At 64.1% G+C, this 222238-nt stretch carries 204 protein-coding genes, 2 tRNA genes and 3 pseudogenes (1 of these 209 cut by a window edge); 98 read left to right on the top strand and 111 right to left on the bottom strand.

Annotated elements, in window-relative coordinates; translation table 11 throughout:
- From AC07R1_RS07275 to AC07R1_RS07265, 3 genes are all read right to left on the bottom strand, one after another.
- Nucleotides 1-281, bottom strand: partial view of a PepSY-associated TM helix domain-containing protein gene (locus AC07R1_RS07275; RefSeq protein WP_231114246.1) — the 5' end (the start) only. 592 nt of this gene lie to the left of the window's left edge; the window shows 281 of its 873 coding nt (coding positions 1-281); its start codon is at nucleotides 279-281; its stop codon lies beyond the left edge, outside the window.
- A 16-nt stretch (nucleotides 282-297) separates the two neighbouring features.
- Nucleotides 298-2529, bottom strand: a complete 2232-nt coding sequence (locus AC07R1_RS07270) for a TonB-dependent siderophore receptor (RefSeq protein ID WP_495110345.1) — start codon at nucleotides 2527-2529, stop codon at nucleotides 298-300.
- Between the two features lie 177 nt (nucleotides 2530-2706).
- The gene (locus AC07R1_RS07265) at nucleotides 2707-3609 is read right to left on the bottom strand and encodes an AraC family transcriptional regulator (RefSeq protein ID WP_011061777.1); all 903 of its coding nucleotides are present in this window, start codon (nucleotides 3607-3609) and stop codon (nucleotides 2707-2709) included.
- Between the two features lie 375 nt (nucleotides 3610-3984).
- On the opposite strand from AC07R1_RS07265, the gene AC07R1_RS07260 reads away from it, so the two are divergent.
- From AC07R1_RS07260 to AC07R1_RS07220, 9 genes are read left to right on the top strand one after another with little or no spacing between them, the layout of a single operon-like run.
- A complete protein-coding gene (locus AC07R1_RS07260; protein ID WP_125063025.1) occupies nucleotides 3985-5652 on the top strand; it encodes an AMP-binding protein in 1668 nt (555 codons plus the stop codon).
- Nucleotides 5645-7390 carry an ABC transporter ATP-binding protein gene (locus tag AC07R1_RS07255; RefSeq protein ID WP_495110344.1) on the top strand — a complete coding sequence of 582 codons (1746 nt, stop codon included), beginning with the start codon at nucleotides 5645-5647 and terminating at the stop codon, nucleotides 7388-7390. The genes AC07R1_RS07260 and AC07R1_RS07255 overlap by 8 nt, the downstream gene beginning before the upstream one ends.
- Nucleotides 7387-9153 carry an ABC transporter ATP-binding protein gene (locus tag AC07R1_RS07250; RefSeq protein WP_401400428.1) on the top strand — a complete coding sequence of 589 codons (1767 nt, stop codon included), beginning with the start codon at nucleotides 7387-7389 and terminating at the stop codon, nucleotides 9151-9153. The genes AC07R1_RS07255 and AC07R1_RS07250 overlap by 4 nt, the downstream gene beginning before the upstream one ends.
- Nucleotides 9143-12613 (top strand): non-ribosomal peptide synthetase, encoded by a 3471-nt coding sequence (locus tag AC07R1_RS07245; protein WP_495110343.1) that lies wholly within the window; start codon nucleotides 9143-9145, stop codon nucleotides 12611-12613. Before AC07R1_RS07250 ends, AC07R1_RS07245 begins: the two co-directional genes overlap by 11 nt.
- A complete protein-coding gene (locus tag AC07R1_RS07240) occupies nucleotides 12610-18033 on the top strand; it encodes a non-ribosomal peptide synthetase (protein ID WP_495110342.1) in 5424 nt (1807 codons plus the stop codon). Before AC07R1_RS07245 ends, AC07R1_RS07240 begins: the two co-directional genes overlap by 4 nt.
- The gene (locus AC07R1_RS07235; RefSeq protein WP_495110341.1) at nucleotides 18030-19145 is read left to right on the top strand and encodes a saccharopine dehydrogenase NADP-binding domain-containing protein; all 1116 of its coding nucleotides are present in this window, start codon (nucleotides 18030-18032) and stop codon (nucleotides 19143-19145) included. The genes AC07R1_RS07240 and AC07R1_RS07235 overlap by 4 nt, the downstream gene beginning before the upstream one ends.
- Nucleotides 19142-19921 (top strand): thioesterase II family protein, encoded by a 780-nt coding sequence (locus AC07R1_RS07230; protein WP_065364252.1) that lies wholly within the window; start codon nucleotides 19142-19144, stop codon nucleotides 19919-19921. Before AC07R1_RS07235 ends, AC07R1_RS07230 begins: the two co-directional genes overlap by 4 nt.
- 23 nt (nucleotides 19922-19944) lie before the next feature.
- Nucleotides 19945-20268: an isochorismate lyase gene (locus tag AC07R1_RS07225; RefSeq protein WP_026020138.1), complete on the top strand. Its 324-nt coding sequence runs from the start codon at nucleotides 19945-19947 to the stop codon at nucleotides 20266-20268.
- The gene (locus tag AC07R1_RS07220) at nucleotides 20261-21694 is read left to right on the top strand and encodes an isochorismate synthase (RefSeq protein ID WP_495110340.1); all 1434 of its coding nucleotides are present in this window, start codon (nucleotides 20261-20263) and stop codon (nucleotides 21692-21694) included. Before AC07R1_RS07225 ends, AC07R1_RS07220 begins: the two co-directional genes overlap by 8 nt.
- Nucleotides 21695-21869: 175 nt before the next feature.
- On the opposite strand, the gene AC07R1_RS07215 is transcribed toward AC07R1_RS07220, so the two are convergent.
- Nucleotides 21870-22811, bottom strand: coding sequence for an alpha/beta hydrolase (locus AC07R1_RS07215; RefSeq protein WP_495110339.1), 942 nt, complete (start codon nucleotides 22809-22811; stop codon nucleotides 21870-21872).
- 200 nt (nucleotides 22812-23011) lie between these two features.
- Between AC07R1_RS07215 and AC07R1_RS07210 the strand changes: the two genes are divergently transcribed.
- From AC07R1_RS07210 to AC07R1_RS07200, 3 genes are all read left to right on the top strand, one after another.
- Entirely contained in the window at nucleotides 23012-23983 is a 972-nt protein-coding gene (locus tag AC07R1_RS07210; protein ID WP_495110338.1) for a bifunctional helix-turn-helix transcriptional regulator/GNAT family N-acetyltransferase, read from the top strand.
- Between the two features lie 216 nt (nucleotides 23984-24199).
- A complete protein-coding gene (locus AC07R1_RS07205) occupies nucleotides 24200-25207 on the top strand; it encodes a zinc-dependent alcohol dehydrogenase family protein (RefSeq protein ID WP_065364247.1) in 1008 nt (335 codons plus the stop codon).
- Between the two features lie 456 nt (nucleotides 25208-25663).
- Nucleotides 25664-26989, top strand: coding sequence for an MFS transporter (locus tag AC07R1_RS07200; protein WP_401018092.1), 1326 nt, complete (start codon nucleotides 25664-25666; stop codon nucleotides 26987-26989).
- Between the two features lie 17 nt (nucleotides 26990-27006).
- Here AC07R1_RS07200 and AC07R1_RS07195 read toward each other — a convergent pair whose 3' ends face one another.
- A complete protein-coding gene (locus tag AC07R1_RS07195; protein WP_495110337.1) occupies nucleotides 27007-27588 on the bottom strand; it encodes a hypothetical protein in 582 nt (193 codons plus the stop codon).
- Nucleotides 27589-27697: 109 nt separating this feature from the next.
- Nucleotides 27698-28594: a LysR family transcriptional regulator gene (locus AC07R1_RS07190; RefSeq protein ID WP_011061759.1), complete on the bottom strand. Its 897-nt coding sequence runs from the start codon at nucleotides 28592-28594 to the stop codon at nucleotides 27698-27700.
- Nucleotides 28595-28709: 115 nt separating this feature from the next.
- Here AC07R1_RS07190 and mdlC point away from each other — a divergent pair, with 115 nt between their 5' ends.
- The 6 genes from mdlC to AC07R1_RS07160 all read left to right on the top strand — a co-directional run bounded on the left by mdlC (nucleotide 28710) and on the right by AC07R1_RS07160 (nucleotide 36708).
- Nucleotides 28710-30296 carry a benzoylformate decarboxylase gene (gene mdlC / locus AC07R1_RS07185; protein WP_492583815.1) on the top strand — a complete coding sequence of 529 codons (1587 nt, stop codon included), beginning with the start codon at nucleotides 28710-28712 and terminating at the stop codon, nucleotides 30294-30296.
- A gap of 81 nt (nucleotides 30297-30377) precedes the next feature.
- Entirely contained in the window at nucleotides 30378-31769 is a 1392-nt protein-coding gene (locus AC07R1_RS07180; RefSeq protein WP_015635941.1) for an MFS transporter, read from the top strand.
- Between the two features lie 43 nt (nucleotides 31770-31812).
- Nucleotides 31813-32736: a ketopantoate reductase family protein gene (locus tag AC07R1_RS07175; protein ID WP_495110336.1), complete on the top strand. Its 924-nt coding sequence runs from the start codon at nucleotides 31813-31815 to the stop codon at nucleotides 32734-32736.
- A 138-nt stretch (nucleotides 32737-32874) separates the two neighbouring features.
- Nucleotides 32875-34350 (top strand): aldehyde dehydrogenase family protein, encoded by a 1476-nt coding sequence (locus AC07R1_RS07170; RefSeq protein WP_011061755.1) that lies wholly within the window; start codon nucleotides 32875-32877, stop codon nucleotides 34348-34350.
- A 138-nt stretch (nucleotides 34351-34488) separates the two neighbouring features.
- Nucleotides 34489-35727: an OprD family porin gene (locus tag AC07R1_RS07165; protein ID WP_373365326.1), complete on the top strand. Its 1239-nt coding sequence runs from the start codon at nucleotides 34489-34491 to the stop codon at nucleotides 35725-35727.
- Nucleotides 35728-35994: 267 nt separating this feature from the next.
- Nucleotides 35995-36708, top strand: coding sequence for a GntR family transcriptional regulator (locus AC07R1_RS07160; RefSeq protein WP_011061753.1), 714 nt, complete (start codon nucleotides 35995-35997; stop codon nucleotides 36706-36708).
- Nucleotides 36709-36712: 4 nt separating this feature from the next.
- On the opposite strand, the gene AC07R1_RS07155 is transcribed toward AC07R1_RS07160, so the two are convergent.
- From AC07R1_RS07155 to AC07R1_RS07145, 3 genes are all read right to left on the bottom strand, one after another.
- Nucleotides 36713-37663: a PDR/VanB family oxidoreductase gene (locus AC07R1_RS07155; RefSeq protein ID WP_495110335.1), complete on the bottom strand. Its 951-nt coding sequence runs from the start codon at nucleotides 37661-37663 to the stop codon at nucleotides 36713-36715.
- 55 nt (nucleotides 37664-37718) lie between these two features.
- Nucleotides 37719-38777: a Rieske 2Fe-2S domain-containing protein gene (locus tag AC07R1_RS07150; RefSeq protein ID WP_495110334.1), complete on the bottom strand. Its 1059-nt coding sequence runs from the start codon at nucleotides 38775-38777 to the stop codon at nucleotides 37719-37721.
- A gap of 280 nt (nucleotides 38778-39057) precedes the next feature.
- The gene (locus AC07R1_RS07145; protein WP_011061750.1) at nucleotides 39058-40206 is read right to left on the bottom strand and encodes a MalY/PatB family protein; all 1149 of its coding nucleotides are present in this window, start codon (nucleotides 40204-40206) and stop codon (nucleotides 39058-39060) included.
- 514 nt (nucleotides 40207-40720) lie between these two features.
- Between AC07R1_RS07145 and AC07R1_RS07140 the strand changes: the two genes are divergently transcribed.
- Nucleotides 40721-41761, top strand: coding sequence for an ABC transporter substrate-binding protein (locus tag AC07R1_RS07140; RefSeq protein WP_011061749.1), 1041 nt, complete (start codon nucleotides 40721-40723; stop codon nucleotides 41759-41761).
- Between the two features lie 105 nt (nucleotides 41762-41866).
- Here AC07R1_RS07140 and AC07R1_RS07135 read toward each other — a convergent pair whose 3' ends face one another.
- The 3 genes from AC07R1_RS07135 to AC07R1_RS07125 all read right to left on the bottom strand — a co-directional run bounded on the left by AC07R1_RS07135 (nucleotide 41867) and on the right by AC07R1_RS07125 (nucleotide 45395).
- Nucleotides 41867-42748, bottom strand: a complete 882-nt coding sequence (locus tag AC07R1_RS07135; protein WP_019094480.1) for a helix-turn-helix transcriptional regulator — start codon at nucleotides 42746-42748, stop codon at nucleotides 41867-41869.
- A 74-nt stretch (nucleotides 42749-42822) separates the two neighbouring features.
- Complete coding sequence (locus AC07R1_RS07130) at nucleotides 42823-44241, bottom strand: aminotransferase (protein WP_011061747.1); 1419 nt, start codon at nucleotides 44239-44241, stop codon at nucleotides 42823-42825.
- Nucleotides 44242-44294: 53 nt separating this feature from the next.
- Entirely contained in the window at nucleotides 44295-45395 is a 1101-nt protein-coding gene (locus AC07R1_RS07125; protein WP_495110333.1) for a polyamine ABC transporter substrate-binding protein, read from the bottom strand.
- A 405-nt stretch (nucleotides 45396-45800) separates the two neighbouring features.
- Between AC07R1_RS07125 and AC07R1_RS07120 the strand changes: the two genes are divergently transcribed.
- Nucleotides 45801-45874 (top strand) — tRNA-Cys (locus AC07R1_RS07120).
- Between the two features lie 99 nt (nucleotides 45875-45973).
- Here the strand turns inward: AC07R1_RS07120 and AC07R1_RS07115 are convergent.
- The 3 genes from AC07R1_RS07115 to AC07R1_RS07105 all read right to left on the bottom strand — a co-directional run bounded on the left by AC07R1_RS07115 (nucleotide 45974) and on the right by AC07R1_RS07105 (nucleotide 48254).
- On the bottom strand, nucleotides 45974-47038 hold the full coding sequence (locus AC07R1_RS07115; RefSeq protein ID WP_495110332.1) for a tyrosine-type recombinase/integrase: 1065 nt from the start codon (nucleotides 47036-47038) through the stop codon (nucleotides 45974-45976).
- 3 nt (nucleotides 47039-47041) lie between these two features.
- Nucleotides 47042-47266, bottom strand: coding sequence for a DUF4224 domain-containing protein (locus tag AC07R1_RS07110; protein ID WP_495110510.1), 225 nt, complete (start codon nucleotides 47264-47266; stop codon nucleotides 47042-47044).
- Between the two features lie 715 nt (nucleotides 47267-47981).
- Nucleotides 47982-48254: an SOS response-associated peptidase family protein gene (locus AC07R1_RS07105; protein ID WP_495110331.1), complete on the bottom strand. Its 273-nt coding sequence runs from the start codon at nucleotides 48252-48254 to the stop codon at nucleotides 47982-47984.
- 82 nt (nucleotides 48255-48336) lie between these two features.
- Here AC07R1_RS07105 and AC07R1_RS07100 point away from each other — a divergent pair, with 82 nt between their 5' ends.
- From AC07R1_RS07100 to AC07R1_RS07090, 3 genes and pseudogenes are all read left to right on the top strand, one after another.
- The gene (locus tag AC07R1_RS07100; protein ID WP_495110330.1) at nucleotides 48337-48546 is read left to right on the top strand and encodes a hypothetical protein; all 210 of its coding nucleotides are present in this window, start codon (nucleotides 48337-48339) and stop codon (nucleotides 48544-48546) included.
- 96 nt (nucleotides 48547-48642) lie between these two features.
- Nucleotides 48643-49068, top strand: a complete 426-nt coding sequence (locus tag AC07R1_RS07095) for a LexA family protein (RefSeq protein WP_495110329.1) — start codon at nucleotides 48643-48645, stop codon at nucleotides 49066-49068.
- Nucleotides 49061-49354 (top strand): annotated as a pseudogene (locus AC07R1_RS07090) (Y-family DNA polymerase); the annotation flags it as partial. The gene AC07R1_RS07095 and the pseudogene AC07R1_RS07090, both read left to right, overlap by 8 nt.
- A gap of 226 nt (nucleotides 49355-49580) precedes the next feature.
- Here AC07R1_RS07090 and AC07R1_RS07085 read toward each other — a convergent pair.
- Both AC07R1_RS07085 and AC07R1_RS07080 read right to left on the bottom strand, forming a co-directional pair.
- Entirely contained in the window at nucleotides 49581-50645 is a 1065-nt protein-coding gene (locus tag AC07R1_RS07085) for an acyltransferase family protein (RefSeq protein ID WP_495110328.1), read from the bottom strand.
- A gap of 1047 nt (nucleotides 50646-51692) precedes the next feature.
- Nucleotides 51693-52622 (bottom strand): LysR family transcriptional regulator, encoded by a 930-nt coding sequence (locus AC07R1_RS07080; RefSeq protein WP_072441518.1) that lies wholly within the window; start codon nucleotides 52620-52622, stop codon nucleotides 51693-51695.
- Nucleotides 52623-52900: 278 nt separating this feature from the next.
- Between AC07R1_RS07080 and AC07R1_RS07075 the strand changes: the two genes are divergently transcribed.
- The 3 genes from AC07R1_RS07075 to AC07R1_RS07065 all read left to right on the top strand — a co-directional run bounded on the left by AC07R1_RS07075 (nucleotide 52901) and on the right by AC07R1_RS07065 (nucleotide 55805).
- Nucleotides 52901-54337 carry a purine-cytosine permease family protein gene (locus AC07R1_RS07075; RefSeq protein WP_072441521.1) on the top strand — a complete coding sequence of 479 codons (1437 nt, stop codon included), beginning with the start codon at nucleotides 52901-52903 and terminating at the stop codon, nucleotides 54335-54337.
- Nucleotides 54338-54376: 39 nt separating this feature from the next.
- On the top strand, nucleotides 54377-55354 hold the full coding sequence (locus tag AC07R1_RS07070) for a carbon-nitrogen hydrolase family protein (RefSeq protein WP_053152175.1): 978 nt from the start codon (nucleotides 54377-54379) through the stop codon (nucleotides 55352-55354).
- A 67-nt stretch (nucleotides 55355-55421) separates the two neighbouring features.
- Complete coding sequence (locus tag AC07R1_RS07065; protein ID WP_011061741.1) at nucleotides 55422-55805, top strand: hypothetical protein; 384 nt, start codon at nucleotides 55422-55424, stop codon at nucleotides 55803-55805.
- Nucleotides 55806-55950: 145 nt separating this feature from the next.
- Here the strand turns inward: AC07R1_RS07065 and AC07R1_RS07060 are convergent, their stop codons facing one another.
- Both AC07R1_RS07060 and AC07R1_RS07055 read right to left on the bottom strand, forming a co-directional pair.
- Entirely contained in the window at nucleotides 55951-56913 is a 963-nt protein-coding gene (locus AC07R1_RS07060; protein ID WP_077934284.1) for a bifunctional GNAT family N-acetyltransferase/nucleoside diphosphate kinase regulator, read from the bottom strand.
- A 289-nt stretch (nucleotides 56914-57202) separates the two neighbouring features.
- The gene (locus AC07R1_RS07055; protein ID WP_342403142.1) at nucleotides 57203-57685 is read right to left on the bottom strand and encodes a hypothetical protein; all 483 of its coding nucleotides are present in this window, start codon (nucleotides 57683-57685) and stop codon (nucleotides 57203-57205) included.
- 289 nt (nucleotides 57686-57974) lie between these two features.
- Here AC07R1_RS07055 and AC07R1_RS07050 point away from each other — a divergent pair, with 289 nt between their 5' ends.
- Nucleotides 57975-58334, top strand: a complete 360-nt coding sequence (locus AC07R1_RS07050) for a hypothetical protein (RefSeq protein ID WP_401400391.1) — start codon at nucleotides 57975-57977, stop codon at nucleotides 58332-58334.
- 235 nt (nucleotides 58335-58569) lie between these two features.
- Here AC07R1_RS07050 and AC07R1_RS07045 read toward each other — a convergent pair whose 3' ends face one another.
- Nucleotides 58570-59400 carry an alpha/beta fold hydrolase gene (locus AC07R1_RS07045; protein ID WP_404672574.1) on the bottom strand — a complete coding sequence of 277 codons (831 nt, stop codon included), beginning with the start codon at nucleotides 59398-59400 and terminating at the stop codon, nucleotides 58570-58572.
- 235 nt (nucleotides 59401-59635) lie between these two features.
- On the opposite strand from AC07R1_RS07045, the gene AC07R1_RS07040 reads away from it, so the two are divergent.
- Nucleotides 59636-60115 (top strand): MerR family transcriptional regulator, encoded by a 480-nt coding sequence (locus AC07R1_RS07040; RefSeq protein ID WP_495110327.1) that lies wholly within the window; start codon nucleotides 59636-59638, stop codon nucleotides 60113-60115.
- Nucleotides 60116-60130: 15 nt separating this feature from the next.
- Here AC07R1_RS07040 and AC07R1_RS07035 read toward each other — a convergent pair whose 3' ends face one another.
- Nucleotides 60131-61057 (bottom strand): acetoacetate decarboxylase (ADC), encoded by a 927-nt coding sequence (locus AC07R1_RS07035; RefSeq protein WP_495110326.1) that lies wholly within the window; start codon nucleotides 61055-61057, stop codon nucleotides 60131-60133.
- A 74-nt stretch (nucleotides 61058-61131) separates the two neighbouring features.
- On the bottom strand, nucleotides 61132-61977 hold the full coding sequence (locus AC07R1_RS07030; protein WP_495110325.1) for a type 1 glutamine amidotransferase domain-containing protein: 846 nt from the start codon (nucleotides 61975-61977) through the stop codon (nucleotides 61132-61134).
- A gap of 194 nt (nucleotides 61978-62171) precedes the next feature.
- On the opposite strand from AC07R1_RS07030, the gene AC07R1_RS07025 reads away from it, so the two are divergent.
- Together AC07R1_RS07025 and AC07R1_RS07020 are read left to right on the top strand one after the other, a co-directional pair.
- The gene (locus AC07R1_RS07025) at nucleotides 62172-63251 is read left to right on the top strand and encodes a saccharopine dehydrogenase family protein (protein ID WP_495110324.1); all 1080 of its coding nucleotides are present in this window, start codon (nucleotides 62172-62174) and stop codon (nucleotides 63249-63251) included.
- 89 nt (nucleotides 63252-63340) lie between these two features.
- Complete coding sequence (locus AC07R1_RS07020) at nucleotides 63341-64573, top strand: NADH:flavin oxidoreductase/NADH oxidase family protein (protein WP_011061734.1); 1233 nt, start codon at nucleotides 63341-63343, stop codon at nucleotides 64571-64573.
- 27 nt (nucleotides 64574-64600) lie between these two features.
- Here AC07R1_RS07020 and AC07R1_RS07015 read toward each other — a convergent pair whose 3' ends face one another.
- Nucleotides 64601-64981: a hypothetical protein gene (locus AC07R1_RS07015; protein WP_011061733.1), complete on the bottom strand. Its 381-nt coding sequence runs from the start codon at nucleotides 64979-64981 to the stop codon at nucleotides 64601-64603.
- Between the two features lie 139 nt (nucleotides 64982-65120).
- On the bottom strand, nucleotides 65121-66164 hold the full coding sequence (locus tag AC07R1_RS07010) for a hypothetical protein (RefSeq protein WP_011061732.1): 1044 nt from the start codon (nucleotides 66162-66164) through the stop codon (nucleotides 65121-65123).
- Nucleotides 66165-66491: 327 nt separating this feature from the next.
- Between AC07R1_RS07010 and AC07R1_RS07005 the strand changes: the two genes are divergently transcribed.
- Nucleotides 66492-67946 (top strand): DUF1254 domain-containing protein, encoded by a 1455-nt coding sequence (locus AC07R1_RS07005; protein WP_492617394.1) that lies wholly within the window; start codon nucleotides 66492-66494, stop codon nucleotides 67944-67946.
- Nucleotides 67947-67981: 35 nt separating this feature from the next.
- Nucleotides 67982-69475 carry a DUF1254 domain-containing protein gene (locus tag AC07R1_RS07000; protein ID WP_019093066.1) on the top strand — a complete coding sequence of 498 codons (1494 nt, stop codon included), beginning with the start codon at nucleotides 67982-67984 and terminating at the stop codon, nucleotides 69473-69475.
- 201 nt (nucleotides 69476-69676) lie between these two features.
- On the opposite strand, the gene AC07R1_RS06995 is transcribed toward AC07R1_RS07000, so the two are convergent.
- The 4 genes from AC07R1_RS06995 to AC07R1_RS06980 form a co-directional block, all read right to left on the bottom strand.
- Nucleotides 69677-70072 carry a hypothetical protein gene (locus AC07R1_RS06995; protein ID WP_011061727.1) on the bottom strand — a complete coding sequence of 132 codons (396 nt, stop codon included), beginning with the start codon at nucleotides 70070-70072 and terminating at the stop codon, nucleotides 69677-69679.
- 25 nt (nucleotides 70073-70097) lie between these two features.
- Nucleotides 70098-70661, bottom strand: a complete 564-nt coding sequence (locus AC07R1_RS06990; RefSeq protein ID WP_011061726.1) for a hypothetical protein — start codon at nucleotides 70659-70661, stop codon at nucleotides 70098-70100.
- Nucleotides 70662-71104: 443 nt separating this feature from the next.
- The gene (locus AC07R1_RS06985; protein WP_019093064.1) at nucleotides 71105-71266 is read right to left on the bottom strand and encodes a DUF2986 domain-containing protein; all 162 of its coding nucleotides are present in this window, start codon (nucleotides 71264-71266) and stop codon (nucleotides 71105-71107) included.
- A gap of 120 nt (nucleotides 71267-71386) precedes the next feature.
- Complete coding sequence (locus AC07R1_RS06980; RefSeq protein ID WP_015635918.1) at nucleotides 71387-71860, bottom strand: hypothetical protein; 474 nt, start codon at nucleotides 71858-71860, stop codon at nucleotides 71387-71389.
- Between the two features lie 291 nt (nucleotides 71861-72151).
- Between AC07R1_RS06980 and AC07R1_RS06975 the strand changes: the two genes are divergently transcribed.
- Nucleotides 72152-72292, top strand: a complete 141-nt coding sequence (locus AC07R1_RS06975) for a PA0050 family protein (protein WP_003083582.1) — start codon at nucleotides 72152-72154, stop codon at nucleotides 72290-72292.
- 61 nt (nucleotides 72293-72353) lie between these two features.
- Nucleotides 72354-72491 (top strand): PA0050 family protein, encoded by a 138-nt coding sequence (locus AC07R1_RS06970; RefSeq protein WP_011061723.1) that lies wholly within the window; start codon nucleotides 72354-72356, stop codon nucleotides 72489-72491.
- A 90-nt stretch (nucleotides 72492-72581) separates the two neighbouring features.
- On the opposite strand, the gene AC07R1_RS06965 is transcribed toward AC07R1_RS06970, so the two are convergent.
- Complete coding sequence (locus tag AC07R1_RS06965; protein WP_015635917.1) at nucleotides 72582-73055, bottom strand: hypothetical protein; 474 nt, start codon at nucleotides 73053-73055, stop codon at nucleotides 72582-72584.
- A 226-nt stretch (nucleotides 73056-73281) separates the two neighbouring features.
- Here AC07R1_RS06965 and AC07R1_RS06960 point away from each other — a divergent pair, with 226 nt between their 5' ends.
- A complete protein-coding gene (locus AC07R1_RS06960; RefSeq protein ID WP_495110323.1) occupies nucleotides 73282-74250 on the top strand; it encodes a threonine ammonia-lyase in 969 nt (322 codons plus the stop codon).
- A 134-nt stretch (nucleotides 74251-74384) separates the two neighbouring features.
- On the opposite strand, the gene AC07R1_RS06955 is transcribed toward AC07R1_RS06960, so the two are convergent.
- Both AC07R1_RS06955 and AC07R1_RS06950 read right to left on the bottom strand, forming a co-directional pair.
- Complete coding sequence (locus AC07R1_RS06955; RefSeq protein WP_495110322.1) at nucleotides 74385-75026, bottom strand: hypothetical protein; 642 nt, start codon at nucleotides 75024-75026, stop codon at nucleotides 74385-74387.
- A 102-nt stretch (nucleotides 75027-75128) separates the two neighbouring features.
- Nucleotides 75129-75374 (bottom strand): hypothetical protein, encoded by a 246-nt coding sequence (locus tag AC07R1_RS06950; protein ID WP_011061719.1) that lies wholly within the window; start codon nucleotides 75372-75374, stop codon nucleotides 75129-75131.
- A 196-nt stretch (nucleotides 75375-75570) separates the two neighbouring features.
- Here AC07R1_RS06950 and AC07R1_RS06945 point away from each other — a divergent pair, with 196 nt between their 5' ends.
- The 3 genes from AC07R1_RS06945 to AC07R1_RS06935 all read left to right on the top strand — a co-directional run bounded on the left by AC07R1_RS06945 (nucleotide 75571) and on the right by AC07R1_RS06935 (nucleotide 76977).
- The gene (locus AC07R1_RS06945; RefSeq protein ID WP_123397430.1) at nucleotides 75571-76074 is read left to right on the top strand and encodes a hypothetical protein; all 504 of its coding nucleotides are present in this window, start codon (nucleotides 75571-75573) and stop codon (nucleotides 76072-76074) included.
- A 69-nt stretch (nucleotides 76075-76143) separates the two neighbouring features.
- Nucleotides 76144-76377, top strand: coding sequence for a YceK/YidQ family lipoprotein (locus tag AC07R1_RS06940; protein ID WP_011061717.1), 234 nt, complete (start codon nucleotides 76144-76146; stop codon nucleotides 76375-76377).
- A 132-nt stretch (nucleotides 76378-76509) separates the two neighbouring features.
- Nucleotides 76510-76977, top strand: a complete 468-nt coding sequence (locus AC07R1_RS06935) for an anti-virulence regulator CigR family protein (RefSeq protein ID WP_093403564.1) — start codon at nucleotides 76510-76512, stop codon at nucleotides 76975-76977.
- 64 nt (nucleotides 76978-77041) lie between these two features.
- Here AC07R1_RS06935 and fabF read toward each other — a convergent pair whose 3' ends face one another.
- Nucleotides 77042-78310 carry a beta-ketoacyl-ACP synthase II gene (gene fabF, locus AC07R1_RS06930; protein WP_401400363.1) on the bottom strand — a complete coding sequence of 423 codons (1269 nt, stop codon included), beginning with the start codon at nucleotides 78308-78310 and terminating at the stop codon, nucleotides 77042-77044.
- 116 nt (nucleotides 78311-78426) lie between these two features.
- Here fabF and AC07R1_RS06925 point away from each other — a divergent pair, with 116 nt between their 5' ends.
- The gene (locus tag AC07R1_RS06925; RefSeq protein WP_011061714.1) at nucleotides 78427-78912 is read left to right on the top strand and encodes a winged helix-turn-helix transcriptional regulator; all 486 of its coding nucleotides are present in this window, start codon (nucleotides 78427-78429) and stop codon (nucleotides 78910-78912) included.
- Nucleotides 78913-79037: 125 nt separating this feature from the next.
- Here AC07R1_RS06925 and AC07R1_RS06920 read toward each other — a convergent pair whose 3' ends face one another.
- The 3 genes from AC07R1_RS06920 to AC07R1_RS06910 all read right to left on the bottom strand — a co-directional run bounded on the left by AC07R1_RS06920 (nucleotide 79038) and on the right by AC07R1_RS06910 (nucleotide 81100).
- Entirely contained in the window at nucleotides 79038-79772 is a 735-nt protein-coding gene (locus tag AC07R1_RS06920; RefSeq protein ID WP_262212037.1) for an HAD family hydrolase, read from the bottom strand.
- Between the two features lie 95 nt (nucleotides 79773-79867).
- The gene (locus AC07R1_RS06915; protein WP_342403649.1) at nucleotides 79868-80404 is read right to left on the bottom strand and encodes an HD domain-containing protein; all 537 of its coding nucleotides are present in this window, start codon (nucleotides 80402-80404) and stop codon (nucleotides 79868-79870) included.
- A 54-nt stretch (nucleotides 80405-80458) separates the two neighbouring features.
- Nucleotides 80459-81100 carry a TetR/AcrR family transcriptional regulator gene (locus AC07R1_RS06910; RefSeq protein ID WP_053152151.1) on the bottom strand — a complete coding sequence of 214 codons (642 nt, stop codon included), beginning with the start codon at nucleotides 81098-81100 and terminating at the stop codon, nucleotides 80459-80461.
- Nucleotides 81101-81193: 93 nt separating this feature from the next.
- Between AC07R1_RS06910 and AC07R1_RS06905 the strand changes: the two genes are divergently transcribed.
- Nucleotides 81194-81802 (top strand): NAD(P)H-dependent oxidoreductase, encoded by a 609-nt coding sequence (locus AC07R1_RS06905; RefSeq protein ID WP_065364224.1) that lies wholly within the window; start codon nucleotides 81194-81196, stop codon nucleotides 81800-81802.
- A gap of 607 nt (nucleotides 81803-82409) precedes the next feature.
- Here the strand turns inward: AC07R1_RS06905 and AC07R1_RS06900 are convergent.
- Nucleotides 82410-82898, bottom strand: coding sequence for a P-loop nucleotide/nucleoside kinase family protein (locus AC07R1_RS06900; RefSeq protein WP_015635908.1), 489 nt, complete (start codon nucleotides 82896-82898; stop codon nucleotides 82410-82412).
- 351 nt (nucleotides 82899-83249) lie between these two features.
- Here AC07R1_RS06900 and AC07R1_RS06895 point away from each other — a divergent pair, with 351 nt between their 5' ends.
- The 8 genes from AC07R1_RS06895 (at nucleotide 83250) to AC07R1_RS06860 (ending at nucleotide 88749) form a co-directional block, all read left to right on the top strand.
- Complete coding sequence (locus AC07R1_RS06895; protein WP_015635907.1) at nucleotides 83250-83513, top strand: DUF1652 domain-containing protein; 264 nt, start codon at nucleotides 83250-83252, stop codon at nucleotides 83511-83513.
- Between the two features lie 269 nt (nucleotides 83514-83782).
- Nucleotides 83783-83983, top strand: coding sequence for a hypothetical protein (locus AC07R1_RS06890; protein ID WP_015635906.1), 201 nt, complete (start codon nucleotides 83783-83785; stop codon nucleotides 83981-83983).
- 356 nt (nucleotides 83984-84339) lie between these two features.
- Nucleotides 84340-84426: transfer RNA gene (locus AC07R1_RS06885), tRNA-Leu, on the top strand.
- Nucleotides 84427-85060: 634 nt separating this feature from the next.
- Nucleotides 85061-85693 carry a hypothetical protein gene (locus AC07R1_RS06880; protein ID WP_072441552.1) on the top strand — a complete coding sequence of 211 codons (633 nt, stop codon included), beginning with the start codon at nucleotides 85061-85063 and terminating at the stop codon, nucleotides 85691-85693.
- 265 nt (nucleotides 85694-85958) lie between these two features.
- On the top strand, nucleotides 85959-86279 hold the full coding sequence (locus AC07R1_RS06875) for a hypothetical protein (protein ID WP_072441556.1): 321 nt from the start codon (nucleotides 85959-85961) through the stop codon (nucleotides 86277-86279).
- A 488-nt stretch (nucleotides 86280-86767) separates the two neighbouring features.
- Nucleotides 86768-87409: a hypothetical protein gene (locus AC07R1_RS06870; RefSeq protein ID WP_041752304.1), complete on the top strand. Its 642-nt coding sequence runs from the start codon at nucleotides 86768-86770 to the stop codon at nucleotides 87407-87409.
- Nucleotides 87410-87538: 129 nt separating this feature from the next.
- Nucleotides 87539-87886, top strand: a complete 348-nt coding sequence (locus AC07R1_RS06865; RefSeq protein ID WP_125063870.1) for a hypothetical protein — start codon at nucleotides 87539-87541, stop codon at nucleotides 87884-87886.
- A 479-nt stretch (nucleotides 87887-88365) separates the two neighbouring features.
- Entirely contained in the window at nucleotides 88366-88749 is a 384-nt protein-coding gene (locus AC07R1_RS06860) for a c-type cytochrome (RefSeq protein ID WP_015635903.1), read from the top strand.
- 71 nt (nucleotides 88750-88820) lie between these two features.
- Here AC07R1_RS06860 and AC07R1_RS06855 read toward each other — a convergent pair whose 3' ends face one another.
- Nucleotides 88821-89768 (bottom strand): hypothetical protein, encoded by a 948-nt coding sequence (locus tag AC07R1_RS06855; protein ID WP_041752303.1) that lies wholly within the window; start codon nucleotides 89766-89768, stop codon nucleotides 88821-88823.
- A gap of 217 nt (nucleotides 89769-89985) precedes the next feature.
- Between AC07R1_RS06855 and AC07R1_RS06850 the strand changes: the two genes are divergently transcribed.
- A complete protein-coding gene (locus tag AC07R1_RS06850; RefSeq protein ID WP_495110321.1) occupies nucleotides 89986-90585 on the top strand; it encodes a GNAT family N-acetyltransferase in 600 nt (199 codons plus the stop codon).
- 60 nt (nucleotides 90586-90645) lie between these two features.
- On the opposite strand, the pseudogene AC07R1_RS06845 reads toward AC07R1_RS06850, so the two are convergent.
- Nucleotides 90646-91319: pseudogene (locus tag AC07R1_RS06845) on the bottom strand (polysaccharide lyase family 7 protein).
- 269 nt (nucleotides 91320-91588) lie between these two features.
- On the opposite strand from AC07R1_RS06845, the gene AC07R1_RS06840 reads away from it, so the two are divergent.
- Nucleotides 91589-91975: an MliC family protein gene (locus AC07R1_RS06840; RefSeq protein ID WP_019094152.1), complete on the top strand. Its 387-nt coding sequence runs from the start codon at nucleotides 91589-91591 to the stop codon at nucleotides 91973-91975.
- A gap of 193 nt (nucleotides 91976-92168) precedes the next feature.
- On the opposite strand, the gene AC07R1_RS06835 is transcribed toward AC07R1_RS06840, so the two are convergent.
- On the bottom strand, nucleotides 92169-92453 hold the full coding sequence (locus tag AC07R1_RS06835; protein ID WP_015635899.1) for a hypothetical protein: 285 nt from the start codon (nucleotides 92451-92453) through the stop codon (nucleotides 92169-92171).
- Nucleotides 92454-92632: 179 nt separating this feature from the next.
- Here AC07R1_RS06835 and AC07R1_RS06830 point away from each other — a divergent pair, with 179 nt between their 5' ends.
- Both AC07R1_RS06830 and AC07R1_RS06825 read left to right on the top strand, forming a co-directional pair.
- Nucleotides 92633-92791 carry a hypothetical protein gene (locus AC07R1_RS06830; protein WP_011061701.1) on the top strand — a complete coding sequence of 53 codons (159 nt, stop codon included), beginning with the start codon at nucleotides 92633-92635 and terminating at the stop codon, nucleotides 92789-92791.
- A 123-nt stretch (nucleotides 92792-92914) separates the two neighbouring features.
- The gene (locus AC07R1_RS06825; RefSeq protein WP_011061700.1) at nucleotides 92915-93235 is read left to right on the top strand and encodes a YbjQ family protein; all 321 of its coding nucleotides are present in this window, start codon (nucleotides 92915-92917) and stop codon (nucleotides 93233-93235) included.
- Between the two features lie 20 nt (nucleotides 93236-93255).
- Here AC07R1_RS06825 and AC07R1_RS06820 read toward each other — a convergent pair whose 3' ends face one another.
- The 7 genes from AC07R1_RS06820 to AC07R1_RS06790 form a co-directional block, all read right to left on the bottom strand.
- Entirely contained in the window at nucleotides 93256-93648 is a 393-nt protein-coding gene (locus AC07R1_RS06820; RefSeq protein ID WP_019094154.1) for a VOC family protein, read from the bottom strand.
- Nucleotides 93649-93736: 88 nt separating this feature from the next.
- A complete protein-coding gene (locus tag AC07R1_RS06815) occupies nucleotides 93737-95377 on the bottom strand; it encodes an ABC-F family ATP-binding cassette domain-containing protein (protein ID WP_495110320.1) in 1641 nt (546 codons plus the stop codon).
- A gap of 178 nt (nucleotides 95378-95555) precedes the next feature.
- Nucleotides 95556-96593 carry a DNA topoisomerase IB gene (locus AC07R1_RS06810; RefSeq protein ID WP_495110319.1) on the bottom strand — a complete coding sequence of 346 codons (1038 nt, stop codon included), beginning with the start codon at nucleotides 96591-96593 and terminating at the stop codon, nucleotides 95556-95558.
- An 80-nt stretch (nucleotides 96594-96673) separates the two neighbouring features.
- Nucleotides 96674-97756 carry a molybdenum ABC transporter ATP-binding protein gene (gene modC, locus AC07R1_RS06805; protein WP_011061696.1) on the bottom strand — a complete coding sequence of 361 codons (1083 nt, stop codon included), beginning with the start codon at nucleotides 97754-97756 and terminating at the stop codon, nucleotides 96674-96676.
- A 4-nt stretch (nucleotides 97757-97760) separates the two neighbouring features.
- The gene (gene modB / locus AC07R1_RS06800; RefSeq protein ID WP_015635894.1) at nucleotides 97761-98441 is read right to left on the bottom strand and encodes a molybdate ABC transporter permease subunit; all 681 of its coding nucleotides are present in this window, start codon (nucleotides 98439-98441) and stop codon (nucleotides 97761-97763) included.
- A complete protein-coding gene (modA, locus tag AC07R1_RS06795; protein WP_011061694.1) occupies nucleotides 98442-99209 on the bottom strand; it encodes a molybdate ABC transporter substrate-binding protein in 768 nt (255 codons plus the stop codon). It abuts the gene before it with no gap.
- 158 nt (nucleotides 99210-99367) lie between these two features.
- Nucleotides 99368-100432, bottom strand: coding sequence for an NAD(P)H-dependent flavin oxidoreductase (locus AC07R1_RS06790; protein WP_495110318.1), 1065 nt, complete (start codon nucleotides 100430-100432; stop codon nucleotides 99368-99370).
- Nucleotides 100433-100646: 214 nt separating this feature from the next.
- Here AC07R1_RS06790 and AC07R1_RS06785 point away from each other — a divergent pair, with 214 nt between their 5' ends.
- On the top strand, nucleotides 100647-101135 hold the full coding sequence (locus AC07R1_RS06785; protein ID WP_011061692.1) for a GyrI-like domain-containing protein: 489 nt from the start codon (nucleotides 100647-100649) through the stop codon (nucleotides 101133-101135).
- Here AC07R1_RS06785 and ada read toward each other — a convergent pair.
- From ada to AC07R1_RS06760, 5 genes are all read right to left on the bottom strand, one after another.
- The gene (ada, locus tag AC07R1_RS06780; RefSeq protein ID WP_210670978.1) at nucleotides 101087-102172 is read right to left on the bottom strand and encodes a bifunctional DNA-binding transcriptional regulator/O6-methylguanine-DNA methyltransferase Ada; all 1086 of its coding nucleotides are present in this window, start codon (nucleotides 102170-102172) and stop codon (nucleotides 101087-101089) included. The two genes, AC07R1_RS06785 and ada, sit on opposite strands and share 49 nt — an antisense overlap.
- Before the next feature lie 85 nt (nucleotides 102173-102257).
- Nucleotides 102258-102938 (bottom strand): DNA oxidative demethylase AlkB, encoded by a 681-nt coding sequence (alkB, locus tag AC07R1_RS06775; RefSeq protein ID WP_495110317.1) that lies wholly within the window; start codon nucleotides 102936-102938, stop codon nucleotides 102258-102260.
- Nucleotides 102928-103644, bottom strand: a complete 717-nt coding sequence (locus tag AC07R1_RS06770; protein WP_495110316.1) for a 2OG-Fe(II) oxygenase — start codon at nucleotides 103642-103644, stop codon at nucleotides 102928-102930. Before AC07R1_RS06770 ends, alkB begins: the two co-directional genes overlap by 11 nt.
- A 103-nt stretch (nucleotides 103645-103747) precedes the next feature.
- On the bottom strand, nucleotides 103748-103918 hold the full coding sequence (locus AC07R1_RS06765) for a hypothetical protein (RefSeq protein WP_015635890.1): 171 nt from the start codon (nucleotides 103916-103918) through the stop codon (nucleotides 103748-103750).
- Nucleotides 103919-103947: 29 nt separating this feature from the next.
- Nucleotides 103948-104250, bottom strand: coding sequence for a DUF1883 domain-containing protein (locus tag AC07R1_RS06760; RefSeq protein ID WP_011061687.1), 303 nt, complete (start codon nucleotides 104248-104250; stop codon nucleotides 103948-103950).
- A 211-nt stretch (nucleotides 104251-104461) separates the two neighbouring features.
- On the opposite strand from AC07R1_RS06760, the gene AC07R1_RS06755 reads away from it, so the two are divergent.
- From AC07R1_RS06755 to AC07R1_RS06740, 4 genes are all read left to right on the top strand, one after another.
- On the top strand, nucleotides 104462-104812 hold the full coding sequence (locus tag AC07R1_RS06755) for a hypothetical protein (protein WP_011061686.1): 351 nt from the start codon (nucleotides 104462-104464) through the stop codon (nucleotides 104810-104812).
- Between the two features lie 297 nt (nucleotides 104813-105109).
- Nucleotides 105110-105760 carry a c-type cytochrome gene (locus AC07R1_RS06750; RefSeq protein WP_011061685.1) on the top strand — a complete coding sequence of 217 codons (651 nt, stop codon included), beginning with the start codon at nucleotides 105110-105112 and terminating at the stop codon, nucleotides 105758-105760.
- Nucleotides 105761-105825: 65 nt separating this feature from the next.
- Nucleotides 105826-106677, top strand: coding sequence for a c-type cytochrome (locus AC07R1_RS06745; protein WP_495110509.1), 852 nt, complete (start codon nucleotides 105826-105828; stop codon nucleotides 106675-106677).
- Between the two features lie 69 nt (nucleotides 106678-106746).
- Complete coding sequence (locus AC07R1_RS06740; protein WP_011061683.1) at nucleotides 106747-106977, top strand: hypothetical protein; 231 nt, start codon at nucleotides 106747-106749, stop codon at nucleotides 106975-106977.
- A 14-nt stretch (nucleotides 106978-106991) separates the two neighbouring features.
- Here the strand turns inward: AC07R1_RS06740 and AC07R1_RS06735 are convergent, their stop codons facing one another.
- Nucleotides 106992-107273 (bottom strand): hypothetical protein, encoded by a 282-nt coding sequence (locus AC07R1_RS06735; RefSeq protein ID WP_011061682.1) that lies wholly within the window; start codon nucleotides 107271-107273, stop codon nucleotides 106992-106994.
- A 465-nt stretch (nucleotides 107274-107738) separates the two neighbouring features.
- On the opposite strand from AC07R1_RS06735, the gene galU reads away from it, so the two are divergent.
- Nucleotides 107739-108578 carry a UTP--glucose-1-phosphate uridylyltransferase GalU gene (gene galU / locus AC07R1_RS06730; RefSeq protein WP_011061681.1) on the top strand — a complete coding sequence of 280 codons (840 nt, stop codon included), beginning with the start codon at nucleotides 107739-107741 and terminating at the stop codon, nucleotides 108576-108578.
- 130 nt (nucleotides 108579-108708) lie between these two features.
- Nucleotides 108709-110067 carry a glutathione-disulfide reductase gene (gene gorA, locus AC07R1_RS06725; RefSeq protein ID WP_041118540.1) on the top strand — a complete coding sequence of 453 codons (1359 nt, stop codon included), beginning with the start codon at nucleotides 108709-108711 and terminating at the stop codon, nucleotides 110065-110067.
- Here gorA and AC07R1_RS06720 read toward each other — a convergent pair whose 3' ends face one another.
- The gene (locus tag AC07R1_RS06720) at nucleotides 110068-111075 is read right to left on the bottom strand and encodes a DNA-binding protein (protein WP_495110315.1); all 1008 of its coding nucleotides are present in this window, start codon (nucleotides 111073-111075) and stop codon (nucleotides 110068-110070) included.
- A 180-nt stretch (nucleotides 111076-111255) separates the two neighbouring features.
- On the opposite strand from AC07R1_RS06720, the gene AC07R1_RS06715 reads away from it, so the two are divergent.
- From AC07R1_RS06715 to ahpF, 3 genes are all read left to right on the top strand, one after another.
- Entirely contained in the window at nucleotides 111256-112194 is a 939-nt protein-coding gene (locus AC07R1_RS06715; protein WP_011061678.1) for a site-specific integrase, read from the top strand.
- 151 nt (nucleotides 112195-112345) lie between these two features.
- Nucleotides 112346-112909, top strand: a complete 564-nt coding sequence (ahpC, locus tag AC07R1_RS06710; RefSeq protein WP_011061677.1) for an alkyl hydroperoxide reductase subunit C — start codon at nucleotides 112346-112348, stop codon at nucleotides 112907-112909.
- Between the two features lie 124 nt (nucleotides 112910-113033).
- Nucleotides 113034-114599, top strand: a complete 1566-nt coding sequence (gene ahpF, locus AC07R1_RS06705) for an alkyl hydroperoxide reductase subunit F (RefSeq protein WP_495110314.1) — start codon at nucleotides 113034-113036, stop codon at nucleotides 114597-114599.
- A gap of 172 nt (nucleotides 114600-114771) precedes the next feature.
- On the opposite strand, the gene gloA is transcribed toward ahpF, so the two are convergent.
- Entirely contained in the window at nucleotides 114772-115293 is a 522-nt protein-coding gene (gene gloA, locus AC07R1_RS06700; RefSeq protein WP_011061675.1) for a lactoylglutathione lyase, read from the bottom strand.
- A gap of 198 nt (nucleotides 115294-115491) precedes the next feature.
- On the opposite strand from gloA, the gene AC07R1_RS06695 reads away from it, so the two are divergent.
- A complete protein-coding gene (locus tag AC07R1_RS06695) occupies nucleotides 115492-116019 on the top strand; it encodes a DUF4946 domain-containing protein (protein WP_015635885.1) in 528 nt (175 codons plus the stop codon).
- A gap of 230 nt (nucleotides 116020-116249) precedes the next feature.
- On the opposite strand, the gene AC07R1_RS06690 is transcribed toward AC07R1_RS06695, so the two are convergent.
- The 3 genes from AC07R1_RS06690 to AC07R1_RS06680 form a co-directional block, all read right to left on the bottom strand.
- Entirely contained in the window at nucleotides 116250-116615 is a 366-nt protein-coding gene (locus AC07R1_RS06690) for a histone-like nucleoid-structuring protein, MvaT/MvaU family (RefSeq protein ID WP_015635884.1), read from the bottom strand.
- Between the two features lie 243 nt (nucleotides 116616-116858).
- Nucleotides 116859-118397, bottom strand: coding sequence for an EAL domain-containing protein (locus AC07R1_RS06685; protein ID WP_495110313.1), 1539 nt, complete (start codon nucleotides 118395-118397; stop codon nucleotides 116859-116861).
- Between the two features lie 89 nt (nucleotides 118398-118486).
- Complete coding sequence (locus AC07R1_RS06680) at nucleotides 118487-119359, bottom strand: LysR family transcriptional regulator (RefSeq protein ID WP_041118536.1); 873 nt, start codon at nucleotides 119357-119359, stop codon at nucleotides 118487-118489.
- An 85-nt stretch (nucleotides 119360-119444) separates the two neighbouring features.
- Here AC07R1_RS06680 and AC07R1_RS06675 point away from each other — a divergent pair, with 85 nt between their 5' ends.
- The 3 genes from AC07R1_RS06675 to hpaR all read left to right on the top strand — a co-directional run bounded on the left by AC07R1_RS06675 (nucleotide 119445) and on the right by hpaR (nucleotide 122280).
- Nucleotides 119445-120401, top strand: a complete 957-nt coding sequence (locus tag AC07R1_RS06675) for a DMT family transporter (protein WP_495110312.1) — start codon at nucleotides 119445-119447, stop codon at nucleotides 120399-120401.
- Between the two features lie 251 nt (nucleotides 120402-120652).
- On the top strand, nucleotides 120653-121729 hold the full coding sequence (hppD, locus tag AC07R1_RS06670) for a 4-hydroxyphenylpyruvate dioxygenase (protein ID WP_011061669.1): 1077 nt from the start codon (nucleotides 120653-120655) through the stop codon (nucleotides 121727-121729).
- Nucleotides 121730-121857: 128 nt separating this feature from the next.
- The gene (hpaR, locus tag AC07R1_RS06665; RefSeq protein WP_011061668.1) at nucleotides 121858-122280 is read left to right on the top strand and encodes a homoprotocatechuate degradation operon regulator HpaR; all 423 of its coding nucleotides are present in this window, start codon (nucleotides 121858-121860) and stop codon (nucleotides 122278-122280) included.
- Nucleotides 122281-122328: 48 nt separating this feature from the next.
- On the opposite strand, the gene rarD is transcribed toward hpaR, so the two are convergent.
- From rarD to AC07R1_RS06650, 3 genes are all read right to left on the bottom strand, one after another.
- On the bottom strand, nucleotides 122329-123210 hold the full coding sequence (gene rarD / locus AC07R1_RS06660; RefSeq protein WP_015635880.1) for an EamA family transporter RarD: 882 nt from the start codon (nucleotides 123208-123210) through the stop codon (nucleotides 122329-122331).
- A 204-nt stretch (nucleotides 123211-123414) separates the two neighbouring features.
- Nucleotides 123415-124428: an aldo/keto reductase gene (locus AC07R1_RS06655; protein ID WP_495110311.1), complete on the bottom strand. Its 1014-nt coding sequence runs from the start codon at nucleotides 124426-124428 to the stop codon at nucleotides 123415-123417.
- Between the two features lie 227 nt (nucleotides 124429-124655).
- Nucleotides 124656-125555 carry a LysR family transcriptional regulator gene (locus AC07R1_RS06650; RefSeq protein WP_194237727.1) on the bottom strand — a complete coding sequence of 300 codons (900 nt, stop codon included), beginning with the start codon at nucleotides 125553-125555 and terminating at the stop codon, nucleotides 124656-124658.
- 100 nt (nucleotides 125556-125655) lie between these two features.
- On the opposite strand from AC07R1_RS06650, the gene AC07R1_RS06645 reads away from it, so the two are divergent.
- The gene (locus tag AC07R1_RS06645) at nucleotides 125656-126387 is read left to right on the top strand and encodes an SDR family oxidoreductase (RefSeq protein WP_011061664.1); all 732 of its coding nucleotides are present in this window, start codon (nucleotides 125656-125658) and stop codon (nucleotides 126385-126387) included.
- Nucleotides 126384-126794, top strand: coding sequence for a VOC family protein (locus AC07R1_RS06640; protein WP_495110310.1), 411 nt, complete (start codon nucleotides 126384-126386; stop codon nucleotides 126792-126794). The genes AC07R1_RS06645 and AC07R1_RS06640 overlap by 4 nt, the downstream gene beginning before the upstream one ends.
- 78 nt (nucleotides 126795-126872) lie before the next feature.
- Here the strand turns inward: AC07R1_RS06640 and AC07R1_RS06635 are convergent, their stop codons facing one another.
- On the bottom strand, nucleotides 126873-128183 hold the full coding sequence (locus AC07R1_RS06635; RefSeq protein WP_011061662.1) for an MFS transporter: 1311 nt from the start codon (nucleotides 128181-128183) through the stop codon (nucleotides 126873-126875).
- Nucleotides 128184-128374: 191 nt separating this feature from the next.
- Between AC07R1_RS06635 and AC07R1_RS06630 the strand changes: the two genes are divergently transcribed.
- Nucleotides 128375-129496 (top strand): sugar diacid recognition domain-containing protein, encoded by a 1122-nt coding sequence (locus tag AC07R1_RS06630; RefSeq protein WP_495110309.1) that lies wholly within the window; start codon nucleotides 128375-128377, stop codon nucleotides 129494-129496.
- A gap of 308 nt (nucleotides 129497-129804) precedes the next feature.
- Complete coding sequence (locus AC07R1_RS06625; protein ID WP_495110308.1) at nucleotides 129805-130947, top strand: glycerate kinase; 1143 nt, start codon at nucleotides 129805-129807, stop codon at nucleotides 130945-130947.
- 88 nt (nucleotides 130948-131035) lie between these two features.
- Here AC07R1_RS06625 and hpaI read toward each other — a convergent pair whose 3' ends face one another.
- From hpaI to AC07R1_RS06585, 8 genes are all read right to left on the bottom strand, one after another.
- Nucleotides 131036-131836: a 4-hydroxy-2-oxoheptanedioate aldolase gene (hpaI, locus tag AC07R1_RS06620; RefSeq protein ID WP_011061659.1), complete on the bottom strand. Its 801-nt coding sequence runs from the start codon at nucleotides 131834-131836 to the stop codon at nucleotides 131036-131038.
- A gap of 10 nt (nucleotides 131837-131846) precedes the next feature.
- Nucleotides 131847-132650, bottom strand: coding sequence for a 2-oxo-hept-4-ene-1,7-dioate hydratase (hpaH, locus tag AC07R1_RS06615; protein WP_015635875.1), 804 nt, complete (start codon nucleotides 132648-132650; stop codon nucleotides 131847-131849).
- Nucleotides 132651-132652: 2 nt separating this feature from the next.
- Nucleotides 132653-133960 carry an MFS transporter gene (locus AC07R1_RS06610; RefSeq protein ID WP_011061657.1) on the bottom strand — a complete coding sequence of 436 codons (1308 nt, stop codon included), beginning with the start codon at nucleotides 133958-133960 and terminating at the stop codon, nucleotides 132653-132655.
- A 135-nt stretch (nucleotides 133961-134095) separates the two neighbouring features.
- A complete protein-coding gene (locus tag AC07R1_RS06605; protein WP_011061656.1) occupies nucleotides 134096-134485 on the bottom strand; it encodes a 5-carboxymethyl-2-hydroxymuconate Delta-isomerase in 390 nt (129 codons plus the stop codon).
- Between the two features lie 65 nt (nucleotides 134486-134550).
- Nucleotides 134551-135408: a 3,4-dihydroxyphenylacetate 2,3-dioxygenase gene (hpaD, locus tag AC07R1_RS06600; RefSeq protein ID WP_041118526.1), complete on the bottom strand. Its 858-nt coding sequence runs from the start codon at nucleotides 135406-135408 to the stop codon at nucleotides 134551-134553.
- Between the two features lie 54 nt (nucleotides 135409-135462).
- A complete protein-coding gene (gene hpaE, locus AC07R1_RS06595) occupies nucleotides 135463-136923 on the bottom strand; it encodes a 5-carboxymethyl-2-hydroxymuconate semialdehyde dehydrogenase (RefSeq protein WP_103407725.1) in 1461 nt (486 codons plus the stop codon).
- A complete protein-coding gene (locus tag AC07R1_RS06590; protein WP_019095470.1) occupies nucleotides 136924-137724 on the bottom strand; it encodes a fumarylacetoacetate hydrolase family protein in 801 nt (266 codons plus the stop codon). It lies immediately after the preceding gene.
- Nucleotides 137725-137733: 9 nt separating this feature from the next.
- Complete coding sequence (locus tag AC07R1_RS06585) at nucleotides 137734-138393, bottom strand: fumarylacetoacetate hydrolase family protein (protein ID WP_053158921.1); 660 nt, start codon at nucleotides 138391-138393, stop codon at nucleotides 137734-137736.
- A 198-nt stretch (nucleotides 138394-138591) separates the two neighbouring features.
- Here AC07R1_RS06585 and hpaA point away from each other — a divergent pair, with 198 nt between their 5' ends.
- Complete coding sequence (gene hpaA, locus AC07R1_RS06580; protein WP_011061651.1) at nucleotides 138592-139521, top strand: 4-hydroxyphenylacetate catabolism regulatory protein HpaA; 930 nt, start codon at nucleotides 138592-138594, stop codon at nucleotides 139519-139521.
- Between the two features lie 114 nt (nucleotides 139522-139635).
- Entirely contained in the window at nucleotides 139636-140727 is a 1092-nt protein-coding gene (locus AC07R1_RS06575) for a DUF1176 domain-containing protein (protein WP_495110307.1), read from the top strand.
- A gap of 9 nt (nucleotides 140728-140736) precedes the next feature.
- Here AC07R1_RS06575 and AC07R1_RS06570 read toward each other — a convergent pair whose 3' ends face one another.
- Genes AC07R1_RS06570 through AC07R1_RS06550 form a run of 5 tightly spaced genes read right to left on the bottom strand, consistent with a single transcriptional unit; the run spans nucleotide 140737 to nucleotide 146704 of the window.
- Nucleotides 140737-142398, bottom strand: a complete 1662-nt coding sequence (locus AC07R1_RS06570; protein WP_342403727.1) for a GMC family oxidoreductase — start codon at nucleotides 142396-142398, stop codon at nucleotides 140737-140739.
- Between the two features lie 35 nt (nucleotides 142399-142433).
- The gene (locus AC07R1_RS06565) at nucleotides 142434-143735 is read right to left on the bottom strand and encodes a carbohydrate porin (protein ID WP_495110306.1); all 1302 of its coding nucleotides are present in this window, start codon (nucleotides 143733-143735) and stop codon (nucleotides 142434-142436) included.
- Between the two features lie 56 nt (nucleotides 143736-143791).
- Nucleotides 143792-144856, bottom strand: a complete 1065-nt coding sequence (locus tag AC07R1_RS06560; protein ID WP_495110508.1) for a 2,3-butanediol dehydrogenase — start codon at nucleotides 144854-144856, stop codon at nucleotides 143792-143794.
- Nucleotides 144856-146136, bottom strand: a complete 1281-nt coding sequence (locus AC07R1_RS06555) for an MFS transporter (RefSeq protein WP_495110305.1) — start codon at nucleotides 146134-146136, stop codon at nucleotides 144856-144858. The genes AC07R1_RS06560 and AC07R1_RS06555 overlap by 1 nt, the downstream gene beginning before the upstream one ends.
- A 34-nt stretch (nucleotides 146137-146170) precedes the next feature.
- On the bottom strand, nucleotides 146171-146704 hold the full coding sequence (locus AC07R1_RS06550; RefSeq protein WP_495110304.1) for a 2,4'-dihydroxyacetophenone dioxygenase family protein: 534 nt from the start codon (nucleotides 146702-146704) through the stop codon (nucleotides 146171-146173).
- Between the two features lie 326 nt (nucleotides 146705-147030).
- Here AC07R1_RS06550 and AC07R1_RS06545 point away from each other — a divergent pair, with 326 nt between their 5' ends.
- Entirely contained in the window at nucleotides 147031-148077 is a 1047-nt protein-coding gene (locus AC07R1_RS06545) for a helix-turn-helix domain-containing protein (protein ID WP_495110303.1), read from the top strand.
- A 168-nt stretch (nucleotides 148078-148245) separates the two neighbouring features.
- Here the strand turns inward: AC07R1_RS06545 and AC07R1_RS06540 are convergent, their stop codons facing one another.
- From AC07R1_RS06540 to hpaB, 6 genes are all read right to left on the bottom strand, one after another.
- On the bottom strand, nucleotides 148246-149367 hold the full coding sequence (locus tag AC07R1_RS06540) for a class II histone deacetylase (protein ID WP_495110302.1): 1122 nt from the start codon (nucleotides 149365-149367) through the stop codon (nucleotides 148246-148248).
- Nucleotides 149368-149456: 89 nt separating this feature from the next.
- Nucleotides 149457-150620: an MFS transporter gene (locus tag AC07R1_RS06535; protein WP_072450166.1), complete on the bottom strand. Its 1164-nt coding sequence runs from the start codon at nucleotides 150618-150620 to the stop codon at nucleotides 149457-149459.
- A 24-nt stretch (nucleotides 150621-150644) separates the two neighbouring features.
- Nucleotides 150645-151517 carry a transporter gene (locus AC07R1_RS06530; RefSeq protein WP_015635863.1) on the bottom strand — a complete coding sequence of 291 codons (873 nt, stop codon included), beginning with the start codon at nucleotides 151515-151517 and terminating at the stop codon, nucleotides 150645-150647.
- A 135-nt stretch (nucleotides 151518-151652) separates the two neighbouring features.
- On the bottom strand, nucleotides 151653-152630 hold the full coding sequence (locus AC07R1_RS06525; RefSeq protein ID WP_011061640.1) for a helix-turn-helix transcriptional regulator: 978 nt from the start codon (nucleotides 152628-152630) through the stop codon (nucleotides 151653-151655).
- A 203-nt stretch (nucleotides 152631-152833) separates the two neighbouring features.
- Nucleotides 152834-153346 carry a 4-hydroxyphenylacetate 3-monooxygenase, reductase component gene (gene hpaC, locus AC07R1_RS06520; RefSeq protein WP_011061639.1) on the bottom strand — a complete coding sequence of 171 codons (513 nt, stop codon included), beginning with the start codon at nucleotides 153344-153346 and terminating at the stop codon, nucleotides 152834-152836.
- Nucleotides 153347-153533: 187 nt separating this feature from the next.
- Nucleotides 153534-155096: a 4-hydroxyphenylacetate 3-monooxygenase, oxygenase component gene (gene hpaB / locus AC07R1_RS06515; protein ID WP_015635861.1), complete on the bottom strand. Its 1563-nt coding sequence runs from the start codon at nucleotides 155094-155096 to the stop codon at nucleotides 153534-153536.
- A gap of 380 nt (nucleotides 155097-155476) precedes the next feature.
- Here hpaB and AC07R1_RS06510 point away from each other — a divergent pair, with 380 nt between their 5' ends.
- Together AC07R1_RS06510 and AC07R1_RS06505 are read left to right on the top strand one after the other, a co-directional pair.
- Complete coding sequence (locus tag AC07R1_RS06510; protein ID WP_495110301.1) at nucleotides 155477-157102, top strand: methyl-accepting chemotaxis protein; 1626 nt, start codon at nucleotides 155477-155479, stop codon at nucleotides 157100-157102.
- Nucleotides 157103-157186: 84 nt separating this feature from the next.
- Nucleotides 157187-158365, top strand: coding sequence for a pyridoxal phosphate-dependent aminotransferase (locus tag AC07R1_RS06505; protein ID WP_053158905.1), 1179 nt, complete (start codon nucleotides 157187-157189; stop codon nucleotides 158363-158365).
- Between the two features lie 211 nt (nucleotides 158366-158576).
- Here AC07R1_RS06505 and AC07R1_RS06500 read toward each other — a convergent pair whose 3' ends face one another.
- The 7 genes from AC07R1_RS06500 to AC07R1_RS06470 form a co-directional block, all read right to left on the bottom strand.
- Entirely contained in the window at nucleotides 158577-159362 is a 786-nt protein-coding gene (locus AC07R1_RS06500; RefSeq protein ID WP_495110300.1) for a PA4824 family protein, read from the bottom strand.
- A 76-nt stretch (nucleotides 159363-159438) separates the two neighbouring features.
- Nucleotides 159439-159789: a DUF2493 domain-containing protein gene (locus AC07R1_RS06495; protein ID WP_041752297.1), complete on the bottom strand. Its 351-nt coding sequence runs from the start codon at nucleotides 159787-159789 to the stop codon at nucleotides 159439-159441.
- A complete protein-coding gene (locus AC07R1_RS06490) occupies nucleotides 159777-161480 on the bottom strand; it encodes a Na/Pi cotransporter family protein (protein ID WP_495110299.1) in 1704 nt (567 codons plus the stop codon). The genes AC07R1_RS06495 and AC07R1_RS06490 overlap by 13 nt, the downstream gene beginning before the upstream one ends.
- A gap of 28 nt (nucleotides 161481-161508) precedes the next feature.
- On the bottom strand, nucleotides 161509-161709 hold the full coding sequence (locus AC07R1_RS06485; RefSeq protein ID WP_019095481.1) for a hypothetical protein: 201 nt from the start codon (nucleotides 161707-161709) through the stop codon (nucleotides 161509-161511).
- A gap of 126 nt (nucleotides 161710-161835) precedes the next feature.
- Nucleotides 161836-164547 (bottom strand): magnesium-translocating P-type ATPase, encoded by a 2712-nt coding sequence (gene mgtA / locus AC07R1_RS06480; RefSeq protein WP_047287087.1) that lies wholly within the window; start codon nucleotides 164545-164547, stop codon nucleotides 161836-161838.
- Between the two features lie 283 nt (nucleotides 164548-164830).
- A complete protein-coding gene (locus AC07R1_RS06475) occupies nucleotides 164831-165121 on the bottom strand; it encodes a hypothetical protein (RefSeq protein WP_011061630.1) in 291 nt (96 codons plus the stop codon).
- Nucleotides 165122-165531: 410 nt separating this feature from the next.
- Nucleotides 165532-165882, bottom strand: coding sequence for a hypothetical protein (locus tag AC07R1_RS06470; protein WP_011061629.1), 351 nt, complete (start codon nucleotides 165880-165882; stop codon nucleotides 165532-165534).
- 546 nt (nucleotides 165883-166428) lie between these two features.
- Between AC07R1_RS06470 and ltnD the strand changes: the two genes are divergently transcribed.
- The 6 genes from ltnD (at nucleotide 166429) to AC07R1_RS06440 (ending at nucleotide 173051) form a co-directional block, all read left to right on the top strand.
- Nucleotides 166429-167334, top strand: a complete 906-nt coding sequence (gene ltnD / locus AC07R1_RS06465; RefSeq protein ID WP_011061628.1) for an L-threonate dehydrogenase — start codon at nucleotides 166429-166431, stop codon at nucleotides 167332-167334.
- A 10-nt stretch (nucleotides 167335-167344) separates the two neighbouring features.
- Nucleotides 167345-168637, top strand: a complete 1293-nt coding sequence (otnK, locus tag AC07R1_RS06460) for a 3-oxo-tetronate kinase (RefSeq protein ID WP_011061627.1) — start codon at nucleotides 167345-167347, stop codon at nucleotides 168635-168637.
- Complete coding sequence (gene otnC, locus AC07R1_RS06455; protein ID WP_011061626.1) at nucleotides 168634-169272, top strand: 3-oxo-tetronate 4-phosphate decarboxylase; 639 nt, start codon at nucleotides 168634-168636, stop codon at nucleotides 169270-169272. The genes otnK and otnC overlap by 4 nt, the downstream gene beginning before the upstream one ends.
- A 186-nt stretch (nucleotides 169273-169458) precedes the next feature.
- A complete protein-coding gene (locus tag AC07R1_RS06450) occupies nucleotides 169459-170922 on the top strand; it encodes a GntP family transporter (RefSeq protein WP_011061625.1) in 1464 nt (487 codons plus the stop codon).
- 21 nt (nucleotides 170923-170943) lie between these two features.
- On the top strand, nucleotides 170944-171726 hold the full coding sequence (gene otnI, locus AC07R1_RS06445) for a 2-oxo-tetronate isomerase (RefSeq protein WP_011061624.1): 783 nt from the start codon (nucleotides 170944-170946) through the stop codon (nucleotides 171724-171726).
- Between the two features lie 257 nt (nucleotides 171727-171983).
- Nucleotides 171984-173051 carry an alpha/beta fold hydrolase gene (locus AC07R1_RS06440; RefSeq protein ID WP_015635854.1) on the top strand — a complete coding sequence of 356 codons (1068 nt, stop codon included), beginning with the start codon at nucleotides 171984-171986 and terminating at the stop codon, nucleotides 173049-173051.
- 76 nt (nucleotides 173052-173127) lie between these two features.
- On the opposite strand, the gene AC07R1_RS06435 is transcribed toward AC07R1_RS06440, so the two are convergent.
- From AC07R1_RS06435 to AC07R1_RS06420, 4 genes are all read right to left on the bottom strand, one after another.
- A complete protein-coding gene (locus AC07R1_RS06435; RefSeq protein WP_065364194.1) occupies nucleotides 173128-173940 on the bottom strand; it encodes a DeoR/GlpR family DNA-binding transcription regulator in 813 nt (270 codons plus the stop codon).
- 116 nt (nucleotides 173941-174056) lie between these two features.
- The gene (locus AC07R1_RS06430) at nucleotides 174057-174326 is read right to left on the bottom strand and encodes a hypothetical protein (RefSeq protein WP_011061621.1); all 270 of its coding nucleotides are present in this window, start codon (nucleotides 174324-174326) and stop codon (nucleotides 174057-174059) included.
- Between the two features lie 23 nt (nucleotides 174327-174349).
- Nucleotides 174350-174943 (bottom strand): hypothetical protein, encoded by a 594-nt coding sequence (locus tag AC07R1_RS06425; protein ID WP_019095487.1) that lies wholly within the window; start codon nucleotides 174941-174943, stop codon nucleotides 174350-174352.
- A 7-nt stretch (nucleotides 174944-174950) separates the two neighbouring features.
- Complete coding sequence (locus tag AC07R1_RS06420; RefSeq protein WP_495110298.1) at nucleotides 174951-175688, bottom strand: substrate-binding periplasmic protein; 738 nt, start codon at nucleotides 175686-175688, stop codon at nucleotides 174951-174953.
- A 185-nt stretch (nucleotides 175689-175873) separates the two neighbouring features.
- Here AC07R1_RS06420 and AC07R1_RS06415 point away from each other — a divergent pair, with 185 nt between their 5' ends.
- From AC07R1_RS06415 to AC07R1_RS06385, 7 genes are all read left to right on the top strand, one after another.
- On the top strand, nucleotides 175874-176905 hold the full coding sequence (locus AC07R1_RS06415; protein WP_495110297.1) for a lysozyme inhibitor LprI family protein: 1032 nt from the start codon (nucleotides 175874-175876) through the stop codon (nucleotides 176903-176905).
- A gap of 276 nt (nucleotides 176906-177181) precedes the next feature.
- On the top strand, nucleotides 177182-178378 hold the full coding sequence (gene fabV, locus AC07R1_RS06410; protein ID WP_041118506.1) for an enoyl-ACP reductase FabV: 1197 nt from the start codon (nucleotides 177182-177184) through the stop codon (nucleotides 178376-178378).
- A gap of 243 nt (nucleotides 178379-178621) precedes the next feature.
- A complete protein-coding gene (locus AC07R1_RS06405; protein WP_011061616.1) occupies nucleotides 178622-179320 on the top strand; it encodes an AzlC family ABC transporter permease in 699 nt (232 codons plus the stop codon).
- The gene (locus tag AC07R1_RS06400; protein WP_495110296.1) at nucleotides 179317-179631 is read left to right on the top strand and encodes an AzlD domain-containing protein; all 315 of its coding nucleotides are present in this window, start codon (nucleotides 179317-179319) and stop codon (nucleotides 179629-179631) included. Before AC07R1_RS06405 ends, AC07R1_RS06400 begins: the two co-directional genes overlap by 4 nt.
- 67 nt (nucleotides 179632-179698) lie before the next feature.
- On the top strand, nucleotides 179699-180688 hold the full coding sequence (locus AC07R1_RS06395; RefSeq protein WP_342403737.1) for an SMI1/KNR4 family protein: 990 nt from the start codon (nucleotides 179699-179701) through the stop codon (nucleotides 180686-180688).
- Nucleotides 180685-181638 (top strand): GDP-mannose pyrophosphatase NudK, encoded by a 954-nt coding sequence (gene nudK, locus AC07R1_RS06390; RefSeq protein WP_011061613.1) that lies wholly within the window; start codon nucleotides 180685-180687, stop codon nucleotides 181636-181638. The genes AC07R1_RS06395 and nudK overlap by 4 nt, the downstream gene beginning before the upstream one ends.
- A gap of 192 nt (nucleotides 181639-181830) precedes the next feature.
- Complete coding sequence (locus AC07R1_RS06385) at nucleotides 181831-184398, top strand: bifunctional diguanylate cyclase/phosphodiesterase (protein ID WP_495110295.1); 2568 nt, start codon at nucleotides 181831-181833, stop codon at nucleotides 184396-184398.
- 9 nt (nucleotides 184399-184407) lie between these two features.
- On the opposite strand, the gene AC07R1_RS06380 is transcribed toward AC07R1_RS06385, so the two are convergent.
- From AC07R1_RS06380 to AC07R1_RS06360, 5 genes are read right to left on the bottom strand one after another with little or no spacing between them, the layout of a single operon-like run.
- Nucleotides 184408-185820 (bottom strand): DUF2252 domain-containing protein, encoded by a 1413-nt coding sequence (locus AC07R1_RS06380; protein ID WP_072450182.1) that lies wholly within the window; start codon nucleotides 185818-185820, stop codon nucleotides 184408-184410.
- Between the two features lie 44 nt (nucleotides 185821-185864).
- On the bottom strand, nucleotides 185865-187283 hold the full coding sequence (locus tag AC07R1_RS06375; RefSeq protein WP_011061610.1) for an ATP-binding protein: 1419 nt from the start codon (nucleotides 187281-187283) through the stop codon (nucleotides 185865-185867).
- Nucleotides 187283-189088 (bottom strand): DAHL domain-containing sensor histidine kinase, encoded by a 1806-nt coding sequence (locus AC07R1_RS06370; RefSeq protein ID WP_495110294.1) that lies wholly within the window; start codon nucleotides 189086-189088, stop codon nucleotides 187283-187285. The genes AC07R1_RS06375 and AC07R1_RS06370 overlap by 1 nt, the downstream gene beginning before the upstream one ends.
- Nucleotides 189085-190080, bottom strand: coding sequence for a cytochrome-c peroxidase (locus AC07R1_RS06365; protein ID WP_495110293.1), 996 nt, complete (start codon nucleotides 190078-190080; stop codon nucleotides 189085-189087). The genes AC07R1_RS06370 and AC07R1_RS06365 overlap by 4 nt, the downstream gene beginning before the upstream one ends.
- Nucleotides 190070-191995 (bottom strand): GGDEF/EAL domain-containing response regulator, encoded by a 1926-nt coding sequence (locus AC07R1_RS06360; protein WP_495110292.1) that lies wholly within the window; start codon nucleotides 191993-191995, stop codon nucleotides 190070-190072. The genes AC07R1_RS06365 and AC07R1_RS06360 overlap by 11 nt, the downstream gene beginning before the upstream one ends.
- Before the next feature lie 201 nt (nucleotides 191996-192196).
- On the opposite strand from AC07R1_RS06360, the gene nosR reads away from it, so the two are divergent.
- From nosR to AC07R1_RS06345, 3 genes are all read left to right on the top strand, one after another.
- Complete coding sequence (nosR, locus tag AC07R1_RS06355; protein WP_495110291.1) at nucleotides 192197-193528, top strand: response regulator c-di-GMP phosphodiesterase, NosR family; 1332 nt, start codon at nucleotides 192197-192199, stop codon at nucleotides 193526-193528.
- 129 nt (nucleotides 193529-193657) lie between these two features.
- Nucleotides 193658-194293, top strand: coding sequence for a LysE family translocator (locus AC07R1_RS06350; protein ID WP_011061605.1), 636 nt, complete (start codon nucleotides 193658-193660; stop codon nucleotides 194291-194293).
- A gap of 171 nt (nucleotides 194294-194464) precedes the next feature.
- Nucleotides 194465-195121, top strand: a complete 657-nt coding sequence (locus tag AC07R1_RS06345; protein ID WP_011061604.1) for a ribonuclease T2 family protein — start codon at nucleotides 194465-194467, stop codon at nucleotides 195119-195121.
- Nucleotides 195122-195235: 114 nt separating this feature from the next.
- On the opposite strand, the gene dapA is transcribed toward AC07R1_RS06345, so the two are convergent.
- Together dapA and AC07R1_RS06335 are read right to left on the bottom strand one after the other, a co-directional pair.
- Nucleotides 195236-196084: a 4-hydroxy-tetrahydrodipicolinate synthase gene (dapA, locus tag AC07R1_RS06340; RefSeq protein ID WP_011061603.1), complete on the bottom strand. Its 849-nt coding sequence runs from the start codon at nucleotides 196082-196084 to the stop codon at nucleotides 195236-195238.
- A gap of 343 nt (nucleotides 196085-196427) precedes the next feature.
- On the bottom strand, nucleotides 196428-196967 hold the full coding sequence (locus AC07R1_RS06335; protein WP_220222744.1) for a GNAT family N-acetyltransferase: 540 nt from the start codon (nucleotides 196965-196967) through the stop codon (nucleotides 196428-196430).
- Between the two features lie 309 nt (nucleotides 196968-197276).
- Here AC07R1_RS06335 and AC07R1_RS06330 point away from each other — a divergent pair.
- The 3 genes and pseudogenes from AC07R1_RS06330 to AC07R1_RS06320 all read left to right on the top strand — a co-directional run.
- A pseudogene (locus AC07R1_RS06330) lies at nucleotides 197277-197639 on the top strand (PAS domain-containing protein); the annotation flags it as partial.
- A gap of 168 nt (nucleotides 197640-197807) precedes the next feature.
- A complete protein-coding gene (locus tag AC07R1_RS06325) occupies nucleotides 197808-198881 on the top strand; it encodes a methyl-accepting chemotaxis protein (protein WP_428480450.1) in 1074 nt (357 codons plus the stop codon).
- Nucleotides 198882-199024: 143 nt separating this feature from the next.
- The gene (locus AC07R1_RS06320) at nucleotides 199025-199609 is read left to right on the top strand and encodes a LysE family translocator (RefSeq protein ID WP_015635834.1); all 585 of its coding nucleotides are present in this window, start codon (nucleotides 199025-199027) and stop codon (nucleotides 199607-199609) included.
- A gap of 13 nt (nucleotides 199610-199622) precedes the next feature.
- On the opposite strand, the gene AC07R1_RS06315 is transcribed toward AC07R1_RS06320, so the two are convergent.
- The 5 genes from AC07R1_RS06315 to AC07R1_RS06295 all read right to left on the bottom strand — a co-directional run bounded on the left by AC07R1_RS06315 (nucleotide 199623) and on the right by AC07R1_RS06295 (nucleotide 205197).
- Nucleotides 199623-200501, bottom strand: a complete 879-nt coding sequence (locus tag AC07R1_RS06315) for an AraC family transcriptional regulator (protein WP_495110290.1) — start codon at nucleotides 200499-200501, stop codon at nucleotides 199623-199625.
- 25 nt (nucleotides 200502-200526) lie between these two features.
- The gene (locus tag AC07R1_RS06310) at nucleotides 200527-201030 is read right to left on the bottom strand and encodes a VOC family protein (protein WP_011061598.1); all 504 of its coding nucleotides are present in this window, start codon (nucleotides 201028-201030) and stop codon (nucleotides 200527-200529) included.
- A gap of 84 nt (nucleotides 201031-201114) precedes the next feature.
- A complete protein-coding gene (locus AC07R1_RS06305; protein ID WP_495110289.1) occupies nucleotides 201115-203589 on the bottom strand; it encodes a TonB-dependent siderophore receptor in 2475 nt (824 codons plus the stop codon).
- 99 nt (nucleotides 203590-203688) lie between these two features.
- Nucleotides 203689-204660 (bottom strand): FecR domain-containing protein, encoded by a 972-nt coding sequence (locus tag AC07R1_RS06300; protein ID WP_495110288.1) that lies wholly within the window; start codon nucleotides 204658-204660, stop codon nucleotides 203689-203691.
- Between the two features lie 3 nt (nucleotides 204661-204663).
- Nucleotides 204664-205197 (bottom strand): sigma-70 family RNA polymerase sigma factor, encoded by a 534-nt coding sequence (locus tag AC07R1_RS06295; RefSeq protein WP_065364181.1) that lies wholly within the window; start codon nucleotides 205195-205197, stop codon nucleotides 204664-204666.
- 324 nt (nucleotides 205198-205521) lie between these two features.
- Here AC07R1_RS06295 and AC07R1_RS06290 point away from each other — a divergent pair, with 324 nt between their 5' ends.
- Nucleotides 205522-207609 (top strand): EAL domain-containing protein, encoded by a 2088-nt coding sequence (locus AC07R1_RS06290; protein ID WP_011061594.1) that lies wholly within the window; start codon nucleotides 205522-205524, stop codon nucleotides 207607-207609.
- 9 nt (nucleotides 207610-207618) lie between these two features.
- Here the strand turns inward: AC07R1_RS06290 and AC07R1_RS06285 are convergent, their stop codons facing one another.
- Nucleotides 207619-210063: a hypothetical protein gene (locus AC07R1_RS06285; RefSeq protein WP_495110287.1), complete on the bottom strand. Its 2445-nt coding sequence runs from the start codon at nucleotides 210061-210063 to the stop codon at nucleotides 207619-207621.
- Between the two features lie 335 nt (nucleotides 210064-210398).
- Between AC07R1_RS06285 and AC07R1_RS06280 the strand changes: the two genes are divergently transcribed.
- From AC07R1_RS06280 to AC07R1_RS06270, 3 genes are all read left to right on the top strand, one after another.
- Nucleotides 210399-210656, top strand: a complete 258-nt coding sequence (locus tag AC07R1_RS06280) for a hypothetical protein (protein WP_041118491.1) — start codon at nucleotides 210399-210401, stop codon at nucleotides 210654-210656.
- A complete protein-coding gene (locus tag AC07R1_RS06275) occupies nucleotides 210643-211815 on the top strand; it encodes an NnrS family protein (RefSeq protein WP_011061591.1) in 1173 nt (390 codons plus the stop codon). The genes AC07R1_RS06280 and AC07R1_RS06275 overlap by 14 nt, the downstream gene beginning before the upstream one ends.
- 98 nt (nucleotides 211816-211913) lie before the next feature.
- The gene (locus AC07R1_RS06270) at nucleotides 211914-212882 is read left to right on the top strand and encodes a sensor domain-containing diguanylate cyclase (protein ID WP_011061590.1); all 969 of its coding nucleotides are present in this window, start codon (nucleotides 211914-211916) and stop codon (nucleotides 212880-212882) included.
- Nucleotides 212883-212945: 63 nt separating this feature from the next.
- Here the strand turns inward: AC07R1_RS06270 and AC07R1_RS06265 are convergent, their stop codons facing one another.
- The 7 genes from AC07R1_RS06265 to AC07R1_RS06235 all read right to left on the bottom strand — a co-directional run bounded on the left by AC07R1_RS06265 (nucleotide 212946) and on the right by AC07R1_RS06235 (nucleotide 222097).
- Complete coding sequence (locus AC07R1_RS06265; protein WP_495110286.1) at nucleotides 212946-213821, bottom strand: hypothetical protein; 876 nt, start codon at nucleotides 213819-213821, stop codon at nucleotides 212946-212948.
- Nucleotides 213822-213891: 70 nt separating this feature from the next.
- Nucleotides 213892-214686: an enoyl-ACP reductase FabI gene (gene fabI / locus AC07R1_RS06260; RefSeq protein WP_011061588.1), complete on the bottom strand. Its 795-nt coding sequence runs from the start codon at nucleotides 214684-214686 to the stop codon at nucleotides 213892-213894.
- A gap of 22 nt (nucleotides 214687-214708) precedes the next feature.
- A complete protein-coding gene (locus AC07R1_RS06255) occupies nucleotides 214709-216319 on the bottom strand; it encodes an ABC transporter ATP-binding protein (RefSeq protein WP_072441657.1) in 1611 nt (536 codons plus the stop codon).
- Between the two features lies 1 nt (nucleotide 216320).
- Complete coding sequence (locus AC07R1_RS06250; protein WP_011061586.1) at nucleotides 216321-217340, bottom strand: ABC transporter permease; 1020 nt, start codon at nucleotides 217338-217340, stop codon at nucleotides 216321-216323.
- Nucleotide 217341: 1 nt separating this feature from the next.
- Nucleotides 217342-218415: a microcin C ABC transporter permease YejB gene (locus AC07R1_RS06245; protein ID WP_011061585.1), complete on the bottom strand. Its 1074-nt coding sequence runs from the start codon at nucleotides 218413-218415 to the stop codon at nucleotides 217342-217344.
- Between the two features lie 2 nt (nucleotides 218416-218417).
- Entirely contained in the window at nucleotides 218418-220271 is a 1854-nt protein-coding gene (locus AC07R1_RS06240) for an extracellular solute-binding protein (RefSeq protein ID WP_077934212.1), read from the bottom strand.
- Nucleotides 220268-222097, bottom strand: coding sequence for an extracellular solute-binding protein (locus AC07R1_RS06235; RefSeq protein ID WP_011061583.1), 1830 nt, complete (start codon nucleotides 222095-222097; stop codon nucleotides 220268-220270). The genes AC07R1_RS06240 and AC07R1_RS06235 overlap by 4 nt, the downstream gene beginning before the upstream one ends.
- Nucleotides 222098-222238: the final 141 nt, after the last annotated feature.

Genomic DNA, 222238 nt, shown 5'->3' with positions numbered 1-222238 from the left:
ACGATCACATTGTCCGATTCGAGAAAGCCCTGGCGCGGTGGGGCTGCGCCGAAGACCTTGTGCAATTGCGGGTAGGCGTCGGAGGCGGCCCTGATCCAGGCGTCCTGTTGCAGCAGCGTGCCATGCTCGCCAGGGGCCAGTTGCAGCATCTGCGCACCGACCTCCCAGCGCAGGATCGGCCCCTTGAGCTCCAGCAGCGAACCACTGAGGCCCAGCAGCGCGAGGAACAGCCCCAGGCACAGGGCCAGCCAGCGGTGCAGCCTGAGCCAGATATCACGCATGGACAGCATCGGCGGCTTACCAGCGATAGCGCAGGCTGGCGATGACACTGCGGTCATAACCGGCGCTGCAATTGGTCAGTGAGCAGCCTTCGTAATAGTGCTTGTCGGTGAGGTTGGTGGCATTCACCGCCAGGCGCAGGCCCTTGGCCGCCGGGATCAGCTTGTCGAAGTCGTAGTGCACCGCCGCGTCCAGCAAGGTGTAGGAGGGCACGCGCTGGGTGTTGGCGGCATCGGCCTCGGTGGAGCCGATGTAACGCACCCCGGCGCCAAAGCCCAGGCCGCTCAGGGGGCCTTCGGGCAAGGTGTAGTCGGCCCACAGCGAGGCCATTTTTTCCGGGGTGTCGGTGGGGCGTTTGCCCTTCTCCAGCGGGTTGTTGCTCTTGCTCACCTCGGCGTCGTTGTAGGTCAGCGCCGCCAGCAGGTCCAGGCCCCGGGCCAGGCTGGCCTTGCCTTCGAGCTCGATGCCGCGCACGTTCACTTCGCCGGTCTGCAGGGTATTCAACGGGTTGGCGGGATCGGCGGTCTTGACGTTTTCCTGGGTCAGGTCGAACAGCGACAGGGTGATGTAGCTGTCGATGCCCGGCGGCTGGTACTTGACCCCCACTTCCGATTGCTTGGCGCTGGTGGGCTTGTACGGCGTGCCGTAGAAGTTGGTGCCCAGCACCGGGTCGAAGGACGTGGAATAGCTGATGTAGGGTGCCAGGCCGTTGTCCGCCAGGTACACCAGCCCGGTGCGGTAGGTGAACTTTTCGTCGTCCTGCTTGCTGCCGCTGTCGTTCATGCGGTTATCGGTACGGGCGCTGGAGCGGTCCTGGCGTCCGCCGACGGTGAGCACCCAATGCTCATCGAAGGTGAACTGCTGCTGGGCGTAGACCCCGACCTGATCGGCGCGCTGCACGGTGTTGGTGAAGGGGGTGCTGGGGTCGAACACGCCGCCGTGCACCGGGTTATAGATGTCGATGGGCGAAGCCGCGCCGCCGCGCAGGTAGTAGTCCTCGCGGGTGCGCCGGTAGTCGATCCCCAAAAGCGACACCATTTGCGTGCTGCCCAGGTTCCAACGGGCCTGGGCATTGTTGTCCAGGGAGTAGGTGTCGCCGACGATGCGAAAGCGATAGGCAGCGCGGTTCAGGGTGCGCAGGTCCGGGGCCAGGGACATGCCGCTGGCGGTGTTGGTCAGCAGGTTGACGTGGCCGTAGCGGGCGCTGGAATTGAGGCTCCAGACGTCATTCAGGCGGTGCTCCAGCAGGTAGCCCAGGGAGTACTGGGTGCGGTCGTTGTCCAGCCCCGGTTCATCGAGGAAGACGTTGTGCCTGACCTTGCCATTGGGGTTGCCAAGCAGGGTGCCCTGGGCCGGCAGGAACACCCGCGGCGCGCCGAACGTGTCCTGGGTGTAGTCGGCCAGGAGGGTCAGGCTGGTGTCGTCGTTGGGCTTCCAGGTGAAGGAGGGCGCGAAGTACTGTTTGTCGTCCTTGATGTGATCGAACTGGGTGCCGCTGTCGCGCTCCAGGCCCACCAGGCGATAGAGGAATTGCCCTTCATCATCCAGCGGCCCGCTGAAGTCGAACTGGCCCTGGGCTCGGTCGAAGCTGCCCCCCTGGATCTGCACTTCATGGAAGGGCTTGTCCAGCGGGCGCTTGCTGATCTGGTTGACCACGCCCCCCGGCGAGTTCTGCCCGAACAGCACCGAGGCCGGGCCCTTGAGCACATCGATGCGCTCCAGGCCATAGGCTTCGACCTTGGGCCAGGCCTGGGCGGTATTGCCCTTGAGGCCATCGCGGAGCATGCCGGTGGTGACGTCGAAACCGCGGATCGAGAGGGTGTCGAAGCGCTGGCTGGCGGCGGTGGTATTGGCCTGGACCCCGGCGGTGTAGCGCAGCGCCTCGTTCACCGATTGCACCTGCTGGGCATCCATCTGGTCGCGGGTGATCACGGAAATCGACTGGGGAATTTCGCTCAGGCTGGCATCGGTCTTGGTTCCGCTGAGGCTGCGCTTGGCCACGTAACCGGCCTGCGGCCCGGTGGCGGAGTCGGGCTGGGTGGCGCTGATCACGCTGGTGTCCAGGGTCAGGGCGTGATCCTGGTCGGTATCGCCATCGGCGGCCAGCGCGGCGCCGGCCTGGGTCAGCGAGAGGCCCAGGGCCAGGCCGTGGATCAGGCACGCCAGCGGGTTGCGGCCCAGAGCTGGACGCGAGACCACACAATTGACGGGACAACCTGAGGTGTTTCGGTGCGCAACGCGGCTACCCATGCTTCACTCCGTGATGGGGATTAAATGAGAATGCAAACGTATCTCATTTGTGAGCTTGGGTTGCGGGCTAAAACTTTGGCTTGAGCGACCATTTCTTTCGTTTGCGGTACGGCGCGGGGAGGGCGCCCGGATCACCAGGCGCAGCTTTGGATGGAGCAGGCTCGAGCAGGAGCGGGCTCAACGCAAGGACTTGGGCGACACCCCGAAGCGCTTGCGAAAGGCCGTGGAGAAATGCGCCGGGCTGTAGCCGACCCGATAAGCCGCGCTGGAGACATTGGTCTCGCCACTGGCCAGCAAGCGATAGGCTTCGCCCAGGCGCTGCTCCTGCAGGTAGGCATAGACGCTGGTGCCAAACACCTGACGGAAACCGGCGGTGAGCTTGCGCGGGTTCAGGCCCACCTGGCGCGACAGCTCCGACAGCGAAGGCGAATCCTGCAATGAGTTGAGCAGCAGGTCACGGGCGGCATGGATGCGCTCGATGTCCGCCGAGCTGCACGGGCTGTCCTGCAGTGGCCTGGATTCGGCCTGGGCGAGAATCCCCTCGACCCCCAGGGCGGTGAGTTCCAGGGCCTTGCCACCCAGGTAGAAGGAGCGGGTCGGGCCCTGCAGCGGGCAGGTGAAGATCTGTTGCGCCAGGGCCAGCAGCGGTTTGCTCGCCGGCTGGCAGAACAGCATCGGGCCGCCGCCGCGCTGATCGAGCAGGCGCTCGGGTTCCAGGCCGACATTGCGGATCGAGGGGAAGTCCAGCTGCACTGTGGTGTAGCGCACCGGCACGCCGCTGGCGAACAGGTGGTCGCCGCAGTGCTCGCCCTGGTTTGCCACGGCGCACAGGGTCGGCCCGCGGATCTCCACTTCGGGCTGGCCTTCGACCCGGCAATTGAGCTGGCCGCTGAGCACCAGGATGATTTTCAGGCCTTCCCAGAGCGGCTCCTGCATCCACATCTGGCTGTCCATCAGCACGGTCCCGGTGGAGAGGGTGACCTCCGGGACTACAGCGGCCGACCCGGTGTGCTGCGGGTTGGGAAAGTGCAGGGTGGAATCCCTTTTGACAGGCTGCGGCGCAGCGTTGGGGCTGAGCATGGCGAACTCCCTGTGGACCTGAAAAGAGGCCATACGCTAGCAGGAAATTGCCTTTCTGTAATTAAGAATGATTATCCTTTAGCCTTCGAGCACCGTCCTGCCGGGCTCTTTCCGGGGCGCGCCGCGCAATCAAAAGAAAAAGCCGCGCAAACGAATGTCCTGCCGATTGCCGGGTCCGGCAAATTGCCTATTAATAATCACTCTCATTTCCAGGCACGGCAGCCTCCCATGGACGACCCCTTGCTCGACAGCGCCGCAGGACCGCCGGCGACTCTTCATTCCCGCCAACCCTGACGGCGGATTCCCAGCTCATTCCAGGGGCCTGATCTCTCAGGTCCAGGGCCGCTTTTTGCGTAAAAAACAGCAGGAGACAGCATGTCCACTTTCGATGACCTCAAGGATTGCCCCTCTTGGCCCGAAGACTTCGCCCAGCGCTACCGCCAGGCCGGCTACTGGCGCGACGAAACCTTTGGCGACCTGCTGCGCAGCGCCGCCCAGGCCTTTGCCGAGCGTGAAGCACTGACCGAGGGCGAGCAGCACCTGAGCTACCGGCAACTGGACCTGCGGGTCGACCAACTGGCCGCCGGCCTGTACCGGCTGGGGCTGCGGGCCGGCGACAACGTGGTGCTGCAACTGCCCAACAGTGCGGCCTTCGTCGAAGTCTGCTTTGCCCTATACCGCCTCGGGGTGCGGCCGATCTTCGCGCTGCCGGCCCACCGGCACCTGGAAATCGGCCGCTTCTGCGAGTTCGCCCAGGCCCGGGCCTACTTCTGCGCCGACCGGGACGCCAGCTTCGACTATCGGGCCATGGCCCGCGACCTCAAGGACCGCAACCCGCAGCTGGAGTGGGTGGTGGTCGCCGGCGAAGCCGAGGAATTCACTGCCTTGCACAGCCTGTATGAGCCGGCGCCTGCGCGTACCTTCCAGTCCCCCAGCGCCGACGCGGTGGCCTGTTTCCAGCTCTCCGGCGGCTCCACCGGGGTGCCCAAGCTGATCCCGCGCCGGCACCACGAATACCTCTACAACCTGCGGGCCAGCGCCGAGCGCTGCGGCCTGTCCGAGGCCAGCGTGTACCTGGTGGCGCTGCCCATGGCGCACAACTTTCCCATGTGCTGCCCAGGGTTCATCGGCACCTTTTCGGTGGGCGGGCGGGTGGTGCTGAGCCCCTCGCCGAGCCCGGAAGTCTGCTTCGAACTGATCGAGCGCCAGGGGGTGACCCACACCGCGCTGGTGCCGCCCCTGGCCCTGGTCTGGCTGGAAGCGGCCCAGGCCCGCGGGCGTGGCCTGGCGCCGTTGCAACTGCTGCAAGTGGGCGGCGCCAAACTCAGCTACGAGGCCGCAAGGCGCATCGAACCGGTGCTCGGCTGCCGCCTGCAGCAGGTGTTCGGCATGGCCGAGGGGCTGATCTGCTACACCGACCCCGAGGACCCGCCACAGCGGGTGCTGCACACCCAGGGCCGGCCGCTGTCGCCGGCGGACGAAATTCGTGTGGTGGACGAGCATGAGCAACCGGTGCCGGTGGGGCAGGTGGGGCAGTTGCTGACCCGCGGCCCCTACACCATCCGCGGTTACTACCGTTACCCCGAGCACAACGCCCAGGCCTTCACGGCCGATGGTTTCTACCGCACCGGCGACCGGGTCATGCTCACCGCCGACGGCTACCTGATGGTGGAAGGGCGCGACAAGGACCTGATCAACCGCGGGGGCGAAAAGATCGCTGCCGAAGAAGTGGAAAACCTGCTGCTCAGCCACCCGGCGGTGGCCGACATCGCCCTGGTGGCGATGCCTGATGCCTTCCTGGGCGAACGCACCTGCGCCTTCGTCATCCCCCGCGGCACCGCGCCCCGGGCCCCGGAACTGCTGCGTCACCTAAGGGCCCAGGGCCTGGCGGCGTTCAAGCTGCCGGACCGCTTCGAGTTCATCCCGGCCTTCCCCCAGACCGGGGTCGGCAAGGTCAGCCGCAAGCACCTGCGCGAGGCGATCCAGGCCCTGTACTTCGGCGCCCAGGCCGAACCCCTGGAGGGAAGTGGCGCCCGTGGCTGAACGACAAGGACTTTGCGACCTGTTGCACCCGGTGCGCGGGCGCCTGCTGGCGGCCATGCTGCTGCAGGCCCTGGCGGCGCTGGTGGGGCTGTTGCCGTTCATTGCCGTGGCCGAACTGGCGCCGCTGCTGCTGGCCGGCGAGCTGGATGCGCAGCGTGCGCAGTTCTGGCTGCTGGCCGGCGCCGCCGCCTTGCTCCTGCGCCTGCTGGGGCTGGCGGCGGCATTGCAGATCACCCACCTGGCCGACAGCGACCTGCAACGCCAACTGCGCCAGCGCATCGCCGCGCACCTGGCACGGGTGCCCCTGGCCTGGTTCGGCCAGCAGCGGGAGACCGCCGAACGGGCCTTGCTGGATGATGTCGGCGCCCTGCACCAGTTGGTGGCGCACCTGCCCAACAACCTGGTGGCGGCGCTGGTGGTGCCCCTGGCCAGCCTGGTCTACCTGCTCACGGTGAGCCTGCCCATGACCCTGGTGGTGCTGCTGCCGCCATTGCTGGCGCTGTGGCGCTTGCGGGTCATGCGCACCCCGGCCTATCAGGCCGAGCGCCAGCGCCTGGGGGCGGCCCTGGGCGACCTGTCCACCGCGACCCTGAACTTTGTGCAGAGCATCGCCATGGTCAAGTCCTTCGGCCGTGCCGAGCGGGTGCAGGCGGATTTCGTCAACGCGGTGCAGGGTTTCGGGCGTTTTTTCTCCCAGTGGGTGGAGCGCTGGGCGGGCCTGGGAGCGAGTGTCGAGGTGCTGCTGTCGCCCTTGCTGGTGCTGGCCCTGGTGCTGGTGGCCGGGGTGGCGCTGACGGCGGCCGGCTGGCTGCACCCGGTGCAACTGTTGCCGTTCGCCCTGCTTGGCCCGGCCCTGGCGGCGCCGGTGGCGGCATTGGGGCATGGCGCCGACTCCCTGGTCCAGGGCCGGGCGGCGGCGCAGCGCATCAGCACCGTGCTGAGTACCCCGGTGCAGGCGCAGCCGGCGTTCTCCCGGGAGCCCGAGGGGCATCAGGTGATCTTTGATGAAGTGGCTTTCAGCTACCCCGACGGCACCCAGGTGCTGCACGGCATCGACCTGTGCCTGCAACCGGGCACCCTGACCGCCCTGGTGGGGGATTCGGGCGCTGGCAAGTCGACCCTGGCCACCTTGCTGGCGCGCTTTGCCGGCGTCAGCGCCGGGGCCATCCGCATCGGCGGCGTCGACCTGCGGGACATGGACAGCGCGACCCTCTATCGCCAGGTGGCCTTTGTCTTCCAGGACGTGCGCCTGCTGCGCAGCAGCGTTCTGGACAACCTGCGCCTGGGGCGTCCCGAGGCCACGCTGGCCGAGGTCGAGGAGGCGGCCCGGGCGGCGCAGATCCACAGTCGTATCACCGCCTTGCCCCAGGGTTATCACACCCAGCTGGGCAGTGGCGTGCAGCTCTCCGGTGGTGAAGTGCAGCGCCTGGGCATTGCCCGGGCGATGCTCAGCCAGGCACCGATCCTGGTGCTGGACGAAGCCACCGCCGCCAGCGACCCGGAGTCCGAAGCGGCGATCCAGCAGGCGTTGTCGCGGCTGGCGGCGGGGCGCACGGTGCTGGTGATCGCCCATCGCCTGAGCAGTATCCAGGATGCCGACCAGATTGCCGTGCTGCAGGCCGGGCGACTGGTGGAATGCGGCCGGCACCAGGCCCTGCTGGAGCAGCAGGGGGTGTATGCCGGGCTGTGGGCGGCGCAGCAGTTCTGCGCCGTGGAAACGGCGGGGGAGCAGGCATGATTGGCGCACTGTTACGCAGTTTGCAGCCGGCCGAAGCCAGCCTGCTGCGCCGGGCCTTGCTGGCCATGGCCGCCAGTGCCCTGGCCCAGGGCGCGGCGCTGGCCCTGTTGCCCATGGCCTTTGCCAGCCTGTTCGATGCCGCTGCCGGGCAGGCGCCGTGGCGATGGGCCGGGGCCTTTGCCGGTTTCGCGCTGCTGTGCCTGGGGTTGCGCCGGCATGCGCAACTGGCGGGCTACCGCGCGGGCGCCGCGGCGGCCCAGTCGTTGAACCTGCGCATCGGCGAACAACTGGTGCGCCTGCCCCTGGAGTGGTTCGTCGAGCGCCGCAGCGCCGAGCTCAATCGGCTGGTGACCCACACCGTACTGCAGATCATGAGCACCCCGGCGCACCTGTTGCAGCCCATGGCCAACGCCTTGCTGACGCCCCTGGCGCTGCTTGTGGCGCTGTTCTTCTATGACCGCACCATGGCCCTGGCGGCCCTGGCCAGCGTGCCCCTGCTGCTGGTGTTCTACCACTGGGGCGTGCGCTGGGGCGGCCAGGCCGAAAGCCGCAGTGAGGCGGCGGCCAACGAGGCGGCAGCGCGGGTCCTGGAGTTCCTGCGCCAGCAGCCGCTGCTGCGTGCCAGTGGCCGCACCGGCGAAGGCTTCAGCCTGCTCACCGAGGCCTTGCAGCAACAGCGCAGGACCCAGCGTCGGGCCCACTGGCGGACCTTTCCGGCGGCCCTGGGGCTGGCGGTGGTGCTCCAGGCCGGCTACACCGCGATGCTGCTGTGCGGCCTGTATGCAGTGCTCGGTGGCAGCCTGGGAGTGGCCCAGTACCTGGCGCTGGCGGTGCTCGCCACCTGCCTGGTGGAGCCCATGGGCACCCTGGTCAACCTCGGCACGACCTTGCGCCAGACCCGCCATGGCCTGAACCGTTTGCGCCACTTGTTGCGCCTGCCGGCGCTGCCGGAGCCGAGCCAGCCCGAGGAACCCCGGGGGCATCAGGTGCAGGTGCGCGACCTGGGGCTGGTGCGCCAGGAGCAGGTGATCCTGCAGGGCATCAGCTTCGAGCTGGCGCCGGCCTCGCTGAACCTGCTGGTGGGCGCCTCCGGCTCCGGCAAGTCGAGCCTGCTGCGCCTGCTGGCGCGGTTCAGCGATGTCGATAGCGGCGCCATTTTGTTGGGTGGTGTCGACCTGCGCCAACTGTCCGCCGCGCAGCGCGATCGTTCCATCGCGCTGATGTTCCAGGACTGTCCGCCGCTGGCTGCGAGCCTGCTGGACAACCTGCGCCTGGGCGGCCCCGAGGCCAGCGACAGCCAACTGATGGACGCCGCCCAAGCCACCGGCCTGGACCTTGTGGCCCAGCGCCTGCCCCAGGGCTGGCAGACCCGGGTCGGCGAGGGCGGCGTCAGCCTCTCCGGGGGCGAGCGCCAGTGCCTGGCCCTGGCCCGGGTGCTGCTCAAGGACGCCAGCCTGATCCTGCTGGACGAACCCACCGCGGCCCTCGATGCCATCAGCGAGGCCCGGGTCAACCGTTGCCTGCTGCAACTGGCGCGCAAGCACACGGTGCTGCTGGTGACTCACAAACCGACCCTGGCCCCCAGCGCCGGACAGATTCTCCTGCTGGAGCAGGGCCACCTGGCCCAGCGCGGTACCCACGCCCAACTGATGGCGGCCCCGGGCCGTTATCGCGAGCTGTTCCACGAGCGCGAGGCGATCAACCGCTGGCGCCTGCGCCAACCCCCTTCCGTACCCCAAAGGAACGTCCACCATGACCGATAACCCAGCACTGGCACGCGCTCATCCAGCGGACGCCGGCCTGAGTCATTCACCCCAAGGACTCTGCGAAGGCATTGCCCGGCTGCTCGGCTACAGCGCCGAGGATCTTGAACCCCAGGCCTCCCTGATCGAGCAGGGGCTCGACTCGGTGAGCATCATGCGCCTGCCGGCGCTGCTGGCCGCCGAAGGCGTGGCCCTGAGCTTCGCCGAACTGATCCAGCAACCGACCCTGGACGCCTGGTGGGCGCTGATCGAGGCTCGCCGTGGCCTCGCGGCGCCGCGCCTGCAGGCTGTGGCCAGCGCTCCTGCCAACAGCGATTTTGCCCTGACCCCACTGCAACAGGCCTACTGGTTCGGCCGCGATCCGGGCATGCCCCTGGGCGGCGTCGGCTGCCACCTGTACCAGGAACTGGACGGCCAGGGCCTGGAGCCCCAGCGTCTGGAGCAGGCCCTGCGCCGCCTGTGCCAGCGCCATCCGATGCTGCGGGCGTGCTTTATCAGCGACACCTGCCAGCGCATCCTGCCCCAGAGCCCCTGGCCCGGGCTGACCGTCCACGACCTGCGCCAGGCTTCCTGCGTCGGGGCTGCCGAGGCCCTGGAACAGATCCGCGAAAACCTCTCGCACCGGTGCCTGGAGGTCAGCCGCGGGCAGGTGTTCGATGTGCAGTTGAGCCTGCTGCCCGAAGGTCGCAGCCGCCTGCACCTGAACATCGACCTGCTGGTGGCTGACGTGCTCAGCATTGGCATCCTGCTGCGCGACCTGGCGCTGATCCATGCCGGCCAGGAGCACAGCCTGCCGGCCCTGGACTGGAACTTCGCCGACTACCTGCGGGCCGAACAGGCGGCGCGCGCGCCACTGCTGGCGGCGGCCCGGGACTATTGGCTGGAGCGCCTGGAAGAGCTGCCGGACGGCCCGCAACTGCCCTTGGCCCAGGAACCGCAGAACGCCGGCACTGCGCGTTTTCGCCGCCTGGCCATGCGTCTGGACCAGGGCCAGTTGCAGGCCCTGGAGCAGCGCGCCCGGCAGCACGGGCTGACCCTGGCCAGCGTGCTGGCCTGCGCCTATGCCCAGGTGCTGGGGCGCTGGAGCGCCAGCCAGCATTTCCTGCTCAACGTGCCGCTGTTCAATCGCCAGGAACTGCACCCCTGCGTGCCTCATCTGCTGGCGGACTTTTCCAACCTGGTGCTGCTGGAGGTCGACCAGCGCCAGCCCGCGCCCTTCAGCCAGCAGGCCCTGGCGTTGCAGGCTCAATTGCACCGTGACATTGCCCACAGCGCCTGGCCCGGGGTCGAGGTGCTGCGCGAGCGGGCGCGGCTGCGCCAGGGCGGTGGCCAGGGCGCGCCGGTGGTGTTCGCCTGCAACCTGGGCCCGGCCTTTGTCGACGCCACCTGCCGCGAGCAACTGGGCGAACCGGGCTGGGCGCTGTCGCAGACGCCCCAGGTCTGGCTCGACCACCAGAGCTACCCGCTGGCCGACGGCCTGCTGCTGAACTGGGACGCGGTGGACGCGCTGTTCCCCGAAGGCCTGCTGGACGAGATGTTCGACGCCTACCGCGCCTTGCTGTTGTGGCTGTGCGCCAACGACTGGCAGCAGGTGGCGCCCTTGCCGCTGCCGGCGGCGCAACAGCAGCGCCGCCAGCAGGTCAATGCCACCGCACACGCGACCCCGGCGCAGCTGTTGCACCAGGGCTTTTTCCAGCAGGCGCGCCTGAACCCCGAGGCCGTGGCGCTGATCTGCGAGCAGGGCAGCCTGAGCTACGCCGAGCTCGCCCGGCAGGCCCTGCAAATGGCCGGGGCCTTGGGCGAGTGGGGCGTGCAGCCGGGTGACGCGGTGGCGATCACCTTGCCCAAGGGCCGCGACCAGGTGGTCGCGGTGCTGGGGACCCTTGCCGCAGGGGCGGTCTATGTGCCGGTGGGCATCGAGCAGCCGCCGGCGCGCCGCGACATGATCTACCAGCGCGCCGGGGCGCGGGTGGTGATCACCGATCAGGCCCACCGCGAGGGCGGTATCTGGCTCGCCGAACTGCGGGTGGTGACCCTGGCCCAGGCGCTGGTCGCACCGGCGCTGGGGCAACCCCTGGAGATGGCGGCGGATGCCCTGGCCTACGTGATCTTCACCTCGGGCACCACCGGCGAACCCAAGGGCGTGGAACTGTCCCACCAGGCGGCGATGAACACCATCAGCGCCATCAACCGGCGCTACCAGGTGAGCGCCGAGGATCGGGTGCTGGGGGTCTCGGCCCTGGATTTCGACCTGTCGGTGTACGACCTGTTCGGCCTGCTGAGTGTCGGCGGCGCCCTGGTGCTGCCGGCGGACGGGCTGCGCAAGGAGCCCCGGGAATGGCTGCGGCTGATCCGCGAGCAGCGGGTGAGTGTGTGGAACTCGGTGCCGGCGCTGCTGGACATGCTGACCCTGCAAGTGCGCGACGACGGCGGCCTGGGAGCCTTGCGCCTGGCCATGGTCTCCGGTGACTGGGTCGGCCTCGACCTGCCACGGCGCCTGGAGCGGGCGGCGGGCCACCGCGTGCCGTTCGTGGCCCTGGGCGGCGCCACCGAGGCGGCGATCTGGTCCAACTACCAGGACGTGGCGCAGGTGCCCGGGCACTGGCGCTCGATCCCCTACGGGCGGCCCCTGGACAACCAGTGCTTCCGGGTGGTGGACAGCCAGGGCCGTGACTGCCCGGACTGGGTGCCCGGCGAGCTGTGGATCGGCGGTGCCGGGGTGGCCGCCGGCTATCGCGGCCTGCCGACCCTCAGCGCCCAGCGCTTTGTCGAGCACGAGGGCCGGCGCTGGTATCGCACCGGCGACCAGGGCCGCTACTGGGCCGACGCCAGCCTGGAGTTTCTCGGGCGCCTGGACCATCAGGTCAAGGTCCGCGGCTTTCGCATCGAGCTGGCAGAAATCGACGTGGCCCTGGAGCGCCACCCGGCCATCGACCGCGCGCTGAGCCTGGTGCTGCCCGGCAGCGAAGCCCAGCTGGCGGCGGTGCTGCTGGCCCGGGAGCCGCTGCCCGAGCCCCAGGCCCTGCGCCAGTGGCTGGGGCAATGGCTGCCCGAACACATGCTTCCGGACCTCTGGCTGAGCCTGCCGGAACTGCCCCTGAGCACTAACGGCAAGGTCGATCGCGCGGCTTTGCTGTGGCTGCTGCAGGAGCAGCGCCGGGGCATCCAGCCGCAGAGTGCCGAGCCGCCGCAAGGGGAATGGGAAGAGGCCGTGGCCGCGCTCTGGCAGGAGCTGCTGGAGGTGCCGCAGGTGGGCCGGCACCAGGGCTTTTTTGCCCTGGGCGGCAACAGCCTGCTGGCGGCCCGGTTGATCGAACGCATCGCCCGGCAGTTCCAGCTGGAACTGTCGCTCAAGGATTTTTTCAACGCGGCCACCGTGGCCCTGCAGGGGCAGTTGCTTGCCTCGCGCCGGGAACAGCGGCCCGTCAATCAGAACGCAATGGTGGAGGGCGTGTTATGACGCTGCAGCAACTGCAACAGGATCTGCAACAACTGGGTGTGGAACTCTGGGAAGAACAGGGTCGCTTGCGCTATCGGGCCCCGGCCGGGGTCATGGACGAGGCGCGCCTGCAACAGCTGCGCGAACACAAGGAGGCGCTGCTGCAACAGCTGCAAGCGGCGCAGATGCCGACCCTGGAGGCCGACCATTCGGCCCGGGAAGAACCCTTCCCGCTGACCGACGTGCAGGCCGCCTACCTGCTGGGCCGCACCACGGCTTTCAGCTACGGCGGCGTGGCCTGCCACGGCTACCTGGAGTTCGCCCAGAAGGACCTGGACCCGGTGCGCCTGGAGCAGGCCTGGAACCAGTTGATCGCGCGTCACGAGATGCTGCGGGCCGTGGTCCTGGAGGAGGGCTACCAGCGCATCCTGCCCCAGGTGCCGCATTACTCCATCGCCCGCCACGACCTGAGCCGGGACGACGGCAGCGCCTTGCAGGCCTTGCGCGAGCGCATGGAACTGCGCCGTGCACCGCCCCAGCAATGGCCGCTGATCGAGCTGTGCGTGAGCCAGGGCCGCGACACCTCGCGCTTGCACCTGTCAGTGGACCTCTTGGTGTGCGACTACCAGAGCGTGCGCATGCTGCTGGCCGAACTGCAGCAGCTGTACCGCGGCGAGAGCCTGCCGGCGCCGGCGCAGATCAGCTTTCGCGACTATGTGCTGGGTGAGCGCCGCCTGCGCGAGCAGCCGCGCTACCAGCGTGATCGCGACTACTGGTGGGCGCGGGTCGACAGCCTGCCGGGTGCGCCGGAACTGCCATTGCTGGGGCCGCCCAGCGGGCCGCGCTTCCAGCGCCGGGCCATGGGCCTGGAGGCCCGGGACTGCAATGCCTTGCGCCTGAACGCGGCGGCGGCCGGGGTCGGTGTGTCGGCGGCAATCCTCTCGGCCTATGCCGAAACCCTGGGCCGCTGGAGCCGGCGCGGGCACTTCTGCCTGAGCCTGACCCTGCTCAATCGCCTGTCCCTGCACCCCCAGGTGGATCGCCTGGTGGGGGACTTCAGCTCGGTGGAACTGCTGGAAGTGCAGACCCTGCAAGGCGGCAGCTTCGGCCAGCGCAGCCAGCAGCTGCAGGAGCGCCTGTGGCAGGACATGGACCATCGCCTGTGTTCGGGCATCGAAGTGCTGCGCGAGCTGGCGCGGCGCAAGGGCCAGGACGCGGCGCTGATGCCCTACGCCTTCACCAGCACCCTGGGGGCCGGCGGCGAGAGCGGCGGCGGGGCCTTCATGCCCGGTGCCGAGCTGGTGTTCGGCATCAGCCAGACGCCCCAGGTGCTGATCGACTGCCAGGTCAGCGAGCGTGACGACGGCTTGGCGATCAACTGGGACATCCGCGAAGGGGTGTTCAGCGAGACCCTGCTGGATGCGCTGTTCGACACCTTCGAACGCCTGCTCAAGCGCCTGGCCCGGGAGCCCTCGGCCTGGACCCTGGATGACTGCCTGGAGTTGCCGGCGGCCCAGCGTCTGCAGCGCGAGCTGGTGAACCAGACTGCCGCGCCTTTGCCCTCCGGCCTGCTGCATGAGCCGTTCTGGCGCCAGGCCGCGGCTGCTCCCGAGCGTGTGGCGCTGATCCAGGGCGCCGCGCAACTGAGCTACGGCGAACTGGCCGGGCGCGCCGAAGCCGTGGCCGAAGCCTTGCTCGACGCCGGCTGCCAGCCTGGAGAGCGGGTCGCGGTGTGCATGGACAAGGGCCTGGAACAGGTGATCGCGGTGCTCGGCATCCTGCGGGCCGGGGCCGCCTACCTGCCCCTGGACACCAACCAGCCCGAGGCCCGGCGCCAGTTGATCCTGGACAACGCCGAGGTCGCCCGGGTGCTCAGCCAGTCCTGGCTGAGCGACAGCCTGTGCTGGCCGGCGCGGGTGACCCAGGTGATCGCGGTGGACCAGGGCCCGCGGGCGGCACAACGGGCGTTGCCGAGCCTGGACATCGACCCGCAGCAACTGGCCTACGTGATTTACACCTCGGGCTCCACCGGGGTGCCCAAGGGCGTGATGATCAACCATCAGGCGGCCCTAAATACCATCGTCGACATCAACCAGCGCTTTGCCATCGAGGCCCAAGACCGGGTACTGGCCCTGGCCAGCCTGGGCTTCGATCTGTCGGTGTACGACATCTTCGGCCTGCTGGCCGTGGGCGGCGCCCTGGTGCTGCCGGACCCGCAACGCCGCGCCGACCCTTCGCATTGGGCCGAGTGCGTCCGGGAACACGGGGTGACCCTGTGGAACTCGGTACCGGCGCAATTGCATATGCTCACCCACTACCTGCAGGCCGTGCCATCCATGGCCCCCGGTTCCCTGCGCCTGGCGCTGCTGTCTGGAGACTGGATCCCCCTGAACCTGCCGGCGGAGGCCGCCCAGCTACTGCCCGGGCTGCGGCTGATCAGCCTCGGCGGCGCCACCGAAGCGGCGATCTGGTCGATCTACTATCCGATTACCCAGGTCAACCCCCAGTGGCGCAGCATTCCCTACGGCATGCCCCTGGCCAATCAGCGCTTCATGGTGCTCGACGAGCAGGGCCGGGATCGCCCGCAAGGGGTGGCCGGCGAGCTGTACATCGCCGGTAGCGGTCTGGCCCTGGGTTACCTGGGGGATGCCGAGAAAACCGCCGAGCGCTTTGTCGACCATCCGCGCAGCGGCGAGCGCCTGTACCGCACCGGCGACCTGGGGCGCTACCTGGACGACGGCCTGATCGAGTTCCTCGGCCGCGAAGATTTCCAGGTCAAGGTCCGTGGCCACCGCATTGAACTGGCGGAGGTGGAAAGCGCGCTGCTCAGCCATCCCCATGTGGAGTCCGCGGTGGTGGTGGCAGCGGGCGAGGGTGCCTTCGAGCGGCACTTGCAAGCCTGCCTGCGGGCCAGCCTGCGGGACACGCCGATCGCCTGGCCGGCGCAGTTGCAGGCGCGCACCCAGGCGGCGGCCGAAGCCGTGCGCGGCGGCTTGAGCGATGCCCTGGTGAGCGAGATGTCGGCCTGTGTCGAGCGCGCCGCACTGCTGTCCATGGGCCTGGCCCTGCAACGCCCCGGCTTGTTCGAGAGCGCCGGGCAGAGCCATGCCCTGGACGAGATTGTCGCGGCTTGTGAGGTGGCGCCGCGCAACCAGCGCTTGATCCGCCGTTGGCTGCAAGCCCTGGCCCGGGAAGGCCTGGTGCACCGGGACCTGCACACCGGGCGTTATTCGGGCCTGCAGGTATCGGCCGAGGAATACCGCCAGCAATGGCAGCGCATCGATGCCCTGGAACCGTCCGTGGGCTGGGGCGGCGAAGTGCTGCGCTACCTGCGCGAAAGCCAGGAGCAACTGCCGGCGCTGATGAGCGACCAACTGGACCCGCTGCACCTGCTGTTTCCCCAGGGCCGCACCGACACCGCCGAAGGCGCCTACCGCAAGAACCTGATCAGCCAGTACCTGAACCAGGCGGTGTGCGCCGCGGTGCAGGAGATCATCCGCCAGCGTCCGGCCGGCCAGCGCCTGCGCCTGCTGGAAATCGGCGCCGGGGTCGGCGGTACCAGCGCCGACCTGATCCCGGCCCTGGACGGGCTGGCGGTGGACTACCAGTTCACCGACCTGTCGCAGTTCTTCCTCAACGAGGCCCGGGAACATTTCGCCGCTTACCCCTGGGTCAGCTACGGGCTGTTCGACCTCAACCAGGACCATTGGGCCCAGGGCGTGGCCGCCAACTCCCTGGACGTGATCCTCTGCGCCAACGTGCTGCACAACTCGCGGCACGCCAGCCGGGTGCTGGCGCGGCTGCGGGAGATGCTGGCCCCGGGCGGCTGGCTGATCTTCATCGAGGCCACTCGCGACACCTACCAGATCATGGCGTCCATGGAGTTCAAGGAGGGCCTCACCGCCTTCGAGGATTTCCGGGCCGAACTGGATACCACCTTCATCCGCCGCGAGCAGTGGCAGCAGTTGCTGCTGGAGGCCGGAGGCGAGACCCCGCTGTGCCTGCCCGGGGCCGATGACGCCATGTCGCAGATCGGCCAGCACCTGTTCATCACCCGCTTCAAGAGCGAGCGCCAGGCCCTGGAGCCCGAGCAGATGCGGGCCCATCTGGCCCGGCACCTGCCGGAGTACATGATCCCGAGCCACTGGCAGATCCTCGATGAAATGCCCCTGACCGCCAACGGCAAGGTCGACCGCCAGGCACTGGCGCGGATCGGCGTGGCCGGCCCCGAGCAGCAGGCCAGCAGCGGCGCGGCGCCCGTGGATGAGCTGGAACGCAGCATTGCCGAGGTCTGGCAGACCCTGTTGCGGGTGCCGGCGGTGGGCCGTGACCAGGGCTTCTTCGAGCTTGGCGGCGACTCGCTGCTGGTGGCCCAGGTGGTGGGCCGCCTGCGTGAAGCCTTGCCCCAGGCCCGGCAGTTGCCCTGGAGTGACCTGCTGCGCCAGTTGATCAACCAGCCCACGGTGGCGGCCCTGGCCGATTACCTGCGAGGCCAGGGCGTGGAGGGCGATTCGCCGCTGGTGCGCATCAGCGACAAGGCCCAGGGCCCGACGCGGATCTTCGTCCACGACGGCAGCGGCACCCTGGCGCCGTACCGCGCCCTGTTTGCCGCCCTGGGGGAAGAAGCGCCCCTGGAAGGGCTGGTGCTCAACGATGTGCCGGCCTACCTGGCCCTGGAGCCGGCCACGGCGATCCGCCAGTTGGCCGAGCGTTATGCCGACACTCTGCAGGCCGAAGGCCGGCGCCAGGTGAGCATCGTCGGCTACTGCCTGGGCGGGCTGCTGGCCACCGAGCTGGCGGCGTGCCTGGCGGCGCGCTCCATCGAGGTGCTGCAACTGAGCGTGATCAGCAGCTACCGGGTGCCGTTCATGATCGAGGACGACCTCTTGGCCGAGTACGTGTTCGCCCGGGTGATGCAGGCCGATCCGCTGGCCCTGGGTTACCCCGAGGATGAACAGGCCATGGAACGCACCATCGCCCGGGTGCTGGCGCAGACTCCGGGGCGCGTGCCCCAGGGTTCGCTGCTGGCCTTGAGCGAGGATGCCCAGTGCGCCCCGGCCCTGGCCTGCCTGCGGCGTCTGGCACACAAGACCCCGGAGCAGCGCCTGCAGGCCATTGCCGAGGCCATGCGCCACGCCGGTTCGCAACTGAGCGACCTGCACTGGCTGCGCGAGCAGTTGCAGGTATTGCGCCACAGCCTGGCCGCGGTAGCCCTGCACGAGGCCACGCCGTACCAGGGCGACATGCTGTTCATTCGCCAGAGCGGCGAGGTGCAGGTGCTGCCCGGCATGCACCGCGACATGAGCGCCTACTGGCAGGCCCTGTGCCTGGGTGAGCTGCGGGTAGTGGATGTGCCCGGGGATCATTTCAGTTGCATGCAGCAGCCCCAGGTGCAAGCCGTGGCCCAGGCCTTCGATGCACCCACCGAGGTGGCGGCATGAGGGCAGGGGTGATGGGGCTGGTCGGCGCTTACGGCAGCGTCGGCCGTCAGGTCGCGCAGTTGCTGGCCGGTAAGGTGGCACTGCGCCTGGGTGGGCGTGATCCGCGGCAGGCCGAGCAACTGAACCAGCAGTTGGGGGCGCGCGCCGAGGTGCGCGCCCTGGACCTGTGGGAGCCACAGAGCCTGGCGGACTTCTGCGCTGGTTGTTCGCTGGTGATCAACTGCGCCGGGCCCAGCTACCGGATTCTCGATCGGGTGGCCCGGGCCGCCCTGACCGCAGGCGCCGACTACCTGGATGTGGGGGGCGACGATCCACTCCATGAGCGGCTGGTGGGACAGCTGCCGGCGGGGCACCGGGTGCTGTTGTCGGCGGGCATGCTGCCGGGGCTCTCGGGGCTGTTTCCGCAACTGCTGGCGCAGTCCTTCCAGCGGGTCGATGCCTTGCGCTGCTATGCCGGTGGGCTGGGGCGCTTGTCCGCCACGGCTGCCGAGGATTTCCTGCTGAGCCTGGGCAACGGCTTCGGCCAGGCCCAGCGCGGCTGGTGCGAAGGGCAGGTGGTGCGCAGCACGGCAAGTGCCGAACAGGCATTGCAACGCGACTGGCTGCCACCGGCCGGGGTGCAGGCCTATCCGTACCTGAGCACCGAGCAGCAGCGCCTGTTCGGTGATGTGCCGGTGCGCCACGGTCAGGGTTTCAACCTGTTCGAGGGCGGCCAACTGGCGGCGGCCCTGCAACGTATCCAGGGCTCGGCGCCAGAGGCGCGGAGCAGCGCGCAGAACATCGCTGCGCTGGTGCAGGCCAGCGCCCTGGATGTGGCCGGGCGCCGGCCCTATCAACTGCTGGCGGTGGAAATCGACGGCCTGCGCGAGGGCCGCCAGCAGCAGGCCAGCGCCTGGCTGCGGGCCAGCGACGGCTCGCGCCTGACCGGCAGCGTCGCAGCCTTCTGTGCATTGCAGTGGGCGCATCTGCCTGAGGGGCTGCACTACGCCGCCCAGGTGCTGGACGCGACGGCCTGCCTGGAACAACTGCTGCGCTGGCTGCCGGATACCCGGGTGCGCCTGCCCGACTTCGCCGCTGTGGCGCTGGCCGAGCCAGAGGAGGGCGTGCTGTGAGAAAGGTTCCCAGTGCCTGGCTGCGTCGTTATCCGCAGCCGCAACCGCCGCGCTGCCGCCTGGTGTGCCTGCCCCATGCCGGTGGCAGCGCGAGCTTTTTCAACGACTGGCGTGGCCAGTTGCCGGCGGATGTCGAGCTGGTCAGCGTGCAGTACCCGGGGCGCGAAGAGCGCCTGAGCGAAAGCTGGCCCGGCAGCCTGGAGTGGATGGCGGGCACTATTACCCGGGCCCTGTCGGACCTGGTGGACCGGCCCCTGGTGCTGTTCGGCCACAGCATGGGCGCGGCCCTGGCCTATGAGGTGGCGGCGCGCATGCAGCAGCAGGGCTCGGCGCCACAACGGTTGATCGTGTCCGCGCACCCCGCGCCCCATCGCCAGCGCAGCGGCGAACTGCACCTGGGCCCGGACGAGGACCTGCTGGCGGATGTGCGACGCCTGTCGGACGGTGCGTCGTCGCCCCTGGATGACCCGGCGCTGCGCGACCTGTACCTGCCGGCGTTGCGCAACGACTACCGGCTGATCGAGTGCTACCGCGGTGCGCCCGGCCGCGCCCTGGACCTGCCCCTGAGCGTGTGCCTGGGGGCCCGGGACACCGAGGTGGACCAGGACGAAGCCTATGCCTGGGCCGAGGTCAGCGCCCAGGTCACCGACTTCCAGGCCTTCCCCGGCGGGCACTTCTACCTGCGCGAGCAACAGGCCGAACTGCTGCGCCACCTGACCCGGCTGCTGGCCGGCCATGGCGAGCAGCCGTGGCAGTGCTGGCCTTCGACCCCATGAATTTTCCCTTGGTAGACCCCGACATGAAGACACCCGAGCAGTGCAGCGGCCTGGACGACGTCCGCTGCGGTATCGACGCCATGGACCAGCAGATCATCCAGGCCCTGGGCCGGCGCCTGGCCTACGTCAAGGCGGCGGCGCAGTTCAAGCCGACCGAGGACAGCATTGCCGCCCCGGAGCGGGTTGCGGCGATGCTCCCGCAACGTCGGCAATGGGCCGAGCAGGCGAGCCTGGACCCGATGTTCGTGGTGCCGCTGTTCGCCCAGATCATCCACTGGAACATTGCCCAGCAAGTGCGCCACTGGCGCCGTCAGCACGGGCTGGATCAAGGAGCCCAAGATGAGTGAATCCTGCCTGTCCGGCTTGACCCGGGCCCTGCGCAAGGGCGAATCCCTGGCCCGACGCAGGGGGCGGGCGGTGCTGGTGGTGTACAGCCTGGCCGCCGAGCGCCTGGAGCCGCTGCGGCTGTTTGCCGCCAACCGCCAGGTGTTCGGCCAGAGCCTGTTCTGGTCCAGCGACCAGGGCGCCCTGGCCCTGGCCGGGTTCGGCTGCACCGAAGAAATCAGCCCGCCGGCCGCCGAGCGTTTTGCCGCCAGTACCCAGGCCTGGCGCCAGTTGTTACTGCAGGCCCATCAGGTCGGGCCCAAGCGGGCCTACCTGTGCGGCGGCTTTGCCTTCGACCCCCAGGGCCCGCGCAGTGCCCAGTGGCAGTCGTTCGCCGCCACGTCCCTGGTGCTGCCGCGGATCCTGCTGCTGCGCGAAGGCGAGCAGCAGCACTGGCTGTTCAGCCTGTGGATCGAGCCCGGCGCCGACGTGGCCCAGTGCGCCGGTGCCCTGGAGGCGGAGTGGGCCCTGTTGCAGGCGCGCTATACCCACGCCCCCTTGGCACAGATGCCCGTTGGCACCCAGGCCGAGGACGACACCCAGGCAGCCGACCGCTGGCAGGACTGCGTGGCCCGAGCCATCGCGCGGATCCAGGGCGGCGAGCTGAGCAAGGTAGTACTGGCCCGGGAAGTCTGCCTGCGGGCGAGCCGCAGCATTCCTTGCGGGCCGCTGCTGGAAAACCTCAGGGCGGCCTATCCCCAGGCCTTCCTGTTCGCCTTCAGCCGTGGCGACAGCTGCTTTCTCGGCGCCACGCCGGAACGCCTGGTGCGCCTGGCCCGCGGCACCCTCAACACCGTGGCCCTGGCCGGCACCTGCGCGCGCGGCCAGCATGAGCAGCAGGACGCGGAACTGGGCCAGGCCCTGATGGACAGCGCCAAGGACCGCCATGAACACGCCCTGGTGGTGCAGACCCTGCGCGAAGCCCTGCAGCCCTACTGCGCTATGCTGGAGATTCCCCCGCAGCCGCAACTGCACCGCCTGGCCCACGTCCAGCACCTGCTGACCCCGGTGCTGGGGCGGTTGCGGCCCCAGGTCGATCTGCTGCAAGTGGTGGATGCCCTGCACCCGACCCCGGCGGTGGGCGGCCTGCCTCGGGGCAAGGCCCTGGGCTATATCCGCGAGCATGAGCAACTGGACCGCGGCTGGTACGCCGCCCCGGTGGGCTGGCTGAACGCCGAGGGCGATGGCGAGTTTGCCGTGGCCTTGCGTTCCGCCCTGATCCGCGGCAACCAGGCGCACCTGTTTGCCGGTTGCGGCATCGTCGGCGAGTCGGACCCGGCGAGCGAATACCAGGAAACCTGCCTGAAGTTGCGCACCATCGGCGAAGCCCTGCGCCCGCCACCGGCCGCGCCGAGCGTGGCAGCGAGCGGCGGCCAGAGCGCCTCGTAGCCCTCGTGCGGACCTCTTCGCAGGCAAGCCAGCTCCTACGGATGAACGGTGTGCACCTGTAGGAGCCGGCTTGCCGGCGAACCGCGCAGCGGCCAGCGGGCGTGGCTCATGGCGAAGCAATGGGGCGCTCATACAGGCCCCTTCGCTGGCAAGCCAGCTCCTACGCAAGCTCGCGTCAGCTGGTGGGGATGGCGTTGGCTGTCGGGCCGGCGAGGTTGTGGCCGGGCTTGGCCCGCAGCAGGGCGTTGATGGCCTGGCCGTAGCCCTTGCCCGCCAGGCTCATGCTGTTGTTGTGGGTGCCGCCGGGCACCAGCAGCAGTTTCTTCGGCTCCAGGGCGGCCTGGAACAATTCCTTGCTCAGGCGCGGCGGCACGTAGTTGTCCTTCAGACCGTGCACCACCAGCAGCGGCATGCCGATCTCGCGGATCTTGTCGATGGAGTCGAACTTCTGCGACATCACCCAGCGCACCGGCAGGGAGGTCTTGGTCACCGCCGCGGCAGCGTCGGCCAGGGTAGTGAAGGTGGATTCGACGATCAGCCCGCGAGCGGCGGTCGGCGCCTTGGCGCTGGCGGCCTGGCGTCCCAGCTCGGCGGCCAGGTCGATGGCCACCGCGCCGCCCAGGGAATGGCCGTAGATCAGGCGCTTGCTGGCGTCGGGCTGCAAGACCTTGAGCCGCTCCCAGGCGATGCGCGCGTCTTCATACACGCTGCTTTCCGAGGGCAGGTCGCCGTGGCTCTGGCCAAAGCCGCGGTAGTCGATGGCCAGCACCGAGTAACCCAGGGCATGCAACTGCTCGATGCGAAACAGCTGGCCAGTGAGGTTCCAGCGGACCCCGTGCAGGTAGAGGATCGCCGGGGCATCGGCGCGTTGCGCCGGCCACCACCAGGCGTGGATGTTCTGCCCGGCCTTGAAGCTTTTCGGCTTGAGTTCGAATTCCTGCACCGTGCTCGGCAGGCCGCGATACCAGCCGGCGGTGCCGGGCTCGATGCGAAACACCAGTTGGCGTTCCTTGTGTTCGAGCACCGCGCAGCTCACCGGCAGGCCGACCACCAGCGCGGCCATGCACAGCAGGGAAAACCAGCGACGGCGCAGGCGCTGGGGCAGGGTTGGGGACATGGAAGGCTTCACCGCAGGACAGTCGAAAGCGCGTTTTAACAGATGTGCCGGCACGGCTGTAGACATTTCGGCGCAACGGCAGCAGGGATGGGTTAGCCAATGTTTCACAGGCGTGGCGCAAGTAGTGATTGAAACAGGCGATGGGTAGGCCATATGGTTGCATGGTACAACTAAATCAGTCCCTATCGAGGTGCTGCGCCATGCCCGTCCAATCCTTCGAACTCATCCCGCAACTGCGCCAGGCCTCCCGGCAGATGGTCCGCGAGCTGGGCTTCATGCAGGCCACCCTGGCCGCCACCGACTACCCGCCCTCGGCGGTGCACGCACTGCTGGAGATCGGCCAGGGCAATGCCCTGACCGCCGGTGACCTGGTGACCCTGCTGGGCCTGGAGAAATCCAGCGTCAGCCGCCTGGTGCGCAAGCTGGTGGACGCCGGCGAGATCAGCGAGCAGGCCCATGACCAGGACGCCCGCTCCAAGAAGCTGCAGCTCAGCGCCCGGGGGCGCCAGACCCTGGCCGGCATCGACCGTTTCGCCCAGGCCCAGGTGGCCGCGGCCCTGGCACACCTGAGCCCGGCCCAGCAGCGCAGCGCCTGTGCGGGCATCGCCGACTACGCCCGGGCATTGCGTGCGGTGCGGCTGGGAGACGTGCCCGAGCCGCCCGAGCGCTGCTCCATCGCCCGTGGCTACCGGCCCGGAGTGATTGGCCGCATCGCCGAAATGCACGCCCGTTACTACGCGGATCTGGCGGGTTTCGGCCAGCCCTTCGAAAGCCTGGTGGCGCGGGACATGGCCGAATTGATGGGGCGTTTGCACAACCCGCGCAATGAAGTCTGGGTGGCGCTGCAGGGGGAACGGATTGTCGGTTCCATCGCCATTGATGGGGAGGGCGAGGGCGGCGAGGCGCTCCTGCGTTGCTTCATTCTCGATGAGGCCGCCCGCGGCCAGGGGCTGGGCCGGCGGTTGCTGGTCGAGGCCCTGGGCTTTTGTGACCAGTGGGGTTTTGCCGCCACCCGGCTGTGGACCTTCAAGGGCCTGGATGCGGCGCGCGCGTTGTATGAGGAACAGGGCTTTGTGCTGGTGCAGGAGCAAGAGGGCGAGCAATGGGGCGCGCCAGTGACCGAGCAGTGTTTTGTGCGAGCAAGGGTGGCGCAGCGCGACACAATCCGCTGAGCGCTGTAGCCGCTGCTGAGCCTGCGAAGCTGCGCAAAGGCCCGCAGGGCCTTGCTTGGCGGTCCCGAGCCGAGCCTGTGGCGGCCCTGAAAACCTGCGTCTGCTGCGTCGGAATGCCGCCCAAGCCGTTCGCAGCCTGGTGCAGCGGCTACAGATAGCCGGTACTGGTGGTAGGGTTAGCCCCCTGATGATTATCGATCTGTGGAGAAGCATCCCATGCAAGCCATCAAGCTCAGCCTGCCGGCATCCCTGGACAACCTGAAGCGCGTGGAGCTGGCAGACCCCGGCCAGCCCGGCGCCGGGCAGATCCGCGTGCGTATCCATGCCTGTTCCTTGAACTTCCACGATTACGCCGTGGTGACCGGCGCGCTGCCCACCGCCGACGGGCGGATTCCCATGGCCGATGGCGCCGGGGTCGTGGAAGCGGTGGGCGAGGGCGTCAGCGAGTTCAAGGTGGGCGATGCGGTGGTGTCCTGCTTCTTTCCCCATTGGCACGATGGCGGTCCGGCGATCGCCGATTTCAGCACCACCCCGGGCGATGGTGTCGACGGTTACGCCCGTGAAGTGGTGATCCAGCCCAGCCACTGGTTCACCCATGCGCCCAAGGGCTACAGCCATGCCGAGGCGGCGACCCTGACCACCGCCGGCCTGACTGCCTGGCGCGCACTGGTGGTGGACGGCGCGCTCAAGGCCGGGGAAACCGTGCTGGTGCTGGGCACCGGCGGGGTGTCGATCTTTGCCCTGCAACTGGCCAAGGCCATGGGTGCCACGGTGATCGCCACCTCCTCCTCGGACGCCAAGCTGGCCAAGGTGCGCGAGCTGGGGGCCGACCATACCCTCAACTATCGCACCCACCCCGAGTGGGGTGCTGAAGTGCTCAAGCTCACCGGCGGCCGCGGCGTCGATCACGTGGTGGAAGTCGGTGGCCCGGGCACCTTGCCGCAGTCGATCAACGCGTGCCGCATTGGCGGGCACATCGCCCTGATCGGCGTGCTCACCGGCTGGGCCGGACCGGTGCCGACCGCGGCACTGATGGCCAGGCAACAGCGCCTGCAGGGGCTGATCGTCGGCAGCCGCCAGCAGCAGATCGAAATGGTCCGGGGCCTGGAAGCCACCGGCATCAAACCGATCATCGACAGCACCTTCCCCCTGGCGGATATCGCCAAGGCCTTCGCCCATGAAGCCTCGGGCGCGCACCTGGGGAAAATCTGCCTGAGCCTCTGAAGCGATGCCGCAACCCGGGCCCAGCCTACTGATCGGATCCCCTGGGGATCCGATCTCTGTGGCCGCTGCTGCAGGTGGCGACAAAAGGCGCAGCGCCTGCCTGCCCCAGCCAGCCACTCACAAACAGTTGATCCATGCTAATGGATCCAAAAATAAAGCCATTATCTAAAGGCTTCATCGTTTACAGCGTAAAAAGTCGATAGTGCGCGATAATCGCCCATAAAAAGCACTATTCGCGTGTCTCTCTATTGTTTGTGGATCCATTAATTGATTGATTAGGCCCCTGGCGATGGCAGGAACCTTCCTGGCCGTCCCCGCATAACAATTACAAGAAAAGGGTTTCGTCATGCGCGTTCTCCCAAGGGCACGGGCCGTTCTCGGTCCTGCGTGCCACCTGCCTGTGTGCCTGTCCGTCCCCGCGCTTTGCGCGTCCAGCCCGAGCATGGGAGGACGGCCATGAACCACGATCTCAAGCAACGGGTCGACCAGGGCCCGATGGGCTCCTTCCAGTGCCTGGCGATCGGTATCTGCATCGTCCTCAACATGATCGACGGCTTCGATGTGCTGGTGATGGCCTTCACCGCCGCTTCGGTGTCCGCCGAGTGGCAACTCAACGGAGCGCAGATCGGTTTGCTGCTCAGTGCCGGTCTGTTCGGCATGGCCGCCGGTTCGCTGTTTATCGCGCCCTGGGCCGACCGCTTCGGGCGCCGGCCGCTGATCCTGTTCTGCCTGCTGCTGTCGGGTGTCGGCATGCTGCTGTCGGCCGGCAGCCAGAGCCCTTTGCAACTGGCGCTGTTGCGCGGCCTGACCGGCCTGGGCATCGGCGGCATCCTGGCCAGCAGCAACGTGATCGCCGCCGAGTATTCCAGCCGCCGCTGGCGCGGCCTGGCGGTCAGCCTGCAATCCACCGGCTATGCCCTGGGCGCGACCCTGGGCGGGCTGCTGGCGGTGTGGCTATTGACTCATTGGGGCTGGCGCTCGGTGTTCCTGTTCGGCGGTATCGTCACCTTGCTGGTGATCCCCCTGGTGCTGCTCTGGCTCCCCGAATCCCTGGACTTTCTCCTGGCCCGGCGGCCGGCCGATGCCCTGGCGCGAATCAATCGCCTGGCCGGGCGCCTGGGCCATCCGCAACTGCTGCAGATGCCCGCGGCAGCGGTACGCGAGCAGGGCGCCGGCAGCGGTTTTGGCCAATTGTTCGCCGGGCCGATGCGGCGCACCACGCTGCTGATCTGGCTGCTGTTTTTCCTGGTGATGTTCGGTTTCTACTTCGTCATGAGCTGGACCCCGAAACTGCTGGTGGCCGCCGGGCTCTCGGCGCAGCAGGGGATCACCGGCGGGGTGCTGCTGAGTGTCGGCGGGATCTTCGGCGCGGCGCTGATCGGCGGCTTGTCCTCGCGCTGGCCGCTGACCCGGGTGCTGTCGCTGTTCATGCTGGTGACCGCCGGGCTGCTGGTGCTGTTCGTCGGCTCGGCCTCCTCGATTGCCGCGGCCCTGGGCCTGGGGCTGCTGATCGGGCTGTTCGCCAACGGCTGCGTGGCCGGGCTCTACGCCCTGTCACCGGTGGTCTACGACGCTTCGGTACGGGCCACCGGGGTCGGTTGGGGGATCGGCATCGGGCGCATTGGCGCGATTGTCTCGCCCACGGTGGCCGGGGTGTTGCTGGATGCCGGCTGGCAGCCGCTGCACCTGTACGCAGTGTTTGCCGTGGTCTTCGTGCTGGCGGCCGCTTGCCTGTTGCTGCTGCGGCCGGTATCGGCGCAACCGCAGCCGGCCCTGGCCTAGTGTGGCCAGGGTGGGGGTTAAAAGATCGAGTCCCTGTCCTTGCGGGTAAAGGCACTGATCCGGGTGTAGCGCCCGTTGACCGATTCGACGTTCAGGTTGCCATTGAAGTCGGGATAGCTCACGCGCCCGCTGGACAGCGGCAGCAGCGCCACGTTGAGTTTTTCCACGGGGATCGAGGTGAACTTCAGGTCGGCGATGTTCGGCGCCATGTGGGGCAGGGCATAGCGGGCGCTTTTCAGCTCGCCGACGTAGCTGAAGATCATCGGCGTGGTGTAGTCCTGGGTGCGCGGGCGATAGGTGGAGGAGTAACCGACGATGCTCAGGGTGCGGCCCTTGATCTCGACGAACATGAAGGTCGGCGTGCGCTCGGTGATCCGGGTGCTGTCTTCCAGCAGCGCCCTGGCTTCGGCGGCGCTGATCAGGCTGTTGTCTTCACCGCTGAAGTCGTAGGCATGAAAACCGTTGAGCTCGGTCATGGCGCGCAGCAGCAGTTCCTTCGACGGGTCCGGGTGCATCCAGCGCACGTTGGGGCCACAGGCGCTCAGCAGCAAGCTGATGCAAATGGTCAGGAAAACTAAAGGCAGGGAGCGGGTGCTCATGGTGGTCAGAGTCCTTTCAAGAGAGGTGCCTGGTTGTGGCCCAGGCCGGCCATGGTCGCCCAAGGGATGGGCGGTTGTCAGCACGGCCCGGCAAAGTGCGGGCGCTGTTTCAAGACTGGCCGTCGATGATCGCCGCGGCCACGGCCTGGCGGAACCAGCTCAGGGCGGCGGAGCTGTCGCTGTTGGGGTGCCAGTGCAGCGAGACTTCGAACTCCCCCACGGAAAACGGCAGTTCCAGTTGCCGCAGGCCGCCTTCGAGGGTGAACAGGCGGGCGATCTGCGCTGGTAGCACGGTCAGCAGGTCGGTGCCGGGCAGCACTTTGGGCAGCACCGAGAAGTGCGGCACGTGCAGGCTGATGCGGCGCCGGGCGCCCATCTGCTTGAGCACGTCCTCGACGCTGCCGTGGCCGGTGGTGCGGGTCACGGCGATGTGCCGCTCGGCGAGGAACTGCTCCAGGCTCAGCTGGGTGCCGATGCGCGGATGACGGTCGCTGAGCAGGCACACGTAGCGCTCGCGGATCAGCACCTGGCTGCGGGTGCCGGTCAAGGGTTTGCGGCAGATCAGCGCGTCGACCTTGGCGCTGCTGAGCCACTCGCCGGCCTGGTCCACCTGCAGCGGCAGGACTTCGACTTCGGCCTCGGGGGCCTGCTGGTTCAGGCGCGCCAGGATCAGCGGCAGGAAGCCCATTTCGCCAAGGTCGGAGAGGGCGATGCGAAAGCGCCGTTCGGTGGTCGCCGGGTCGAAGCGCCGGGTGCTGTGCACGGTGTTCTCGATCCGCGTCAGGGATTCGCGAAAGGCCGGGTACAGCTCATCGGCCAACTGGCTGGGCTGGATGCCGTCCCGGGTGCGGCTGAACAGGCCGTCGTCGAACAGCTCGCGCAGCCGCGCCAGGCCATAGCTGACCGAGGGCTGGGTGACGAACAGGCGCTCGGCTGCCAGGGTCACGCTGCGGGCTTCGTAGAGGGTGACGAAGGTGCGGATCAGGTTCAGATCGATGTGGCTCATGCTGCCTCATGGATATAGACGGGTCTTATTTTTAATAGAGATAGTATCGATTTGATCAATTTCGTGGCGGCTGCAAGAGTAACTCAAATTCTAAAAAACAGCGGCAAAGGTCCATATGAAAACCGTCCATAGCGCCTCCTACGACATCCTGCGGCAACAAGGCCTGACCACCGTGTTCGGCAACCCGGGTTCCAACGAGCTGCCCTTTCTCAAGGGCTTCCCCGAAGACTTCCGCTACATCCTCGGCCTGCATGAAGGCGCGGTGGTGGGCATGGCCGACGGCTTCGCCCTGGCCAGCGGCCAGCCGGCCTTCGTCAACCTGCACGCCGCGGCCGGCACCGGCAATGGCATGGGCGCCCTGACCAATGCCTGGTACTCCCACAGCCCGCTGGTGATCACCGCCGGCCAGCAGGTGCGCTCGATGATCGGCGTCGAGGCGATGCTGGCCAACGTCGATGCACCGCAGCTGCCCAAGCCCCTGGTCAAGTGGAGCGCCGAGCCGGCCTGCGCCGAGGACGTGCCGCGGGCCCTGAGCCAGGCGATCCACATGGCCAACCAGGCGCCCAAGGGCCCGGTGTACCTGTCCATTCCCTACGACGACTGGGCCCGCCCGGCGCCGGCCGGGGTCGAGCATCTGGCCCGGCGCCAGGTGGCCACTGCCGGGCTGCCCTCGGCGGCGCAATTGCGTTCGCTGGTGCAGCGCCTGGCGGCAGCGCGCAACCCGGTGCTGGTGCTGGGGCCGGATGTGGATGGCAGCCAGAGCAACCACCTGGCCGTGCAACTGGCGGAGAAACTGCGTATGCCGGCCTGGGTCGCGCCGTCCGCTTCGCGCTGCCCGTTTCCCACCCGTCACCCGAGCTTTCGCGGGGTGCTGCCGGCAGCCATTGCCGGCATCAGCCGCTGCCTGGCGGACCATGACCTGATCCTGGTGGTGGGGGCCCCGGTATTCCGCTATCACCAGTTCGCCCCGGGGGACTACCTGCCCGCGGGCACCGAGCTGCTGCACATCACCTGCGACCCCAGCGAAGCGGCGCGTGCGCCCATGGGCGATGCGCTGGTGGGGGACATCGCCGAGACCCTGCAGGCCCTGGTCTGGGCGCTGCCGGATTGCGACCGGCCGCAGCCCCGGGCCTTGCCGCCGGCTGCTCCGGTCGAGGAGCTGGGCGGCCTGCTGCGCCCGGAAACCGTGTTCGACGTGATCGATGAGCTGGCGCCCAAGGATGCGATCTACGTCAAGGAGTCCACCTCCACCGTAGGCGCCTTCTGGCAGCGGGTGGAAATGCGCGAACCCGGCAGCTACTACTTCCCGGCCGCCGGTGGCCTGGGCTTCGGCCTGCCAGCGGCGGTGGGGGTGCAACTGGCCCGGCCGGAGCGGCGGGTGATCGGGGTCATTGGCGACGGCTCGGCCAACTACGGTATCACCGCGCTGTGGACGGCCGCCCAGTACCAGATCCCGGTGGTGTTCATCATTCTCAAGAACGGCACCTATGGCGCCCTGCGCTGGTTCGCCGGTGTGCTGCAGGTCAGCGACGCCCCGGGCCTGGACGTGCCCGGCCTGGACTTCTGCGCCATCGGCCGCGGCTATGGCGTGCACTCGGTGCAGGCCAACACCCGCGAGGCGTTCGCCCAGGCCCTGAGTGAGGCCCTGGCGGGCGACCGCCCGGTACTGATCGAGGTGCCGACCCTGACCATCGAACCCTGAGGGCTGCCTTGTCGCCGGGCGCGAGCCCGGCCTTGCCAACCGCAACCTGCGGACTCACCAGAAGAATAAAAAGAGGTGGTTATGAACACGACTTCGGTCACTGCTGTGATAGATGACGCGCCCCAGCCGGCGCGTTCCGGTTCCACCCACGCCGACATCGGCACCTTGCTCGACCATGGCCCCTTCACCGGCATGCAGAAGCTGGTGGTGTTGCTGGCGGCGCTGTCCATCGTCATGGACGGCTTCGACGGCCAACTGATCGGCTTTGCCATTCCGCTGATGATCAAGGAGTGGGGCATCACCCGCGAGGCGTTCGCTCCGGCGGTGGCGGCCGGGCTGATAGGCATGGGCATCGGCAGTGCCTGCGCCGGTCTGTTTGCCGACCGGTTCGGCCGGCGCATGGCGATCATTGCCAGTGTCTTCGTGTTCGGTGCGGCCACTTGCGCCATTGGCCTGGCGCCCAATGCACTAGCGGTGGCGGCCCTGCGTTTTATCGCCGGGCTGGGCATCGGTGGCGCGCTGCCCAGCGCTACCACGGTGACGGCCGAGTTCACCCCGGCGCGGCGGCGTACCCTGGCGGTGACGGCCACCATTGTCTGCGTGCCCCTGGGCGGGATGCTGGCGGGGTTGTTCGCCTCCCATGTGTTGCCGCTGTACGGCTGGCGCACCCTGTTTTTCATCGGCGGCAGCCTGCCCATCGTCCTGGGCTTTGCCTTGCTGGCGACGCTGCCGGAGTCGCCGCGCTTTCTGGCGCGCCGGCCCCAGCGCTGGAACGAGCTGGGCACCTTGCTCGGGCGCATGGGCCGGCCGATGGCGGCGGGGGTGGTCTACACCGATGCCCTGGAGCAGAAGAGCGAGAAGCAGGGTGGTTTCCGCGCCTTGTTCGCCCTGGGCTACGGGCGTGACACCCTGGCCCTCTGGGTGGCGTTCTTCATGTGCCTGACCGCGGTCTACAGCGCTTTCAGCTGGCTGCCCACCATGCTGCTGTCCGAAGGCCTGGAGCTGTCGGTGGCCGGTTCCGGGCTGACCGCCTACAACCTGGGCGGGGTGATCGGGGCGCTGGTGTGCGCGGTGGCCATCACTCGCTGGGGTTCGTTCTGGCCGCTGCTGATCTGCTGCGCCGGCGGCGCGGCCAGCGCCTTCCTGTTGCAGGTGGTGGACATCCACCAGGACACCGGGCTGCTGATCTTCGGCTTCGGCGTGCACGGCCTGTTCGTCAACGCCGTGCAGTCCACCATGTTTGCCCTGTGCGCCTTTATCTACCCCACCAGTGTGCGCGCCACCGGCACCGCATCGGCCCTGGCCTTCGGGCGCCTGGGGGCGATCCTCAGTGCCTTCGCCGGAGCCCTGGTGATTACCCAGGGCGGCGCCAACGGCTACCTCACGCTGCTGGGGTCGGTGATGGTCATGGCGCTGCTGGCGCTGCTGATCGTGGGCCGGCACATTCCCCGGCGCCTGCCGGGCCAGTCATGAACGCGGCCCGGTGCGTGAACCGGCCACTCAAACAGGAGGTTCGATGAACATCACCATTCTTGGCGCGGGCGCCATGGGTTCGCTGTTTGGCGGCCTGCTGGCGCAAAGCGGCCAGCGGGTAACCCTGCTGGACATCAACGACGAACACCTTGCGGCGATCCGCAGCGACGGCCTGCTGCTGGCCACCGACAGCGGCGAGCGGCGCATTACCGGCCTGCACGCCTGCCGTCCGGAGCAGGCCACGGGGCACCCCGACCTATTGCTGGTCTTCACCAAGACCCTGCACACCGACAGTGCCTTGCGCAGTGTCGCCGGGCATATCGCCGGCCACACCCTCGTACTGACCCTGCAGAACGGCCTGGGCAATGCCGAGGCGCTGTCCCGGCATGTGGCCCCGCAGCAGGTGCTGATCGGCATGACCAACTGGCCCGCCGACATGGTCGGGCCGGGGCAGGTGCATTCCCACGGCCAGGGCATGGTGCGGGTGCTGGCCCCAGGCAGCCGCGAGCGCAACGCCAGCCAGGAGGTGGCGGCGGTGCTGGACGCTGCCGGGTTGAACTGTGCGGTGGACCCGCAGGTCTGGACCTCTATCTGGGAGAAGGTGGCCTTCAACGCCGCCTTGAACAGCCTGTGCGCCGCCATCGGCTGCACCGTGGGCCAGCTGGACGCAGCGCCGGAAGGCGTGGCCCTGGCCCGGTCCATTGTGCTGGAGGTGGTGGCGGTGGCCAGGTCCCAGGGAATAGAGCTGGATGCCCAGGGCTGCCTGGACAGTGTGGCGTTCGCCATTGCCCATCACCGCACCCACAAGCCTTCGATGTTGCAGGACGTGCTGGCAGGGCGGCCCACGGAGATCGGCTCCATCAATGGCCAGGTGCTGGAACGGGCGCGGCAGGCGGGGGTGCCTGTGCCCCACACCGAAACCCTGCTGGGCCTGCTGCGCCTGATCGAAAAACGCGCCGCCTCGTAGGAGCCGGCTTGCCGGCGAAGAGGGCCTTGGGGCTTGTGTGGCGCTGGCGGGCGCCTTCGCTGGCAAGCCAGCTCCTGCATACGCCGGCTTTTGTGTGACACATCGGTTTATGAATGCTGTTCCATGAGGAGATTTTCCATGAGTGATTCCAACGCGGTCTATCGCGATCTGCACCTGCAACCCATCGCCGGACAGTGGCGCGCCGGCGCCTCCGGCAAGACCCTGGTGGTGAGCAATCCATTCGACGGTGCACAGCTGCTGGAACTGGCCCAGGCCAACCGCAGCGACCTGGACGCGGCCTACGCCAAGGCCGCCCAGGTGCAGCCGCAATGGGCGGCCCTGGGCCCGTCCCAGCGTGCGGCGGTGCTGCACCAGGCGGTGGCGATCTTCGACCGGCGCCAGGAGGAAATTGTCGACTGGATCATTCGCGAATCCGGCAGCACGCGGATCAAGGCCCTGGCCGAGTGGGGCGCGGCGCGGGCCATCACCCTGGAGGCGGCGTCCTTCCCGGCGCGGGTCCACGGGCGGATTGTCGAATCCGATGTGCCGGGCAAGGAAAGCCGGGTGTACCGCAGCGCCCTGGGGGTGGTCGGAGTGATCAGCCCGTGGAACTTCCCGCTGCACCTGACCCAGCGCTCCATCGCCCCGGCCCTGGCCCTGGGCAACGCGGTGGTGGTCAAGCCGGCCAGCGATACGCCGGTGTGCGGCGGCCTGCTGCTGGCCAGGATCTTCGAGGAAGCGGGCCTGCCCGCCGGGGTGTTCAGCGTGGTGGTGGGGGCCGGTAGCGAGATCGGCGATGCCTTTGTCGAGCATCCGGTGCCGGCGCTGATCACCTTCACCGGCTCGACCCCGGTGGGGCGCGGCATTGGCCGCATCGCCAGTGGCGGCGAGCACCTCAAGCACGTGGCGCTTGAATTGGGGGGCAACAGCCCGTTCGTGGTACTGGACGATGCCGACCTGGAACAGGCGGTGAACGCCGCGGTGTTCGGCAAGTTCCTGCACCAGGGGCAGATCTGCATGGCGATCAACCGCATCATCGTCGACGAGCGCCTCTATGACGCCTTCGCCCAGCGCTTCGTGGCCCGGGTCAAGCAGCTCAAGGTGGGTGATCCGCAATCGCTGGACACAGTGATCGGCCCGGTGATCAACGCCCGCCAGTTGCAGGGCCTGCAGGACAAGATCGCCCTGGCCCGCGAGCAGGGCGCCGAGCCACTGTACGAGGGCGGGCAGAACGGCAACCTGCTGGCGCCCCATGTGTACGGCGAAGTGCGTGCCGACATGGACCTGGCGCGCAATGAAATCTTCGGCCCGCTGGTGGGGCTGCTGCGCGCCCGGGACGAAGCCCATGCCCTGGAGCTGGCCAACGACAGCGAATTCGGCCTGGCCAGTGCGGTGTTCACCGGCAACCTGGAGCGCGGGGTGAACTTCGCCCGGCAGGTGCGCGCCGGCATGACCCACATCAACGATGTGCCGGTGAACGACGAGGCCAACGCGCCCTTCGGTGGCGAGAAGAACTCCGGCCTTGGGCGCTTCAACGGTGACTGGGCGATCGATGAATTCACCCGGGACCACTGGATCAGCCTGCAGCACCGGCCGCGTCAGTATCCCTTCTGACCCGACACCTTTGAATAACGCCCGGCCGCCCTGGCCGGGCTTTTGAGCATCCGTGAGCGCGCGGGCCCTTGTCGGCCTGTCGGGCACGGCTGCGCCTATGAAAAGCGGAGAACAATAATAATGAACACCCGTCATCCGATGCAGTGCCGTTCCCTGGTGGGGGCTTGCTTGTCCGTGGGCCTGTGCGTGCCCGCCTGGGCCGCCGACGACAGCGGTTTTTTCGAGGGGAGCAAGACCGACCTGCTGCTGCGCAACTACTACTTCAACCGGGATTTTCGTGACCATGACGCGCCCAAGGGCCAGGTCGAGGAGTGGGCCCAGGGCTTTATCCTCAAGTTCAGCTCCGGCTACACCCCGGGCACCGTGGGCTTTGGCCTGGACGCCATCGGCCTGTTCGGCCTCAAGCTCGACAGCAGTCGCCAGGCCAGCGGTTCGGAGTTGCTGCCGGTGCACGACGACGGGCGCGCCGCGGACAATTTCGGTCGCGCCGGAGCGGCCCTCAAGGCGCGGATTTCCGCCACCGAGTTCAAGGTCGGCGAGCTGCTGCCGGACATTCCACTGCTGCGTTATGACGACGGCCGCCTGCTGCCGCAAACCTTCCGCGGGGCCATGCTGGTCTCCCGAGAGATCAGCGGCCTGGGGCTGCAGGCCGGGCAGTACCGTGCCGTCAGCCTGCGCAACTCCTCGGACATGCAGGACCTTTCGGCCTGGGCCGCGCCCGGGGTCAAGTCCGACGGCTTCAACTACGCCGGTGCCGAATACCGCTTCAACCAGCAGCGCACCTTGCTCGGGGTCTGGCATTCGCAGCTGGAAGACATCTACCGCCAGAGCTACTTCAACCTGCTGCACAAGCAACCGCTGGGGGACTGGACCCTGGGGGCGAACCTGGGCTACTTCATCGACCGCGACGATGGCAGCGCGCGTATCGGCCGGGTCGACAGCCACACCGCCTATGGCCTGTTCTCCGCCTCCCGGGCCGGGCACACGCTGTACCTGGGGTTGCAGAAAGTCAGCGGCGACAGCCCCTGGATGTCGGTCTACGGCAGCAGCGGCCGGACCCTGGGCAACGACATGTTCAACGGCAACTTCAGCAACGCCGGCGAGCGTTCGTGGCAGGTGCGTTATGACTATGACTTCGCCGCCTCGGGGATTCCCGGGCTGCTGGCCATGGTGCGCTACGGTCGTGGCGACAGCGCCACCACCAAGGTTGGCAATGACGGCCATGAGTGGGAGCGCGATACCGAGATCGGCTACACCCTGCAGAGCGGCACCTTGAAGAACCTCAGCCTGCGGCTGAACAACGCCACCAACCGACGCAGCTTCAACAGCGACTTCGACCAGACCCGGCTGATTGTCAGCTACCCGCTGTCGCTCTGAAAACCCTGTAGCCGCTGCCGCAGGCTGCGAACGGCTTGGGCGGCATTCCGACGCAGCAGACGCAGCGACTCCACGGGCGCTGGAGGTCCGGCGGCAGATCGCCAGGCAAGGTTCTGCGGACCTTTGCGCAGCCTCGCCGAGGCTCGGCAGCGGCTACAAGGTAGCCGCTGTTTCGTGCTGCTTCGTATGGCTACGGCAATCTCGGGGTGCGTGTTGCGGGGGGGCTTGCGTTACTATGGCCGCCCACGTTTTCAGGAAGCTGCCCGGATGAGCAAACCCGGTCAAACGGTGCTGGTCGCGCTGCGCAAGATGATCGCCTCGGGCGAGTTGGCGGCAGGCGAGCGCTTGATGGAAGTGCCCACCGCCGAGCTGTTCGGGGTGTCACGCATGCCGGTGCGCATGGCCTTTCGCACCCTGGAGCAGGAAGGCCTGCTGGTGCGGTTCGGCGGTCGCGGGTTTCAGGTGCGTTCGGTGAGCGCCGAAGACATCGCCGGGGCGGTGGAGGTGCGGGGGGTGCTGGAAGGCCTGGCGGCGCGCCAGACCGCCGAGCGCGGGCTGTCGGCCGAGGGCCGGGCGATTCTCGAACGCTGCCTGGTCGAGGGCGATGCGCTGTTCGACAAGGGCTATGTCAACGAAGAGGACCTGGAGCTCTATCACGACCTCAACATGCGTTTTCACCAGGTGATCGTGGCGGGCAGCGGCAACCCGGCGATCGCCGATGCCCTGGCGCGCAACGACCACCTGCCGTTCGCCTCGGTCACCGCCCTGGCAGTAGACCGCCAGGACATGGCCCGGGAATACCGGCGCTTCAACTATGCCCACATGCAGCATCACTCGATATTCGATGCCCTGGTCAATGGCCAGGGTGCGCGGGCCGAGGCCCTGATGCGCGAGCATGCCAACGCCACCTTGCGCTATGCCGAGATCTTCGGCTCGGCCGTGGCCGACGAGCGCATGAGGCTGATCCTGCGCCCGCAGTGAGGCTCTACAGATCCAGCACCAGCAGCGGGCTCCTGGCCCGGGAACAGCAGGGCGTGAACTGATCGTTGCGCGCCTGCTCGTCCTCGGTGAGGAACAGGTCGCGGTGCTCCGGTACCCCTTCCAGCACCCGGGTCAGGCAGGTGCCGCAGATCCCTTGCTCGCAGGAAATCGGCACTTCGATGCCCTGGTCCTGCAGCACCTGGACCACGCTGCGATCGGCCGGTACCTGGAACACCTGGCCGCTGCTGGCCAGCTTCACCGCAAAGCTGGCGTCGGCGCTGTGGTCGATGGGCGCAGCGCTGAAATATTCGCGGTGCAGGCATTGCTCCTTCCAGCCCTGGGCCCGGGCGTTGTCCAGCACGTGTTGCATGAAACCGCCGGGGCCGCAGACATACAGGTGCACGTCGTCCCGGGGCCCGGCCAGGGCCTGGGCGATATCCAGGGCGGTGTCCGGTTGTTCGTCGAAATGCAGGCTCACCCGCTCGGCAAAGGGCGAGGCCTGCAAGCGCTGGACGAAGGCCGCGCGCTGGGCCGAACGAGCGCAGTAGTGCAGCTTGAAATCCGCGCCGCAGTGGGCCAGCTGTTCGGCCATGCTGAGGAGCGGGGTAATGCCGATGCCGCCGGCGAACAGCAGGCTGCGCCGTGCTGCGTGCTCCAGGGCAAAGAGATTGCGTGGCTCGCTGATGCGCAGGCGCGTGCCCACCTCCAGTTGTTGGTGCAGGCTGCTGGAGCCGCCGCGAGAGGCAGGGTCCTTGAGCACGCCGATCAGGTAGCGGTGGCGCTCTTCAGGGTGGTTGCACAGGGAGTATTGGCGCACCAGGCCGTTGGCCAGATGCACGTCGATATGGGCGCCGGCGCTGAAGGCGGGCAGGGGGCTTGCGTCGGCCGCGGCCAGTTCGAAGCTGCAGATGTCCAGGGCTTCGTCGTGGCGCGCGGCCACCAGTACGTCGATCATCATCGGTCCTCGCCGGTGGCCGCATCCGGGCCGCCAGCCTGTCGGGTTCGGGGGGTTAACGGCTTGTGGCGATCAAGGGTTCCCGGGGCTCGCGCTCCCGGGCGATCAGCCGCTCCAGGACCCGGCGCGACTGCACGCCGCCGGCGTCGATATTGAGCTTGAGCAGGTTGCGCTGGGGCTGGGCGAGAAGGTTCTGCTGCTGGCGCTCAAGCATCTGCAGGTCCTCGCTGAAGATCTTGCCCTGGCCTTCGCGGATGCTCTCGGTGAGCGCCTGGTCCTGGGGCTTGAAGTTGCGCGCCATGCCCCAGAAGTACCAGATCGAGGTGTCGCTTTCGGGGGTGATGAAATCCACCACGATGCTCGACGCCTTGTACTGCGCAGGGGCGTGGTAGCCACCGTGGCCGGCATGGGCCACGCCGACTTCGATCAGCACATGGCTGGGCGGGCTGAAGCGGCAGATCTGCCAGCGGTCCACCGGCACGTCGTCGGTCAGCTGGTTGCCGCGCAGGGCCATGCGCCAGAAGGGCGGCGGCATGACGTTGTGCATGTGCCGGGCGGTGACCACCTGATCGCCGTCTACCGTGGTCTGCGGTGGCGCCTCGTCGATTTCCTTCTGGCCGATGCTGGAGGCATGCACGTAGGTTTCGTGGGTCAGGTCCATCAGGTTGTCGATCATCAGCCGGTAGTCGCATTGGATGTGGAACAACCCGCCGCCATAGGCCCATTGATCGTTGTCGGCCCATTCCAGGTGATGGATCAGCGCCGGGTCGGCCAGGGCCTGGTCGCCGGGCCAGACCCAGATGAAACCGTAGCGCTCCACCGCGGCGAAGGTCTTGTTGCAGGGGAAGCCGCGCACCCGCTGGCCGGGCATTTCCACGGTCTTGCCGTCGCAGCCCATCACCAGGCCGTGATAACCGCATACCAGGTTGCCGTTCTCGACATAGCCCAGGGACAGCGGCGCGCCGCGATGGGGGCAGAAATCCTCGACGGCGGCTACCCGACCTTCATGGGCGCGGTAGAACACCATGTGTTCGCCGCAGATCTGCCGGCCCAGGGGCTTGCCCTGCAATTCATCGGGGGTGCAGGCAACGTACCAGGCATTCTTGGGGTACATGACGTCTCTCCAGGCGTTTGTTGTTTTTATTTAATGGATCCATTAAATGGTTGGCGCTCTGGGGGTGTCAAACAAATATGCTGATTTAGTGTTCGATAATCGGTTGTCATAGGGGGTTTGGATCCAGTGAAGGGGGGGGTTATGGATCCATTGTTCGCGCGTCAAGGCGCGGCGCGCCGAAGGGCCGGTGGGCAGTTGCGGGGCGAGGCTGGGGGGCGGGCCGCAGCGCCAGGGGGGATCTGGCGGCTGCGGTGTCGGGGACGAAGTGGGGGTTGCAGAGTCAGCGCCGTTGCAGGCTGTCCTGCAGGCGCTGGATGCCGTCTTCCAGCAAGGCCCGCGGGCAGCCGAAATTCAGGCGCACGAACTGCCCGCAGTCGTCTCCGAATTCCAGGCCGGCGCTGAGGCCGACCTTGGCTTGCTCGAGGAAGAAGGCGTGGGGGTCGTCGAGGCCCAGGGCGCTGCAGTCGAGCCAGGCCAGGTAGGTGCCCTGGGGCGCGTGCATGCGGATGCCGGGCAGGCGGGTCTGCACCGCGTGCAGCAGGTAGTCGCGGTTGGCCTGCAGGTAGCCCAGCAGGGCCTGGAGCCAGGGGCCGCCGTGGGTCAGGGCGGCCAGGGTGGCTTCCAGGCCCAGGGGGCTGACGCTGTCTACCATGCCGGCGCGGGCATTGTTGAAGGCCAGGCGGGTGGCAGGGTCCTGGATGATGGCGAAGCAGGTCTTCATCCCGGCGATGTTGTAGGCCTTGCTGGCCGACATCAGGGTGATGGTACGCCGGGCGATTTCCGGGCTCAGGGAGGCGGTGGGGATGTGCCGGCGGCCGTCGAAGCACAACTCGGCATGGATCTCGTCGGAAATGATCAACGCGCCCTGGTCCAGGCAGGCAGTGGCCACCGCCAGCAGTTCGTCCCGGGGGAAGACCTTGCCCAGGGGGTTGTGCGGGTTGCTCAGGAGCATCGCGCCGGCGCCTTGCAAGGCCTGGCGCAGGGCGTCCATGGGGGTGTCGTAGGTGCCGTCGACGGTGAGCTGGAACGGCACTTCGACCTTGTCCAGGCCCCAGTTGCCAGGGGCCAGGCGCAGGGGGCGATAGTTGGGGGTTTGCAGCACCACCTTCTGCTGCGGCTGGACGAAGGCGTGCAGGGCCATGTTGAACCCGGGCTCGACCCCGGGGAGGAAAATCAGCTCGTCGGGCCTGACGCGCCAGGCGTATTTGTCCCACAGGTCGGCGACCACCGCCTCGCGCAATTCGTCCCGGGCCACGCTATAGCCCAGCAGCGGGTGCTCCAGACGCTGGCGCAGGGCCTGAAGGATGCCATCGGCCACGGCGAAATCCATGTCCGCCACCCACATCGGCAGGACATCCTCGGGGTAGCGGCTCCATTTGGTGCTGCCGGTGCCATGACGGGGGTGCAGGGTATCGAAATCGAAGCTCATGAACGGATCTCGTCGGGTCGCGGGGGAGAAAGGAACTGATTCTAGCCTCACCTGGCGCTGAACCGGCCGGCCCAGTTGCGGCTTTTTTACCCCGGCTGTCCTCTAGGCAGCTTTTCCCTTGCCTGTGCCTCACAAAAACCTCGTTTCGCAACGCCCCGGGTTATGGAAACAATGAACCCCTGCATCCGCCTGCCCGACTGCCACGGGCGCTCCTGCGATGCACTGCCGATCGATTTGTTCTTCCTACAAAAACAACAGGGAGCAAGCGATGAACTGCCATTCGCGCATGACCACGGCCGGTTGCTCCGGACGGGTCGCCACTACACCAAACGATCAGGGCCGCAGAGCCCGCAACGGTGATGATCCGGCTACGCGGCCTGCGCCGCGCGAGCCCTTGCGCCGCTGACCAAGACTCGTAGTGCCTGGTGCTGTACCGCCCGTTGCATACGGTCGCTTCCAGGCTCTTGTTGTGCGGGTTCGTGCGGGCGAGCCGGCTTTCTTGAGGATGGGTTTCATGTCCAACACCTTGCGTTGCGGCGTTGCGTTGTCGTGGGTCTTGCTGTGCACCGGGGCTTACGCCCAGCCGCAGAACCTCACGGTCATTTCCTTTGGCGGAGCCACTAAACAGGCTCAGGAGCAGGCCTACTTCCAGCCATTCAACCAGAGCGGGGCGGCCCGGGTAGTGGCCGGCGAATACAATGGCGAGCTGTCGAAGATCAAGGCCATGGTCGATGTCGGCAAGACCAGCTGGGATGTGGTCGAAGTGGAGAGCCCGGAGCTGCTGCGTGGCTGTGACGAGGGCCTGTTCGAACCCCTGGACCTGGCCCGTTTCGGGGACCCGGCGCAGTACGTGCCCGGCACGTTGACCGAATGCGGGGTCGCCACTTATGTGTGGTCGATGGTCATGGCCTTTGCCCCGCAGAAGCTGGCGAAGGCGCCGCAGTCCTGGGCGGATTTCTGGAACCTCAAGGACTTCCCCGGCAAGCGCGGCTTGCGCAAGAGCGCCAAGTACACCCTGGAAATTGCCTTGCTGGCCGACGGTGTGGCGCCTGCCCAGTTGTATCAGGTGCTCAACACCCCCGAGGGCGTGACGCGGGCCTTTGCCAAGCTCGACCAGATCAAGCCCTACATCCAGTGGTGGGAAGCCGGGGCTCAGCCGCCGCAGTGGCTGGTGGCCGGTGACGTGGTGATGAGCGCAGCCTACAACGGGCGCATTGCCATGGCCCAGAAGGAGGGCATGCAGCTGAGTATCCTCTGGCCCCAGAGCCTGTACGACCCGGAGTACTGGGCGGTGGTCAAGGGCTCGCCGAACAAGGCCCTGGCCGAAGCCTTCATTCTGTTCGCCAGCCAGCCCCAGGCGCAGAAAGTGTTCTCTGAAAACATCCCCTACGGGCCGGTGCATCGTCAGGCGCTGCCGTTGCTGCCTGAGGCGGTGCAGCGGCAACTGCCGACCTTCGAAGCCAATTTGAAGGGCGCCAGGGCAGTGGATGCGGGGTTCTGGGTCGATCATGGCGAGGAGCTGGAGCAGCGTTTCAACGCCTGGGCCGCTCGCTGATGGAAAGGCCATAGGAGCGAGCTTGCTCGCGAAGATCGTCAACAAAAACGCCGCGTTCACTCAGTGACCGCGGCGTTTTTGAGTGCATCGCGAGCACGCTCGCTCCTACAGGGGGCTTTGGCTGGTGGGTGGGGGCTGGGTCAGCCAGTCGATGAATAGCGCGAACAGCTCGGCCTGGGAGTTGATGGTCAGCTTGGTGTAGAGGTTCTTGCGGTGCATGCGCACGGTTTCCGGGGAAATCTCCAGCACCTTGGCCGTGGATTTTACCGAGTGCCCCCGCAGGATCAGGTGGGCAATTTCGCGCTCGCGAACCGTCAGCAGTGGCTGGCCAAAGCTCATGAACGCCGCTTCGATCTGCTGGTTGAAGTTGGCCGGTGCCGGGGCGGGCAGCGCGTCCTGACTGGCCTGGCGCAACAGCGGTTGCAGGCCGCTACCGCCGAAACGGCGGATCAGCTCGCGCACCAGCGGTTCCACCGCCCGCAGCAGCGCCAGGGGTTCGCTGGCGAAGCGCTCGCCGCTCAGGCCCTGGAACATGCACAGGGAAATCTTGCTCTGGGGATCGAGGTCGACGATGTAGTAACTGTCTTCCGCGCCCCCGGTCTTGAGGTAGTAGGTCTTGTAGTACTCGCTGCTGAAGAAGTCGTCCGGGGCGATTTCCGACAGGTGATAGAAACCTTCGGCCAGGCCGTTTTCCACCGCCAGGCAGAACGGATCCAGCAGATAACCGCGGGAAAAGTAGCGGTTGATGATCTCGTCGCGGTAGGCGCCGACTATGCCCCGTTCATGCAGCAATTGCGGTGGCAGGCCCTTGCGCTCCAGGCTGATCATCATCGATTCGATGGGCGTCAGGGCGTTTAGCGCCGTCGCCAGGTGCTGCAGGAAAGTGCCATCGTCCACGCTGCCGAAGGCCTGGGCCAGGCAGGCGTGCCAGGCCTGCAGGGCAGGGAGGCTGAGGGGGGCGGTAGAAGTGTTTGCTGGTGCGCTCATGCCCGGCAGTCTAACGGTCGGGCGCAGGCCCGGTAAGACCCCGGGCCGATATTCGCGCTGCCAGCGGCTAGGGGTCATTGGCCCAGGTACTGGCCGTTCTGGCGCAGTTCGGCGGCGGCTTCGAGGATGCAGTCGCGCAAGGTGGCGACTATTTCGTCGATCTGCTGGCGAGTGATGATCAAGGGGGGCGACATCACATTGAGATGGCCGATGGGGCGCACCAACAAGCCTTTGGCCTGGGCCCGCAGATGGATGCGCTCGGCGATGTTCAGCCCGTCGGGCAGCAGCGCCTTGGTGCGTTTGTCGGCGACGAATTCGACGCAGGCCATCAGCCGCTTGCAGCGCACGCTGCCCACAAGGGGCAGTTCGGCCAGGGTCTGCAGGCGCTGCTCCATATAGACGCCGACCTCTTCGACATGGGCCAGCAGGTTTTCCCGCTCGATGATCTCGATGTTCTTCAACGCCGCGACGCAACTCACCGGGTGCCCGCTGTAGGTGAAACCGTGGGTGAAGCAGCGACCCTTGCCCGGCTCGCCGATGACCTGCCAGATGCGCTCGGAGAAAATGCACGCGCCCAGGGGCAGGTAGCCCGAGGTCAGGCCCTTGGCAGTGGTGATGATGTCCGGCTGCATGCCGAACACTTCCTCGGAGGCGAAGAAAGCACCCAGGCGGCCGAAGGAGGTCACCACTTCGTCGGCGACATACAGCAGGTCGTAGCGCTGGCAGATTTCCCACATGCGCCGGTGATAACCCTCGGGAGGAATGATTACCCCACCGGAGCCCATGATGGGTTCGGCGAAGAACGCCGCCACCTTGTCCGGGCCCAGGGTGAGGATCTTGTCTTCGAATTCCGCTACCAGGAACTCGAGGAAGTCCGCTTCGCTCATGCCGGCCGGCGCCCGGTAGTAGTTGGGGCAGGAGATGTGGTGAAACAGGTCGCTCATGAAGTCGAATTCAGGCGCTCGGTCAGCGGCCTTGTTACCGATGGACATGGTCAGGAAGGTGGAGCCGTGGTACGCGTTGTGCCGCGAGATCACGTGCTTCTTCTCATGCTTGCCGCGACTGTTCTGATAGAACTGCACCAGGCGGTAGGCAGTGTCCACCGCGGTGGAGCCGCCGGTGGTCAGGAACACGTGATTCAGGTCCCCTGGGGCCAGGCTTGCCAGCTTTTGGCAAAGCTCGATGGCGCTGACATTGGCCATGTCGCAGAACGGGTTGGAGTAGGCCAGTTGCCGCACCTGGTCGGCGATGGCCTCGGCCATTTCCTCGCGGCCCAGGCCGATGTTGGTGCACCACATGCCGCCTACGGCATCCAGGTAGCGGGTGCCGGCGGTGTCATAGATGTAGGCGCCGTCGCCGGCAGCGATATTCAACGACCCCTGCTCGCGGTGTTCGTCGAACATATGGAAGCCGTGCATGTAGTGTGCCTTGTCGGCGGCCACCAGTTTCGAATCGTCGAACTGCTGGAAGAAGGCGTCGGGTTGGATAGCCATGGGCTTCACCTCGGGTAGCAATATGGGGTGGAAAGTCTGTGGGTTCGGGGGGCTCACTTGCCGATCTTCACCATGTTCCAGGTACGGGTGATCAGCCGGGTGCTGGCGGGCGTCTGGATCTTCTGGGTGAACAGCCGCTCGCGGGTCTGGGCATCGGGGTAGATCGCCGGGTTGTTCCGCACCTCGGCGCTCAACAGTGGTGTGGACTTGAGGTTGGCGTTGGCGTAGCGGATGTAGTCGCTGACTTCGGCCATGACCTTAGGTTGCAGCAGGTACTGGATAAAGGCATGGGCGCTGGCCACGTTCGGCGCGTCGGCGGGGATATAGAAATCGTCGAACCAGATCAGCGAGCCTTCCCTGGGAATGAAATAGTCGAGCTTGACCGGTGCCCCGGCCTCGTTGGCCCTGGCCTGGGCCGTGGCGTAGTCACCGGACCAGGTGGCGCTGACGCACAGGTCGCCATTGGCCAGGCCATTGAGGTAGCTGGTGGAGTCGAACTTGCGGATATAGGGGCGCACCGCCATCAAGGCATCCTGCGCCGCTTTCAAATCCTCGGGGGCGGCGCTGTTGGGATTGCGCCCCAGGTAAGCCAGCACCAGCGGCAGAATGTCGGTGGGCGAATCCTGCAGCGTCACCCCGCAATCGGCGAAGCGCGACACCACCTTGGGATCGAAGAGCATGGCCAGAGAACCGATGGGCGCGTCCGGCATGCGCTCGCGGACCTTGTCGACGTTATAGGTCACGCCATTGCTGCCCCAGGTGTAGGGCGCCGAGTACTGCACACCCGGGTCGTAGCTTTCCAGGCTCTTGAGCACCTGCGGGTCGAGATTCTGCCAACTGGGCAGCAAGGCCTTGTTCAGCGGCTGGAACACCCGCGCCTTGATCAAGGGCGGCACCAGGGCCGCGTTGAGCACCACCAGGTCGTAGCCGGAGCGCCCCGGCAGCAGCTTGCCCTGGACGGTTTCATAGGAATCGAAGGTGTCGTAGATCACCTTGATCCCGGTGGCCTTCTCGAACCCGGCGAGGGTGTTCTCGCCGATATAGTCCGACCAGTTGTACAAACGCAGGGTCTTTTCTCCGGGCTCACCGGCCTGGGCCCAAGCCGCCGTCAGTGCCAGAACCACGCCAAACATCGCAGGGAAAGCTGTACGCATACTTCAATTCCGCCTTGAACGTGATGGAAGGAGCCCGGGTCGAGCCGTTGGCGTAACTGTCCGCGAGCGCCCCGGCCCACGCCATAACCCGATCGGGTAGGTGGGCAAACACAGAAGGGGGCAGCTATCTGGATGGGTTTGTGCAATCATCCCGCCTCGTTGGCGAACACCAGGCTGTTCGCCCGACGGATTGGCTCAGCCCGGAAACCTGTAGAAACAGCCCGGCAGAAAAAATCTCGAATAGGAGTTGCCAGGAATGGAAAACACGTCCATAATTGCGACCATTCCTCAGCGAGGAAACGGAAAAACTCTTTAGAAATCAAAGAGTTACGAGATGAAGTTGATCTCGTTAGCCGTTCCAGTTTGTACGTGTCCAGTGTTGTGTTTCAGGCATTGGGCATTTGGGGCCGAGTAGCAAAATGGTTATGCAGCGGATTGCAAATCCGCCTACGCCGGTTCGATTCCGACCTCGGCCTCCACTATAAAAAGCCCGTAGATCAATGATCTACGGGCTTTTTTCTTGCCTAATATTTATGAAGTGTTCCGCAACTTTTGTCAGGTGTTCCGCAACCCCCTCCTTATTTCGTGGGTTTTACTATCTCCCCGACACGTCGGTAGACCTTGCGCGTCATCTCCTCGGATGAGTGGCCGAGCAGTCTGCTGGCATGCTCCAGTGCGATCTCGCTTGCGGCTTTTGGCCGAATGTCCCTGAACTGAAATTGCCGGATGCTGATTGCCAGAGCGCTATCTCCATCTGCAGCCGCTTTGATGGCGGCCTTTTCCCGTGCTTCATCCCAGCGATTGCGCAGCATCTGTTGGCTCATGCGCAAGCCTGAAGCGTTGGTGATCAGTACCGAGGTCTTGATACGATTCAGGAACCGTCGTTCCTTTAGCTTCTCCAGGAAGACAGACAGATCTGATTGTTTGCCGGCGTCTTCCAGGAGGATCCGCAAGCGTTTCTCAGTCTTGCCCTGGCCAATCCGCAGAAAGCCTTCGCTCATGTCCGTAGTGGCGGCTTTCAGTACGTCTGCTGGCCGCTGGCCGGTGAGGTACGCAAGATCCATGGCATCCTTCAACTCCTGCGCTGCCTGGGCATACACGGCGTCCCAGACTACATCTCCTGCGTAGTAATCTCTCGGCGTTTCCTTATTACGGCGCACACCGAAGCACGGGTTGGCCCTGTCGGTCATGCCCCATTCCCTGGCGATGGTGAACACGTGGGAGAGCAGGGCTATTTCCCGATTGGCTCGCACCTTGGCGGTGCGGGCATCGCGGTACTGAGCGACGATCTGCGGCGTGATCGCTTCGATGGGTGCTGTCTCGAACGCTTTGCGAAGTTGCTTGAGCTCCTTGAGGTTATCGCTTTGAGTCCGAGGCTTTTTCCCGGGGATGATTTTCGCTTCGTACTTGTCAAAGAGGGCTCCCATCAGGTGCGCAGGTTTCGGTGGCGCCGTGCGCTCGAGCCTGGCCCATTCGATCCTTGCCTCATCGAGGTCGCTGCCCAAGGGGATCTCGATACGCTTCCCTTCGGTATTGCGCCCGCAGTAGTAGTACCCGACCCAGATCTTGCCGCTTTTTCTTTTTCGGGTACGCCTGAACATCCTTGGTGGCAGGTCACGGTTTTCTAATGTTCTATGGCGCATCTTTTAGCCCACCTTCGACAGGTCGAGTGACCAAGTCTCGGCCACTGCACTTGTCGTTGATGGCTTTACTCCGGCCAGTTTGAGGCGAGCATAGATCCTGCCGACAATGGGGCGCCTGGCTCCGGTCAGCACATATTCCCAGCCATTGCTGGATAGCCACTGGATTTGTCGAGAAGGAATCTGATAGCCCGTAATGGCGACTAGTTCATCTTGGTTGAGCTTGCGTATCGCCGTGACGTTCTCTGGGGAGCGAGACAAGCTATTGCTGGGCTCTACAGGCATAAAGCGGAAGGTGCGGGAATTGCTGTCTACCGCCGTCCTGAGGATGATGAGCAGGGCGGCGCAACCCCCCATGAGGATCTGTAATTGGTGCTGGTACCCCACCACAGGCTGCGCGGGCGGCCCGCTCTGAGCGTTCAGCGCTGCTCCAGGTGTGGCTGCCCCGCGCAGCTTTTCGTGGGGTATACGTGCCTCAGTGGTGCTGCTGCGGGCAAGAGCAGTAATGCCTGCTGCTGCTGCGCAGCAGAGACTGTTTTTTACAAGCGTGTCGATACCACTGGCGTGGCGGAGCAAAGCGGTCTGAGCCTGGATGCTGCTCTGTGAGTGCGTCATGCCGCTTTCTCCTGCTTGGTATGTTCCAGCAGTGTTGTGATGGCGATGACTTTGTCGCGTTGTCCGCGTGCATCCCTTTCCAGCTTTTTGCCTGTCCGGAAGGCGCTGAAGGTGTCAGCTGCAATTCTCAAAGTCTCAGCAGCTTCAAGTAGCGTCAGGCGCTCGGCCTCCCCCAGCTTTGTTGCTGACAGGGCGCGTTCGTAGTGGCCGTAGAGCTTTTTGTAGTGAGCTCGGGCCTGGTCGAGTTGTAGTTGAACTTCCTTGATCGCTTCAGTGCTGTCTGCATGCTCAATCGCTTTGCCTTCTTCAATACCTGCCTTGTGGCCATCGTTCAGGCCGTTGCGATAGCCAGCGTAACGGTCTCAACCCGGGCATTGATCGGGTCGGGCCGCTTTCCCTTCGCCCAAGAGGATGCCCATCCCCAATGGACTGCATCTATATGCAGGCCGTCCTCCTGGCCGTGCAGCACTTGCACGCGTGTCGAAGGTGCGACGTTGAACCGGTTGATCGGTTGAGCGTCGTAACCGCTGAACAGCTTGAGCTGCGGGCTCAGCTCTTCCATGTAGACCGCCATCCCCTCGTATTGCACGAAGCGTCCGCACATCGCTGCCTCCACATGTCGGAAGTACTGAACGGCCCGGCGTGGCCGTTTTCAATACGGTAGACCCCGACCGGTGCGCATCGTCATGAAAATCGACATCCAAAAAATCAACGAGCTTGAAGCGTGGTACGCGCTGTTCAACGACCCTGAGTTTTTAGCCGGTACCCCTGAAGATCGTTACGACGCCAGGTTGGCCCTTGCTGATGACCTGGTGGCGCGGGGCGTTATCGACAATTGGGAGTGGAAAGAGCTGATGGAAGAGGCCGACGCTGGATACGCTGACGAGCTCGGCTGATATCAATCCGCCTGTCAGATAAATCCTACGTGGAAATTGACCGCAAGCCGTTCTCGCAGTTAACTGTACATTCGTACAGTATTGAGCGACTGCGTCATGAGCTTTTCAATTTTAGGCCCTATCGCCGAGGGCGGCCGGAAGCTGCCGCTGTGTCTCTTCCAGGTCCCAGCCGGGTTTCCATCGCCGGCGGCTGACCATATCGAGGCGCATATCTCATTGGATGAGGTTCTAAATATCCGTGCTCCGCATGTGTACCTGGTGTCGATCATCGGTGACAGCATGCAGGGTGCCGGAATCTATGAAGGGGATCTGGCCGTGGTAGACCGCTCTTTCGAGCCGGCCCACGGCCATGTCGTCGTCGCGCTGCTGAACAATGATCCCGTCTGCAAGCGTCTATGCAAGCGTGGCAAGGAAGTAGTTCTGCTGTCTGAGAATCCCAAGTACCCAGCCCGGTATGTCCTGGAAGGCGACGAGCTCTCTATATGGGGTGTGATTACCAGCACAGTGCGCAGCCATGTCTAAAGCTCTGCCTGTTTTTGCCCTGATCGACTGCAACAGCTTTTATGCAAGTTGCGAGCGGGTGTTCCGGCCGGACCTGGCCAAGGTTCCGATTGTGGTGCTTTCGAACAATGACGGCTGTGTCATCGCCCGCAGCTACGACGCCAAACCCTTTATCAAGATGGGCGAGCCGTATTTCCAGATCAAACAGAAACTTCGCCAGCACGGCATCACCTCGTTTTCATCGAGCTACGCGCTTTATGGCGACATGAGCGAGAGGGTGATGACGCTGATTGAGTCGATGGTGCCAGGAGCAACCCGCGTTACCCCGAAGAATTCAAAAATCAAGTAGGCGACTTGCGTGTAGCAACTCGATCTCGCTGGTAGCTTTCGGTCTGGCGGCTCAGCCCCGCCAGGGCAAAGTAACTGTCGGCGCCATAGGTTGTTCTCGTCCTAGGGGGCCGAACACGTAGCGTTTGAGCTTGTGAGGACAACAGCGGGTGACGAAGCATATTGAATGCACTATCGCCAAAACATTATGTAGATGCAGAGTTATGGATATCGGGACGTTTTGTACCGGTGGCATAGGCTCCAATACTGATCATGGGGCTTTCGATATAGCGATATGCGAATACGGATAAAACCCATGTTCCAGCCACAGAAAAGGCTATTTGCACAGCGATATGAGTATTAAGCATAAAGCCAATAGTTAAAACAGGCATATGGATCAAATATACGCCGTATGAATACTTTGCTATAGATTTTGCGACAGCACCCACCGCCTTAAGAGAGCATTCCTTAACAAAGGGGAGCGTAACGCCAACGATCAGACAGATTGGTATCGCACCCATCGTCTGCGAGCGCTGCCCTAGAATCCCGTAAACCCAAACGAGAATGGTAAGTCCTAAGGGGATGATGGCGAACGGCAGCGACCTCTTAGGCTGGCGCTTGGCAATCCAGTACGCGAGCACTCCTGGCATGAACCAGGGGGCATACTTGAAAACGCTGGGCAGCGGAACCAGATAGGAGGTAACCGCAAGAGCTACAAATACGGCGTATACCAACACGACCCGCCACGGCGGCTGATTTGATGTAAACAAGAATATCGCCGGAAGAAACAGATACATCTGCACCTCAAGCGGGAGGCTCCACAGTGGTCCAATAATATCTGGTGCGCCGGTAATGTTCTGCACCAGTAGGACATTGGCGAAAAGATCCGTGGCGCTCAACTCCTGAAATCCTGGCATTCCAAACGTTTCGACGCCAAGGAAGCCTGTCAAGACAATGAAGATGCTTAGCGGATATATTCTGAATACCCTCTTTATCAGAAATGCTTTATGCAGTGAGATAGCACTGGACTCGTTTGACGAGATGCGATCTAGCGAAAACATCAGAACGTTGGCCGTCAGAACAAAAAATAGCATCACCCCGAATATTCCTACAAATTGAAGGGGTACTGGTCCGATATGTGTGTATCCGAGGAAATAGGCAAGATGCCGACCGACGACCATGAGAACCGCGAGGGCCCTCACGAAGTCTAGATTTCCGGAGTGCTCATTGGCGTCTATCAAGCCGGCGTCTCTCGCGGGGGGAATATCCATCTACAAAAGTCCATAAACTAAGGTGGCACCGCCAGGCCGATAAATTATCGGAGCCGTTACGCGGGGGGCAGGATTATGCAGGAAAATTTACAAAGCAGAAATTTTGAATCTCGGCAGCACTCCGGCGGCGGGAGGATGCCACGAGATTTGTTCCAATCCATCATGGGCTCTGATGAGAGGCTTGCTGGAGTGACCAAAGGCAAAATCGGTTTTCTCTGGTATGCGCAAAACCTCCGCTGAAAACCGTGAGTTTTCGTTTGCATAACAACAAAAACGACTAGATTTTGCCAGTCTTTAATCGGATTTTTTATTTTAAAACAACAGGTTATTAGTTTTTAGGTGTGAGCATGGGGTGCTAGGAACGTATGTTCAGTGATCGTCGGATCGATTGAGCAGGTGCATTCCCGGAGGTGGCATTGAGTTATTTTTCATTGCACAACCTCATAAAATTAGGTTTGGCGTGGCTGAAAGCGCTTGCGAAATCAGTTCCGCAATCAAAATCTTGCCCCCCATAGGCCGTGGGCTCCAGTCTTGCTAGAGTAGGGCACTTGCGGAACCGGTTTCTCATTAACCTACTGAAAACATGGAGGTTTTATATGGATTGCAAATCCGCCTACGCCGGTTCGATTCCGACCTCGGCCTCCACCCTTGAAAACCCCGTAGATTAACGTCTACGGGGTTTTTTATTGCCTGGGATTTGGGCGATCGCTTCCGCAATTCGTTTGTTTTTAGCATCGAACTGACAAAGTCCTTTCGCTCCATTGGGTACGAGTTGATGGTGGAGATTGGCTAATACACTTGCCGTTTTGCGATGAGCTGCTTTGAGCCCTAGTCAAAGCGGAATTCAAGCTAGGTTCCTAGGAACGACCGCTTTCGGTTAAAAGCAGCCGATCACAACGTACCGCTTTGCGTGGACTTATTACTGTTCTGCAGTCCTCCACTTAAGTGGAGGAAATAATCATGAGCGGATGAAAGGCGCTGTATGCGACAGCCATTTGCCGAGGCTATGGAAAAGTGCTTTCGACGGACGGGGTTGTTTGTCATTTTTCAAGCTCGCGTGCTCGACTTCAATGTCACCGAGTGCTTTGCGGCCTGCAACGCTTGCATCAGCTTGGCCAGTGACTCTGTCGGGACTTGCCCTTGTCGGGTGATGCTGTGAAATGCTGCGTTATACCTCAGCCGCTGCGGTGCAATTACACGCAACATGCCACGTGCTACCCAGATATCGGCGTAGTGGGTCGGTAGGTAGCCGATGCAGGTGCCGGAAGCGATCAGTGTGGCAATGGCTTCCATGGAGAAAGCGCTTACCGAGTTGCCGAAGCGCAATTTGTGCGGCCGGCGGCTTTCGAGCATGTAGCCACGGTCTACGTAATCTGCGGCACCGATCTCCTCGTCCGTAAAATGCTCGTCGGGACGTGCAAAGAAAGGATGACCCCGCCCGCAATACAGGTTTTGTTCTTCCTCGAATAGAGCTTGGTAATGCAGGCCTGAAAGCTGGTGGTTAAAACAACCGATGGCGAGGTGCAGACGCCCTTCGAGCACGGCTTGCTCAAGCTCGTCGGCACGCATTACCTGCAGGTCGATGCGGGTACTGGGCGAAACCAGGCGAAAGGAAGCGAGGGCCTGCGGCAGCGGTGCCTGGTCAAGCGAAAGCAGGTTATCGACGCTGCCTATCTGCAAGAACTCTGGATACTTTTCGTTAAGCATGACTACCCGCCGATGAAAGCGGTCGATATCAGCATACAGTTCCTGCGCCGCTGCATAAGTTTGGGCGCCTTGTTCGGAAAGTTGAAAGCCGCTCTTGCCACGACGGCAGAGGGAGTAGCCGAGGCGGATTTCCAGATCTCGCACCAATGTGCTCAAGCGAGGCAGGCTGGTATTTAAGCGTACCTGCGCGGCAGTGAAGCCTCCAGCCTCGACGATGGTGCAAAAGATGCGCAGTTTGCGCAGATCCACGTCTGAGAGATTAGTGAGCATCAAAACCTCCGATGTAGAGACACAAACGCTATAGGGACAGCCCTTATACCAGCAAATTTACCTTGCGAATCAATGCGACTGAACTGCACCGAAAGAGGCCGTTTTTTAGTTGCGATTTCGAGTAAGTCAGGTTCCGTACTGCAGGATTTACCAGCCATTTTTTTCTTCCGATACTCGCGGTGCTGCTGGTCGGCAGTGTTGCGGGGAGGGGAGCCACTGCCGCGGCCCACACAAGCAAAACTTCACCCAGAACAAAAATAACGATTACGGAGTGCGGTATGGCAACTCAACGAAGTAGCGGATCGAGCAGGCCCGCCATTGAAGCTCGCTCAATCGATTATGTGCCTCGTGCAGAGCGGCACGGGAAGGTCTGGCACCAAGGCCCGTTCTGGTTTACCGGCAACTTTGTGTTTCTCACCATGATGGTCGGCTTTGTTGGGCCAAGCATGGGGCTCAGCATAATGTGGAGTGTACTGGCGATTGCAATAGGTGCTGGCTTCGGCACGGTGTTCATGGCCTTGCACGCCAACCAGGGCCCCAAGATGGGCTTGCCGCAGATGATTCAGTCTCGTGCGCAATTCGGTAGCCGCGGTGCCATTGTGCCGTTTGCGGCGACCATCTTTGTTTACATCGGTTTTATAGTATTCGGCGTCATTTTGGTCACTCAGGCCATACAGCTGGTTCTGCCGGGCTCGACGTGGTTCTGGTACCCCATGTTGATTGCGATCAGCATCGTGATTGCACTGGTGGGATATGACCTGTTGCACTTTGTGCAACGTTGGCTCACGTATCTGCTAATTGCCGTGTTTGGCATCGTGACGTTGATGGCTGTTACTGCATTGCCCGCGGCAGCTCCAATACCGGTGAACTCGGGTTGGAACACCACTGCGTTTCTCGTGCAGTTGTCACTTGCTGCTGGGTACAACATCAGCTATTCGGTGTATGTCTCCGATTATTCGCGCTACCTGCCTCAAGACTCGTCCAGCCCCAGGCTGATCTTCTGGACGTATTTGGGCGCGACTGCGTCGGCGATATGGCTGATGTCGCTGGGAGCGGTGTTGTCCAGCTATATACCGGGCGCCGATGGCATCGTTTCGCTGGTGCAAACCGGTAATTATTTCTTCCCTGGCTTTGGCATATTCGTCGCGTTGGTGGGGGCCGTCGCGCAGTTGTCGGTCACCGGCATAAATAGCTATGGCGCCATGCTAACTGGAATCAGCGCGGTGGACGGCTTCCGTCCAGTACGCCCCGGTGTCCGCGTGAGAGTGATCGGCCTGAGCGTAGTGGGCCTGCTGTCACTGGTGATCGCTTTGGCGTTACCGGATGCCTATATGGCCAGCTTCAATGGCTTTGTACTGCTTATGCTGTACTTCCTCATCCCATGGACGGCGGTCAACCTCGTCGACTTTTATGCGATTCGCAAAGGCGAATACGCCATCGCCGAAATATTCAATCCGCACGGCGTATATGGCCGTTGGGCCTGGCGAGGTGTACTGGCCTATCTGGTTGGTTTTGTCGCAATGGTGCCGTTCTTCTCGCTTCCGTTTTTCGTTGGCCCAGTAGCTGCGGCACTGGGCGGTGCGGATATCGCATTCATCCCCGGCTTGTTGATTTCCGGCGGCCTGTATCTCGGGTTGGCGCGCAACCTCGAACGCTCATCGGAGATCGCAGCGCAACGCCAAAGTCAGCTCGTGCTTGAAGGTATTGCCGGCTGAACGCTCACCGATAAACGACCATCAGAAAAAGGTTTTTAGATGATCAGCAAATGCGAAAAAACAGTCGCTATTGTGCAAATGCCTGCGGCTCTTCTTGATCGAGCCGAATCGATGCGCCTGGCAGCCGAACATATCAAGAGTGCTGCACTCAAGGAGGCGCAACTCGTGGTATTCCCGGAAACGTGGTTGAGCTGTTACCCCGCATGGATATTTGGAATGGCGGGCTGGGACGATGCGCAAGCCAAGTTCTGGTACGCCAAGCTACTGGCGGACAGCCCGGTTATTGGCCAGCCTGACGACATGGACGATGACCTTGCGGTGCTTCGCGAGGCTGCGCGTGTTAACGCAGTCACCGTGGTGATGGGTATGAACGAGCGTTCCCGGCGCCACGGCGGCTCGCTCTACAACTCTCTAGTCACTATTGGCCCGGAGGGGACCATTTTGAATGTGCACCGCAAACTGACGCCGACCCACACCGAACGCACGGTATGGGCCAACGGAGATGCCGCAGGTCTACGGGTGGTCGATACCGCGGTTGGTCGCGTGGGAGGGCTGGTGTGCTGGGAGCACTGGCACCCGCTGGCGCGCCAGGCCCTGCATGCACAAGACGAACAGATTCATGTGGCGGCATGGCCGGACATGACGGAAATGCACCATGTTGCTGCCCGTTCCTATGCCTTCGAAGGGCGCTGTTTTGTGCTTTGCGCTGGCCAGTACCTGAACGTTGCTGATGTGCCAGCCGAGTTACTGACGGCTTACCGCCTTGGGGTTGGCGGCAACGGACTGGAGGAGCGTTTACTGTTCAATGGTGGATCTGGTGTGGTCGCTCCAGATGGTTCCTGGGTGACGGCACCGCTCTTTGGGGAACCTGGAATTGTCCTGGCAACCATCGACCTTGCGCAGATCGATGCCCAGCACCATGACCTCGATGTGGCAGGTCATTACTTGCGCCCGGATGTCTTCGAGCTCTCGATTGATCGACGCGTACGTACCGGTTTAACGCTGCGCGACGACTGAATATCTCCTCAACCCTATATTCCGGGTGGCCGTGCATAGGCCGGCCCGGAATCATCAAGGCTAACTCATGGTTCATGTACTTTTGGCTACAGCGCTCTTATCCATCATGTTGGGTGCGCTCTCCGGCTTTGCCGTTCTGGCTTCCGTCGACTACCCAGCCAAGCTCCGTGCCCTAGGTGTGGTCAACCCGATGCGCGTGCGGCAGGCGCATCTGGACTGGATCATCATGGGGACGGTGATGGCGGTCACCGCGCTTGCCAATCCTCAGCTTCCCGACTGGGTCGTTGCGTTGGTGATGTTTGGTGGCGTGGTCAATCCGCTGACGTTTGTGCCCATGGCGTTCTCCACTACGGTGGAGACCACCAAGGCATTTCAATGGGTGTCTTTTGTGTCGTTTGTTTCGTTGAGTGTCGGACTGATCGCCGCGGCGGCTTATTTTATCTTTGGTTGAGTCATCAACACCGATAGCCGGCTAGACCTGTTCTACCGCCTCCTGCATTTGACCAAATCAGCGGGCCGCTCAAGCACGAAAAGCGCGGCACTCTCCTTTGGGGAATCCTCGCGCTTGATGGCCGAACACTAAGCAAAGGGCGCACTTACAGGTGGAAATCCCCCGCAGCCTCCGGCTGGTAAAGCACTTTCCTGATTTCAATCCGGCGGGTGCGATCAGAGATTCGCCAGTCGATGGTGTCCCCCTCCTGATAGCCAAGGATGGCGGCGCCTATATCGGAATACACCGAATGCTTCCCTGCGGTGCTGTCCGCGTCTTCAGGGTAGACCAAGGCCACTTCGATCTCTTCGTCGTCCAGTTGCAGCAAGGCCCTGGAGTTCATCGTGATGACGTTGCGCGCCACCTGCTGGGGCTTGACGACAATGGCTCGCTCAAGCTCATGTTCGAGTTCAACAATCGTCGGGCCTTGCTCGAACACGATCAGGCTCTCGAGCCTGGCCTTGTCGATTTCAGTGATGTAGATCTCGGTGGAGTCGACAACGGTACCTTTGCGCAAGAACTGGAGATAGCGCTCGGCGGTCATGGAAAATGATTTCAATGTCGGCGTTTCGCTTTCAAGCACAAAGCCGCTGCGCTGAAAGGCTTTCAGCGAGCGCGTGTTGTCCGGGTGGATCTTGGCGATGAGCTTCTCGGCCCGCATGTCGAGGAAGGCCAGTTTCATGCCTTCGCGGATGGTGCGGGCGCCCAGGTTCCGGCCCCATTTGTCGCTGTCTCCGATGACCAGGACTATCTCGCAATTGGAGCCGGTCTTGACCAGACGGACAAAGCCCACCGGGGCGTCATGCCGGTCATAGGCCATGAAGAACCGGCCGTCCCGGTTGAATAGATGGGTCAGGATCGGCAATTGAGTCCGATCGATGACTTGTTCGATGGAGCGGGAGACGTGACGCGAATCGCTCAGAAAGCAGGTAACGCGCTCATCCTCCAACCAATCCATCAATGTCAGCGCGTGCGCCCGAGTAATTTCAGGGCACAGTGTAATGAAAGGCTTGTTCATCTTGACCACACTTATCTGTAAAGAATGGAAGCCTTTCATGGCTATGGTCATGACGGTTCTTCGGCAACCGCGCATTTTAAGATATACCGCGAGGAATGGCGAACATCCCGGCGTGTTCGAGGAAACCATCGTTCTGCCCCAGGATCCGGTCCAGAGATTCGCCGCAGGCTGTTCCATCAAATGTATGTGGATGTCCGGGCATGACCGGGCGTAACAGTTTCAGTGCTTTGGATCATGTGGCCGAACCCGCTTTTGGGGCGGTTTCGAGAGTTTCGGCCCGCCAAGGCCCGTCTGGCGGCGTTTCAGCGCAGTGAATCTAAAGATGCCCGGCCGGGCCAATCTATTCGTGAAACGTGTATTTCCCGTTGGCTGCAATAAAATCTTGAAAGCCTTTGATAAAGGCTTTTCTTGTGCCAGGTAGTATTTTTTTTAGAGCCAGAAAATAAAGATAGATAGGCGTCGCGTCCCCAGTGCCTTCCTCTATCCAGCACTCTTCTGTTGCAAAGCAAAAAAGTACACAGCGTATGAGGTTCGCAAAGTCTTCATCTGATTTACGGTGCTGTTGCTCTACCGTCCAGAGTTCTAGTACAAGCCTTCTCCGGAGATCCCCATCGCTTTCTATAGGTTCTCGCTGGATGCTTTTTTCGATGTATGGAATCAGCACTTTCAACTTAGGGGTGGAAATGCTAGCAAGTACACCGCCGTCGATCAGACTGAGCAAATAGCGTGCGTACTGACGTGTTATTTCACTGAAAGGCACGCTCGCTTCAAGTAACGCCTGTTCAAGGTAATCGAACTCTTGAACCTCCAGGCTATCAATCATCATACAGCTCCATCTTTTACTCTTATCGTGCAGCAGCAATCGGCCGAAAGCGGTCAGTGCAGATTCAGGTAGGGGTTCGAGGTCCTATTCTCGCTACCTTGGTTGCATTTGGCGAGCTGGTTGTTGGGGGGGGGCGAGGCCCTGGGCTGGTAAGCTGATAGCTAAGAACAACTACTCATCACAGAGGGCAATGACCCGCAGATGGCCGCCCTTGCGCATCGTGCAGCTCGGGCGCCGTCGATGTTGGTTAGAATGGCGTGTTGAAGTCTATCGCTCGCAAGGAAACCCAATGAGCCCTGAAAAGCCAGAGCCTTTGCTCATCCTTCAAAGGTTTCTAGATAATGTTTATGTGAAGGCTTCGAAAAGCCAGAATGTTTTACTCAAAAGAAATCATGGCCACTACACATACGCGAATGGAATACTCTTCGTCTACGTGACGATCTTCCCTAAAGAGGTTGAGCTTGTTTTTGAAAGCAAGCAGGTAGGTAACGGGGTTTTTAGTATTGTTTTGGATATGTGCATGTCCAGTGGAGAAGTACTGGCTGGCAACCTGCTGTCTCTGAATGGGAGATGCGAGGAGATCAGCACGGCATTGGCCTCGCAAGAAGATTGGGTGTTGGCCCTGTTGTTAAAGTGCTTGGGCACCTGAGTCTTTTTCCAGAGCGTGGACACCGCAGGCGTTCCGGTTTGCCGGTTCGCGTGCGCCGAGTTTATGCAGTAACCCCTTCTGGCTGTGGATTCAACCGGTCGATGCAACAGATTGGCTAAATCGTTCGGCGGGTGTTTCGTAGTCTAGTGTTTTCCGAGGGCGGCGACTCGGTCTTTGCCCCGGCGATTTACTGTTTTTAAGCCAGCAAGGGCGGGTCTTTACCCGCCCCAGTGGTTTAGTTACGCACGAACGCCAGTAGATCAGCGTTAATCGTATCGGCATTAGTTGTCGGCATTCCGTGGGGGAAGCCGGGGTAGATTTTCAGGGTGCTGTTTTGCAGAAGTCCGGCGGACAGAACTCCGGCATTTTCATAGGGCACGATCTGGTCATCGTCCCCGTGCATCACCAGTACGGGGATCTTGATACCCTTCAAATCCTCGGTGAAGTCGGTCTGAGAAAACGCCACGATCCCGTCATAGTGTGCCTTGGCACAGCCCATCATGCCTTGTCGCCACCAGTTCCACACGATGCCCTCGGACGGTTTCGCACCTGGGCGGTTGTAGCCGTAAAAAGGTCCTGCCGGAACGTCGTAATAGAACTGTGCGCGGTTGGCTTTCAGTTGGCTCTGCAGGTCGTCGAAAACCGATTTCGGTAAACCGCCAGGATTGTTCGCAGCCTGAACCATCAGCGGCGGCACGGCGCTGATGATGGCGGCCTTCGACACCCGGTCTTCACCGTGGCGCGCGATGTAATGGATGACCTCACCCCCGCCTGTGGAGTGTCCGACATGGACGGCGCCTTGTACGCCGAGGTGATCGACCACGGCGGCAACGTCGTCGGCATAGTGATCCATGTCGTGGCCGTCCCAGACCTGGCTGGAGCGCCCATGCCCCCGTCGGTCGTGGGCAACGACCCGATAGCCGTGGTCCAGGAAAAAGAGCATCTGCGCGTCCCAATCGTCTGCGCTGAGCGGCCATCCATGATGGAAAAAGATGACCTGAGCATCACGTGGCCCCCAGTCCTTGTAAAAGATTTCAACACCGTCCCGCGTAGTGACGTATCCCATGTTCGTATCTCCCGAGTGAAGGTATGGCCTCGACCGATTCGAGATTCGGCCCTGGCCCTGATGAACGAAGTGCAGCCCATTCCATAGGTGTTGCAGAGGCTGTGTTTGTCGATTGATCTGCGTCTACCCATGAGCCCATGACGGTGGAGCAATGCATTGAACCTGGGCAGCTTGGCCGCTTTATGACTTTAGGTTTAAAGTCAACTTCAAGGTCAACGGTTTTTAGGGGTGAGGTATGAGAATTGGTGAATTGGCGAAAATCAGCGGGTTGGCGCCTTCTCGCATCCGCTTCTATGAGGCCAGTGGCCTGATCAAATCGGTCGAGCGCAAGGCAAATGGATATCGCGATTACGCACCGGATACCGAATGGGTTCTCGAGATCATTACCGGCGCCCAGGCAGCGGGCTTTTCGTTGGATGAAATCCGCCAGTTGATGCCGATGAATGCCAGTGGCTGGCAACACGATCAGTTGCTGGGTGGCCTCAAGCAAAAGGTCGAGGAAATTGAAGTCCTGCAGCAGCGGCTGGCCCAGAACAAGGAGCAACTGCTGCTGGTCATCAAGGGCATCGAGGGCAAACCCGAGGGCATGGCGTGTGCGGACAATGCGCAAATGCTGATCAATCGTTTGCGCGAAGAAGGCGTGGCGCCTGCTTCGGGCAAGCGTGCGGCAGGGGCCGCCAGGAAGAGAACCACCCGCCAGACGTACGGGGCCTGACGGGCGTCCCGGCTCTCAGCGCTCGCCAACCAGCGTAGCGAGCGGTTTTGGCGCATAGAGTGCGCTCTGGAACTGCGGTACGTATTCGTACTTCAGCAGTTTCCCCAGCTTCAGGGAGCGGATGTAGTTCGACAGGCTGCCGTCGCCCAATGTGAGGATGGCCGCATCGGCGTCACGGCTGGAACCGTGGCTGAGCTGGCGGGAAACAGCATACCCGTAGGCCAGTTGGCCCTGGTGATCGAGGTTGGTGAAACTGTTGGTGATGATTTTGACATTGCGGGATAACTTCTCGAGCTTTTTCGCGGTGAAGGAGAGGTCCAGCTTGCCGGTCTGGCTGTCGGTGATGTCATAGACCACCGATTGCGCACTCTCTTTGCGGTCAATGCCGGTCAGCCACTTCGGCAGGTTGTAACCGACGACACCGCGCACCCGTGCCAACTCTGTATTGACCGGCAACTTGAGCACGTAACCCCAGAAGTCTCCCGAGATTGACTGGCCAATCAATGTGAGCGGACCCAGGTTGGCTTTGCCGGGTTTGTTGGTGATGATCGACACGGCCACCTCGTTGTAGGCGTCGTTATCGCAATGCTCGTAGGTATATGAGGTGAACGCGATCAGGCCACGCCCCGGCCAGATCTGCAGCGGTTGCACCGTTGCTGCCAGTTCGGGCGGCATCAGCGCCCGGAGCCGGTCGAGGTCAGCCGTATAGACAGCCGTAACCTGGCTGTTCTGGTAGTAGAAGTTGGGCGAAAACGACTCGAAGCCTATCTCGACCTTGTTCTTTTCCAGGCTCTTGAACCAGCTCAGATCAACGCCTGGTATTTCGGCGGCGATTACCGATAGCGGCGGGTTGGACCGAAAGCGGTCGTACAGGCCGCCTTTGACGACGGGCACCTGATGGCCGGCGATATCGATGGGGGTAGTGTCGGTCGGACTGGGCATTTCAGGCGTCTCCGCCAACGCTGCGTTGGCAAATGGGTTGAACAGCAATGCTGTCGAAAGCTCGGTTGCGAGTTTCAGTCGCTCTTTTTCAAGGGGCCGGGATCGACCCTGGGGGGGCAGCGAGTTACGTCGCTCGTGCAGAGCGCGGCGGTCACGGCTTCAGCTACGGCCCGGGGCGATTGCGGGTTCTGGCCGGTCACCAGCCTTCCATCAGTCAGGGCAAATGAGGTGAACGGCAGCCAGCCCTTGTGGTAACGCGCGCCCTGGCTTACGAGCCGGTCCTCAAGGAAGAAGGGCACCTGGCTTTTCATTCCCGATAGCCACTCTTCGCGATCAGAGAATCCGGTGATGTTTCTGCCTTTGATGATCAACCGGCCCTGGTCATCTTTCAGATCCAGGAGACCCGCTACGCCATGGCACACGGCTGAGACGATGCCACCCTGGTTGTAGATGGTTTCGGCCACGCGCCGCAGATCAGGGTTGTTGGGGAAGTCCCACATGACCCCGTGGCCCCCGGTGAAATAAATGGCGCTGAAGCGGGAAGGGTCCACGTCAGCGATCGGCAACGTGTTCTGCAGCCGAGCGCGAAAGGTTGCGGACTGCAAATGCCGCCGGGCGGCCTTGTCCATGTACAACCACCCCAGGCTCCGCTCGTCCAGAGGCACCGCGCCCCCTTTGGGGCTGGCAAATACTGTGGTGTAGCCGGCAGCTTCCACCACATCGGTGAAATGTGTCAGCTCCGTCAGCCACAACCCGGTGGTGTCGCTGCGTGAGGGATAGCTGGCGTGGTTGGTCATGATCACCAGTATCTGGTGCTCCCTGGAACCTGCCATCGAGGAGTTCGGCTGAGCATTTGCACTTGTCATGAAAGCACCACCTATCAATATCAATACACAGGAAACAAGGGGCTTGATCATCATTCCGGCTTCATCAGGCGAGCAGTTCGGCGCATGCTCACCTTAAACCTGGCTTTAAGGTCAACCCCGCGATGGCAAATAATTTCCGCGGATGCGCTCGTACTTCTGCTTGACCCTCAACCTGACTTTAACGCTAGCGTCTGATGCGTAAGGGGCAAGGCAATAACGCACGTTATCAATCCAGTCTGGAGCAACGCATGAGTCAGCAAGACAACCTGGATACGCAGATGAAGTGGATGATCTATGGCGCCAATGGCTATACCGGCGAGTTGATCGCTCGCGACGCCGTCAAGCGCGGGCTCAGGCCGGTGCTGGCCGGGCGCAATCGCGACAAGATCGAAACCTTGGCCCGGGAGCTGGGCCTTGAAGCCCGGGTGTTCGGGCTGGATGACGATGCGCGCTTGCTTGCGCAGGTCAAGGGGCTTGGATTGGTGCTGCATTGCGCGGGGCCGTTTTCAGCCACCGCGGCACCGATGATCGAAGCCTGCCTGAGGGCCAGTGCGCACTACCTGGACATTACCGGCGAGATCGCCGTATTCGAACATGCCCAATCCCTGAATGAGCGGGCGCGAGCCGCGGGGGTGGTCATTTGCCCCGGCGTCGGCTTCGACGTAGTCCCGACCGATTGTGTCGCCGCCGCACTGAAAGACGCGCTGCCGGATGCCACGCATCTGGCATTGGGCTTCGATTCCCGTTCCAGCTTTTCGCCCGGTACTGCCAAGACCTCCATCGAGGGCATGGCGCAGGGCGGCAAGGTCCGTCGTGACGGTAGGATCGTCTCGGTGCCGCTGGCATATCGGGTACGGCGTATCGACTTCGGCGCCGGTGAGAAACTTTCGATGACTATTCCCTGGGGCGATATCTCGACGGCCTATCACACCACCGGCATACCCAATATCGAAGTGTTCATACCGGGCTCTGCCGGCATGATCCGCGGTGCCAGATTCGCCAACCTCATCCGCCCGTTGCTGGGGTGGTCCTGGGTACAGAGGCTGCTCAAGGAGCGCATCGGCAAGACAGTGGTGGGTCCGGACGAACAAAAGCGTGCCGACCAAGGCACCTATGTGTGGGGCGAGGCCCGTAACGCTCGGGGCGATCGCAAGGTCGCGCGGGTGTATACCACCAACGTCTACAGCCTGACGATTCATGCCGCCTTGAGTGTGGTTAGTCATCTGTTGCAGGTGCGTCCGACGGGCGGTGCCTATACGCCTGCCAAGCTGCTGGGGGCTGATCTGGTGACCAAGCTGCCCGGCTCGGGTGCCTTGAACATCGAGTAAAGATTCTTGGGTGAAGTTGCAAAAAGGCTATTGACCTTCAAGTTCACTTCAATCTTAAGGTGGCTCCATCTCCACTGAGGGCTACCCCCATGAATGTGTTCGATACCCTGATGCTTCCCAACGGTTCGACCATCAAGAACCGTATCGCCAAGGCCGCCATGGAAGAGAATATGGCCGATGCCGACCAGGCACCTTCCGAAGAACTGATGCGCCTGTATCAGGCCTGGGCCGAGGGTGGCGCGGGCCTGATCATCACCGGCAACGTGATGGTCGATGGCCGTGCCATGACCGGGCCCGGCGGTGTGGTGCTGGAAAATGAGCAGCAACTGGACAAGTTCAAGCGCTGGGCGAGGATTGGCCGTTCCGGCGGCGCGCAGTTCTGGTTGCAGATCAACCACCCTGGCCGCCAGATGCAGGCAAACCTCGGGCAGAAAACCTGGGCACCCTCGGCCATACCGCTGGACCTGGGCAAGATGTCCAAACGTTTCGCAACGCCTCACGCGATGACTGCGAGTGTGATCGATGATGTCATCCAGCGTTTCGCCCGTACCGCGCGTCTGGGTGAGCAGGCCGGGTTCACTGGTGTGGAGATCCACGCCGCACACGGCTATCTGCTGAGTCAGTTCCTCTCGCCGCTGACCAATCAAAGAACCGATGAATGGGGCGGTTCCCTGGAAAACCGCGCGCGCCTGCTGCTGGAAATCGTCAAGGCGGTACGGTCCGTGGTGTCTGCCGATTTTGCGGTGGCGGTCAAACTCAACTCTGCCGATTTTCAACGGGGAGGCTTCACCGCCGACGATGCCCGGAAGGTGGTTGAACTGCTGAACGAGCTGGGGGTGGATCTGGTTGAGTTGTCAGGCGGCAGCTACGAGGCGCCGGCCATGCAGGGCGAAGCCCGTGACGGTCGTACCCTGGCGCGCGAGGCCTATTTCGTTGAGTTTGCACGTGACATCCGCACCGTCGCCAGGATGCCGGTCATGGTCACCGGGGGAGTGCGGCGACGTCCGATCGCTGAAATGGTCGTCCAGAGTGGCGTGGACATGGTGGGGATCGGCACGGCGCTGGCCATCGATCCGCACCTGCCCCGTGATTGGCTGCTGGGCAAAGACAGTACGCCGCAACTGCCGCCGATCACCTGGAAAAACAAGGCCATTGCGGCCTTGGCCAATATGGCGGTGGTCAAGTATCAATTACGCAAACTCAGCCGGGCCAAAAAAACCGATCCGAGCGTGTCGCCGTTGCGTGCGCTGGTGCTGCAACAACTCGCCATGGCCTTTCGCACCCGCCAATATCGACGTTGGGTAGAGAAGCGTTCGATGTAAGTCGATACCTCGCAAACCCACCGCTCATTATTTGGGCGAGAAAGTCACCTTGACCGGATTGTCGTGTTTGTAGGTTGCCGATGATGGCCCGTAGTCGAGGTTGAAGCCTGGCAGCCAGGCCCTGAGTTCAGTATCTGAAATCCATTCGAGCTGGAGCTGGCTTGCGGCCTCATTGGCGTCGAACTGAGCCAAGGCTTGCACCGCAGATTGGCAGGCTGCCGATACGCCGGATTCCAGTACCGAGACCTGGAGCTTCTCGCTCCAAGTGATGGATCCGCTTTGCGGGCACTGGCGTACTTGCACATGATATTTCCCGCTGGGTGAAGGCAGGTCGTAGACAATTTTGTTGGGGCCGCATGCGGCCAGCAAGGCGGATGAGAAAATCAGGGCGGGGACACGTTTATTCATCGCAGTATTCCAATTGCCAGGAGGGGCAAGTGAGCAGTCGGCCGGCCTGCACTGGGGGCGTACCGAATTCAGGCAAACAGGCCCCCGAGCGCATGCTCGACACGGTATTCGATGAGACGCCCATACCCCCGGACTGGTGTTACTTGGCCAGTGACAACGGCACGCCCCAGATGGGATCTTCCATGCCTTGCTTGCCCAGCGGCGTGATTTGCATGGGCTGGAGCCTGGACAGCAACTGCCGGTGCTTCTCGCTCAGGTTGCGCTGCTCGATGAGATTCTGCGTAAAGCTCATGGGCGCCGGCCAGGTGTAGACGGTCAGGTTGTCGAGAGGACACTCGATTTTCTTCGGGTCGATCGCCCGGCACTTCGACTGCTGGTACTTGTAGCCAGGGGTCTTCAGGTGCATGCGTGGGGCCAGCAGCAATTGGCCGCCCTGGATGGTGAAACTGGCAAGCGCCTTGTCGACCGGCAGGCGCGCCTGGACCTTGATCGCGGGAACGTCGCGAGAATCGGTCTGTTGGTAATAGCCGCCCGGGGAGAGCGCCGTCGTCTGGGTATATTGCTGTTCACCCCAGCTCACGCAGGCACCCGAAGCCCTGAGCACGGCGGTACAGACACCTTCGGTCTTGGTCTCGCTGCCATAGGTCGCGTCCTTCCAGACCTCTTCCCTGTAGTACTCGCGGTACAGCTCGGGGGACAGGTAGGCGGTCCCGTTGGCGCCATGGCCCGAACCGGGTGGGCCGCTGCGGGCGCCGACCTGGTCGAGCAAACCGTGGATCTGGTAGTCGTCGCCGCCGGTCAGCAAGTATTTACCCGGTGGCAGGATGTGCACCTCGAAGGCCTTGAACAGATAGGTTTCGCCAGGCGGCCTCTGCAGCGCGTTGGTCTGGAACTTGCGGCCGAAGGTCACCTTCGGATCCTTCTCGTATTCCCAGATCACCGTCGGCGTCCATTGAGTCATGGTCAGTGCATCGCTCAGCGACTTGTGCGGCATCACGTCCGCCACCAGCACCACCGCCATGTTCGCCTTGAGTGCTGCGTCCACCTGGTCCAACAGCTGCGCGTAGCGCGGATCGTCCATGCTGCCGTAGGCACCCGAATCGAGATCGGAGACGCAACCGGAGAGGGAAAGAGCGAGGAGCAACGCGGCGGGTAGGGCAGAGCGCTGCCGGAACAGTTTCATGTATCAATCCTTGATGGGCGTTGGCAGGGGATGTTGAACAGCAATATTAATGGTTTGAAGGTAGAGCGCAATATTTAGGAAGGCCGGTCCGATGGCATGCGCAAAGAGCAAGAATACGCTGTGATTCACCTCACATATCGAACTCTGAACGCTGTGCGAATTCGACTTCGCAGGCCCATAACGACCTGCGCAGGTAGAGGCAGGGAGAGGGCGAATTGCTGTCCGTTTCTCTGGCAGAACCCGGATCCTCTGCTAGTTTTTTCAACGATCAATCTTGCCGCAAAAGATTCGCTCGCCAAAAAAACACTCAAGCAAGGAAGCAGCCGCATGAAGAAAGCCCCCGTATTCATCAGTGGCTTGATTGCTACGTCAGTGATGCTCGCCGCGATGCTTGTGCAGGCGCAAACCTCGCCGATGGCGCAGGTCTCCGGGCCTGAAGCCGATGTGAAGGTAACGCAAACCTACGTACGGATGATGGCGCGGGAAGCGTATTTCTGGGGTTGGCCGATGGCCAATATCTTCAACCGCCGGCAGAAGTTCAAGGACCTGCCGGAGCCGGGACTGATGGGCGGTATCGTGCCCGTAGCACCGATCAACCATCTGTCGATGCTCACCGATTACATTTCCCCTGGCGAGCGACTGGTGGCCTGCCCGAACCAGGATGTGGTCTACGGTGCGGGCAGCATTGCCCTGGATATCGAGCCTGTGGTGATTCAGGTGCCGGACTTCGGCGACCGTTTCTGGGTGTATCAACTGGTGGACCTGCGCTCCGACAGCTTCGCCGAACTGGGCAAGATGTACGGTACCAAGCCGGGCTTCTATCTACTGGTGGGGCCGGACTGGAACGGCAAGGTACCGGAAGGCATTGCCCAGGTTTTTCGCGCCAAGACCAACACCGGTTTCGTGATCCCGCGGGTATTCCAGGACGATACCGCCGAAGATCGCAAGGCCATTCAGCCCTATCTGGCAGGCATCGATATGTACCCGCTGTCCAAGTACGACGGCAAACTCAAGCAGCGTGACTGGAGCAAGTCGCCGAAATTCCCTGCCGAGGCATCGGGAGACGAGGAGACCCGCTGGGTGCTCCCGGAAAAGTTCTTTGATGAACTGCCGGCGATTCTCAAGGACGCCAGGCCGCTACCGGGTGAAGAGGCGCGCTATGCGCAATTGGCGGTGCTGGCGCAAATCGCCCAGCGCGACCCCGAGCTGAAAAAAGCCATGATCGACGAAGCGCAAAAGGCTGACAGCGAGGTGGTCAAGCCGCTGTTGCAGTTTCGCAACTACGGCCAGCAATTGCCGCATCACTGGAGCACCATCAGCAACGGCGCGGCGTTTGGTACCGATTACTTCCTGCGCACGGCAGTCGCCCGGTCGAATATCTTCGTCAACAAGCAGATCGAGACCAAGTATTTCTACCAGGACCTGGACGAGGCCGGTACTCGGCTCAATGGTGCCCAGCGCTATAGCGTGACCTTCCCCAAAGGTGCGCTGCCGCCGGTCAAGGGCTTCTGGTCGTTGACGCTGTACAACCAACAGCATTTCTTCGCCGAAAACCCGTTGGGACGCTATTCCCTCGGCACCAAGAACAAAGCGCTCAAGAGCAATGCCGATGGCTCGCTGACACTCTATGTGCAAAGCGACTCGCCGGGCGCGGACAAGGAAAGCAACTGGCTCCCCGCGCCCCAGGGCGCCGACTTCTCGCTCTACGTGCGCGCCTACTGGCCGGAAGCCGCTGCGATGAACGGCCAGTGGACACCACCGGCGGTGGTCAAGGTCAACTGAACCGATTTTCCAACTGCGTTTCATAAGGACAGCCCATGAACCGTTTGCGCACTTCCCTGACGGCCCTGGCCGCAGCCATTACCCTGAGCGGCCTGGCCAATGCTGCGACGCGTTATGAGGAACTGGCCAACCAGCCCTTTGAAAAGGGCTTCCCGACTGAGACAGCTGCACGCACCCTGATCGATGAGCTGGTGTTCCAGCGTGCCGTGCAGTCGTACCTGTGGGCCTTGCCGGCGATCAACATCTGGTCGATGAAGGAGGCTTCGGAGAAAGAGTTCGGCGCCGGCTACAACATCCTGCCCACCTGGAAAAAGCGCATCAATGCCAAGACGCTGGTGACCACGCCGAACTCCGACCTGGTCTACGCCATGAGTTATCTGGACCTGCAGAAGTACGGCCCACTGGTGGTTGAAGCACCTCCCGGTGTACAGGGCATGTTCGACGATTTTTTCCAGCGCCCGATCGTTGGGCCGACCATCGACGGCAAGACCTGGCGCGGTGACGTCGGCCTGGCCGGCCCTGACAAGGGCAAGGGCGGCACCTACGTGCTGTTGCCGCCGGACTACAAGGGGCCGGAGCCGACGGAGGGATACGTCTATCGTTCGCGCACCAACAACGTGTTCCTGTTCTGGCGCACCTTTTTCAAGGATCCGAAAGACCTCAGCGTGCCGGTGGCTGAAGTCGAGCGCACCAAGATCTATCCGCTGGGCAAAAAGGATTCGGCGCTGCCGATGCAATTCCCCGATGCCACCGGCGCACCGATCAACATGCTATTTCCCGAGGATGGTCGCTATTTCGACATGCTGTCGCGCTTCATTGACGCCGAAGCGGTGGACCCGGCAGACATGGACATGCGTGGCTTCCTGCACACCTTGGGCATCGAGAAGGGCAAGCCCTTCGCTCCGGATGCGCAACGGCGCAAATTGCTCGATGAAGCGGCGCGCACCGCGTTCAAGATGAGCAAGGTGGTGACCAGCCATTTGCTGCTCAAGGAACCGGGCGGCTTGTACTACAAAGATCGGCAATACGTGAATACCTTCGCCGGGGAGAACACCGAGTTTCAGTCCAGTGGCAGCTTCACCAATCTTGAGCAGCGGGTGGCGTTCTTCACTTCGGCCTACTCGGACAGCCCCGGCATGGTCATGAACATGGTCGGTGCCGGTGCCAAGTATCCCGCGACCACCCGTGATGCCGACGGCAAGTTCCTCGACGGTGCACAGACCTACAAGCTCAACCTGCCGGCAAATGTACCTGCGGCGTTGTTCTGGTCGGTGACCGCCTACGACAACCTGACCGCCTCGGGCCTGGACAACGGCCAGCCGTTCCCGTCTCTCAATCAGATGGATAAGCCGGTGCAGAACAGCGACGGCTCCACCGATATCTACTTTGGCCCGAAATCTCCGGGCGAGGGCAAGAACTGGATCAAGACCGTACCGGACAAGGGCTTCCTAGTGATCGTGCGGCTTTACGGGCCCAAGCAGGCATTCTTTGACCAGAGCTGGAAACCGAGTGATTTGCTCAAGCAGTGATGAGTGTGCTCGTGTCGTGCCCGATAAGACGGCCAATGCGAGCAACGCTTTTCGAAAGGTAGCCGGTGAGCGGTACGTTGGACCCTGCCTGGGTCATTATCGGCGTGGCCGCAGCTTCTCTCCACTTCAGAGGCTGCCTCTGTCAAACCCGGACCTCTGACCCGGCGTGGCTCTGGCCACCCGGGTCGAGGTCGTGGAGGGTCAGGCTTCTGGCTTGAGCTTTATGCCGGCGCATCGGCCTCGAGTCAGCAGGTAGTCCACTTGCCTGGCGCGGTTGATGGCGACGCGAATTTCGCAGCTGGCTGAGTTGGTCACGTCGCCCCAGTATTCAGCGTGTACCAGTTGGCCATTCTGTGGGCCGGTGTAGGTGCCGAGCGCTTCGCGTGAGGTGTACGAGGTGTCGCGTTTATAGATCAGTACCACCCAGTCCTTTTCGGGGGCGGTGGCGACTTGGTTGGGGACGCCAAAGTGCTCGATCGCCTCGCCAACCGGGCGGTTCTTCCAGTAGTTGCGGGCCTGGGCTTCGGGCAGGGTCGGAATGGCCGAGCATCCGCTGAGCAAGATGGCGGCTATTCCCAGTGCGAGCAGTCTTTTCATCGCACGTTCTCCATAAATAGTGCGTTCATTTGGCGGGCATCTGATCGAATGCCTGGTCGACGATCTTCAGGATGGCCGTCTTGGTGTGCTCGTGATTCATTAACTGGAACAGCCCCGGAGCGGCCGAAATCATCTGCGAGGTAGGCATCTTGCCGAGCGGATACATCTGCTTCGCCTGGCGCTGCTCCGGATGACAGAGGAAGTCCCGGGTCTGGGCTATCCAGGGCTCGGGCTGCTTTTGCCATTGAGTGGAAACCTTCTTCGGGCGCAAGTCGTTGAAGAACTTGCTGTAGTTCTGCGCGCCGTTCAGGCGCACCCGGTTCTTCGCGCAGTCGACTTCGACGTCATACGCGGTCATCGTTGGCTTGCCGCCTTCTTCGTAGAGCTGATAGACGCCCAGCGAACGGACACCGCCCTTGCGCAGGAAGATGTTGGAAGGTTCACCGTCGACGATGAAGGCTTCGTTCTTGTTGAGGCTGCCCTGGTGATGAATCATCCAGAAGTCGCCGGCCGGGGCACTTTCCGCTTGTGCAGCCAGCGGGCTGCACAGCAGCAAGGCGGGCAGCCAGGGTCTGAGGGAGGTGAGCATAGGGCAACAATCCTTTGCTGTTGTGGGCACCTGGAGGCGGTGCTTGCAGGTGAAGAAAAATCAACTCAGTCCGTTGGCAAGACGGTGAGTGGCCAAGCTCAGGGGCTGTATCGGGCGATGGGCAGGGCGGACTCTGGTGAGTGGCTGCCATGACCAGAGGGCGCTCCTCGAGTTTTTTGTTCGTGGCAGCAGGTGGGCCGCTCAAGGGTAGAAATATAGGTGCGCCGGGCGTCGTGGGTCGATTAGGGCAAATGTGCTAATGGCGTATTGCCGCTATCGAGCAGGGCCGCGGAAACTGCGGCGGGCAGCTTCCCAGGGCAGGCCGCAGGAGGTCGATGGAGCGCTCAGGCCCGAGGGGGCAGGGTGAATTCAGGTAAAGGCCAGGGCCGCTCAGGGAGGGGGGCAGTGTGCTACGGCGGCCAAGGCTGTTGGGGGGGGCTGGATCAGCTTTCGGGTGCGATGATCGGGTCTTGAACGGCTTCAGCCGCCAGCTTCAAGCGATCGGCCTTGCTGATGTAGGTGCACTTCTTCTTCGGTGCCAGTTTGGCGCTGGCCTTCTTGGCGTTGGCCTTCAGCAGTTGGTTGATTTTCTTGCGGCGATTCATGTGTGCAACTCGGCGGGTAAGTTGCCGAATGATATCAGCTAAGGGGGGCAGGCCGGCCACCCGGGGTGAACCCTGGTTGCACAAGACTGGGTGGCGGCCCTGTTTAGCTGGATCACCCGATCACTTCTTGCTGTTGCAGTCGATTACGCTGGCATCGGTGATGATGTTCTGGCTATCGGTGTACAGGGTGATGCTGCAGAAGTAATCGAGCACTGTCCGGTTTTCCTCATACCCGGTCTTGCGATAGACCGCTTCGCTCCCCACCGGCATCATGCCGCCGACTCCGCCACCGCCAATGCCTACCCAGGTCTCCTTCTGGCCGACGTACTCGACGCCGGTCTGCACGAAGACCTTCTCTGGCGTGGTATGGGTCTGCACCCGGTTCCACAGGTAGAAACCTCCACTGCCGTAGGAAGAAGGCCCCATGCCCTGGTCGGGCCTGCCGAACAGTTGAAACGCATTCTTGGCCGGCTGCCCCACCAGTTTCTGGGCGGCGATCTCGACGTCGTTGGGTTCGGTCTTGGCTGTTGGGATGGCACAGGCGCTGATGGTCAGAACCGTGAGGGCAAGGCATACGAGCTTGAGTGAAGGCATGACACAGATTCCTTGTGTTCCTGGATTTTCGGCAAAAGATAATCTGAAAAATATCGGCATGGCCAGTGCAAGATTGTGCTGAAGAGTCGCCGTGCGCTGATTTGCGCCGGCCATACAGGCGCGACAACACGCCACACTGGCGCAATCGCCGGCGGTGGTCTTTGCTGTCTCGGGCCCGGCGGCAGGGCGCGCGGACTGAGCCTGCGTCATGCCATACAGGGGGCCTGTGTCCGCCTCTGGTAACGGAGCAGGGCACAGAACACTATCGAGGTCTCGACCAAGGAGGTCAGGTTGAAAAGGAAAATGCTGGCGGCTTCGCTGCTGCTGTGGATGTTTTCGCTGACGGCGCAAGCCGACTGCGCGGTGCTGGGGCCGGGAGAGGATCCGTGCGCTGGCCCGGTGCTCGGGCCTACGGTCTGCGAATGCCCTTGATGAATGTCCGTGCCCTCGTCAGGGGGCATGGGTGACTGGATGACTGACCAGGAGGTCGCAAATGAAAAAAGTGATGTTGGCGGTATTGCTGCTGTGGGGCTTCACCCTGACGGCCCAGGCTTCTTGCCCGGTGTTCGGCCCGTCCGAAGATCCGTGCAGCGGCCCGGTATTCGGTCCGTCCACCTGCGAATGCCCTTGAGCTAGTTGCCAATGGCAGGCCCGGCCCAGGTCGGGCCTGCTTCTGCCTTGGGCCTGATCGGCAGGTGTCGAAGCGCCTGTGGCCGTTTCTTCAAAGATGGGCAATCAGCTGCTGCCGATAGCCGTTTTCATCGGCTGGGGCGGGGTATCGGGTTTCATCGATCAGCGCGCGCAACTGCTGTGAATGGCTGGACTGCCTGAAGGCGACCTGGCACTCGGCAGCATCAAAAAAACCTCGTAGATGAGGCAGGGCCAAGGGCAGCAGCAGAGGTTCTATCTTCAACGAAATACTGACGATATCCAGTTGGTCGGTGGGGTCTCGGTAGAGATCGATGACCAGTAGGCTTGCACTTTCGGTACCCGGATAAATGTGGACGTCGCCAGCGCCAACCGGGGTTTCGTCGAAGTAGCTGGTGTACAGCTTGCGAATGTCGAGAGCGATTCCCAGGGTGTTCAATGCCGCCGCCAGATCGGCGTTGGGAACAGGCTCGTCCTGCGCCCAGGTGACGAAGTCGGGCATGGAAACACAGATGTCGAACTCGTTGGCGCAGATGATGGGCGTCACTGGGAAGGCTTCCTGGTGGTGGAGGGCCGCTAGCCTACCACTGGGCGACGCTGTTTTTGCAGCGATGATCCAGAGCTACTCCAGGTTGCTCATCGGCTGTCCCTAACTCTTGAATAGGTGGCGCATTCCCCGGTTTGTCCTGTAGCGTTCATCGCGGCTGGCGAAGCTGGCCAGGCACGGACGTTGGGAGTCCTGCACACATTCAGACCAAGGATATTGGCCCCAGATGACTCAGCTGATTGATTTCAAATCCATCATTGCAGCGGCGCAGCGGATAGATGGATCGGTAGTTCGTACGCCGACGGTGGAAAGCTCAATGCTGGCAGGCATGGTTGAACGACCTGTCTTTCTCAAGCTTGAAAACCTGCAGGCCGGTGGTTCATTCAAGGCCCGCGGGGTACTCAACAAGTTCTCGGCGTTGCAGGAGGGCCTGAGCGATAGCCACTTCGTCGCCGTCAGTGGGGGTAACTTCGGCATTGCCATCGGCGAGGCGGCCAAGCGCTTCGGCGCCAGGGTGACGGTGATCATGCCCGAGAGCGCGCCGTCTTCGTCGGTCGAGCGCATTCGCGCCTCCGGCAGTACGGTCATTGTCGAAGCGGATGTGCATGCTGCCTTTGCCCGGGCCAAGACCCTGGAGGCAGAGGGCTATGTGGTGATCGACGATTGCGCCGACACGCTGATTGCCGAGGGGCATGGAACACTGGCCCTTGAGTTCATTGCCGACTGCCCGTCCCTGACCGACGTGTTTGTCGCGGTCGGCGGCGGGGCGATGCTGGCGGGAGTGGCCACGGCCTTGAAGGCGATCAAGCCGGGGATCCGGGTCTGGGGCGTAGAGACCGCCGGCGCACACTCCATGAGCCAGGCCTTGCAGGCGGGCAGGCCGGTGGATATCGACGTCAGTTCGATCGTCTCCACCCTTGGCGTTCCGATTATCGACGAGCTGATGTTTGCCCACGCTCGCCACTATGTCGAAGACATGGTTGTGGTCCCTGACGAAGAGGCGATCAAGGGCATGCTCTCCTTTGCGCAAGGGGCAAGGCAATGGGTTGAACTGGCTTCTGGCGCGCTTGTGCCCGCGGTCATTGCCACCGCGCCCAGGCTGCCTGCCGACGCGGTTATTGGCCTTGTCGTCTGTGGTGGGAACATATCCCTTCAAGACATGACGAAATGGGCTACCTATGCGGGAATTTCCTGAACATTCCCAGGGTGATGTCTGTAACAGGTCGCTCGCTATCGAAAGCGAGTGCTGGCTGACGTACGCGCTCCGGCGCTGAGAGGGGGCGAGCAGCCCTCTCAGCACACCAGGTTGGCCAGCCAGCCGTGCAGGTCCTACTTCACATCGCCATTGTAAAAAACGTGCTGTACGTCTTCTTTCTTGACGATCAGCTTGTTGCCATCGGCCAGGCTTTCGACCAGCTCCGAGCAGTTGTTGATTTCCATCTTGCCGGTCACCGATTCCGAGGCACTGTCAAAGGTGAAGGCGTAGGTGGTGGCGGGGCAGCTGGCGCCACCTTCTCCGGTGGAGACCACCAGCAGATACTTGCCACCGAAGGCATAGGCTTTCTCGACGGCGACGTATCCTGTGAGGTCCGGGTCTTCAACCACGTAGTCCATCACGTTGACGACACCGGCGCGGGATACATAGTTGATGGCCGAACCGCCCATTTCGCGGGTGCTGGTGGTGAATACGCCACCGATGTCGTCGCCGCTGATGATCAGCGGTATGTAGCTGACCCGGGGCGCTTCTGGGGCCGGTTGGGTGGCGACTGTCGGGGCGGGGCGCTCGCCGAGGGCAGGAGCCGCCTGTGGCGATACACACTTGCCGGTCTCGCAGATCCGATCACCCTTGCAATCGGTGTCCTTGAAGCACTGGGCGGCAGCGCCTGCCTGGCCGGTTGCCACCGGCTCGGGTTTCTTGTCGCATCCCACCAGGGCCAGCGCTGCAAGTGAGAGGGCGTAAACAAGCTTCATGTTGATCTGTCCTTAATCAAGAGGGGGGCGGCGGGCAATGTAAAGGGTTTGCTCAGGCGTTGCCAGGAAACCTCAGCCCGCCCATCCCCTGTTGGCGGCTTGTCAGCAAAGGCTGTCGGCAGCACTGAGCATGGGGAGGACCGGGAGGCTCATATCGCGGATGGCCGCTTCAAGCTTGTCCTGGTAGATGCTCAGGATGGAGTAATCCAGTTTCTGGGTGATGTTCGCGCCGCTTGCGCAATTTTGCAGCAGTTCTTCCAGTGCGCCGGCAACCAGGTCCGCGGTGACCTGCAAGACGTTCAAGCCGAAGCGGCTATCGACAATGACCAGATTCGTTAAGTCGTACATACAGCCCCTGCGGTCACTGTGATGAAGGGTAATGGCTATGAGCCACTAGCAGTTTAACTAAACCGTCGGTGGGCTGTCACGGGGAGAAAAGGGGGGATTTGCGCCAGTGAGCGGGTTTTTTGTACGGCGATTTTCCAGCGCTCAGGGGCCGCTCTGTGTACCATTCTGGTCCGCCTGGAAACCAGATTTGATCTGCATGCTGATTTTGAAAAAGGGTGATCACCAGGGCTTGAAGATAGGGCCACGCTGGCCATCTTCAGAGGTCTCGATAGATGCCCGGGTCTTCACCCAACTGCTTGAGGTCCAGTCGAGATTGCCTCGCTCCGTGCAACTGCTGGTAACCCGGGGTTACGAACCCAACAGCAGTTGCCTGGGGTTTTTCAGAACCCTGTCGCGCTGGCTGGGCATCCGGCTTTTCTGCCTGTGTTACCCGCGGCGAAAGCAGGAGCTGGAGGATATTTTCGGCTCCAATGGCCATGACGTGGACGGCACTCATGTCGACCTGTCCATCGTCCTCGATGGCAAGCGTTTGCGCTTTCTGCCCTTGGGTGTGTTTACCTCGCCGGCCCGCCAGGAACAGCGCAAGGCGCGCTACTCGGCGGTAGTGGAGGAGGTCAAGGCCACCCTGGGGCAGTGCGGTTTTCAGATTCATCGCAACCCTACCGAAAGCCTGCAGATCCATTGCGACTACAAGGCTTGATCTTGATCTCTGAAGCGTTGGTCATGCAGCACCCATGGTGCTTGCCGATGCAAGTAATAAGGACGTTACGTGTTGCGTAGTCTGTTGTGGCTGGTGCTGACCCTGGGGCTGAGCGGGTGCACGGCATTGATGACCCGAACCACTCCCTACACCTGTCCCTATATCGGCGTGCGCATGGACTGGGCCCTGGCAAAGGAAAACAACGGCGTACTCTGGCCGTTTCTGGCGCTGGATGCGCCGTTTTCCGGGGTGGTGGATACGCTGATGTTTCCCTTTGAATACCAGCACAGTTGCAGCCTTTGACTCTCGAGGTTCAGCTGGGCTGAACGGGCAGGTGAGTGGGCGGGCCGATCCGTGCTCAGGGGCGGGGACGATCCCAGGATAGAAAGGCCGTCTAGAGTTGATTCTGGCAATCGCTGCCTGAGGAGAACCACCATGCACACATCGCGTCCGCTTGTTACCGTTCTTGCCTGCCTGTTCCTGGCTGCGGCTTCCCCCCTGGTACTGGCCGATCCGGGCGGGGGCAAGGGGCAAGGCCATTCCAAGCAGGGCGCCCAGGATGATCGTGGCCAGGGCAACCGGGAGGGCCACGGCAAGGGCAAGAAACCTGCTGCTGACGATTGGAGCCATGGCCCGAGCATCGATCGTGGCAACGTGCTCGGCATCTTGGGTGGGCACCGTGATTACTGGAGCCCGGGACCGGCGTTGCCTCCCGGTATCCAGAAGAACCTGGCCCGTGGCAAGCCCCTTCCACCAGGCATCGCCAAGAAGCTGGACAGCCGGCTGCTCGGGCAACTGCCACGCTATGAGGGGTATGAGTGGCGGCAGGCCGGTACGGACCTGATCCTGGTGGCCATTGCCAGCGGGGTCATCTACGAAGTGCTGAATGACGTGTTGAACTGATGGGGCTGCCGGGGTTTCAGCCAATCGCAACTCAAACCCCGGCAGGGAGCCCTGGCCCGAAGGGCTATTCCCAGCGCTTGAACAGCACGCTGGCATTCACCCCGCCAAAGCCGAAGCCATTGGACAGTGCGTATTGCATGGCCAGTTGGCGAGCCTGCCCCCTGACCAGGTCCAGCCCTGCGGCGGCGCTGTCCGGGTTTTCCAGGTTGAGGGTGGCCGGGGCGATCTGATCGCGCAGGGCGAGGATGGTGAAGATCGCCTCGATTCCTCCGGCCGCACCCAGCAGGTGGCCAGTGGCGGATTTGGTGGCGCTGATGGCCAGTCCACTGTCGGTGCCGAACACCGTTCTGATAGCAGCCAGCTCGCCTTTGTCACCCACGGGGGTGGAGGTGGCGTGGGCATTGAGGTGCTGCACCTGGGATGCCTGGATACCGGCCTGGCGCAGGGCCTGCTGCATGGCGCGACGGGCGCCGTCGCCGTCTTCCGGGCCGGCCGTCATGTGGTAGGCGTCGGCGCTGGTGCCGTAGCCCACCAGCTCGGCGATGGGCCGGGCGCCGCGGGCCAGGGCATGTTCCAGTTCCTCGATGACCAGCAGGCCGGCGCCTTCACCCATGACAAAACCATCCCGAGCCTGGTCGAACGGACGGGAAGCGCGTTCCGGGGTGTCGTTGAATTCGCTGGACAAGGCGCGGGCTGCGGCGAAGCCGCCCAGGCTGACCCGGTGGATGGCCGCCTCTGCACCGCCACACACTGCGATGTCGATTTCCCCGGCGCGGATCATCCGTGCGGCATCGCCAATCGCCTGGACCCCGGCGGCACAGGCGGTCACCGGCGCGCCCAGGGGGCCCTTTAGACCATGGCGGATCGACACGTGCCCGGCGGCCATGTTGCTCAGGAACGAGGGAATGGTGAACGGCGACAGGCGGCGCGGGCCCTTGCTGTCGGTGGTGCGTACCGCTTCGGCGATGGCCGGGAAGCCGCCCACCCCGGAGGCGATGATGGTGGCCGTGCGTTCCTGGGCTTCTGCGGTATCCGGCTTCCAGCCGGCCTGGGCCAGGGCCTCCTCGGCCGCGGCCAGGGCGAAGAGGATGAAGCGATCCATCTTGCGCTGTTCCTTGGGGGCCAGCAGTTGGTCCGGGTCGAAGCCGGCCTTCGGGTCCTGGAGCGAGTCGGGCACCTGGCCGCCGATGGTGGTCGACAGCTCGCCGATGAGTTCTTCCGGTAACGAGCGGATGCCGGACTGGCCTGCCAGCAGGCGCCGCCATACCTGTTCGACTCCACAACCCAGTGGCGTGATTGCGCCCATGCCGGTGACTACGATGCGTTTGCTCATGCGGATCCTGCTCCTTCAGCGTACGTGATTGGGGAACAACGAAACGTGGACGATACTATCATCATGAAAGTAACATCCGAATCCATAATTACCGAGGTGCAGTGCAGGAGCCAGCCATGCAACGAAAGAGTCTGATTGAAGCCGAGTGTCCGATCGCCCGAGGCCTGGAGCGGGTGGGGGAGTGGTGGAGCATCTTGATCATGCGCGATGCCTTGCATGGCTTGCGGCGCTTCGACGAGTTTGCCCGCAGCCTGGAGATCGCCCCGAACATGCTGACCCGGCGTCTCAATTCCCTGGTGGAGGATGGGTTGCTCGTGCGTGAGGCCTACAGCCAGCGCCCTCTGCGCTATCAATATGTGCCCACGGCCAAGGGCGAGGACTTTCGCGTGGTGCTCATGGCTTTCGTGGCCTGGGGCAATCGTCACTACGCTCCCGAAGGTGAGAGCGTGCAACTTGTCGAGCGGGAAACCGGGCTTGCGGTACAGCCTGTGATGGCGGAGGTCGCCAGCGGCCGGTTGGTGGCATTGCAGGCGTGCACGGTGCAAGCCGGGCCCGCGGCCAGTGCCAGCATGCGCCAGCGCCTGGGGGCTACGGCTGACTGAGCCCTGGCGCCTGGTTCGATGCCGCGGGTGCGGCGGGTTGCTGTGCGACGCCCAGGTTCTGGGGTATCCAGCAGATTCTGGCTGGTGGCTGCCAGGGCGTTATCGTCCGCAGGCTGGCCGGCGTCTCAGCGTGCTCGCTGCCCGCGCCGCCATGAAGGGTGAAAGTGCCGCCAGTGGGCGTCCTGGGCTGCAGCCAGCAGCTCACGGTCGCCGCGGGTATCGCCCCAGGCCCGGAGCCGATACTGGTTCAGCGGACCGTAGACGCTTTCCAGGCGCAGGACCTTGTTCTGGCAACGGCAATTGTTGCCGGTGATACGCCCGCTCAGTATGCCGTCGACCACCTCCAGTTCGGTGCCGATCAAGCTGATCCCCAGGCGTGTGGCGAAAGGTTGCAGGACCAGGGCCGGGGAGGCAGAGCACAGGGTTACCAGGGCGCCTGAGCGCAGCTCCTGGGCCACCGCCTGCAGGCCCGCCGGGCGCATCAGTCGGTCCCAGGCCTGCTGGCAGAAAGCTTCTGCCCGCTGCTGGAGCCAGGCGGCCTCGACGCCTGTGAGGAAGGTGCTGATCAGTTGCGCCTTGAGCTGGTCGCGATCGACCCGGCGTATCAGGAACCTCAGGCTGGGCAGGGCCAGGCCGAGTAACCGCCGGTTGAACTGGCGGTGGCCGAAGGCAAACCTGAGAAAGGGTACGAAGCTGTCATGGCGGGTCAGGGTGCCGTCGAAATCGAACACCGAGAGCACCTGGCTGGCATCGGGGTTGATCCCGATGGTGTCCGGGGCAAGCGCCTGGGCTACGGATTGTGGGGCCTGGGATGGCAAGCCCGTGGGGGCGAGGGGGCCGGTTGGCGGGTGGGGCGGCATGGGTGTTCTCATTGATGGCGGCCGTGGATACGCGGCCGGTTTTGCCTGGGATCGCTGCAGTCTACGCGTTCCGAGTGGATGCTTCTGCTACAGGTCTACAGACGCAGCATGGGAAGGGGGTTCCAGGGACGGGTCAACAGCCGTCTGGCGGACAATTGAACCAGGCGCAGATGAAAGCCGGCATCGGGAAATGCGGCAAACACTCGACGCCGATCCTGGCGCGATAGACCAAAGCTCAGCATGCCCAGGGAGACATCAATCCAGTCGGCGCGGCGAAAGCCTTCCACCAGGCTACCCGGCTGCTCGGCAGTAGGGGTGATCTTGTGGTGCAGTTCAATCATTGGCAGCACCTCGGCTGCCCATTCCGGCCTGCCGATTTCCTCCAGATAGGCTTCGGCCAGGTGTAACGAGGGTGGCAGGTAGTCGAAGGTCCTGGCGGTCCAGATCCCCAGATCATGAAAGGCTCCGGCAATGGAGAGTTTCTGCAACTGCAGGGCATCAGTGCCTGTAAGCAGGTGGCAGAAGTTGATGACCCGGTACACATGGTTGCGATAGCCGGTGAAATCCTTGCCCAGCTCGCCGCGATAGCGTTGCAGCAGTTCGTCCAGTAGTTCCAGTTGGGTCAATAGCATTGCAGCGTCCTTGCGGTACCCCTTCGGGGCGTGTTTTCAAGAGTCGGTTCACAATTAACGGGAAGCGCCGGATGCCGGCGTGCGTTGCCTGGCGCGGGCTCTTTCGACCATGGCCACGATGGTGTCGCAGAGCTCTTCCTGGGCTTGGCCGAAGCTGATCTCTCCCAGTGTGGCGGCATGGGACAGCGCTTTAGCGGCGCCGAGCATGGCCCGCAGGCCCGCGGTGCCTATCACGGCGCCGTTCGCGAAGGGCTCAAGGGCACCTCGACAGGTTTCCAGGAAGGTGGCCTCGTATTCACGCTTGGTCTGTTCCAGCTCCGGCGAGCTGGCCAGGGCGGCGATCACCCCAGGGATTTCGCGGCCCTGGCGTTGCACACAATCCATATAGGACGCGGCAATCACATCGGCGCGAGCCGCCAGCGTGGGGCTGGCAGTCTCCAGCGCCTGCTCCATGAGTGCGGTCTGACGCTGATCGTAGTCCTGGTAGAGGGCCGCCAGGAGTACCGCCCGAGTGTCGAAATGATCGTAGACCACGGGTTTGGTGACACCGGCCTGTTCTGCCAGGTGCCCCAGTGTCAGGGCCTCGGTGCCTTGTTCGCGAACTATCTGCCAGGCCACGCCCATCAACTGCTGCAGGCGCTGTTCCCGGGTCAGGCGACGGCGCGGTGAGGCATCGGTGTTCTGGCGGCTTGACATGCTTATATACCAAAGGTAGGTTATTGGTTGTAACTTACTAAAAGTATATAAATCCTCTGCAATCAGCGCAATGCGCTTGTGGGAGTAGTCGCCATGCACGCACTTCTTGTCTTTGCCCATCACGACCCCAGGTCCCTGACCCACAGCCTTGCCCGGCAGATTGCCGAAGGCCTGGCCGAGTCTGCGGAGCACTCCTTCGAGATTGCCGATCTCTGGAGCGAAGGCTTCGAGCCGCGTTTCGGCGCTGCAGATATTGCGGTACACAGAACCCAGGTCACCCCTCCTGTGGACGTTCTCGCCGAGCAGGCCCGGATCGATCGCGCTGATGCTCTGGTACTGGTCTATCCGGTCTACTGGTGGTCCATGCCAGCGCTGCTCAAGGGGTGGATCGACCGGGTGTTCAGCAATGGCTGGGCGTTTGATTTCCAGGCCGATGCCAGGTTGGTGAAAAAGCTGGGGCGCCTTCGGGTGCATCTGGTAGGGGTGGCTGGGGCTGATGCCGGTACCTATGAGCGTCACCGCTACCTCGAAGCGATGCAGGCTCAGATTGATCACGGGATCTTCGATTACTGCGGGGCCAGTGTGATGACGTCGCAGTTGCTGTACGAGTCGGAGTCCGGCGCCCAAGCCGCCAATCTGCAAAGGGCCCGGGCTATCGGGCAGGCCTTGTTCAGCGCCCACAGGCTCGCCGAGCCGGTGTAAGGCTTTGCCAGGCATATCCAGAGGGGCAGGGCGGGAAGGGGCGGGCGGTGGTCGCGGTCGGAGGTCGGGCTGGCTCTAGCCCCAGCAGCACCAGGCGAAGGTCGTCAGGCAGAGCAGCAAGGGCAGGGCATCAAGAAATTCATTCATACCGGCACATTCCATTCGGACGGGTGCCGGCAATTTAAGGTGGCTGCTGTTATCTGTCTGTTGCGATTCTGTGAATTTTCAACGCTATTTTGTTGAATGCTTCAGGAAGCATCGTAGGTGCGTGGCTGGCACCTTTTTTTCGCGGCTCCAACACTGATGGAGGCCTTCCAGAAACCTGTCCTGAAATCCAAAGGCTCAAAAAAAGTGTGGATATTTAATGACTTAGGTGGTTTTATTTGTGGTTTTTTTCTCAAAATATGTTGTTACAGAATGTACGATTCCGTTACTATAGCCCTGCGTTCACCTACCACGGTTTATGCATTTTTAGCCCCAAGTGTCCATCAGCTACTTGGGCTTTTTTTTGCCTGGAATTTGTCACGGGCCGCTTTTTCCCCATGGGCTGGATGCACAGGATTCACGATCGGGCACCTGGCTCACCCGACCGTGACTGCCGATACGCCTAGTGCCGGACGATGTGCAGCCCTTCCTCCTCCTGAGGCGGCACGAAGTAGCGGCTAATCCGTTCGAACTGCTCGTCGCTGGCGGCAAACGGGTGATCGCCCAGACGATTGCGCTCGCGCAGCCTTGCCTTGCACTGGGCTTCATCCACATCCAGTACATGCAATTGATGAGGGGTGCCGGCCTGGTCCGCCAGCGCTCGCAGCCAGGTTCGCTGGGCGACGGTATTGGCGGGAAAGTCCAGGACGACACAGGTTCCAGCGCGCAACATGGCGATCACCAGCGGTTCCAGCACACTTGCCAGGCGCTGGGCGTGGAGCAGGTAGTCGGCAATCGAATGAATCTGCTCCGGATACAGGCCTGCCAGCCACTGGTCTTCAGAGATCAGGACGCTGCCGTGCGCCTCTGCCAGCTGCCTGGCCAGGGTGGACTTGCCCGAGGCGATCTTGCCGCACAGTAAATGCAGTACGGCGGGTGATGAGTGCTTCATGGTTTTCTCCTGGGGTAGTTGCCTCAGAAGAGTGGTGGTCAACCCCGCCTCCGAGGCGGGTTCTTGACAGCCTGGACGGCCGCTAGCCCCCTTGCTGATGAAGGGGGTAATAATCGCTGCGAGGCCAGGCCGGGGGATCGGGTTCATGTTGTGGAAACTACAGAGTCGCCACGAAAAAAAACAGCCCGGCCATGCACAAGCCTCCATCATTTCGAAGCGCTGAGGCATTGCGCAGGCATTCGATAACTGCGGGGTAGTTAACATTTCTCTGTGTTTTTTCTGATACACAAACGCGCATACAGGCCTATCCTGAACGGGCAAACTTCACCTCCCCCATACAGGCGAGAAGCCATGCTCTCTACCAGCGAGCTTTGCCACATATTGGAGTCCGGCTTTCTCCCGCTGTCCTGCGCCTGCGCCCTGAACCCCAACGGCTCCCTGACCATCAAGATCTACGATGCAGAGTCGGGCCGGGTGGACTTGCTGCTCACCGGTGTCTCCACTGCCGAACTCACCAGCGTGCGCGACATCTCCAATCTGATTGGCGAACTGCGTACCGAATTGCGGGCAGGGCGCCGAGCCTTTGCCGGGGCCTTCACCCACTACGCCGGCTGAGGGGGGCGGGGAGGCGCGTATTGCTGACAGTTGAACATGTCATTGCGAGGGCATAGCGTTACAGCGTTCGCCCAGTATCTATGACTCTTTACCGGTTCATGGATGGCGAGGTCATCTGTACTGGGCGAACTCCACAGGCGCTTGATGTACGTCTTTCTGGTTATAGCTGTTAACCTCCCTCGCCATTTTCACCCAAGGGTGCGCAACTCGGGCGGTGCTCGAGGCTTTCTGCACCTGGCTTGGTCTTTACCCATTCAAGGAAGGTCTTCATGAACATCGGCAATACGCCTCCCGCCAACTACAGCTACGCCCAACTCTCGAAAGTACTGGAACACAACCGCTCGGTTGCTCAAGTCAAAGGTCCCGAGGCGCCGGTGGAGCAGGAGTTCGCAGCGCATCTGGAGGCCGAGCAGGCGGTCGCCAAGGACGACGCGCTCAAGCTCTCCTTGAGTTTTTCCGCGCAAGCTTGAGGGCTGCCCGGGGAGGAAACTCTTGCTGGACATTGCTGGCAGGAGCTTCGTCCGAGGCTGTCATTTCAGGATAAGTCTTTAAAAATCAGTTGGTTGGCTTATGGCGCCATGTTAGTCTTGCCGCCGCTGAGGGAATTGGCGAGAGGCCGTGCGGCCCCTGGTTGAACCTCGGGATGACGCTGTAGATCTCTGATTTACCGTGTTTTTTTACCCTCGACAGCGAGTCGGGAACCGGGCTTTTTTGCCGGCTTCGACCTTGCTTCACAAGGACTGGATGTATATATTCCACTCCCTGCTTCAAGCACTGGACGGCCTGATGCCGATTGAATGTTCCAGTGCCGCGTTATCGCGCTACCGCCCGAATGGCGAAACTGGTAGACGCATGGGACTTAAAATCCCCCGCTCGTAAGGGCGTGCCGGTTCGATTCCGGCTTCGGGCACCATCTATTTCAAGGGCTTGCACGGTTTTTTGAGTGAGCCTTACTCTGAATCAATTCGCAACTTCAAATACTGCTCCGCAATTCGCTTTGTGGGTGAGACCTTCTTGCCCTTGCGATTGCGCGTGCACTGTTCGGTCATCTCCAAAGCGGGAGGGCTAAATGAGCTGGAAGCGTTTTAAGGTGGCGATCCTGTATGTCGGTGCTGTCCTCATGCTCGTGCAGGCCGGGCGACATTTGGCCGATGGTCCTACAAAGCTCGATAACGTGGGGCCCGCAATCATTGCCTTGGGGATCGCCTACTACTTGATCAGGCGAGCAAGAGCGTGTGCCGGATAGCATGGCGGCAACTTGATCTTGAGTGATAGATCACACTGTCACTAGTTGTCGAGTAGGCGGGTAAATCAACTCAGCGCTCGGATACTTGGCATGCTCTTGCGGCAGAGAAGGGCTTGCGCCCCTTCAGCATCGATGAATCCGCTATGTGCGTCTATTTGTTGGCGCCCTGATCGCCAGGTATTTGCCGGTGGTTCTTTGGGGGAAGTTCGCAAGTAGAGGTGGTGAAAAAAGCCTGGTAACTCTAGGCCGAACTATCTGGCAGTAGTGGTACCGTCTACGCTACATCTCTGGAACCTGCTAGATGGATAGTCAAAGTCCACCTCACCGCATCGCAACGCCTCTAGTTGCGTCAAGCGCTGAAAGCCCTGCCGTTCACCCACCTGTTTGGCATCGCGGCCCGGACTTGCTGACCATTGGAAGCACGGGGGCGGCCATTTTGGGTTTCTGCTTTGTGGTGCTTGGGTTGTTGCCGGGCTTGGTGCTGACGCTACTGCTCCTACTCGGGTTCGAAGCGATGCCAGGTGAACCGAGCGGCGATGGGTCTAGCCTCACAACGTCGTCGTTCATCCAGCTCCTGTGTGGGTCTGTTGTGCTCATGGGGCTGGTCTTCGCGTGGATTTTTTCTGCATCTAGAGTGCTGGCCTTCACGTTCGACGAAAACCAGCAACTGCTTACTCTCACGGTCACCCGTCGCGCTCGCAAGCCCGCCGAAGTGCAAGTGCCATTTAGCGACATCATTTGTATCTGCCCTTACGTGCTCGCCAGTTATGACCGCGATGGCCATTTTAGTGTCGTGTGCCAGGGGCCGAGGGGCAAGGAGTTCGTATATCGATTGGCCGAGGGCACTTCTCTGGAGGAGATGGAGTTTCATGCTGCGTGGTTGCGGGGAATGATAGGGGACCGGATGCAGGAACCATTGAATCTGGATAAATGAACGAAGCACGTCTCTCCAGCCACTATCGAGGTGAGGCGGCTCTGCGCTCGACTGGCCGGGGTGTTTCAAACGGATTCTCGAACGGCCTGCACCGGCCGGGAGGAGCGCCAATTGGCATGCTTCATAGGATGCTGATCGCATCCGGGGCTGGCCTGTTCAAACTGCTCCACAGGTCGCCAAATTCTGCAATTCGATCGGGCCGGGATCGTGACGGGGTTGCTGAATTTAGGTAACTTGGCATTTTCCATTCATGGACGACGGATTCATGCCAATCACCAAGCGTATTGCAAAAATCTCCCTGAGCATCTCCCTGCTGGGCCTCGTAGGCGCTAGCCCATTCTCCCTGGCGGGCGACACCACTCCGGTGAGCGAGTTGCTGCGTAGCGGCTATGAAGTCAAGGCGGCCTACCAGGCGCCAGCACGAGTCGGCCTGGTGCACTTTCTGATCTTGCAAAAAGGTTCGTCGGCGTTCCAGTGCGTGACCTATGGCGCCGAAATAAAGCCACGTTTCCATGACTACTCCAACACCTACTCTTGTGCTCAAATTCAGGACCTGATTCCCACCCAGCCTAACCTCCTGCAGTAATCCTACAGCGCATTTACGGTTCCATTACCCCTCCAGCCCTTATGGCCAGGGCTGGTGCGGTCTGCTGTTGGGGAGTGCCCGCTCGAAGGTGCCGAGATCAAGGTTGGCGGAGCGGTTTAAGCGTATGGAGGACTACCTCCGAGAAGCCCCCAGTAGTACTTAACGGATGTATTCGCCTGCGGGACGCTATAAGCCATGCATCGATTGCCCCAAGGCCGCGTGTGCGATGGGGGAGGCTGTTCTTCCTGGCACGGGTCTGGATCCTTCTGGGCAGGGGAAATAGCGCACTGGGTGGACAATACTGGTTGCATATACAGTTTTTTGTTGAGAGAATTTCCCCACTCCGCGGGTGCATAGGAGGTGAATATCAGCTTGATGCTGATTTGCATGCATCCGTGTGAAGGCCTCGAGCCTAGAGCCATCGCCTTTGAGCGACATGAGAGCGGAGTCTTCCGCGACAAATCATTCGACTCAATAGGTCAATCCAAATGAAAAAAACTATCAGTGTTTCCCTGCTCGGTCTCTTGGCGTGTTTTGGTGCCAGCATGAGCGCCTTTGCTGACACAGCCATGTCCTGGAATTTGGCAAGGGATGTAATCCTGGCGAAGGAGAGCGCGCCACCAGGCTCACCTTGGTCGTTTATGCAGAACTTCTCCGGCGTGAACAAGGCTGAAAATTACATCCTATTGCCATACTTCAAAGCCGATTCGTGTAACAACCTCCCAGCTACTTGCTGGATGGACCAAGTTTCTGGGGCGCATGTTTCGGTTCACATGAAACCTTACACCTACACGGCAAACGGCAGCTTTACCATTGCGGCTGGCAACGTGGCCTTTCACCCAGGCCAGAATAGCCAGACGGTTATTCGCTGGACCAGTCCGGTGGTCGGTGAGATCAACATTCTCGGGCGAGTTAACAGCGTTCATGACAGTTGCGGTGATGGCGTGGCTTGGTCTTTGAATCAGGGCGACACGGTTCTTCAGTCGGGTAGCTTGGTCAGAGGCAGCGGCGCGGTCTTCTCGGTCAGCAAAGTGCCTGTCACCCAATCCTCTGCCATTTACTTGGTCCTCGACAAGAAGGCCAACTACGTCTGCGACACCAGCACCATCGACATGTTGATTACCAAGTAAAGGTTACGCTTGGTTGTATCGGGCTTTAGTGGCCTGCTTATTGAAAGCCAAGAGCTTCGAACTTATCGCCTTTGAGCGACATGAAAGCGGAAGCCTCCGCACAAATCATTAAGCTCAATAGGTGAAACTATGTCAGTAGTTAAAGTCGGCAAATTTTTTCGCAACGTAACCATGAATCCGGCGCGTGTTGTGAAAATTGTAGACCCCGCAGAAAACACTCATGGATTGATTATTCAGACTGGTTTGATTAGCCCCTCCAACGGCGCGTTGGGGCTCTACTCGGGCACCTCGGCACCGACCGGTATCGGTGATGAATCCAAGCCCATCATCTTTGCGGGGAACGGCAATACAGCTGCGGGTTCCGGCTCTGAGCTGTTGATGCCTAACCCACTCTTTGTCTCTGCGGGACAAGGCCTGTGGGTCGCTGCAAACGTCCCGGCTGCGGCCGTCGCTCTGACCTGGGATTTGCTTGATTGATCCTGATGCCGTGAAAGCGAGCCCTGCGATTGTGCAGGGCTTTTTCGTTTCCTCTCCCCGCCACGCTCCTTGCTTTAAGCGGGGTTACTGGTGGGCCACTTTTAAGTTGAGCCTTGGGAGGCGAAGGGCCTGGCGCTCACCCAGCCCCGCCCGTAGAGGCGGGGCGGGTGCGATGGAGCAAGGCGTTGCGGCCAAGTGCAGATGCAGCGTGAACAGGCTGAAAGTGAGCCTTGCAAGCAAGGACGGGGCAAAGGAGAATGGCCAGCTTTCAATGTTTGTAACTAGAAATAACAAAATAAAATCAATAAGTTACTTTCTGGTTTTTGAGGCGGGATGGAATGCGGAACTGCGTTTGAGCTGAAGTTCACCTCTGGCAAACACACGCCTGTTGCTGACCAACACTCTCGGTTCAGATGTGACCCAGAGCGTTGCTGCGCCGCCTCCGGGATCTGATTTCTACAACAAGCCCAGATGCAAAAATGAACATAAAAGCATTGCTTATCGCTTCGCTGGGGGGGCTCTCGCTGATTCAAGCAACGCTTTCCTTTGCGGACAACACCAATGGCAAGAGTCTCTATGTGCAACGATGTGCCATGTGTCACGGCGCCGATATCAAGGGAACTGGGCCGCTGGCCAATAAGAGCAATCCTCCTACACCCGATCTGACGACCCCTGCTTTTAAAAAGCGACTCAATGAGTATCCGGGTGTGATTGTGTCGTCGGTAATACTGCGCCCCAATGGAGACTTGATTCCCAGAACTTTGCGGGAGAACGGTGTGAAGGTGCCCCCGCATGCTTGGAGCGTTAAGGATTTTCGCGATTTGAATCAATACATGAGTGACGTGATTTCAAAGACTCGATGAGTTCTTCATATGCGCTGGCATAGCGTTCCAAGAGCCACTTGCTCCGCGACGGTGGCCAATCAATCTTGGCTTTAGCCTTGAGGCTCATCGCTGCCCGGGTCGGGCTGCACCAGGTGCTGCCAGGGAAATACCTGTCGGGCGAAATTCTTCACGTAACCGCCAGTGGTGGCCTGGATCACCATGATCGGCAGTTTGGGTCGCTGGCGCTGCAGGGCTTCGAGTTGTTCCAGGCTCAGGCAGGTATTGCGCAAGCGCAGCGCCCGCAATGGGTCGCACGCGTGGCTGGCAAACAATCTTTCATAGCTGGTAAAAGACGTGATGGCGTGCTCCTCGCGGTCTTTTGCCCAGCTTTGCTGAAGTGCGCTGGATTCGCTGAAATCCAGGCTGCTCAACCGCGGCAGGTTGCTGGAGCCTGCGAGGTTGTCGATAAAACCCTGGGTGTCGAAATGGGCGCCGATACGCAGTTGCGCAAGGTGTGGCAGGTCGACCTGGAAGAAGTCCGCGTTGGGGGCATTGGGCAGGGTCAGTTCGCTGAGGTACGGGGTCTTTGCTACCCAGCGGGCGATTTCACCGGCTTCTTCCATGATGGTGCCGGCCTTCTGGATCAACGAAGCGTTATGGTCCTGAGGTTCGGTGGGGCGAATCGCCAATGACCTGAGGCGGGGAAATTGCACCGCACTGTCCAGCAAGGGGCTGAACTCCCACTCGCGGGTACCGTTCGCGCCTTCATCGGCACCGGAAAACAGCAGCGAGCTGAGGGTGTCCGCCACGCTCTGCTCTGCCAGGCATTCCAGGGTCCAGGCAAAGGGCTCGTCCCATAGCTCGCCGTAGTACTCCAGATGCAGGCCGTCACGCATCGGCGCCAGGGCCAGGTAGTTGTAGTCGCTGGCCCACAATGGGCCGGCCGGGTCTTCGCCGGTGTCGTCGTGCTCGGCGGCCTGCTCCCGAGTGAACTCATGGATGCGTTGCTGCAGGGCCAGCAGCCGCTGGTAGCCAGGGGAAGACAAGGGATTGGACATGGGCTGGATTCCGCGGGTAACGCAGGCGCGGGCCTGCTGGATAAACGCTGGGCATGGTGAGGGCCGATCATAACAAAGCGGCGAGGGCGGCCCGCTGTGAAGCGAGCGCTGGGCGATACACATTATTCCAACAAATAAACTCTGTCCTCAGGGCCTGGCCGGACGCTAGGATCCGTCGCCGACCTGCCGGCCTAGCGTCTTCCAGGGGCTCCACAGCATGCAATCAAGGCTACTGCCGTCATCAGCAACCGGGCTCGCGCCCAGGGAAATCACCCTGGATGACGCAGCGCTGTTGCAGCGTTTCTTTGTCGAGAACCCGGAGTATTTCCATATCGTCCACGGTGCAGCGCCGCAGCCGGACGAGGCGCGCGACGAGATCGATGATGCACTGCCAGCGGGCTGGTCCTACACCCGCAAGTGGAAAATCGGTTACTTCGACAGTGAAGGGCGCCTGCTGGCGTTCGTCAGCATTGTCACCGACCTGTTGGCACAAGGGGTCTGGCACATAGGCCTGTTCATGCTGGCTACCCCCTGTCACGGCAGCTCCCTTGCCCGGCAGTTGCACGCTGAGCTGGAGGCCTGGGCTGCGGGCGAGGGCGCACGCTGGCTGCGCTTGAGCGTGGTCCAGGACAATGCCCGGGCACAGGGTTTCTGGAATGCCTGCGGTTATGCCCAGGTGCGTACCCGTGACGGGATCGAGCTGGGGCGCTTGCAGCACCAGGTGCGGATCATGATCAAGCCCCTGGCCGGGGATGCGCTAGCCGACTACCTGGCCCTGATGCCCCGTGATCGCAGCGAGGAGCAGGTACCTTCCTGACAAGGTGCCAGGAGCACCCGGACGGCGTGACTACCGCAAGGCACCCCCCCCAGCCAGGTGCTAGGCGTGGCTGAGCGACAGCTGGCTGATGATGCAGGCCGAGCCATCCTCCGCCGGAGTGTTGGGGTGAAATCGATCTGGTTGTAGATCCCGCCATGAAAGTCGAATACCTGGCCATCCCAGGTCGAGTCCAGGGCGTGCGGGGGAGAGCTGGCTTGCTGACCATTGCAACTGGCGCCGATGGTGATCAGCCCAGCGTAGGTGCAGTGGATGCTGAGCTGGAACAGCGCGTCGAGCGGGACGCCGCCGAGCAGCGGTAGCGGCCTGGGGTCGGCGCCGTTGAAGCTCTGGCGCAGGGCATAGGTCAGGGTGCCCTTGTCCCAGAACACCTTGACGGCCGGATTCACGTCATCGCGTACATGCATTTGCGCAACCACCACTTTCTGCGCCGAGTTGACCTTGGTCAGGGTCATCTGCTGGCGATTCCAATGATCGGCGGCGCTGCTCAGGGCCCAGTAGCGGGATTCCTTCCACTCGCAGCGGGTTCGATGGGTGCTTTTGCTCGCCGCGCCCCGGGTCGGCGCGCACAGTTGTATCGAGCCATCTGCCAGGCGCGAGATCACGCTCGGGCATTGGGCCAGGGCGAGGTTGCCGTTGAGCTCCAGTGCCAGCGGGTTGCTGGCCGAGGTGGGCAGTGGGGTGGCGATGTCGAGTGTGCTGATGTCTACCGGCATGTGGAGGTTTCCTTGTCGGGGCGGTCGGTGGGCCCGCGTCCAGGGCGATACTCGCGGCTGCGGGGCCGCGGCATCAGCGGGAGCTGTTTCCCGGAGCGCCCCCGGAGCCGCTAGACCGCGGTGCCGATGTGACTGTCGCCCCCGTTCCTCACCGACCCGCAGTTCTACCTCGAGCTGTACCGCACCGTGGTCCGAGGGGCTTGATCAGCCTGAACTAAAAACGCCCCTGCCAGTCCCATTGGGCATCTTTGAACGACTGGGGGAACACCATGAAAACTCATCCTGCAATGCTCTGCGCCGCGGTTCTGGCTTCAAGCCAGGCGCTGTTGGCACAGGCTGCCCAGACCACTACCGCCGAGCCGGCCTACCAGAGCCAGGTAGCGCGCTACCAGTGTGAAGGGCAGGTGCGCATCGACGCCGCCTACCTGAACATCGACAACGGCTCCTCGTTTGCCACGCTGTATTACAAGGACCAGTTGATCCCCATGCACATCGCGCGTTCCGCTTCCGGCGCCCTGTACGTGGCGGACGACGAGCAGAACAGCTTCCGCTGGCACACCAAGGGCAAGATGGGGGTGCTCTCGTTCCTGGAGGCGGACCACACCGCCACGGAGCAAACCCTGCTCAAGGACTGCAAGGAACTCGAGCAGGACTGAAAAACCGCCTACGCACTTTCCCGCGGGCAAAAAAAAGCCCGCGGGGAGTGCGGGCGAACGTAGTTGCTTGAATGAGCGAGGCGACTATACACAGCGCTTTTTCGCCGCTGGGTGAAAGAAGTTTCATCTTGCGCCTCAGGGGGCCGGCCTTGCCCAGTCCCGTACTCGGCCGGCACGCTGGCGTGCTTCGGTTTCAGACGAAGGGCTGGCCGTGAAAGCCCCGTGGCAGACGCTGCAGGCCCGGCAGGGCGGTCAGGCGTTCGGTCCAGGCGTTACGCCAGAGTTGGCCGCCATGGCTGGCCTTGGCCTTGCGTGCAGCCCGACGAGCGGCATTGCGCTGGTTGCGTCGGGCCTCCTTGTAGACCTCGGTGTTTCGGCAACTGCGGCATTTGACCCGGTTCAGTTCGCCGGTGGAGGCCAGTTGGGTGCCGTGATGACCGCAGGCCAGATGCCCGGCGACCTTGAAGTGAGTAACCATCGCGTTTCTCCTTCGGAGTGAGTACGGAGCACGCGTCGTGTGTTCGATGCGTCTCCATACTTTTACGACCGCAGGGCACAGGCGACGTTCGTTGTTTTGTCGGCAAACTCCGAGCCCCCGGCAGATCTGTTCTAACCTGCTAAGGCGAGTGAAAAATCCCTTCAGGAAGAGAGGTGGGCATGGCAACGCAACAGCAACGCCCTTACGAGCAGGAACGCAGCGATGAGACGGCACCCTACGAGGTTGAACACAAGGAGCCGCCTCCGCAGACCTGGAAGCATCCGGATGATGGCAAAAGCCTGTCGGAACTGGATGAAGAACGTCCCTTGAAACCGTGACCCGCAGCCCCGCTCCAGAGCGGGGCTGTCGTTTGTGGCAAAGCCTTGGGCGGGCTCTGTTACCATCCCCGGTTTTGCCGCCCCGAAGCGCCGGGGCGAGTGGTCCGTTCAAGGGAGAAACACATGATTGTCACCACCACCGCCCATATCGAAGGCCGGGAAATTGCCAGCTACCTGGACATCGTCAGCGCTGAATCGGTCCACGGCATCAACGTGGTCCGTGACCTGTTCGCCGGCATGCGCGACTTTTTCGGCGGCCGCTCCCAGACCCTGGAGCGCGCCCTGAAGGAAGCGCGGATACAGGCCACCAATGAAATCAAGGAGCGCGCCCGGCAGTGCAACGCCGATGCGGTGGTCGGCGTGGATTTCGAGATCAGCATGCCGGCAGGGCGCGGTGGCATGGTAGTGGTCTTCGCCACCGGCACCGCCGTCAGGCTCAAGTAGCGTTCAACGCCTCCGGGCGTTCAGGGCGCGACCGGGGTGCACAGCTCCACTAAAGTGCCGTCCGGGCAGCGCACATAGGACACCGTCTGCCCCCAGGGCTTGCTTGTGGGGGGCGCCAGTTCCCGGGCACCGTGCTCCAGGGCCCGGGCATGGGCCGCCTGCACGTCTGCGGTGACCAGCCCCAGTTCCATGCCCAGGGGCCTGGGCGAGGAGTGAGCCGCCACATGGCCGGCCGGGAAATTCATTTCTGCCAGGTCATGGTCGGCGAAGGCCAGGGTAGTGCTGCCGGTTTCCAGCTCGCCATAGGTGCCGGATTCGTGGAGAAACCGCCGCTTGAAACCAAAGGCCTGCTCGAAAAAGCGTAAGGAACCTTCGACTTCGGGTACGTAGATGATGGTGTATCCGAACTGCATGGCGTGACGCTCCTGTCCATGGATTGTGAGGCGGCGAATCTAGCACGGGCCTGCGGCTGCGCAGGGCCCGTCGTTGTAAGCCGCTGTTTCATGGCTGCTGCTCCCTCAGGTGCCAGCCCAGGGCCGAGCATTGCAGCTCATGGGTCGGCGCCAGGGCCTGGAGAAAGGCCTGATCGTGGGAGGCCACCACCAGGGCCCCGGGAAAGTCCCGCAGGGCGCATTCGAAGGCCTGCACCGATTCCAGGTCCAGGTGGTTGGTGGGTTCGTCGAGCAACAGCAGTTGGGCTGGGTTGCCGCCCCACAGGGCCAGGGCCAGGGCGGCTTTCAGGCGCTCGCCGCCGCTCAGTTGCGCGCAGGGTTGCAGCACCCGCCGGGCATCCAGTTGCAGGCGTGCCAGGCGGGTACGCAAGGCGCTTTCCTCCAGGGGCGTGGCGGCGTTGCCCAGTTGTTCGAGCAGTGAGCGTGCGGGATCGAGTTGCGCCAGATGCTGATCCAGATAGGCACTGGCTACCGCCACTCGGCATTCGCCGCTCAGTGGCTGCAACTGGCCGGCCAGCAGTTTCAGCAAGGTGGACTTGCCGCAGCCATTGGGGCCGACCAGGGCGATGCGCGCAGGGCCGACGACGTTGCAGGTGAGGCGGCTGGCCGGGGCTTGCGGGTCCAGCCAGGGCAATTGCGCCTGCAGCAGACTGAATACCGGCTGGCCGGCCTGCAAGGTGGTGGCGGGCAGAGTGAGCAAGGTCGGTGACTGCGCGCCGACCCGGGCAAAGGCGTCGCGCACCTGCTCGTCGAGCTCGCTCTTGTGCCCCTGATGGGCGTGGCGTACCTGGCCCATGATGTCCCGCGCGGCGCCGAGCAGCTTGGCCCGTTCGAAGCCTGAGACGTTGGCGGTCTTGGCGTGCCGGCGCGAGGCCGCGGCGTGGCGCTGGATGGTGTCGTGTTCCCGTTGCAGGCGCTTGTGCTCGCGGCTGCGCTGGGTACGCGCATGGTCCAGCGCCGCCTGCGCCGCCTCGCTGTGGGCCTGGCGCTGCGCCTGGTACAGCGCATAGTTGCCGCCATGGACCTGGGCGCCCTGGGGGCCGAGTTCGACGATGCGTTGCACCTGCATGAGCAACTGGCGGTCATGGCTGACCAGGATCAGCCCTCCACGCCAGCCTTGCAGTTGTTCCGTCAGCCAGCGCCGGCCGTGGCGGTCCAGGTGATTGCTGGGCTCGTCGAGCAGCAGCAGGTCGGCGTTGCCCAGCAGGGCGCCGATCAGCACCACCCGGGCCAGTTGGCCGCCGCTGAGGACGTCCGCCGGGCCCTGCGGTTCCACGTGCTCCAGGCCGGCTTCATCCAGGGCCAGGCGCAGGCGCTGGGCCAGGTCCCAGCGATCATCCACCAGGTGCAGGTCTTCCAGGCTGGCGCTGCCGTCGGCCAGGCGCTCCAGGGCGCCCAGCGTCTCGGCGAGGCCGGCGACCTGGGCCACGCTCTGCCCCGGCTGTACCTGCGGGTCCTGGGGCACATAGGCCACGCTGGCAGTGTGGCTGATGCTCCCGGAGGAGGGTTGCAGCTCGCCGGCGATCAGGCGCAGCAGCAGGGACTTGCCCACGCCATTGCGCCCGACGATGGCCGTGGGCAGGCGATCGAAACTCAGGTTCAGGGCATCAAGCAGGGTTTCGCCATTGGCGAATTGATAGGTCAGCTGGTTCAGGGAAACCAGTACGGGCAGCCGGGTGACGTGAGTCATCAGCACCTCCGGAAAATGTGGCAACAGGCCAATGAGCGCTAGCAGTGCTCATCGCGGATACATTTTTGGAAGGCTTAGTTGTTCACGTCGGCAATCGTCCTTGGACGGGAAAGAAGGTGCGTAGCCTAACCTCAGAATTCTCTGACTGACAAGTACGCAAATTCGAAGGTGGCCGTCGTCAGGCCGGTTGGGCCTCCTTCGCCAGGCGCCGCAGAAAGTTCGCCAGGCCCGCTTCCTCGGCCTTCAGGCCCTGGCGGGCCCGGGCCTTGGGCAACTGCGCCAACTCACCGAGGACGAAGCGCTCCAGCAGCGCCGGATGGATGTAGCACTTGCGGCACACCGCCGGAGTGTTACCCAGTTCCCGGGCCACTTCCTTGACCGTTGCCACTATGTGTTTCTTCGCCTCGGCCTGGGGCTCCCAAGGCTGCTGGTGCAACCGCTCCAGGGCCAGGACGCTGCCGGCCCAGGTGCGGTAGTCCTTGGCGGTGAAGTCGGCTCCGGTCAGTTGCTGCAGGCAGGCGTTGATGTCCGACGAGCTGACGTGGTGCCGTTGACCGTCTTCGTCCAGGTACTGGAACAGCTGCTGCCCAGGCAACTCCAGGCAGCGCTTGACCACCCGTGCCAGGCGCGGGTCCTTGACGGTGATCTGGTGCTCGACCCCGCTCTTGCCACGGAACTGGAAGTGGATGGCGCTGCCGCTGACCTGTACATGGCGGTTGCGCAACGTGGTCAGGCCGTAGGAGCGATTGTCCCGGGCATACTGGCTGTTGCCGACGCGGATCAGGGTTTCATCCAGCAGCAGGATCAAGGTGGCCATGACCTTTTCCCGGCTGAAGCCTGGCACCGCCAATTGCGCCTGCAACTGCCGGCGCAGCTTGGGCAAGGCGTTGCCGAACGCCAGCAGGCGGGCGTACTTGTCACCGTCGCGCACTTCGCGCCAACGCGGGTGGTAGCGGTACTGCTTGCGGCCCCTTGCGTCGCGGCCGGTGGCCTGCAGATGGCCTTTGGGGTCGGGGCAGATCCACACCTCTGCGTAGGCCGGGGGAATCGCCAGGGCGTTGATCCGCTGTACCTCGGCGGCCTGGGTAAGGCGCTGGCCCTGGGCGTCGTAGTAGACGAACTTGCCCCGCAGCTTGCGCCGCCGGATGCCCGGCTGGCGGTCGTCGGTGTAGTGCAGGTCGGCGGGCAGGGCGGGGGTATCGCAAGCGTCGGGCATGGCGGCAGGTCCTGGGCAAAGTGCGGGCCGGTAGACCATGGACCGCGGCCTCGGCCAAGGGTGCCGATTTTCTCTGCGGTTTACGCCAGGACGGCCACTGCCTTGATCTGTGCCCAGAGTTGCTGCCCGGGGTGCAGGCTCAACTGGTCCCGGGAGAAGCGGGTGATGCGCGCCAGCAACGGGCTGCCCGCCACGTCCAGACGCACCAGCACATGGGCGGCGTTGTCCGCGGGGATTTCGTCGCGCACCGTTACCGGCAGGCGGTTGAGGATGCTGCTGTGCTCGCTGTCCTGCAGGCTCAGGCTGACGTCCCGGGCCTGGACCTTGAACCGCAAGGCCTTGCCCAGTGCCAGAGGCTCGTGGGCCACGCGGATAGTCAGCTGGCTGCCGGGCAGTTGCAGGGTCAGCAACTGGTAGTCCGGGTCGTAATGGCTGACCCGGCCTTCCACCACCACGCCCGCGTCGTCACCCAGGGCCAGGGGCAGGTCCAGGCGCGCCAGGGTCTCGCCCACGGGGCCGCTGGCCAGGGCCCGGCCATCGCTGAGCAGGACGATATGGTCGGCCAGGCGCGCCACTTCATCCTGGGAGTGGCTGACGTACAGCACCGGGATATCCAGCTCGTCGTGCAAGCGTTCCAGGTAGGGCAGGATCTCGCTTTTGCGTTTCGAATCCAGGGCCGCCAGGGGCTCGTCCATCAGCAGCAGCCGCGGGCTGGTGAGCAGCGCCCGGGCAATACCGATGCGCTGGCGCTCGCCGCCGGAAAGGTGCTGCGGGTGGCGCTGCAGCAGGTGGCCGATGCCCAGCAGTTCAGTGGCCTGGGCCATGTCCACCCGGCGCTGTGCCTTGGCAATGCGCCGCAGGCCGAATTCCAGGTTGGCTTGCACGGACAGGTGGGCGAACAGGCTGGCCTCCTGGAACACATAACCCAGGGAGCGCTTGTGGGGCGGGACGAACAGCTTGCGCTGGCTGTCCTGCCAGACTTCGTCGTTGATCTGGATGCGCCCGCGGCCGGCTTTTTCCAGGCCGGCGATGCAGCGCAGGCAGGTGGTCTTGCCCGAGCCCGAATGTCCATACAAGGCTGTTACCCCGCGCCCTGGCAGTTGCAGGTCGAGATCCAGGGCGAAGTCCTGGTAGCCCAGGTGCAGCTTGACGTGAATGCTCATCGGCTCAGCTCCAGCCGGCTTTGGTCTTGCGGCTGGAGTACAGCGCCAGCAGCACCAGGAACGAGAACACCAGCATGGCCCCGGCCAGCCAGTGGGCCTGGGCGTATTCCATGGCCTCGACGTGATCGTAGATCTGCACCGAGACCACTCGGGTCTTGTTGGGGATGTTGCCGCCGATCATCAGCACCACGCCGAACTCGCCGACGGTGTGGGCAAAGCCGAGGATCGAGGCGGTGATGAAGCCTGGCCGCGCCAGGGGCAGGATCACCGTGAAAAAGGTGTCCCAGGGGTTGGCGCGCAGGGTTGCGGCCACTTCCAGGGGACGGCTGCCAATGGCAGAAAAGGCATTTTGCAACGGCTGTACCACGAAGGGCATGGAGTAGATCACCGAGCCCAGCACCAGGCCGGCAAAACTGAACGTCAGGGTGCCCAGCCCCAGGGACTGGGTGAACTGGCCGAAGAAACCGTTGGGCCCCAGGGCCAGCAACAGGTAGAAACCTATCACCGTGGGTGGCAGCACCAGGGGCAGAGCCACCACGGCGCCGATCGGCCCCCGCAGCCAGGAGCGGGTGCGCGACAGCCACAGGGCTATCGGAGTGCCGACCACCAGCAGGATCAGCGTGGTCAGGGACGCCAGCTTGAGGGTCAGCCAGATGGCGGAAAAATCGGCACTCGACAGGCTCATTTACAGTTGGTAGCCGTAGGACTTGATCACCGCGGCGGCTTTTGGCCCCTTGAGGTAGTCCACCAGTGCCTTGGCGGCCGGGTTGTCCTTGCCCTTGTTGAGGATGACCGCGTCCTGCTTGATCGGGTCGTGCATCTGGGCCGGGACGATCCAGGCCGAACCGCTGGTGACCTTGCCGTCCTTGTAGATCTGCGACAGGGCGACGAAGCCCAGCTCGGCGTTGCCGGTGGAAACGAACTGATAGGCCTGGGTGATGTTCTGGCCTTCGACGATCTTGTCCTTGACCTTGTCGGTCAGGCCCAGCTTGGCCAGTACCTGGGTTGCGGCCAGGCCGTAAGGCGCGGCTTTCGGGTTGGCGATGGACAGATGCTGGTACTGGTTGTCCTTGAGCACCTGGCCCTTGGCGTCGACGTAGCCGTCCTTGGCCGACCACAGGGCCAGGGTGCCGATGGCGTAGGTGAAGCGCGAGCCCTTGACGATGTCGCCTTCGCTTTCGAGCTTTTGCGGGGTGCTGTCGTCGGCCGAGAGGAAGACTTCAAAAGGCGCGCCGTTCTTGATCTGGGTATAGAACTGCCCGGTAGCGCCGTAGGCGGCCACCAGTTTGTGCCCGGTGTCTTTCTCGAAGTCGGCGGCAATCGCCTGGATCGGTGCGGTGAAGTTGGCGGCCACCGCGACCTGAACTTCATCGGCCTGGGCCGAACCCAGGGCGAAGACAGCGAGCAGGGCGGCGAGGCAAGTCGGGGCAAAACCTGAGGCGCGAAGGTTCATCAAACAGCTCCATTGGGGGGACGGATGCGTTGGGCAGTGAGTTATTGGAAGGGGCCTGCACCAAGGCGAGGGGGAATCGCTATATAGCGGAATATATAGCGATTTGTCGATGAACGGAACTCTGTTGCCAGCGCTTGTTGCCCGGGCCGCGATGTGAATCAGCGTCTGCGCAGTTGTGCCAGGGTTTGTTCGGCCAGGCGCAGGGTCAGTTCGTAGGCGGGCAGTTCCACCCCCAGGCGCAGGGCCTGGCCGGACCAGAGGTTGGCGAAGCCTGCCTCGTCCTTGGCACGCAGCGGCATCAAGGCGCCGCCGGCCCGGGGGAAGGCCGGCGCCAACGGGCTGATGGGGCCGATTTCGCGCATGACGCGGTTGACGATGCCCCGGGCCGGGCGCCCGGTGAACAGGTTGGTCAACGCGGTTTCGCTTTCCTTGGCGTGGCGCAGGGCATGGTGGTGGGCGGCGCTGACCTTGGCTTCCGGGGTGAACAGGTAAGCGGTGCCCAGTTGCACCGCCGAGGCTCCCAGGGCCAGCGCCGCGACGATGCCCCGGGCATCGCCGATGCCGCCGGCGGCAATCACCGGCAGTTGCACCGCGTCGACAATCTGCGGCACCAGGGCCATGGTGCCGACCTGGCTGTTGAGATCGTCGCCGAGGAAGATTGCCCGGTGGCCGCCGGCTTCGTAGCCCATGGCGATGATTGCGTCGCAGCCGCGCTCCTCCAGCCAGAGCGCTTCATCGACGGTGCTGGCCGAGGACAGCACCTTGGCTCCGGTGGCCTTGACCCGGGCCAGCAACGAACGCTCTGGAAGGCCGAAGTGGAAACTCACGACTTCAGGGCGCAACTCTTCCACCAGTTGGCAGGTGCTCTCATCGAAGGGCGCGCGGTTGCTGACCGGGGTCGGAGCATCGAAGTCGGCGCCCAGCTCGCGATAGTAGGGCTCCAGGGCGTTCTTCCAGCGTTGCTCGTGTTCGGCATCGACGGGCTGCACCTGGTGGCAGAAGAAGTTCAGGTTCAACGGGTTCTGCGTGGCTGAGCGAATCACCTGCACTTCCTGGCGGATCTGCCCGGCGTCGAGCATGGCGCAGGGCAGGGAGCCCAGAGCACCGGCCCGGGAGGCGCCGATCACCATGGCGGAGCCGGAGGGACCGGCCATGGGCGCTTGGATGATGGGCAGGGCGATACCCAGCAGGTCTAAGAGGCGGCGATCAGTCCATTGGCTCATTTGCGGGAATTCTCCGTCGGCAGGTTTAGACGATGCAGCCCGTGGTTTTTATCAGGAGATGGCGCCCCGAGGCCAGCTGACTTTTCCACGGGGCTCGATTCCATGCCTTTGCAACCGATACGGCGGCCGCTGCCGACGGCTGTCGGCGGCGTCGATCCGGCGCTAGACTGCGGCGGATATTTTTCCTCATCGCACCCCTCAAGGAAGGCTGACCATGGATGTAAAACTGCGTGAAGTACTGCCGTTCAGCGTTGCAGGCCTGCAAGTAAGGACCCTCAACGCCGCCGAGCAACAGGCCGACAGCGCACGGATCGGGCCGATGTGGCAGCGCTTCTATGTCGAGGGGCTGTTCGACAAGATCAGCCCTCGCCAGGCTGATTCGTTCGTCTATGGCGTCTATTCCAACTACGAGTCCGATGCCAGCGGGCACTTCGACGTGACCGCCGGCGTGGCGCTGGAAGGTGCCTGCGCCGACTACCCGAGCGTGGCTGTCCAGGGCGGGGACTACCTGGTGTTCAGTGCCAAGGGCGCTATGCCCGATTGCGTGATCCAGACCTGGGGGCTGATCTGGGCCTACTTCCAGGACAACCCCCAGGTCCGGCGCGCCTTCGCCACGGATTTCGAGGTCTACACCAGTGCCGATTCGGTAGCGATCTACATCGGCATCGAGGCCTCGCAGGCCGCTTCGCGCTCCAGCAACTGACGCTTGCGTTCCACACCCCAGCGGTAGCCTGAAAGGCTGCCGTCGCTGCGTACCACCCGGTGGCAGGGAATGGCCACCGCCAGGCTGTTGGCCGCGCAGGCCTGGGCCACGGCGCGCATGGACTTGGGCGCGCCAATGCGCTGGGCAATTTCGGCGTAGCTGGCGGTGCTGCCCAGAGGAATGCTCCTCAGGGCCTGCCATACCCGCTCCTGGAACACCGTGCCCTGCAGATCCAGGGGCAGGTCCAGGCCAATGGCCGGGGCCTCGATAAACCCCACTACCTGGGCGACCAGGCGCTCGAAATCGCGGTCGGCACCGATCAGGTTGGCCCGGGGGAACTTGTCCTGCAGTTGCTCCAGCAGCGGGCCGGGTTCATCCCCCAGGAGAATCGCACACACACCGCGCGCGCTTTGCGCCACCAGTATTGCCCCCAGGGAACACTGGCCGAGGGCGAAGCGGATATCGGTGTTGGGGCCGCCGGCGCGGTAGTCGCTGGGCGTCATGCCCAGCAACTGGTCGGCCGCTTCGTAGAAACGACTGTTGGAGTTGAAGCCGGCGTCATACAGGGCTTCGGTGACCGACTGGCCGCGTTCCAGGTGGGAGCGTACCTTGCGTGAGCGTTGCGCGTTGGCATAGGCCCGGGGGGTCAGCCCGGTGGCGGCCTTGAACACTCGGTGAAAGTGATAGCTGCTCATGCCGGCCTGCTGCGCCAGCTGGCCCAGGCTGGGCGGTGTATCGGCGCCCTCGATCTGCCGGCAGGCCAGCGCCACCAGCGTGGCATGGTGCGCCGCGACCTGGGTCTGGTCACTGGCCAGGCGCTTGCTCGGGCGGTAGCCGGCGGCTTCGGCTTGCTCGGCGCTGTCGAAGAATTCGACATTCTCGGCCTTGGGCAAGCGCGACAGGCTGCTGGGGCGGCAATAGACGCCGGTGGTGCGCACGGCGTAGACAAAGCTGGCGTCGGCGCTGGCATCGCGCTTGAGCACGGCTTGCCAGCGGGGGTCCTGTTCGATGCGGTGCTTGCGCGACAAGGCGGTCATGGTCGGTACTCGGTAAGCGGTGGCGGCCAGATTAACCAAGCTGGGGTCGTTCGGCACTCCGGGTCTTGCGCTTGAATTCTCAACGTCAGCCGGCCCGGCGCAAGGTCAGGTTGATCCGTTGCTGGCCCAACAGCGGGTGGTGGCCGTCCTTGAGGGCCAGCACTCCGTGATAGCGCAGGCGGTCGACGCCGCCCCAGACCACCACATCGCCATGCAGCAGCGCGACCCGCTGGCTCTTGTCGCTGCGCTGCCGGCCGCCGAAGAGAAAGATCGCCGGCAGGCCCAGGGACAGGGACACGATAGGGGCTGAGTAGTCGCGCTCGTTCTTGTCCTGATGCAGTGACATCTTTGCCCCCGGCCGGTAGCAGTTGATCAGGCAGGAGTCCGGGGCGAACCCGGGAAAGCCGGCAGCCTCGGCCGCGGCTTCGGCCAGCTCCTGGAATACCTTGGGCAGTGCTGGCCAGGGGCGCTGGCTTTGCGGGTCGATGGGGCTATAGCGGTAGCCGCTGCGGTCGGTGGTCCAGCCCAGTTGCCCGCAACTGCTGAGGCCCACCGACATGGTGAAGCCGCCGGGCGTCTGCATCTGGCGAAAGGGCGCAGCGGCGAGCACGACATCGAGTTGCGGCAGCAGCGCTTCGACCCAGGGCAGGGCGAAGCCGCGCAATACCCGGGATTGTGGGCCCAGGACCTCGACGCGGGCAGGCTGCTGCAGGTCGCTGTCACTGAACAGCCCGGGGGTGGCTGGGCCGCCATCATTACAGTGCATCGTGAAAAATCACTCCAAGGGTATGGCGCTGGCCACTGTGAATGCGGCTGACACCGTGGCGCAAGGTCACCCGATAGTGCCCGCGCGCCCCGGCTACCGGGCGATGATGCACGGCGAAAACCAGCCCATCACCCTGCTTCAGACCAATGACCTGCGGCCGCGATTGCATGCGTGGGCGCTGTTCGGTGAGCACCAGTTCACCGCCGCTGAAGTCGCTTCCCGGCTGCGACAGCAGGAAGGCCACTTGCAAGGGGAATACGTGCTCGCCGTACAGATCCTGGTGCAGGCAGTTGTAGTCCCCGGGGCCGTATTGCAAGAGCAAGGGCGTCGGGCGCATCTGCCCGGCGTCGTGGCAGCGCTGGATGAAGGCGGCGTGTTGCGTCGGGTATTGGACGTCGATATTCATCAGGCGGTTCCAGCGGTTGGCCTGGTCCACCAGGCGCGGGTAGAGCAACTGGCGCAATTGCGCTACGGGCTCCGGCAGCGGATAGCCAAAATACTGGTACTGGCCACGGCCAAAACCATGGCGGGCCATGATCACTTTCGAGCGAAACAACTCGGGGCTCTGGTAAAGCAGGCTCAGGGCCTGGCATTGCGCTGGAGTCAACAGGCCTTCGAGGCGGGCGCAGCCATCCTGGTCGAGGGCCTGCTCGATGCGGGCCCAATCCAGTTGTTGCAAGCCATCGTGTAGCGAGGGGGCAGGCATGGCGGGAGTGTCCTGGGCGGTAGGGAACCCGGCCAGTCTGCGGCACGGTTGGCCGCCGAACACTCCGTTGCTTGCGCTTGAATCGGTGGTGCGCAGCGGCGCTCTACAAGGCCTTGCTGACGCTGACGTCGCTGATGACATCGTCGGACTGGCCATGCAGCGCCTCGAGGGCGGCCCGGGCTTCTTCCTCGGAGCCGGTCTGCAACTGGGCGAATTCGAAGCGGCGCTCACCGTTGAGCTTGTATTTGATGACGTACTTGGTGGTCTGGGGCACGGGGCTACCTGTTGTCGCGAGGGGAGGGCTTAGCGCAGTTTCGAGCTGGAGCGGCGAATGATGCGGATCGAATGCGTCAGGTTCGGCTTGCGGGTCACGCTGATGGGCCGGCGGTTGACGGTGTCGATGGTGATGTTCCAGAAGCCGGTGCTGGGGGCGGTGATCTTTGCCGGGAACTTGTCGAAGGCGCCGCCGTGATAGGTATGACGGCCGCCGTTCTTGAAGCTGCGGAAGTTGGCGTCGCTCATCAGGCGAATGTTGCAGACCTGGGAGCATTCGATGACGACGATATCGTCTTCGTTCAGGTGCTCGCGCTGGTGGATGAATTTCATGGGCGCCTCCAGAAGGGCTATAGCTACAAAAGCAAAAAACGTTTGCGTGGGCGGTGGCGCAGTTTATCAGGCCCAAAGGAGTATTATTCGGCCCCGGCGTCGAGCTTTGACAATTTAAAACAGTTATTTGGATTTTTATCGGCGATAAAGCCGTGCCTCCGGAGAAAAACGGCGCCTTTGCTGTCGGAGGGACTTTATTGGAGATTTTCATATGAAGCGCTGGGTGTGGGTTCTGGTCTTGGCCATCGGCGGTTGCGCAAGCGTCTCGGACATCAACCAGACACCGCCAACCCTGAGCGTGATTTCCGGGAAGAAGCCTCAGGAATACGCCAAGTGCCTGGCCGACAAGCTCTCCGGCAGCCGCGGCGCGCTGCAGGTCGAGCCGCACAAGGACGGCTTTCGGGTACTAGTGCCCCAGAGCCTGTCGCCGGCCCCGGCTGCAGTGTTCTACATTGAGGCGCGTTCCGGTGGCAGCAGCATCAAGCTGCACGAGCAGATGAGCAACAACCCCTTGCGCCCTCAGGATGTGCGCAAGGCCGGTGAAGACTGTATCTCCGGCTAAGCCGTTGCTCCCTGCGGGTGACCGGCCCCGGTTACCCGCTTGCATCCCTTCTCCAGACTTTGCCCCAGGCCCCGGGTAGCGCCGCCAAGCGCCGCCCGGGGCTGCTTTTGCGTGGGCAGAAGCCTTGTTGCACTGCGGCGATTAGCCGCTTTTTTTCGCCTGGTAAAACCTTGTTTTGCTGTTCGGTATTCGATAGGCGCGGGGCAATTTCGCGTTGTCCCGGTGGATCAATTGACCTACTATTTGTGTGCTTATGCCATGCAGGTCTAAGCATATAACTAGAATAATGGAGTCCATATGATCCCACTGGATCGAATGCTATTGAGTGGCCTGATGCTGCTGTTGGTTCAAACTGCCCATGCCGTGGAGGGGCAGAAAGTCTTTACCCAGGGAGGCGCCCAGCCGGGGGCGACGGCTTGCCTGGCCTGCCATGGCGCCGATGGCATGGGCCTGGCTCCGGCCGGGTTTCCACGCCTTGCCGGGTTGCCAGCGGGATATCTGGGCAAGCAGTTGCACGACTTTCGCAGCGGCGCCCGCACCAGCCCTGTGATGCAACCGCTGGCCAAGGCCTTGAGTGAAGAGGAAATCACCGCGGTCACCACGACCCTGGCCGCCATGCCTGCGCCCAAGCTGGCTCCTGTCAGCCGTAGCCAGGTGGCCACCGGTGTCGGTGAGCGCCTGGCCCTGCGTGGTGCCTGGGAACGGCAAGTGCCCGAGTGCGTCAGTTGCCACGGACCGGGTGGCGTGGGCGTCGGTACCGCCTTCCCACCCCTGGCCGGGCAGCCTGCCAGCTATCTGGTGGCACAGCTCAACGCCTGGCGTGAAGGTACCCGCCACAACGACCCCAATGACTTGATGGGGCACATCGCCAAATCCCTGAGCGCCGAAGAAGTGGCTGCCGTGGCGGACTACTTTGCAACCTTGAACTCCCAGGAGGCGCGCCCATGAAACTATTGATTCCAGGGGCGCTGCTGAGCCTGCTCGCGATCCAGGTCCAGGCCGCCACCATCGCCATGGAGGACCAGTCGCAGATCCCGGCGCCGAGCGCTTCCGCCCATGTCGAGTACTTCAAGCCGCCGGCTGAAAGCGAGCTGCCGGACAACGCCTACGGCAAGCTGGTACGCGAAGGCTACGCCCTGTTCGTCGATACCAAGCGCCTGGCGCCGCAGTTCGTTGGCAACGGCCTCAATTGCAGCAATTGCCACCTTGATCAGGGGCGCCTGGCCAACTCGGCGCCACTGTGGGGCGCGTACCCGATGTACCCGGCCTATCGCAAGAAGAACGACAAGGTGAATACCTTTGCCGAGCGCCTGCAAGGCTGTTTTCAGTTCAGCATGAACGGTGGCAAGCCGCCGGCGGCGGACAGTCCGCAGATTACCGCGCTGTCGGTGTATGCCTACTGGCTGGCGAGCAAGGCGCCGCTGGGCGTCGAGCTGCCCGGGCGCGGGTATCCCGATGTGGCGCAGCCCGCCAAAGGCTACGACCTCAAGCAGGGTGCGGCGGTGTATCAGGCGCAGTGTGCGGTTTGCCACGGTGACAACGGCCAGGGCCAGAGGGCCGGTGCGGATTACGTGATGCCGCCACTCTGGGGCAAGGATTCCTACAACTGGGGTGCAGGGATGCACCGGATCAATACTGCGGCGTCCTTCATCAAGCACAACATGCCTCTGGGCAAGGGCGGCAGCCTGAGCGATCAGCAGGCCTGGGACGTGGCGGCGTTCGTCAACAGCCACGAGCGGCCGCAGGACCCGCGCCTGGTGGAGGGTTCCATCGAGAAGACCCGGGTCAAGTTCCACGCCAATGATGGGGTGAATTTGTACGGTCAGACGGTAGAAGGCGTGCTGATAGGCCAGGGCATCCGATAAACTAGCGCCCATTGTTGCCGGTGCCGCCCGGGCTCACGCCTGGGCGGCATCGATTTTTTGGGAGAAAGCATGAAGCGGGAAGATGTCAGGGCAAAGCATGCAGAGGGCTTGATCTCTGCCACCCACGTGATCCAGAACCCCGCCAATTCAGGGGAATGGATTGTGTTTTTCAAGAAGAGCGCCGGGCGCAGCTATTTTCTGGTGGACGACAGCGACGAGGTGGAATCTTTCTGCCGTCTCGACGACCTGATCGAAACCATTCGAGGCCTGGGCATCAAGTTCGCCGAAATTCATATGTAGAGGGCGTGCGCCTTCTACTTGCAGACCACCACCACGCTGCGGCTCTTATAGTTGCCAACATCGACGCCGAGGGTCTTGTCGCTTTCCTTGGTGGCGGGCGTGCCGACAGTGCTGACGATCCGATAGCCGGTGCCGGCGCAGGACGCCTCGGCTTTCTCGTAACAGCTGGCCCAGGAGCTGGCCTCGCCAGAGCAATCGATGCTCAGGCCTTGTTCGCCATTGGCCAGGTAGGTATTGGAGGCGGTGGCACATCCACTCAGGGCCAGTACTGCGGTGACAGTGAAAAGTCTGTTCATGGGGGATTTCGTCATCTGAGGGGGAGGGGGTGAAGTGGCCGTGCATGCCAGTGGCGATGCTATAGCTAATGGCCATTTCGGTACAGCACGTCACCTTAGTCCTCCGCGGGTCTGCAAAAGTGCCGCAGCCCCTCTGGGTGAGGGGGTTGTGGTGCCTGCGTGTGAACATAGCCAGGGCGAAAACGGTGCCATCATGGAGTCCGGATGGCCCGCCTTGGCCGTTGAGTCGAGGGTGTGCCTGGTCGATGCCTGGGGCATTCCGGCAACCCTGTGCAGGTGCCGGTTTACAAGCGCTGCGCGGTGATGGAGGTTTACCTGGCAGGCTATCTGGAGGATGCTGCGGAACTATCCGGCACTTTATTTCTCTATGATGGCAGCGGTTAGCCAGCGCGGGGCATTGTAAGGCGCTCGCGCCCTCATTAGACTGCGCCGAAACTCGTACACACAGCCTTTTTAAGGACTCATATGATCAAGAAATGCTTGTTCCCAGCAGCCGGTTACGGTACTCGCTTCCTGCCAGCGACTAAAGCCATGCCTAAAGAAATGCTGCCGGTGGTGAACAAGCCACTGATCCAGTACGGCGTTGAAGAAGCGCTGGATGCCGGATTGAATGAAATCTCCATCGTGACCGGCCGCGGCAAGCGCGCCCTCGAAGACCACTTCGACATCAGTTACGAGCTGGAAAACCAGATCAAGGGCACCGACAAGGAGAAATACCTGGTCGGTATCCGCAAGCTGCTGGACGAGTGCTCGTTCTCCTACACTCGCCAGACCGAAATGAAAGGCCTGGGCCACGCCATTCTGACTGGCCGCCCGCTGATCGGTGACGAACCCTTCGCCGTGGTGCTGGCGGACGACCTGTGCGTCAACCTCGAAGGCGACGGCGTACTGACCCAGATGGTCAAGCTGTACAAGCAGTTCCGCTGCTCGATCGTGGCCATCCAGGAAGTCGATCCGCAGGAAACCAACAAGTACGGCGTGATTGCTGGCGAGATGATCCGTGACGACATCTACCGCGTTCACAGCATGGTCGAGAAGCCAAAGCCGGAAGACGCACCGTCGAACCTGGCGATCATCGGTCGTTACATCCTGACTCCGGACATCTTTGACCTGATCGAGCAGACCGAGCCGGGCAAGGGTGGCGAGATCCAGATCACCGACGCCCTGATGAAGCAGGCGCAGAACGGCTGCGTGATGGCCTACAAGTTCAAGGGCAAGCGTTTCGACTGCGGTGGTGCCGAAGGCTACATCGACGCAACCAACTTCTGCTTCGAGAACTTCTACAAGACCGGCAAGGCTTACTGATAGCCGCTGCACTGGTTTTTCGGAAAAGCCACCTTCGGGTGGCTTTTTCATTTGTCGCCCTTATGTAGACCTCTGCGCTGACCCGATCGCCATCTGCGGTTATGCTTGTCAGCCTGCCTGGGAGAGTGAAATGGCCTACGATTTTGATCTTTATGTAATTGGTGCCGGTTCCGGCGGTGTGCGCTGCGCGCGATTCGCGGCGGGTTTTGGCGCGAAGGTCGCGGTCGCTGAAAGCCGCTATCTGGGCGGTACCTGTGTCAACGTCGGCTGCGTGCCGAAAAAGCTGCTGGTGTACGGCGCGCACTTCGCCGAAGACTTCGAGCAGGCCTCGGGTTTCGGCTGGTCCCTGGGTGAGGCGAATTTCGATTGGGCGACCCTGATCGCCAACAAGGATCGCGAAATCAATCGCCTCAACGGCATCTACCGCAATCTGCTGGTCAACAGCGGCGTGACCCTGCATGAAGGCCACGCCAAGCTGATCGATCCGCACCAGGTAGAGGTCAACGGCCAACGCTACAGTGCCAAGCACATCCTCATTGCCACCGGCGGCTGGCCACAGATCCCGGATATCCCGGGGCGTGAGCATGCCATCAGTTCCAACGAGGCCTTCTTCCTCAAGGAGCTGCCCAAGCGCGTGCTGGTGGTGGGCGGTGGCTACATCGCGGTGGAGTTTGCCGGGATCTTCCATGGCCTGGGCGCCGATACCCAGCTGTTGTATCGCGGTGAGCTGTTCCTGCGCGGTTTCGACGGCGCAGTGCGCAAGCACTTGCAGGAGGAACTGACCAAGCGTGGTTTGGGCCTGCAGTTCAATGCCGACATCGAGCGCATCGACAAGCAGGCCGACGGCAGTCTTGAGGTCACCCTCAAGGATGGTCGCAAGCTGGCCGCCGATTGTGTGTTCTATGCCACCGGGCGCCGGCCGATGCTGGACAACCTGGGGCTGGAGAATACCGGCGTGAAGCTCGACAAGCGCGGTTTCATCGAAGTGGACGAGCAGTATCAGAGCAGTGAGCCGTCGATCCTGGCGATTGGCGATGTCATCGGCCGCGTGCAGCTGACGCCGGTGGCCCTGGCTGAGGGCATGGCCGTGGCTCGGCGCCTGTTCAAGCCCGAGCAGTACCGTCCCGTGGATTACCAGATGATTCCTACGGCGGTGTTCAGCCTGCCGAACATCGGTACCGTCGGCCTCACCGAAGAGCAGGCGCGAGAAGCGGGGCACAAGGTGCAGATCTTCGAGAGCCGCTTCCGGCCGATGAAGCTGACCCTGACCGACTGCCAGGAACGCACCCTGATGAAGCTGGTGGTGGACGCCGACAGCGACAAGGTCCTGGGGTGCCACATGGTCGGCCCGGATGCCGGTGAAATCGTTCAGGGCCTGGCAATTGCCCTGAAGGCGGGGGCGACCAAGCGCGACTTCGACGAAACCATCGGCGTGCACCCGACGGCCGCCGAAGAGTTCGTCACCATGCGTACGCCTGTCGCGGGCTGATCAAGCCTTCGCAGGTGCGTCTGGCTGGGCCTTGGTGGCAGCAGCCAGGCGCAACGCCTCCAGGCCGGCCTCGGCCTTGGTGGCGCGCAATTCCATCTCCTTGCTCGATCGAGCCTGTTTCCTGGTTTGTTCCTTGAGTGCCTGAACTTCTTCCTGGGCAACGCGCAGGCGTTCCTGGAGCAGGGTGCTTTCGCTGTCCTGGCGGGCGACCTGTTCGCTCAGGCGGGCTTGCAGCGCCGAATTCTTGCTGGCGGCATCCTGGGCTTGCTTGAGCTCTTTGTGGATGGCGCGCTGTTCGCTGAGCAGGCGCTCGTTATCGCGATGCAGTTGGGTGATCTCGTCCTGGCGTACCAGCGCGCTCTGTTGGGCCTGGCGCAGCTCCATCTGGATCTGTTGCCACTGCCCTTCGTGGCGGCGCTGCTCCTGTTCGCGCTGTTCCTTGCTGGCCGCGCGGTAGTGCTCCAGGGCGTCCCGGGCATGCAGGTGCTTTTCCTCCAGGGAGTGGATCTGCTGCTCCTTGTCCTCCAGTCGCAGCTCAAGGCCCTTGAGTGCCTGGTTGAGTTCGGCGTTGCGGGTCTGTTCGCTCTGCAGCATGGAGCGAGTGTCTTGCAGGGCGGCGCTTTCCCCGGCCAGGGCGCTGGCCTGAATCTGCAACTGCTGTTGCAACTGCTCCTGAAGCTGGTGGGCTTCGTTCAACTGGTGTTCCAGCACCTGCTTCTGTGCTTCGAAGTGGGCGAGGGCTTGCTCCAGGGGTTCCTGGGCCTGCTCCTGCAGACGTTGCGCCAGGCGCCCCACTAGTTCGCCCAGTTCTTGGCCCAGGGGTGCAGGGCCGCTGTCACGCCGGCTGGCGCCGTCATCCAGCTCCTTGAGATAGCGGTGGATGGTGGTTTTCGAGCCGGTATTGCCCATTTCGATGCGTACTGCGTCGATGCTGGGGTGTTCGCCGCGGGCAAGAATCGCCTGACGCGCTTTCTTCACCACCGCCTTGTTTATGCCTCCGCGAGCCATGCATCCTCCGACGATTTAATACTGTGTTACGTGGTATGTAATTACATGGAATTGTACAGCAGATGTGAAATTATCAAAAGCCTGAAACTGACATGGGATATTATGGTATTACCCCGTGTGATAGGCGCTGAGGGCGGTTTTCGCCAGCCATCGCCGTACATTTGCCTGAGTTGAGCTGCCATGAGCGAGCTGGATCGTTATCTGCAAGCCGCCACCCGCGACAACACCCGTCGCAGCTATCGGGCGGCCATCGAGCATTTCGAAGTGCAGTGGGGCGGTTTCCTTCCGGCTACGGCCGAAAGCGTGGCCCGCTACCTGGCCGCCTATGCCGGTGAGCTGTCGATCAATACCCTGCGGTTGCGCCTGTCGGCCCTGGCCCAGTGGCACAGCAGCCAGGGCTTTGCCGACCCGACCAAGGCGCCGGTGGTGCGCCAGGTGTTCAAGGGCATCCGTGCGCTGCACCCGGTACAGGAAAAACAGGCGCAACCCTTGGAGCTGCAGCACCTGGAACAGGTCGTCGCCTGGCTAGATGAGGAGGTGGCGAGTGCCGCAGCTGAACAGCGCCAGGGGGATCTGTTACGTGCCCGGCGTGATCGGGCGCTGATCTTGCTGGGCTTCTGGCGCGGCTTTCGCAGTGATGAGCTGTGCCGCTTGCAGATCGAGCATGTGCAAGCGGTGGCCGGGTCGGGCATCAGCCTCTACCTGCCCCGCAGCAAGAGTGACCGTGACAACCTTGGGCGGACCTTTCACACCCCGGCCTTGCTGCGCCTGTGCCCGGTGCAGGCCTATATCGAGTGGATCAACAGCGCGGCGCTGGTCCGCGGGCCGGTGTTTCGCGGCATCAACCGCTGGGGGCGCCTGAGCGAGCAGGGGTTGCATGCCAATAGCGTGATCGCGTTGCTGCGCCAAGCCCTGGAGCGTGCCGGTATCGCTGGCGAACACTACACCAGCCATTCCCTGCGCCGGGGCTTCGCCACCTGGGCGCACCGCAGCGGTTGGGATCTGAAATCACTGATGAGCTATGTCGGCTGGAAGGACATGCAGTCCGCCATGCGCTACGTCGAGGCCAACCCATTCATGGGCATGGCGCGCATCGGCGAGAAGCCGGTACAGCAGTAGATTAAGGTTTCTTCTATTAATACTGTTGGCTGATAGTCAAAACCAATCGGCAGCATCAGGTTTGCCAATGAGCCAAGGGGCGATTCATTGGTTAGGATTCTCCCCATCAAGTTTTCACCCAATGTTCTCAACCACTGATGGAGAGTCAACGATGCCTATCATCAACAGCCAAGTTAAACCCTTCAAAGCTACCGCATTCAAAAACGGCGCATTCGTCGAAGTGTCGGACGCCGATCTGAAAGGCAAATGGTCTGTCGTGTTCTTCTACCCGGCTGACTTCACCTTCGTGTGCCCAACCGAGCTGGAAGACCTGGCCGACAACTACGCCGAATTCCAGAAGCTGGGCGTCGAGATCTACAGCGTTTCCACCGACACCCACTTCGCCCACGCTGCCTGGCACAACACTTCGCCAGCCATCGGCAAGATCCAGTACACCATGATCGGCGACCCGACCCTGGCCATCTCCCGCAACTTCGATGTGCTGATCGAAGAAGCCGGTCTGGCTGACCGTGGCACCTTCGTGATCAACCCTGAAGGCCAGATCAAGATCGTTGAAATCAACGACGGTGGTGTAGGCCGTGACGCTTCCGAGCTGCTGCGCAAGATCAAGGCCGCTCAGTACGTCGCTGCTCACCCAGGCGAAGTCTGCCCAGCCAAGTGGAAAGAAGGCGAGGCCACCCTGGCTCCGTCCCTGGACCTGGTCGGCAAGATCTAAGTCCATGCATTACCCAAGGGCGGTGATCCGCACCTAAGCCAGCTGCACCGCCCTCAAACAACGCCCGGGCGAGATTCGCTCGGGCGTTGTTTTTTCTACCGAATCAAAACAGGAGATCGCCCGTATGTTGGACGCCAATCTTAAAGCTCAGTTGAAGTCTTACCTGGAACGGGTCACCCAGCCGATCGAGATCGTAGCCTCCCTCGACGACGGTGCGAAATCCCAGGAAATGCTCGCGTTACTCAAAGACATTATCAGTCTTTCCAACCAGATTACCTTGCTCGATAACGGCAGCGACGCGCGCAAGCCTTCGTTCTCGTTGAATCGCCCGGGAAGTGATATCAGCCTGCGTTTCGCCGGTATTCCCATGGGCCACGAATTCACTTCCCTGGTGTTGGCCTTGCTGCAAGTGGGTGGCCATCCATCCAAGGCCAGTACCGAGGTGATCGAGCAGATCCGCTCGCTCAAGGGCGAGTTCAATTTCGAAACCTACTTCTCGCTGTCCTGCCAGAACTGCCCGGACGTGGTCCAGGCGCTGAACCTGATGGCGGTGCTCAACCCCAACATCCGTCACGTGGCCATCGATGGCGCACTGTTCCAGGCCGAAGTCGATGAACGCAAGGTCATGGCGGTGCCCAGTGTCTACCTCAATGGTGTGAACTTCGGCCAGGGGCGCATGGGGCTGGAGGAAATCCTCGCCAAGCTCGACACCGGTGCGGTGGAGAAGCAGGCGCAGAAACTCAACGCCAAGGAAGCCTTCGACGTGCTGGTGGTCGGCGGTGGTCCAGCGGGTGCTTCGGCAGCCATCTATGCCGCTCGCAAAGGCATCCGTACCGGTGTGGCTGCCGAGCGTTTCGGTGGCCAGGTGCTGGACACCATGGCGATCGAGAACTTCATCTCGGTGCAGGCAACTGAAGGGCCGAAGCTGGCCGCCGCCCTGGAAGAGCACGTCAAGCAGTACGACGTGGACATCATGAATCTGCAGCGGGCCAGTGCCCTGGTGCCGGCCAAGGAAGTCGGCGGCTTGCACGAGATCCAGTTCGAAAGCGGCGCCAGTCTCAAGGCCAAGTCGGTGATCCTGGCTACCGGTGCCCGCTGGCGCGAGATGGGCGTGCCGGGTGAGCAGGAATACAAGGCCAAGGGCGTGTGCTTCTGCCCGCACTGCGACGGCCCGCTGTTCAAGGGCAAGCGTGTGGCGGTGATTGGCGGCGGCAACTCCGGTGTCGAAGCGGCCATCGACCTGGCGGGTATCGTCAGCCACGTGACCCTGCTGGAGTTCGACAGCAAGCTGCGGGCGGATGCGGTGTTGCAGCGCAAGCTCTTCAGCCTGCCCAACGTCAAAGTCATCACCAGCGCCTTGACCAGCGAAGTGAAGGGTGACGGCCAGAAGGTCACCGGCCTGGCCTACAAGGACCGTGATTCGGGCGAGTTCCACACGGTGGACCTGGAAGGCATCTTTGTGCAGATCGGCCTGTTGCCCAACACAGATTGGCTCAAGGGCACCGTCGAGCTGTCGCCTCGTGGCGAGATCATCGTCGATGCCCGCGGCGAGACTTCGCTGCCTGGGGTATTTGCTGCAGGTGACGTCACCACGGTGCCCTACAAGCAGATCGTGATAGCCGTGGGCGAGGGCGCCAAGGCTTCCCTCAGTGCATTCGATCACTTGATCCGTACCTCAGCACCGGCTTGATCGGTCGCTTAGAAAAACAAAACCCCATGAGCCTGGCTCATGGGGTTTTTTATTGCTGTGCCGGCAGGCACCGGCTTGTCGCTGAAGTGGCCGCTGGGTCTTGCGCCGCCCTTGAGAAGGGGAGTGCTGACAATCCAGCTTCTACACAGGCCGGCTTCGCACCTGCATAGGTTTACAGCGGTGCTGGCTGGATGATCTCGACCCAGTAGCCGTCCGGGTCCTTGATGAAGGCCAGGCTTTTCATCCGGCCATCGTTCAGGCGCTTCTGGAAATCGCAGCCCAGGGCTTCGAAGCGCTCGCAGGCGGCGACGATGTCCGGCACCGAGATACAGATGTGGCCGAAGCCGCGCGGGTCGCTGTTGCCGTTGTGGTAGGCGAAGGCTGGATCGTTCTCGGTGCCGTGGTTGTGGGTCAGTTCGAGAATGCCGGGAATCGACTTCATCCACTCGGTTCGCGCGCCAGCGTCTGCCGGGATCTGTGCCTTGTCCACCAGGGCCAGGAAGTACAGGCTGAACTCGGCTTCAGGGAAGTCGCGTTTTTCCACCAGGGAAAAGCCCAGGACCCGGGTGTAGAAGTCCAGGGAGCGAGTGATGTCCTTGACGCGCAACATGGTGTGGTTGAACACGAAACGGGCAGTGGCCGCATCCGGTTGGGCGGTCACGCCGGGAAAGGTATTGAGTTCGTTGAGGCTCATGGGCCCTCCAGAAGAAAGTGCGGCCAAGACTGCTTGCCGGGGCAAGCAGCCTTGGCTGGCAATGGTTCGGACATCCTTGGGATCGGGCAATGATACGCAAGTGGGTCGGCTGGCGCCAAACCCAAAGCTCCTGATCTATTGCCCATTCCTGGCGCCGGGCTCAGACTTCCAGGCCCCTTTACCTCAGTGTGCAAACGCATGATCGAGTCTTTTAAGTTCCGCGCCGCAGCTCTGTTGCTACTGGCGCTGGCCGGTGTTGCAGAGGCCGAGCCGCAAGTGACCTGGCCCCAGGGCTGGACGGTGGAACCGCTGCCGGCCCAAGAAGGCGAAGAGGCCGCCAAGGTGTCCCGGCAGAGAGCGGTCAAGAGCGATACCGCTGGCAATCCACTCATGGTCATGGAGTTGACCATGACTCAGGTGGACAGTGGGCATGTAGTCAATCTGCAGGGGGTATTGCTGGAGATGCGCAAGTCGGTGCAAAAGGACTTTGCCCAGGGCGGTTATCAGAGTGTCTGTAACAAGATTCATGCCGCGCAGTTGAGTCGTCTCGAGGCGCTGGAGACTACTTGCACCATTACCCAGAATGGCCGGCATGTGCTCTCGCAAACATTGGTGGCGGCACTGAATGGGGATAAGGCTTATGTACTTTCATACGCTGGCCAGGCTGCGGCTTTTGCCGAGAGCCAGGATGAAATACTCGCTGTACGAAATGGCCTTAAACTTTAAGGAAAAATCTGAACCAATCGGTTCGCTTTCTGCAGGTTGCCCGTTCGTTAGCGAAAAGGCATTAAGCCTGAAGTTGCTTGGGAATCAGACGTTATTGCACGATGTATCAGCTAGGGAGAGGGGTGGGATCTCGCTCGGCTCTTCCCTTAGATGCAAGTCGTAATAAGAATTTTCTTATTCAATGTAAAAGGCCCTACATATGCAGGGCCTTTTTCGGGGTGCGGCTTTGTTCAAGCGCGCAGCCAGGAATCCACAGTGGCGGCACCGTACTGTTCTTTCCAGGCCTTCAGGCCGCGGTGATTGCCGCCTTTGGTTTCGATCAGTTCGCCGGTGTGCGGGTTCTGGTAGACCTTGACCACGCGGGCACGGCGCTGCTTGGGGGCGTTGGCCTGTGGCAGGCCGGCCTTGCCCTGGTTGGGATCAAGGATGGCGATGATGTCACGCAGGCTCTTGTCGTAGGACTTCATCAGGGCCTGGAGCTTTTCTTCGAACTCGATTTCCTTCTTGAGTCCGGCGTCGTTTTTCAGGGATTCAAGCTGCGCGAGCTGTTCTTGAAGTGCTTTTTCTGCAGCACGAAACTCAGCAAGTCTGGACAATATCTTCACTCCACTAGTCTATTTGGCTGATACAAACCACAAACAAAGCTATAAGCCATGAGCCGATTAAGGCTCGATTAAGTGGCCTACCTGTGAATCTTGTACAGGCGGGAAAAATTGTAGTAGTTAATGCATCGAGAGTAAATCAGGTTGTTCTTGTTAAATGCGATATTGACCAATTGATTCAAATTTGTGCAGGCCCCGAGTTGTTAGATCCAGCACTTTTTGTTCGGGTATGGCTATTTAATGGCGCGCCAGGGCTGCAACAAATTCGGCACTGGGCATGGGCCGTCCGAATAAATAACCTTGCAGGAAATCCACCCCTTTAGCGGCTAGATAATCCCGCTGTTCTGCAGTTTCAATACCTTCGGCGACAATGCCCAGATCGAGTTTGGCCGAGAGTTCGATAACGCTGTCGAGTATATGCAGGGACAGTGCGTCGGCACCGATCATGGCGACGAAACTCTGATCGATCTTCAAATAATCCACATTGAACTGGCGCAGATAACCCAGGCTGGAATGCCCGGTACCGAAGTCGTCGATGGCGATCATCACACCCAGTTCGTGCAGGGCGGCAAACAGCTGGTGGGTGGTAGCCGTGGGCTCGATCAGTTCGCGTTCGGTCAACTCCAGCACCAGGATCACCTTGCCTGGGGGGAAGCCGGCGAGGAACTCCCGGCAGTCCTCCAGCAACTGCAGGTCATGGCAATGGCTGGCGGTGATGTTGATACCTATATGGAAACCGTCGGTAAAGTGCGCGGCATGGGGCGCCAGGGCTTGTTGGGTCTGCTGCATCAGCGAGCGGGTCATGGGCACGATCAGCCCCGAATGCTCGGCGAAGGGGATGAACAGGTCCGGGCGCACCAGCCCCTCTTTCGGATGCTGCCAGCGCATCAGGACTTCGATGCCGGCCCACGCCAGGGTGTCACCGCGCACCACCGGCTGAAAGTACGGAATGAACTCCTGGGCCCCCAGTGCCCGTTGCAGCTCGTGGGTGGGGGAGGCGGAGCGCTTTTGCAGCCAGTGGGCAAGTACGCCCGCCGCCGCGCCGAAAAACACCAGCAGGCTGAACAGCGCCGGGTACTGGCTCTTCATGTAGTTCCACACGTCGCCCTCGGGAAACCCCGAGCTGACGCTGTAGGGATAGCGCGATGAGCTCAGTTGCTGGCTGGCCACGGCCGCCAGTGGCGGGCTGCCCTCGTGGACACGGCCGTCGCTGGACAGCCAATGCCCGCCGACCTGCAATTGCAGGTCGGCGAAGCGGCTGATCAGGCGCAGGGCATTGGTCAGGTGATAGCCGTCGATGGTGGCCAGGGCGGCGCGATCGCCCTCGCTCCAGCGATAGACCAGCAGGGCCGTGTCGGGGGTGACAGGGTTGCCGCTCATCAGCCAGAGGCGGCCGTCCACGTAGTCCAGGGGGTTGAGCGGGACTGCGAAACTGCCGAGCAGGGAGCTGCAATAGTTGTTGTTGCGCCACACCAGGTTGGTCGAGCGCACGAACGGTCGGCGGGTGACCTGTTCGCGCAGGGCCAGTTGCCGGACTTCATCACAATCGCGGCCCACCTGGGGCAGCAGCGCCCTGGCGGCGATGTCGGTGTTGTCGAGCATCAGGTCGAACTGGCGGATGGCCTCTTCGGCGGTTTCCAGGCTGCTGTGCATCAGTGTTCGTTCGGCCTGGGCGTAGAGGATGAGGGCGCCGAGCCCGATGGGAAGAAGCATGGCCAGCAATGTCCAGAAGGTACGGGTAGAGCGCTTCAATGGACCTTTGGCGGTCAGGGGCATGGATCGGACCTGTCGGCGGGCGAGGGGGAGGATGGCACCGGGGGGCATGGCCCCTGCGGCTGTCTTGATCATCGCAGGATAGCCGGCTTTTACCGGCGATAAAGGCGCTGCGCGTGCTGGATGAAGGCCAGGGCCGCCGGCGACGCCTGGCGTCGGTCGAGCACCGCGATCCCCACTTGGCGGCGCACGGCAGGCTCCAGGGGGCGGCTGGTGTAGCGCGGGTCCGCGGCCTGGGGCAGGGACAACTCGGCAACGATGCTCAAGGCATCGCCGCGGGCCACGGTTTCCAGGGTGCTCAGCAGTTGGGTGCTGCGGTAGCGGATATTGGGCCGCAGGCCGGCACCGATGAACAGGCGTGACACCAGCTCCGCCGAGCCGGCTTCGGTGAGCACGAAGGGGTCATGGCACAGTTGGTCCAGGCGCAGTTGCGCTTCACTGGCCAGGGCGTGGCTGGCTGGAATCAATGCCAGCAACTGGTCCTCGACCACAGGCACGGTGTCGAAGCGCTCCTGGGGCAACACCACGAAGCCCAGGTCCACCCGTCGTTCTTCCAGCCATTGCAGGACCTGGCGATCGGGGCCTTCGTCGATATGCACTTCGATGTCCGGATATTCGCGGCGGTAGTCGTGAAGAATCCGGGGCAGGAGGCGGATCGACGAGGTGGGGCCGAACGAGCCGATGCGCAAGGTGCCGCGCTTCATGCCCCGGGCATCCGCGGCTTCCTGGGCCAGGGTCGCCGCCAGGCCGAGCATGGCCCGGGCGCGCAGCAGCAACTGGGTGCCGATGTCGGTGAGTTCGACCTGGGCCTGGTGCCGGCGAAACAGGTCCACCTGCAGCTCCTGCTCCAGTGACTTGATGGCATGAGACACCGCCGACTGGGTGATGCCCAGGCGCGTGGCGGCGCTGGTAAAGCCCTGGAGTTCGGCCACCAGGGAAAAGATCTCCAGCTGGGTCAGGGTCATGAGTAAAAGCTCATTTTACGATGATCAGGCATTAGACAAAAAATGGTCGTGCAGTACAAACCCATTGCCTCAGAGCGTCTTGACCATGAGTGAAAGCAATATCAGCGGCCCCCTGGCGGGCGAATACCGGGACCTGGCGGTGTATGGCCGCCTGGCGACAGTCACCATGATCTGGGGCGGCACCTTCGTTGCCGGGCGCTACCTGGCCGGCGGGCTCTCGCCCTTGCTGGCCGCCAGCCTGCGGTTCCTGCTGGCCAGCCTGGCCTTGCTCGGCTTCATGGCCGTGGCGCGTATTCCCCTGGTGCGGCCCAGCCTCAGGCAGTTCGGCCAACTGGCACTATTGGGGTTCTTCGGGATCTTCTTCTACAACCTGTGTTTCTTCCTCGGCCTGGAGCAAGTCAAGGCTTCTCGGGCATCGTTGATCGTGGCCCTGAACCCGGCAGTGATTGCCCTGGCGTCCTGGGCGCTGTTCAAGGAGCGCCTGGGCCGGCGCACGCTGTTGGGCATTGCCCTGTGCCTCTGTGGCGCGGCCCTGGTGATCTGCAGCCGTGACCCTTCGGCCCTGGCGGCGCAGGCCGGGAGCTGGCAAGGCGACCTGCTGATTCTTGGCTGCGTGCTGGGCTGGGGCGTGTACTCGCTGTTCTCCAGGGGGCTGAACCACAGCCTGGGCTCATTGCAAACCGTGACCTGCTCGATCCTCCTGGGCACCCTGATGCTCTGCGCCGCCACCCTGATCCGTGGCGAGTTCGACCTGCAGGCGGTGGCTCGCCTGAACCTGGCCCAGGGCTTGAGCCTGTTGTACCTGGGCGTGCTGGGTTCGGCGCTGGCCTATATCTGGTATTACGACGGCTTGCGGCGGATCGGTACCACCCGTTGCGGTGTATTCATCGCCCTCAATCCGCTGACGGCGGTGATCCTCGGCGCGCTCGTGCTGGGAGAACAGTTGAGCCCGGTGATGGGGGGGGGCGGGGCGCTGATTCTCGGCGGTATCTACCAGTGCAACAAACCCCTTGCGGGCGGGCCAAAAAAGGCGATTTTATAGAGAATGCGGACAAAGGCTTTTACGCTGTGTAGAATCCGGTTACGCATACAATAATAAAGTCTTCTGGCAGCAGAAGCCTCGCCCCCCAGCCTGTAAGACAGGGTCGAAATGAAGATTCTCGGGTTTCAACTGATCTATGGTGACTTCCTCGCCCGCAGCGTGCGCGGTATCTCCTGTGCGCCACCGTCCCTCCTCAGCATTGCTAGCAACTAACGATCCGTTAATTCTAAAAATATGATGAGGCGCCAACCATGGCAGATATCTTCGAAAACCCAATGGGCCTGATGGGCTTTGAATTCATCGAATTCGCATCGCCTACCCCCAACACCCTCGAACCGATCTTCGAGATCATGGGTTTCACCAAAGTCGCGACCCATCGTTCCAAAGACGTGCATCTGTATCGCCAGGGTGCGATCAACCTGATCCTCAACAACGAACCCCATAGCGTCGCTTCCTACTTCGCGGCCGAGCACGGCCCGTCGGTGTGCGGCATGGCGTTCCGGGTCAAGGATTCGCAAAAGGCCTACAACCGCGCCCTGGAACTGGGCGCCCAGCCGATTCACATTGAAACCGGCCCGATGGAACTGAACCTGCCGGCGATCAAGGGCATTGGCGGCGCGCCGCTGTACCTGATCGACCGTTTCGGCGAGGGCAGCTCGATCTACGACATCGACTTCGTGTTCCTCGAAGGCGTGGACCGCAACCCCAAGGGCGCGGGTCTGAAGATCATCGACCACCTGACCCACAACGTGTACCGCGGGCGCATGGCCTACTGGGCCGGCTTCTACGAGAAGCTGTTCAACTTCCGCGAGATCCGCTACTTCGACATCAAGGGCGAGTACACCGGCCTGACTTCCAAGGCCATGACCGCTCCGGATGGCATGATCCGCATCCCGCTGAACGAGGAATCGTCCAAGGGCGCCGGGCAGATCGAGGAGTTCCTGATGCAGTTCAATGGCGAGGGCATCCAGCACGTGGCCTTCCTCACCGACGACCTGGTCAAGACCTGGGACGCCCTGAAGAAGATCGGCATGCGCTTCATGACCGCGCCACCGGACACCTACTACGAAATGCTCGAAGGGCGCCTGCCGAACCACGGCGAGCCGGTCAACGAGCTGCAATCGCGGGGCATCCTGCTGGACGGTTCTTCGGAAGCCGGCGACAAGCGCCTGCTGCTGCAGATCTTCTCGGAAACCCTGATGGGCCCGGTGTTCTTCGAATTCATCCAGCGCAAGGGCGACGATGGCTTCGGCGAGGGCAACTTCAAGGCACTGTTCGAATCGATCGAACGCGACCAGGTGCGTCGTGGCGTACTCGCCACCGAGTAAGCCCCGGCACGCTTGAGTCCAAGGCCCGATCAGGAGGTTTCTGGTCGGGCTTTATTTTGCCTGTCGGTTGGCGATTGTGAATGTGTTAATGTTTCGCCCCCGATTCCCAGCCCCTGACCGATGCCTCGATGAACACACCCAGACCTTCCCTGACCTTGACCCTGCTGCAGGCCCGTGAGGCCGCCATGGCGTTTTTCCGTCCCTCGCTGAACCAGCACGACCTGACCGAACAGCAATGGCGGGTGATCCGCATCCTGCGCCAGAACGGCGAGCTGGAGAGCCATCAGCTGGCGAAGATGGCCTGCATCCTGCCGCCGAGCATGACCGGCGTGCTGACCCGCCTGGAGCGCGACCAGTACGTCAGCCGGCGCAAGTCTCCGGAAGACCAGCGCCGCCTGTTCATCACCCTGACCGACAAGGGCCAGGCCTGTTTCGAATCCATGAGCGGCGACATGGAAATCAACTACCAGAAGATCCAGCAGCAGTTCGGCGAAGACAAGATGCAGGCCTTGCTGGCCCTGCTCAACGAACTGAAGCAGATCAAGCCCTGAGCCCGTATTGCAGGCCTTGATGCACGCGAGATACCCCCGCAGCCGGGCTCAGCCCCGGCGCTGGCGCAGCAGATGGCGCACGCCTTCGAGCACCAGGACCAGCACCGCCAGCCAGATCGGCACGTAGGTCAGCCATTCCCCGGCCTTGATGCTTTCCCCCAGCAGTAGCGCCACCAACAGCAGCAGTACCGGTTCCACATAGCTGAGCAGGCCGAACAGGCTGAAGGCCAGCAAGCGGCTGGCAATGATGTAGCACACCAGCGCCGAGGCACTGATCACCCCCAGCACGGGAATCAGCAGGTACAGCCAGGGTTGGGCCGCGACCACGGCAATGCCCTGTTCGCCGCTCTGCACCACCCACAGCGCCACCGGCATCAGCAGGGCCATGTCCACCCACAGGCCGCCCAGGTGGTCGGTGCCCAGGCGCTTGCGCAAGACGAAATACAGCGGGTAGCCCAGGGCCACCACCAGGGTCGCCCAGGAAAAACTGCCCACCTGGTACAGCTCGTTGAGCACGCCGATGCAGGCCAGCACCGCTGCCAGCTTCTGCAGCCGCGACAGACGTTCGCCATAGACGATGCGCCCGGTCAGGACCATGGTCAGCGGCAGCAGGAAATAGCCCTGGGATACATCCAGGCTATGGCCATTGAGCGGTGCCCACATGAACAGCCAGAGCTGCACCCCGACCAGCGCCGACGACAGCAGCAGCGCCGGGCCCAGCACGGGCTTGCTGCGTACCCGTCGCAGCACTTCGTCGACCCGATGCCATTCACCGGCCAGCAGCATGAACAGGGTCATGCAGGGCAGTGTCAGCAACATCCGCCAGCCGAAGATCTCCACCCCGGTCAGGGGCGCCAGCAGCGAGGTGTAGAAATACATGACGGCAAACAGCACCGACGCCAGAACCGATAACGCAATACCTTTAGACACGCAGTCCTCGTAGAACCCGAACGCTCGGGATGCACAAAAAGAAGGGGAGAGTGGAGCGAGGGGGAATATAGAGGGTTTGCCCCGGGATTTTTGCTCTGTTTGCGACACCCCGGCGGGAAAATTTCTCGTTTGTGGCGCGGCCCGGCCTTCCAGGGAAAGGCCGGACTGCGATGGCCGCTGGGTTTGCGCGGCCAGGGTCCGTATTTAGCCCAGGTGCGCAAAACGTCCGGAGACAAAATGGCCGACATCATTGAAACCGGGTGTCGAGGCGTGCCCCGGGGTCACCAGCGCGTCGATGAAGGCTTCGTCCTCAGGGCTGATCTTCACCTCCAGGGCCCGGGTGTAGGCGTCCCACTGGGCTTCAGTGCGCGGGCCGACAATGGCCGAGCTCACCGCCTGGTTGTTCAGTACCCAGGCAATGGCGAACTCGACGATCCCGGCCCCGCGCCCCTGGGCGTATTCCTGGATCTGCTGGGCGATGCGCAGGGATTCGACCCGCCATTCGGTCTCCAGGATGCGCTTGTCCTGGCGCCCGGCGCGGCTGGCGGCGTCCGGGGTGACGTCCGGCGCATACTTGCCGCTGAGCACACCACGGGCCAGGGGGCTGTAGGGCACCACGCCCAGGCCATAGGCGCGGGCGGCGGTGATCTGCTCGCCCTCGGCCTGGCGGTTGACGATGTTGTACAGCGGCTGGCTGATCACCGGGCGGTCCACCCCCAACTGGTCGGCGACTCGAATCGCCTCGGCAATCCGCCAGCCGCGATAATTGGACAGGCCCCAGTAGCGGATCTTGCCCTGGCGCAACAGGTCGCCGATGGCCGAGATGCTCACCTCCAGAGGCGTGTTGTGGTCTTCGCGGTGCAGGTAGTAGATATCCAGGTAATCGGTGCCCAGGCGGGTCAGGCTGGCCTCGATGCCGTTGAAGATGTGCTTGCGGCTCAGGCCGCTGCGGTTGGGCACGCCGTCCACCGGGCCGAAGCCGACCTTGGACGCCAGCACCCACTCATGGCGGTGGCTGGCGATGGCTTCGCCGACGATCTCCTCGGAGCGGCCCTGGGTGTAGACATCGGCGGTGTCGATGAAGTTGATCCCCTGGTCCCAAGCCTTGTCGATGATGCGCAGCGAGTCTTCGGTGTTGGTCTGCTCGCCGAACATCATGGTGCCCAGGGTCAGGGTGGAAACCTTGAGACCGGAATGGCCGAGGATGCGATAGCTCATGGGCGGAATCCTTGTGCTAGAGGGCTGGCCAGTGCGTTTCCGGCCATGGGGGCGACCATCAAATACCACAACCCCGGGCCTCTGCAATGCCTGAATGGCGCCTCCTTGTCGGCACAGGTGCCCGTGAGATCGCCTTCGCTGGCAAGCCAGCTCCTGCAAGGAGGTCCCGTAGGAGCCGGCTTGCCGGCGAACCGCGCAACGGCCAACCGCCCCGGGGCCGCACCGGGTCAGGGACACAGCGCCCGGCAGCGCTGCGACACAAAGCTGTGCAGCAGGCGCACCCGCTGGGAAACCTGCAGGCGATGGGGGCACAGCAAGTTGAAGGGGGCCGGTTCCCCTTGCCAGTCGCCGAGCAGCGGCACCAGGCGCCCGGCGCGGATGTCCTCGGCCACATCCAGCCGGGCCTTGTAGACAATGCCGTGGCCGGCCAGGGCCCAGCGCCGGGCCACCTCACCGTCGTCGCACAGGTAATCGCCACGCACCAGGACTTCGCGGGTTTCGCTGTCGCGGCTGAAACGCCAGCGGTCATAGGGCTGGCCATTGCGCAGGTACAGCAGGGCGCTGTGCCCGGCCAGCGCCTCGGGGTTTTGCGGCACCCCGCAACGGGCCAGGTAGGCCGGGCTGGCGCAGGCGATGCGCCGGTGCCCGGGGAGAATCGGCAAGGCCACCAGGCTGGAATCCTCGGGCACGCCAAAGCGCAGGGCCACATCCACAGCGTCGCGGAACAGGTCGGCGTGGCGATCATCGAGCCGCAGTTGCAGGCGCAGTTGCGGGTGCTCGGTCTTGAATTCATCGAGCCAGGGAAGCAGGGCATTGCGCCCGAAGTCCGAGGGCGCCGACAGTTGCAGCACCCCGGCCAGGCCCTGGCTCTGCTGCTTGAGCGCCAGCTCGCCGTCCTCCAGGGTGGCCAGGGCCAGGCGCACGCTGTCCAGGTAGCGGCGGCCTTCCTCGGTGAGCCGCATGCTGCGGGTGGAACGCGCCAGCAGACGGCTGCCGAGGCGGGTTTCCAGGCGCTTGAGGGCGATGCTGGCGGCTGCCGCGGTCAGGCCCAGGGAGCGGGCCGCGGCGGAAATGCTCCCGGCATCGGCGGTGCGTACGAAGATTTCCAGGTCCAGTATCGAGCTCATTAATAAAAATCCTTTAAAGATCTTTGCGTTTTAGCTGGATTTTTCCTCGATTGGCAAGCTGGGAAGATGCAATCACTTTCAATCGCAGCAGGTGATCGCAATGACTCTTTCCAACTCAAGCCTGGCCCAGCAAACCTTGGTGGTGATTGGCGCCGGCAGCGGCATTGGCGCCGCGGTGGCGCGCCAGGCCGCGGCCCGTGGTGCTCGGGTGGTACTGGCGGGGCGCAGCCTCGAGGCCTTGCAGCGCCAGCAGGCACAGCTGCCGGAATCGGCCTGCAGCATCGCCGTGGACATTACCGATGCCGCCAGTCTCCAGGCCTTGTTCGCCAGGGTGGGGGCCTTCGATCACCTGGTGATCAGCGCCGGTCCGGCCATTGCCGCCAAGCCCCTGGCCGACACCGATCTGCTGGATGCCCAGCGGGCTTTCGAGGTGAAGTTCTGGGGCGTGTGGCGCGCGGTCCAGGCGGCGCTGCCGACACTCGCGCCGCAAGGCAGCATCAGCCTGACCTCGGGCCTGCTGTCGCGCAAAATGGTCCCCGGGCAAGTGCTCAAGACCACCCTCAACGCCGCCCTCGAAGCCCTGGGCAAGCACCTGGCCAAGGAGCTGGCGCCACGCCGGGTGAATGTCATCAGCCCCGGGGTCACCGCCACCGAAGCCTATGCCGGGATGCCCGAGGACGCCCGCGAAGCCATGTTCGCCCGCACCGGTGCCAACCTGCCGGTGGGCCGCGTCGGCCAGCCGGATGAGGTGGCGGCGGCCTTTATCCTGGCCATGGAGAACGGCTTTATCAGCGGGAGCCTGATCGATGTCGATGGTGGAGGCCTGTTATGAGCTGGCGCTTCGATCACCTGGCGTTCAACTGCGCCGAGGGCGAGGCGTTGCAGCAGGCCTTCGCCGATCTGCTGGGCCTGCAAACGGGCCGGCGGCCGCCGTTTCCCTTTCCCGGGCGCTGGTTGTACCAGGGCGATGCGGCGCTGGTGCACGTCATCGAACAGGCCCATTGCCCTGAGCCGCAACTGAGCCACATCGCCTTCAGTACCCAGGAGGCAGCCGAAGCCGTGTTGCGCCGGGTGCAGGCCAGTGGCCTGGAGCATCAAGTGGCGCAGGTGCCGGAAGACGGCATCTGGCAGATCTTCGTCCGCTTGCCCGGCGGCCTGGTGCTGGAGTTGGATGCTCCGGCGATGGGGGCGTTGAGCATCAATCACGACTACGCCCGACAAGGTAGGGCACCGGCCTGAGCCCAGCCATGAAAAAGCCCGTTGGAGCCGAGGCTCGAACGGGCTTTTGTCGTGGCCGGGGCCGTGTAGTGCCGCGGCTTAGCGGTTCAGGGTGCGGGTCATGCGCAGCGCCAGCAGGCTGCCGGCAACAATCACCCCGGCCAGTAGGTACAGCGCGGCATCGGTGGAACCGGTGCTGTCCTTGACCCAGCCGACGATATAGGGGCTGAGGAACCCGGCCATCTGGCCCATGGAGTTGATCAGCGCCAGGCCACCGGCAGCTGCACCGGCGCTGAGCAGGGCAGTGGGCACCGGCCAGAACATCGGCAGGCCGGTGAGGGCACCCATGGTGGCGAGGGTCAGGCCGAGAATGGCGATGGCCGGGTTGGCGGCGAAGTTAACCGCGATCAGCAGCCCCACGGCGCCCATCAACATCGGCACTACAAGGTGCCAGCGGCGCTCCTTGCGCAGGTCCGCCGAGCGCCCCACCAGCAGCATGAACACCGCCGCCAGCAGGTAGGGAATGGCGCTCAGCCAGCCGATCACCAGATTGTCGGCAAACCCCAGGTTCTTGATGATCGACGGCAGCCAGAAGTTGATCGCGTAGACCCCGCTCTGGATGCAGAAGTAGATCAGGCCGAAGGCCCAGATCGCCGGGTTCTTGAACACCGCGGCCAGGGAGTCGCTGGCGGTCTTGGGCTGGTTGGCGAGGTCGCTGGCCTGGTCGGCCTCCAGCACTGCGCGTTCAGTCGGGGTCAGCCACTTGGCATGGGCGAAGCTGTCGCTGAGCAGGAAGAACGCCAGGGCGCCGAGGATCACGGTAGGAATGCCCTGCAGCAGGAACATCCACTGCCAGCCGGCGAGGCCGCCCTGGCCGGCGGCGAAGTGGTTGAGGATCCAGCCGGAAAACGGGCTGCCCAGCAGGCCGGACACCGGGATCGCCGACATGAACAGGGCCATGATCCGGCCACGGCGGAAGGTCGGGAACCACTGCGAGAGGTACAGCACCACGCCGGGGAAGAAGCCGGCTTCGGCGGCCCCGGTGAACAGGCGCAGGGTGTAGAACTGGGTCGGCGTGGTGACGAACAGCAGGCAGGTGGACAAGGTGCCCCAGGTGATCATCATCAGCGCGATCCAGCGCCGCGGGCCGAACCGGTTCAGTGCCAGGTTGCTCGGCACGCCGCACAGCACGTAGCCGATGAAGAAAATCCCGGCACCCAGGCCGTAGACCGTTTCGCTGAATTTCAGGGCATCGAGCATCTGCAACTTGGCGAAGCCAACGTTGACCCGGTCGAGGTAGTTGAACAGGTAGCAGACGAAGATGAAGGGGATCAGGCGCAGGGTGATGCGCTTGTAGACGGCGTTCTTGTCGTCAGCCTGGGCCAGTGGGGCAGCGGCGCTCTGTGACATGGTGTGTCTCTCTTTATTATGATTTTTTGCGGTGCAAGGGTAACGTTGACCGCCCTGAGAGTCTCGGTCACCGGCGCGGGCCTGTCTTTGTGCCGGCGCACAGCGATTGGCCCCGGGCCCTGTGCCACTGAACAACGCCGCGTACCCCGCGGCCCGTCCCCGCAGCTGTAGCCGTCAAGGATCATCCCCCCATGTTCGAACTGGATCATGACCTGGCGCAGGATATCGTCGACCGCACGATGGCGATCCTGCCCTACAACGTCAACGTCATGGACAGCCAGGGCCTGATCCTTGGCAGCGGCGAGCCGGAGCGTATCAACACCCGGCACGAAGGCGCGCAACTGGTGCTGGCCAACGGCCGGGTGGTGGAGATCGACGAACCCACCGCGCGCCAGCTCAAGGGCGTGCAGCCGGGCATCAACCTGCCGTTGCTGCATGACCAGCGGCTGATCGGGGTGCTGGGCATTACCGGCGACCCGGCGCAGTTGCGCACCTATGCCGAACTGGTGCGCATGACCGCCGAGATGCTGGTGGGCCAGCGCCACCAGCAGGCCGAGCAGCAATGGCGGCGCCAGCGCTGCGACGACCTGCTGGCCCTGCTGCTGAGCGACGGCGGCGACTCACCGCGGCTGGTGGATGAAGCCCAGCAGATGGGCCTCAAGCCACAGCTGGCGCGTACGCCCTATCTGTTCGAACTGGCCCAGGATCCGGCCTCGGGGCAGGGCGTGGATAGCCTCAGCAGTTGGTTGCTGAGCCGCTATCCGGACAGCTGGTGCGTCAGCTCGTCGAAGAGTTCCCTGCTCTGGTGCCGCCCGGCGAGCCTGAGCCTGGACAACCCGCGGCTGCTGGAAAAGCTCGACGGCCAGGGCTGGAACATCCTGCGGGTGGCGGTGGGCGGGCAGGCCGAGGGCCTGGCCGGATTGCGCCGCTGCTACCGCCGGGTCGGCGACCTGCTGGCCTACGGCCGGGATATCCTGCCGGACGCGCGATTGCTCACCCTCAACCGCTACCGGCTGCCGGTGATGCTCTGGCGCCACCGCAACGATGACGCCCTGGACGAACTGCTGACGCCGTTGCGCAAGGTCCTGGCCAAGGACAGCAACGGCCAGTTGCTGGCGACCCTGCGCAGCTGGTGCGACCACGACGGCCAGAGCCAGGCCTGCGCCGATGCCCTGGGCATCCACCGCAACAGCCTGCGCTACCGCATGGAACGGATAGCCGAGCTCAGCGGCGTCGACCCCTTGCGCCTGGACGGCATGCTGGCTCTTTATCTTGGCGTACAGCTGCTGCCCCACCGCAGCGAGCCGGCCTGATTTATCGCGCCGATCTCCACCATCGCCTATCCCGATCCAACAGGGGTGGTAGCCGCTGCCGAGCCTTGGCGAGGCTGCGAAAAGGCCCGCAGGGCCTTGCTTGGCAATCTCCAGCCAAACCTGTATCGCTTCCAAGACCTTCGCGAGCGCTACGCGCCCGTTCGCAGCCTGCGGCAGCGGTTTCAACGCTAGGCGAGGTTGCGCGGTTGTAGCAATGAACAATAAAGCGCCCTCGGACTTGTGCAGTGGCCCGGGGTCAGCGCCTGCGCCAGATGGCAGCATGGCGGCACAAGAACCGGAGAAAACCCATGAAGATCATCATCGCCCCCGACTCGTTCAAGGACAGCCTGAGTGCCGAAGGCGTGGCCCAGGCCATTGCCCAGGGGCTGGCGGATGTGTGGCCCGACGCCGAGCTGTGCCAATGCCCCATGGCCGACGGTGGCGAAGGGACGGTGGAATCGATTCTCGCCGCCTGTGACGGGCAACTGCGCAGCAACCGGGTCCAGGGGCCGCTGGGAGCGATCGTGGAGGCGCGCTGGGGCTGGCTACCCCAGAGCCACACGGCAATCATCGAAATGGCCGAGGCCAGTGGCCTGCAACTGCTGGCGCTGGAGCAGCGCGATGCGTGCAACAGCAGCACCTTCGGCACCGGGGAGCTGATCCAGGCCGCTCTGGAGGCCGGTGCCCGGCGCATCATCCTGGCCATCGGCGGCAGCGCCACCAACGACGGCGGCGCGGGGGCCCTGCAGGCGCTGGGGGTCAAGCTGCTGGACCGCCAGGGCCGGATACTGCCTCGCGGCGGCCTGGCCCTGGCCGATCTCGCCCACATCGAACTGGATGCCATGGACCCGCGCCTGGCCCAGGTGCGCTTCGACATCGCCGCCGACGTCAACAACCCGCTGTGCGGCGAGCACGGCGCTTCAGCCATCTTCGGCCCGCAGAAAGGCGCCTCGGCGCAGCAGGTGCAGCAACTGGACCAGGCCCTGGGACACTTTGCCGACCTGTGCGCCCAGGTACTGCCCAAGGATGTGCGCGATGAACCCGGTAGCGGCGCGGCCGGTGGCCTGGGGTTTGCCGCCAAGGCGTTTCTCGGCGCGCAATTTCGCCCCGGGGTGGAAGTGGTGGCGGAACTGGTGGGCCTGGAACAGGCCGTGCGCGGTGCCGATCTGGTGATCACCGGTGAAGGTCGCTTCGACGCCCAGACCTTGCGCGGCAAGACCCCCTTTGGCGTGGCGCGCATCGCCCGTGAGCAGGGGGTTCCGGTGATCGTCATTGCCGGCACCCTGGGCGAGGGTTACCAGCAGATGTACGCCCACGGCGTGGATGCGGCCTTCGCCCTGACCTCAGGCCCCATGAGCCTGGAACAGGCCTGCCGCGAAGCTCCGCGCCTGCTGCGCGAACGCGCCGCCGACATCGCCCGCCTCTGGCGCCTGGCCAGCAACGCCGTGTAGGAGCTGGCTTGCCAGCGAAGAGGTCCTCAAGCCTTGCCGCGCGCAAGAACGCTTTCGCCGGCAAGCCGGCTCCTACGGCAATCGCCCGTCAGTAAACCCCACCCTCGCTGGTGGGGGCGTCCAGGGTTTTGTACTGGCCGGCCAGGCTCTGCAGGCCCTTCATCAGGACGGTGGTATCCACGCCCACCGCGACAAAATTTGCCCCCAACTCGATGCAACGCCGCGCCAGTCGCTGATCGGCACTGAGAATCCCTGCGGCCTTGCCCGCCCGACGAATCCGCACGATGGCGTCTTCAATCGCGGCCACCACGTCCGGGTGCCCGGGGTTGCCCCGCTGGCCCATGGCCGCCGACAGGTCCGCCGGGCCGATAAACACCCCGTCGACCCCGTCCACCGCGAGAATCTCATCCAGGTTGCGCAGGCCTTCGAGGTTCTCGATCTGCACCAGCAGGCACATCTGCTCGTCCGCCTGATCCAGGTAGCCGGCGATGCTGTTCCAGCGCGACGCCCGGGCCAGGGCGCTGCCTACGCCACGAACCCCCAGTGGCGGATAGCGCATGGCGCGCACCAGCTGGCGTGCCTGCTCGGCGCTTTCCACCATGGGGATCAACAGGGTCTGGGCGCCGATGTCCAGCAATTGCTTGATCAGCGCGGTATCGCCAATGGGCGGGCGGATAATGCCTTGGGCTGGGTAAGGGGCAATGGCCTGCAACTGCGCCAGCAGGCTGCGCAGATCGTTGGGCGCGTGTTCGCCGTCCAGCAGCAGCCAGTCGAAACCGGCGTTGGCCGCCAGCTCGGCACAGTAGCCGTCCGCCAGGCCCAGCCACAGGCCAATCTGCGGTTCGCGCTGTTGCAGGCGTTGCTTGAACAGGTTCAGTGGCATGTCCATGGCAGTCTCCTCAGACGAAACGACAGGCGATGCTGCCCAACTGATCGTAGTCCACGTGGAATACATCTCCGGGACGGGCGGCCACCGGGCGAGTGAAGGAGCCGCCAAGAATGATCTGCCCGGCCTCCAGACCGACGTCATAGGCCGCGAGCTTGTTGGCCAGCCAGGCCACGCCCTTGGCCGGGTGGTTGAGCACCGCGGCAGAGACCCCGGACTCCTCGATCACGCCATTGCGGTAGAGCACCGCCGGCACCTTGCGCAAATCCACATCCCCTGGACGCACGGCGCGGCCACCCATCACCACCCCGGCGTTGGCGGCATTGTCCGAGATGGTGTCGAAGACCTTGCGGGTGGCCTGGGTCTGCGGGTCCACCTGCTGGATGCGCGCATCGATGATCTCCAGCGCCGGGATCACCCAGTCGGTGGCGTCCAGCACATCGAACAGGGTGCAGTGGGGCCCCTTGAGCGGCTTGCCGAGGATGAACGCCAGTTCCACCTCGACCCGGGGCACGATGAAGCGCTGGAAGGGAATGTCGCTGCCTTCATCGAACAGCATGTCGTCCAGCAGGGCGCCGAAATCCGGCTCGGTGATGTTCGAGGAAACCTGCATGGCCCGTGAGGTCAGGCCAATCTTGTGGCCCACCAGCTTGCGCCCGTCGCGGATTTTCTGTTCCACCCAGCTGCGCTGGATGGCGTAGGCATCTTCGATGCTGATAGCGGGGTATTGCAGGGACAGCTGGCCGATCTGTTCACGGCTGCGCTCGGCGGCGTTGAGGCGCGCGGCGGCTTCCTGGATATCCGAGGGGCTGAGCATGGTTATTTCTCCCGAGGGTTGACGATATGAGCCGGCACCTGGAGCACCAGCCAGGCGCCGCAGGCAATCAGCAGGGCCAGGGCGTAGAGGGCCAGGCTGGCGCTTTGGGTGGCGTCGCGCACCACGCCGATCAGGTAAGGGGCAAGGAACGCGGCGACGCTGCCGAAGGAACTGATCAGGGCGATACCCGCGGCCTGGGTGCTGCTGGCGAGAAAGGCCGGCGGCAGTTGCCAGAACATCGGCAAGGCGGCGCTGGCGCCCATGCCCGCCACCAGCAGGCCGAACATCACCAGCCAGGGGTTGTCCGGGGCCAGCCCGGTGAGGATCAGCCCCAGGCTGGACATCAGCAGCGGCACCCCCAGGTGCCAGCGGCGTTCGCGCAGGCGGTCCGAGGAGCGGCCGACGCCGAGCATGAACAGGCAGCCTGCCAGGTAGGGCAGGGCACTGAGCAGGCCGACATTGCTGTCCCGGGCGATGCCGGCGTGGTGGATCAGGGTCGGCATCCAGAAGGCGATGGTGTTCACCGCCAGCATCACCGCGAAGTAGATGCACACCAGCAGCCAGACGTGGCGGTCCCTGAGGATGCCGCTGAAACGAGTGATGGACTTGTGCTGTTCTTCCTGTTGCAGGGCCTGCAGCAGCCAGGTCTTCTGCGCCGGGGTCAGCCAGCCCACCTGTTCGATGCTTTCCGGCAGGGCCTTGAGCACCACCAGGCCCAGCAGCACCACCGGCAGGCCTTCGATGAGGAACATCCACTGCCAGCCGCGCAGGCCGCCGAAGTCGTGGAAGCTTTCCAGGATCCACCCGGAGAGGGGGCCGCCAATGACTCCGGCCATGGGCACGGCGATGGCGAACAGGGCGGTGACCTGGCCGCGGCGGCTGGCCGGGAACCAGCGGTTGAGCAGCACCAGGATGCCGGGGAAGAAGCCGGCCTCGGCGACCCCCAGCAGAAAGCGCAAAACATAGAAGCCCCAGGCGCTGTCCACCAGCATCAGGGCGCTGGACAGCAGGCCCCAGACCAGCATCAGGAAGGCGATCCAGCGCCGTGGGCCGACCCGGTCCAGGGCCAGGTTGCTGGGCACCCCGAACAGCGCGTAGGCGACGAAGAACAGCCCGGCACCCAGGCCATAGACGCTGTCGCTGAAGCCCAGGTCCTGGGTCATCTGCAGCTTGGCGAAACCGATGTTGATGCGGTCCAGGTGAGCAAAGATGTAGCAGACGAACAACAGCGGCATCAGCCGCCAGGTGATCTTGCGATAGCAGTCATCGACCTCGGCGACCGGCGCCGTGGCAAGGGTTGAGTGGGGCATGGCAATGATCTCGTTATTGTTCTTGTGTGGGTGGCCGGCCTGCAGGAGCCGGCTTGCCGGCGAAGGCGGATCCGGGGCTGGCACAAGGCCTGAGGGCCGCTTCGCTGGCGAGCCGGTTCCTACCGGCGGCTACCCTCAGGCTTGTCCGCGCAGGAACTCGTGCACGTTGTTGTGCTTGAAGTTCAGCTCGGCATCCAGCTCGCTCATTTCGAACGACAGGGCCAAGAGGCGCTGGCCCTGAAGCTCGGCGAAGTGCGCCTTGATGATCTCGAACAGGCCTTCGGCGACCTGGCGTCGTGTGGCCAGGTCGCGGCCGGCTCCCACTTGCAGGCGCATGTGGACGAAGGCGTAGTCGTGCTTGCCGTCGGCCATGCGCCAGGTGTCCAGGCGCACCCCGCGGCTGCGGATGCCGCCCAGGGGGAACACGCCAGTGGCGCCCAGGTAGTCATGGACCTTTTCGAACAGCCCCGGCAGGTCGGCGGCCTGTTCGATGTTGTCGGTGTATTCAGCGATGAAATGCGGCATGGGGAACTCCTTCGCAAGTGGCCGGCGGGAACCCGGCCGCTTGCGAGTCAGGGGGGCAGCTGGGCCTAGACAGGGAAGATGGCGTTGATCTGGCCGGTGCCGGAGCTGCCGAACAGCGGAGTGACGATTTCCGCTGGGCGGTTGTATTCAGGCCCGCCCAACAGCCCCAGGAGCATGGCCGTATCGTGCATTCCGCCCTCGCCATGACAGCTGCTGGCGTAGTCCGGGAGCATGGCGCAGAACTCGCGGAAGCGGCCCTGCTGCCACAGCTCCACCACCCGCTGGTCCACCTGCTTGTCGAATTCCCGGGTCCAGTTGTGGATGTTGGCCTCGGCCTCGCGGTCGTTGGAGAAACGGTGGGAGAGGGAGCCCGACGCCAGCACCAGGACCTTGCGATCGCTCTTCTCGATGGCCCGGCGCACCGCGGCGCCAAAGGTGAAGCTGTCTTCGAGGCGGTGCCAGGCGCACCAGGCGGCGATGGACACCACCTTCAAGTGCTCGGCAGCGGGCACGTCCATGTGCATGTAGCGCATGGGCACCAGGGTGCCGTACTCCAGTTCCAGGCTGGGAATGTTGTGGGCCAGGGTGCGCACGTCGGCGGCATTGGCCTCGGCGGCGATCAGCTCACCCAGCTCCGGGCAGCCCTGGTAGTCGTAGGTCATGTTCTTGATGAAGTGCGGCAGCTCGTTGCTGGTGTAGGTGCCGTTGAACGCCTCGCCGCAGTTGATGTGGTACCCGCTGTTGACCAGCCAGTGCACATCGAACACCACTGCGGTGTCTGCCCCCAGCTCCCGGGCCCGGCGGGCGATCTCCTTGTGCCCGGCAATGGCCGCCTCACGGCAGCCGTGGTGTTTGCCCGGCAGTTCGGACAGGTACATCGATGGTACGTGGCAGACCTTGGCGGCCATGACGACTTCGCCCATGGTGCTTCTCCTGAAACATCTTCTTGTTGGGGTGATCCGGGACGGTTCTGAACCTTACACGCCCCAGCGCGGTATGTGGTGGCTGCCCATGGAGAGGCAGACGTTCTTGATCTCGGCAAAGACCTCGAAGCTGTATTCGCCGCCTTCGCGACCGGTGCCCGAACCCTTGATGCCGCCGAAGGGCTGGCGCAGGTCGCGCACGTTCTGGCTGTTGATGAACACCATGCCGGCCTCGATGCCACGGGCCAGGCGATGGGCCTTGCCGATGTCCTGGGTCCAGATGTAGGAGGCCAGGCCGTACTCGGTGTCGTTGGCCAGTTGCAGGGCCTGGGCCTCGTCCTTGAACGGGATCAGGCACACCACCGGGCCGAAGATCTCTTCCTGGGCGATGCGCATCTGGTTGTCCACGTCGGCGAACACCGTGGGCTGGATGAACTGCCCGCGGGCCAGGTGCGCCGGCAGGTTGGCGGGGCGTTCCAGGCCGCCGGCCAGCAGGGTTGCGCCTTCTTCCAGGCCGATGCGGATATAGCCGGTGACCTTGTCGTAGTGGGCCTGGGTGATCATCGAGCCGACCTGGGTCTTGGGGTCCTGCGGGTCACCGACGATCAGGCGCCTGGCCCGGGCGGCGAACTCCTTGACGAACTGCGGGTAGACGCTTTCCTGGATGAAGATCCGGCTGCCGGCGGTGCAGCGCTCGCCGTTCAGGGAAAAGATGGTGAACAGCGCGGCGTCCAGGGCCCGTTCCAGGTCGGCGTCCTCGAAGATCAGCACCGGCGACTTGCCGCCCAGTTCCATGGAGTACTTCTTCAGGCCCGCGGTCTGCATGATCTTCTTGCCGGTGGCGGTGCCGCCGGTGAAGGAAATCGCCCGCACGTCCGGGTGGCGCACCAGGGCATCACCAGCAGTGGCGCCGTAGCCCTGGACGATGTTCAGCACCCCGGCGGGAATCCCGGCTTCCACCGCCAGCCGGCCCAGCTCATTGGCGGTCAGCGGCGACAGTTCGCTCATCTTCAGCACCGCGGTATTGCCCAGGGCCAGGCACGGCGCGGTCTTCCAGGTGGCGGTCATGAACGGCACGTTCCATGGCGACACCAGGGCGCAGACGCCCACCGGCTGGTACAGGGTGTAGTTGAGCATCTGGTCGTCCACCGGATAGCTGTGGCCATCCATGCGGGTGCAGACCTCGGCGAAGAAATCGAAGTTGTGGGAGGCCCGGGGAATCAGCACGTTGCGGGTCTGGTGGATCGGCAGGCCGGTGTCCAGGGTTTCCAGCTCCGCGAGGTGCGGCACGTTCTCTTCGATCAGCGCACCCAGGCGGCGCATCAGCCGCGCGCGTTCCTTGGCCGGGGTATTGGCCCATTTCGGAAAGGCGTCCTTGGCCGCCGCTACCGCCTGGGCGATTTCCTCGGCGCCGCCGCTGGCCACCTCGCCAATGGCTTCACCGGTGGCGGGGTTGTAGTTGGTGAACACTTCGCGGCTTTCGACTTCGCGGCCGTTGATCCAGTGCTTGATCATTTATGCGTGCTCCTTGGCCACGGCAGTGGGCTCCGGGTGGGCGTGATGGGTGAAGAATTCGCTTTCGCTGACGATGCGGTTGACCAGCCGGCCGATGCCTTCGATTTCCACCACCACCTCATCGCCGGGCACCACGTCGGACAGGCCTTCGGGGGTGCCGGTGGCGATCATGTCCCCCGGTTGCAGGGTCATGAAGCCGGACAGGTATTCGATGAGGTAGGGGATGTCGAAGATCATGTCGGCGGTGCTGCCTTGCTGGCGCAACTCGCCGTTGACCCAGGTGCGCAGGGTCAGGTTGTTGGGTTCGGGTACCTGGGCCGCGTCGATGATCCACGGGCCTACCGGGGTGGTGGCATCGCGGTTCTTCACCCGCAGGTTGGGCCGGTAGTAGTTCTCCAGGTAGTCGCGGATCGCATAGTCGTTGCACAGGGTGTAGCCGGCCAGGTAGTCCAGGGCATCCTCGCGCTTGACGTTGCGCGCGGTCTTGCCGATCACCGCCACCAGCTCGCACTCGTAGTGCATGTAGGCGACGTTGTCCGGGCGCCAGGTCACCTGTTTGTGGCCGGTGTAGGTGCCGGGAGACTTGATGAACACCAGCGGTTCGGTGGGCGGCTTGAAGGCCAGCTCGGCGGCGTGGTCGGCATAGTTCAGGCCCAGGGCGAACATGGTCCCGGTGGCCGGTGGCAGCCACTGCACCTGGTCTTCGGCCAGGACCCGGCCGTCTTCCAGTTGCAGGGTGTTGGGGCCGGTGACCAGGGCCTGGTGGACCTGGCCCTGATAACGAATGCGTGCATGTTTCATGTCGGTTCCTTATTCGGCCACGATGGTGTTGGCGAGGCGGCCCAGGCCGCTGATCTGCACTTCGACCCGATCGCCGGGGCGTACATCGACCCGGCCTTCCGGAGTGCCGGTGATCAGCACGTCACCGGGGTGCAGGGTCATGAACTCGCTGATCTCGGCAATCAGCTGGGGAATGCTGCGCACCAGGTTGGCGGTGCTGTTGTGCTGCACCCGCTCGCCGTTGACCCACAGCTCCAGGCTCAGGGCATGGGGGTCGGCCACCTCGGCGGCCGGTACCAGTTCCGGGCCCAGGGCGCAGAAGCCGTCCCGGCACTTGGCCTTGACCGCGGGGCGGTAGTAGCTGTCTTCCGGCAAGCTGAATTCGTTGACGATGGTGTAGCCGGCCACGTGTTCCAGGGCGTCTTCCAGGCGCACCCGGCTGGCGCGCTTGCCGATCACCACGCCCAGGGCCGGGCCGGGCTGCAGGCGCTCCACACCTTGGGGAAACACCACCGGCGCCTCATGGCTGTTGCGGGTGTTGGGGGTCTTGATGAACAGCACCGGCTTCACCGGCGGCTTCTGGTAGGGCGGCTGGGTGAAGCTCTGCAGATGGCTCTGCAGCAACCCCTGGTAGTTCAGCGCAACGCCGAACAGGGTGCCGCCGGCGTGATCGTTCAGTGCACGGCTCATCGGGCTCTCCTGGTGTCCGTACCCGTAGCGGCTTGCCGCTGGCGGGTCGATTTCGTTAATGTGTTAACGTTATATTTAATATGTTAACGATCGTCAAGCGATGGACTGCCCGCTTCCATCCCGCAGTGGCGGGCAAGCCGCGAATCACGCAGGATGCGCAGGGTCCGCGTGGATCAAAATAAAAAACAGAAGGGCGCCATGAACCCACGCCAACCGATTCCCAACATCAACATCGGCCAGGTCTACGACCAGCGTTACGCCGATGCCCAGGTGCACTACGACAAGCTCAGCAACCTGGCCGGCTTCTTCGGTCGCAACATGCCGGTGCATCGCCACGACCGTTTCTTCCAGGTGCATTACGTGCAGAGCGGTGCGGTGCGGGTCTACCTCGACGATCAGCAGTATCTGGAGTCGGGGCCGATGTTCTTCCTGACCCCGCCGACCATTCCCCACGCCTTCGTCACCGAGGCCGACAGCGAAGGCCATGTGCTGACCGTGCGCCAGCAACTGGTGTGGGAGTTGATCGGCGCCGACCCGGCACTGGCCCCGGCGCCCCAGGTGCCGCCGGTGTGCGTGGCCCTGGCGCGCCTGGGGCCGCAGTTCGCCGGCGAAGTACGACGCCTGGAGGGCCTGTTCCATGAGTTGCAGCGGGAGATTGCCGGGCAGGGCCCGGGGCGCGAGCCGGCGCTGGAAGCCCTGACTCGGCTGCTGATGATCAGCCTGCTGCGGTTGTCGGCCAACTCCCTGACGGCGCGCCCGGCACGCCATGAAGACCTGCAGATCTTCCACCGCTTCAACGAGCTGATCGAGGCCCGCTACCTGGAGCACTGGCCCCTGGGCCGCTACGCCAGCAGCCTGGGAGTGACCGAGGCGCGCCTCAATGATGTCTGCCGGCGCATCGCCGACCTGCCGTCCAAGCGCCTGGTGCATGAACGGGTGATGCAGGAGTCCAAGCGCCTGCTGCTGTTCACCGGCAGCTCGATCAACGAAATCTGCTACCAGCTGGGCTTCAAGGACCCGGCCTATTTCAGCCGGTTTTTCCAGCGTTACGCCAAGACCGCGCCGGGGGAATACCGCTTGCGCCAGGGGCAGGCGCCTGCCCCTGGCGCAAATGCGCCGGGTGCCTGATCCCTGGGGCAGGGCTGATGCCATGGAGCCGCGCCCAGGCAACTGACCCTGGCGGTATTCGCCGCCTGGCGGGCGTGGCAGAATCCGCGCCTTTGCCCGACAAGGAGCGTCGTCATGCTGCGTACCGTTGTGTTGTCCCTGCTGGTGCTTGGCGCCTTGCCGTGCCTGGCCGGGGAGCTGCCGGAGCTGACGCCGCTGTGGTTGCAACAGGAGGGCTGGATCGGCGCGTGCGACAACCGCCGCGACTGCCAACTGCTCTACGCGCCGAACATCGATTTTGCCGAGCGGGTCAACCACCTGACCCTGAAAGTCCGCAGCCAGGCCGGCCCCGAAGGCCTGTTGCAACTGCAACTGGAGCACCAGGGCGTGCCATTGGAACTCGGTGCATTGCGCCTGGATGGCCAGCCGCTGGAGCCCGGCTTGCTGGCGGCGCTGGTCCAGGAAGTGGAAGCCCCCGACAGCACCCGTGAACAACAGTACTACCGGGTTGATGACCAGCCCCTGGCCCGGCAATGGCTGGCGCGGCTGCGGGCCGGGCAGGTGCTGGAACTGCCGGGAGAGGAGCCGGCCCAGGTGCTGCTCAAGGGGTTGCCGGACTTGCTGCAACGGGTGGACCAGGTGCAGCAGCGCCAGGGCACGGTCAGCGCCCTGGCCGCGCCCGGCGAACAGCCGGCCAGCACGGTGCCCGGGTTGCAGCCGGCCGCGGCATTGCGCCCCTATCCCGGGGTGAAGCCCCTCGGCGCCCGAGAGCGCACCGGGCTGCTGGCGGCGGTGCGCAAAACCTTGCCGCCGGCAAAGACCGAAGATGCCGACGACTACGTCATGCCACCGCGGATCGAGGTCTATCCCCTGACCGCGCAGCAGGCGCTGGTCTTCGAGTTCTCCGATTGCGGTGCCTACATCTGCCTGTTCGATATCAGCAGCCGCTCGCGCACGGCGCCCTATGCGCTGCAGCCCCTGCAGATGCAGGCGTTGCCGGCCGGCAGCGTCGACCATGCCGGGGGCCTCAACTATTACCCCGAGACCGGCGAGCTCAGCAGTTTCCTCATGGGCCGCGGGATAGGCGACTGCGGTGAAATGGCCAGTTGGCACTTCGATGGCCAGGCCTTCCAGCTCACCGATTATCGGCGCATGCCCACCTGCAGCGGCCTGGGCTACGAAGACTGGCCGGTGCTCTGGAGCGCCGAGGCACCCAAGCGCCCCTGAGCCCCGGCATCAGGTGCAAGCTTCGCCTTGAAGCACGTTGCTCGGTTGCGCCGGTGCCGTGCCCAGCATCAGGTCCGCGGCCTTTTCGCCGATCATGATTGCCGCCGCATTGGTGTTGCCGGTGATCAGGCTCGGCATGATCGAGGCGTCCGCCACCCGCAGCCCCTGGAGGCCGTGGACCCGCAACTGGTCGTCCACCACCGCCAGCTCGTCGTGGCCCATCTTGCAGCTGCCCACCGGGTGAAACACCGTGCCCAGGTGCTGGCGGATCCATTGCTCGATCTGCTCCTGGCTCTGCACCTGCGGGCCGGGTACCAGCTCGCCCTTGAGGCGTTGGGAGAAGGCCCGGGTCGCTGCCAGCTGGCGCACCAGGCGCAAGCCGGCCACCAGCTTGCGCAGGTCTTCGGGGTGGCTGAGGAAGTTGGCGTCGATCAGCGGCTTGTCGTGCGGGTCGGCGGAATTCAGGCGCACCCGGCCGCGGCTCTGCGGGTGCATCACCGCCACATGCAGGCTGATGCCGTGGCCCACGGGGATCAGGCGCTGGGGCTGGTTCTTCAGGGCCGGGGCGACGATCAGCCCCAGTTCCGGCACCGGGTCCTCGGGCGCAAGGCGCAGGAAGGCTCCGGACTCGACGGTATTGGAGGTCAGCGGGCCCTGGCGCCGGGTCAGGTACTGCCAGGGTGAGCGGGCCAGGGGCAGCAGGCCCTTGGCGGAAATGCCGTAGCCCAGTTCGGGGTCGCTGCGGTACATCAGCACGATGTCCTGGTGATCCTGCAGGTTGAGCCCGACCCCTGGCAGCGGGTGGCGGGAAACGATCCCGTGGCGCGCAAGCTCCTCGGCCGGGCCGATGCCGGACAGCAACAGCAGTTGCGGCGAGTTGATCGCCCCGGCGCACAGGATCACTTCCCGGCGTGCCTGCAGTTGCCAGACCCGGCCGTCCTGGCTGATTTCCACACCGCTGGCACGAGTGCCTTGCAGCAACACCCGGTGGGTCAGGGTGCTGCTCAGTACCGTCAGGTTCTGCCGGTGCAGGATCGGGTGCAGGAAGGCCCGTGCCGCGCTGCAGCGCTCGCCGTTGATCTGGGTGACATGGAAGGGCCCGAAGCCTTCCTGCTCCGGGCCATTGAAGTCCGGGTTGTAGCTCCAGCCCAGCTCGGTGGCGGCCTGGTAGAACACCTGATTGACCGGGCTCGGGCTGCGCTGCTCGGCGACGTTGAGCTCGCCGTGCTGGCCGTGCCACGGCGAGGTGCCGGGTTCGAAATGCTCCGAGCGCTTGAAGTAGGGCAGCAGTTCGTCATGGCTCCAGCCCTGGTTGCCGGCGGCGGCCCAGCGGTCGAAGTCCAGGCGATGGCCGCGGATATAGATCATGCCGTTGATCGCGCTGGAGCCGCCCCAGACCCGGCCCCGGGGGCAGGGGATCGGCACGTCGCCACTGCTGGCCTGTGGGCTGAACTGGTGCATCCAGTTCCAGCGCGGGTTGGCGATCAGGCGGATGATCCCCGCCGGAGTGCGCACATAGGCGGCGGGCAGCAAGGTGCGGTCACTGGGCCCGGCTTCGATCAGGCACACCTGGACCTTGGGATCGGCGGACAGCCGGTTGGCCAGCACGCAACCGGCGGAGCCGGCGCCCACCACGATGTAGTCGAAGGTCTGCGTGGTTGTTTCACTCATCGGAGGTACCTCGTTGGCAGTCACAGAAATCCATCTCAGAGCCCCAGCAGCGAGCCGACGTCGAGGGTCACTTGCAGGCCGACGACAAAGCCGTTGCCGCTCAGCTCGCGGGCTTCGGGGTTGTAGAAGTTGTCCGGGTTGACCAGGTACTGGATGCTGGGCTCCAGGGCCAGTTGCCGGGTCAGGGCGATATGGGCGTTGGCTTCCAGTGCGTAGACATTGCGTTCGCCCAGGCGCGGGTCGCCGCCGTTGGCGATGCGGGCCTGCTGCTGGAAGCGCAGCTGGTGGTCGTTGAGGCGCAGGTAGCTGGCCTTGAGGTTGAGCTTGTCCTGGGGCCGGTCGAAGGGCGCGAGGTAGGTCAGCCCGGCCTCGGCGAACTGGCTGAAGGGCTGCTTGTCATCGGCCGCCGCCGACAGCGAACCGAACAGCAGCAGGGCCTGGGGCGCACTGTCGGTACCGGCGTCGGCACGCCACAGTGCCTGCTGGAACTTGAAGAAGGCTCCGCCGGTGCCGAAGTCCATGGCCCCGGTCAGCGGGTCCACCTGCTTGGAGGTGTTGTAGTAGCCGTTGAGCTCGTAGTGGGAGCTGTAGGCATCGCGGTTCTGGCTGCCGATGCCCAGCAGCAGGCTGGTGCCGCTGGCGTCGTCGGTACTGAAATCCAGGCCCTTGCGCTCCTTCAGGTAGTCCACCGGGTTGGACTCGAAGGCGCCGCCATGTACGTACCACTGGGGCGTCAGCTGGTATTTCAGGTAGCCGCCCCAGCTGCCGTAGGGCGGCGGCAGGATGCCGGTGGAAGAGTCGATGATCGGGTCGTTGCAGGTCACCGTGCTTTCGCAGTTGTAGATATAGAAGTAGCGCCGGGCGTTGGTCCGCCCCAGGCTCAGGTCGACCCGGCCGTCGAGCCAGGTCTGCTGGTAGGTCAGCAGGCTCAACTGGTTGCTGGTGAGGTCGTTGTGGATCGGCGCGCCGCCGAAGTAGCTGCCGGCGGCGCCCTGCCAGTTGCGCGAGGTGGGCACGCCGGTCTCGTGGTCGAGGATGAACAGCGTCTGCTCGAAGTGCAGGGCTGCGCCGTCGAGGCCGGCGAAGGTCCCCAGATCGATATCGGCACCGACGAACAGGTCGCCGCTGTTGCCGAAACTGTGGGGCCGGGGGCCCGTGTCCAGGTTCTTCATGGCCAGGCTGAGGAACTGCGCATGGGGCGTGATGCCACGGTCGGCCAGGTAGTCCCCCAGGCCGGACAGCGGGCCGGTACGCGGCGTGGGCGGCGTCTGGGCAAGGCAATCAAGGGGCAGCAGCAAGGCGGCCAGCAGCGGGCACAGCGCATAGGTTGCATTCATGTCGGGTACTCGATTCTTGTTGTTTTTGTCTTGAGTGTCGGTTGCACATCGTTTGTTCAGGCATCGGCCAGGGCCGGGGTCGGGTTGACCAGCACCTTGATCTGGCTCTTGTCTTGCAACAGCGCCTGGAAGCCTTGCTCCACCGCCTGTTCCAGGGCCAGGCAGCGGGTGACCGCCCGGCTCAGGTCCAGGCGCCCGCTGGCCAGCAGCTGGATCAGTTCGGGGTAGACGTGGCGGTAGCCGACGCTGCCGAGCAGGCGCAACTCGTTGTTCACCAGGTGGAAGGCATCGAACTGCACGTCGCCCATCAAGCCCACCAGCACCGCTTCGCCGCCCTTGCGCAGGCAGTGCAGGGCATGGCGCAGGGTCTGCTGGCTACCGGCGGCCTCAAAGGCGCTGTCGATACCACCGGCGCTCAGTTGCCGCAGGCGTGCCTGCAGTTGCGGGTCGGCGCCGTCCAGGGCCTCAGAGGCGCCGAACTCCAGGGCCAGGCGCCGGCGCTCGGGGTCCAGGTCCACGGCGTAGATCCGTTCCACCCCCCGCAACCGTGTCAGTAGCACCAGCAGCAGGCCGATGGGCCCCAGGCCGAACACCGCGCAACTGTCGCCGGCCATCAGGCTGCTCTGGTTCAAGGCGTGGTAGGCCACCGCTGCCGGCTCCAGCACGGCCGCCTGCTTGAAGCTGACGCTGTCCGGCAGCAGGTGCAGCATGTAGGCCGGTACCACCGCCTGTTCGGCAAAGCCGCCGTCGCCCATCAGGCCGATAAAGCCCATGGATTCACAGAGGTTGTACTGGCCCATCTGGCAGTACGAGCACTCGCCGCAGCGGTATTCGGGTTCCACCGCAACCCGCTGGCCCAATAGCCGTGCATCCACGCCCTGGCCCAGGGCTACTACCTGGCCGCAGAACTCGTGGCCCAGGGTCAGCGGCGCCCGGCAACCGGACAGCGGGTGAGCCACCTGCTGAGGTATGGAGTGAGGGCCATCGACGTACTCATGCAGGTCGCTGCCGCAGATGCCGCAGTAGGCGACTTGCAGCAACACCTCGCCGGGGCCGGGCTGGCGCGGTTCCAGCTGAGTCAGGCGCAGGTCGCGGGCGGCATGCCATTGCAGTGCTTTGATCATGGGTTTCCTCCCAGGCTCGGGCTGGGTGCAGGGTTGGGGCCGCGGTGCCGGCGTTGTTGGCGGGCCAGTACCGCGGGGGCGGTTTCCTTGAGGAACAGGGCCAGCACGGCGGCCAGCAATGCGCCGCCGCAGGACATCCACATGACGATCGACAGGCCGAAGCGGTCGGCGGCGAAGCCGGCAATGGTCGGAGCGATGAAGCCGCCCACCAGCTCGCCGATGCCCATGATCATGCCCAGGGCCGTGGCCATGACTTCGCGGGGCACGGTTTCCGCGGGGATGGTGGCCATGAACAGGGTGAAGCAGCCCAGGCCGGTGTAGGTCAGCAGCATCAGCACCCCGAGCATCCAGGGCGACGAGGCGTAGAGCAGGGCGATGGGACAGCAAGCGGCAATCAGCGAGAACAGCACCAGGGTCGGGCGCCGGCCGAGGCGGTCGGAGATTGCCGGCACGCCGAAGCCCCAGAGCACCCAGGCGCCTCCCAGGCAGCTCATCACCGTGCCCATGCTGGCCGGGCTGTAGTCGCGAACCTTGACCAGGAAGGTCGGGGTGAAGGAAATCAGGATGATGAACCAGGTCAGGAACACGCAGCTGATGAGGGTGCAGAGCACGATGTTGCGGCTCTTGAGCAGGGCCAGGCGATGGCTGCCACCCGGGCTGGACGGGGTGTGCGCTCGCGGTTCGTGTCGCGGTGGGTCGGGCTGCACGTAGCGCCAGATCAGCAGGGCGATCAGTAGCCCGGGAATCAGCGAAATGATGAAGGCGTGGCGCCAGCCGTAGGCTTCGGCCAGGGCGATCAGCACCGGCGGGCCGATCACCGCGCCCAACAGGCCCGCCGCCGACCCTTGCAGCAGGCCCATGTTCAGGCCACGGCGATGGGGCGAGGAGGCTTCCACCATCAGCGATTGGGAGAGCGGCAGGATCGGCCCCTCGGCCAGCCCCATGATGGCGCGGAACAGCAAAAGGCTGAGAAAGCCGGTGACCAGCCCGGACAGCGCCGAGCACAGGGAAAACAGGATCACCGCGACGATCAGCAACGGCTTGCGCACGCCCCGGCGGTCCGACCAGGCACCCACCAGGGCCCCGGACACCGCCCAGGCCAGGGCCAGGATCGACGACAGCATGCCCAGGTGGCTGTTGCTCAGTTGCAACTCGTCAGCCATGAAGGGGAACAGGAAGGACAGCGCCAGACGATCGAAAAAGACGAAACCGAAGGTCAGGAACAGCACCCCCAGCAAGGTGTTCTCGTAACCGGCCTTGTTGTTTTTATAAGCCATGGTGGTTCTCCGAAGGAGGCGTGGGCAGCGCCGGTCAGCGGAACAGGGTGTCGATATGGGCGGCGCCCAGGCCGATCTTTTCGTAGTGGGCGCGGCACATGGCGATGTAGGAGTGCACGTCGAAGTAGCCGTCGGGCTCGCCCTGTTCGTCGAGCCAGATCAGCGGGCCCTTGACGATGAAGAACACCCGCATCGGCTGCTCATGCTCATAGGCCACCAGGGTGTGGCCTTCGCCCGGGGTCTCGTAGACGAAGTCCCCGGCGGTGGCGGTCCACTCGTGCTCCAGGTAGCCCCATTTGCCGGACAGGGTGTAGGCGAAGACTTCGTGGGGGTGGTAGTGGCGGTTCACCAGCCCGGCGCTGCGGGCCAGGAGAATGTCGCACCAGCGGTTTTCGCTGGGGGAGATCCACAGTGGCCGTGAGGACACGGTCTCGGTGAAGGGCACGTACAGGCGCAGGTCCTCGCTGGCGGCGTCGGGCAGGTAGACCTCCGGCTTGGCGTCGGGCTTGAAGCAGTTGGCGATCGGTTGCAGGTCTTTCCAGAATTCACGGTGGGCGGCTTCGGGCATGGTGGGCCTCGGTTGTTGTTATGGGAGGAGCCTGGGCAGCCGGGCAGGGCGGCCATGGGGGTACGGCGCAGACTTTAGGTCGGGAGCGGGGCAAGGGTTTGCACGGATCGGACTGGTTGTTTGTCTGTTTCGGACGGCTTTTTTCCTACGGCCGATAGAGAGCCGATGACGCACTCAAAGCGACCGGGTCCCACTGCGTTTCAAGTTGACAGGCTATATAGTTCAGATGTTAATGAATGGCCGCAGCCCGCAGTGCCTGCGGCCCCAGGTGTCCGGACACTGCCTTGCCGTCCGGGGAACATCCCGCCGCCATGAGAAGAACAACAATGTCTCCATGCGCCTTGCTCGAAACCCGGCATGCCAGCACCCAGGCCGTCGACCTGGACCAACGCCTGGCCTTCTGGGAGGACTACAACGCCAGCACCCTGGTGGGGCTCAAGTGCAACTCCTACGCCGAGGGCGGTTTCGCCGCCAGCCAGGACAATCTGCAATTGAGCGCCATGCGCCTGGCCCGCATCGTCGGCAACGAACACGTGGTGGAGCGCGACACCTCGATGATCCGCGGCGTGCCCAAGGAGTCGATCTTCGTGTCCCTGGTCACCGGCAGCGGCTCGTTCTTCTACCAGGATGGCGCCTGCCAGGTGCTGGAGCCGGGGGAGCTGGTGGTCTACCGCACCGACAAGCCCTATCTGTTCGGCTTTTCCGGGGCCATGCGCCAGTTCATCTTCGACATTCCCCAGCAGCAGTTCGCCGAGCGCTGCCTGAAACGCTTCGACCGGCCTTTGCGGATCAGCGTCGGAAGCGGGGTCCAGCGCCTGTTGCTGCGCACCCTGGGCGAACGTACCCGGGGCTTTTTCCAGCAGCCCCTGTGCGCCGAGGCCGAGGCTTATCAGGAGCAGGCCTTCGAGCTTCTGGCCAGCATCATTGCCGGGCATGTGGGGGAACGGCCAATCAACGCCCTGAGCGCCTCCTACCTGCTGGCGGCCAAGCAATGCATCCATGAGCAGCTGGCCGACCCGACCCTGAGCTGCGAGCGGGTGGCGGCCCAGACCGGCATTTCCACCCGGCACCTGGCCCGGCTGTTCGCCCTGGAAGAAACGCTACCCAGCCGCTTCATCCTGGAAAAACGCCTGCAACAGGCCCGTCAACTGCTGTGCAGCAGCCAGGGAGCGGGCCTGGATATCAGCGAGATCGCCTACCGGCACGGCTTTGCCAGCCAGGCGCATTTTGCCCGGGCCTTCAAGAGCCGCTTCCAGCAAACCCCCAGTGAGGCACGCGCCCTTGGGGTAGCCGCAACCCTGGCAAGCCCGGCAGCCGAAAGCGTCGGTCACGCCTGTGGCGACAATCTCCGGGGCCTGGAGCAAGGCAACTGACCCGCCCGGGCCACACTGTTGCAGCAAGTAGCCCAGGGGAGCGGGGGAAGGATGGCCGGTTGGGCAGAGCGGCGTTCCGCTGGATGGAGCCCGGGCTCCGGGGAACGCCGTTGGTGGATGCCACCGCTCGGGTGGCGGGGCTTGCCCGTTCCGGCACCAGAGCGGGGGTCAGCGCCCGGCAGCCTCCATGGCTTGGGCTTGAAGGTCGAGCAACTGGCGTTGAAAGGTCACGAATGGCTCCTTGGGCTGTTGCAGGCGTACGAACTCCAGCATCGGGTCGGCGACGGCGGTGCGGATTCCCGACAGCGCCTCCAGGGTGGCCAGCCCGCAAAACGGTACGTAGGCCTCGGAGTAGCCGCCTTCATGCACCAGCACCAGGCGCCCTCGGCACAGGCGCTCGGCAGCATCCTTCAGGCACTGGGTCATCTCGCGGAACGAGTCACTGTGCAGCAGCATCCGCGCCAGGGGGTCCACGGCGTTGGCGTCATAGCCACAGGCGACAATGATCAGTTCCGGCTCGAAGCGCTCCAGGGCCGGTATCACGATGCGCTGCATGGCGTACAGGTAGGCGTCGTGGCCACTGCCCGGCAGCAGCGGGATATTGATGTTGCAGCCCAGGCCGGCGCCGCGCCCGCGGTCCTGTTCACCGCCATAGCCCGGAGGGAAGCAACCGTCCTGGTGCAGGGACAGGGTCAGCACGTCGGCCCGCTCCTCGAAGATCGACTGGGTGCCGTTGCCGTGGTGCACGTCCCAGTCGATGACCGCTACCTTGCCCAGTCCATGACGGGCCTTGGCGGCCTCGATGGCGATGGCGATGTTGGCCAGGAAACAGAAGCCCATGGCCTGGTCGCGGGTGCAGTGGTGTCCCGGTGGACGGGACAGGGAATAGGCGTTATCGGCTTCGCCGCTGAGCACGGCGTCCACGGCGGCCATGGCCAGCCCGGCGGACAGCTTGGCGATTTCATAGCTGCCCGGGCCCACCGGCGCCTCGTCGCCGAGGTGACCGCCACCGGCGTCGCTCAAGGCCTTGAAACGCTGCAGGTAGGCAGCACTGTGGACCCGCAGCAGGTCGTCTTCGGTGGCCGCTGCGGCGCTGCGCAGGTGCAACTGTCGGGTCAGGCCGGAGACATCCATCAGGCTTTTCAAACGGCGTTTGGTTTCCGGTGATTCGGCGTGCCCGGCGGCGGCTGGCGGCTGTACCCAGCCCCCCACCGGCAGGGTCAGGACGTGGGGGCCGCCGCTGTGCCACAGGCTGAGTTCGTCGAAGAAAAACGCGCTTTTACAGGTCATGGTGATATCCATTTTTCAGGGTGGAATTTACAACGCGACAGCGGCTGGCCCAGGCCCTCGGTGCCAGGGGCACCAGGGCACCGAGAGCGTTAGCGTGCAGGCCGGCAACTGAGTACCAGGGCCATGGACAGCAGGGTGATTGCGGCGCCCGCCAGGAGCAGCCCGCGGAAGCCGCCGCTGCCTTCGATCAGCCGCCCGGCGATGGTCGGGCCTATGGCCAGGCCGGCGCTGATCACCAGGTTGGAGGCGTTCATCAGGCGGCCGCTGCGGTCCATTTCGGCCATGCGCGCGAGGATCAGCGGCAGGATGAAGGTCCAGGTGAACTTGAACACCAGCGCCGCCAGGGCAAAACGCGCCAGTTGCGGCTGGCCCAGAAGCAGCAGCACCGAGCCGGCCATCAGGCCGTAGCCCAGCAGGAGCAGGGCGCTACGGGGCAGGCGATCGCCGAACAGGGTGGCGCACAGGGCGCCGGCAATGCCCATCAGGGTGGCGATGGCCAGCACGTCGCCGCTGGTCTGTGCCGAAAGGCCGGACTGGCCACCGATGGCGCCGATGAAGGTCCAGACCCCGCTGAGGCTGATGTAGAAGGTCAGGATGCCGAGAATCCCCAGGGTGGCCTTGGCCCTGGAAACCGGCGGGGCCTTGGCTTCATGGCTGGCGGCCTTCGCCGCGCCCGCTGGAAAGCTGCGAGCCAGGGGCAGGCACAGCAGCATCAGCAGCGCCATGATCAGGTAGCAGGCACCCAGGCCGAAGCGCTCGAAGAGCATGGGCAGCAGGCTCAGGCCGATGGCCCCCAGCACCAGCTGGCCCATCACCCAGAAGCCGTAGGCGCGACTGGGGTTGGGGCTGGCGGCGGCGCTGGCCAGGCAGATGATCATCAGCGAGCCGCCGGCCAGGGCACTGCACGAGCGTGCGATCAGCAGCAGCGAATAGTCATTGGCGAGCATCGACAGCAGGTTGGCGAGGATGAACAGCAGGGCGCTGCACAGCGCCGCGCGGCGCCAGTCGATGTGTTTCAGCCACCAGATGGCGGGCAGCGTGGCCAGGCTCATGGCCCCCAGCTCGGCGGAAAACAGGTCGCCGATCTGGGTCGGGCTCAGTTGCCACTGGCTGGCCAGTTGCGCGGCAATGGCCGGGGCCGTCAGCAGCACCGCGGGGGTGATGGCGGCGAACAGCACGATGGCCGCCTGGAGCCCGAGGGGCTGGCGGGTGATCGGCGGGTTCTGGCTCAAGGCGGGGTTCTGGGTGTTCATGGACAGGCTCCTAAGGCAAGGGGGTCAGAACACATGGACCAGGCGCAGCAGGGCGTCGGTGCCGGCAAAGCCGTTCTGGGTGGCGACGTTCTGCGACAGGCCGAACATCAGCTGGTTCTGCTTGTCCAGCCAGTGGCCGAGCTCGAACCCGACCTGGGTGTAGCGCTTGTGGGTGTCGTCGATGCGCCGGTCGTTGATCCGCAGTTCGCCGCCATCGGCGTGGATCAGGCGCAGGGCACCATAGGTGGCGGGGGTGAAGTCGTAAGAGGCGAAGGCCTGCAGGCGGTAGAGCGGGTCCTGCTTGAGGTCGCTGCCGAAGTAGTCGTCGTTGGTGCCATAGAGCTGGGCTTCCAGGTTGGCCTCCAGCACCCACTTTTCCCCCAGGCCCTGGGTGTAGTTGTAGACAAAGGTCGCGCCCCAGCGGTTGGCCCCGGGGGAGACGTCGGGGTTGCGCCCGTGGTACTCGCCCACGGGCAGCGTGATCAGGGTCAGCAGGCCGCTGTAGGTGCGGGTTTGCGGCTGGTTGATGAAGAACAGCGTGCCGCCCACCTGGGGGTCGCCAAAGCCGCTTTCGCCGGTGTGGCGTTCGGCGCCGGGCAGGCGCGCGTCGATATCGGCGAAGGGCACGATGAACTGCGGGGTACAGAGGGTGCCGCACAGGTCGCTGAAGAACACTTGGCGGTAGGCCATGGCATTGACTCGCAGCTCGGCCTTGCCCGTGCTGTCGGCCGGGCCGTGGAAATCACCGGCGCGGGTGGCGGGCAGGTACAGCACGCCCAGGCTGGTGCCCGCTGGGGCGGCGAAGAAGTCCCGGGCATTGAGGTCGGCGGCGTTCAGTGAAAGGCTGGCCAGGGTAGCCGTCAGGGCCAGGGTGATGCGGGGCACGGGCGTGGTCATGGGCGGTGCGTCTCTTGTTGGAGTTGTTGTTCGGCGAACGGCTCGCCGGCACACGGCAGGGGCTGGAAAAAGGGCAAAGGCTGCCCGTGGCCGTCACATTCGACGGCACTGGTCAAGGGTGGTCAGGGGGCGGAATCAGCCGGGAGGGGCATGCAGCAACTGGGCGATGCGGGCCTTGTCCTTGACCCCGAGCTTGCTGTAGATGGCCCGAATGTGATGGCGCACGGTGTTGGGCGACATGCCCAGGTCCCGGGCCACTTCCTTGTAGGTCTTGCCTTCGCCGAAGCACTGGGCGACGGCATTTTCCCGTGGGCTGAGCCGGGGCAGCAGGTTGCGGCTGCGGGCCGCCAGGAGGCAGAGGTCGCCTACCGCCGAGGACTCCACCTGCAGGGACTTGCCTTCGAAGCCGCCGGGGTCCAGCGCCATGGGCAGTTGCGGGCCGCTCCACTGCGGCCATTCATGCAGCAGCAGGTCGACGAAGCCGCGTTCGGCGCATTGCAGCACGCCGCGCTGGTCGCACACGGCCAGGGCCAGGTTGCGCGGGCCGGTGAGCTTCTCGCGCATGGCCACCAGGGTGCGGATCTGGTTGGCCGACACTGCGGCCACCAGGTGCAGCATCAGGTTGTTCAGCAGGTGGCAGTCGCCCTGGTTGAAGCGCGGCGCTCCCGGGGCGCGGTACAGCGCCAGGTGATTGTTCAGGTGGGTGTGGGGGTCGATGTGCACCACGCACAGCAGTTCGCCGATGTTGTACTGGCGGCCCAGCCAGTTGAGGCCGGGGCCGTTGTCCGGATCGGCCATGTCGACGATCACCGCCCGGCCCGGCACCTCATGGACCCGGCTCACCGTGACATCGATGTGGCGGATCGATTGCCAGTCCGGCAGGTAGCTCGGTGGCAAGCGGTACAGGTAGCAGCTGTGTTCATCCGGCAGGCCATCCACCAGTGCGGCACGGCCCCACCAGGCGCTGTCGAAAGGTAGGAGCCTGCTGATGCGCGCCAGTGCATGCTGGTGCAGGTTTTCGATGTCCCTGTTCTGCGCCAATTGCTGCAGTTCAAGGGTCAGTTCGCTGAAGGCCTGCAACAGGCTGGCCGGGGCACGCTCGGGGTGGTTCATGGGTCTGTACCTCTGTGCGACGTTGTTATTGTTTTCGTCACGGAAGGGGTTTGGGACCGGTACGTCAGGGGACGTGGGCAGGGCCTGGTTCGAGTATCGATGGCTTGGAAGAGCCGCGCCATCCTACAGATGCAGGAGGTGGCCCTTGGCCCGGATGCCGGCGGGCATCCAGGCGCGGGAAATGACGGCCAGGAGGGAAGGGTTCAGGCCGCCCGGCAAGGGTGGGCCAGGCGATGGAAGCAACGGCTGAAGTACACCAGTGAGTCGCCGTGCTCCAGCACGCCGATTTCATCCAGTTCCACCAGCATTACCGAGTGCGTGCCGATTTCCTGGACCTCGGTGATGCGCCCCTGCAGGCTGGCCAGGGCGCCCTCCAGCACCGGCAGGGCCTGCAGGCCGTCGCGCCAGGGGTGCAGGCCGAAGCGCTGGTCCATGGCCACGCCGGTCATGCCGGCAAAGTGCCGGGCCACTTCTTCGTGTTCGCCGCTGAGAACGTTGACGCACAACCGCCCGTTGCCCTTGAACACCGGGTTCAGGGCGCTGTTGCGGTTGACGCAGACCATCAGGGTCGGCGGGCTGTCGGTGACCGAGCAGACCGCCGTGGCGGTGATACCGCAGCGGCCGGCGGGGCCGTTGCTGGTGATGACGTTGACCGCTGCGGTCATGTGCGCCATGGCGTTGCGAAAGGCGAGTTGCTTGGGATCGAGTACAGACATGACGAATTCCTCATGGACGCAGGGCAGCCGGGTGTCTGGCTGCCAACGCGGGGCTGACGGCGGACTTGGCCTGTAGGAGCCGGCTTGCCGGCGAAGCGGGCCTGGAGGCTTGTGGTGCTCTGGCGGGCGTCTTCGCTGGCAAGCCAGCTCCTACACAAGCCAGCTCCTACACACGCTGGCTTCGTGGCTATTGGCGGATGCGGTCCAGCATGTTGATGTCATCCGGGTTGCTCAGGTGCGGCACGGTCCAGCCGTCGAGGTCGTAGTCCCCCAGGCACTTGTCCACCAGGTCGGTCATGGCTTTCATCGAGCCGCTGGCCTGGGCGTGGCGCAGGCACTGCATGCGGATCTCGTCCTGGCTGCCGGCGTAGTTGATCTCGTACAACTCGTGGCGGCCGCCGAATTCGGTGCCGATGGCGTCCCACAGCAGCTTGAGGATCTTGATCCGCTCCTCGTGGCCCATGCCCCCGGAGCCCCGGCAGTAGGTGCCGAGGTACTGGTTGAGCACCGGGTCCTTGAGGTCGCGGGAGCCGGAGGGCAGGTAGATCAGGCCGCTGGCCACCACCTGCTCGATGATCTTCTTGATGTCGGTGTAGGCCTGGGGCGCCAGGACCCGGTAAGCCTGCAGCGCCTGGGTACTGGGCAGGTAGACACCGTTCATCCATTCACTGGCGTTGCCATGCATGGCGTCGGTCAGGGACCAGAACAGGTTGCGCCAGGCCACCACTTCGCCAACCTGCGCCTGGACCCCGCGAAACTCCAGGGAACCGGTGCATTGCAGGGCCTTGACCAGCAGGCCAGTGATGAAATCGAGCTTCACCGCCAGCCGGGTGCAGCCCTGCATCGGGAACAGGCGGCCGAACCCGCCCTGGGGGAACCATTGGCGGCAGCGCTCGAAATCGCGGTAGATCAGCACGTTTTCCCAGGGGATGAACACCTTGTCCATGATCAGGATCGCGTCGTTCTCGTCGAAGCGGCTGGACAACGGGTAGTCGAAGGGCGAGCCGGTCATGCCGGCCTGCAGTTCATAGGAAGGGCGGCAGATCAGCTTCATGCCCCGGGTGTTCATCGGTGCGATGAACATCAGGGCGAAATCGGTGTTGTCCCCCAGCAACTGGGCCGAGCCCTGGCCGACGAAGTTGTAGTGGGTCAGGGCCGAGTTGGTGGCCACCACCTTGGCGCCGCTGACGATGATCCCGCCCTCGACTTCCTCGTCCACCGAGATGAACACGTCCTTGACCTGATCCACCGGTTTGTCGCGGTCGATGGGTGGGTTGACGATGGCGTGGTTGAGGTAGAGGCAGGCTTCCTGGATGCGCTTGTACCAGGTGCGGGCGTTGTCTGCGAAGCGCCCGTAGAACTCCGGGTTGGCCCCCAGGGCGCTGCCGAAGGCGGCCTTGTAGTCGGGGCTGCGGCCCATCCATCCATAGGTCAGGCGCGACCAGTCGGCGATGGCGTCGCGCTGCTGGCGCAGTTCATCGGGGCTTTTCGCCGAACGGAAGAACTTGTGGGTGTAGCCGCCGTTGCCGGTGTCGGTGTCCCAGCACAGTTGCTCCTTGGTGGCCGGGTCGTGCAGGGCGTCGTACAGGCGGGCCATGGAGGCCGCGGAGTTGCGGAAGGCCGGGTGGGTGGTGACGTCCTTGACCCGGTCGCCATAAATGTAGATTTCACGGTCGTCGCGCAGGCTGGCCAGGTATTCGGCACCGGTCAGCGGGCGGTCGGTTGCGGCACGAAAGTCTTCAGGTTTCATATCCAGTCTCAGCGTTGTTTTTATTGACTGGGGCCATGATGGGCAGCCGCGGGAATGGACTAAATGGCTTTTCCGGCGAATGAATTGCACTTTTCATAGGGAGGCGGGTGGCCGGAGCCAGGGTCGAAAACGGTGGCTGAGGGGCGATGCTGTAGCGCTTTATCGATTCACTTCGCGTTGTGTTGTCTCAGCAGTGATACACCGGTCACATTCAGAAATATTTTTAACAATCAGCCATATGAAAGCTCAAGTTCGGCCGATATCTCTGACAGGCCCGCGGACTTCCAACAGCGCGGCGCCCCACGTCGGCACAGCCCCTGATGCGCCGACGGCTCAACGGCATGGATGCCTGTCGCCCGTTCTCCCTCGAGAGTCGTCCTATGTCCTTGCGTAACCTGAATATCGCCCCTCGTGCTTTCCTCGGTTTTGCCTTCATTGCCTTGCTGGTCGTGGTGCTGGGGGTGTTTGCGGTCAATCGCATGGCGGTGATCCGCGAAGCCTCGGTGGACATGGAAAGCAACCAGCTGCCCAGTGTCGGCTTTCTCGGCAACCTCACCGAGAACGTGCTGCGCCTGCGGATTCTTTCCTTCCGTGTGCTGGTGAACCGCGAGCCGGCAGGCTTGGCAGAAGCCCAGACGCGCATCGGCGTGCTGGTGGACAACGCCAGAAAGGCCCAGGCCAGCTATGCGGCCTTGCCGGCGGGGCCGCAGGAGGCTGCGCTGTACAAGACCTTCGCTACGACCCTGGACAACTACCTGCAGGCGCAGAACGAGATGCTCGAACTGTCGCGCCAGAACAAGCTGGATGAAATGCGCAGCCTGATCAATTCGCGGATCAAGGAAGGCACAGACCAGATGGGCGAGCAGCTGAACCAACTGATCGCGATCAACGCTGCTGATGCCAGGAGCGCTTCCAAGGCTGCCGGCGAGCACTACAGCAGCGCCATCGCCGGGATTGTGGCGGTGGCTGTGCTTGCCGCGCTGCTGACCATTGTTCTGGCGCTGTTGCTCACCCGCAGCATCGTCACCCCCCTGAACAAGGCCCTGAATGCCGCGCAGGTGATCGCCGGCGGCAACCTGCGCCAGGCCATCCAGGTCGATGGCAAGGACGAGCCGGCGCGGCTGTTGCAGGCCCTGGCCGAGATGCAGGCCAGCCTGCGCCGCACCATCGAGCAGATCGCCGGCTCGGCGACCCAGCTGGCCTCGGCCTCGGAAGAACTCAGCGCGGTCACTGAAGAGGCTTCCCGCGGCTTGCAGCAGCAGAACAACGAGATCGAACAGGCGGCCACCGCGGTCAACGAAATGACCGCCGCGGTGGAGGAGGTGGCGCGCAACGCGGTGTCCACTTCCGAGGCTTCCCGGCAGTCGACCCAGGCCGCTCGCGAAGGTCGCGACCGGGTGGTGGAAACCGTGGACGCGATCCAGACCATGACCCACGACGTGCAGAGCACCTCGGTGATGATCGAAGGCCTGGCGACCCAGGGCCGGGATATCGGCAAGGTGCTGGACGTGATCCGGGCCATCGCCGAGCAGACCAACCTGCTGGCCCTCAACGCGGCCATCGAGGCGGCTCGTGCTGGTGAGGCCGGGCGCGGCTTTGCGGTGGTGGCCGACGAGGTGCGGGCCCTGGCCCATCGGACCGCCCAGTCGACCCAGGAAATCGAGAAGATGGTGGCCGGCATCCAGAACGGCACGGGCGACGCCGTGGAGTCGATGCAGCAGAGCAACCAGCGTACCCAGAGCACCCTGGAACTGGCCCGCGCCGCGGGTGTGGCCCTGGAGCAGATTGCCGAATCCATCAACCAGATCAACGAGCGCAACCTGGTGATCGCCAGCGCCTCGGAAGAGCAGGCGCAGGTGTCCCGCGAGGTGGACCGCAACCTGGTGAACATCCGCGACCTGGCCACCCAGTCGGCGGCCGGGGCCAACCAGACCAGCGCCGCCAGCCATGAGCTGTCGCGCCTGGCGGTGGACCTGAACGCTCTGGTGGCGCGTTTTGTGATCTAAGCGTCCAACGGCGCTGGCGCTCGCTCGACGAGTGCTGCGCCAGCACCTAGGGTTCTGGCTGAAGCATCTTTCATGGAGAAAGCGATGCGCTATTCAGCCCTGACCCAACGGATTGCCGGAGAAGGTTCCGCCGCCTGGGATATCCATTACCGAGCTTTGGCCTTGCGCGAGCAGGGGCGCGATGTGCTGTTGCTGACCATCGGCGATCCGGATTTCGACACCCCCCGGCCGGTGGTCCAGGCGGCCATCGACAGCCTGCTGGCCGGTGACACCCACTATTCGGATGTGCGCGGCAACCTGGCGTTGCGCAGTTGCATCGCCCGTTGCCACCACCAGCGCACCGGGCAGATCGTCGATGCCGAGCACGTGGTGGTGCTGCCGGGGGCGCAGTGTGCGGTGTTCTCCGTGGCCCAGTGCCTGCTCGACCCGGGGGACGAGGTGCTGGTGGCCGAGCCCATGTATGTCACCTACGAAGGGGTGTTCGGTGCCTGTGGCGCCACCGTGGTGCCGGTGCCGGTACGGGCCGAGCAGGGCTTTCGCCTGGACCCGCAGGAAGTGGCGGCGCGCATCAGCCCGCGGACCCGGGCCATGCTCATCAACAGCCCCAACAACCCCTCCGGGGCCAGCCTGTCCCTTGACGACTGGCAGGTCCTGGCGCGGTTGTGCATGGAGCATGACCTGTGGCTGGTTTCCGACGAGGTCTACGGCGACCTGATGTACGAAGGCCAGCACCTGAGCCCGGGCGGTCTGCCGCGAATGGGCGGGCGCACCGCCACCATCAACAGCCTGTCCAAGTCCCATGCCATGAGCGGCTGGCGGGTGGGCTGGGTGATCGCTCCGCCGGTGCTGGCCGGGCACCTGAGCAATCTGGCCCTGTGCATGCTCTATGGCCTGCCGGACTTCATCCAGAATGCGGCAGTGGTGGCGCTGACCCGCGAACTGCCGGAACTGCCACGGATGCGCGAGGAGTACCGCCAGCGCCGCGACCTGGTGTGCACGCTGCTCGGGCAGTGCCCGGGCTTGCGGCCAGTGCTGCCCGATGGCGGCATGTTCGTCATGGTCGACGTACGCCGCACCGGGCTGGGCGCCCAGGCGTTCGCCGAGCGACTGCTGGAGGGTTATGGGGTTTCGGTGCTGGCGGGCGAAGCCTTCGGCCCCAGCGTGGTCGGGCACATCCGCATTGCCCTGGTGCTGGACCGCGAACGGCTGGCCGAAGCCTGCCGCCGCATCGCCCAGTGCACCGCGCAACTCCTGGCCCTGTAGGAGCCGGCTTGCCGGCGAAGAGGTCCCAGAGCCCTGCATCGCCCTTGCCGACGCTTTCGCTGGCAAGCCAGCTCCTACGGTGCAACGCAACGCCGAACGTACCTTGCGTAGGAGCCGGCTTGCCGGCGAAGAGGCCCTTGAGTCTTCCATCGCCCTTGCCGACGCCTTCGCTGGCAAGCCAGCTCCTACAGAGGTGGGGCGCTTTCGGGGGTTAGAAGCGCAGGGTCGCGCCGGTGGTCAGCCAGCGATCGCGGTCTTCGGTCAGGTGCTGGCCAACGATCAGGTCCAGGTCCAGGTGCTGGCCCAGGTGCAGGCGCGGGCCGGCCTGCCAGCCCTGTTCGCCGCCGCGTTGGCCGTAGCGCTCGGCAATCAGGGTCAGGCTCTGGGCCAGGTCGTACTCCAGCCCGCTGCCCCAGGCCCAGCGGTGGCTCTGGTCGCCGTCGTCATAGGCGTGGGCCCAGCCGGCATTCAGGTTCAGGCGCAGGCTGGCAACAGGGCTGAAGGTCAGTGGCAGGGCGAGGTCGCCACCGTCGAAGCTGTGGCTGCGGTTCAGGGCCCAGTGGGCGGAGCCGGCCAGGGCCAGTTGCAGGCCCAGGTCTTCACGGTCCAGCAGGGCCAGCTTGACCTGGGGGCTGAGCTGGGTCTCGCCCTGGCCGTCGGCCTGCTGGCGCTGCATCGCGGCCCCCAGTTGCACCCAGGGCAGTTGGCTGAAGGTGCAGGCCGGGGCCACCACGCTGGTGTGGCTGGAGCCCTGGTGGCGGGTGCTCTGGTACCAGACATCGACATTGCATTCCCCGGGAGCGTTGATGGCGCCGTCGTCCACCACGTAGGCGCCGCCGGCGGCCTGGGCCTTGGAGCACAGGGCCAGGGTGGCGGTCGCGCTGGCGGTGAGGGCGAGGAACAGCAGGTTGCGCTTGAGCATGCGGATTTTCGCGGCAGGCAGGGGGTGGCCAAAGGCGCTGGAACGCGAGGGGCGATGTGGGGTGTGCTTGGACATGGCGGATCTCGTTCTGGGTTGGGGCACCGGTGCATCTGGCGTGCGGGCCGGTGCAGAGGGTGGCGGCTTGGGAGGCTTACTGGTCGGCCATCGACAGAACCTGGATCTGCCGGGCCCGGGCCTGGGCCAGCAGTTCTTCGGTGTCTTCCCCACCGGGCAGGGCGAGGACGATGTCGGGGCGGCTGTCGGCCAGCATGAAGGCGTTGCGCAGACGTTCGGCGTGCTTGCCATGGCGTTGCCAGTTGGGCGGGTAGCGGACGATGTCGGCACCGATGTCCCGGGCCCAGTCCTCGATATGGGCGCCGAGGAACTGGCTGCCGCCATGAATCACCACGCGGGTTTCATGCAGGCGCTGAAAGGCGTCGAGGACCTGGCGGCACCGGCGGTCGTCGGCGTAGTAGCGGCCGGCGCAGATCAGGACGCGCATGGGCTGTTCTCCTTTACCGGGCTGATGCTGGTCTCGCTGGGCAGCGGTTCGTTGAGGTAAGCGTGCTCGATGTCCCGTTCACCGGCGCGCTCCAGGGCCGGGTAGGCCAGGGCGGCGATGTGGTGGTGAACCCGCCGGTAGTCGCGCAGCAAGCGCTGGAAAATGTCCCCGGATTCGGCCCAGGCGCCACGGTCTTCGCGCAACTTGCGAAAGTGCTCGCGGCTGGCGGCGGCTTCCAGGCGCCGTACGTTTTCCTTGCGCGCCACCAGTTGGTGGGCGGTGGGCAGGTCTTCGCGCAGGAACACGGTGATGGCCAGGCTCAGGCTGTCCAGCAGTTCCTGGTGCAGCGGGTACAGGGTGCTCAGCTCGAACTCGGAAAACGGCTCGCCACGGCGCAAGCGCCGCGCGGCCAGGTGCGCCAGGCTGGTGGCGAGAATGTCCCCGGCGTGTTCCAGGTTGATCACCAGCAGCAGGATTTCCTGGGAACGGTCGGCATCCTGGTCGCTGATGCCTTCCTTGCCGATATCCGCCAGGTAGGCGCGGATCGCCGCGCTGAGCAGGTCCAGGGACTGATCGATATGGCGCACCTGATCGGCATTGGCCTGGTTGGCGGTGCGAAACAGCTGCAGCACCCGGTCGAGCATGCCCGAGAGCATGTCGGCCATGCGCAAGGCTTCGCGGGCGGCGTTGGACAGGCCGATATTGGCCACTTCCAGGCCGGCTTCGTCCAGGTACAGCGGCATGCCCGGGTCGGTCACCGCGGCCGGGGCCGGCAGCAGCCGGGTCAGCAGCTTGGCCATTGGCCCGGTGAAACCGATGAACAGCAGCGCCAGCACCAGACTGAAGGCGGTGTGCAGGGCCACCACCAGCAGTGCCGGAGGCAGTTGCTCGATGACGTGCCACTGGCCCAGGGTGGCGATCCAGGGCATCAGCAGCGCCGCTCCCGACAGGCGTACCAGCAGGTTGCCCAGGGGCAGGCGCCGGGCCACGTTGCCGCTGGCGCTGAGCAGCGAGGGCAGGGTGCTGCCGAGGTTGACCCCCAGCACCAGGGCCATGCTGGTGGCCGGCGACAGCAGCCCAGTGCCGGCCAGCGAGGCGATCAGCAGCACCACGGCAACGCTGGAGTGGCACATCCAGGTCAGCAGCAGCGCCACCAGCAGGGCCAGCAGCAGGTCGCCGTCGAGGCTGGTCATCACCAGCTGGAACACCGGGGTGCCTTCCACCGCCCCCAGGGTCGCGCCGAGCATGCCCAGGGCCAGCAGCATCAGGCCCAGGCCGATCAGTGCGCAGCCGATGCTTTCAAAGCGCGAATCGTCCCGCAGGCGAAAGCACAGGAAGCCCGCCAGCAATGCCACAGGTGCCGCCAGCGAGAGGTCGAGGCTGAGCAACTGGACCACCAGGGTCGAGCCGATATTGGCCCCCAGCATCACCGCCAGCGCCGGGGCCAGGCCCAGGGTGCCGGCGGCGGTGAAGGAGCTGGCCATCAGGCTCACCGCAGTGCTGCTTTGCACCACGCCGGTGATGCCGACGCCGCACAGCAGCGCCAGCCAGCGGTTGTTCAGGTGTTGCCCGAGCCAGTGCCGCAGCGGGCTGCCGAAGCCCCGCAGGAGTGAGCCGCAGATCATCTGCGAGCCCCACAGCAACAGCGCGATGGCGCCGGCCAGGTTGATCAGAAGAGTAGTGCCCGACATGAGTATTCTCCCGGGACTGTGACAGGTTTCAGGCAATCGCCAGGCGCAGCGAGGCGCGAGTGATGGCGGCGCTGAACCCCAGCAGGAAACGCATTTCAACGGCGCTCAGCAGGCCCCGCACATAGAGGCGGATGCTCAGGCGGGCGAGCAGCCTGGCGCAGGCGCACAGGCCGCAGACCAGCAAGGCCTTCAGGCCGCGTTGCAACAGCGAAAAAGGTTTGAAAAACATGGCGATGCTCCTTTCGGGCGAACAGCGTCGCCGTCGACAGGGCGCTGGCCGCGCCGACGGTGGCATCGTTGGTTTGCTGTATCTGGTGCGACCGCCCCGTGGGGCGGTCGCACCGGGCTCAGGCCCTTAGAACCACTGCTTGAAGCGGCGGATGTACAGGGTCTTCATGGTCTGGGCGACCACGCAGTAGCTGAGCAGGGTACCCACCAGCCAAGGGAAGTATTCCCATGGCAGCGGCACCAGGCCGACCATGCTGCCCAGAGGCGAGAAGGGCACATAGATACCCAGTGCCATCACCAGGCCCGTGGCGAGCATGACCGGCAGTGCCGCGGTGCTCTGGATGAACGGGATCTTGCGGGTGCGCAGCATGTGCACCACCAGGGTCTGGGAGAGCAGGCCTTCGATGAACCAGCCGGACTGGAACAGGGCGGCCATTTCCACGCTGTTGGCGGCGAACACGTACCACATCAGGGCAAAGGTGGTGATGTCGAAGATCGACGAGGTCGGCCCGATCCACAGCATGAAGCGCCCGATGTTCTTGGCGTCCCACTTGCGTGGCTTGCTCAGGTATTCCTTGTCCATCTTGTCCCACGGCAGGGCCAGCTGGGAGAAGTCGTACATCAGGTTCTGCAGCAGCAGGTGGATCGCCAGCATCGGCAGGAACGGAATGAAGGCACTGGCCACCAGCACCGAGAACACGTTGCCGAAGTTGGAGCTGGCGGTCATGTTCAGGTACTTCATGATGTTGCCGAAGGTCTCGCGACCCTTGATCACCCCTTCCTCCAGCACCATCAGGCTCTTTTCCAGGAGGATGATGTCCGCCGATTCCTTGGCGATGTCGGTGCCGCTGTCCACCGAGATGCCGACGTCGGCATCGCGCAGCGCCGGGGCGTCGTTGATGCCGTCGCCGAGAAAGCCCACGGTGTGGCCGTTGGCCTGCAATGCCTTGAGCACCCGGGACTTCTGCAGCGGGGTGAGCTTGGCAAATACCGTGCGCTCTTCCACCAGGCGCCCCAGCACTTCGTCGTCCATGCGCTCGATGTCACGACCCAGCAGCGGCTCGCCGACTTCCAGGCCGACCTCGCGGCAGATCTTCGCGGTGACGATGGCGTTGTCACCGGTCAGTACCTTCACGGTGACGCCGTTGTCGCGCAGGGCGGCAATCGCCGGGCCGGCGGTTTCCTTCGGCGGATCGAGGAAGGTCAGGAAGCCTTCGATCACCAGCTCACGTTCGTCGCTGGCGCTGTACTGGTTCTTGATCTGGTCCCGGGCGATGTCACGGGTGCCCACCAGCAGCACGCGGAAACCGTCGCGGTTGTAGTCTTCGGCCAGTTGCAGCAACTCGGCACGCAGGGCAGCGTCGATGGTCTGGGTGACACCGTTCTTGCGGACCCGGGTGGCGGTTTCCAGCATTTCCTCCACCGCGCCCTTGCACACCAGCAGGTGGTGGCCGCGGGCATCGGCGAGGATGACCGACAGGCGGCGCCGGACGAAGTCGAACGGCAGCTCATCCACCTTGCGCCAGGCGGCAGGCGGGGTGAAGTGCGGGTTCTCCTCGGCGAAGCTGACCACTGCGCGGTCCATCAGGTTCTTCATGCCACTCTGGTGGTAGCTGTTGAGCCAGGCCAGTTGCAGCACTTCATCGCAGCGGCTGCCGCTGATGTCGACGTGATGTTCGAGGATGATCCGGTCCTGGGTCAGGGTGCCGGTCTTGTCGGTGCAGAGCACGTCCATGGCACCGAAGTTCTGGATCGCGTTGAGGCGCTTGACCACCACCTTGCGCTTGGCCATGGCCGAGGCGCCCTTGGCCAGGTTGGCGCTGACGATCATCGGCAGCATTTCCGGGGTCAGGCCGACGGCCACTGCCAGGGCGAACATGAAGGCTTCGGCCCAGTCGCCCTTGGCGAATCCGTTGATCAGCAGAACGATGGGCACCATCACCAGCATGAAGCGGATCAGCAGCCAGCTGACGCTGTTGACCCCGCGGTCGAAGGCGGTCTGGGTGCGGGAGCCGACGATGGAGCGGGCCAGGGAACCGAAGTAGGTGCGCGAGCCGGTGGCCACGACCACGGCGGTGGCCGTGCCGCTGACCACGTTGGTGCCCATGAAGCAGATGTTCGGCAGGTCCAGCAGGTCTTGCTGATCGGCGGCCTGGGCGGTGGCGGACTTTTCCTGGACGGCGCCCAGGGTGTCGTACTTTTCAACCGGCAAGGCTTCGCCGGTGAGCACCGCCTGGCTGATGAACAGGTCGCGGGATTCGATCAGGCGGATGTCGGCAGGGATCATGTCACCGGCGGACAGCTGGATGATGTCGCCCACCACCAGGTCGCGCATCGGCACTTCACGCACCCGGGCCTGCATGCCCATCTGCTCGCGGCGCAGTACGGCGGCGGTGGTCCGTACCATGGCCTTGAGCGCTTCGGCGGCCTTGGCCGAGCGGTGTTCCTGCCAGAAACGCATCAGGCCGCTGGCCAGCACCATCACCAGGACGATGATGACCCCGGTGAGATCGGTTTCTTCGCCGGCCTGCAGCGGCAGCCAGAAGTCGGTGAAGAAACTGATACCGGTCAGGGTCATCAGCACATAGATGAAAGGGTTGTTGAAAGCCTGGAGCAGCTGCACCAGAGCGTGTGGCGGACGGTCGTGGGCGACCTCGTTGTGGCCGTCCCGTTGCAGGCGGCCCTCGGCATCCAGTTCAGTGAGGCCGGCGGTGGTGGAGTTGACGTTGGCCAGGGTGACGGCCAGGCCGTTCTGGGCTTCGCGGGCGGCACGCATCGACAGCTTGTTGCTGTCACTGGTGGCGCTGGTGTTGCGGGAAGTTGGGGTTTTTACAGTCATGGTCTGTGCTCCTGCCGCCTGCTTGCGGCACGACACAGCAACACTCAACTAATTAAAGGCGAGCGAAAACATGTCGAGCCGCAGGTTAGCGATCGATTTTGATCTTGGCGTTTTTCAGGTTTTAACGTTCGCTGCCCAAACAATGAAGTTGTATGGGCAGCGAACCTACTACTGGCCTCTTCCATAACTTTCTCCAGTAACTTTATTAACTGACAGGCACTAGCACGCCGCCGAACTTAAACTTTTAAAGTTCGTTTGCAAACAACGGAAAGTTACCGCTGGTTCAGGCTGAGCTGCGTGCCCCGAGGTACAGGCCGAAGATCAGTCCGGCCTGCTGCAGGAGCAGGGCAGCGCCCCGACTCTGCGGGTCCTGGCTATCGTCGAAGCTCCAGCGTTGCTGCAACTGCCCGGTCATCGGGCAGACGCGCCAATTGGCTCGCAGGGCGGTCGAGGGGGTGGGGGCGGCACGAGAAAACGGCGAGCGCGCCAGAACCTTGGGCTCACGGCACAGCTTGACCCGCATGGTAGCGGCGAAGGCGCGAACGCCTGGCATTACAGAGGAAGTGAAGTGCATAACATTTGCCTCGCGACCGGACTGGTTCCGGGGGAGGCAAGTTACGTTGGAGCGTCAAGCCCTAGCGCAGCTTACCCGACCGCGGAGTCGAGTCCCGTCATTTTCAGGGTTAAGTGCCTGGCTCTGCGCAGCGGCAGTGACCAGACAGCGTCTAGATACTGTGTCCATTGGCTTCTTTAGTGAGTTAAACAAAGGGCCGTAATTACCGGCCCGCGCAATTTACTCAGGAGGGGTGCTGGAGTCAAGGTTAAATTGCCCTGAATCATTGGTCAGTTACGAAGTTTCAGGTGAGGTTCAGCTAAGGGGGGGAATTAGCTGATGCGAGAGGCGGATATATATAAGTTTCATATAAAGAAAGTGCCCATGACAGATGGGGATGTCATGAGCACTGAATATAGCGACGAGGATTATCAGTGCAGCAAGTGCTGGGAGATATCCTTGTAGGTCGCGCTATCGGTGGCCGCCATCAACTGCCGGCCATCCTTGAGGGTGCCGATGAAGGTCACTTCGTTTTCCGTACCCGCCATCAGGTACCCGGCCAGGGCGCCCACCGGGCCCAACAGCATGGCGCCGGCAATGCCGTAGCCCAGGGCGTCCTTGTTGGTGATGGGGCTTTCGCTGGCGATCTCCAGTGTCTTGAAGGCCGATGCCTTGACCTCGACGCCGTTGCTGTTGAATACCGTCTTGAGCCTGAAGGTGCCGTGCCGGTACTCGCCGGCGCCTTGCAGGAAATCACCTGATAAAACCTCGATCTTTGCCATGTTGAATCATCCTTATCCAAGCATAACCAGACAGGCCATTGAGCTCTCCGCCAGGGGGAGCGTCAACGGGGTTGCGATGAAGGGTGCTACCGCCAGTCAGCAGCCCTCGTTCATTCAGCCTCGGCCAGGTCACCCCGGGCCATGCTGATCCAGATCAGGGCTGTGAAGGGTTGTAGCAGCCCACGGGGCACCGGCCCTCGGCTTCCGACCAGTGGCTGGCCGGGGCCGGGCGCTCAAGGTGGTGTTAAAAAATGTTAGATTGAAAAACTTCTTCACATAATCCGTTCATTGGTGGATGATCGTTCACAGCCAAAGCTCAACCTGATAACAACAGCAACAGGATGGCCATGATGATCGATTCGCTCCTGCCTCTCTCGGCACCTGCCCACGGTGCCATGCACCTTCCGGGCTTGCCGTCTGGCGCTGCGCCTGTTGCTGCCTGTGTTGCATTTGCCGGACCTGCAATCCGGATTTCCCTGTCCTGCCCGGTTCTTGCCCGGCGCCTGTCTGGCGCGGCACAGTCCTGGTCTCTTTCTGGAGTCCCCCATGAATAACAACAATGTCGGTGTCATCGGTCTTGGCGCCATGGGCCTGGGCATCGCCCGGTCGTTGCTGCGCAGCGGTTTCAAGGTGCATGCCTGTGACGTCCGTGCTGCGGTCACCGAGCAGTTCGCCAGCGAAGGCGGCGTGGCTTGCGCCTCGGCGGCGCAACTGGCCGGTGAATGCGATGTGATTGTCACCGTGGTGGTCAATGCCGAGCAGACCGAAAGTGTGCTGTTCGGTGAGGGCGGGGCGGCAGCGGCACTGCGTCCCGGCAGCCTGGTGATCGGCTGCGCCACCGTGGCCCCGACCTACGCCGTGGACCTGGGCCAGCGCCTGGAGGCCCTGGGCCTTTTGTACCTGGATGCACCGATCTCCGGGGGCGCGGCCAAGGCCGCCGCCGGCGAGATGACCATGATGACCTCCGGCCCGGCCACCGCTTACGCCAGGGCCGAGGCGATTCTGGGGGGCATGGCCGGCAAGGTCTATCGCCTGGGGGATGCCCATGGCCTGGGCTCCAAGGTCAAGATCATCAACCAGTTGCTGGCCGGGGTGCATATCGCGGCATCCGCCGAAGCCATGGCCCTGGGGCTGCGCGAAGGGGTGGACGCCGATGCCCTGTACGAGGTGATCACCCACAGCGCGGGCAACTCCTGGATGTTCGAGAACCGCGTTCCGCATATCCTCAAGGCCGACTACACACCGCTGTCCGCGGTGGACATTTTCGTCAAGGACCTGGGGCTGGTGCTGGATACCGCCCGGGCCAGCAAATTCCCGCTGCCGCTGTCGGCCACCGCGCACCAGATGTTCATGCAGGCCTCCAGCGCCGGTTTTGGCCGCGAGGACGACTCGGCGGTGATCAAGATCTTCCCGGGCATCGACCTGCCCGTGGCCAAGCCCGATGCCGAGTGAGGAACCCGTGATGACGATTTCCAATCCACGTCCGTTGCTGGGCTGCATCGCCGACGATTTCACCGGGGCCACGGACCTGGCCAACATGCTGGTTCGCGGTGGCATGCGCACTGTGCAGAGCATCGGCATTCCCAGCGCTGAAGTGGCTGCCGGGCTGGACGCCGACGCCGTGGTGATCGCGCTGAAGTCGCGTACCACTGCGGCCAGCGAAGCGGTGGCCGAATCCCTGGCCGCCCTGCAATGGCTGCGGGACCAGGGCTGCGAGCAGATCTTCTTCAAATACTGCTCGACCTTCGATTCCACCGCGGCGGGCAACATCGGTCAGGTCAGCGAGGCCTTGCTCGAGGCCCTGGGCAGCGATTTCACCCTGGCCTGCCCGGCGTTCCCGGAGAACGGCCGGACCATTTTCCGTGGCCACCTGTTCGTCCAGGACCAGTTGCTCAGCGAATCGGGCATGCAGCATCACCCGCTGACGCCGATGACCGATGCCAACCTGGTGCGGGTCCTGCAATCCCAGACCCGGCTGCCGGTAGGCCTGCTGCGCTACGACAGCATCGCCCAGGGCGTGGAGGCGGTGCGCAGCAGGATCGCCGAACTGCGCGGGCAGGGTGTTGCCCTGGCGATTGCCGACGCGCTGTCCGATGCCGACCTCTATACCCTCGGCGCCGCCTGCGCCGACCTGCCGCTGCTCACTGGCGGTTCCGGGCTGGCCCTGGGCCTGCCGGAAAACTTCCGTCGCGCCGGCAAGCTGCGTGACCTCGATGCTGCAAGCCTGCCCAAGGTAGCCGGTGGCGAAGTGGTGCTGGCCGGCAGTGCCTCCCTGGCCACCAATGCCCAGGTCGATGCCTGGCTGGAAGCCGAGCGCCCGGCCTGGCGCATCGACCCGCTGGCCCTGGCGGCCGGCGAGGCGGTGGTGGAACAGGCCCTGGCCTTTGCCCGGGAGCAGCAGGGCACGGTGCTGATCTACGCCACCAGCACGCCGGAAGAGGTCAAGGCGGTGCAGCGTCAGCTCGGTGCCGAACGTGCCGGAGCGCTGGTGGAGAATGCACTGGGCGAGATCGCCCGGGGCCTGCGCGACAGCGGCGTGCGGCGCTTTGTGGTGGCTGGCGGGGAAACCTCCGGCGCCGTGGTCAAGGCCCTGGACGTGCGCCTGCTGCAGATCGGTGCGCAGATCGATCCCGGGGTCCCGGCCACCGTCAGCAGTGGCGGCGAGCCCCTGGCCCTGGCGCTGAAGTCCGGCAACTTCGGTGGTCGCGACTTTTTCAGCAAGGCCCTGGGTCAACTGGCGGGAGGTCAGGCATGAGCCGGGAAAACGCTCTGCGCGAAGAAATCTGTGATGTCGGCCGCAGCCTCTATCAGCGCGGCTACACCGTGGGCAGCGCCGGCAACATCAGTGCGCGGCTCGATGATGGCTGGCTGATCACCCCCACCGACATCTGCCTGGGCCGGCTCGACCCTGCAGCCATCGCCAAGGTCAACCTGGCGGGGGAGTGGGTGAGCGGCGACAAACCGTCCAAGACCCTGGCCCTGCATCGCCAGGTGTATGACCGCAATCCCGGGGTGGGCGGGGTGGTGCATACCCATTCCACCCACCTGGTGGCCTTGACCCTGGCCGGGGTCTGGCGCGAGGACGACATCCTGCCGCCGCTGACCCCGTACCAGGTGATGAAGGTCGGGCATATCCCGCTGATCGGCTACCAGCGTCCGGGTTCGCCCAAGGTCGCCGAGCAGGTGGCGCAACTGGCCAACCAGGTGCGTGGGGTGATGCTCGAACGCCTGGGCCCGGTGGTCTGGGAAAGCAGTGTGTCCAAGGCCAGCTACGCCCTGGAAGAGCTGGAGGAAACCGCGCGCCTGTGGCTGATGAGCCAGCCGCGCCCGGCACCTCTGGATCAGGCCGCCCTGGATGAGCTGCGGGACGCTTTCGGCGCCACCTGGTAAGCCCGCGACACTGCCAGCGTTTCATGCACGCCAGTCCACGGAAGCCTTCATGAGGCTTTCGCGGGGAGCGGCTTGCCGTTGAAAAACAATAACAACAGGATTTCCCGAGATGAATGACTGCATTTGCTTTACGGGTTCCCGCACCACCAGCACCCCCTGCCAGCCACTGGGTGGAGGGCTTGTGCAATGAGCCCGCTGATTCTGATGATCACCGCCGGGGCCGGTATCGCCCTGTTGCTGTTCCTGGTGCTCAAGTACAAGTTCCAGCCCTTTGTCGCGCTGATGCTGGTAAGCATCCTGGTGGCGCTGGTGGCCGGAGTGAAACCGGCGGAGCTGGTGGCCACCATCGAGGGCGGCATGGGCAAGACCCTCGGCCACATCGCCATCATCATCGCCCTGGGCGCGATGATCGGCCGCATCATCGAGCTTTCCGGCGGCGCCGAGGCGCTGGCCAAGACCCTGATCGAGCGCTTCGGCAACCGGCGCACGCCCCTGGCGCTGACCATGGCCGGATTCATCATCGGCGTGCCGGTGTTCTTCGAGGTCGGGGTGATCATCCTCATGCCCCTGGCCTATGGCGTGGCCCGCAGTGCGCGCAAGCCGCTGCTGGTGTTCGCCTTGCCGATGTGCGCCGCGCTGCTCACCGTGCACGCCTTCCTGCCGCCGCACCCTGGAGCGGTGGCCGCGGCCAGCCAGCTGGGCGCGGACCTGGGCCGGGTGCTGATGTTCGGCCTGCCGCTGACCGCGCTGCTGTGCTACGTGGGCTACCGCGTGGCAGGGCGCATGACCCGGCGCAACTACCCGATGACCGATGACATCCGCGCCGAAGTCTACGGCCCGCACGTCACCAATGAAGACCTCGCCGCCTGGAACAACGGTTCCGAGCAGCCTGCCAGCCCCCAGGCGGTGGCCGCTGTGGCGCACATGGGCCTGGAAGAATCCACCGGCAGCCTGGCGGCGAAACTGCCACCGGCACCACCACCGGGGTTCGGCCTGATCGTCAGCCTGATCCTGCTGCCCATCGTGCTGATCCTGCTGGGCACCCTGGCTACTTCCTTGCTGCCCCTGGAGTCCACCCTGCGCGGGGTGCTGACCGTACTTGGCGCGCCGCTGGTGGCGCTGCTGCTGGACACTTTGCTGTGTGCCTGGCTGCTGGGCTCGCGCCGCGGCTGGAGCCGCAGCCAGGTGTCCGACGTGATCGGCTCGGCGCTGCCCGGGGTGGCCATGGTGATCCTGATCGCCGGGGCCGGGGGGGTGTTCGGCAAGGTGCTGGTAGATACCGGGATCGGTGCCGTGGTCTCCGACCTGCTGCGCACCACCGGCCTGCCGGTGCTGGCCCTGGGTTTTCTGCTGACCATGCTGCTGCGTGCGGTGCAGGGCTCCACCACCGTGGCCCTGGTGACCACCGCCGGGATCATCGCGCCGCTGATCGCCACCCTCAACCTGAGCCCCAACCACATGGCCCTGCTGTGCCTGGCCATGGGCGGTGGCGGGCTGGCCATGTCCCATATCAATGACGCCGGCTACTGGATCTTCACCAAGCTGGCCGGCCTCAACGTCGCGGACGGCCTGCGTACCTGGACCGTGATCACCACCTTGCTCGGCACCTTGGGGTTCTGTATTACCCTGCTGATCTGGCCATTTGTCTGACCCTTTGTCCCAGGAGTTCCCATGCCTCGTTTTGCTGCCAACCTCAGCATGCTCTACCCGGAACATGACTTTCTCGAACGTTTCGCCGCCGCGGCGGCCGACGGCTTCACGGCCGTGGAATATCTGTTTCCCTACGACTACAGCCCCCAGGAGCTGAAACAGCGCCTGGACGACCACGGCCTGCAACAGGCCTTGTTCAACGCTCCGCCTGGCGACTGGGCGGCGGGGGAGCGGGGCATCGTTTCCCTGCCCGGGCGCGAGCAGGAGTTCCGCCAGGGGTTCGACAAAGCCCTGGAATACGCCGCTGTGCTGGGCAACTCGCGGGTCCACGTAATGGCCGGCCTGCTGCCGTCCGAGAACGATCGCCCGCGGCACCACGGCGTCTACCTGGAGAACCTGGCCCACGCCACGGCCCAGGCGGCCAAGGTCGGGGTCACGGTGCTGCTGGAGCCGATCAACACCCGGGACATGCCGGGGTTCTTCCTCAACCGCCAGGATCAGGCCCAGGCCATCTGCAAGGAAGTCGGCGCGGCCAACCTCAAGGTGCAGTTCGACTGCTATCACTGCCAGATCGTCGAAGGCGACCTGGCGGTGAAACTGCGCCGCGACCTGGCCGGGATCGGCCACATCCAGATCGCCGGGGTGCCGGATCGTCACGAGCCGGACCTGGGCGAACTGAACTATCCCTACCTGTTCCAGCTGATGGACGACCTTGGCTACGACGGCTGGGTCGGTTGTGAATACCGCCCGCGCGGCAACACCTCCGCCGGCCTGCAGTGGCTGCGGGACTGGCAGGCGCGCTAAGGCTCGGCGGTGTAGCCGCCACTGCAGGTTGCGAAGCAAAAGGACTCTGGGGAGCGTCGCGCAAGGCCCTGGGGGCCTTCGCGCATCGCTTTATGTAGCCGCTGCCGCAGGCTGCGAACGAACCGCAGGCTCGCAGCGACTCCCCGGCCGTCGAGGCCCCTGCGGTGCCTTGCGCAGCCTGCGGCAGCGGCCACAGATGATGCGAAGGCCGCGAACGGCTCGCGATGATACGTAGCGATAAACACAGGAGTTTTCCCATGCAGCGTTTTGCCTGCCGGGCCGCGTTCGGCCTGATTTTGTCCCTGGGCGGTATGTCACTGGCCGCGGCCGCGAGCTTGCCGCCGGCCACCGAGGGGGATTGGGTGGCCCCGCAATTCACCTTCCACAACGGTGAGCAGCTGGCCAACCTGAAGCTGCACTACATCACCCTGGGGGACCCCAAGCACCCGGCGATCCTCTATCTGCATGGCACCTATCGGCCGGCCAGCGACCTGTTGAGCAAGGATTTTGGCGGTGAACTGTTCGGCCCCGGGCAACCCCTGGATGCCAGCAAGTACTACATCATCGCCACCGACGGCATCGGCGTCGGCCAGTCGAGCAAGCCTTCGGACGGCCTGCGGGCGCGGTTCCCCCAGTACAACTACGAGGACATGGTCCAGGCCCAGTACCGGCTGCTGACCGAAGGGCTGGGGGTCAAGCACCTGCGGCTGATCATCGGCAATTCCATGGGCGGCATGCAGGCCTGGATCTGGGGCCAGAAGTGGCCGCAGATGATGGACGCCCTGGTGCCCATGGCCTCCCAGCCGGGGGAAATGTCTTCGCGCAACTGGATGATGCGCCGCCTGCTGGTGGAGTCGATCAAGCAGGACCCGGCCTGGGAGCAGGGCAACTACCGGCAACAGCCGCCGTCGCTGCGCCTGGCCAACGCGCTGTTCGCCACCGGCACCAGCGGCGGCACCCTGGCCTATCAGGCCCTGGCGCCGACCCGGGCCCAGGCTGACCAGCTGGTGCAGGAGCGCCTCAAGGCCAGCCAGGGCGCCGATGCCAATGACTTCATCTACCAGTGGCAGTCCTCGGCGGACTACAACGCCATGCCGGGTCTGGGCAGGATCCAGGCGCCGGTGCTGGTGATCAACGCCGCGGACGACGAGCGCAACCCGCCGGAAACCGGCACCCTGCAAGCGGCGCTCAAACAGGTGAAAAATGCCCGCCTGCTGCTGATTCCCGCCAGCGCCGAAACCCGTGGCCACGGCACCACCGGCATGGCCCGGTTCTACGCCCGCGAACTGGGGCAGTTCATGGCCGAGACTGAAAAAAACCGCTAGTGGCTACTGCGGTCTCTTCGTCGCCCGGGAGCAAGTCCTGCGCCACGGGCTGCTGTGGGCCGGGGCTATCGCTGGCTCAGGATTGTGCCGGCAGCAGCAGTTCCACACCGTGCTTGCGGATCCCGTCCGCCGCCGCAGGGGCCAGTGCGGCGTCGCTGATGATGATGTCGAACTGTTCCAGCCCGGCGATCTTGTACATGCTGAAGGTACCGTACTTGGAGCTGCTGGCCACCAGCACCACCTGGGTCGCCGACTGCATCGCCACCTGCTTGACCTCGACCTTCAGCGCCGATGGCGTGGTGATGCCCCGGCGCAGGTCCCAGGAACTGGTGGAGATAAAGGCCACGTCGGTCACCACCTGGCGCAGGGTGGCCACCGCCAGCCCGCCGACACAGGAGTGGTTGGAGTGGTCCAATTGCCCGCCGGTATGGATCACCGTCACCTGGGGCGCGTCCATCAGGGCCTGGGCCACGCCGAAATCGTTGGTCACCACGGTCATCCCCGACAGCGCCTTGATGTAGGGCACGATTTCCAGGGTGCTGGTGCCGGCGTCCAGGTACACGGTCATGTCCGCGTGCAGCAGGCTCGCCGCCAGCTTGGCCATGGCCTGCTTCTGCGGCAGCTCCACCACGGCCTTGGACTGATGGCTGGGCTCGCTGTGCAACTGGCTGGCGATGCGCACCCCGCCGGTTACCGAGTGGGCGCGGCCTTCCTGCTCCAGCAGGGCGATATCCCGGCGCACGGTCATGTGCGAGCAGTCGAACATCTCCATCAACTGATGCACGCTGAGCACCTGGTGCTTGCGCAACTGGCGCAGGATCTGCTCGCGGCGCTGTTCGGGAATCATCGGTGCGCCGCTGTCACTGGCAGGGTCCTTGGGGGTAGGCATTGAAGCTCCGGTCTGGCGGGTCGGCAAAGGCAGGAATCGGCAGGCCATAGTAGCGAAAGTAGCCGCCGCGGACGAGATTTAGTGCCGTGTGCAAGTCAGGAAAGCATGGCCATCGGTCAGGGGCAGAAGGGGCAATACAGATTGTCGAGAAAGTCCTGGCTGTCGATGTTGGCGTCCAGCACCTGCACCACCACCGGGCCATGGTGCCTGCATTCCAGGATCTGCCCGGCGCCGCTGCGGTTCGGCTGTTGCTCGCTGAATTCATTGCAGCCGCACCAGGGGCATTTGCGCACGGTGGCATCGTTCTGGCCGAGTATTGCCAGGTCCCAGCCGCAGCCGGTGCAATTGAGGCGATACAAAGGGCGGGCAGGGGTAAAGGTCGGCATAGGGGAACTCCAGGTCAGGGGCCTCAGCCCGGGGTCAACAGGCGCTTGAGCGAGCGGGTCAGCGGCTGGCGTGCCTTGCGGCTCTTGAACGGCCCCGGGATGTGCCGCAGGAAACTGCGCCAGGGGTAGCCACCGGGATTGCGCTCCGCGGAACCCAGGTAATCATGCAGGGCCAGGGCCGATTCGCGGTTGAAGGCCCAGAGCATCTGGCCTTTGTAGAGTACGGAAAAATAGGCTTCGCCTGGCCAGTTCAGATGGTGGCGCGCCGCGTAGTGGCAGTGCTCGCAGCGTACCGACCCCAGGTCCAGGCCGTGATCGCGGTACCAGTAGGCTGAACGCTGCCAGTGGCTGGGGCTGTAGCCATCGGGCAACGGACCCAGGCTCTGCATCGGGTCGCCATGCAGGCCGGGAAAGTACAGGGCGTAGTGGTGATAGTGGCCGCAGTTGTCCTGCTCTTTCCAGTACTCCAGCAGCGGGTGGGCCTGGAAGAACGGCACATCGGCCTTGCGTTCGATGGGCCTGGCCACGACGAAGTCGAAGCAGGCCTGGCCTGCGCACTGCGGGCAACTGAGCGCCAACTGATGGGGCATGGGGCTCCAGGGGGCAAGGCTGGTCATGGGTGAATCAATCTACCTGTGGCGTGGCCAGGTCAATATGCCAGCGTTGCTTGAGCTGCTGCAGGCTGCCATCGCGCTTCATGCCGTCCAGGGCCTGCTGCCAGCGGGCCACCTGGGCCGCATCGACCTTGGGCGAAAAGGCGATGTAGGCGTCCTGGTGCATCAGTGGCATCTGGTAGCGCAACTGGTCGAGGGCCAAGCCCTCTTCGGCGGCGAAGGTGCTTACGCTCATGGTGTCGGCCACCACGTATTGCACGCGGCCGACCTGCAGCAGGCGGATCATGATTTCCGGGCTGTCGACGCCCCACAGGTTGTCCAGCCCCTGCTGTTTGAGGTAGCTGTAGACCAGCCATTTGCGCGGCACGGCAATCTGGCCCCGGGTCTGGTGCAGGTCGGTGACCGGCGTGCTGTCGCCATTGCGGGTATAGAGGGCGGTTTCGGTGCGCATCAACGGGCCTACCCACTGGTAGCGCGACTCGCGCTCGGCGGTGCGCAGTATGGTGAACACCGCCGTGTCGTCATCGCTTCCGGCATCGCGCAGGGCCCGCAGCATCGGCCGCAGCTGCACGTTCACCGTGTCGCCGCTGCGCTGCGCCAGGGCCTGCACCACATCGACACCAAACCCCACCATCCGCTCGCCCTGCTGGAAGTGCAGCGGCGGGTGGTTGTCGGTCAGCATGCGCAACTCGCCAGCGTGGGCCGCAAGGCTCAATAGCGGCAACAGTGCCTGCAGCATCCATTTCATGCAGTGCCCTTGGAGTTTGAAAACGCAGAGCTTAGTACGACTGGTTGCCGCCTGTCGCGATAAAAGCTGCCGGCTCCGTGCCAGGCTTCAGAGGGGGTTGCCCGGAGGCTTTTTTCGTCGGGATGTCGCTGAAAACACTCCACTGCAGTTATTCTTGCGCCGCCTTTTCAGAATGGAATCGACCCATGTTCGCTCCCCTTGTTCGTCCCTTGCGAGCCACTGGCTTGCTGTTCGCGGTCCTGGCCTGTTCCCAGGGCGTGCAGGCCAGCAGTTTCGACTGCGCCAAGGCCGCCAGCAGCAGTGAAAAGGCCCTGTGTGCCGACCCCTATACCGCCTCGCTGGACAGCCAGTTGGGCAAGGCCTGGAAGGCGACCCTGGCCAAGGCCAAGGACCCCAAGGCGCTGCGCCTGGACCAGCGTGAATGGCTCAAGGAGCGGGATCAGTGCGCAGCCGACCTGGGTTGCCTGCGCAGCAAATACCTGAACCGCCTGGTCGCGTTGCGTTATGTGAATGTGCCGTTCGAGTGGCAGGGAACCTGGCAGCGGGTCTCGGTCAGCCCGTTCTACGCCGGTGATCTGGTGATCCGGCGCACTGGCGAGGATCGCCTGAGCTTCGATCTGTCGGCCATGGGCGGCGCCAACTCCGGCTCGCTCGCGGGCAAGGCGCAGATCAAGGGCGGCGAGGCCAGCTACAGCGTCGAGGGCTGCAACCTGCGCTTCACGCAGCGCAACGGCCTGTTGCAGGTGAGCCAGGAGGGCGACTCCTTTGCCTGCGGCGCCGGTTCAGGGGTGTATTACGACGGGCTCTATGTGGCCTCCAAGCAAGCCCTGGAGAGCCATTACGACCTGCTGTCCACGGCGCTGGTGCGCACCGAAGAAGAAGACCGGCGCGCCCGGAAACTGCTGAAGAAGGACTATCAGACCCTGCTCGACAGTGGCTCGTCGTTCTCCACGGATACCTCGGCCGAACTCAAGGGCGCCGAGGTCACCGATATGTGGCTGCCGGGCCTGGCCACCACCAATGCGGCGATTTTCGTGCGCGGTACCCAGGGCCAGTTGTGGGTCGCGCTGTTGGTGGTGGCAGGGCCCAAGGATGAAGTGCGGGTGCGTTACTACACCACCGAGCCTGAGTGGAAGCACAGCCTGCCGGATGTGGTGCAGAGCTGGTATGAAGCGCGCAGCAAGGACAAGCAGCTGCCGCTGGACATGATGCCCTGAGCCGGCGCGGCGAGCGGCCAGGGGCAGGGCGCGCAAGAGATTTCGCCGGACGGACAGGCAACAGCGTCGGCGCACCTGCTAGAGTCTCGCCCCGGGCTGTGCGCAATCGCGCTTGGCGGGCGCGCAACACCACCGCCGTGCCCCCTGGAACCGGGGCCTGACGGGCAAATTCCTCAGGTTGGTGACGCGAAGCGAATATGAGCGTCTACGACTAGTGCAAGTGACACTGCCGCCGCCGTCATCGGCGCCTGGCACTTTGAAATTGGGAGAGTATGTATGGTCATCAAACCCCGCGTTCGCGGCTTTATCTGTGTGACGACCCACCCGGTCGGCTGTGAAGCCAACGTCAAGCAACAGATCGATTACGTCACCCAGCAGGGCGCCATCGACGCAGGGCCGAAGAACGTACTGGTACTCGGCGCTTCCACCGGCTACGGCCTGGCAGCGCGGATCACCGCAGCGTTCGGCTGTGGCGCCAACACCCTCGGGGTGTTCTTCGAGCGCGGCAGCGTTGACGGCAAGCTGGGCACCGCCGGCTGGTACAACACCGCGGCGTTCCACAAGTTCGCCGAAGAAAAGGGCCTGTACGCCAAGAGCATCAACGGCGATGCCTTCTCCGATGCGGTCAAGGCCGAGACCATCGAGACCATCAAGCGCGACCTGGGCAAGATCGACCTGGTGGTCTACAGCCTGGCCGCACCGCGCCGCACCCACCCCAAGACCGGTGAAGTGCTGAGCTCGACCCTCAAGCCACTGGGCAAGTCCGTGACCCTGCGCGGTGTCGACACCGACAAGGAAATCGTCAAGGAAACCACCCTGCAGCCGGCGACCCAGGAAGAGATCGACGGCACCGTGGCGGTGATGGGCGGCGAAGACTGGCAGATGTGGATCGACGCGCTGCACGAAGCCGGTGTCCTGGCCGAAGGCGCCAAGACCACCGCCTTCACCTACCTGGGCGAGAAGCTGACCCACGACATCTACTGGAACGGTTCCATTGGCGAAGCCAAGAAGGACCTGGACCAGAAAGTCATCGGCATGCGCCAGCAACTGGCCGGCCTGGGCGGCGACGCCCGGGTGTCGGTGCTCAAGGCCGTGGTGACCCAGGCCAGCTCGGCGATCCCGATCATGCCGCTGTACCTGTCGCTGCTGTTCAAGGTGATGAAGGAGCAGGGCAGCCACGAAGGTTGCATCGAACAGGTCTACGGCCTGTACAAGGACAGCCTGTACAACAGCGAGCCGGTGATCGACCAGGAAGGTCGCCTGCGTGCCGACTACAAGGAACTGCAACCGCAGGTCCAGGACCGGGTCAAGCAGCTGTGGGACCAGGTGACCAGCGAGAACCTCTACGAGATGACCGATTTCGTCGGTTACAAGCAAGAGTTCCTGCGCCTGTTCGGTTTCGAGATCGAAGGTGTCGACTACGAAGCCGACGTCGATCCGGACGTGAAGATCAGCAACCTGATCCAGCTGTAATCCGCTCGTAGCATCAGCCAGCGCCCCTCCCTCGTGAGGGGCGCTGTCGTTTGCATCCCCCTATTTCCCGTAGGAGCCAGCTTGCTGGCGAAGAGGCCCGCAGGTCTTGTGCTGGTCTTGGAGACGCCTTCGCTGGCAAGCCAGCTCCTACGAGGGCGGGGCGGGGCAATTGCGCAAGATCGTTCAAGCCAGGGGCGCCGGCAGGTGGCACAGTCAGCGTCCGTTACTTGTGTGCAGGGTTTTATGTCCAGCGTTCTCCTACCCCGTGCCGCGTTCATCCGTGGCGCCATCGCCATCATGCCGCTGTCCCTGGCCACCGCGCCCTGGGGACTGCTGGCCGGTTCCATGGCCATCGAGGCCAATCTCACGCCGCTGCAGGGCCAGGGCCTGTCGAGCATCGTTTTCGCCGGGGCCGCGCAACTGGTGGCCATCGGCATGCTCAAGGGCGGGGCGGGGATCTTCTCGATCCTGCTGACCACCTTGCTCCTGACCTCCCAGCACTTGCTCTACGGCATGAGCATGCGCTCGGTGATCTCGCCCTTGCCGGGCCGCTGGCGGGTGGGCCTGGGCTTTCTGCTCACCGACGAGCTGTTCGCCTTGACCAGCGCCCACGACAAGCAGCAGTTCGACCGCTGGTACGCCCTGGGCGTCGGGCTGACTTTCTATGTGGCCTGGAACCTCTTCACCCTGCTGGGCATCGTGCTGGGCAAAAGCATTCCCGGCCTTGAGCACCTGGGCCTGGACTTCTCCATCGCCGCCACCTTCATCGCCCTGATCACGCCCTTGGTGCGCAATGTGCCGACGGTGGTCTGCGTTGCCGTATCGCTGTTCTGCTCGGTGCTGTTCAGTTACTGGCACTGGGGATCGGCGCTGGTGCTGTCGGGGCTGGCGGGCATGACCGCAGGTTTTGTCTGCAACAAACTCTATCGGGGGCAAGCATGATGGTCTGGGCAGTCATCTTCGGCATGGGCCTGTTGGTCTTTCTCAATCGCTACGTGTTTCTCGAACCGCGCCTGCCGTTGCGCCTGAGCAGCAATGCCCGGCAGTTCCTCGGCTTTGCGGTGCCGGGCATGCTCACGGCGATCTGCGGCCCCATCGTGTTCGTGCCCGACCACGAGCTGAACCTGCACTGGAGCAACCCCTACCTACTCAGCTCCCTGGTGGCCATTGCGCTGGTGATCTACACCCGCAACACCCTGCTCAGCATGCTGTTGAGCATGGGGTTCTTTTTCCTCCTGCGCTGGTGGTTCTGAGGGCCGTTTGCGGTAGCCTGTGCAGCTTTCGGCACAGGCCGACCTTCAACCGCAACGGATGCATCGGATGAGCGAATTTCCCCACGATATCGACCTGGACGCGTTCTGGGACCGGGCCACCAGCAGCAAGATCAACCAGCCCCCCGCCAGCCCTGGCGTCATAGCCCAGTTGCAGGCGCAACTGGGCTATCGCCTGCCGCTGTCCTACGTGGCCTTCATGAACCGCTACAACGGCGGGCGCCCGCACCTCAGCTGTTTCCCCACCGAGCAGGGCACCTCCTGGGCCGAGGACCACTGCGCGATCGACAGCTTTCTGAGCATCGGCTGCGATGGCGACTATTCCCTGGGCGGTGGCCTGGGCAGCCGTTTCATGATCGAGGAGTGGGGCTACCCGGACCTGGGGGTGTACATCTGCGATTGCCCCTCCGCCGGCCATGACATGGTTGCCCTGGACTACAGCGAGTGCGGGCCCGAGGGCGAGCCGCGGGTGGTGCATGTGGACCAGGAGGCCGACTACGCGGTGACAGTGCTGGCAGCGGATTTCGAGGCCTTTGTCCGCGGGCTGGTGTCGCCCGAGGTCTACGACACCTCGGAACAGGATTACCTGGATGATCTGGACAAGGTCGCCCACGCGCCGTTCTCGCCCCTGCTGGAGGAACTGCTCGGCCATTTCAGCGCAGTCCCCGACCTGGGGCCGCTGATCCGCCAGATCGCCTTGCGCATCGTCCATGAGAAGCGCTACTTCGCCCTGCATGCCGATCCACTGTCGCAACTGCTCTATGACCTGCAGTTCTGGCTGTACCAGAATCGCTACCCGGTCCCTAACAAAGAGGCGTACCTGCTGGTCTATCAGGACATGATCGCCTTCGCCAGGGGCTTCGGCACCGGCGGCTACGCCCCGGACTTCATCCGCGACTGGTTCCGTAACCGCCTGGCAGGCGGCCAGCTGCGGCAGGCGGCGGGCGGGTTCGCCCTGGCCCCGGCCTACCAGGCGCAATTGCTGGAACAACTGGCCGGGTTTCGCCCCGCACCCCTTCACGCCCAGGAGCAGCCATGAGCGAGGAAACCATCCGCATCACCGCCGAACAGACCCTCTCCGACAACTGGTACGTGCTGAAGAAGTACAGCTTCGAGCTGCGCCGCCGCGACGGCAGCTGGCAGGCCCAGGACCGCGAGGTCTACGACCGGGGCAATGGCGCAACCATCCTGCTGTACAACCTGCAACGGCGCACGGTGCTGCTGACCCGGCAGTTCCGCATGCCGGCCTTCGTCAACGGCCACAGCGGCTACCTGATCGAGACCGCTGCCGGGCTCCTGGACAACGCCAGCCCCGAGGTGCGCATCCGCCAGGAAGCCCAGGAGGAAACCGGCTACCGGGTCGGCGAGGTGCAGAAGGTCTTCGATGCCTTCATGAGCCCGGGTTCGGTGACCGAGCGGGTGCATTTCTTCATTGGCCATTACCAGGCCGAAGACCGGATCGACGCAGGCGGCGGGCTGGAGCACGAAGGCGAGGACATCGAGGTCCTGGAACTGGATATCGACCAGGCCCTGGGCATGATCAAGAGCGGGGAGATCGCCGACGGCAAGACCATCATGCTCCTGCAATACCTGCAACTGCATGTGCTCAAGCCCCGCAGCCTGATGGTGCTGGTGGCCGGCCCTTATCGCTCTGGTACCGACGATGACCCGGCGCTGCTGGCGCGCAATGTCGAGGCCATGGAGCACTGCGCGGCGCAGGTCCTGGCGGCGGGGCACTTTCCGGTACTGGGGGAATGGGTGGCGTTGCCCATGACCCGGCTGGCGGGTTCCCGGGCGGTGGGCGACGAGATCTACAACCAGCGCTTTCATGCCTACGCCGAGCGCCTGCTGGAACGCTGCGATGCGGTGCTGCGCATCGGCGGGCCGTCGGCGGGCTGCGATGCCATGGTCGAGATCGGCCAGCGCCTGGGCCTGGCCCTCTATCACCGGGTGGAGCAACTGCCGGTGGTGCCCGGCGGCACTGGCTGACGCGCCGCTCCAGGATGCCCCGGCGCCGGCAATCGGCTCCGGGGGAATACCCGCATAGGCCCCGCCAGGGGCTTTTCTTCAGGCCCTGCGGGGAAAAACTGTCTATCGTCAATAGGCAAGCGGGAGCTTCGTCGAAGGCCGCGTGAGGCAGGGTCGCACCGGTCGGTTTGTCGTTATGGCGCCTGGAGCACTATGGAAAACTTCGGTCTTGATCCGTCTCAAGGGCGCAGCACCTCCAATCAGGCGCTGACCCGCGCCACCTTGCTGGGTTGCTCGGGGCTGCTGCTGGCGCTGTTTCTCTTCACCGGTGTGTTGCTGGTATACATCGCCCTCGACCAGAACCTCGAGGCCGAGCAGCACAACCGCCTGGACATCGACAAGGCCCTGCAATCCTTTGCCGGCAATGCCCGCACCACCCTCAAGGACTACGCCCTCTGGGGCGATGCCTACCAGCACCTGCACCTTAAGGTCGACCTGGACTGGGCCTTCAACCGGCAGAATTTCGGCCCCACGCTGTACCGCGACCTGGGCTTTGACGGGGTGTTCGTGATCAACCCGGCCGGCCACACCGTGTACTCCCTGGTGGCCGGCGACCTCAGCGAGATGGATGCCCGCGACTGGCTGGGCGAGGCGTTGCCGCCCCTGGTCAGCGCAGCGCGCGAGGCCGGCGGCAAGGTGGTGGACCGTTACCAGTCGATTGCCGGCACCCCGGCGCTGGTGCTCGCCGCTGTCATAGGCCCGGGCAACGACCCGCAAGTGCGCCCTGATGCCGGGCCGCAGTCGGTGCTGGTCTTCGTCGCCCGTTTCGACCCGCCGCGGTTACTGGCCCTGGGCCAAGGCCTGGACATCGAGCATCTGCAGGTGGCCCGTGCCGCCACGGACCAGAGCTTGCCGACCCTGGACTTGCCCGACGGCGCCGGAACCCTGCAATGGCGGCCGGCGCGCCCCGGGCACCAGTTGCTGGTGCTGGTGATGCCGCTGTTGCTGCTGGCCGGCCTGCTGGTGGGCCTGATGGCGGCGTTCCTGTTGCGCCGCGCCGATGCTGCAGCGCAGGTCATGGACCGGCAGGTCCAGGCGCTGCGCGCCAACCGCTGGGCCCTGGCCGCGAGCGAGGAGCGCTTTCGCGATGTGGCTGAAGCTGCGTCCGACTGGATCTGGGAAGTCGACGGGCAGCTGTGCTTTACCTACCTGTCCGAACGTTTCGAGGCGGTCACCGGGTTGACCCGGGAGTCGACCCTGGGGCGGCCGATGACCGAGCTGCTGAGCTGCGAACAGGGTTCGCTGGGCCAGTGGCTGGCGGCCCCGGAGCGGCGTTCCCAGGCGATCCAGCAGTGCCTGTACCGGGATGGCCAGGGGCAGTCGCGAGTCTGTCGCCTGTCGGTGCGGGCCATGGCCGCCGGGGGCTTTCGCGGCACCGCCAGTGATATCACCGAGGAGGTCGCGGCTCGAAGGCGGGTCGAGTACCTGTCCCAGCACGATGCCTTGACCGGCCTTGCCAACCGCACCCGCATGCAGGAGTTTCTCGAAGGCCGGCTGCAGGCCCCGCCGACCCTGCAGGAACCGCTGCTGATGCTCAGCGTCGACCTGGACCGTTTCAAACCGGTGAACGACTTGCTGGGGCACGCCGCTGGCGACCAGGTGCTGCATGAGGTGTCCCAGCGCCTGGCCCAGTGCCTGCGCAGCGAGGACCTGGTGGCCCGGGTCGGCGGCGACGAGTTTGTCCTGGTGGTCACCGGCCAGGTGGCTGGCCACGAGATCGAAGGCTTGTGCCGGCGCCTGATCGAGCGGATCGAGGAACCGTTCTATATCGCCGGGCACGAGGTCTTCATCAGCGCCAGCATCGGCATTGCCCGGGCCCCGGGCGACGCCTCCCAGGCCGAAGAGCTGCTGCGCTTTGCCGACATTGCCCTGTACGAGGCGAAAGCGGCGGGGCGCAGCACCTGGCGTTTCTATGCGCCCTACATGAATGTGCGGATCATCGAACGGCGGCGCCTGGAGCGTGACCTGCGCCATGCCATCGAGCAGGACCAGCTTCTCCTGCATTTCCAGCCGCGCTACCGCGTGCTCGATGGCCAGTTGATGGGCGCCGAGGCCCTGGTGCGCTGGCAGCACCCCCAGCATGGCTTGCTGGGGCCGGACGTGTTCGTGCCGATTGCCGAGGACACCGGGTTGATCCTGCCGCTGAGCAACTGGGTACTGCACGCAGCCTGTCGTGCGGCGCGAGCCTGGCCGGAAGGCCGACTGCTGGCGGTCAAGCTGTCGCCGGCGGAATTTCTGCGCGGCCAGCTGGTGGCGCGGATCGCGGCGGTGCTCAAGCAGAGCGGCCTGGAGCCGTCACGCCTGGAGCTGGAAATGACCGACAAGGTGCTGCTGGACGACAGCCGCCACGTGCTCACCATCATGCAGGGGCTCAAGGCGCTGGGGGTGCAGTTGCTGATCGACGATTTCGGCACCGGCTACTCGGCGCTGCAGTACCTGCAGACCTTCCCCCTGGATGGCCTGAAGATCGACAGCAGCTTCATCGCCCGGCTCAACCACAACGATGCCGGGCGCTCCATTGTCGAGGCGATTGTCGACCTGGGGCATGCATTGTCCTTGCGGGTGGTCGCCGAGGGGGTGCAGACCGCGGCGCAGTTCGGGGTCTTGCGCGACATTCAGTGCGATGAGGTGCAGGGCCCGCACCTGAGCCCGCCGCTGGACCAGGAGGCCCTGCTGAAGCTCTATGGCGAAGCCGCCCGGGCCTCGCGCCCGATCACCTGAGCCTGTGTTTCAGGGCAGGTGGTCGGCGGCGAAGTCGGCCTCCGAGCGCGCTTGCAGGCGGCCTTTGCGGCAGGCCTGCTGGAAGCGCTCGAAATCCCGTTCGTTCTGCGTGGCATAGGCCTGGGCGTAGTGCCACAGGGCTTCGGCCAGGGTTTCGCTCTTGCCGATGTAGCCGCTGATCCGCGCGGCCTGGCCCGAGGCCTTGGCGTGGGCCCGGGCCAGGGCCCGGCCGCAGATCCTGGCATAGGCGGCGAAGGTATCCTCGTCGAAGGTCTCAAGTTCCGCCGAGACCTTCATGTCGCGCAGTTGGCGCACATAGAAATGACGGCCGTTGGGGCCGGTGGTCCAGCCCAGGAACAGATCGCTGGCGGACTGCATCAGGCGCTGGCCTTCCACCACCCGCTGGCCGTTGTGCCTTGGCTTTGAGCGTTCGCGCACATAGTCGGCGAGCACCGAGCGCCGGGCTTCCTTGAATTGCAGGAAGAGTGGCCGCTGCTGGGCGTCGGTGAGCAGCGCCACCAGGCAGCGGGTGCCGACGCTGCCAACCCCCACCACCTTGAAGGCCAGGTCGCAGGGCTGGAACCGTGCCAGCAGGTCGCGGCGGTCGGCCTGCAGGGTGCCGCGGTAGTCGCGCATGAAGGTGTCGTACAGCGGCCGCCAGTCTTCCAGGCGCATCCAGTCATCGTCGGGGTCCAGCAGGCTGGTGGTGTTGTGCAGGTGGAAGATTTCCGGCAGGTCGTCGCGAATCAGCAGGCGGCCCCGGGCGTCGCGTTCGCTGATCTTGGGCAGGAGCTCGGCATGGGTGCGCCGGGCGGCCTTGTCGATGGCCCGTTGCACATGCTCCAGGGTGTCGCTGTTGGAGCGCGCCTGGTGCAGCAGGTCTTCGTAGGTCAGGGCGTCGTACCAGATCTCCAGGGCGCTTTGCCCGGCGCAGGTGGCCATGCTGCGCTGATAGGCGCCCACCAGTTCGCGGCACAGGGCCTCTTCGACCCCCGGGCCGTGGCGCAGGTGCCGGGCGGCTATCAGGAAGCTCGCCACCAGGCGCTTGAGGTCCCACTCCCAGGGGCCGGGATGGACCTCGTCGAAGTCGTTGACGCTGAACAGCAGGTTGCGCTCGGGGGTGGCAAAGCCGCCGAAGTTCATCAGGTGGCAGTCGCCGCAGATGGTCGAGCGCAGGCCCATGTCCGGGGTGCTGGCCAGGTCGTGGGCCTGGAGCAGGGCGTTGCCACGGTAGAAGGTGAAGGGCGACACCAGCATGCGCCCGTAGCGCAGTGCCACCAGGGACTGGACCCGGCCCTGGCTGGAGGCCTCGATCAACGGCAAGGGGTCGCGCTTGATCTGCCCGGGATCGGAATGGGAGCTGCGGGGGCAGTCCTTGCGGGCTTGCTTGCCGAGCTTGATCGAATCGTCGGGGCGGTTCATGGACAGCTCCTGTACCAGGCCTTAGCGGTAGGGGGGAGGTTTGGCTAGGGTTGTGCGGGCAACTCCTGACGCGCCTGCCGGATCGGCAGTTCCACGCGAAAGGTGCTGCCGACGCCCGGCTGGCTCTGCACGCTGATCTGCCCGCCGTGCTTCTTGACGATGCCGTAGGACAGCGACAGGCCCAGGCCGGTCCCCTGGCCCACCGGCTTGGTGGTGAAGAAGGGGTCGAAGATCTTGGCCAGGTGCTCCTGGTCGATGCCGCAGCCGCTGTCGCTGACCTCCAGCCAGACCCGCTCGCCGTCCACGCCGTTGCGCAGGGTAATGGTGCCGCGCTCGGGGCCTATGGCCTGCGCCGCGTTGACCACCAGGTTCATCACCACTTGATTGAGTTGGGAGGGCAGGCATTCGATTTCCGGCAACGGCTGGTAGTCGGTGACCAGGTCGGCCTTGTACTTGAGCTCGTTGGCCACGATGTTCAGGGTCGAGTCGATGCCCTGCTGCAGGCTCGCCAGCTGCCATTGCTGGTCGCTGTCGACCCGGGAGAAGTTCTTCAGGTCCTTGACGATCTGCGCCACCCGGCCGATGCCTTCCTTGGACTCCCTGATCAGTACCGGAATGTCCTGCTGGAGGAAGTCCAGGTCGATGCTCTCGCGCAGGCTCTGCAGGTGCTTGCGCAGTTCCGGCGCGGCGATGGCTTCTTCGGCCTGGCGATAGGCGCTGAGCATCTGGTCGAGCTGCTGCAGGTAGCCTGCCAGGCTGCCGAGGTTGGAGGACACGAAACCGATGGGGTTGTTGATTTCGTGGGCGACCCCGGCGGCCAGTTGCCCGAGGGAGGCCAGTTTTTCCGATTGCACCAGCTGGTTTTCCAACTGCTTGCGTTCGTCGATCTCCAGTTGCAGCGCCGCCCCGGCCTGCCTCAGGTCTTCGGTGCGCTGCTGCACCAGGTGCTCCAGGTGATGCATTTGCAAAAGCGCGCGGGCGGTCATTTCCCACTTGCTGGTCAGGGTGTTGGCCATCTGCTGGACTTCGATGTTGTCAAAGGGCTTCTTCAGGATCAGCAGGCGGTGATGACCCTGCAGGCGCTCCAGCAGCTCTTCCCAGGAATAGTCGGAGTAGGCGGTGCACACCACCACCTGTAGCCGCGGGTCCTGTTGCCAGAGGCGTTCGATGGTCTGCGCGCCGTCCCAGCCCTGGGGCATGCGCATGTCGACAAACGCCAGGGCATAGGGACGCTGCCGCTCCTGGGCCTGGCAGACCATGGCCAGGCCTTCCTCGCCGCCGTAGGCCGAATCCAGTTCGAAAGGCTGTTGCCGGGGCTTGGCCGTGGCGCCGAACAGCTGTGCCTCCAGGTCATCCAGGCCGTTGTCGTCTGCCTCGGGCGGGGTGAGGATCTTGCGAAAGTCCTCGTGGATCGACGGGGTATCGTCGATCAGCAGGATCCGGCGATTGTTCAACTGGTCCATCATGGGTCCTCTGCGCTGATCAGCGGGATGTCCAGGGTGAAGGTGGCGCCCAGGCCGGGGCCATCACTGTGCACATTCAATTGTCCACCCATCTCCATGGCCGCCAGGGCGCAGCTATGCAAGCCGAAGCCATGGCCGTCCTTGCGGGTGGTGAAGCCGTGGGAAAAAATCCGCGTCAGGTTCTCCGCGGGGATGCCTTCGCCTTCATCCTTGACGCTGATGCTCAGGGTCTGGCCGTCCAGCACTCTGGCGCTCAGGGTCAGGGTCCGTGAATGATCATCAAGGTTGGACATGGCGTACTTGGCGTTGCTGATCAGGTTGATCAGGATCAGCAGCATGCGGTGCTTGTCGCCCATCACCGGAGGCAACGGGCCATAGTCCTTGACCACCGTGACCTGATGCCGGGCCAGGGCGCCGGAGTTCATGCGCAGGGCGTCTTCGATCAGCTCGGCGACCCGCAGGGGTTCTATCAGCCGAGAGGCTCCGGCATAGGATTGCTGGGTGGCGACGATTTCCTTGATGTGGTCGACGCTGCGGGCCAACTGAGCCAGTTCTTCGCCCATGCCCTGCTGCTCGGTGGCTATGGCTTCGACCAATTGATTGAGGTAGCCGGGGAGCAGCTTGCCTTTGTCGTCTTCGGTGAAAAAATGCCCCAGGTCATCTTGGTGCTGATTGATCAACTGCATGGCCTTGCCCAGCCCTTGTGCCTTGCTGGAGCGCAGGGTGCGGCTGAGCATTTCGCTGCAGATATTCACGCTGTTGAGCACGTTGCCGACGTTGTGCAGGACGTTGGTCGCAATTTCCGCCATGCCCGCCTGGCGGGCGCTGTCCATGAGTTCGCTCTGGGCTTCCTTGAGCTCCCGGGTGCGTTCCTCGACCCGGTGTTCCAGGTGCTCGTTGGCGCTCTGCAGGGCCGTGTTCACCCGGCGGATGACCGCGTAGCTGCGTACCAGCCTGACGGCCAGGTAGAGAATCAGTATCACCAGCAAGGCGGCAAAGAGCAGCAGGTACTGGTGGGCCTTCTGGTCCTGCAGGTCGGCCTGCGACTGATCGGCGTTGAGCAGATGGGTGATGTCGTCCAGGCGCTGGGCGATGGGGATCGAGGTGATGCGCTCCAGCAGGTCGTTGACCACCGGCTGCTCCCGCAGAATCACCGAGACGTGGTTGCTGAGGATCTCCACCGGCTCATGCATGGGTTCGGGCAGGCGCTCCTTGTTGACCGCCAGTTTGTTCAGCCCCACCAGGATGTCTGCGGCCCGGTCGTCGCTGGAAACCTGGGCGAACTCCAGGCTGCTGAGCAGCAGGTCATAGGTATCGATGGCAATGGTCTGCTCTGACAGCCGAGCCTGGTCGTCAAGGCCGGCCAGGCGGCGCTGGATATCGTCTTCGGCAGTGGGCAGGAAGGCCAAGGAGTTGCGCAGCACCGCGTTGTGGGTCTTGAAACGCTCCACCAGGCCGGCCTTTTCCTGGAAGGCCTCGATGAACGCCTGGTGGCCGGCCGTCCAGGCGGCCGGGTCATTGTGGTTCTGTTGTGAAAGCTGATCGAAGCGGTTCCACAGCTGGTTGATCTCTTGCACCGGCATGACCAGTGGATCGTAGTCGTGGGTGATGGCGATCCGAGCCTTGAGCACCTCGGTTTCCCATTGGGCATTCAACTGCTTGATATGGCTGATCAGGTCCCGCGCCAGTACGTAGTTCGAGGGCTGGCCGATCACCGTCTTGAAGTAGAGAAAGGCCAGCCCCAGCACCAGGCTCAGGGTCAGTAGCGACAGCAGCATGATCGGCACGCGTCGGGACAGCTTCATAAGGGCTTGCCCTGCCATTCGCCGGTCAGGGTCTTGAGAAACTTGACGATCAGGCTGATGTCCTGGGTATTGGGCGGGCGCCCCAGCTGATACTTGAACATGACTTCCACAGCCTGCTCCAGGGTCGGCGCCGAACCGTCGTGGAAGTAGGGCGCAGTCACTGCGACATTGCGCAGGCTGGGCACCTTGAACACGTTGCGGTCCTGTTCGTCGCCGGTGACCAGGAAGCGCCCCAGGTCGGCGTCGGTGGGGTTGCCGCGGGCAGCGAAGTAGTCGCCCATCACGCCGAACTTCTGAAACATGTTGCCGCCGATATTGACCCCCTGGTGGCAGGCGATGCAGCCGTAATCCTTGAAGCGCTGGTAACCGTATTTTTCTTCCAGGCTGAGGATGTCGGTATTGCCTTGCAGGTACTGGTCGAACCGCGAGTTGGCGCTGAGCAAGGTCTTTTCATAGGTGGCCAGGGCATTTTGCACGTTGGCTGCGGTGATGCCGTCCGGGTACAGGGCACCGAAGGACTTCTGGTAGGCGCTGTCATCGCTCAAGGTGCGGATCAGCGCCGGCCAGGTGTTGCCCATCTCGCTGGGGCTTTGCACGACGCTGTCGATCTGCGCTTCCAGGGATTCGACGCGCCCGTCCCAGAACTGCCGGAAATTCAGCGCGGCATTGAACACGCTGGGGGTGTTGACCCGGGTGGATTGCCCCTTGAAACCCGACGATTTTGCCTGGGAGTCGGCCCCGCCCTGGTCCAGCCGGTGGCAGCTGGCACAGGACAGGCTGTGGTCCTGGGACAGGCGCGGTTCGTTGAACAGCTGGCGCCCGAGCTCGACCCGCTGGGGGTCGAGTGCCGGCGGTGCGGGCAACGGCTTGAGCGGTTCGTCCAGGGGCGCGGCGAAAGCGCTCGGGCTGGTGGCGCCCAGCCCTGCCCAGAGCAGCAGGAGCAGTACCCGTGCGCGGCGGCGCGGCGGCTGGCGCGGTTGTTCAGTGGTCATGGTCCGTCACCTGGAACTGCGGCCTGTGCTTGCCCAGCAGGCGAGCGAAGTCTTCGGCGGGCAGCGCCTTGCTGAAGTAGTAGCCCTGGGCTTCCTCGCAGCCTTGCTGCTGGAGAAAGGTCAGTTGCTGGTGCGTCTCCACCCCTTCGGCGATGACCTTCAGGTTCAGGCTGCGCCCCAGGTTGATGATGGCGCTGACCAGTACGGCATCCTTGTGTTCGTGGCTCAGGCCGTGGATGAAGGATTGGTCGATCTTGAGCACATCCACGGGAAACTTGCGCAGGTAGCTCAGGCTCGAATAGCCGGTACCGAAATCATCGACGGCCAGGCGCACGCCCAGGGCCTTGATCGCCAGCAGGGTAGCCAGCGTGACCTCGACGTTCTGCAGCAGTACGCCTTCGGTGATTTCAAGTTCCAGCCAGGCCGGGTCCAGGGCGTTGTCGCTGAGCGCGTCGCGCAGTTGCTGGAGCAGTTGCGGCTGCCTGAAGTCAGCCGCCGACAGGTTGATGGACAACGGCACAGGGGGCAGGCCGGCGTTCTGCCAGGCCCGGCACTGGCGAGTGGCTTCCCCCAGGACCCATTGGCTGATGCGGGTGATCAAGCCGCTGTCTTCGGCCACTGGAATGAACAGCTCGGGGCTGATCCAGCCCTGTTGCGGGCGTTGCCAGCGAATCAGCGCTTCAGCGCCTACCACATTGCCCGAGGCCAGGTGGATTTTCGGCTGGTAATGCAGGTGGAACTCCCGGCGTTCCAGGGCCTGGAGAATCCCCGACTCCAGGTATTGCTGCTCCCGGGCCCGGTGCGTCATGTCATCGGTGAAGAAACAGTAGCTGCCCGGTGCCTGCTCCTTGCTGGTGCGCATGGCCATCTCGGCTTTCTTGATCAGCGCCAGGGCATCCTGGCCATCCTCGGGGTACAGGCTGATGCCCAGGCTGGCCGTCACCTGCAGGTCGTGCCCGGCGATGTCATCGAACTGGCTCACGGTGGCCAGCAGCTTTTGTGCAAGCGCGCGTATCTGCGCCGGATGCTGCTGGTCATGGAGCACCACCACGAACTCGTCGGAGCCGTAGCGAAACAGCGAGTCCGACTCGCGCATGCCTTGTTCCAGGCGCCGGGCGATTCTCTTGAGCAACTCGTCCCCGGCCGGGTATCCCAGGGCATGGTTGATCCGCTTGAACCGGTCCAGGCCGAAGAACATCACCGCCAGTCGCTGCTCATAACGGCGGGCCCGCGCCATGGCCTGGCCCAGGCGGTCCCCCAGCAAGGTGCTGGAGGGCAGGCCGGTGAGTACGTCGTAGTGCAGCAGGTGGGAGACCTTGAGCAGTTCGGCCACCCGTCTTTCGATGGTCTGTTGCAGGTCGTCGAGTTTCTGCCGGGCGTCCTGTGCCATCTGCCACTTCCAGGTCAGCGCGCTGGCCATCTGGCGGATTTCCAGGCTGTCGAAGGGCTTTTTCAGGATCAGCAACTGGTCGCCGAATGCCAGGCGTTGCGCCATGGCTTCCCAGGAATAGTCGGAATAGGCGGTGCACAGGGCGATCTGCAGGTCCGGGTCGGCGTTCCACAAGCGCTCGATGGTTTCCAGCCCATCCCAGCCGGGGGGCATGCGCATGTCGATGAACGCCATGGCATAGGGCAGGCCCAGGGCCAGGGACGCTTCGACCCGGGCCAGGGCCTCTTGGCCCTGGAACGCCGAATCGAGGCAGAAGGGCGCTTGCTGCGCTGGCATCGTGGCGTGGCCGAACAACTGTTGCTCGGCCAGGCTCAGGTCCGGGGCCTGGCGCGGGGCCAGGATCTTGTGGAAATCCTCATGGATTGCCGGGCTGTCATCGACAATCAGGATCCGTCGGTTGGCCCGCCCTGGGGGCTGGTCCGAGGCTTCTTGTGCCTTTGTCTGTGCGTCACTGCCAGCGTCCATAGACCTTCCCTAGTACCCTGAGCCCGCCTTGCAACGTTGTCAGCATAGTCATTGCGCAGTGCCGCGGCTGACGAATTTATTTCGCGGGGGGCAATGGCGTGAAAATAAAAAACTCATCTAGGATTGTCTGGGAAAAACCGCCGCTGCCGAGCCGTCCGTGAGCACGGAGCGGGGCAGCCTATGCCGCACAGGGAGAACCCCATGGAAGATCCGCAGCCGGTTGAGCCAGGTAGGCGTCCACGTGTGTTGCTGGTGGACGACGAGGAGTCGATTCTCAACAGTCTCAAGCGCCTGCTGCGTTCCGAGCCCTATGAAGTGCTGCTGGCCAACAGCGGCGCCAGAGCGCTGGAGATCCTCGCCGAAGGCCCCGTCGACCTGGTGATGAGCGACGCGCGCATGCCCGGCATGGACGGCGCGGCCCTGCTGGCCCGGGTGCGGGAGAAGTACCCGGCGGTGCGGCGAATCCTGCTCACCGGTTATGCCGATCTGAACACCATCATCAAGGCCGTCAACGACGGGCAGATCCACCAGTACCTGAGCAAGCCCTGGAATGACGAAGAGCTGCTGCTGATCCTGCGCCAGACCCTGGAGCACCAGCTCGCCGAGCGTGAGCTCAAGCGTTTGCAGCAGTTGGTCCTGGAGCAGAACCAGCAACTCAAGGCCAGCAACGCCAGCCTGGAACGGCATGTGGCTTCGCGGACCGCGGAGCTGCAGCAGACTGCCGACATGCTCGACCTGGCCTACGAAGAACTCAAGCACAGCTATGTGACCGCCACCGAGGTGTTTTCGCTGCTGGCCAACCTGCGGCTGCCCGCGGACAAGCAAACCAACCGCAAGATCATCGAACTGGTGCGTGCCTGCTGCAAAAGGCACGGCCTGGACGAGGCCAGCAGCCGCGACCTGACCATGGCGGCGGCCCTGTACAACATCGGCAAGTTGAGCTGGAGCGATGCCATGCTGCTGGCGCCGGCGGACTTGTTGCGCCATACCGATCAGGCGCGCTACCGCGCCTACCCCGAGCAGAGCGAATCGGTGCTGATGGCACTGGAACCGATGCAGGATGCCGCGCGGCTGATCCTTCATCACCAGGAGCGCTGGGACGGCAGCGGCTTTCCCCAGCGCCTCAAGGGCGAGGCGATTCCCTGGGGCTCCCGGCTGTTGAAGCTGGCGGTGGATTTCATCGAGTTGCAGTGCGGGCTGATTCTGGAACGGCACATGAACAGCGATGAAGCCCTGCTGTTCATTCGCAAGTACGCGGGCCGCCTGTACGACCCGAATCTGGTGGAAGACTTTGTCCAGGTCTGTGCCGCCTACCAGAGCGATGTCACCGTCGATGATCCGACGGTCAAGGTCCTGGGAACCCGGGAGCTGCAGGCCGGGATGGTCCTGCGGCGCAACCTGAATGCCGACAACGGCATGTTGCTGCTCAATGCCGGCAAGGTGCTCAGCGAACCGCTGGTGCAGAAACTGATCGCCTTCGAAGCCATGGAAGGGGCCCGCTACAGCATCTTCGTCAGCGTTCCCGACGCCTGAGTGGCGTGTGCGGTCCGTCGTGCTTGCCCGGTACTGCAGTGATCCGTCATATTTTGCCCCCCGCGTAGTGGGCGCCCTGAGGTGCTCCGGGCGATTTCGGATCGCGGCGGATGACCCTGGAGCGAACCCATGGATATACCAACCCTGCTGCTGTACATCGTCACCGTCAGCGCGGTGATGATTACCCCCGGCCCCTCGATGTTGCTGGCCTTGAACAATGGCGCGGTGCATGGCATGCGGGTGGCTGGCTGGGGCATCGCCGGCGCGGCGTTGTCCGACCTGCTGCTGATCGGCGCGGTGGGCTGCGGCCTGGGGGCGTTGCTGCAGGCCTCGCAAGAGCTGTTCGTGGTGGTCAAGAGCTGCGGCGCGGCCTATCTGCTGTATCTGGCCTGGGGCTTGTGGCGAGCGCCTACCCGTGCCCTGGCCTGTACGGTGGGCGGGGCCTCGGCCAGCGGCTGGTCGGCGTTTCGCCGGGCGTTGCTGGTGGGGCTGTCAAACCCCAAGGGCCTGCTGTTTTTCTCCGCCTTCGTGCCGCAGTTCGTGCGCCCGGAGCAGCCGGTGGCCGAGCAGTACCTGATCCTGGCCGTGGTCAGCGCCCTGGTGGACTGCCTGATGATGAGCCTCTATGCCGTGGGTGGCCGGCGGGCCATGGCGCGCTTTTCCGCCCGGGTCATGGGCTGGATCAACCGCAGTTGTGCCGGCCTGCTGGCGGTGCTGGCGCTGGGTGTCGGCCTGTATCGGCGCAGTGAGGGCGCTGCCGCCTAGGGCATTGGCGGGTATTCTCCGGGCCGCTGCCTGACCGGCTTCTGCGGGACACCGGGCAATTGCTGTCATGTTCCGGCAACGCCGGCCTGCCAGAAAGATCAGGTTGTTTTCAATCCGTTCCACCCCGATGGCGGGGCCAGGACGATGCGCTTTCCCAAGGAGAAGGTCACGATGAGAAAGTTTTTTACCCTGATGGCAGCCCTGGTGCTGACCCTGGGGATGGTGGGCATCAGCGACGCACGTCAGCCCAAGCAGCAGCGCGATTCGGTGGCGGGTACCTTCGACTACTACCTGCTGACCCTGTCCTGGTCGCCGACCTTCTGCCTGATGCACCCGGAAAACGAGCAGTGCACCGGCAAGGGCTACGGTTTTGTCCTGCACGGCCTGTGGCCGCAATACGCCAAGGGTGGCTGGCCCGAGTCCTGCCCACCCCTGACCCAGCTCAATGCCCAGGAACGGGCCAAGGGCCTGACCCTGTTTCCCACCGCCAAGCTGATGAATCATGAATGGAGCAAGCACGGCACCTGCAGCGGCCTGGGGGCCATGGGGTACCTGGATGCCGCGGACAAGGCCCTGGCCAGGGTACAGATTCCCGAGGCGCTGCAGCCTTCGACCACGGTGCGCTATTTCGAGGCCAGCCAGATTGCCCAGCAGTTTCGCCAGAGCAACCCGGGGATCGCCGAGAACGGCATCGCCATTCTGTGCAGCGGCCCCGAGCTGTCCGAAGTTCGTGTTTGCCTGACCAAGGACCTGGAGTTCGGCGCCTGCGGCAAAGGCGTGAAGAACCAGTGCCGTGCCGGGCAGATCCGCATTCCGCCCATCCGCTGAAGGCACCTGCAAGAACCCCACCGATGTCGCATCGCTGTAGGAGCTGGCTTGCCGGCGAAAGCCTACCTGGGGCGGGTGCAAGCCGTGGCGGCTTCTTCGCCGGCAAGCCCGCTCCTACAGGGTGCGGAGCAGGGTTTGCAGGGCGGCGCTGCAATCGTGCATCGGTGCTCGCAACTGCGTTCCGATCAACCCCTGGTGGGCCAGCAGTGCCTTGACCGGCGCCGGGTTGGGTTCGGCGAACAGTGCCTTGATCAGCGGCACCAGTTGCATGAAGGTGCTCCGGGCCGCGTCCAGTTGCTGTGCCCGGACCTGTTGCAGCAAGGCGACGAACCGTTGCGGGTGGATATGCGCCGAGGCCGCAATGGCCCCATGGGCGCCCAGGCACAAGGCGTTGAACAGTTGCAGGTCCTCGCCGCACAGCACTTCGATCTGCCCGCAGGCCAGTAGCGCCAGGGTCTTTTCCAGGTTGCCGCCACAGTCCTTGACCGCCGCGATCCGTGGATGGGCCACGATGTTCAGCAAAGTAGCGGTGTCCAGGCTCACCCCGGTGCGGTAGGGAATGTCGTAGACAATCAGCGGCACGCTGGAGGCGTCGGCCACGGTGGCGAAGAAGCTCTCCAGGGCTGCTTGCGACGGCCGGATGTAGTAGGGCGCGGGCACCAGCAAGGCGGCCACCGCACGCTCGAGGATCTGTTCCTGCAGGCTCAGCAGCGACTTCAGGTTATTGCCCGCCAGCCCCATGATCACCTTCCCGGCGGGGGCTCGCTCCAGCACCGCATCGAGCACCGCCAACTGCTCGTCCTTGTCCAGGGCCGCGGCCTCGCCGGTAGTGCCGCAAACCACCAGCCCGGCTACGCCGCTTTCCAGCAGGTGAGTGGTCAAGCGCCCCAGGGCGGCGAAATCGACGGCACCGTCGATGAAAGGGGTGACGATAGGGACCCAGATACCTTGAAACGATGACATGCGTGTTCTCCTGATGGTTGACCGTCGGGTCGTCGTCAGAAGAGTAGAAGGGCGGTAAGCAGGGGGAGGGTGTCCGTAGCGCTTGAGGTCCTGTCAGCTCATCTGACGGGACACAGCGCCCCGGTCACATGAGCGACTGTTTCTTCGATTTAGAGCTGCAGGCCACGCGCGCCTCGACCTTGGCCGACAGGCCAATGGTGCGAAGGATGAAGGGCGTGGCTGGGGACATGGTCGCTGCAGGCTCAAGAATCAGGCGCCCAGTTTTAAAAGCCGGCGACCGCTTTGTCAATCCTCGAATCCGTTGAGTCCGCCGCGCAGGCTGCCAGGGTGCCTGCCCTGAGGGTCAGCCCGGGCCTGGGTTGTCCGGCGCGCTGATGCGGTACAGCAGGCTCGGCGCCTGGCCGGGAAAATCATCCAGTTCGCCTTCCAGGCTCAGCCCCAGGCGCTCCAGGGCGCACCGCGAGGGCAGGTTGTCGGGGCGCACCAGGCCGGTGACCCGCGGTGCATGCAGTTCGCTGAAGGCCAGGTGCAGGGCGGCCCGGGCCATTTCCGCGGCATAGCCCTGGCCCCAGGCCTCGGGGCGCAAGCGAAAGTACAGGTTCAGCCCCGGCTCGTGGCCGAAGAAGCCCTGCATGATCCCGCCGAAGCCGATCAGCCGTTGCGGGTCGCTGCGCAGGGCGATGGCCCAGTAGCCGAAACCGTGCTGCTGCCAGTGTTCGATCCAGCCGTGCAGCTTGTCGGCGCAGGCGGCAGCGTTGATCGGGCCGTTGGGGTTGAAGCGGTTGGTCTGCGGGTCGCCATGGATGGCACAGGCCTGGGGCAGGTCGTCCAGGGTCGGGGCGCGCAGTAGCAGGCGGGCAGTTTCTTGGCAGGAGGCAGGCATTGGCGCGGCTCTATGGCTTAGGGGCCTGGAGAAGGTAGGTGATAGGCCATCGGTTCTCAACCAGAGGCGGTCGGGGCATTGCTTGCCAGGCTAAGTATTGATCCAGGTCAAGAGTGTTGAATCTAGTTCCGTTGCCAGGGAAGTTATTTCCCTGGAGGCAATAGCGCGATTAAAAGTGCTATCTAAACTCGATTCGGTCGGGCGCTGGGCAGTTGTTGTAGTGGATTGCTCATCAGGCTCGGGAAAGTTCTGCAGGTACGCAGAAGAAGTCTTCGGGTAATCGCAGGATGCGCCAGTTGCTGTTTGATCATGACGAGCAATTACCAGACTTCCTGCGAGGTTTTTCAAATGAAAAACAATCTCCCGGTGACTCAGCGTGAGCGGGTGTTTCCTGCCGAACAACGGCTTATTTCCGCCACCGATACCCATGGCAAGATCACTTACTGCAATGACGAGTTCGTTGCGGTCAGCGGTTTCAGCCGCGAACAGCTGATTGGCAGCCCGCACAACATCGTGCGCCATCCGGACATGCCCGAAGCGGTGTTCGGCCATATGTGGTCCTACCTCAAGGACGGCAAGAGCTGGATGGGTATCGTCAAGAACCGTTGCCAGAACGGTGATCATTACTGGGTCAACGCCTATGTCACACCGATATTCAGCCAGGGCGTGATTGCCGGCTACGAATCGGTGCGGGTCAAGCCCGAGCGCCAGCAGGTGGAGCGCGCCGCCGCCCTGTACTCGCACCTGCGCAGCACCCGCCTGGCCACGCCCTGGCGCCATCGGCTGCTGGGCGCCGGGGTGTTTGTGCTGCCGCCGCTGCTGGCGGTACTGGCCAGCGCCATGGCCGGCTGGCTGGCCGGGCCCTGGGCCGGGCTGGGAGTGGCGCTGCTCGGGCTCTTTGCCGTGCAGGCCCACGGCGCCTACCGCACCGGGCAGTTGCTGGGGCGCATCAGCGCGGTGTCCCTGGGCAGTTTCGACAGCGAGCTGATTGCCCGCACCTATACCGATGAGCGAGGCCCGGTGGCACGCCTGCAGATGATCCTGATCAGCGAGGCGGCGAAGATCCGTACCGCCCTCAGCCGCCTGGGGGACTACGCCAACCAGGCGGCGTCACTGGCTTCCACCAGCCAGAACCTGTCGCGCCAGGCCGAGTCGGCCCTGGGCAAGCAGCGCGACGAAGCCGACATGGCGGCCACGGCGATGAACCAGATGGCTTCGTCGATCGCCGAGGTTTCGGTGCACATCCATGACACCGCCGCCGCGGCCGACCAGGTCAACGAGCTGACCCAGGTGGGCTCCCTGGAGGCGCGCCGTTCCCGGGTGGTGATCGAGAAACTGGCGGATACGGTGGATGCGGTCAGCCAGTCGGTGGAAGGCCTGGCGCAGGAAACCCAGTCGATCCAGGTGGCGGCGAACATGATCCATTCGATCGCTGAGCAGACCAACCTGCTGGCCTTGAACGCAGCCATCGAGGCGGCGAGGGCCGGCGAGCAGGGCCGGGGGTTCGCCGTGGTCGCCGATGAGGTGCGGGCCCTGGCGTCGAAGACCCGGGAATCGACCCAGAGCATCCAGCGCATCATCCAGAGCCTGCAGCAGGTGGCGGGCCAGGCCGTGGAAGTGGCGCGCCAGGGCAGCGTGGAGGCGCGCTCCGGGGTGGCCCAGGTAGTCAGCACCCAGCAGGCGCTGGACGGCATCAACTCGGCGGTGGAGCGCATTCACCAGATGAGCCAGCAGATGGCCGCGGCGTCGGAGCAGCAGGCCCATGTGGCCGAGGAAATCTCCGAGCAGATCAGCAATATCGCCCGGGTCTCGGACCAGAATGCCGATATTGCCGTGCACTCCTGCAGCATTGGTGGCGACCTTGAGTCCACCGCCCATGAACTCAATGCACTGGTGACCCGATTCAATAGTTGATTGCCGGGCGCGATCCACAAGTTCGTCGCGGCCTGCGCGGTGTCACGACAGCCCGTCACCGGCAGGGTAGTTTTGTTCAATACCGCCTCACCCCGGCCTCGTAGTCTGTGCGGCTCCAACCCACAGAGACAAAGAGGCAAGTGATGAGCGTAGTGTTTTCCATGGCGGCCTTTGCCCTGGCGGCCTCCATTACCCCGGGGCCGGTGAACATCGTCGCCCTGGGCAGCGGTGCGCGGTTCGGCTTCAGGGCCAGCCTGCGCCATGTGGCCGGGGCCACCCTCGGGTTTGTCCTGTTGCTGGTGCTGGTCGGCCTGGGGCTGCACGAACTGCTGCGCCAGTGGCCGGCCCTGACCCAAGGCATCCGCCTGTCCGGCGTGGCCTTCCTGCTGTACATGGCCTGGAAGCTGGCCCGGGACGATGGCCGGCTGGATACCGAGGGCCAGCCTCGGGCGCCGTCGGCCTGGTATGGCGCCCTGATGCAGTGGCTCAACCCCAAGGCCTGGCTGGCTTGCGTGGCCGGCATGGGGGCCTTCGCCGCCGATGGCGAGGCGCGGCTGGTGTGGCTGTTCGCGGCGGTGTACCTGGTCATCTGCTACCTGTCGGTGGCCTGTTGGGCCTATGCCGGCAGTTTTTTGCGCCATTACCTGGGCAACCCGGCGGGCATGCGCCTGTTCAACCGGGCCATGGCCGCCTTGCTGGCAATCAGCGCGGCCTGCCTGCTGCTTTGAATGCAACTGGGCGTCAGTGGGCCTGGGGTTCGCCGCGCCTGGCCCGTCGCGGCCCCTGGTACTGGCCCGGGGTGGCCCCCAGATGCTGCTTGAACGCGCGCTGCAAGTGCGCCTGATCGGCGAAGCCCGCGGCCTGCGCCACCTCGGCGATCGGCGCGCCCTTGCGCAGGCGGGCCTGGGCGAACTGCACCCGCCGGTTGACCAGGTAGGCATGGGGCGCCATGCCGTACTGCTGCTTGAAGGCGCGGATCAGGTAGGAGGCCGAAAGCTGCGCAGCCTGGCAGATCTGTTCCAGGTCCAGGGGCTCGGTACAGTGCTGGCGGATGAACTGCGCGGCCCGCTCAAGCTTGTGGTTGTTCTCCCGGGGTAGGGCCTTGGCCGGGTTCAGGCGCTGTTGCAGCTCGCTGAAGAACGCCACCACGCAGCTGTGCTTGTGCAGCGTCTCCGCCTGTGGGTCCACGAGGGCGTGGTACAGCTGCTCGAGGTCGGCGAAGAGTTGCGGGTCGTCGCTGCTGGTTTCCTCGAAGGGCTGGAACTGCAACTCGGGGCTCACGCCCAGTTCATGTTGCAGGCGGGTCAGCCAGGGCGTGTCGACGTACAGCATGCGGTACGACCAGGGCTGGTCGTCGATGGGGTTGCAGGCGTGGACCACCCCGGGGTTCATCAGCACCACGGTGCCGGCGCCCACCTGCCTTTGCGTCTGCTCGCTGACGTAGGTACTGACCCCTGCGGTGATGCAGCCGATGGAGAACTGCTCATGGGCATGAGCGCAATAGCAGACCTTGCGCCCGTCGGCGATGGAGCGGGCCTCGATGAAGGGCAGGGCCGCATCGCGCCAGAAGAGGGGGGCGTCTGCAGAGGGCGGGGCGGTTTTCGTCAAGGCCATATCCATCGCTCAAGGACCGGCCACGAGTGTATTAGCTTCGCGCGTCGAAGGCGCGTTGCAGCGTCGCGATATCGAGTTTTTTCATCCCCAGCAGGGCCTGCATCACTCGCTCGGAACGGGCCGGGTCGGGGTCGCACATCATCTGCGCGAGCGTCTGCGGCACGATCTGCCAGGACAGCCCGAAGCGGTCCTTGAGCCAGCCGCATTGCTGGGCCTGTTTCGGGCCGCCAAACCCCAGGGCATTCCAGTAGTGGTCGAGTTCGGCCTGGGTGCGGCAGTGCACTTGCAGCGACACCGCTTCGTTGAAGGTGAACGCCGGGCCGCCGTTGAGGGCACTGAAGCCCTGGCCGTCAAGCTCGAACGTCACGTTCATCACCGAGCCTTCGGCGCGGCCATGGAACTCGAAGCCGGCCTTGCCGTAGTGGCTGACGTGGGTGATGCGCGAGTGCTCGAAGATCGAGCAGTAGAACTGTGCGGCCTCGTGGGCCTGATGGTCGAACCACAGGCACGGGGTGATGGTCTGGATGCGTTGCATGGGGCGCTCCTCTGCGGGTTGAGCACGCTCGCACAAGCGTAGTCAACCCGCAGCCGGAGCGGGCTACCGTGGATCGGCGCGGGGCTAGAAGTCCCAGCGGGTGGCCAGTTGCAGGCTGCGCGGCTCGCCGTAGAAGCCGGTGCTGAAGTTGCCGATACCGGTGTAGTACTTCTTGTCGAAGAGGTTCTTCACGTTCAGGGTCGAGCTCAGGTGCTGGCTGAACTGGTAGCGGGCCATGGCATCCACCAGGAAGTAGCCGTCCTGGGTGATGCGCGAGTCATGCCCGCCATTGACCGTATCGCTCGGGTCGGGCTGGTACACCTTGCCGAAGAACTGGCTCTGCCAGTTGACCCCGCCGCCCACCGTCAGGCGGTCCCAGGCGCCGGGCAGGCGATAGGTGCTGAACAGCCGCGCCACCTGCTGCGGTTCGGTGCTCTGCAGCACCGAGCCGTAGACGTAGTCGTGATTGGCGTCGCGGGTGTGGTTGTAGCTGTAGCCGGCCGACAGGTTCCAGCCTTCGCTAAGCTCGCCAGCCACCTCGACCTCGAAACCCTTGGTGGTCGCGCCTTTGGTCGGGCGGTAGATGGCGTCGATGCCCCAGCCGTCCACCAGTTGCGCGACGTTGTCCTGCTCGGTGTGGAACACCGCGAAGCTGGCGTTGACCCGGCCATCCAGGTACTCGGCCTTGATCCCGGCTTCGTAGCTGTCGCCCTGCACCGGGTCGAGGATCTTGCCGTCGACGTCCTTGCTCATCTGCGGTTGGTAGATGCTGGTGTAGCTGGTGTACAGCGAGTAGCTGTCGTTGAGGTCGTAGACCAGCCCGGCATAGGGGGTGACCACGCCGGTCTGCTGGTAGCGCTGGCGTGCGTCGGGGCTGCTGGGGTCGAGGTAGCGGGTGTTGTCGATGCCCTTGAAGTCGCTGACCCGGGTGCCGAGGATCACCGCCAGGTCGTCGGTGGGCTTGAGGCGGGTGGCCAGGTAGGCGCCGGTCTGGCGCTGGAGGATGTCGTTGTCGCCGATCTTCGGGATGTCCGGCTTGGCGAACTCGCCGCGCCAGTCGTAGATGCTGCCGCCCACTGGCGGGTACACCGAACCGTGGACCGGGATGTCCTGTCTGGCGTTCATCAGCATGAAGCCGGCGATCAGCTCGTGCTCGCGGCCGAACAGGCTGAAGGGGCCGTGCAGGTTGATGTCGAGGTTGTCCTGGCGCTGGTCGCCCTTGAACTTGCCCATGTACATGAACATGCCGTCGCCGCTGGCCTGGTCCGGGTTGCCGCCGCTGGCCGAGCCCAGCAGGGTGTCGTGCTGGCGGCGCAGGTGGTCGTAGCTGACCTTCAGGGTCCAGTCATTGGCCAGTTGCTGTTCCAGGGAGGTGAACAGGGTCTGGTTCTTGAAGTCGCGGCGGCTCCAGTCGGTGGCCGGGTTGAACGAGCGGGAGAAGTGGGTCCGCGAGCCGTTGCTGAAGTACATCGGGAAGCCGGTCCAGGTGGCGCCCCGGGAGCGGGTGTTCTGCTGGTCCAGGCCGAGGGTCAGCAGCGTGTCAGGGGTCAGGTCGGCCTCCAGCACGCCGTAGGCGATGTCCTTGGTGTTCTGGTAGTGGTCGAGGTAGGAGCTGCGGTCCTGGTAGACCCCGACAAAGCGCCCGCGCAGGTTGCCGGTTTCGGTCAGCGGGCCGGAAATGTCCCCTTCGCTGCGGTAGTTGTCCCAGGAACCGACGGTGCCGGTGACCGAGGCCTTGAACTCCTTGGTCGGCCGCTTGCGGATCAGGTTGACGGTGGCCGACGGGTCACCGGAGCCGGTCATCAGGCCGGTGGCGCCCTTGATGATTTCCACCCGGTCGAAGGTCGCCATGTCGGTGCTGGTGGTGCCGTAGTCGTAGACCCCGTCGTAGGTGGCGTTGACCCCGTCGTACTGGAAATTGGTGATGGGCAAGCCGCGGCTGGAGAACTCCCAGCGCTCGCTGTCGTAGTTCTGCACGCTGACCCCGGGGGCTCGGCGCAGGGTGTCGGCGATGCTGGTGGCGCCCTGGTCGTCCATCTGTTGGCGGGTGATCACCGTCACCGTTTGCGGGGTTTCGCGCAGCGACAGGTTGAGGCCGGTGGCCGAGGCGCTGGCCCCGGTGGTGTAGCTCTGGCTGCCTTCGGTGACGCTGCCCAGGCCCTGGGCGGAAATCTGCGTGGTGCCCAGTTGCAGCGGGCCGCTGGTGGCGGGAAGTGCCTTGAGCACATAGCCGCCACTGACCGCCTGGGCTTGCAGCCCGGAGTTCGCCAGCAGCAGTTGCAGAGCCTCTGCGACGCTGTAGCGGCCGTTCAGGCCGGGGCTCTGCTTGCCGACGGCCAGGTCGTTGTGCCCGGCAATGAACACCGCGCTCTGCTCGGCGAAGCGGTTGAGCACCGTGACCAGCGGCCCGGGGCCGATGCTGTAGCTGCGCCGTTCAGCCTGGGGCTGGTTCTGGCCCGCATCGGCAGCGGCGTGGGCCCAGGGCGCGGCGCCGCACAGCAGTGCGGTGCACAGGGGCAGGGTATGAAAGGGCAGGCGCGAACGACGGGGTGATGGCATGGGGTTCCCTTGTGGGTCGGCAATGTGAGGACTGTTACCGGGTTAACCGAAGGGCGTCGGAAAAAGGGAACCTGCCAGGTGAAAAAAAGTTTTCCGGCTTCAGGTACGTGGCTCCAGGGTCACCCACCAGGACGCCAGGCGCTTGACCCGCACCGGCAACGCCGCTTCCAGCAGGGCCAGGGCCTGGTCGGAGTCGTGCAAGGGGAAAGAGCCCATCACCGGCAGTTGGGCGATGGCCGGGTCGCAACCCAGGTGGCCGTTGCGATAGCGCCCCAGTTCCTCCAGCAGTTGCTCCAGGGGCAGGTTGTCGGCCAGCAGCAGGCCGTGGCTCCAGGCTTCGCGGGCGGCACTGGCGACCTGCAGCGGACCCAAGGTGCGGCCATCGAAGCGCAGCTGCTGGCCGGCATTCACCACCTGCAAGCCACTGGCGCTGCGTACCTCCACCGCGCCGGCGTAGACGTTGAGCAGGCTGTCGCTGGCGCCGCAGCGCACGCTGAAGCGCGTGCCCAGGGCACGCAGGCGGCCGTGTTCGGTCTGCACCAGGAATGGCCGGCGCGGGTCCTTGGCGGTGTCGATGAGGATTTCCCCCAGGTGCAACGCCAGCAGCCGCTGCTCGGTGCTGTAGCGCACATCCACCGCGCTCAGGGCATTGAGCCACAGGCGCGTACCGTCGCTGAGCAGCGTGTCGCGGACTTCCCCGGTGCCGGTGGCGTAGTCGGCACGCCAGCGGCTCAGGGCCTGGGGCAACGGGCTGTTGCGCCAGGTGCCCCAGCCCAGGCCAGCCAGCAGCAGTGCACCGAGCACCTGGCGCCGTGCCAGGACCGGACGTCGGGCGGCGCTCAGGGCGCGGCTGGCGGATGGGCGGGTGTTGGCCTCCTGCAATGGCAGCAGGCGCTGGCTGACCCGCTCGACATAGCTCCAGGCCTGGCGGTGTTCCGCGCTCTGCTCGAACCAGTCCTGCCACTGGCGACGCTGTTCGTCGCTGCTGCCCTGGTCCTGCAGTTGCACGTACCAGTGCGCGGCCTGTTGCAGGCAGGCGTGGCTGAGCCGGCCGCCGGGTCGAGGGTCCATGGTTCAGTCCACCAGCAGGCCGTCGAGTTCGGCCTCCAGCAGTGCGCAATGCAGCAGGGCCTGGGCCAGGTACTTCTTCACCATGCGCTCCGATACCCCCAGCTCATCGGCGATGGCCTGGTAGGGCCGGCCGTGCAGTTGAGCGAGGATGAAGGCCGTGCGCACCTTGGCCGGCAGGCGGCTGAGCATGGCGTCCACTTCGTACAGGGTCTCGACAATGATTGCCTGCTGCTCCGCCGAGGGTTGCACCGCCTGCGGGCGTGCAGCCAGCGCCTGCAGCCAGGCCTGCTCCAGTTGCCGGCGCCGCCAGTGGTCGATGCACAAGCCCCGGGCCACGGTGGCCAGGTAGGAACGCTGGTGGACCTCGTCAAGCAGCACCGGCGGGCGCTTGAGCACCCGGACAAAGATGTCGTGGGCCAGGTCGGCGGCGTCCCAGGCGTGATTCAGGCGCCGGCGCAACAACTCGTAGAGCCAGCGGTGATGGGCGTCGTAGAGGCTGTGGACCGAGTCCGGGCTGGCGAGAGGCGTGGAGGGCAAGGAGGCGTGTCCGCTGGCGATCTGGTTGTAAATGGGAATTGATCGCGATTAAAGCAAAAGCCATCGGCCCCTGCAAACGATATCGCCGCGCCCTGGCGCAATCGACCGTGCTTGAGCGGGTGGCCGCGCAGGCAGTCAAGCCTGGCGTGAACAGGACGATAAAAGACTGGGATCGGGGCCATTCAGTGCTTGCTGAATGGGGTTTCTTCAGTGGTATCTTCGCCGGTATTCGCTTGTCATGGCCTGGCGCTGCATTGCGTATCCATGGGGCGGGCGGCAACGTCCGGGGGGTATCGGGCGCGCAGCGGCAAAGGGGCGGGGCTTATGCGAAACGTGGGGTTCAAGCTGTTTTTCACCCATCGTCTGGCACTCCTGGCGGGTGCCGAGTCTTTACGCTCGATCCGCGAAGGCCTGTTGTGGCTGCTGCCATGCCTGCTGGTCTCGGCGCTGCTGCTGATCCTCGGCCAGTGCGCCCAGGCGCTGGGTGCGCCGCCAGCATTGGTGGAGCTGCTGACCGGCCTGCACAACCGCATCAGTTCGATCATTCCCCTGCTGGTGGCGGCGTCCATCGGCTACATGCTGGCAATCAAATACCGCCTGCCCCAACTGCCGGTGGCCTTCCTCTGCCTGTCCCATGTGGTGATCGCCATCTACCTGCTGCGCGACTACCCGCGGGCGGCGGCGACCTTCGTGCTGTTCATCGCCATCGCCTCGCCCCTGGTCAATGTGCCGCTGATGGCCCGGCTGCACCGCCAGCGCTGGACCCGGCTGGTGGACGAGGGGCTGGTGGGGCACAACCTCAAGGGCACCATCAACATGGTGCTGCCGGGGATGGTGACCTCTTTGGTGCTGGTCTGCGTGTTGCAACTGCTGCTGCAGTTCCATGATTTTGCCTACGTCGAGCGGCCGATCGATATCGACGACCTGGACAACCCCTACCTCAACGCGATCTTCCTGACCTCGACCAATTCGCTGCTGTGGTTCTTCGGCATTCATGGCGCCCATGCCATGCAGCCGCTGATGGATGTGATGGACCAGGCCGTGACGCTCAACGCCGCGGATCAGGCCGCTGGCCGGCCATTGCGCTATGCCTTGAACAGCGGCCTGCTGGGCTGCTTTGCCTTCATTGGCGGCTCTGGCGGTTCCCTGGCGCTGGTGCTGGCGATCCTCGGTTTCTCGCGCAACCGTTCCATGCGTCTGCTGGCCTTGGCGAGCCTGGCGCTGTCGCTGTTCAACGTCAACGAACTGCTGCTGTTCGGTGTGCCGATCATCCTCAACCCGCGCCTGCTGGTACCGTTCATGCTGGTGCCGATGGTCAATGCCTGCCTGGCGCTGCTGGTGGTGCAACTGGGGTGGGTGAGCCCGGCGCTGGTGAGCCTGCCCTTTACCTCGCCGGTGCTGCTCAATGCCTACCTCAGCACCCAGGGCGACTGGGGCGCGGTGCTGCTGCAAGGGCTGCTGCTGGGGGTCGGCATCCTGATCTACATGCCCTATGTGCGCAGTATCCAGCGCCAGGGCGAGCAAAGTGCCCAGGTCTACCTGAAAACCTTCGACACCACCTTCCATGGCCTTGAGGAGCGGGGCCGGCTGTTCGAGCTGGACCCGATGGTGGCGTCCTACCAGCAGGCCGCCCAGCAGTCCTTGCAACTGGCCCGTATCCAGCAGTTGAGCGACTACGACTTCCACCTGGAGTATCAGCCCCAGGTGATCAAGGACAGCGGCTTGTGCAGCGGTTGCGAAGCGCTGATCCGCGCCCGTGACCGCGAGGGCAAGGTGCAGTCGCCCTGGGAACTGCTGCAGTGGCTGGGCCAGGCCAAGCTGATGCCCGAGGTGGATTTCTGGGTGGCGTCCCAGGCGGTGCGCCAGCACCTGGCGTGGCGCAAGGTCGGTTTCGAGCTGCCCATCACCATCAACATCTCCAGCGCCACCCTGGCCTCCCGGGAACATGGCCAGCGCCTGCTGGAGATTCTGGCCCGGGCCCAGGGCCAGGTGTCGGTGGAGATTACCGAGGATGCCCTGGTGGGCGATGCGCTGCTGACCCAGCAATGGATCGGCAAGCTCCATGCGCTGGGCGCCCGGGTCTATATCGATGACTTCGGCACCGGCTTTTCCGCCCTGAGCTACCTGCACCAGTTCCCGGTGGACGGGATCAAGATCGACCGCAGCTTTGTCCTCGCCCAGCGTGAACCCAAGGGCGCCCAGGTGTTGAACGGCCTGCTGCGTTTTTGCGAAACCCTCAAGCTCAAAGTGGTGGTGGAAGGGGTGGAAACCCGCGAGCAGCTGGATTTCCTGCAATCGAGTGCCGAGCTGACCATCCAGGGCTGGTACTACAGCAAATCCTTGCCCGGGGAGCAGATCCCCGGTTTTGTCAGCCAGCGCGCGCGGGACGCCCAGGCACTGAAGGCCGATTGACCCCGGGGCTCAAGCCCCGGCGCGGAAGGCCGGGTGCGCCGGGCGGCGCAGCGCCTGCCACGCCCGGGCCTGGGGCCAATCGGTGGCGTTCAGCCACAGCCCCTGGTGTTCACGCAAGGGTTCGGCAGGCAGGCGCAACAGGTCCTCCAGTGCCCACTCCAGGCTGTGGCCCGGATCGGGATCGTCCGCCGCCTGCCAATCCCGCTCGAACAGCTGCAGCGCCAGGCCCCGGGCATCGAAGTGCTGGAACAGCGGGCGGTGGCGCATCCAGTCGGGGGCGATGCGCAGGCTGCGTTCCTGCACATCGAGCAGCAGCAACTGCCAGGCGCGGTAGCCCTGCTGCGGGTCGCCGGCGCCGAGCCGGAGCCGGGTCAAGGCCAGGTAGCGGGCGTCGGTGGACCAGATCAGCGACGGGGCCAGATCGCCTACTGCGCAGCCGGAGGCGGTGAGCAGGTGGCCGCCGAGCCGCGGGCTGGTTTCCCGCAGCCAGCTGTCGGCGTACTCGGTTTCGCTGCCAAACAGCCACGCGGCGTCGCGGCCATCGGGGGCAGGCTGGATAAAGTCACCCTCGGCGACCGCGGCCTGAGGCCGATCCACCAGGCGCCAGGGCGCCACGGGCTGCAATTGGTCATCGATCACCTGCCAGTCCTGGCGCTCATAGCAGGGCTGCGAGGCCGGGCCTTCGGTACAGAACGCCGCGGCGTGTTCAGGTGCGGGCGCCGGCCGGTTGAAGCGTTGCAGCGGGCTGCTGGCGTGGTCCGGGTCGAGGCGCCCGACCAGCACGGTCAGGCTCAGGCGGCCCTGGCGAAAGTCCAGCAGGCGCGCCGCCAGCAGTGCCGGGCTGTAGATCAGGCGCTGCTGTTGCAGGTCCGCCACCACCACCTGGGGGGCCAGATCCAGGGTCTCGCTCCAGGGCAGCAGGGCCAGGTAGCGCTGGCAATCGGAAACCCGATGGTCCAGCAACCAGCACCCGGGCAGTTGCCAGGTGCCGATCTGGCATCGGTAGGCACCCAGGCCCCGGGGGTTGTCCGTCAGCCAGCTGAACAGCGCGCGCTGCTCGCCCAGCAGGGGCTGGGACTGGATCCGGCTTTCGCCCCGGGCCCCGCTGCCGTCCAGGGGCTGCAGTAACTGGGTGCGGGTCAGCGGCAGCGGCGCCACTTGCAGGCAGCCTTGCCGGTCGTGGCCGACGCCGGTTTCGCTGTCGCTGTGGGTACTGTGCAAGCGATAGCCGTAGCGCCCGTGGTCCGCCTCGGCCAGGTCCAGGTATGCGCTGTAGCCCAGCCAGTGGCGATCCAGGCTGAGCAGCGGGCCAGGGTAGAAGGATGGTTCTGCATGGCTGGCGACCCAGGGCGCGGGCAATGCCCGCCAGCCCTTGTCGGCCTGCCACAGCCAGCAGCACGCGGCCTCAGGCTGCGCCTGCTCGTGGGCGATGCAGGCCAGGGCCCGGCCATCGTCGCGCCAGATGCGGGGTGCGTCCGCCCGCAGCAGCAAGCCGCTGGGCTGGCCGTCGATGCTTATGCGATAGGGCGGCGTGCGCAGGGGGTCCAGGGGTTGCTCCAGGGCCCTGAGGCTGGCCGGCAGCGCCAGGCTGGCGTCCAGCCGGTGGCTGCCGTGGGGTGCGCTTTCTTCGAAATCCTGGCGAGCCAGGGCCTCCAGCCACTGGCCCGGCTCCAGCCAGAGATCGGCTATCGCTACCAGTTCGACGCATTCGGCCTCCTGCAGCAGGCTGTTCAGGCTGGCCTGGTGCTGGCCGTTGTCTACCAGCGGGCTGTGGCGGCCGCTGAGGGTGTCGGCGCTGAAGGCATCCAGCTCCCAGAAGTGTTCCCGGTTGCAGCGGTACAGGCGGCGCTGTTCACGGTCGAGGATGGCCAGCCCCCAGTGTTGCCTGGAAGGCAGCGGCGCGGCGAAGTAGCGCCCGTCACTGGAAAACCGCGCCGAGGACCCCAGCCCTTGCAGCAGCACCCCATCGGGGAACAGGTAGTCGCAATAGGTGGGCCCGCCCATGGCGATCTCGCCGTGATTGAACACCCGGATCGGCTGGCCCTCCGGGGTCTGTTGCGGTTCGTTGCCGCCCCAGGCGCTGATTGGTGTGTGGCTCGGCTGCACCAGCCCCAGGCGGCGTTCCAGGTGGCTGACCGCTGCCAGCCCGGCAAAGATGCTGGTGAAGGCGGCGGCGATATCCCAGTAGGCCGGCAGGGCCCGACCCAGGCTGAAGCCCAGGCCGAACGCGGCGCTGATCATCAGCCGCGCCAGGCCGCGGGCGGTTTTAGGCCAGCCCAGGCGCGCCGCCAGGGTCATCGCCGCTGCGCAGCCGAGCAACACCCCCAGGGCCGCCGGGGGCGGCAGCAGGGTGACGAAGAAGATCGGGATGAGCAGGGCGGCCAACTGCCAGAGCAACTCCAGCAACAGGCGTGACAGGCTCTTTTCGGATGCGGGGGAGGAAGCTTCGGGCATCGGCGACATCCTTGTATGGGAGCGAGCGAGCTCGCGATGGGCGTCAACGATAACGCGGGTCTACAGGAAGTGCGCGGCGTTTTCCGATGCATCGCGAGCAAGCTCGCTCCTGCAGAGGGGGGATTGGCTCAAGAGGGGCAATCTGCCCTTGCCGGCGAAAAAGGGCAGCGGGGAAAAATGCAGTCATATTGACTGCGTTGGCGGTCTTTATGACTTCTTCTTTATCTGGTCATAAAGACTCTTGAGGTGGCAGGGGCCCGGTTTTACGGGCTCTGCGCGCTGGCATGAAACGTGAAGGGCCAGTCATGCCATTGTGTGTTCGAGGAGTTGTCGACATGAGCCGTTACTTCGATTCGCCGCTGCATGTACTGCACCTGTCCAATGCGCTGCTGTGGTCGGGCAGCCTGTTGCTGGGCCTGGGGGTGTACGCCGCCTATGTCCATTCCGGCCATTTGCCTATCGCCACCCTGGTGCTGATGCACAGCCTGGTGATTATCGGGCCGACCCTGTTGAAGATCGGTTATGTCATGCGCCTGCTGGCCCAGCGGCGCATGGCCCAGTGCCAGGGGAGGGCTGCCTGTGTCTTTGCCTGAAGCCTGGCACCGCTGGACCGGCCAGCCCCTCTGGAGCCTGGGGTTCCGCCCGTTCTTCCTCGCCGGCGCCGGCTTCGCCTGCCTTGCCCTGGTGGGGTGGGGCCTGTGGCTGCATGGTGCGCTGGCGGGCCTGCAACCGGTGGCCGGGATGCTGGCCTGGCACCGTCACGAAATGCTCTTCGGCTTTGCCGTGGCGATCGTTGCCGGCTTCCTGCTGACGGCGGTGGCCAACTGGACCGGCCGCCCGGGCCTGAGCCGTACGCCGTTGCTGTTGCTGTGGCTGCTGTGGCTGGCGGGGCGCCTGGCCTGGTGGCTGCCGCTGCCGGGCCCGCTGTTCGTTGTGGTGCAACTGGCGTTCATGCCGTTGCTGGCGGCGGTGATCGGGCGCGAGCTGTGGTGCGCCGGCAAGCGCGAGAACTACCCCATGGTCCTGGTCCTGGGGCTGCTGGCGCTGTTTCAGGGGCTGACCCTGTGGGGCCTGTTGGAACACCAGGACAGCTGGCAGCGGCGCGGCGAACTGGGCGCCTTGTGGCTGGTGGCGACCCTGATGACGGTGATCGGCGGCCGGGTGATTCCCTTCTTCATCCAGCGCGGGCTGCAACTGCCCCCCCAGGCGCCGACATCGCCCTGGCCGACCCGGGTGTTGCTGGTGGGCAGCCTGCTGGCCGCGTTGTCCATGGCCCTGGGCGGCGGTGACGCTCCCCGCGGGTGGCTGGCGCCGCTGTTCGCCCTGCTGGCGGGGCTGCAAGGCTGGCGCTTGTGGCGCTGGCACCGGCCGGGGCTGTGGCGGGTGCCGTTGCTTTGGTCGCTGTACCTGGCCTACGGGTGGCTGGCCCTGGCAACCCTGGGCATGGCCCTCTGGCACCTGGGCTGGTCGATACCCCAGAGCCTGGTGACCCATGCCCTGGCGGTGGGTGGCCTGGGCGGGCTGGTGCTGGGCATGGTGGCGCGGGTCAGCCTCGGCCACAGTGGCCGGCCCCTGCAGGCTTCGCGGGCCATGGCCGGTGGCTTTGCGCTGCTGTTCCTGGCGGCCCTGTGCCGGGTCCTGCTGGTGCCGTTCAGCAGCCTGGGGCTGGGCCTTTCAGCGCTGCTGGCAGGCCTGGCGTTTGCCGTGTTCGTGGCTGGCTACGGAAGGATTCTGTTGACCCCCCGGTTGTGAGGGCCACCTGTTCACTGGCTCCTGCCGCGCCGCTTTAGATGATAAGCCGTCGTTATTCTGGACTACGCTTGGGATCTTAGCCGCGAATGGAGTCAGCGATGTTGTATCCCAGCAAACCCAACAATGAGGCCTTGAGAATCCAGACCCTGCGGGAGCTGAATGTGCTCGACACCTCACCGGAGGAGCGTTTCGACCGTCTGACCCGGCTGGCCAAGCGTCTGTTCAACGTGCCCATTGCCCTGGTCAGCCTGGTGGATGCCGACCGCCAATGGTTCAAGTCCTGCGTGGGGCTCGACGTCAGCGAAACCTCGCGGGACATTTCCTTCTGTGGCCACGCGATCCTCGGTGACCAGATCCTCACCGTGCCCGACGCCGGCCTGGACGAACGCTTCCACGACAACCCGCTGGTGGTGGGCGCGCCGGGCATCCGCTTCTATGCCGGTTGCCCGCTGACGGTGACCAATGGCAGCAAGCTCGGCACTCTGTGCCTGATCGACATCAAGCCCCGCGACCTGGACGACGAGGATAGGGCACTGCTACGGGACCTGGCGCGCATGGCCGAGCAGGAACTGGCGGCAGTGCAGATGGCCAGCATGGACGAGCTGACCCTGCTGTCCAATCGCCGCGGATTCGAGGCCCTGGCCCGGCATGCCCTGGGGGTGTGCAAGCGCCTGGAAAAACCGGCGACCCTGCTGTTCTTCGACCTCAACGACTTCAAGCAGATCAATGACACCTACGGCCATGCCGAAGGCGACGGCGCCCTGAAGACCTTCGCCGACGTGCTGCGCATCGCCTTTCGCGAGAGCGACGTGATCGGCCGCCTGGGGGGCGATGAATTCGTGGCCCTGCTGACCGCTGCCGACCATGTCGAGACTTCGGCGATCATGGCGCGCCTGCGGGAGATTCTCGACGAGCGCAATGCCACCTTGAAGCGGGGTTATGACATCCGCTTCAGCGTCGGCCAGATCGAATACGACGCCGAACGCCATCCCGACATCGAGGCGTTGCTGGCGGACGCCGACAAGGCCATGTACCTGCACAAGCAGGCGAGCAAGCGGGCTCGCTGAGGGTTGCTGCCGCCAAGCCCTGCCCGGTGACGCGGGGTAGGGAAGGGCGTCAGTGGCAGGGCGCTATTGGCCGCGCTCCATCAGCGGTGGGCTATAGCTTTCCTCGATGTCGACCCCGGCCGCCCTGGCCCGGCTTTCAACTTCTGAGCGACGTTGCAGCCGTTCTTTCAAATGCGCAGGGAACAGGGTTCTCCATTGGGCTCTTTGTGCCTCTGCAAAGTCGCGGGTCCAGAACGTGTCCAGGGACATCAGGTTCAGGCTTATCAGGTAGACAGCGCTTTGCAGGGGGGCGATTTTCGAGTCGTAGCGCAGGGCTCGGACATGCGCAATGTAGTTGCCGTGATAGAGATACCAGTCATAGAACATGTTGTTGCCCAGCCACTGCTCAAGGCTCATCTCATGGTTGGCATCGAACAGCGGGTGGCTGAGTGGCTGGGTACCCAGGAGGCTTTCCTTCCAGTCCAGCTTGTGCAACTCGCCAGCGGCTATTCGGGGGTCGGAAGGGAAGTAGTATTTTTGCCATCCAGCGTTCTTCAACGTCCTGAGAAGGTTATAGACAAGCGCCTTGTTGGCCTTGTGAGTGCTGTTGTCCGGCAGCCCGCGAAGGTCGATGTTCAATTCCTGGATGGTGTTTGAGGTATTGCCATCAACGGTAATCAGCAGTCCGGCCACCTGATCCAGTTCAAGCGTGCCCTCGGGCTGTGCCAGGCTCAGGTCAAGGAGTGCTCCCTGACGATCCGCCTCATACCAACATAGGTGGACCGCATCCAGGCAGTCGGCGGTAAAGCTCACCGGGCTCTTTTCCAGGAACTCGGCAACCGGTGTGTCCAAGGGGATGTGCAGGCGTGCGACGCTGCTCCGGGTTTTATTCGAGGCGGTATCTTGGGTGTTGTCGCAGCCGGCTAGAAACAGCACGAGCAACAGATAGCACAGCTTCATGTTTGGCCTTTCCAATGAGCAGGAAGGGGCAGGGTGGCGAGGGCGCAAGCCCCCTCGCCACCGCCGCAGATCACTCGTCGAGGTTGCCCATGGCGGTGGTGTTGAAACCGCCGTCCACGTACATGATCTCGCCGCTGATGCCCGAGGCCAGGTCCGAGCAGAGGAAGGCGCCGGCGTTGCCGACTTCTTCGATGGTGACGTTGCGCCGCAGCGGGGTTTGCGCCTCGTTGGCCGCCAGCATCTTGCGGAAGTTCTTGATCCCCGAGGCTGCCAGGGTGCGGATCGGGCCGGCGGAAACGGCGTTGACCCGGGTGCCCTCCGGGCCCAGGGAGCCGGCCAGGTAGCGCACGCCGGCTTCCAGGGAGGCCTTGGCCATGCCCATCACGTTGTAGTTGGGCATGGTGCGTTCGGCGCCCAGGTAGGACAGGGTCAGCAGGCTGCCGTTGCGGCCCTTCATCATTTCCCGACCGGCCTTGGCCAGGGCCACGAAGCTGTAGGCGCTGATGTCGTGGGCAATGCGAAAGCCCTCGCGGGTGGTGGCGTCGGTGAAGTCGCCTTCGAGCTGGTCGCCAGGGGCGAAGCCCACGGAGTGGACGATGCAGTCCAGGCCGTCCCATTTTTTACCCAGCGCGGTGAAGACCTGGGCGATCTGCTCGTCACTGGCCACATCGCAAGGGAAGCACAGCTCGGCGCTGGAGCCCCAGCCTGTGGCGAATTCCTCGACCCGGCCCTTGAGTTTTTCGTTCTGATAAGTGAAGGCCAGCTCGGCGCCTTCACGATGCATGGCGGCAGCGATGCCGGAGGCGATCGACAGCTTGCTGGCGACACCTACGATCAGGACACGCTTCCCAGCGAGAAAACCCATATGTTGCTACTCCTGTTTCAGGTTATTCGGCGCTTGCCGGAGCCAGGAAGGCGGCTTCCAGCAGTTGCCGTGTGTAAGGGTGTTGCGGGGCGTCGAAGATGCCCCCGGCGTCCCCCTGTTCCACCACCTGGCCGTGCTTGATCACCATCAACTGGTGGCTCAGGGCCTTGACCACCGCCAGGTCGTGGCTGATGAACAAGTAGGTCAGGTTGTACTTGCTTTGCAGTGTGCGCAGCAGTTCCACCACCTGGCGCTGCACCGTGCGGTCCAGGGCCGAAGTCGGTTCGTCCAGCAGGATCAGCCGCGGCTTGAGCACCAGGGCCCGGGCGATGGCGATGCGCTGGCGCTGCCCGCCGGAGAACTCATGGGGGTAGCGGTGCCGCGTGTCCGGGTCCAGGCCGACCTCCTTGAGGGCTTCGATGATGGCCTGTTCCTGCTCCTGCTCACTGCCTATCTTGTGGATGCGCAGGCCCTCGCCGACGATCTGGCTCACGCTCATGCGCGGGCTGAGGCTGCCGAAAGGGTCCTGGAACACCACCTGCATTTCCCGCCGCAGCGGCCGAACCTGTTGCTGGGTCAGGCTGTCCAGTTGCTGGCCCTCGAAGCGAATGCCGCCCTGGCTGGCAATCAGGCGCAGGATCGCCAGGCCCAGGGTCGACTTGCCCGAGCCGCTTTCCCCAACGATGCCCAGGGTCTGGCCCTGGGGCAGGCTGAAGTGGATGCCGTCCACTGCCTTGACGTGATCCACGGTGCTGCGCAGCAGGCCTTTCTTGATCGGGAACCAGACCTTGAGGTTGTCAACCTCCAGCAGCGGCGGGCCAATCTCGTTGGCCGCCGGCAGGCCGCTGGGTTCTGCGGCCAGCAGTTCCCGGGTGTAGGGATGCTGCGGCGCGCGAAACAGATCTTCGCAGGATGCCTGTTCGACGATGCAACCCTTCTGCATGACACAGACCCGGTGGGCAATGCGCCGCACCAGGTTCAGGTCGTGGCTGATCAGCAGCAGCGCCATGCCCAGGCGCGCCTGCAGTTCCTTGAGCAGCTCGAGGATCTTCAGCTGCACGGTGACATCCAGGGCTGTGGTGGGCTCGTCGGCGATCAGCAGTTCCGGCTCGTTGGCCAGGGCCATGGCGATCATCACCCGTTGCCGCTGGCCGCCGGAAAGCTCGTGGGGCAGGGCCTTGAGACGCTTGTGCGGTTCGGGGATGCCCACCAGCTCCAGCAGTTCCAGGGTGCGCCGGGTGGCGACCTTGCCGGTCAGGCCCTTGTGGATGCCCAGCACTTCGTTGATCTGCTTCTCGATGCTGTGCAGCGGGTTCAGCGAGGTCATGGGCTCCTGGAAGATCATCGCGATGCGGTTGCCGCGGATATGGCGGATGGTCTTCTCTTTCAGGGTCAGCAGGTCGTGCCCGGCATACTGGATGGTGCCGCTGGGGTGGTGCGCCAGAGGGTAGGGCAGCAGCCGCAGGATGGAGTGGGCGGTGACCGATTTGCCCGAGCCGCTTTCGCCCACCAGGGCCAGGGTCTCGCCGCGCTTGATGTCGAAGCTGACGCCTTGCACCACCCGCTGGCGGTGCTCGCCGGTAACGAACTCCACCGCCAGGTCGCGGACTTCGATCAGGTTGTCCTGGGTCATGTCATTTCCTCGGGTCGAAGGCATCGCGGGCGGATTCGCCGATGAACACCAGCAGGCTGAGCATGATCGCCAGCACGGCGAAGGCGCTCATGCCCAGCCAGGGCGCCTGCAGGTTGGACTTGCCCTGGGCCACCAGCTCGCCGAGGGATGGCGCCCCCGGCGGCAGGCCGAAACCGAGGAAGTCCAGGGCGGTGAGGGTGCCGATGGCGCCGGTGAGGATAAAGGGCATGAAGGTCATGGTGGAGACCATGGCGTTGGGCAGGATATGGCGGAACATGATGGCGCCGTTCTGCATCCCCAGGGCCCGGGCCGCGCGCACGTACTCCAGGTTGCGCCCGCGCAGGAACTCGGCCCGCACCACGTCCACCAGGCTCATCCAGGAGAACAGCAGCATGATCCCCAGCAGCCACCAGAAATTGGGTTGCACGAAGCTGGCGAGGATGATCAGCAGGTAGAGCACCGGCAGGCCGGACCAGATCTCCAGGAAGCGCTGGCCCACCAAGTCCACCCAGCCGCCGTAGAAGCCCTGCAGGGCGCCGGCGATGACGCCGATGATGGAGCTGAGAATGGTCAGGGTCAGGGCGAACAGCACCGACACCCGGAACCCGTAGATGACCCGGGCCAGCACGTCGCGGCCCTGGTCGTCGGTGCCCAGCAGGTTGTCCGCCGAGGGCGGCGCCGGGGCCGGTACCCGCAGGTCGTAGTTGATGCTCTGGTAGCTGAAGGGGATCGGTGCCCAGAGTACCCAGGCATCCTTCTGCGCCAGCAGTTCGCGGATGTAGGGGCTCTTGTAGTTGGCTTCCAGGGGGAATTCGCCGCCGAAGGTGGTTTCCGGGTAGCGCTTGAGGGCCGGGAAGTACCAGCCGCCTTCGTAGTGCACCACCAGCGGCTTGTCGTTGGCGATCAGCTCGGCGCCCAGGCTGAGGACGAACAGCACCAGGAACAGCCACAGCGACCACCAGCCGCGCTTGTTGGCCTTGAAGCGCTCGAAGCGCCGGCGATTGAGGGGGGACAGGTTCATCTCAATGCTCCCGGCTGTCGAAGTCGATGCGAGGGTCGACCAGGGTGTAGGTCAGGTCGCCGATCAGTTTCACCACCAGCCCCAGCAGGGTGAAGATGAACAGGGTGCCGAACACCACCGGGTAGTCGCGGTTGATCGCTGCCTCGAAGCTCATCAGGCCCAGGCCGTCGAGGGAGAAGATCACTTCCACCAGCAGGGAGCCGGTGAAGAAGATGCCGATGAAGGCCGAGGGGAAGCCGGCGATCACCAGCAGCATGGCGTTGCGGAACACATGGCCGTAGAGCACCCGCCGCTGGGTCAGGCCCTTGGCCTTGGCGGTGACCACGTACTGCTTGTTGATCTCGTCGAGGAAGCTGTTCTTGGTCAGCAGGGTCATGGTGGCGAAGTGGCCGATCACCAGGGCGGTGACCGGCAGCGCCAGGTGCCAGAAGTAGTCGAGGATCTTGCCGCCCCAGCTCAGCTGGTCGAAGTCGTTGGAGGTCAGGCCGCGCAGGGGGAACCAGTTGAAATAGCTGCCGCCGGCGAACACCACGATCAGCAGGATGGCGAACAGGAAGGCCGGGATCGCGTAGCCGACGATGATCGCCGAACTGGTCCAGACATCGAAGTGGCTGCCGTGGCGGGTGGCCTTGGCGATCCCCAGGGGGATCGACACCAGGTACATGATCAGGGTGCTCCACAACCCGAGGGAGATGGACACCGGCATCTTCTCCTTGATCAGGTCCACCACCTTGGCGTCACGGAAGAAGCTGTTGCCGAAATCCAGGGTGGCGTAGTTCTTGATCATGATCCACAGGCGTTCCGGCGCCGACTTGTCGAAGCCGTACATGTGCTCGATTTCCTTGATCAGCGCCGGGTCCAGGCCCTGGGCGCCGCGGTAGCTGGAACCGGCCACCGAGACTTCGGCGCCGCCGCCGGCGATGCGGCTGGTGGCGCCGTCGAAGCCTTCGAGCTTGGCGATCATCTGCTCCACCGGGCCGCCGGGCGCGGCCTGGATGATCACGAAGTTGATCAGCAGGATGCCCAGCAGCGTGGGGATGATCAGCAGCAGGCGGCGAAAGATATAGGCCAGCATGGTCAGTACACCGCTTCGGCCGGGGCCGCCTGGTTGTCCGGGGTCGGTTCAACGGCCGGCTTGGCGCCGGGCTTGATCCACCAGGTGTTGACGCCGATGTCGTACTTGGGCGCGACCTTGGGGTGGCCGATATGGTCCCAGTAGGCCACGCGCCAGGTCTTGATGTGCCAGTTGGGAATCACGTAGTAGCCCCATTGCAGGACCCGGTCCAGGGCCTTGGCGTGGGCCACCAGGCTGGCGCGGGAATCGGCGTTGATCAGGTTTTCCACCAGGCTGTCGATGGCCGGGTCCTTGAGGCCGATGTAGTTGCGGCTGCCGGGCTTGTCGGCGCTGGAGGACATCCAGAACTCGCGTTGCTCGTTACCCGGGGAGTTGGACTGGGGGAAGCTGCCGACGATCATGTCGAAGTCCCGCGAGCGCACCCGGGTGATGTACTGGGACACGTCGACCCGGCGGATCACCAGGTCGATGCCCAGGTCGCTGAGGTTGCGCTTGAACGGCAGCAGTACGCGCTCGAACTCGGTCTGGGCCAGCAGGAACTCGATCACCACCGGCTTGCCCTGGGCGTCGACCATCTTGTCGTCGACGATGCGCCAGCCGGCTTCCTGCAACAGCTGGTAGGCCTGGCGCTGCTGCGCGCGGATCATCCCGCTGCCGTCGCACACCGAAGGGGAGAAGGCCTGGTCGAATACCTGCGGGGGGATCTTGCCCCGCAGCGGTTCGAGGATGGCCAGTTCCTCGGGCCCCGGCAGGCCGGTGGCGGCCATTTCCGAGTTCTCGAAGTAGCTGCGGGTGCGGGTGTAGGCACCGTTGAACAGCTGCTTGTTGCTCCACTCGAAGTCCAGCAGCAGGCTCAGCGCGTGACGCACTCGCACGTCCTGGAACATCGGCCTGCGGGTGTTGAAGACAAAACCCTGCATGCCGGTGGGGTTGCCGTTGGCGATCTGCTCCTTGATCAGGCGGCCCTGGGCCACGGCCGGAATGTTGTACGCGTTGGCCCAGTTCTTCGCGCTCATTTCCAGCCAGTAGTCGAACTGGCCGGCCTTGAGCGCTTCCAGGGCCACGGTGTTGTCGCGGTAGTAGTCGCTGGTGATCACGTCGAAATTGTAGAAGCCGCGGTTGACCGGCAGGTCCTTGGCCCAATAGTCCTTGACCCGCTCGTAGCGGATCGAGCGCCCGGCCTTGACCTCGGTGACCTTGTAAGGGCCGCTGCCCAGGGGAATCTCCAGGTTGCTCTTGGCAAAGTCGCGGCTTTGCCACCAGTGCTTGGGCAGGATCGTCAGCTGGCCGAGGATCAGCGGCAGCTCGCGGTTGTTGGTGTGCTTGAACTTGAACAGCACCCGCTGCGGGTCTTCGGCGATCACCTGGTCGACGTCAGCGTAGTAGCCGCGGTACAGCGGCGAGCCGGCGCTCATCAGGGTCTGGAAGCTGAACACCACGTCTTCGGCGTGGATCGGCTGGCCGTCGTTGAAGCGCGCCTCGGGGCGCAGATAGAAGCGCACCCAGCTGTTGTCCGGGGCTTTCTCGATCTTGCTGGCCACCAGGCCGTACTCGGTGAACGGCTCATCCAGGCTCTGGGCCATCAGGGTGTCGTAGACCAGGCCGATGTTCAGCTCCGGCACGCCCTTGCTGATGAACGGGTTGAGGCTGTCGAAGCTGCCGAAGCCGGCCATGCGGAAGGTGCCGCCCTTGGGCGCGTCGGGATTGACGAAGTCGAAGTGCTGGAAGTTCGCCGGGTATTTCGGCGCTTCGTTGTACAGGGTCACGGCGTGTTGCGGCGCAGCCTGGGCATAGCAGGCGATGGCGCTGAACAACAGGCCGCTGGTGCGCAGGAGCAGGGCACGCAGGGGCATCATTGGGCGTTCTCCATGGACTTCAGCCACCAGGCGCCGAGGCCCAGGGTATAGGGCGGCGTGGTGACGAAGGCGAACCGGTTACGGTAGGCCAGGCGGTGATAGTTGAGGTACCAGTTGGGAATCATGTAGTGCTGCCACAGCAGCACCCGGTCCAGGGCCCGGCCCGCGGCCAGTTGGTCGTCGCGGGTCTGGGCGGCCAGCAGCTGTTCCAGCAGGTGATCGACCACCGGGTTGTTGATGCCTGCGTAGTTCTTGCTGCCCTTGACCGAGACCTGGCTGGAGTGGAAGTACTGCCATTGCTCCAGGCCCGGGCTCAGGGTCTGGTTGAGGGTCATGAGGATCATGTCGTAGTCGAACTGGTCCAGGCGCTGCTTGTATTGCGCCCGGTCCACGGTGCGCAGGCGGGCGTCGATGCCGATGCTCGCGAGGTTCTCCACGTAGGGCTGGAGAATCCGTTCCAGGTTGGGGTTGACCAGCATCAGTTCGAAGCGCAGCGGCTGCCCGGCACTGTTCTGCAGGCGCTGGCCATTGAGCTTCCAGCCCGCCTCGCCGAGCAGCCCCAGGGCCTTGCGCAGGGTGTCCCGCGGGATGCCGCGGCCGTCGGTGCGCGGCAGGCTGAAGGCCTGGCTGAACAGGCTGGCGGGCAGTTGCTCGCGGTAGGGCGAGAGCAGCAGCCATTCATGGCCCTGCGGTACCCCGGTGGCGGAGAACTCGCTGTTGGGGTAGTAGCTCAGGGCGCGCTGGTAGGCGCCGCTGAAAAGAGTGCGGTTGGTCCACTCGAAGTCGAACATCATGCCCAGCGCCTCGCGCACCCGCACGTCGGCGAAAGTGGCGCGGCGGGTGTTCATGAACAGGCCCTGGGTCTGGGTCGGGATCTGGTGCGCCACCTGGGCCTTGATCACCTCACCGCGGTTGACCGCCGGGAAGTTATAGCCGTTGGCCCAGTTCTTGGCCTGGTGCTCGATATAGATGTCGAACTCGCCGGCCTTGAAGGCTTCGAAGGCCACGTCGCTGTCCCGGTAGAACTCCACTTCGACCCGGTCGAAGTTGTTGAAGCCGCGGTTGACTGGCAGGTCCTTGCCCCAGTAGTCCTTGACCCGTTCGAACACCAGCTGGCGCCCGGGCTGTACCTGGGTGATGCGGTACGGGCCGCTGCCCAGGGGCGGGGTGAAGGTGGTGGCCTTGAAGTCGCGATCCTTCCAGTAATGCTGGGGCAGCACCGGCAGTTCGCCCAGGCGCAGGATCAGCAAGGGGTTGCCGGCACGCTTGAACACGAAGCGGATGCGCTGCGGGCCGAGGATATCCACCCGCTGCACTTCCTGCAGGTTGGTGCGGTATTGCGGGTGGCCTTCCTTGAGCAGCAGGCGATAGGAGAACGCCACATCGTAGGCGGTGATCGGCTTGCCATCGTGAAAGCGTGCTTCGGGGCGCAGGTTGAAGACCACCCAACTGCGGTCCTCGGCGTATTCCACCGAGCGGGCGATCAGGCCGTAGCTGGAAGTCGGCTCATCACCGGAAGGCGCATACAGGCCGGTGCCCACCATCAAGGGTTCGTTGAGCTCGTTGACCCCGTATTGCAGGAAATTCGGCGTGGCGACCGGGCTGGTGCCCTTGAAGGTGTAGGGGTTGAGGGTGTCGAAGGTGCCAAAGGCCATGACCCGCAAGGTGCCGCCTTTGGGCGCAGCGGGGTTGACCCAATCGAAATGGGTGAACTTTGCCGGGTATTTGAGCGTGCCAAACTGCGCGTAACCGTGACTTTCGGTGATCGTCGCGCTTGCGGGAAAGCTCAAGGCCAGGCTGATGAAGAGCAGGAGCAGGGGACGCATCGAGACAGAGATCCGATCCAGGCGGCTTGGGCTTTGTGCTCCGTACAGTAACAGCTTGTATCAGCAGGAAAAAGCTCGCTGGCGCGCGCTTCGTGCAATTGAAATTTCCTGTAGGAGCCGGCTTGCCGGCGAAGGCTGTTC

It is taken from the genome of Pseudomonas sp. GW821-FHT07F01 (genome assembly GCF_059418825.1).
Note: the sequence above shows the minus strand (reverse complement) of the source record. Positions and strands in the feature narration are given on the sequence as shown.

Excerpts from the sequence above, each read along its gene's own strand:
- AC07R1_RS07270 (WP_495110345.1), bottom strand. The coding sequence starts at position 2,529 with ATGGGTAGCCGCGTTGCGCACCGAAACACCTCAGGTTGTCCCGTCAAT.
- AC07R1_RS07265 (WP_011061777.1), bottom strand. The coding sequence starts at position 3,609 with ATGCTCAGCCCCAACGCTGCGCCGCAGCCTGTCAAAAGGGATTCCACC.
- AC07R1_RS07260 (WP_125063025.1), top strand. The coding sequence starts at position 3,985 with ATGTCCACTTTCGATGACCTCAAGGATTGCCCCTCTTGGCCCGAAGAC.
- AC07R1_RS07250 (WP_401400428.1), top strand. The coding sequence starts at position 7,387 with ATGATTGGCGCACTGTTACGCAGTTTGCAGCCGGCCGAAGCCAGCCTG.
- AC07R1_RS07245 (WP_495110343.1), top strand. The coding sequence starts at position 9,143 with ATGACCGATAACCCAGCACTGGCACGCGCTCATCCAGCGGACGCCGGC.
- AC07R1_RS07240 (WP_495110342.1), top strand. The coding sequence starts at position 12,610 with ATGACGCTGCAGCAACTGCAACAGGATCTGCAACAACTGGGTGTGGAA.
- AC07R1_RS07235 (WP_495110341.1), top strand. The coding sequence starts at position 18,030 with ATGAGGGCAGGGGTGATGGGGCTGGTCGGCGCTTACGGCAGCGTCGGC.
- AC07R1_RS07225 (WP_026020138.1), top strand. The coding sequence starts at position 19,945 with ATGAAGACACCCGAGCAGTGCAGCGGCCTGGACGACGTCCGCTGCGGT.
- AC07R1_RS07220 (WP_495110340.1), top strand. The coding sequence starts at position 20,261 with ATGAGTGAATCCTGCCTGTCCGGCTTGACCCGGGCCCTGCGCAAGGGC.
- AC07R1_RS07215 (WP_495110339.1), bottom strand. The coding sequence starts at position 22,811 with ATGTCCCCAACCCTGCCCCAGCGCCTGCGCCGTCGCTGGTTTTCCCTG.
- AC07R1_RS07210 (WP_495110338.1), top strand. The coding sequence starts at position 23,012 with ATGCCCGTCCAATCCTTCGAACTCATCCCGCAACTGCGCCAGGCCTCC.
- AC07R1_RS07205 (WP_065364247.1), top strand. The coding sequence starts at position 24,200 with ATGCAAGCCATCAAGCTCAGCCTGCCGGCATCCCTGGACAACCTGAAG.
- AC07R1_RS07200 (WP_401018092.1), top strand. The coding sequence starts at position 25,664 with ATGAACCACGATCTCAAGCAACGGGTCGACCAGGGCCCGATGGGCTCC.
- AC07R1_RS07195 (WP_495110337.1), bottom strand. The coding sequence starts at position 27,588 with ATGAGCACCCGCTCCCTGCCTTTAGTTTTCCTGACCATTTGCATCAGC.
- AC07R1_RS07190 (WP_011061759.1), bottom strand. The coding sequence starts at position 28,594 with ATGAGCCACATCGATCTGAACCTGATCCGCACCTTCGTCACCCTCTAC.
- mdlC (WP_492583815.1), top strand. The coding sequence starts at position 28,710 with ATGAAAACCGTCCATAGCGCCTCCTACGACATCCTGCGGCAACAAGGC.
- AC07R1_RS07180 (WP_015635941.1), top strand. The coding sequence starts at position 30,378 with ATGAACACGACTTCGGTCACTGCTGTGATAGATGACGCGCCCCAGCCG.
- AC07R1_RS07175 (WP_495110336.1), top strand. The coding sequence starts at position 31,813 with ATGAACATCACCATTCTTGGCGCGGGCGCCATGGGTTCGCTGTTTGGC.
- AC07R1_RS07170 (WP_011061755.1), top strand. The coding sequence starts at position 32,875 with ATGAGTGATTCCAACGCGGTCTATCGCGATCTGCACCTGCAACCCATC.
- AC07R1_RS07165 (WP_373365326.1), top strand. The coding sequence starts at position 34,489 with ATGCAGTGCCGTTCCCTGGTGGGGGCTTGCTTGTCCGTGGGCCTGTGC.
- AC07R1_RS07160 (WP_011061753.1), top strand. The coding sequence starts at position 35,995 with ATGAGCAAACCCGGTCAAACGGTGCTGGTCGCGCTGCGCAAGATGATC.
- AC07R1_RS07155 (WP_495110335.1), bottom strand. The coding sequence starts at position 37,663 with ATGATCGACGTACTGGTGGCCGCGCGCCACGACGAAGCCCTGGACATC.
- AC07R1_RS07150 (WP_495110334.1), bottom strand. The coding sequence starts at position 38,777 with ATGTACCCCAAGAATGCCTGGTACGTTGCCTGCACCCCCGATGAATTG.
- AC07R1_RS07145 (WP_011061750.1), bottom strand. The coding sequence starts at position 40,206 with ATGAGCTTCGATTTCGATACCCTGCACCCCCGTCATGGCACCGGCAGC.
- AC07R1_RS07140 (WP_011061749.1), top strand. The coding sequence starts at position 40,721 with ATGTCCAACACCTTGCGTTGCGGCGTTGCGTTGTCGTGGGTCTTGCTG.
- AC07R1_RS07135 (WP_019094480.1), bottom strand. The coding sequence starts at position 42,748 with ATGAGCGCACCAGCAAACACTTCTACCGCCCCCCTCAGCCTCCCTGCC.
- AC07R1_RS07130 (WP_011061747.1), bottom strand. The coding sequence starts at position 44,241 with ATGGCTATCCAACCCGACGCCTTCTTCCAGCAGTTCGACGATTCGAAA.
- AC07R1_RS07125 (WP_495110333.1), bottom strand. The coding sequence starts at position 45,395 with ATGCGTACAGCTTTCCCTGCGATGTTTGGCGTGGTTCTGGCACTGACG.
- AC07R1_RS07115 (WP_495110332.1), bottom strand. The coding sequence starts at position 47,038 with ATGCGCCATAGAACATTAGAAAACCGTGACCTGCCACCAAGGATGTTC.
- AC07R1_RS07105 (WP_495110331.1), bottom strand. The coding sequence starts at position 48,254 with ATGTGCGGACGCTTCGTGCAATACGAGGGGATGGCGGTCTACATGGAA.
- AC07R1_RS07100 (WP_495110330.1), top strand. The coding sequence starts at position 48,337 with ATGAAAATCGACATCCAAAAAATCAACGAGCTTGAAGCGTGGTACGCG.
- AC07R1_RS07095 (WP_495110329.1), top strand. The coding sequence starts at position 48,643 with ATGAGCTTTTCAATTTTAGGCCCTATCGCCGAGGGCGGCCGGAAGCTG.
- AC07R1_RS07085 (WP_495110328.1), bottom strand. The coding sequence starts at position 50,645 with ATGGATATTCCCCCCGCGAGAGACGCCGGCTTGATAGACGCCAATGAG.
- AC07R1_RS07080 (WP_072441518.1), bottom strand. The coding sequence starts at position 52,622 with ATGCTCACTAATCTCTCAGACGTGGATCTGCGCAAACTGCGCATCTTT.
- AC07R1_RS07075 (WP_072441521.1), top strand. The coding sequence starts at position 52,901 with ATGGCAACTCAACGAAGTAGCGGATCGAGCAGGCCCGCCATTGAAGCT.
- AC07R1_RS07070 (WP_053152175.1), top strand. The coding sequence starts at position 54,377 with ATGATCAGCAAATGCGAAAAAACAGTCGCTATTGTGCAAATGCCTGCG.
- AC07R1_RS07065 (WP_011061741.1), top strand. The coding sequence starts at position 55,422 with ATGGTTCATGTACTTTTGGCTACAGCGCTCTTATCCATCATGTTGGGT.
- AC07R1_RS07060 (WP_077934284.1), bottom strand. The coding sequence starts at position 56,913 with ATGACCATAGCCATGAAAGGCTTCCATTCTTTACAGATAAGTGTGGTC.
- AC07R1_RS07055 (WP_342403142.1), bottom strand. The coding sequence starts at position 57,685 with ATGATTGATAGCCTGGAGGTTCAAGAGTTCGATTACCTTGAACAGGCG.
- AC07R1_RS07050 (WP_401400391.1), top strand. The coding sequence starts at position 57,975 with ATGAGCCCTGAAAAGCCAGAGCCTTTGCTCATCCTTCAAAGGTTTCTA.
- AC07R1_RS07045 (WP_404672574.1), bottom strand. The coding sequence starts at position 59,400 with ATGGGATACGTCACTACGCGGGACGGTGTTGAAATCTTTTACAAGGAC.
- AC07R1_RS07040 (WP_495110327.1), top strand. The coding sequence starts at position 59,636 with ATGAGAATTGGTGAATTGGCGAAAATCAGCGGGTTGGCGCCTTCTCGC.
- AC07R1_RS07035 (WP_495110326.1), bottom strand. The coding sequence starts at position 61,057 with ATGCCCAGTCCGACCGACACTACCCCCATCGATATCGCCGGCCATCAG.
- AC07R1_RS07030 (WP_495110325.1), bottom strand. The coding sequence starts at position 61,977 with ATGATGATCAAGCCCCTTGTTTCCTGTGTATTGATATTGATAGGTGGT.
- AC07R1_RS07025 (WP_495110324.1), top strand. The coding sequence starts at position 62,172 with ATGAGTCAGCAAGACAACCTGGATACGCAGATGAAGTGGATGATCTAT.
- AC07R1_RS07020 (WP_011061734.1), top strand. The coding sequence starts at position 63,341 with ATGAATGTGTTCGATACCCTGATGCTTCCCAACGGTTCGACCATCAAG.
- AC07R1_RS07015 (WP_011061733.1), bottom strand. The coding sequence starts at position 64,981 with ATGAATAAACGTGTCCCCGCCCTGATTTTCTCATCCGCCTTGCTGGCC.
- AC07R1_RS07010 (WP_011061732.1), bottom strand. The coding sequence starts at position 66,164 with ATGAAACTGTTCCGGCAGCGCTCTGCCCTACCCGCCGCGTTGCTCCTC.
- AC07R1_RS07005 (WP_492617394.1), top strand. The coding sequence starts at position 66,492 with ATGAAGAAAGCCCCCGTATTCATCAGTGGCTTGATTGCTACGTCAGTG.
- AC07R1_RS07000 (WP_019093066.1), top strand. The coding sequence starts at position 67,982 with ATGAACCGTTTGCGCACTTCCCTGACGGCCCTGGCCGCAGCCATTACC.
- AC07R1_RS06995 (WP_011061727.1), bottom strand. The coding sequence starts at position 70,072 with ATGAAAAGACTGCTCGCACTGGGAATAGCCGCCATCTTGCTCAGCGGA.
- AC07R1_RS06990 (WP_011061726.1), bottom strand. The coding sequence starts at position 70,661 with ATGCTCACCTCCCTCAGACCCTGGCTGCCCGCCTTGCTGCTGTGCAGC.
- AC07R1_RS06985 (WP_019093064.1), bottom strand. The coding sequence starts at position 71,266 with ATGAATCGCCGCAAGAAAATCAACCAACTGCTGAAGGCCAACGCCAAG.
- AC07R1_RS06980 (WP_015635918.1), bottom strand. The coding sequence starts at position 71,860 with ATGCCTTCACTCAAGCTCGTATGCCTTGCCCTCACGGTTCTGACCATC.
- AC07R1_RS06970 (WP_011061723.1), top strand. The coding sequence starts at position 72,354 with ATGAAAAAAGTGATGTTGGCGGTATTGCTGCTGTGGGGCTTCACCCTG.
- AC07R1_RS06960 (WP_495110323.1), top strand. The coding sequence starts at position 73,282 with ATGACTCAGCTGATTGATTTCAAATCCATCATTGCAGCGGCGCAGCGG.
- AC07R1_RS06955 (WP_495110322.1), bottom strand. The coding sequence starts at position 75,026 with ATGAAGCTTGTTTACGCCCTCTCACTTGCAGCGCTGGCCCTGGTGGGA.
- AC07R1_RS06950 (WP_011061719.1), bottom strand. The coding sequence starts at position 75,374 with ATGTACGACTTAACGAATCTGGTCATTGTCGATAGCCGCTTCGGCTTG.
- AC07R1_RS06945 (WP_123397430.1), top strand. The coding sequence starts at position 75,571 with ATGCTGATTTTGAAAAAGGGTGATCACCAGGGCTTGAAGATAGGGCCA.
- AC07R1_RS06935 (WP_093403564.1), top strand. The coding sequence starts at position 76,510 with ATGCACACATCGCGTCCGCTTGTTACCGTTCTTGCCTGCCTGTTCCTG.
- fabF (WP_401400363.1), bottom strand. The coding sequence starts at position 78,310 with ATGAGCAAACGCATCGTAGTCACCGGCATGGGCGCAATCACGCCACTG.
- AC07R1_RS06925 (WP_011061714.1), top strand. The coding sequence starts at position 78,427 with ATGCAACGAAAGAGTCTGATTGAAGCCGAGTGTCCGATCGCCCGAGGC.
- AC07R1_RS06920 (WP_262212037.1), bottom strand. The coding sequence starts at position 79,772 with ATGCCGCCCCACCCGCCAACCGGCCCCCTCGCCCCCACGGGCTTGCCA.
- AC07R1_RS06915 (WP_342403649.1), bottom strand. The coding sequence starts at position 80,404 with ATGCTATTGACCCAACTGGAACTACTGGACGAACTGCTGCAACGCTAT.
- AC07R1_RS06910 (WP_053152151.1), bottom strand. The coding sequence starts at position 81,100 with ATGTCAAGCCGCCAGAACACCGATGCCTCACCGCGCCGTCGCCTGACC.
- AC07R1_RS06905 (WP_065364224.1), top strand. The coding sequence starts at position 81,194 with ATGCACGCACTTCTTGTCTTTGCCCATCACGACCCCAGGTCCCTGACC.
- AC07R1_RS06900 (WP_015635908.1), bottom strand. The coding sequence starts at position 82,898 with ATGAAGCACTCATCACCCGCCGTACTGCATTTACTGTGCGGCAAGATC.
- AC07R1_RS06895 (WP_015635907.1), top strand. The coding sequence starts at position 83,250 with ATGCTCTCTACCAGCGAGCTTTGCCACATATTGGAGTCCGGCTTTCTC.
- AC07R1_RS06890 (WP_015635906.1), top strand. The coding sequence starts at position 83,783 with ATGAACATCGGCAATACGCCTCCCGCCAACTACAGCTACGCCCAACTC.
- AC07R1_RS06880 (WP_072441552.1), top strand. The coding sequence starts at position 85,061 with ATGGATAGTCAAAGTCCACCTCACCGCATCGCAACGCCTCTAGTTGCG.
- AC07R1_RS06875 (WP_072441556.1), top strand. The coding sequence starts at position 85,959 with ATGCCAATCACCAAGCGTATTGCAAAAATCTCCCTGAGCATCTCCCTG.
- AC07R1_RS06870 (WP_041752304.1), top strand. The coding sequence starts at position 86,768 with ATGAAAAAAACTATCAGTGTTTCCCTGCTCGGTCTCTTGGCGTGTTTT.
- AC07R1_RS06865 (WP_125063870.1), top strand. The coding sequence starts at position 87,539 with ATGTCAGTAGTTAAAGTCGGCAAATTTTTTCGCAACGTAACCATGAAT.
- AC07R1_RS06860 (WP_015635903.1), top strand. The coding sequence starts at position 88,366 with ATGAACATAAAAGCATTGCTTATCGCTTCGCTGGGGGGGCTCTCGCTG.
- AC07R1_RS06855 (WP_041752303.1), bottom strand. The coding sequence starts at position 89,768 with ATGTCCAATCCCTTGTCTTCCCCTGGCTACCAGCGGCTGCTGGCCCTG.
- AC07R1_RS06850 (WP_495110321.1), top strand. The coding sequence starts at position 89,986 with ATGCAATCAAGGCTACTGCCGTCATCAGCAACCGGGCTCGCGCCCAGG.
- AC07R1_RS06840 (WP_019094152.1), top strand. The coding sequence starts at position 91,589 with ATGAAAACTCATCCTGCAATGCTCTGCGCCGCGGTTCTGGCTTCAAGC.
- AC07R1_RS06835 (WP_015635899.1), bottom strand. The coding sequence starts at position 92,453 with ATGGTTACTCACTTCAAGGTCGCCGGGCATCTGGCCTGCGGTCATCAC.
- AC07R1_RS06830 (WP_011061701.1), top strand. The coding sequence starts at position 92,633 with ATGGCAACGCAACAGCAACGCCCTTACGAGCAGGAACGCAGCGATGAG.
- AC07R1_RS06825 (WP_011061700.1), top strand. The coding sequence starts at position 92,915 with ATGATTGTCACCACCACCGCCCATATCGAAGGCCGGGAAATTGCCAGC.
- AC07R1_RS06820 (WP_019094154.1), bottom strand. The coding sequence starts at position 93,648 with ATGCAGTTCGGATACACCATCATCTACGTACCCGAAGTCGAAGGTTCC.
- AC07R1_RS06815 (WP_495110320.1), bottom strand. The coding sequence starts at position 95,377 with ATGACTCACGTCACCCGGCTGCCCGTACTGGTTTCCCTGAACCAGCTG.
- AC07R1_RS06810 (WP_495110319.1), bottom strand. The coding sequence starts at position 96,593 with ATGCCCGACGCTTGCGATACCCCCGCCCTGCCCGCCGACCTGCACTAC.
- modC (WP_011061696.1), bottom strand. The coding sequence starts at position 97,756 with ATGAGCATTCACGTCAAGCTGCACCTGGGCTACCAGGACTTCGCCCTG.
- modB (WP_015635894.1), bottom strand. The coding sequence starts at position 98,441 with ATGAGCCTGTCGAGTGCCGATTTTTCCGCCATCTGGCTGACCCTCAAG.
- modA (WP_011061694.1), bottom strand. The coding sequence starts at position 99,209 with ATGAACCTTCGCGCCTCAGGTTTTGCCCCGACTTGCCTCGCCGCCCTG.
- AC07R1_RS06790 (WP_495110318.1), bottom strand. The coding sequence starts at position 100,432 with ATGAGCCAATGGACTGATCGCCGCCTCTTAGACCTGCTGGGTATCGCC.
- AC07R1_RS06785 (WP_011061692.1), top strand. The coding sequence starts at position 100,647 with ATGGATGTAAAACTGCGTGAAGTACTGCCGTTCAGCGTTGCAGGCCTG.
- ada (WP_210670978.1), bottom strand. The coding sequence starts at position 102,172 with ATGACCGCCTTGTCGCGCAAGCACCGCATCGAACAGGACCCCCGCTGG.
- alkB (WP_495110317.1), bottom strand. The coding sequence starts at position 102,938 with ATGCACTGTAATGATGGCGGCCCAGCCACCCCCGGGCTGTTCAGTGAC.
- AC07R1_RS06770 (WP_495110316.1), bottom strand. The coding sequence starts at position 103,644 with ATGCCTGCCCCCTCGCTACACGATGGCTTGCAACAACTGGATTGGGCC.
- AC07R1_RS06760 (WP_011061687.1), bottom strand. The coding sequence starts at position 104,250 with ATGAAATTCATCCACCAGCGCGAGCACCTGAACGAAGACGATATCGTC.
- AC07R1_RS06755 (WP_011061686.1), top strand. The coding sequence starts at position 104,462 with ATGAAGCGCTGGGTGTGGGTTCTGGTCTTGGCCATCGGCGGTTGCGCA.
- AC07R1_RS06750 (WP_011061685.1), top strand. The coding sequence starts at position 105,110 with ATGATCCCACTGGATCGAATGCTATTGAGTGGCCTGATGCTGCTGTTG.
- AC07R1_RS06745 (WP_495110509.1), top strand. The coding sequence starts at position 105,826 with ATGGAGGACCAGTCGCAGATCCCGGCGCCGAGCGCTTCCGCCCATGTC.
- AC07R1_RS06740 (WP_011061683.1), top strand. The coding sequence starts at position 106,747 with ATGAAGCGGGAAGATGTCAGGGCAAAGCATGCAGAGGGCTTGATCTCT.
- AC07R1_RS06735 (WP_011061682.1), bottom strand. The coding sequence starts at position 107,273 with ATGAACAGACTTTTCACTGTCACCGCAGTACTGGCCCTGAGTGGATGT.
- galU (WP_011061681.1), top strand. The coding sequence starts at position 107,739 with ATGATCAAGAAATGCTTGTTCCCAGCAGCCGGTTACGGTACTCGCTTC.
- gorA (WP_041118540.1), top strand. The coding sequence starts at position 108,709 with ATGGCCTACGATTTTGATCTTTATGTAATTGGTGCCGGTTCCGGCGGT.
- AC07R1_RS06720 (WP_495110315.1), bottom strand. The coding sequence starts at position 111,075 with ATGGCTCGCGGAGGCATAAACAAGGCGGTGGTGAAGAAAGCGCGTCAG.
- AC07R1_RS06715 (WP_011061678.1), top strand. The coding sequence starts at position 111,256 with ATGAGCGAGCTGGATCGTTATCTGCAAGCCGCCACCCGCGACAACACC.
- ahpC (WP_011061677.1), top strand. The coding sequence starts at position 112,346 with ATGCCTATCATCAACAGCCAAGTTAAACCCTTCAAAGCTACCGCATTC.
- ahpF (WP_495110314.1), top strand. The coding sequence starts at position 113,034 with ATGTTGGACGCCAATCTTAAAGCTCAGTTGAAGTCTTACCTGGAACGG.
- gloA (WP_011061675.1), bottom strand. The coding sequence starts at position 115,293 with ATGAGCCTCAACGAACTCAATACCTTTCCCGGCGTGACCGCCCAACCG.
- AC07R1_RS06695 (WP_015635885.1), top strand. The coding sequence starts at position 115,492 with ATGATCGAGTCTTTTAAGTTCCGCGCCGCAGCTCTGTTGCTACTGGCG.
- AC07R1_RS06685 (WP_495110313.1), bottom strand. The coding sequence starts at position 118,397 with ATGCCCCTGACCGCCAAAGGTCCATTGAAGCGCTCTACCCGTACCTTC.
- AC07R1_RS06680 (WP_041118536.1), bottom strand. The coding sequence starts at position 119,359 with ATGACCCTGACCCAGCTGGAGATCTTTTCCCTGGTGGCCGAACTCCAG.
- AC07R1_RS06675 (WP_495110312.1), top strand. The coding sequence starts at position 119,445 with ATGAGTGAAAGCAATATCAGCGGCCCCCTGGCGGGCGAATACCGGGAC.
- hppD (WP_011061669.1), top strand. The coding sequence starts at position 120,653 with ATGGCAGATATCTTCGAAAACCCAATGGGCCTGATGGGCTTTGAATTC.
- hpaR (WP_011061668.1), top strand. The coding sequence starts at position 121,858 with ATGAACACACCCAGACCTTCCCTGACCTTGACCCTGCTGCAGGCCCGT.
- AC07R1_RS06655 (WP_495110311.1), bottom strand. The coding sequence starts at position 124,428 with ATGAGCTATCGCATCCTCGGCCATTCCGGTCTCAAGGTTTCCACCCTG.
- AC07R1_RS06650 (WP_194237727.1), bottom strand. The coding sequence starts at position 125,555 with ATGAGCTCGATACTGGACCTGGAAATCTTCGTACGCACCGCCGATGCC.
- AC07R1_RS06645 (WP_011061664.1), top strand. The coding sequence starts at position 125,656 with ATGACTCTTTCCAACTCAAGCCTGGCCCAGCAAACCTTGGTGGTGATT.
- AC07R1_RS06640 (WP_495110310.1), top strand. The coding sequence starts at position 126,384 with ATGAGCTGGCGCTTCGATCACCTGGCGTTCAACTGCGCCGAGGGCGAG.
- AC07R1_RS06635 (WP_011061662.1), bottom strand. The coding sequence starts at position 128,183 with ATGTCACAGAGCGCCGCTGCCCCACTGGCCCAGGCTGACGACAAGAAC.
- AC07R1_RS06630 (WP_495110309.1), top strand. The coding sequence starts at position 128,375 with ATGTTCGAACTGGATCATGACCTGGCGCAGGATATCGTCGACCGCACG.
- AC07R1_RS06625 (WP_495110308.1), top strand. The coding sequence starts at position 129,805 with ATGAAGATCATCATCGCCCCCGACTCGTTCAAGGACAGCCTGAGTGCC.
- hpaI (WP_011061659.1), bottom strand. The coding sequence starts at position 131,836 with ATGGACATGCCACTGAACCTGTTCAAGCAACGCCTGCAACAGCGCGAA.
- hpaH (WP_015635875.1), bottom strand. The coding sequence starts at position 132,650 with ATGCTCAGCCCCTCGGATATCCAGGAAGCCGCCGCGCGCCTCAACGCC.
- AC07R1_RS06610 (WP_011061657.1), bottom strand. The coding sequence starts at position 133,960 with ATGCCCCACTCAACCCTTGCCACGGCGCCGGTCGCCGAGGTCGATGAC.
- AC07R1_RS06605 (WP_011061656.1), bottom strand. The coding sequence starts at position 134,485 with ATGCCGCATTTCATCGCTGAATACACCGACAACATCGAACAGGCCGCC.
- hpaD (WP_041118526.1), bottom strand. The coding sequence starts at position 135,408 with ATGGGCGAAGTCGTCATGGCCGCCAAGGTCTGCCACGTACCATCGATG.
- hpaE (WP_103407725.1), bottom strand. The coding sequence starts at position 136,923 with ATGATCAAGCACTGGATCAACGGCCGCGAAGTCGAAAGCCGCGAAGTG.
- AC07R1_RS06590 (WP_019095470.1), bottom strand. The coding sequence starts at position 137,724 with ATGAAACATGCACGCATTCGTTATCAGGGCCAGGTCCACCAGGCCCTG.
- AC07R1_RS06585 (WP_053158921.1), bottom strand. The coding sequence starts at position 138,393 with ATGAGCCGTGCACTGAACGATCACGCCGGCGGCACCCTGTTCGGCGTT.
- hpaA (WP_011061651.1), top strand. The coding sequence starts at position 138,592 with ATGAACCCACGCCAACCGATTCCCAACATCAACATCGGCCAGGTCTAC.
- AC07R1_RS06575 (WP_495110307.1), top strand. The coding sequence starts at position 139,636 with ATGCTGCGTACCGTTGTGTTGTCCCTGCTGGTGCTTGGCGCCTTGCCG.
- AC07R1_RS06570 (WP_342403727.1), bottom strand. The coding sequence starts at position 142,398 with ATGAGTGAAACAACCACGCAGACCTTCGACTACATCGTGGTGGGCGCC.
- AC07R1_RS06565 (WP_495110306.1), bottom strand. The coding sequence starts at position 143,735 with ATGAATGCAACCTATGCGCTGTGCCCGCTGCTGGCCGCCTTGCTGCTG.
- AC07R1_RS06555 (WP_495110305.1), bottom strand. The coding sequence starts at position 146,136 with ATGGCTTATAAAAACAACAAGGCCGGTTACGAGAACACCTTGCTGGGG.
- AC07R1_RS06550 (WP_495110304.1), bottom strand. The coding sequence starts at position 146,704 with ATGCCCGAAGCCGCCCACCGTGAATTCTGGAAAGACCTGCAACCGATC.
- AC07R1_RS06545 (WP_495110303.1), top strand. The coding sequence starts at position 147,031 with ATGTCTCCATGCGCCTTGCTCGAAACCCGGCATGCCAGCACCCAGGCC.
- AC07R1_RS06540 (WP_495110302.1), bottom strand. The coding sequence starts at position 149,367 with ATGACCTGTAAAAGCGCGTTTTTCTTCGACGAACTCAGCCTGTGGCAC.
- AC07R1_RS06535 (WP_072450166.1), bottom strand. The coding sequence starts at position 150,620 with ATGAACACCCAGAACCCCGCCTTGAGCCAGAACCCGCCGATCACCCGC.
- AC07R1_RS06530 (WP_015635863.1), bottom strand. The coding sequence starts at position 151,517 with ATGACCACGCCCGTGCCCCGCATCACCCTGGCCCTGACGGCTACCCTG.
- AC07R1_RS06525 (WP_011061640.1), bottom strand. The coding sequence starts at position 152,630 with ATGAACCACCCCGAGCGTGCCCCGGCCAGCCTGTTGCAGGCCTTCAGC.
- hpaC (WP_011061639.1), bottom strand. The coding sequence starts at position 153,346 with ATGTCTGTACTCGATCCCAAGCAACTCGCCTTTCGCAACGCCATGGCG.
- hpaB (WP_015635861.1), bottom strand. The coding sequence starts at position 155,096 with ATGAAACCTGAAGACTTTCGTGCCGCAACCGACCGCCCGCTGACCGGT.
- AC07R1_RS06510 (WP_495110301.1), top strand. The coding sequence starts at position 155,477 with ATGTCCTTGCGTAACCTGAATATCGCCCCTCGTGCTTTCCTCGGTTTT.
- AC07R1_RS06505 (WP_053158905.1), top strand. The coding sequence starts at position 157,187 with ATGCGCTATTCAGCCCTGACCCAACGGATTGCCGGAGAAGGTTCCGCC.
- AC07R1_RS06500 (WP_495110300.1), bottom strand. The coding sequence starts at position 159,362 with ATGTCCAAGCACACCCCACATCGCCCCTCGCGTTCCAGCGCCTTTGGC.
- AC07R1_RS06495 (WP_041752297.1), bottom strand. The coding sequence starts at position 159,789 with ATGCGCGTCCTGATCTGCGCCGGCCGCTACTACGCCGACGACCGCCGG.
- AC07R1_RS06490 (WP_495110299.1), bottom strand. The coding sequence starts at position 161,480 with ATGTCGGGCACTACTCTTCTGATCAACCTGGCCGGCGCCATCGCGCTG.
- AC07R1_RS06485 (WP_019095481.1), bottom strand. The coding sequence starts at position 161,709 with ATGTTTTTCAAACCTTTTTCGCTGTTGCAACGCGGCCTGAAGGCCTTG.
- mgtA (WP_047287087.1), bottom strand. The coding sequence starts at position 164,547 with ATGACTGTAAAAACCCCAACTTCCCGCAACACCAGCGCCACCAGTGAC.
- AC07R1_RS06475 (WP_011061630.1), bottom strand. The coding sequence starts at position 165,121 with ATGCACTTCACTTCCTCTGTAATGCCAGGCGTTCGCGCCTTCGCCGCT.
- AC07R1_RS06470 (WP_011061629.1), bottom strand. The coding sequence starts at position 165,882 with ATGGCAAAGATCGAGGTTTTATCAGGTGATTTCCTGCAAGGCGCCGGC.
- ltnD (WP_011061628.1), top strand. The coding sequence starts at position 166,429 with ATGAATAACAACAATGTCGGTGTCATCGGTCTTGGCGCCATGGGCCTG.
- otnK (WP_011061627.1), top strand. The coding sequence starts at position 167,345 with ATGACGATTTCCAATCCACGTCCGTTGCTGGGCTGCATCGCCGACGAT.
- otnC (WP_011061626.1), top strand. The coding sequence starts at position 168,634 with ATGAGCCGGGAAAACGCTCTGCGCGAAGAAATCTGTGATGTCGGCCGC.
- AC07R1_RS06450 (WP_011061625.1), top strand. The coding sequence starts at position 169,459 with ATGAGCCCGCTGATTCTGATGATCACCGCCGGGGCCGGTATCGCCCTG.
- otnI (WP_011061624.1), top strand. The coding sequence starts at position 170,944 with ATGCCTCGTTTTGCTGCCAACCTCAGCATGCTCTACCCGGAACATGAC.
- AC07R1_RS06440 (WP_015635854.1), top strand. The coding sequence starts at position 171,984 with ATGCAGCGTTTTGCCTGCCGGGCCGCGTTCGGCCTGATTTTGTCCCTG.
- AC07R1_RS06435 (WP_065364194.1), bottom strand. The coding sequence starts at position 173,940 with ATGCCTACCCCCAAGGACCCTGCCAGTGACAGCGGCGCACCGATGATT.
- AC07R1_RS06430 (WP_011061621.1), bottom strand. The coding sequence starts at position 174,326 with ATGCCGACCTTTACCCCTGCCCGCCCTTTGTATCGCCTCAATTGCACC.
- AC07R1_RS06425 (WP_019095487.1), bottom strand. The coding sequence starts at position 174,943 with ATGACCAGCCTTGCCCCCTGGAGCCCCATGCCCCATCAGTTGGCGCTC.
- AC07R1_RS06420 (WP_495110298.1), bottom strand. The coding sequence starts at position 175,688 with ATGAAATGGATGCTGCAGGCACTGTTGCCGCTATTGAGCCTTGCGGCC.
- AC07R1_RS06415 (WP_495110297.1), top strand. The coding sequence starts at position 175,874 with ATGTTCGCTCCCCTTGTTCGTCCCTTGCGAGCCACTGGCTTGCTGTTC.
- fabV (WP_041118506.1), top strand. The coding sequence starts at position 177,182 with ATGGTCATCAAACCCCGCGTTCGCGGCTTTATCTGTGTGACGACCCAC.
- AC07R1_RS06405 (WP_011061616.1), top strand. The coding sequence starts at position 178,622 with ATGTCCAGCGTTCTCCTACCCCGTGCCGCGTTCATCCGTGGCGCCATC.
- AC07R1_RS06400 (WP_495110296.1), top strand. The coding sequence starts at position 179,317 with ATGATGGTCTGGGCAGTCATCTTCGGCATGGGCCTGTTGGTCTTTCTC.
- AC07R1_RS06395 (WP_342403737.1), top strand. The coding sequence starts at position 179,699 with ATGAGCGAATTTCCCCACGATATCGACCTGGACGCGTTCTGGGACCGG.
- nudK (WP_011061613.1), top strand. The coding sequence starts at position 180,685 with ATGAGCGAGGAAACCATCCGCATCACCGCCGAACAGACCCTCTCCGAC.
- AC07R1_RS06385 (WP_495110295.1), top strand. The coding sequence starts at position 181,831 with ATGGAAAACTTCGGTCTTGATCCGTCTCAAGGGCGCAGCACCTCCAAT.
- AC07R1_RS06380 (WP_072450182.1), bottom strand. The coding sequence starts at position 185,820 with ATGAACCGCCCCGACGATTCGATCAAGCTCGGCAAGCAAGCCCGCAAG.
- AC07R1_RS06375 (WP_011061610.1), bottom strand. The coding sequence starts at position 187,283 with ATGGACCAGTTGAACAATCGCCGGATCCTGCTGATCGACGATACCCCG.
- AC07R1_RS06370 (WP_495110294.1), bottom strand. The coding sequence starts at position 189,088 with ATGAAGCTGTCCCGACGCGTGCCGATCATGCTGCTGTCGCTACTGACC.
- AC07R1_RS06365 (WP_495110293.1), bottom strand. The coding sequence starts at position 190,080 with ATGACCACTGAACAACCGCGCCAGCCGCCGCGCCGCCGCGCACGGGTA.
- AC07R1_RS06360 (WP_495110292.1), bottom strand. The coding sequence starts at position 191,995 with ATGGACGCTGGCAGTGACGCACAGACAAAGGCACAAGAAGCCTCGGAC.
- nosR (WP_495110291.1), top strand. The coding sequence starts at position 192,197 with ATGGAAGATCCGCAGCCGGTTGAGCCAGGTAGGCGTCCACGTGTGTTG.
- AC07R1_RS06350 (WP_011061605.1), top strand. The coding sequence starts at position 193,658 with ATGGATATACCAACCCTGCTGCTGTACATCGTCACCGTCAGCGCGGTG.
- AC07R1_RS06345 (WP_011061604.1), top strand. The coding sequence starts at position 194,465 with ATGAGAAAGTTTTTTACCCTGATGGCAGCCCTGGTGCTGACCCTGGGG.
- dapA (WP_011061603.1), bottom strand. The coding sequence starts at position 196,084 with ATGTCATCGTTTCAAGGTATCTGGGTCCCTATCGTCACCCCTTTCATC.
- AC07R1_RS06335 (WP_220222744.1), bottom strand. The coding sequence starts at position 196,967 with ATGCCTGCCTCCTGCCAAGAAACTGCCCGCCTGCTACTGCGCGCCCCG.
- AC07R1_RS06325 (WP_428480450.1), top strand. The coding sequence starts at position 197,808 with ATGGCCGGCTGGCTGGCCGGGCCCTGGGCCGGGCTGGGAGTGGCGCTG.
- AC07R1_RS06320 (WP_015635834.1), top strand. The coding sequence starts at position 199,025 with ATGAGCGTAGTGTTTTCCATGGCGGCCTTTGCCCTGGCGGCCTCCATT.
- AC07R1_RS06315 (WP_495110290.1), bottom strand. The coding sequence starts at position 200,501 with ATGGATATGGCCTTGACGAAAACCGCCCCGCCCTCTGCAGACGCCCCC.
- AC07R1_RS06310 (WP_011061598.1), bottom strand. The coding sequence starts at position 201,030 with ATGCAACGCATCCAGACCATCACCCCGTGCCTGTGGTTCGACCATCAG.
- AC07R1_RS06305 (WP_495110289.1), bottom strand. The coding sequence starts at position 203,589 with ATGCCATCACCCCGTCGTTCGCGCCTGCCCTTTCATACCCTGCCCCTG.
- AC07R1_RS06300 (WP_495110288.1), bottom strand. The coding sequence starts at position 204,660 with ATGGACCCTCGACCCGGCGGCCGGCTCAGCCACGCCTGCCTGCAACAG.
- AC07R1_RS06290 (WP_011061594.1), top strand. The coding sequence starts at position 205,522 with ATGCGAAACGTGGGGTTCAAGCTGTTTTTCACCCATCGTCTGGCACTC.
- AC07R1_RS06285 (WP_495110287.1), bottom strand. The coding sequence starts at position 210,063 with ATGCCCGAAGCTTCCTCCCCCGCATCCGAAAAGAGCCTGTCACGCCTG.
- AC07R1_RS06280 (WP_041118491.1), top strand. The coding sequence starts at position 210,399 with ATGAGCCGTTACTTCGATTCGCCGCTGCATGTACTGCACCTGTCCAAT.
- AC07R1_RS06270 (WP_011061590.1), top strand. The coding sequence starts at position 211,914 with ATGTTGTATCCCAGCAAACCCAACAATGAGGCCTTGAGAATCCAGACC.
- AC07R1_RS06265 (WP_495110286.1), bottom strand. The coding sequence starts at position 213,821 with ATGAAGCTGTGCTATCTGTTGCTCGTGCTGTTTCTAGCCGGCTGCGAC.
- fabI (WP_011061588.1), bottom strand. The coding sequence starts at position 214,686 with ATGGGTTTTCTCGCTGGGAAGCGTGTCCTGATCGTAGGTGTCGCCAGC.
- AC07R1_RS06255 (WP_072441657.1), bottom strand. The coding sequence starts at position 216,319 with ATGACCCAGGACAACCTGATCGAAGTCCGCGACCTGGCGGTGGAGTTC.
- AC07R1_RS06250 (WP_011061586.1), bottom strand. The coding sequence starts at position 217,340 with ATGAACCTGTCCCCCCTCAATCGCCGGCGCTTCGAGCGCTTCAAGGCC.
- AC07R1_RS06245 (WP_011061585.1), bottom strand. The coding sequence starts at position 218,415 with ATGCTGGCCTATATCTTTCGCCGCCTGCTGCTGATCATCCCCACGCTG.
- AC07R1_RS06240 (WP_077934212.1), bottom strand. The coding sequence starts at position 220,271 with ATGATGCCCCTGCGTGCCCTGCTCCTGCGCACCAGCGGCCTGTTGTTC.
- AC07R1_RS06235 (WP_011061583.1), bottom strand. The coding sequence starts at position 222,097 with ATGCGTCCCCTGCTCCTGCTCTTCATCAGCCTGGCCTTGAGCTTTCCC.